The organism is Bacteroidota bacterium (assembly GCA_016706255.1).
Classification (GTDB): domain Bacteria; phylum Bacteroidota; class Bacteroidia; order Chitinophagales; family BACL12; genus UBA7236.
On the sequence record JADJJZ010000006.1, the window covers coordinates 922744 to 1147475 of the forward strand.

Sequence of the window (224732 nt, forward strand, 5' to 3'; positions counted from 1 at the left end):
CCATGGTTAAATTATTACGACAGGCATAAAAATGAACATCATTTTAAAATGCGTTTTTATAATAATGATGTAGATTATTCTGATTCAACTGATGGTAATGCTTATTTAATTAATCTGGATTACCAGTTTCACCGTGAATTTAATCACGATGTAATTTTAACTGCAGGCATGCAGGGATATTATTTTGATGTAGATGATCATGATTTGGGTATACATTCAGGTGTTTCGGCGGGATTATATGTGCAGGCAGATAAAAAATTATTTGAGCGATTGATTTTAAATGTCGGGGTGCGAGAAGAATTTTATCAAATAGATACTGCGGCTGGTTCGGCGGTGCCTATTTTTAAAGGGGGATTAAATTATAAAGCGGGGCGCTTAACTAACTTGCGATTATCGTTTGGGCAAGGATATCGTTTTCCGAGTTTGGTAGAAAAATTTGCGAAGTCTAATTTAGGTTCATTATTTATTTTCCCTAATCCTGATTTATTGCCCGAATATGGTTGGAATGCGGAATTCGGAATTAAACGTGCTATTGATGCCGATTTATTTAAAGGTTATGCAGACATTGCTTTTTATGTAACCGATTACTATGAAATGACTGAGTTTACATTTAATTTTTATCCCGACGAAGGTGCAGGATTTAAATCATTAAATACCAGTCGCGCAAGAATTGGTGGTATAGAATTTACCGTTGGGGGAGAAGCAGTGTTGGGTAAAGGAAAATTAAATTGGCTGGGTGGATATAATTATATTTATCCTGCAGATATTTCCGGTGATTCATCAAACCTGGATGTTGGTAATTTTATGCAAAATTTTATTGATGGATTTACAGCTAAAAGTACCGACACTGCATTTTTAAATAAAGTTCTGAAATATCGTTTTCGTCACATGTTGAAAATGGATATTAATTATGAAATAAATCGTTGGTCGTTTGGAACGGATATCAGTTATTTTAGTTTGATGGAAAATCTGGATGCTATTTATATTTCATTTATTCCCGGCATCAACGAATACCGCGAACAGCATCTCGATGGCGACTGGATTGCAGATTTCAGAGTGGGTTATCATGTAAAAGAAAATATGCGTTTACAATTGCTGGTAAAAAACGCCTTTAACAATATGTACGCACTGCGACCGGCAAAGTATGACCCGCCGAGGAGTTTTACGTTTCAGTATAAGATTGATTTTTGATTAGCTAGTTAGCCGAGTAGATAATTAGCAAATTAGCCGATTAGCAAATTAGCTAATGGGGGTTTTTCGATGGCGGCGCATTTTTGTGTATTAATTGGCATTGGTAGTAGCGAGTGCATTCACAGAACCATTCTTTCGCTCTTACAGAGCTTAGATTATTCTTGTTTGACGGTTTTTCTACCAATCTTTCGCTCTTACAGAGCTGGATTTTTTTTAGTGGGTCAATTTTTTTCAAAAAAATTTGATTTGATTATTGGTGCTTTGTGCGGCTGTTTAACATGTATCCTCGATGAAGGAAACTTAGTCGACAATTATTGTTCCATAGGCTGTTTCATAAGCATTATTTAGTTGAATAATGTAGCAGCCTTTAGTAAGTATGGATTGGTTAAAATAATAAGGATTGTTGGTTGCAGGTATTGTATTCCGGTAAATCTGTTTTCCATCTATTGAAAAAATTTGCATTAAACAACCCTGTTTGAGCATATCAGAATTGATATTAAAATTACCTGAGTTTGGGTTAGGGTAGATGTTGATTTTTGTTGTTGACTGAACTACCGGAATATCATTTGGTAATTCAAATGCAACCAACCAGGCATCGAAATAATTAAATAGTTCTGGATTGCCACAGGTGATATCAAAATCGGGAACGGTTTCCGGTAACGCCATACTCATAAAGCAATATACCTTATTATTTATGGTAACTAAATTGCCAATAAAAGCACCCCCACCTAAATCACCATTTGGTTGACTACCGCCAAAATTTCTACTCCAAATTAAATTTAAGTCTTTATCGATTTTTGCCAGCCAAAAATCGTTTGATTCACCATTATTATAATTACCGGGTAAATCGTAATCAGTGGAGTAACTGTAACCTAATACATAATAATCTCCATTTGCGTCAGCAACAATTTTTTTAAAAACATCAGCACCTGTACCTCCCCATTGTTTAAATTCTATAATTTGTAAAAGAGTATCAAAAATTGCAATAGCTCCTTCGTTACTGGCATGTTCAGGGGCTGTTGGGTATAATACGGATTCAGCGTTTCCTGTTCCTGCATAAACAAACTGATTATTTACATTAATAAACGATTCTCCTGAACCTTTCTTTAAATCAGTAACTGCTGACATAATATTTTGGTTTACAATATTGCCAACACTATCCATTTTAATGAACCACCGTTTTTCGCCAATAATTGGTGAAATACTCAGGTCATTGTCGTTTGAATTGGTACTGATATGAAAATAGTAATATCCCCGACTAATTTCTGCTATGTTTGCAATTCCGCCTTCATTTCCGGTACCACCCAAAACTTTCAGCCAAAGCAAATTACCGTCGCTATCTAATTTAAATACGATGGCATCGGAAGAAAATCCATCACCATAATGGAAAGGAATATCACCATTAGAAGAAAATGTTCTTCCTGTTGCAATAAACCCGCCATCAAGAGTTGGTAAAACTGTCTCAAACACTTCTTCGCCCGTGCCACCAATAGCTTTACTCCAAATTTTATTACCAACAGAATCCACTAATAAAATAGCGAAATCATACAAACCATGGCCTTCAGGAAAATCACCATCTTTAGCCGTTGTTGCACCGCCTATTATAAAATTTTGATGTTGCGTTTCTTTAACAGCATAAAAATTGTTGAGTTTAAAAACCTCCATCAAATTCTATACCTCCATAATTTTTAGCCATAGCAAATTGGCGGTAGAATCAAATAACATCAAAGTTCCGGGGTATGGCATGCTATCCTGACCCGACATAAACCCATCAGTACCCCCAAATTTTGCTGTGCAGGCAATTTGATTTTTAGATGTTTTTATTGCATCTGAAAAATAATCAATATCTATTTGTAGTAAAACATGTTTGCCACGCAATGTAAGGTTGTGAAAATAAACATTGCAACAAACACAGTGAACAAATAAATGGAAATAGTTTTTTCAAATTAATTGCATGAGATGTGGTTAATAAATAATCAGTTTTTCCTTTGCAACGGTTAAGTTAATAAAAATTAGTAAATTGGCCAATTAACCAATTAGCCGATAAGCAAATTCGCGGAGCGTCCGCTGGGGTGGAAGCTAATGGGGGTTTTTCGATGGCGGCGCATTTTTGGGTATTAATTGACATTGGTTGTAGCGAGTTCATTCACAGAACCATTCTTTCGCTCTTACAGAGCTTAGATTATTCTTGTTGGAAGGTTTTTTACCATTCTTTCGCTCTTACAGAGCTTGGTGTATTCGTGATGATGTTTTTTTCTACCAATCTTTCGCTCTTACAGAGCTGGATTTTTATTAATGGGTCAATTTTATTGAAAAAAATTGGGATTTGATTATTGGTGCATTGTTTTTTTTAACCATAGAGTTCACAAAAAAAATACACGCAAAGTGCACAGAGAATTTTACCCGCAATTGAACTTCATAGTATTAAATTTCAATTAAAATAATTATCAAATTAACACAACCAAATCCTCTGCGTTCTTTGTGTGTATTTCCTCTGTGTTTCTCAGTGGTTTCGGCTGTTAAATTTGGTACATTAAAGGCTGTTTAATTAGCATCCGCCGCGGCGGACACATTAGCACATTAATTTCCGGCTGTTTAATTGGTACATTCCCACATTGGTACATTAGTCACTTCCGTTTAAACAACCCAATCAGCAACAAAAAAACAACCGAACCAACAACAGCAGCAGCGAGGCTGTAGAATAAATTTTCTTTCATGATGCCGAGCTGATTAAAAATCCAGCCGCCTAACACGCCTCCGACAATACCTACAATAATATTGCCCAATAATCCGAAACTTTCGCCCTTGGTTAATTTGCCACCAGCCCATCCGGCAAGTGCACCTATCAGGATAAAATATAAAAAATTCATAGTAGTATGATTGTATGCTAAATTTAATTATTGTGTTCGAATTGGTGGGAGTTGATTATCAATTTTCCTGAAATTGTAATTTTAATAAATTATTAAATACACCATTTTCTACTTTAGATAATGCATCAAAATTACCGGTCTCAACAATTGAACCATTATTTAATACAAAAATGGTATCTACATTTCTGATGGTAGATAAACGATGCGCGATAATGATTGTTGTGCGGTTTTCCATCAAAATTTCCAGCGCATCCTGCACTAATTTTTCACTTTCTGAGTCGAGCGAACTGGTGGCTTCATCTAAAATTAAAATCGCAGGGTCTTTTAAAATTGCCCTGGCAATCGCTATTCGCTGTCGCTGACCGCCGGATAATTTTACGCCACGTTCACCTACAACCGTTTCGAGTTGTTCCGGAAACTGCGCTATAAATTGCCATGCATTTGCTTTTTTTGCCGCTTCAATTATTTCTTCATTTGTCGCATTAGGTTTACCATAGGCAATGTTTTCTTTAATGGTACCGCCGAATAATAAAACTTCCTGTGGCACTACTGCCATATTATAGCGGAGTTGTCTTCTTTCAAAAGTATTTCCCGGTTTGCCATCAAAATAAATGGTACCGCTGTCGGGCGAGTACATTTGCATAATTAATTGCGCAATGGTTGATTTTCCTGAACCACTATATCCCGCCAGCGCTATTTTATCGCCATGATTAATATGAATACTGATGCCATTTAATACAGTGATATCTTTTCTGGTTGGATATGAAAATTTTATATTTTCTAATTGAATGTCGCCGGTGAGTTTAATTTTAGTTTCCGGTGTTTTAGTTAAATCGAATTCACCTTCTTCTTCTAAAATATCAAAAATACGTTCTGAAGCACCAACCGTTTTTTGTAAACGTCCATATAAATCGCCTAAACCACCAACGGCTCCACCAATAAATCCGGTATATAAAACGAAGCTGAATAATTCACCTTCTAAAATGGCACCTTGTTTTAATAAAGTAGTGCCATACCAAATTACTAAAACAAATCCCCCGAATAAACCTAAAATTAAAAAGGTAGTAAATCCGCCCCTGTTAACAGCACCTTTTACACCGGTTTCAACAACGCGGTGCATAAATGTACGATAACGTTTTGATTCATAATTTTCGTTGGTGAATGATTTTACGGTATTGATATTTTGTAATGTTTCTTCAACAACAACATTTGAATTTGCTAATGCATCCTGACGGTCTTTCGAAATTTTGCGGATAAATTTTCCATAAAATACAGCCATGATTACCAAAACCGGAAAAGTGGAAATCATTAATAAAGTAAGTGGTGTTGAAATAAAAAATATAAATGAAATTCCGAATACAATCGTCACCAGTTGACGAATAAATTCCGGTAACGTTGCACTGAGCATATCTTGTAACTGGTCAACATCATTTGCGGAGCGACTGGTTAATTCTCCAACCCTGCGTTGTTCGTAAAAAGGTAAACCGAGGGTGAGCATTTTATCGAAAAACGACATCCGTACATCTGCCATAGCCCTTTCTGATGCTGTTGCAAATAAATACACTCTGAAAAAAGACATAACCGATTGCAACAATAAAATACCGATTAAAATGAGTGCCATGGTATTGGTATTATTCATCCACGACAAATTATTCGCATTTTTAGCAGAGTCGATGAGTTTCCCCATAAAGTAAGGGAAGGTCATTGTAGTGAGGCTGGATAACAATAAAAATACCGAGCCAATTATGAATGGTGTTTTATAGGGTTTGAGGAAGCGTAAAATTTTTACGGCAACTTTCAGACTTTCTTTGGTAATGCGTTTTTTATCTTCCGGTTCAACCGGATTGTACTTGTTTCTTCTTTCTGCCATAACAAGTTGTAAAATTATCCATTAAACAGGTACAGACGGTTGAAAGTTGTAATAATTTTGCAGTAAGATGGTTAAACAGATTAATATCACCTTACCTGCCTTTAGCCGTGGTTTTCATTTAATTGATCACCAGGTTTTAGCAGCATGTGGCAATTTACCGGAAACAGGTATCCTACACATTTTTATTTTACATACTTCTGCAGGAATTTGTATAAATGAAAATGCGGATCCAACGGTATTAATGGATTTTGAAACTGTATTTAACAAACTTGTTCCTGAGGGTATGCCTTATTACAAACATGATATGGAAGGTGATGATGATATGCCTGCACATATTAAATCGGTAATGGCAGGAAGTTCGGTTACGATTCCTATTACCAATCATAAATTACATTTGGGCACCTGGCAGGGAATTTATTTATGTGAGTTCAGAAACAGGGGCGGAAACCGTAACCTGGTGGTGAGCATTTATAGCTAAAAAAAAATCCCCTGCCTAAGCAGAGGATTTAAATGATTTGTTGAGCAGGATTTATTTTACCTGATTCACAATGGCATCAAAAGCAGCAGGATTGTTAGCAGCTAAATCCGCTAAAACCTTACGGTTGATGTCAATATTCTTTTCTTTCAGTTTATGCATAAAAGTGCTATAGTTCATACCATGTGGGCGAACGGCTGCATTAATACGCACAATCCAGATTTGACGGTATTGTGATTTCTTGTCTTTTCTACCAACGTATGCATATCCAAGCGCTTTATCAACGGCATTTTTTGCAACGGTTAAGACGTTCTTACGACGGCCCCAATAGCCTTTCGCAAGTTTCAACATTTTTTTTCTGCGTGCCCTCGAGGCAACTTTAGGTACTGACCTTGGCATAATTTACAAATTTATCAGATTGCTAATAATCTTTTAATGTTATCGGAATCAGCAGGATGAACTAAACCTGCGTGACCTAAGCGATTTTTACGCGTTTTACTCTTTTTAGTGAGGATATGGCGTTTGAAAGCTTTATTACGTTTTACTTTACCGCTACCGGTTACCTTGAAGCGCTTTTTTGCGCTACTGTTGGTCTTCATCTTCGGCATAATTGCTCTGTTTTATTGGTTTCCCCGAAACTTCGGGAGCGCAAAGATAGGAGAAGTATTGGAAAGTTCAAAGTTCCGGACTAAAAGTTATAGTCCGGAATATGATTTTTTATTGTTAAACCGGCTTTTTGACACCGGAAGTTTTAGGCATAAGGGTGATAAACATCCTTTTTCCCTCCATTTTAGGGAGTTGATCAGGCACACCCACCTCTTCTAAACGTTGTGCAAATTTGAGTAACAGCACTTCGCCCTGGCCTTTAAATGCAATGGCACGGCCTTTAAACATAACATAAGCACGCACTTTATTGCCTTCTTTGAGGAAGTTTTCGGCGTGTTTTGATTTAAATTCGAAATCATGCTCATCGGTATGTGGCGTAAAGCGGATTTCTTTCATCTCCTGCTTTTTCGTTTTGGCCTTGAGCTCTTTTTCTTTTTTCTTTTTTTCGTAAACGAATTTCTGGAAATCTACGATACGGCAAACAGGTGGATCGGCATTAGGCGAAATTTCGACTAACTCCATCTCTAAATCTTCTGCCATTTTAATAGCTTCCTGAATAGTGAAAATGCCGGATTCAATGTTTTCTCCAACTACCCGCACTTTCGGGTGGCGGATATCTCTTCCGATTTTGTACTGACTTCTTTCGTCGTTCCTTTTAAAATAAGGATTGTAAGGTCTTCTTTGATTTTGCAAACGGTATAAATTTTATTGAAAAATGGTTTTAATTTCTTCGTTAATCATTTGAGCCAGCTCCTCAGCAGTCACGCTGCCTTTGTCGCCTTCCCCATGTTTACGCAACGATAAGGTTTTGTTATTCATTTCCTGCTCACCAATAATAAGCATTAATGGAATCTTTTTAACCTCGGCATCTCTGATTTTACGGCCGATTTTTTCACTGCGGGTATCGAAGTAAGTGCGAATTTCGTGATTTTTTAAAACTTTTATCACCTCTTCGCAATAATCGTTGTATTTATCGCTGATCGGCAATATGGCAACCTGCACCGGAGCAAGCCAAACCGGGAAATTTCCGGCATAGTGTTCCAGTAAAAATCCGATAAAGCGCTCATGTGTTCCTAATGGCGCACGATGTATAACCAGCGGCATTTTCGGCTGATTATCACGGTCGGTATATGTTAAACCAAATCGCAAAGGTTGTCCAAAGTCAACCTGATTGGTTGCCAATGTAAACTCCCTGCCAATTGCGGAATAAATCTGAATATCGATTTTTGGTCCGTAAAACGCGGCTTCATCAGGAACTTCTATATAGGGAATTCCAGCATCATCCATTACTCTGCGCACCATATCTTCGGTTTTTTTCCATAATTCCGGATTGTCGAGATATTTCTGCCCCAGTTTTTTTGGCTCATGAGTTGAAAAACGCATTATATATTTATCAATTCCAAAAACACGGAAATAATTCAGATACATATCATTTACTGCCTTAAACTCACTTTCAAACTGCTCTTCAGTGCAATAAATATGTGCATCATTCATGTTTAATCCGCGCACACGCATCAATCCAAATAACGCGCCACTTTCTTCATAACGGTAACACATGCCATATTCTGCAAAACGCAAAGGCAAATCGCGATAACTTCTTGGAACAGCACTGAAAATTTTATGGTGATGCGGACAGTTCATGGCTTTGAGATAATATTTTACCCCTTCCATTTCCATTGGAGGATACATACTATCTGCATAATACGGCAAATGTCCGCTGGTTAAATACAAATCTTCTTTAGCAATATGCGGTGTTTTTACGCGCACATACCCTGCCTGTTCTTCTTTCTTTTTAGCCAGTTTTTCCAATTGTTCGATAATAGCAGCGCCATTTGGCATCCACAAAATCAAACCCTGACCAACAGCATCATCGGTGGTGTAAATTTCCAGTTCTTTCCCCAGTTTGCGGTGATCGCGTTTTTTTGCTTCTTCAAGCATTGTAACGTATTCATCCAGCTCGGCCTGTTTTGGAAATGTGATACCATATAAACGGGTAAGCATTTTATTTTTTTCATCTCCCCGCCAGTAGGCACCTGCGATGTTTAACAATTTAATTGCCTTAATTACACCGGTTTCCGGAATATGCGGTCCGCGACATAAATCCACGAAATTGCCCTGCGAATAAAAAGTGATGCTGCCATCTTCCAGGTCGTTGATTAATTCCAGTTTATATTCGTCACCTTTTTCTGTAAAATATTGTAAGGCATCAGCTTTTGAAACTGCTTTTCTGGTGAAAACGGAATTTTTTTTCGCCAGTTCTTTCATTTTATCTTCAATTTTATGCAAATCTTCTGCTGTTAACACGCGACCGCCTAAATCGATATCATAATAAAAACCATGGTCAATAGCCGGGCCAATACCCAGTTTTACGCCCGGATATAAGGCTTCTAATGCTTCTGCCATAAGGTGTGCACTCGAATGCCAAAACGTAGATTTTCCTTTAGGATCATCCCACGTGAGCAGTTTTATAGATGCATCACTTGTTATTGGTCTGCTGAGGTCCCAAACTTCTCCATTCACTTCAGCACTTAAAATTTTTCTTGCCAATCCTTCACTGATCGACTTAGCTACTTCCATTGAAGTAACGCCTTCCTGATACTCACGAAAATTCCCGTCAGGAAATGTAATCTTAATCATCTGTTATTTATCATTTAATATTAATAATCGCTCTTCTGCTACTTTTAAATCAGGGTCTAAATTTAATGCCTGATTGTATAACGATATAGCTTCTTCCGTATTTTTTAATTCTTCAGCACACATTCCCTTACCATAATACCCCATTGCTTTAGCGGGAGCCTGCTTAATGGCAAGGTCGTAAAATCGATAAGCCTGTTGAATAGAATCGATGCCGAAATAAATGGTAGCCAGGTTATAAATGGCATTAGCATCCTGAGGGTCAGCAACAATTATTTTTTTGTAATAATTAATTGCTTCACTCAACCGGCCTCTGTCCTGATAATACTTAGCCTTCGCATAATGTGCTTCATTATTGGTAGGGTCAAGTGCAATGGCATTATCAAAATATTTAATGGCAATATCATTGTTTTGTGCGCCGTATAATAAACCTAACTGCATAAATGCTTCATAATAATCGGGGTCCGCTTCCACGGCGGTCTGAAAATTGGAAATCGAATTTGCAGTATCACCGGTTTCTTTATAAATGATGCCTTTGTAAAAATAGGCTTCACTGTTTTGAACATCAATTTTTAAAACCTGATTGAAAGTTTCACCGGCTTTTTGATACTGTGGTTTGGGTAAATAGAGATAATCGATACCTAAATTGATTAAAATATCAAGATTGTTTGGGTCATTTTTTAAATAATCCTGCAATACGCCAATTGCACCATCGGCGTTGTTGAGTTCAAATAAACAATCGCTCAAACCTAATGCGTGTGTGGCATTCAGCGAATCTAAACGATAGGCTTTTTTGTAATCTTCCAATGCAAATTTCATATTGCCATATTCGAAATATTCGTTTGCACGCGCATAAAATAAACCTGCATTTTGGGGATTTCCTTTAATCTGGCTCGATAAATCAGCAATTTGTGGTGTTAATTGCTCTATCATTTCCAGTGTATCGGCATCATTTTTATTTTGACCCCTGTTGCCAATCAGGTTGGATTTAGACAATAGGAGTCCTCCCGCTACCAAAAGCATAGCGCCAATTCCACCGATTAACCATTTTTTGGAAATCATCATGCAAATTTACGGTTTTAGTCACATTTAACGATGTACAATTCGGCTAAATGATATGATGTACTTAATTTTGCCGCAGATTTACCAAAATATGATTACAATGAATCGTTTTTTAATTTCAACAGCATTTTTGATTGTGGCTGTTTCAGGTTGTAAACAGGGAGCCAAACAAGAAAAACCTGTTGAAGAAGAAATTGCAGTAATTGATACCATCACGTATCCTCAGGAAAAACATCTTAAAAACCTGCACCAACTTACTTTTGGAGGCGATAATGCAGAGGCTTATTTTAGTTTCGACAGCAAAATGATTGTTTTTCAGCGTCGCGATAATAAGGATGTTCCCTGCGACCAAATTTATTACGGGACTATTCCAACAGATGATTCACGATTTGAATATAAATTATTAAGTACGGGAAAAGGCAGAACTACCTGTTCCTATTTTTTACCCGGAAATGACAAGGTTATTTTTGCTTCAACACATGCAAAAGTAGATACTTGTATTGCCGATCCGGATAGAAGTAAAGGTTATTTATGGGGTGTTTATCCAAGTTATGAAATTTATGTTGCTGATTTAAACGGGAATATTGTTCAACAATTAACGGATAATGATTTTTATGATGCGGAAGCTGTTGTTTCTCCTAAGGGAGATAAAATTTTATTTACCAGCAACAGAAGTGGTGATTTAGAATTATGGACAATGAATTTGGATGGTACCGATTTAAAACAAATTACCAACGAGCTGGGATATGATGGTGGCGCATTTTTTTCGCCGGATGGCAACCGTATTGTTTTCCGTGCCAGTCGCCCAAAAACACAGGAAGAAATTACAACGTATAAAACATTGCTTAAAGAACATTTTGTTAAACCAACAGCAATGGAATTATTTACTTGTATGGCAGATGGCAGCGACCTGCGTCAAATCACGACATTAGGTGGCGCAAACTGGGCTCCGTTTTTTCATCCTTCCGGAAATAAAATTATTTTTTCGAGTAACCATACCACCAAACGTGTTCCATTTAATTTATTTATGATTAACCTCGACGGAACAGGATTGGAGCAAATTACTTTTGACACCGTTTTTGATTCGTTCCCAATGTTTAGTTATGATGGAAAGAAATTAATTTTTGCCAGTAACAGAAATTCCGGCGGCACAAGGGATACCAATTTATTTATTGCCGATTGGGTTGAATAATACCTAAAATAAAGTGATGAAAACAATTATAAAAAATACGCAAGTAGTCAGTGATGGAAAAATTATTTCGGGAGATGTACTGATCGGTGAGGAGCGTATTTTGAAAATTGCATCATCCATTTCTGAACCCGGAAATGTTGCAGAAATTAATGGTGAAGGAAAATTTTTAATGCCTGGTATTATTGACGATCAGGTGCATTTCAGAGAACCGGGTTTAACACATAAAGCTGATTTATATACCGAAAGTCGCGCATGTGTTGCAGGTGGCGTTACTTCATTTATGGATATGCCTAATGTGCAACCACCTTCGCTCACACAAGAATTATTAGCACAGCGATATCAACTCGCATCAGAAAAATCTATTGCGAATTATTCATTTTATATGGGTGTGAGCAATGATAATGCGGAGGAAGTATTAAAAACCAATCCGGATAATGTTTGCGGGATTAAAATATTTATGGGTTCATCTACCGGTAATATGCTGGTGGATAATCGTTCAACCTTAGAATATATTTTTAGCAATGCACCGGTATTAATTGCTACACACTGTGAAGATGAAGCTACCATTTTGCGCAACCTGGAATTAGCAAAAGAGGAATTTGGTGAAGATATTCCTGTGGAACAACATCCCATAATTCGTAATGAAGCAGCTTGTTATTTATCTTCATCATTTGCTGTTGAACTGGCAAAAAAATGTAATACACGTTTACACATTTTACATATCAGCACTGCTGAAGAAATTGCTTTATTTAGTAATGCAATGCCATTAAACGAAAAGCGTATTACTGCAGAAGTTTGCGTGCATCATTTATTTTTTGATGCAGATGATTATGCAAAACTCGGTGCGCGCATTAAATGGAATCCTGCAGTAAAAGATAAACGCCACAAGCCGGAATTGTTAAAAGCATTACTCAACGGCACACTCGACGTAATTGCTACCGACCATGCTCCGCATACACTGGAAGAAAAGGCGAATAAATATATTAAATGTCCGGGTGGTGCGCCAATGGTGCAGCATAGTTTACAAATAATGCTCGATTTTTATCACAAAGGGCAAATAACACTACCACAAATTGCTGAAAAAATGAGTCATAATGTGGCTACCTGTTTTCAGATTAAAGAACGTGGATTTATCAGAGAGGGCTATTTTGCAGATATGTATTTAATGGATATCAATAAACTGCATACTGTAACGCCGGAATCATTAAAATACAAATGTGGCTGGAGTCCTTTAGAAGGATATACATTTAAAGGTTTGGTTGAACATACTTTTGTTAATGGAAATCTAGCCTTTAAAGATGGCGTTTGTTATGATAATGTAAATGGCAAACGTTTGGAATTTGTGAGAGGGTGATATCAATGCCTTGTTTTCACAAACTGCACATTTTCAACTCCATTGTAATGTCTGATACAAAGATAATATGTACCGGAAGACAAATAGCCGACAGGTATTGCGGTTTCTCCTGATAATAAATTGATATTATTTTCTTCCAATACTTTTTTTCCGGTAACATCATAAATAGTAATCGTAGCCTGTTGAATATTATTTGTAACCTGAATAAATAAATTATTTTCTACCAGCGTGTTTACTAATTGTATATCCTGATTGGTAAATTCCTGAGTTGCAGTTGGAACTGTTAAAGGCTCGCCCCATGTCCCATATTTATTTTTATAATAAACCAGTTGATAATCATATTCAGCTTCAAGGCCATTGGTTCCATAAGATTGATATAAACCAACATGAGCAGCATAAATCTCATAACTTTGAACACTCATATTTAGATATTCAGTGCAATTTTCACTTTCAGTAAAATCATAATCATAATTTACTTTATGCGTATATCCAAAATCCGGGTTAAATTGTGTTGTATGAAATACTGATGCGCCATACTCTGTAAAATTATCTTCTTGCGGTATAAGTTGTGGCGTGTTCAATCCTAAATAAACGGACATTGGAATTTTGCTTATTATTGTTGAATCCGAAATATAGGTGGTGTCAAACGACATGTAGTTTTGCTTTGTTTCATAAGAATTTTCAAGCCAAGTTAATTGCAGTGTATCACCAAAAATAGACTTATCTGTTAATTTAAACGTAATTAGTGCATGGCTATAATAAAAATGATCAGTAACTACATAATCATAATGAAATTCATCATTTATTTCAAAATTGAATATGCTGTCTGTATTAGGAATAAAAACACCTGCATATGGTAACGATGTTCCGACAAGATTGGTAATTGCAGTGCTTTCGGGAAATGTAAATAAATCGGTTGATTGGATTAAACCATAAGTTTTTGAGAGTTTAAATTGATAACCATTCAGGTCATGACTTATAATAACATTATCGCTATCTTTTAAATAAATTGAAAAAGTTAAAACAGAATCTGCAGCACCTAAAACCGGCTCTAAAGTTTTATCATCAACATGTGCCCACCAGAGTGCATTTTCTGCTTGTTTATTAAAAATCCATTCTGCCCCAATTGATGAATTTGTAAATAAAAAAAGGCTGTCGGAACTCAAAACCGGGTTTTCTGTTTTAAGGATACAATAATTGCCCGGACCTAAAGTAACATATTTAGAACCTAAAAAAGCGGGTAATAAACATACATCGAGTCCGGTTGTAAAACGTAGTATTGGATTGCAATAAAAGGTAGGTTGTCCGGCCACAACAATGGTAGAATCTAATTTAATGCTAATAATTTCTGTAGAAGGAATTCCTGAAATATCTGTAGCATTATAATAATGTGTTGCACCTTCACGTACGGGTTCGAAATTTTGAGCTTGAATGTGCGTTGCGGCTAATAGCAGTATAATTAAGTAAACGTGTTTCATATTTACGGTATCTCAATTAAAGTTATCCGATTTTTTATTAGGATAGCATGCAGGGTAAATTTATTACACAATTTTGACGATTAGCATTACCAACCTTTAGTTGCAATTATTCCTCACCTTTTTCTTCCTCCTCCTCAACATCCCCACTTTTATTCAGCCATTCTTTAATGCGTTCTATATGTTCGCTGATGTCTTTTTCCTGCAGATATTTCACACCCTGATCCATGGCATAAGCCAATACTGTTTTAAACAGATTTTTTTTGCTGCGTTTAAATAAAAATCCGCCTGCAGAAACGGCAGTTACTAATTTGAGCGTTGTGTTTAACCAGCCACTGTTGTCGGTTCCGCTGCCTAAGGCAGACTTAAATAGTTTATTGCCGGTTAATGTATTAAATAAATTTAATGCCGGGGCAACCTGTCCGCTAATTGTATTATAATGTTGTTTAAGATCTTGTTCTTTTTCTTTAACCAATCCTCTTAAACGCAATTTTTCCTGTTGCAATTCTGCAAGGGATGTAATTTTTATTGGTTCCATGGTATATTAATCGGCGTTAAATTCTTTGATAAATGCATTAATGATTTTCATTTTTAAGCTGCCTTTGCCCATTCGCAGAACAATTAAACCAAGTATGAGATAAAAGCCTGCTAACACACCAAAACCTGCAGCAGTATTATTCAGTACATTTCCCAACATATAAGAAAGCGCAAAGGAGCCAAAAATAAAGCATAATACAAAAAATATGACTGCGGTGCCGGTAGTAATTAATCCTGCAAGTGCAACAGAAACTTTTTCAGAAACATTGAGTTGCACTAATTGCATACGTAAATCGATATATTCTTTTACATCGTCTACAGCATTATTAATGTTTTCGCCGAGTTTGTTGTTTTCGTTTTCCATAATGAACTATTGTAGATTAGGTATTTTCATCCTCACCCTGCATTACTGCAAGCTCGCTTCTGTTGTCCTGATAAATTTGAGCAAGAATGATAAATAAACTTATTATTAAAGGTCCGTATAAAATGCCCATGATACCAAAAATCGGAATCCCGATAACAACACCAACAATGGTTATGAGTGGGTGTGTATTTGCAATCCGTTTTCCAATTGCCATTCGGATGAAATTATCTACTGTTGTAACAATTAAATAACCGTAAATAATAATTCCGATACCTGCAAAAGCATTTTCGTTTGACAATTCAATGATACCGGCCGGAACAAAAATTAACGGTGAACCAAATAAAGGTATCATACTTAAAAAGATACCAATTACACCCCAAAATATTGGATCAGGAATACCGAAAATCCAGAATCCCAAACCTAATAGTGTTCCTTGTATAATGGCAATTACACCTTGCCCTAAAATATTTGAATAGGTCATGTTGCGTAATTCATTACCAATTTTTATTGAGTTTGACCGTCTGAAAGGGAGATAATTCATTAATCCTTTTTCAAATGATTTGTAGTTCTTAATTGTAAAGAATAAAATAAAATACATGACAATTATCTGAATAAATGTGCTTGCAGCGCCATTTACCAATGTGCTGACAAAACTCCCGACTTCACTTTTCAGCGATTCGATTGTGTTGTTAATTAAATCAGGTTGTTTTAATGTATCACGAACAAACACATTTAAATTCCCAAGCATTTTATCTGTTAATTCGGGATGGTTTACATAGTACATTGCCTTATTGGTAACGAGACGAACCAGAAAAAAAATCGGTATCACGAGGCAAATAAAAGAGGTAATCAGAATAAGCGTAGTCGTTATGTTGTTATTCCACTTTTTCTTTTCCTGGAAATAGACATTAATGGGTCGAAATAGTACATAAATAATGATGGCACCTAAAATGCCACCTAATATTCTTTCCAATCCTAATGCGATGATAATTCCTAAAAAGATAGTTACGATTAGTACAACGTTATTTCGTTGTTTCAAACTTGAGATACTTAAGGGCATAGACGTGTTTTAGGTAAATATAAGCATAAATTACCTGTTCCTTCAATTTAAAGAACAAAATTGATGGAAATTAATTCATTCTGAGGCGTTTATGCCTTCGAATTATTTTTTCTTTTTCGGTTGCTGCTGCGTTTCACGCATTTTTTGCTGCTGCTTCATTGCATCTTCCAAACGTTTAGCAAATCCTGATTTTTGTTTCTCAGGTTTCGCCTTGTTTTCCTGAATTTTTCTATGAATTTCTTCATCATTCAGGAAGAAACGGCGGATACTCCACTGCTGACCAAAAGTTACCAGGTTACTTACAAAGTAATAGTAAGTTAAAGCGGCAGGAGAGCTGTTCAGGAAGAAAAAGAAGAAAACAGGTGTAAGGTATTGCACTGTTTTCATCGGACCTTGCAATTGAGCCGTATTCTGCATATTCATACGAATATATAATACAGAACTCAGGGTCATCAAAACACAGAATATACTAATGTGATTTCCGATGAGCGGTATTGTTGTGCCCCAATGAATTATATCATCATAAGTAGAAAGATCCGGTGCCCATAAAAATGATTGCTGACGCAAATCGATAGTTCCCGGGAATAAACGGAACATGGCAATTAAAATCGGCATGGAAAGTAAAGTAGGAATACATCCACCCATCGGGTTTACTCCGGCTTTTCGATATAACTTTAATTGTTCCTGACCTAATCGCGCCTGATCATCAGCGTATTTTTCACGTAATTCGGTTAACTCCGGATTTAATACCCGCATTTTTGCCATCGAAAGATACGAGCGATAAGTAAGCGGCGTTAATGCCAGTTTAATTATTAATGTCATCAACAAAATAATTAAACCGTAATTTTTAATCATACCACTTAACCAGTTAAATAAGGGAATAATGGCATGTGTGTTTATCCATCCTATTATTCCGCTACCTGTTGGTATAATGGTTTCCATACCTAAATCCAGCGCATTTAATGCCTGATAATCGTTTGGTGCTATATACCATTGCATGGGAACGGTAAAATCTGATTTACCATTATAAGTAAGATATAATTCAGTATTACAACTTTTTACAAACGATGAAGTATCATCTGCAAAAACTTCTATTTTCCCTTTGCGGTCGAAACTTTCTTTCGCAATAAGTGTGGTATTAAAAAACTGTTGCTGACAACTTACCCATTTTACAGGAGCTTCAAATTTTAATTCACCATTGGTATTTTTATAATCAATATCACCATCAACATTACTGAAATATAATTTAGAATACTGGCGTTCATATTTGATATTTTTTTCCTGCTCCTGCATCTCATTTTTCCAATTCAAAATAATGATTGGATCCTGGCGGGAAATAATATTTTCAAACCCTTTAAATTGAACGTTATAGTCAACAAGGTATTCAGTACCTGTAAATGTATACGATTGGATTAATGAACTTCCACCCCCTAAATCGGCAATAAACTGAATTGATTTTCCATCAGAAGATTTGGCAGCGGTAAAATACAGCTCTTCCGTGTTAATCATTTTATCGTTTTGATACTTAAAATTGTAGTTGAAACGATTATTGGCACTGTTCACCAAATCAACCGGTCCACCATGGTAGTTTTTATGTGTTTTTAATTCTGCACGAACAATATTTCCGCCTTTATTGGAAAAAACGAGTTTGATTACCTCATTTTCTATAGAATCCAGTTTTTCGGCTCCCTGGGCTACGTCAGAAAAACGGCCGAAGGCATTCTGGCTTTTAATTGCAGCCAGTGAATCTTCCATTTTCAGGATAGCTTCAGGAGAAAGTTTGCTTTTAATACTATCGGGAATCGCACTTGCCGAATTGGAAATAACAGCTTCTTTAGTTTCTGTTACAATCGGGTTTTTAAGCAGATTGAGGGAATCTTCAACACGTTTGATTGAGTCTTCAGTAGCTTGTTTTTTAGCCTGCGCTACTCTTTCCTGATTAGCGAAGCGGCTCTGCATGAAGAAAAATGCGATGATGAGAACTCCCAGCAGTACGAAGCCTATTACATTATTACGATCCATTGATATTGATAATTGAGCGGCAAAGTTAGGTTATGCTTACCCATTGACAAAGAAAAGTTCAAATGTTATGGGCTCGTTGGAACTATGACGTTCAACAACGAGCCCATATTGTATGCTCAAAGCCTTTATTTTATGGTTTTGGCGAGATGATCAGTCTTCACCCGACTTGTCATGTTTTTTTTCTTTGAAGTCTATCGCAGCCTTAACAAAGCCCACAAACAGCGGATGTGGTGTTTCAACCTTACTTTTCAGCTCAGGGTGAAACTGCACGGCTAAAAACCACGGATGGTCTTTGAGTTCCACAATTTCCACCAGATTTTGCTGCGGATTGAGGCCGGTTGCCATCAAACCTTTGGCTTCATAATCTTTCAGATACTCATTATTAAACTCATAACGGTGACGGTGGCGCTCCGTAATATGTTGCGATTTATAAATTTCGTAAGCCTTGGTTTTTTTGAATAAACGGCAATCATAACTTCCCAAACGCATGGTTCCGCCTTTTTCGGTTACCTCCAGTTGTTCTTCCATCATGTGAATTACCGGATGTTTGGTTTTGGGGTTCATCTCAGTGCTATGTGCATCTTTCAATTTCAGCACATTGCGACCAAATTCAATAACTGCGCACTGCATACCCAAACAAATGCCAAAAAACGGAATTTTATTTTCGCGCACATAACGAATTGCAGTAATTTTTCCTTCAATTCCTCGATCCCCAAATCCTGGTGCAACCAGCACTCCGTCTAGGTCTCCGAGTTTTTCACCTACGTTAGTTTCAGTAATATGCTCACTTTGAATGGAAACAACTTTTACCTTACACTCATTGGCAGCTCCGGCATGGATAAATGATTCTAAAATAGATTTATAAGCATCTTGTAATTCAACATACTTACCAACCAGACCAATTTTAACCGAATTGGTTGGGTTTTTTAAGCGAGATAAAAATGCTTTCCAGTTGGTTAAATCAGGCTCGTTTCTTTTAGGCAGTTTTAGTTTGGTAAGCACAATTTCATCAGCATTTTCTTCCAATAAATGCAGAGGCACATCATAAATCGTTTTAACATCGAGTGCCTGTAAAACTGAATTCACATTCACATTACAGAATAATGCGATTTTTCTGCGAAACTCTTTTGGAAGCGGATGTTCAGTTCTGCACACCAGTATATCTGCCTGTAAACCACTTTCCAGCAACATTTTAACAGAGTGCTGCGTAGGTTTGGTTTTAAGTTCGTGTGCTGCATTTAAGTATGGAATCAGGGTTAAATGGATAACGATACAACGTTTGTCCCCAAGTTTCCATTTAAGTTGTCGAACTGCCTCTATATAAGGTAGTGACTCAATATCGCCAACGGTTCCGCCAATTTCGGTAATTACGATATCATATTCGCCCGATTCGCCTAAAAGCAGCATTCGGTTTTGAATCTCATCGGTAATGTGCGGAATTACCTGAACGGTTTTACCTAAAAATTCACCTGCACGTTCGCGGTTGATAACATTTTGATACACGGCTCCGGTGGTTACGTTATTAGCCTGTGATGTTTCAATTCCGAGAAAACGTTCATAATGACCAAGGTCAAGGTCGGTTTCGGCTCCATCTTCTGTAACATAACATTCGCCATGTTCGTAAGGATTGAGTGTGCCCGGGTCAACATTAATATAAGGGTCAAATTTTTGAATGGTAACCCTAAAACCGCGAGCCTGTAATAATTTTGCTAATGATGCGGAAAAAATCCCTTTTCCCAGCGACGACGTTACCCCACCCGTAACGAAGATATAGCGAGCTTGATCATTCTTCATAACGGGCTATAAAGGTAAGGTAAATAAAATTGGGGGATATTAACATGATGTTGGTAAAGCAGAAATAAATGGCGATTTCGCTGAAATTACCTGAACCGGCATCCCCTTTAAACACAAGTGGTAACGGGTATTGCCGAAATATTTAATTTAGCATCCTTCAAAAGTTTCATATGCAAAACGAAAATACAATTCAATATTATTTACCCGGTAACCGCCTTGCAAGGGCAACTGTGTTTAACAATACCATTTATTTATCCGGAATTATTGCCGATAATGATGCCATTGATTTTAAAAGTCAGATGGAAAGTGTCTTGAAAAAGATAGAAAACACCCTTGCCGATTTGGGCAGTAACAAAAATATGTTGCTGCAGGTAACAATTTATTTACCTGACATTACCCAATTCGATTATATGAATATTATTTGGGATAAATGGATTACGCCCGGGTTTGCTCCGGCAAGAGCAACAGTGGAAGCAAAATTGGCACATCCACAATATTTAATTGAAATAATGGCGATAGCAGCGCAACCTGCTGTATAAATTATATTTAATATATTTGACTATAATTCATTGTATATACATGTAATATTCTTTAAAAACAATTTATGCAAACTGACCAACTAACTGCTACATATCTCCAAAATAAAAATCAGTTAAAATCTTTTTTACTGCGACTGACTGCGAGCGCTGAAGATGCGGAGGATATTATGCAGGATACTTATATTAAGGCTGCTGAAAAAATAAGCACTTTCCGTGCAGAGTCATCATTAAAAACCTGGTTATTTACCATCGCTACAAATTTGGCAAAAGATAATTTGCGGGCAAAAGGTCGGTGGACAGAAGATGTTACTGATAAGGGAAAGGCAGCTGCATTAACAGATAAAAACTTTTTTGCAGAGGCCATGCAAATTCGTATGACTTCACCACAGGGTGCATTTGAAATTAAAGAGCACATCACTTTTTGTTTCACCTGTATTGCGAAATCGTTACCACTTGAACAACAAATTTGTGTGCTGTTAAAAGAAGTATATGAATTTAAAGTTAACGAAATCACCGAAATTGTAAATACAACTGAAGCAATGGTGAAATATTATTTACATACCGGAAGAGCAAAATTGGTTCAGATTTTTGAGGGTCGTTGTGCGCTTATTAATAAGGAGGGTATTTGTCACCAATGCACGGAACTCAACGGTATATTTAATCCCAAACAGAACCATCAGGAAGAGTTGAACAAAATAGAAATGGCAAAGCAGGCCAACAACCCTGACAAAGAACATTTGTTTAACCTCCGGATGCAAATTGTGCAGGGAATCGACCCTTTCGAGAGCTCATCTGCTGAGCTTCAACTACACCATTATGCCCATAATACCAGGGTTATGGAAAATTTTTTGAAAAAAAGTGAAGTTTAGCCTATCGTTTTTTCCGCCCCAATCGTCAAAAGGTAAATTCAAACAAAATGAAACAGTTCATCACAATTTTAACCTTTATGACAGTAGCAAACATTTCAATGGCTCAAAACGGAACAGCCACTACCACTAAAACCACTTTTAGTCGAGAAACAACCGTAAGTATTTCTATTCAGGCAGAAAGTTCCATTATTTGGAGTTTATTAACCAATGCAGCAGATTATCCAAGATGGAATAGCACTATTATTGCTATTGACGGGACAATTGCGGCAGGAGAAAAAATTGAATTGAAATCTACACTTGACACTACAAGAACATTTAAATTAAAGGTGCTAACATTTCAGCCGGAATCATTATTAATATGGGGCGACAGTAAAGGGCAACGTACTTATACGTTAAGTAAAAATGACATCGGTACGATTACCTTTACGATGACAGAAAAAATTGGAGGTCTCATGTTTCCGATGTATGCGAAATACATACCATCATTTGATGAAGCATTTGAACAATTTGCTTCGGATTTAAAAACTGAAGCAGAAAAAATTATGAAAACCAAATAAAAATTTAATTTATGAAAACAAAAATCGGAACCAAAGACAAACCACTTGCACTTAAAACGCCACCACTTTCATCGGACTACACCATGCATGTTGATGAAAAAGACGGTAAAGAAATTCTGGTATGCACGGTAGGTAAAACTATTTTACATTACGATATGTGTTGTTTAAATGATTTGCATGCTATGTTAAAAAAACATGGTGACTGGATGGAACTTGGCAGCGCGGATGAACAAAAGCCGGCAAAGGAGGGAACTGTAGAAGCCTGGGGTCGTTCAGAGAAAAACCCTGTAGGTGGCTGGTATGGGCTTAAAAAGGGATTTCGCGGACGTTTTGGGATGTATATTCCCCCACTAATGGAGGCGTTGGGACTGGCTGAGGTAACACACGAAGCAAAAGGTAATAAAATGCGTGCCCTTTGATTTAACAATCACTTAACGGGAGTTGCAATTTTTTTTTCATTTATTTGTCCAATAATAAAAACTCGTTCGTAATAGGGTTATAATTAATCAAAAAAAACTAACAGTATGACAGCAAACGAAAATGCTTTAAATTGGTTTGAGATATCGGTAACAGATATTTCCCGTGCGAAAAAATTTTATGAATCCATATTTGGTATTCAAATGCATCAGGAAGAAATGATGGGCATGCAAATGGCTTATTTTCCATATGAAGATATGAATGGAAAGGTTGCCGGAGCTCTTGTTCAAAGTGAAAACCATATACCCAGTATGGATGGGGCAAAAATTTATTTAAATGGTAATCCTGATTTGGATAACGCACTATCAAAAGTGGAAGCTGCAGGTGGCCAAATTATCATGCCAAAAACCTTTATTGCTGACAACGTTGGATATATGGCGTTTTTTATTGATTCTGAAGGCAATAATGTTGCATTACATTCAAATAAATAATTATTTCACAACCCTGATATTTTAATTTTATGAACGAATTTTTATTAGTATTTAGAAATGATGCCGCAGCGGCACAAGCTCAAATGTCGCCTGATCAAATGCAGGCCATGATGAAAACATGGATGGATTGGATTGGTGGCATAGCAGCACAAAACAAATTAGTTAGTTCCGGTAACCGATTAGCACCAACAGGAAAAGTACTGGCGCCTAACAATGTAATTACAGATGGTCCTTTTGTAGAAATTAAAGAAGCCATTGGCGGATATATTATTGTTAAAGCTGATTCGCTTGAAGAGGCTACTACTTTATCGCACGGATGTCCAATATTGGATGTAAACGGAACTGTCGAAATTCGCATGATAATCACCATGGATTGATATTAACCAATATCTTTATAACCTCCTGTTAAACGGGAGGTTATTTTTTTTATGGAGCAACCACAAATATTACCCGATTTATTTCGAACAGAATACAGCAAAATAGTTGCCGTGTTATGTAAAAATTTTGGTATGCAACATATTGAAATGGCTGAAGATATTGCCGGAGAAACATTTTTGCTGGCATCCAGCACTTGGGGGTTAAAAGGTTTACCTCAAAATCCGACAGCCTGGTTATACACGGTTGCTAAAAATAAAGCAATTGATTATTTAAAACGAAATACCAATTTTAAAAATAAAATCGCACCTGACTTATTTCGTATATCGGATAAAATCGAAACCATTGAAACAAATTTATCGGGAGCATATATTAAAGATAGTCAGTTGCAAATGATGTTTGCAATTTGTAATCCTGCCATTCCGGTTGAATCACAAATTGGTTTATCCTTAAATATTCTTTGTGGTTTTGGGGTTGAAGAAATTGCAGAAGCTTTTTTAACAAACAGAGATACGATTTATAAAAGGCTTCAGCGTGCCAAAGAAAAATTAAGAACTGAAAATATAAAAATTGAATTACCACCTAAGGAAGAAATTGCTGCCCGTATAAATACTGTTCTTACAACCTTATATCTTTTATTTAATGAAGGATATTATTCTACATCGCAAAATACGACATTACGAAAAGACTTGTGTATAGAATCGATGCGCTTAACTTTAATGCTTATCGAAAATCCACTGACAAATTCACCTTCGGCAAATGCCTTGTTAGCATTAATGTGTTTTCATGCATCTCGTTTTGATGCACGTTTAAATAGTACGGGTGAAATTGTATTGTATGAACATCAGGATGAAAACTTATGGAACAAAGCGTTAATACAAAGAGGAGAGCTTTACCTGAATTTAGGTTCCGGTGGTAAAGAGGTATCAAAATACCATCTGGAAGCAGCAATAGCCTATTGGCATACCCAAAAACAGGATACCAATGAAAAATGGGAAAATATTTTACAGATTTATAATAAACTGCTTCAAATTGAATATTCTCCTATTGCTGCTTTAAATCGCACCTATGCGCTCGCAAAGGCAAATGGAACTCAAGTAGCCATTATTGAAGCTGAGAAGCTTAAATTGGATGGGAATCAACAATATCATGTGTTGTTGGGTCACTTATATCAAAAAATTGATAAAATAAAGGCAAAGTATCATCTACAGGTTGCAAAAACCTTAACTAAAAGGACAGCTGATAAAAATTATCTGGACTTGCTTATTTCGGAGTTGGAAAGTTAATTTCAGCGACTCAATTTACACTTTACTGGTTTCCAATGCATTAATTCAGGTAATTCAAGTAATTCTGATTATTATGATATCAATCAAGAACTAATTGTCATTTAATTAGGTTTATAATGTTTTGCGCAGTAAATTGCACTATTCCTGCGTACTAATGAGAGTAGCTTTCAAAAATTTTGTTTAAGTTACTATAATTAATTTATAGTAATTACACCTTTATAAATCTTTATCCCAATTGAAATTATATATTAAATATATGGTGAGTATTCGCTGCAAAATGATGGTGAAATCAGAGCTTGAAGATTTAGGTATACACTATGGTACAGTTGAATTAGGGGAAGTAGACATAAAAGGAACCATTAGCGAGTCACAACTGCTAGCCTTAAGAAATGGTTTAGCGGCTTCAGGTTTAGAATTGATGGATGACAAAAAGGCAATTTTAATCGAAAAAATTAAAGGTGTTATAATTGAAATGGTACATTATTCTGATGATAGACCTAAAAATAAATTTTCAGAATATCTCAGTGAAAAGCTCAATTATGATTATACCTATCTTGCCAATTTATTTTCAGAGGTAACCGGAGTAACAATAGAACATTTTATTATTGCACATAAAATTGAAAAGGTAAAAGAGCTGCTTATTTATGATGAACTCAATCTCACTCAGATATCCTACAAGCTTAATTACAGTAGCGTTGCGCACCTTTCCAATCAGTTTAAAAAAGTTACCGGATTAACACCTACCTTTTTCAAAAATTTAAAATCACATAAGCGGAAAACATTAGATGATGTGTGAATATTGTAACACTTAAAGTCAATTGTGTAAAATAATAAATATAGTTTAGATACATCTTTGTATCCAATAAATTATATAGGTTATGAAAAACAATTTAAGAAAAGCAATTTCATTTACAATCATCACAGTAGTGTTTGCTTTTACCCATTTACAGGCTCAACATGCAGAGATAGGAGCGAGATTTATGCCCACTTTTTCATCTTTTGATGTAGTAAATTCATCAGGAGGTGTAGTAAAAGGAACAATAACAATTGGATATGGCGCAGGCTTAATTGCAGGTGTATATTTAGGTGAACATTTTGGTGTTCAGGGTGAGGTAATTTATAGTGTAATAAATCAAAAGTATACTGAAGTTGATGTTGAACAAAAAGTTACGTTAAAGTATATTAATATACCGATTTTAGCCAGTTTTAATACCGGTAAATCAAATCCGGTTAACTTGAATTTTGTTGCAGGACCTCAATTTGGAATTAGCGTAGGTGGGGCATTTGATGGCTCTGTTGAAGGCGACAGTGTTGTGCTTGATCCACAGGTGAACGTTAAAAAAGGTGATTTAGGTTTTGCTTACGGTGCCGGTCTCGATTTTGGCTTAGATCAGGAAAATATGGTTCGTTTAGGTTTAGGTTTCCGTGGAGTTTATGGTTTACTTGATATCAGCGATGATAGTAAAACTCAAACCAACGATAAATATTATGTTTTAGATCGTACGCATATTAAAACTTATGCTGTTTATATGGGGCTGTCAGTGTTATTTTGATATATAGTGCTTAGGCACTTCATTAAATGTGCTGAAATTAACCTGCTCTTACCGGGCAGGTTTTTTTATTTGCAAAACCGTGAATTATGTAATAATTCTTTTTAATTGTATAATTAAAATATTAGTGTGTATAGTAGCTTTGAAAAAATGAAATTTACACTGTGAAACACACACTTTTTTTACCCGCAAAAGCGGCGCGCACTCTGGTTAAGTATCCAATAACTCACTTTAAATACGAGCTGTTATCGCCTAATGAAGCTGTAATGTTATTGCCTGAATATATACCCGTTTTGCAGGCACTTTGTATACAATATAATCAATCTGTTAAAATCACTCTATTGTAATACAATTATATCCTAAATTAATATAAATCCAACAAAAATGAAAAAAATTAAAAATTACCTTGTAATTACTGCTGTATTGTTTGTAACAGTAATTGGATGTAAATCCGCATCTGAAAAAAATAATGATTTAAATGCCACTGAAGAAGAAATGCAGGATGCTCAGAAAAATGCAAAAGAGGCTGAACAAAACTTATTAGAAAGTTCAGAATGGTTAGAATTTGAAAAAGCAGCTAATCTTGCCATTGCTGAAAATGAAACAAAAATTGCCGAATTACGCGTTAAAATGAGTAAATCAGGGCGTACATTTGATAAATTGTATGAAAAAAACATAGATCGTTTAGAAGAAGAAAACAGAAACTTGAAAATGCGTTTGGAAGCATACAAAAAAAGTCAAAGTGGCTGGGAAAGTTTTAAAGACGAATTTAATCGCGATATGGAAAATCTTGGTAACGCAATAAGAGACTTAGGAGTTGACAATAAATAGTAGTATATTTGTTCAATATGGAAGTTGGAGAAATAGAAAAATCGAAAGTACTCATAACGGTTGAGATAATTGAATATATTCCCAATTCAGTTGTAATAAAAACAATTTTAAAAAAATCTACAGGAAATATTAGTGTAATGTCGTTTGATACCGGTGAAGGTTTAACGGAAAAAACCACACCTTTTGACACATTTGCTCAAATAATTGAAGGAAAAGCCGAGATTGTAATTAAAGGGGTTTCAAATACGCTGGAAACAGGCGAATCTATTGTTATTCCTGCTCATGCGGCTAATCTGATAAAAGCAAATGAACGCTTTAAAATGATTATGACAGTGATAAAAAGTGGTTACGAATGATTTAAAGTTGTTCGATAAATGATTTTTGTTATTTTTTAATCCGACGAGTGATATTAACTTTCTGTTTAACACTGGCCAAATGCTATCGTCGGAAAACAATATATTTAATCAATCCTATAAGGATATACTTAATTTGGTCAAAGCAAATTACCCTGATGGTTTATCAGAGGAAGATGCTAACCACAGGTTAAATACAAACGGCAAAAATATGTTACGCGAAAAACGAAGTATAAACGTTTTTCGCGTTTTTGTTATGCAACTTGCCAATTGGCTGATTGGCATTCTCTTTATAGCAGCCGGTATCACCGTTTTTTTAGGTGAATATGTTGATGCCGGTATTATTTTATTGGTTGTGTTTATCAATGCATTGTTAGGCACCATCCAGGAAATAAAGGCAAATAAAGCGATTTCCGGCTTACAAAATTTTGTAAAACTGAAATCGCACGTAAAACGGAATAATAAAATTATTCATATTGAAGCTGAAAATCTTGTTGTAGGTGATATTGTTATTTTAGAAGCAGGGAGTTTTGTTCCTGCCGACTTATGTTTAATTACCAGTGCTCAGCTTCAAATTAATGAATCTACACTTACCGGTGAGTCAATTCCTGCAAACAAAAATGCAACAACTGATACTCCGGATGCACAACAGGGCGATAAAAGTAATTTCGCATTCATGTCAACGCTGGTTACAAACGGCACTGCAGAAGGTGTTGTATTTGCAGTAGGCATGGATACTGAAATTGGAAAAATTGCCGACCTGTTAAATACCCAAAAAAGGGTGGATACGCCACTTGAAAAAAGATTAAATCAATTAGGGAAAAAAATAGGACTGGCTGCCATTGTGATTTGTATTTTGATTTTTATAATTGGCGTGCTGCAGGGAAAAAAGCCCGGAGATCTTTTTTTAACCGCTGTTTCACTCGCTGTTGCAGCCATCCCTGAAGGACTTACTGCAATTGTTGCTGTTGTTTTATCAATTGGTGTTACAAAAATGGCCAAACAACATGCTATCGTAAAAAAACTCGCGGCCGTTGAAACACTTGGTTCGGTAAATATTATTTGCACCGATAAAACCGGAACATTAACCCAAAATAAAATGACCGTACAACAATATTTTGTATGGGATACTATTTTGGAAGTTACTGAAAACAAAGATGAAAAAACGACACCGGTTTTAAAAAAAATGCTGGAAACAATGGTGTTGTGTTCCAATGCAACTTTTATTGATAATGAAAGCACCGGTGATCCGACTGAAATTGCACTGCTGCACTTTTATGATAACTATGCAACTGACAGGCAAAATTATATTCAAATAAATAAACGATTGCTTGAAAACCCGTTCGACGCCACGCGAAAACGCATGTCGACATTGCATCAACATGCAAACGGATTTGTTGTTTCGGCCAAAGGTGCAATTGTAAGTATACTCGACATCGCTTCACATATTTTAATTGATGAATCTATAATTCCCATTACAGAACTGCACAAAAAGAGAATACGGGAAGTTGGTGAGCAATTATCTGATAAAACATTTCGGACCCTGGCTGGAGGGTATAAAACTGTACCTGGTTTAATTACCGCAGAACAAATGGAGTCAGATATTATTTTCATTGGTTTAGTTGCAATGTTTGATCCGCCGCGTATTGAAGTAAAACCTGTTATTGAAGCAGCAAAAAGGCCGGAATTGAAACGATTATGATTACCGGAGATCATAAAAACACTGCTTTCGCTATCGCGCGACAATTGGGCATTGCTGAAAATATTGATCAGGTGATTTCGGGCATCGACCTTGAAAAAAATAAAAATTCGAAGCTACCTTTTTCAATAACTCAATATAAAGTTTTTGCAAGAGTTGCTCCTGAACAGAAGGTTGATGTAGTTAAATTATTTAAAAATGAAGGTGCAATTGTGGCCATGACGGGCGATGGTGTAAATGACGCACCATCATTACAGGAAGCGGACATTGGTATAGCTATGGGTAAATCCGGAACCGATATTGCAAGAAATGCAGCTGATATCATTTTAACGGATGATAATTTCAATACCATAATTACGGCTATAGAAAAAGGTCGCAATATCTATAATAATATCAAAAAGGCTGTGCTATTTTTAGTAACATGTAATTTGGGTGAAGTAACTGCTGTGTTTCTTGCCATAATACTTGGAATGGAGGCTCCTTTAATTGCGACACAATTATTGTGGATTAATTTAATTACTGACTCCTTACCAGCTTTAGCTTTGGGTATGAGTAAATCTGATAATGCTGTTATGCAATTTAAACCACGGCCTTCAAACGAGACATTTTTTACAAAAAATAGAACCTGGCGCGTTGTTTTAGCCGGTATTATTATCGGACTGGTTACCTTATGCGCTTATTGTTTTGGTTTTTACACATTTAATGTTTCTCCCTTTGATAATACAATTGATCCGGCTATCATGGAATATTCAAGAACATTGGCCTTTATGGTATTAATTGTTTCACAATTGTTTTACGCTTTGTCACTTCAGCATGTGCAGAAAAGTATTTTTAATAACAAAATGTTTCGTAACAAATTGTTATGGTTTGCTTTAATTGGAGGTATTTCGATTCAATTGATCATTATCTATGTGCCTGTTTTGCGCAATATGTTGCATTTGCAAATACCGGACAAAAATGGATGGCTGGTTATTGTTGTTTTAGGTGCCTTACCGTTATTAATTTCTGAGCTATTTAAAATAATTAAACTCCCAAAACGAGGCTTAAAACGTAGTTAATTACATTCAATATTATGCTTTGTTGTTAAATCTTGGTTAACCCACGCACTTTGAAGCCAACTTATATATAAGAACGTTGAAGCACCGCAATACTGTGGCTTTGATGCATTTCCGCATAAAATAGCACGAAGTGTGAATGTTGTAACTTTAATAAAGTTTTTTGTAATATTTTAATGTCATTTAAACACAACTTTGTGTATAGGTATAAATATTTGCTGTTAGCCATTGTAAACGATTGAATATGAATTCAATTTTGATTTGGTTATATTAAACGATTATTTACGCTAACAATTAAATGACTGATTTAAAATTAATTAAGCATGGTATTTTGCTTGAAAAAACAACAAATGAATTTGAAAATGCCGGGGTAATAAATCCAGCTACTATTGAAACAAATGATACTTTCCACCTATTTTACCGGGCAGTAAGTAAAGGTAATCACTCGAGTATTGGGCATTGTAAATTGTTATCTCCGCTTGTTATTGATACACGCGACGTTGAACCTTTGCTTGTTCCGGAATTTGATTTTGAACTGCAAGGTATGGAAGACCCGCGAATGGTTAAAATAGATGACTTGTATTATTTAACCTATACCGGATATGATGGTGTAAATGCATTGGGTGGATTGGCTGTTTCTAAGGATTTAAAGCAGTTTGAAAAAAAGGGCATTATCGTTCCGCAAGTTACCTATCTTGAATTTAATATCATTACCCAAATCAAATCAAAGATTAATGAAAAATATACCCGTTATAACAGTAACGATAATATAATTGACAAACTTGGTAAACCAATGTATATATGGGATAAAAATGTAATCCTTTTCCCAAGAAAAATTAACGATTATTTCTATTTTTTACAAAGAATAAAACCGGACATTCAATTGGTTAAATTTCAAAATTGGACAGATTTAACACCTGAATTCTGGAAAAATTATTTTATCAATTTCGAGGAAAATATCGTTATGACCCCGAAATTTAAACATGAAATAAGTTATATCGGTGGTGGTTGTCCGCCAATTGAAACAGCCGATGGTTGGTTGCTTATTTACCATGCGGTGCACGATACTATTAATGGATATGTTTATTCCGCCTGCGCTTCATTGCTCGATTTAAATAATCCCTTTATTGAAATTGCAAGACTGCCTTACCCGCTGTTTAAACCACAGGAAAGCTGGGAATTAAATGGTGAAGTAAATAATGTTTGTTTCCCTACAGGAACGCTCTCTGTTGAAGACACACTGTTTATTTATTACGGTGCCGCTGATGAACAAATCGCCTGTGCATCATTAAGTTTATCTGCTTTAGTTAAAGAATTATTACTTAATAAAATTGCTATATGATAACAGAATTTAAAAACCGAACTCGTGGAGTAACATGGACCGCTCCTGTGCAAACCCTTATTGGATACTCTGCTAATAAGTTTGTTAAAAAGCAAGAAAGTAAACCTGAGCTTTTATTTATTACATCTTTTCCAAGCAGAGAATGTGGAATTGCTACCTATTCGCAGGATTTAATAACATCAATCCAAAACAAATTCGGCAATTCTTTTAAAATAAGTGTTTGTGCTGTTGAGAATGGTAACGATGAATACATTTATGATACACAGGTGCGTTTCATTTTAAAGGCTGATCAGCCCGATGCATATACGCAGTTGGCGAAACAAATAAATGCCAATACACAAATTCAATTGGTGCTCATGCAACATGAATTTGGTTTCTACAATAGAAATAAAGATCAGGCGCTGGAATTACTGCAACAGATAAATAAACCCAAAGTGCTGGTATTTCATACTGTACTGCCAAATCCGAATGAAAAATTATTTACGCATGTTAATGCGATGGCTGCTGTTGCAAATTCAATAATTGTAATGACCAATACCAGCTCAAAAATTCTAAATATCGATTATCATATTCCTAAAAGCAAAATTGCTGTAATCCCACACGGAACACACCTCGTAGCGCATACTGATAAGTTGTTGTTAAAAGAAAAATACGGATTAAAAGATAAAAATGTACTGGCGACATTTGGATTAATTAGTTCAGGAAAAAGTATTGAAACCACCCTGAAAGCCTTACCGGGAATTATTAAAAAATATCCGGAGGTAATGTTCTTAATTATAGGGAAAACACATCCAACCATCGTAAAAAATGATGGCGAACAATACCGGAAAATGCTTGAAACGCTTATTGCGGAATTAAATCTCACCAATAACGTAAGATTTGTAAATTATTTTTTACCATTACCTGAGTTATTGGAATATCTGCAACTCACCGACATTTATCTTTTTACTTCAAAAGACCCTAATCAGGCTGTTAGTGGAACATTTTCATATGCATTAAGCTGTGGATGCCCAATTATTTCCACGCCAATACCACACGCAGTGGAAGTTCTGAAAAATGGTTGTGGAATTGTATTTGATTTTGAAGATGTTGCTCAATTGGAAAAATCTATCCTGATGTTGTTGGATGATGAAAAACTGAGGGAAGAAATAACACTAAATGCCTTGCATACTATTGCTGCAACTGCCTGGGAAAATGCAGCCCTGGAGCATGTTAAATTATTTCAAAAAGTTTCAAGTAATAAACTACCTATAAAATATACTGTGCCGGATATTAATTTAAACCATATCAAACGATTAACAACAGACTTTGGTATGCTGCAGTTTTCAAAAATATATGAACCGGATATAAACTCAGGTTACACACTTGATGATAATGCAAGGGCATTAATTGCAGTATGTAAACATTATGAATTATTTGAAGATAAAGAAGATTTAAAACTAATTACAATTTATGTGAATTTTATAAAACATTGTTTGCTTAATGAAAGCTATTTTTTAAATTATGTTGACATTAATAAACAATTTACGGCTCAAAATTATTCTACAAACCTTGCTGATGCCAATGGCAGGGCTATTTGGGCATTGGGCTTCTTATTGTCAAAGGCTGATATTTTACCGGCTCACTTAATTAATATTGGCATGCAAGTATTTGATCGCGCTATTATTTGTATCGATAAAATTTATTCTACCCGTGCAATGGGATTTATTATTAAAGGATTATTTTATAAAAATAATACCTTCCCGTCTAGTGAAAACACGGCACTGATAACCACTTTAGCGAATCGATTTGTTCAAATGTATAAACACGAGAGCGATGAAAGTTGGAAATGGTTTGAAAGTTATTTCACTTATGCCAATAGTATACTTTCGGAAGCTTTGTTGTGTGCATACCTTGTAACCGGTTCTACTGAATATAAAAACATCGCTAAAGAATCCTTTGATTTTTTATTATCTAAAATATTTATAAATGATAAAATCAAAGTAATTTCCAACAAAACCTGGATGCAAAAAAATATTGATTACTCCGGCGACCCTGTGGGAGGCGAACAGCCAATAGATGTGGCGTATACTATTTTAGCTTTAGATAAATTTTATCGTGTATTTGAAGATTTAAACTATCTTAAAAAAATGACCATCGCTTTTAATTGGTTCCATGGCAGAAATCACTTGAATAAAATTGTATATAATCCGTGTACCGGTGGCTGTTATGATGGTGTTGAGGAGTTTGGTGTAAACCTTAATCAAGGTGCTGAATCAACATTGAGCTATTTGTTAGCGAGAGTAACTATGGAAGAAAATGGTAACGTGTTAAAACAAACTACAGGCAAAGAGGTATTCTCAATGAACGTTTTTGAAATGTAGGAATTTTGCAACTCTTATTAGAAATTTTGTAAGCGGCTGCCACGGTTTGAGTAGTAATTTTACTTTACCCAGGACATTCAAATAGTAATTATTGTTTTGATGAGGGATGCGTAGTTATGAAAAAATTAGATAATAAAATTGTTTTTATTACCGGGGGACTTAGCGGAATTGGTTTATCCTGTGCCATTGCTGCAGCTAATGAAGGAGCAACTATTATGGTTGCAGATTTGAAATCGGAAAATGAAGAAGCTGCAATGAACAAAATATTATCTATATCTCCCAAATCACAATTTATTGCATGTAATGTTGGCGATTATAATGAAGTTGAGGCTGCTATTAACACTACTGTAGAAACTTTAGGAGCTGTGGATATTGCTTTAAATAATGCCGGAATTGGTGGAGAACCTAATAAAACCGGAGATATGACTGATGAACAATGGCTTCAGGTAATGAATATCAATTTAAACGGTGTTTTTTATTGTATGAAACATGAAATCACACAAATGCTGAAGCAGAAAAAAGGTGTTATTGTAAATATGTCATCCATTCTTGGTAAAGCCGGGTTTGCAACATCACCACATTATGTAGCAGCAAAACATGGTGTAATTGGTTTAACACAAGCCGCAGCGCTCGAATATGCTGTTTCCGGCATTCGTGTTAATGCAATTTGTCCGGGGTTTATTCAAACACCTTTACTGGCTAAAGCCGGAATAAAAGATCATGAGAAGGCAATGGAACAAATCATTCAATTACATCCTATGAAAAGATTAGGTAAATAGGAAGAAGTAGCTAAAGCCTTTATCTATCTCGCATCTGATGATAGTTCATTTACAACAGGCATTGCCTTGAATGTAGACGGTGGTTATTTAGCGCAATAAAAATTAAATTAAAATATAATGAAACCGGTAATTGGAATTACAGTAAAACATCTCAATAAAAGCACCACACTTTTAACAAAACTGCTCGCAGATGAAATGATGTTGTATATTAAAACACGGAAATTTCACTGGAATGTTACCGGCGAAAGTTTTATGGAGTTACACAAATTGTATGAGCAACAATACAAACAATTGGAAAGCACTATTGATGAAATTGCAGAACGTATCGGGAAATTAGGTGAAAAAACAATTGGCACCATGAAAGAATTTGAAAAACTCAGTACCATAAAAGAATCACCCGGCGAATATCCTGAAACTAAAAAGGCAATTGCAGAATTGTTACATGACCATGAAACATTAATTATTCAACTTCGAAAAGATGTTGAGGAAATTGCTGATAATACCAAAGATGCCGGTACTGCTGATTTTATGACCGGTATTATGGAAGAACATGAAACAACCGCATGGATTTTGCGTCGATATATTAGTTAACAAAACCTTGATAGCTGCTTGTTCCCGTTATTAAACTTAAAAATAAAAACAAACTAATATCAACAAACCAAACAAGCAACAGGTAACACGGTCATTTCTTATTCAGGAATGGCTGTTTACACTGTTTTCTAAAAAAGATTTCATGAATAAATAAAATTAAAATTTATGCCTGCTCTGCTAAATTTAAATTTGCCCAGTAATGGGAGTTGGGAAGAACAAAAAATAAAATTAAAGGAAAAATTTTCTTCCCTCATTGATGCTGACCTAACATTTGAACCCGGTAAAAGGAGTGAAATGTTTGAGCAGCTCGGAATAAAATTGGGGAAATCGCGAGAGGAGCTACAACAAATTATTAATCTTTTATAAAAATAAATTCATAAAAAACATTAATTATTTAATATATTAAATCAAACGTTATGAGAAATTTACTTTACACCATCGCAGTTGTGCTGCTAATTTTATGGGTACTAGGCTTTTTTGTGTATAGTGTTGGGTCTATAATCCACATTTTGCTGGTACTTGCAATTATTTCAATACTACTTAATGTAATTCAAAGAGGAAAAATAACAAAATAAATGAAAAACAATAAACTGATATTAGGATTACTTTCAGGCGTGGCAATAGGTGTTGTTGCAGGATTATTATTTGCACCACATAAAGGTTCCAGAACCAGAAAAAGAATGTTGCGTTCAGGTGCCAATGCCGCCGACCAAATGAAAAATAAGGCACAAGACATGCTAGAAACCGTTGAAGGTAAATATATTGATACTATTCAAACGGCAGAACAAAAAATTAAAAAACTTATTGCTTCTATCCCCGAAATAAATAAATAAGGATTGGTCTTGCTGACTATACCCTACACTGCATTTGTGGTGTAGGGCTTAGCAATTGTATTTGGTGCCAATTTATTGGCTTTTAATACACTAATTTCGTTACTTTTGACGTTAATCAAAAGATTTTACCCGATTTAGTGTATTTAAAACCCAAGCTTTGAATAACATTTTAAAGTTTACAATTTATACGATCATTTTTTTTGGTTGCATTTTTTCTCCCTTTGCAACTAAAGCGCAAAGCGCTTCCTGGTGGTCGTTTGAACTTGCAGGTAGTGGTGGACTTGGTTCTTTTAATTACGAAAAAACGTTCGCCGATAAACCCAATTTTGATTTTAACTGGCGTGTGGGTTTTAGTGTTGCTCCAATAGATAAAAATAATGGAGCCGCGCTGGTTTTTCCGGTTATGGTGCATACTGTTGCAGGTAACGGAAATTTTAAACCGGATCTCGGTATCGGACAAACTTTATCTGTTACAACAAAAGGGCATTTATTTTTTATGTTGCCGGCATCTGCAGGTTGCCGCTTTCAGCCCGAAAATAAAAATTATTATTTACGCCTTTCCTACACACCGATTATCTCCTATTTAATCGATTTCCAAATTCAACATTGGGGCGGATTTACTTACGCTTATACTTTTAACAAATGAAAAAATATTTGTTCCTTATTTCATCTTTGCCATTGTTATTTGCGTGTAACAGCAAAGAATTTTTCGATGGACCAAATCAATATGATGAGGACTTTGAAGCTTACAATCAAATTGAAGATATGTTGAGTGAAGATGATGAACGCTGGTCGTATTTTCAACTTACCTATCCCGAAAATGAACTTACTATTGACAGTTCATTTGCATTTGAAGGAAATCAATGTATAAAATCATTTGCACAAAAATCAACAGATGAAAATGGCGCTTCAAAATGTAGTTTCAGTAAGCATAATATGGCATTTTGGGAAAACGAAACGGTCACTTTATCTGCTTGGTATTATATGGTTGGTGAAGCTGATGCACAATGGATTTTTTTTATGGATTTGGAAGAACAGGTTGCTATAGGAGCCGGCCCTGGTATGCGATTAGCAATGGTCGATAATGCCATTCGGGTGGAACATAAATATTTTAATCCGGATATTATTCAACTGGCAGGAGCAGAGGTTTTATTTCCAAGAAATCAATGGGTACATCTTGTATTTGAAACCAAACTATCTAAAAAACACGATGGTTATGTAAAAGTTTGGCAGGATGATGTACTTATTCTTAATCAGCAAAACTGGAAAACACTGCCAACCGATTTTCTCTATTTTCAGCAGGGCACCAAGGGGATGTATTCTTCAATTGAATTTGGTATTACGGCAAATACACATGATAATGATATGGTAGTATATGTGGATGATATTTCAGTTTATACTAATTAATATCCCGTTGTTTTAATACCATGGCGCGGTATTGTTTTGGTGTTACACCTTCTATGCGTTTAAATTGTCTGTCGAAATAGTTTAATGAAGAAAATCCCGTTTCATAACAAATATGTGTAATGGTCATATTGTAGTCGGCCAATAATGTTTTTGCCTTTTTAATTTTTTCTCGTAAAATATATTCCAGCGGACTTAAGCCAAATTCATTTTTAAATGCACGGTAAAATGTTGGAACACTCATGCAGGCTTTAGTACTTAAATCACTAATTTGAAATTGTTGATTAATATTCACCCGAATATAGTTCATAACAAACGAAAGCGGATTTCTTCCGGTTGTTAAAGTAGATTTATCTTCAACATTTAAGTTCTGACTTTGAATGATGCGCACTACCAGCTCTTTAAGTGCAATATCTGCCAATATATCTTTTTCTCTGTCACCACTCGAACAAACATCTATCAATTTATTAATTGTAGTGGCCAGTTCATAATTATTTTGGAAATGATATTCATTATGTCGGAGCTGCCAGTAGTCGTTGCTTTCATTTTTTGGATAATCTTCATTTAAACGATTTACTATTTGTTGTATCTTCTGACTTTCTAAAGCCAATGCAATACATTGGGTAGGATTATTTTTTGTTGCTTCCGGAAAATCTATTTTCATGGTTACATTAGCAGGCACTAAAACTGTTTCACCCGGTAAATAATCAAACCCGGGATTATCGTATAAATGCATAACTTTTTTACCACGCAACATACTTGTCACTACAAAATCACCAAACGTAAGTGGCACCAGAGCCGACTCTTTAAAGGTCTCAAATAAATTCAGCTCACAAAAATTTAATGAATAAATTTTGCGATTTTCAACCAGCGTTTTGAGCGATTTCTCTTCACTCGGTGCTATGGATTTTAGTTTGAACTGCTGCGGCATAATAGAATAGATGTCTATACAAATATATTAGTATTCACGACACTTCCAAATGACTTTTAACCACTTTGAGAAAAATGTCCTATAGTTTGATAAGATTGTAGCAAATCCACTAGCACGATTTTGTCAAAATTGTCAAATAATTCAAAACTATTTAAACTATGGCACAAGATCGTCCAACTTTTAAGCCGCGCTATGACAACTTCATTGGCGGGCAATTTGTTCCTCCGGTTTCCGGCAATTATTTTGATAACGTAAGCCCTATCGATGGCAAAGTATTTACCAGCGCAGCCCGTTCAGGTAAAGAAGACATCGAATTGGCGCTTGATGCAGCTCATGCCGCTTTCCCAACTTGGAGTAAGTCTTCAGCAGCTTCACGTTCTATTTTATTAAACAAAATTGCAGACTTAATGCAGGAAAATCTTGCTTACCTCGCAACCATTGAAACTATTGATAATGGAAAACCTTATCGCGAATCATCGCTTGTAGATTTACCATTGTGTATCGATCATTACCGTTATTTTGCCGGTGTAATTCGCGCTGAAGAAGGTTCTATTTCTGAACACGATGAACATACCGTTAGTATTTGTTTAAATGAACCTATCGGTGTGGTAGGGCAAATTATTCCATGGAATTTTCCTTTGTTAATGGCAACCTGGAAAATTGCTCCGGCATTAGCTGCCGGTTGTTGTGTTATAGTTAAACCTGCCGAACAAACGCCAACCTCCATTATGTGCTGGCTCGAATTAATTAAAGATATTTTACCTCCGGGTGTATTGAATGTTGTTACGGGCTTTGGACCTGAAGCAGGTAAACCACTTGCACAATCACCGCGTGTGGCAAAAGTATCTTTCACAGGCGAAACTACTACCGGTCGTTTAATTATGCAATATGCGTCTGAAAATCTAAATCCTGTTACCATGGAATTAGGTGGTAAATCGCCAAATATATTTTTCCCTTCTATTGCAGATGCTGATGACGCTTATTTTGATAAAGCTATAGAAGGTGCAGTACTTTTTGCCGTTAATCAGGGTGAAGTTTGTACTTGTCCTTCCCGCATTTTAGTGCATGAAAGTATTTACGAAAAATTCATGAGCCGTGTTGTTGAAAGAACAAATGCAATTAAAATGGGAAATCCATTAGATATGAATACCATGATGGGTGCTCAAGCTTCAAACGATCAATACGAAAAAATTAAATCGTATTTAAATATTGGTCGGGAAGAAGGTGCTGAAGTTTTATGTGGTGGTGATGTAAAACAATTGGATGGTGATTTATCCGGAGGATATTATATTCAACCAACCATATTTAAAGGCCACAATAAAATGCGCATTTTTCAGGAAGAAATTTTCGGACCGGTTACCTGCGTTACCACTTTTAAAACTACTGAAGAGGCCATTGCAATTGCCAACGATACCATGTATGGTTTAGGAGCTGGTGTTTGGACGCGCGATGCACATGAATTATATCAGGTACCACGCGCCATTCAGGCAGGTCGTGTTTGGGTAAATTGTTATCACGCTTATCCTGCACATGCACCATTTGGTGGTTATAAAAAATCCGGTTTCGGACGCGAAAATCATAAAATGATGCTTGACCATTACCGTCAGACAAAAAATATGCTGATTTCTTATGATAAACAGAAATTAGGTTTCTTCTAAATAATGAGGATTAATTAATGAGCAACCTCTGAAATTTTCGGAGGTTGCTTTTATAATTTCAATTATGATATTCAGAATTTTAATTACACCCGCCGCTGATGAATTAATTAAGCAGTTAAAATTACAACATGGCGAACTCATGTTTCACCAAAGTGGCGGTTGCTGCGACGGCTCTCAGCCAATGTGTTTTCAAAAAGGTGAATTCCGTGTGGGCAATAGCGATGTGTGTTTAGGTATAATTGCCGATTGCGAATTCTGGATGAGCAAAGATCAGTTTGAATACTGGAAACATACACAACTCACCATGGACGTTACCAATGGAAGAGGCTCCAGCTTCTCACTCGAAATTCCATTGGGGAAACGATTTATTATTCAATCTCGCTTATTTACCGATGCGGAAATAGCAAACCTCAGCCCTGTTTGGTTTTGTGAAGATTAACCGCTAACTGATTTCTTTTTATTTTTGTGTTTCAACAACACAATTATTTTGAAACTGATTGCCATAGTTACCGATTTTCATTTCGATGAATCTTTTCCCATTGAGCAGGGCATCGATGCACATAAAAATTGGCAAATTATTCTCGATGACATTAAAAAACGAAATGTAAATCAGATACATATCGGTGGTGATATCGGTGAAAAAAAATCTAACTTCATTTTTTTTAGCGAATTAAATTATCTCGGAATTCCCTATTCGTTATCCATGGGAAATCACGATTATTACGACGAAGCAAGTAAACACTTTTTTCGGACTAACGCGAATAATGAACAGGCTTTGTATTATACGGAAGAAGATGAAACCAATTTGTTTATTTATCTCGATTCATCATCTGCTACCATTAGCGACACACAATTAAAATGGTTTGAGGAAAAAATTCAATCAACAAAAAAAATTACAGTATTTGTTCATCATCCAATATTACCTGTTGATACGGTGGTAGATAAATTATACGCCCTCACCAACAGGGATGTATTGGCAGAAATGCTTTTTAAGCTTCAACAACCTGTTACGTTATGTTGCGGTCATTACCATCTGGAACATATTCAAACTATAAAAAACATTACGCAGTATGTCACCCCGGCTGTATCTTATCAAGTTAAACCCAATACGGAGGAAGTTGTAATAGACAATAAAAACTTTGGTTACCGACTGCTTTTAATCAGGAACGATAAAATTCAAACTGAATGTGTTTGGTTTTCAAATTGAATTTATTAAATTTGACATAACCAAATTGCTCAGGTTATGAAAATTCATTTGTGTATTATCCTGGTTTTGGTATTTGTAAAAACCACAAATGCGCAGTTACCGATAGCTGCAGATTCTATATTTAATTATATTCAATCTAATTCTGTTTATACTTCTGCAAACTGGTCGGCAATTCAGGTTGACTTTAAACAAAAATTAACCTCCGCATCTAATGATATTGATTCTATTCATGCATTAGTAAGTGTTTTTGAACAACTAAATGATGTTCATTCATCAATCACTTACAATTATAAACAATATGGATATTATCTCGGATTAGAAGATTCAGTTTACAAACGTATTCAACCAATTTTACAACTGGCACAACAGCAAAATAATATTCCCAAAACAGCATTAATTAACGGCAGTTATTTGTATGTATTGGTTCCCGGTTATCAGGCCTGGGGTCAGCAGGTACAAATGTATGCGCAGGCATTGTATGATAGTATTTGCAAATACACGCAATATCCCATACAAGGTTGTATTGTTGATTTGCGGTTAAATTTGGGCGGACAAGCAAGTGTGATGTTGGCGGGATTGAGTCCAATAATTGGCGATGCAAATTTAGGTGGCGGGATATTAGAAAATGGTGAAATGGTATTTCCCTTTTCTATTAAATCAGGCGACTTTTATATTGGCGATAATGTGATGGCTGATGTAACTGGAAAATGTTTAAATACTTTCGACACTTTACCTGTTGCCGTTTTAATAGGACCTGTTACTTCAAGCTCCGGAAGTATTACGGCTATTGCGTTTAAAGGTCGCCCAAAAACCTATTTTATTGGTGAACCAACTGCAGTAGGTTATACTACCGGAAATAATTATGTTGCTTTCGGAGAAAATTTAACCATGCAATTAGCAACCAATTTTTCCTGCGATAGAAATGGTATGGTATATAAGGAAAATGTATTACCGGATATTACTTTTATTGGCAACGATAATTTTGAAAATATTACTCTCGACAGGAAAATGAATTACGCACTATTTTGGCTGATGTCTTTTAAGTAATGTATATCCTGAATCACGAAATCCATTATCTTTACCCAACTATGGAACAGGATTATCGCGAAATAAACAGAAAGTCATGGAACAATCGTGTAGATGCACATTTTAAATCTGATTTTTATAATGTTACTGCATTTCTCAATGGTAAATCCTCTTTAAATGCAATTGAACTCAATTTATTGGGCGATATTCAAAATAAATCAGTCCTGCACCTGCAATGCCATTTTGGGCAGGATAGTATTTCTTTAGCAAGGCTCGGCGCAAGAGTAACAGGTGTCGATTTGTCGGATAAGGCTATTCAAACAGCACAGGAGCTAAATACTAAAACAAATACCGATGTCGATTTTATTTGTTGCGATATTTATGATTTACCGCAATATTGCACACAACAATTTGATATCATATATACTTCTTACGGCACCATTGGCTGGTTGCCCGATTTAAATAAATGGGCTGCTATTATTGCTCAGTTTTTAAATCCCGGAGGAAAATTTGTATTTGTTGAATTTCACCCTGTAGTGTGGATGTTTGATGATGATTTTTCGAAAATTAAATATACTTATCACAATTCCGGACAAATAGTTGAAAATGAAACCGGAACTTATGCAGATAAACAGGCTGATATACAGCAGGATTATGTAATGTGGAACCATGGTTTAGCGGAAGTGTTTACTGCCTTATTACATCATAAATTAACAATCACCGACTTTCAGGAATTTGATTATTCGCCGTATAATTGTTTTAACAAAACCATCCAATTTGAGCCGGGTAAATTCAGGATTGAACATCTGGAAAATAAGATACCTATGGTTTACGCATTGACGGCAGTAAAAAAGTAAGCAACCATTTAATATATTTACATAACAAAAATAGGCTTCACTCATTTCATTCATTACCGGTTTCTCGTTGTAGTATGGGAATAAACAAATTCGAAAAAATTAAATTATGAAAACAATAACGTTATTTTTAATTACGGGATTAATTGCAGGTTGTAGCAAAAACCAAAATACTATTGGAAATGACACGGATAGTATAAGTTTTAAATTGGATTTTTCAGAACAAAAAACAATTGTCTATGATTATAAACAAGAAATGATTCAGTCGGGCAGCGTGGTAGAATCTATGGAAATGAATAATGTTTTGATGAAGGCAAATAGTCGAGTTAATTGGATGATTGTGGATACTTCTAAGGCTACTTTAAAAATACTTAATGTGAAATCAACAATGTTGCGACGCGATGCATCTAACAAGGTAATAGATTCCATGAGTTCACAATTAGGCGACCTTACAATATCAGATATTAATTATTATGGAAGAGTCAAAGATCAGAGCCAACAAACACTTATATCAGGGTTTTTCGTGCTCCCTGATAACCCAATAAGAATGGGGGAATCAGATACTTTAGAAGCAAGCATTGTTTCAAACACTAACGGAATTGGAACTAATGTTCCTGGTATTACAATTGTAAAGTACATTAAGAATGAAAAAAAATCCGGTAGGAATTGTGCTGTACTTTCAATAGAATCGAAAATGACAATGGACCAAGTTACCAATAACACGACATTTGATATGGTAAGCAATGGAATTTGTTATTTCGACCTGGAAAATAAGATTATTGTATCTGGGACAAGTACGGCCACCATGGCACAGAAAATGGAAGTTCCTTCAATTGTAAGTGGTAATAGTACTAGTGGTTTTCCTGAAGAAGTATCATTAAAGGTTTCAACAAAAATCACATTTGAATTAGTTGAAGATTAAAAATAATACAAGTGTCAATGGCCATTTTCTTTCATATTTAGTTAATATTTACTTTTCCGTATAAGCAGTAAATTTACTTGCTAATGGTACATGATAAAACTTATAAAGATATTCCAACATTTTACGCAAAATCACAGGCAGCATGGCGAAAATGGCTTGAAAAAAATCATTTGAAAGAAAAGGCCGTCTGGCTGATTATCTATAAAAAGGCTGCGGAAGTGCCATCCGTAAATTATGCTGAAGCAGTGGATGAGGCACTATGTTTTGGGTGGATCGACAGTAAAGCAAATACCAAGGATGAATTAAGTTATTACCAATATTTTGCGAAGCGCAATCCGAAAAGTAAATGGAGTAAAGTCAACAAAGAAAAAGTAGCGCAATTTATTAAGGAAGGAAAAATGGCTCCTGAAGGTTTAGCCATGATCGAATTAGCAAAAAAAACCGGAACCTGGGATGCATTAAATGCAGTTGATGAATTAATTGTTCCCGACGATATGCTTAAGTTGTTTAAGAAAAATAAAACGGCATTTGCAAATTGGAACAGCTTCTCTCGTTCTGTACAACGCGGTATTCTGGAATGGATTTCAAATGCAAAAAGGGTTGAAACTCGACAAAAAAGAATAGATGAAACAATTACCTTAGCTGCAAAAAATATCAAGGCTAATCAATACAGGCAATAAAGTGTGACTTAAAAACCGAATTGTGTAATTGGCTATTCAAAAATTAAAATTAAAATTATGGAAAAATATATCGTAAACACAATAACAATAAATGCGCCGGTTGAAGATGTGTGGGATGCACTTGTGAATCCTGAAAAAACAAAAGTATACATGTTTGGTTGTGAAACTGTTTCCGACTGGGCAGAAGGAAGTGCATTGTTATGGCGTGGGAATTATGAAGGCAAGGAAATGATATTCGTAAAAGGGCATATTATTAAAATTGAATCGCCTTATTTATTAACCTATTCTGTGTTTGATCCATTTTCAACCATGGAAGATATTCCGCAAAATTATTTGCATGTAACCTATAAACTTTCTGCCAATAACGGAACCACTTTACTCACCGTTACACAAGGTGATTACACAACAGTTGCCGAAGGTGAACGTCGTTACAACGAAGCATTCAATAATGGCGAAGGATGGAATCCGATTTTAGTAGCAATTAAAAACCTGGTTGAAGGTAAATAGCGCATTCATTATTAAATGTCAAGTGACTATAAAATATCTTGAAGTGCTATAAAGTCAGGCGTTCTACTGGTTTATTATTAAGTGTCAAGTTGTTTTTTTGGGGGGCAAGATGTACATGAATTGGTTATTGGTAATGCATCTTATTTGCAGTACCTGTTTAGTTAAAATGTCCTTTTGTGGAACGTACGAATCGGTTACTTAATTTTTGATAAATCATCAGGCGTATCAATTCCAATTGTATCAATTGTAGTGGGCACAACTTTTATAGTAAACCCATTTTCCAACCACCGCAATTGTTCAAGCGATTCACTTTGTTCTAATGGAGTAGGAGAGAGTTGTGTGAGCTGATGTAAGATTGCTTCACGATAGGCATATATACCGATGTGTTTATAATAATCCGTTTTTATATTTCTTGGAAAAGGAATACCACTTCGTGAAAAATATAATGCTTTATGATGCGTTGAAAATACTACTTTAACGACATTAGGATTTTCAATTTCTTCCGGCTGTTCAATTTTTTTTACCAGTGTAGCAATTTCAGTTGAGTGGTCGTTAAATGCAGTAAGCAATAACATTAATTGCTCCGGCTGAATAAATGGTTCATCTCCCTGAATATTTACAATAACATCCGGTTGTTCGGCAATATTGCGACAAACTTCGCCAATGCGATCAGTGCCTGAAACATGTAAGGGCGAGGTCATCATAACATCTCCACCAAACGACCGTACATGATTGTAAATACGTTCGTCATCGGTAGCAACAATTACCGTATTAAAAGCAGTTACCTTTTTTGCCTGCACATAAACACGTTGTATCATCGACATGCCATCAATATCAACCAGTGGTTTTCCGGGAAATCGTGTTGAGGCAAAACGCGCAGGAATAACAGCTAAAATATTCATCGGGCAAAAATAAATATTATTTTAATCTTACAATTAAATAAGCATTCATTACCTGCACCACAATAATTTCCTGACCTTTTAAAATATAATCACCTTCGCTTTGTCCGTCGTACCATTCGTCGTCAATTTTTATTTTACCGGATGGTCGTAAATCGCTCATGGCCACACCAACTTTACCAATCATGGTTGCAGGTTGCTGAAATAAAGCGGAATTATATCCATCGCTATGATTTTCTGCGGTTTGTAACGATATTTTTTTGAATAAAGCTGAATTTGCAAACTGCCCGAAAAAGGCAAACATGACACCCAGCGAAATTACAAATGCGCTCAATACCACTAAAATACTTTCCGTAATAGTGCCATCACCACTCATTTCAAAATTAAATCCAACATTTTTTATCATACTTAAAACGAGTCCCGAAAAAATTAGAATTATCCCGGACACACCTGTGACTCCGAATCCGGGGACGACAAAGATTTCGAGGGCAATTAATATTAATCCGATTACAAATAATAAAATTTCCCAGTTTGCAGCTAAACCTTCCACATATAAAGGCGCGAAATATAATAACGCAGCAATTATGGCGATTACCAGCGCGAAACCAATTCCTGGAGTTTGTAATTCAAAATATATTCCAAGAAAAATAAATGTGATACATAATCCTCGTAATATGGGATTTAACAAAAATGCCATCACCTTGTCCATACCCGACATTTTATATTCAGTGATAGTAGCGGGTTGAATTTGTGCTTTCATTAGTACATCCTCCACACTATTTACCTCTCCTTCACAATAACCATTTTTAATTGCCTCGCTGGTAGTAAATGTTAAAATTTTTCCGCTGTCAATTACACCCGGAACCGCACCACCGCCCTGCACCATCGCTTCAGCAATTTCAGGGTCGCGACCATTGGCTTCGGCAGTAGAACGCATAATTCCGCGCATATAAGCCTGATATTTTTCATTCACCACATTTCCTTCCTGGTCTACCACGCTGGCGGCACCAATTTTAGCAAACGGTGACATATATATGGAATCGCAACTCAGGGCAATCAAAGCGCCTGCACTAGCCGCATTATTGGTAACGTAACACAATACCGGAATTTTACAGCGCAACAATTTCACATGAATGGTATCTCCGGCATCCAGCAGTCCGCCATAGCTGTCGAGGCTCATTACTATGTAATCTGCCCGCATGGCAACCGCCTCTTCCAGCGCCCTGTCTACAATACGCACCGATGAAGGCCCGATATCTTCGTGTAATTCGAAGTAATAAACCTTGTTGGAAGGGGTTTTATCCACAGTTGGCGGGGTTTGGCCCTGTGTGCATAGTAGTACACTAACGAGTACAATGGTGAATAAAATCAATCTGGATAAGCCTCTGCGCATGATTTACCGATTTACTTTTGCATGTGAATAATCTGTTAATAAACAATAGCTCCACAAAAATACGCGTTAATTATGGAAGCACTTTTACAAGATAAAAATATGAAGAGAATTTGTGTATTAATACTCGTGCTGCTTTGGGCATGGAGTGTTGTGGGAAACAACCAGGTTCCGGGCGATTCGCTTGGGGTTAAGGTGATGGATGGCAAAACGCTGGTAGTATATAAAATGGGTGCCGGTGAAACAGCTTATGCGGTGAGCAGAAAGTATGGTATCAGCTTTAAAGATTTAGCTGCAGCGAATGCGGGTGTGGATATGGGCGCATTAAAAGTGGGTCAGGAAATTTTGGTTCCGGTAAATAATGGGGTAGTTCCAACAACATCAACAGCAAAAGCAGAACCCAAAACAGAGCCTGCTCCAAAAGTAACAGCAGAAAAAGAAAATCCGAAACCAACTACTTCCAACGAAAAAATTGTCGCCGTTCCGGTAACAGAAAAAAAGGAAGAGATAAAAAAAGAAATGGAAGGCACCTCAGCGCAACCGGATAAATCGGCACCTGCTGTAAGTCAGACAACCAATTCGGAGAGTGTTTTATCCACTACCGATTTAAATAAAGAAACATCGACACCGGCAACCGATAAATCAAAATCATTTGCGCAATTATATGCCGAATATATGTCGGAGGATATGATTGCAGCATCCGAAAAAGGTGTTGCAACATGGATTGAAAATAATGGAATTGAAGCGGGTGGTGACAGATTTTACGTTTTACATAATTCTGCTCCGGTAGGATCAATCGTAAAAATCCGCAACCTGATGAATAACAGAATAATTTATGCGAAGGTAATTGGCAGTTTAAGTGAAAGTGAAGTGCAAGAAAAAGTACTCGTAAAACTCAGCGCCGGCGCAGCAGAAAGATTAAATGTATTAGACAACCGTTTTGTTGTTGAAATAACCTACTACCTGCCCGATGATCAGGCAATGAAATAATTCGTTCGTTAATAAGTGTGATAAGCGGCAAGGCGTGTCTTGCCGCTTTTTTTATTTTACCCCTGCCTAAGGCGGCAGGTAAACCTAAAGGGGTATTAAAAAAAACCATGAATTAACATGCCGACATTTTGTTACACCTTTAGGTGTAACATGTGAATTCTCTAAATTAATATCGTAATATAGGTCTACGATAATTTACTCTAGAATCTCCTACTAACTCGCATCCATACCCCTTTAGGGGTACCATATTTTTAACCACGCACCCTCACAAAATTCGGTGAACCCCTTTAGGGGTTCCATAATGACGATATGCATAATAAATCGATGCATTAACCTACGGCAGACGTAAAAAAAATGTATGAATCACCAATAAAAAATATGTTACCCCTAAAGGGGTAATAAAAAAATTAACGCACCAATATTCTAAAAATATGTAACCCCTAAAGGGGTATTTATAAATTCTATAAATTAATCATGCGTAAGCCAGGTTAATCACAAATTAATCAAAAATATTCTATTAGCTCATAATCATACCCCTTTAGGGGTACCATATTTTTAACCACGCACCCTCACAAAATTCGGTGAACCCCTTTAGGGGTTCCATAATGACGATATGTACAATTAAATGATGCATTAACCTAACGTAGACGTAAAAAAAATGTATGAATCACCAATAAAAAATATGTTACCCCTAAAGGGGTAATAAAAAAATTAACGCACCAATATTCTAAAAATATGTAACCCCTAAAGGGGTAATTATATATTCTATAAATTAATCATGCGTAAGCCAGATTAATCATAAATTAATCAAAAATATTCTAGTAACTCATAACCATACCCCTTTAGGGGTTCCATATTTTTAACTAAGCACCCCCACAAAATCCGGTGAACCCCTTTAGGGGTTCCATAATGACGATATGTACAATTAAACGATGAATTAGTCTATGGTAGACGTAAAAAAATGTATAAATCACCAAAAAATATTTACCCCTAAAGGGGTAATAAAAAAATAAACGTATCACATTCTAAAATATGTAACCCCAAAGGGGTAATTATATATTCTATAAATTAATCATGCGTAAGCCAGATTAATCATAAATTAATCAAAATATCCTAGTAACTAATAACCTTACCCCTTTAGGGGTTCCATATTTTTAACTAAGTACCCCCACAAAATCCGGTGAACCCCTTTAGGGGTTCCATAATGACGATATGTACAATTAAACGATGAATTAATCTATGGTAGCCGTAAAAAAAATGTATAAATCACCAATAAAAAATATGTTACCCCTAAAGGGGTAATAAAAAAATAAACGTATCATCATTCTAAAAATATGTAACCCCTAAAGGGGTAAGGGGCAGACCTACATGATAAAAAAAATAAAAATATTTTTTTTATCACCCATCCGAGTATTACGCGCTTAGTATTTTTGATATCAAACATATACCCGCGTTTAACACATTTTGGAGGATTTTTGATAAAATAATTTGCAAAAAAAATTGCAATAATTATTAACTATCACAAATCTAAATTTATACATTTGCCATTATTTAGTTTACCCCTTAAAATTATTTTATGCCGAATACCTATGGCGATATTTATGTGCAGGTGGTGTTTGCGGTTAAATACCGACGAAAATTAATTGACAAATCCTGGAAAGATGAATTAAATAAATACATTACCGGAATAATTAACCGAAAAGGTGTAAAGCCACTGATTGTAAATGCTGCGGAAGATCATATCCACATATTTTTTGCCATGAAATCGCATGTTGTGGTTGCTGATTTGGTGCGGGATGTAAAACGTAGTTCAACGAATTTTATTAATGACAAAAAGTTTTTGGATTGCAAGTTTGAATGGCAAAGTGGTTACGGATTTTTTTCGTATTCAAAAAAACATGTTAGCAGAGTTTATGACTATATCTTAAATCAGGAAGCACATCATCAACAACATTCTTTTGAGGAGGAATATGTTGAATTAATGAAAACTAATGAGGTGGAATTCGAAGAACAATTTTTATTTGACTCCGATGAAAATAAAGGTGCTGGTTAATTATAATACGCAGCTTGTAGTCGCAATTCAAGTAATTTGCAACCACCCCTTTATTCGCCAAAGTGCTTCCAGGCGGCATATGCCACTGAGGCGATTATTTTTTCGTTGGTTTCAAATAATTCTCGGGAATTGCGGACGAACACGCAGATAATCATGTGATTTCCATTCGGGAGTGTAATTATACCGATGTCGTTTACTGCGGCTGTTACGCCGTTATTGTTTTCACCGGAGGTGCCGGTTTTGTGTGCTACTATTGTGGTGTCGGGCAACATGCCTTTTAATCGTTGCGGACCTGTGGTGGTGTTGGTTAGTGTTTGCAGGAGGAATTTATTTGTTGAATCTTTTAATATTGTTCCTGCATAAACCATTTGTAAAATCGTGCCTGCTGCTTCAAGTTTTGTCCAGTTGGCATATAATGTGTCGGGATGTACATGCATGTCGTTTTCGTTTACTTTTATTTGCACATCTGAAATTCCGATGGCATGCATGTAATTATTTACCACTTCGGTGCCACCAATTAATTTTAATAATATATCACATCCATTATTATCGCTTTCGGAAATGGTATATTGTAATAATTCGGCAATGGTTAATTTAATGTTGCCTTCGGGATATTTAACTCTGATTGGGCTCCAGGTGTTTTCCAAAAGGTCTGATTTATTAATATAAATTTCCTGATTTAATTGTAGTTCGCCTTTATCAATTAAATGTAAAACCGTCAGCCCCAAATGTAATTTAAACACGCTCATGAGCGGATACTTATATTCCGGATTGAGCGTAATTGTTTCTCCCGTTTCAATAACTTTTATATAAACTCCAACAACTGCATTTTTATCAGCAATCAATTGTTTTAAATCCTTTTGAAGCGAATCGGTTTGTGCGTTAAGGTTAATTTGAAATAGCATCAAAAACGGTAAAACAAAAAGTAGTCTGAACATCATTTATAAATTTTACAGGTTCAATCAAAGATATGTTTTTTAAAACAATTCAAATTATAGCCGCGCATTTTCCATTCGTCATCTTTCACCACAAAGGCTCGAAGGCCACAAAGTAGCGCTAAGGTTAATGTATTAAACCTTTGTGTTTCTTCGCGGCCTTTGTTTCTTCGTGGTTTCGGCTGTTTAAAAAAGTGCAGTTAATAAAAAATGAAAAATAAATAATCCTAATTCCATCTAAAGCTCTAAACCACTCATCCCTTATTACTCATTACTCATCTTTCACCACAAAGTCTCGAAGGCCACAAAGTAGCGCTAAGGTTAATGTATTAAACCTTTGTGTTTCTTCGCGGCCTTTGTTTCTTCGTGGTTTCGGCTGTTTAAAAAAGTGCAGTTAATAAAAAATGAAGAATAAATAATCCAAATTCCATCTAAAGCTCTAAACCACTCATCCCTTATTACTCATTACTCATCTTTCACCACAAAGTCTCGAAGGCCACAAAGTAGCGCTAAGGTTAATGTATTAAACCTTTGTGTTTCTTCGCGGCCTTTGTTTCTTCGTGGTTTCGGCTGTTTAAAAATGTGCAGTTAAAAAAAATGAAAAATAAATAATCCTAATTCCATCATTAACACCAATCCACTCATCCCTCATTACTCATTTCTCATTTCAAATCACCAATAAAACAGCCGAAACCACAAAGGGCACAAAGAGGCAGCCCACAGAGAAAACACAGAGAGAATATTCGAATAAAATTAAATTTTTATGTAATGGAAATACTATTACGATTAATTCGAATAAACAAACAATTTCTCCGTGCACTCCGTGTGTATTTCCTCTGTGTTGCTCCGTGGTTTCGGCTGTTAAAAAATGTTCATTTAATAAAAAATGAAAAATAAATAATCCTAATTCCATCTAATGCACCAAACCACTCATCCCTCATTACTCATCCCTCATCCCCATACTAAACCCCTGAACTTTTTCGTTAAAGCCGAAACACAAGCTATGAAAACCTTTTATTTCCTCCTATTGGTTTGCTCCTCGTTTTATGGATTTGGTCAGCAAAAAATACTCAGTCTTTACTTTGAAAATAAGGAATATACCCTCACCTCTGCCAACCTGAAAAACCTCGTTCAATACGCCGAAATACTTACCGACAGCAGTATCCTGATTACTGCAATTCAAATAAATGGATACACTGATGAAAAGGCTTCAGATGATTTTAATATTACCCTTTCAAAAAACCGGGCAGAAGCGGTATATAATAATTTAAGCAGTCGAATTCCGGCCAATAGCAGCAATAAAATTAAGGTTCAATGGTATGGTGAAACAATACCTGAAAATCCCCAAAGCGGATATCATTATGGCAAACGTTGTGTAGATATTATTATAACCTACACCCAAGCAAAAGTTGAAGAAATTCCCGTTACCGATAATATTCAGGACCTGCTCGATAAATTAAAAACACCCAAACAATATTTCACTATTGACCCCGACCGTGATACTGTTATTTATGGTAATTATGGAACCGTAATTAATATTCCCGCAGATGCATTTTATATTCCTGAAAGTAAATCGAACGAACAAGTTGAAATTATTTTACAGGAATCCTATACCGTAAGCGATATGCTATTAAATGGCCTCACCACCGTTTCCGGAAAATCGCAATTGCAAACCGATGGTATGTTATATGTGAATGCAAAAATTGGCTCACGCATGTTAACCTTAAAAGATGATAAAGCACTACGCATTTTAATTCCAACCGATTCACTTGTTGAAGGCATGCAATTTTTTACAGGTGCACACGATGCAAATGGAAATTTGAATTGGCAAGTATCGCGTCGTCAATTTAGAAGCATAAACCGATATCAGCTAAATCGGCTTTTAGATCCAAGTATGTTTTCTAAAAAAGTGCGACGTAAAAGTTGCCCCTATTTATTTTGTGGTATGCGAAATGATTTGGGTTTAGTAACTCCCGCTTACACCGAACGCAAATCTTATTACCGAACTAATTGGAAGGCATATTATGCGTACGTTGATAGTTTATGTGTCGCATTTGGTGTTAAAGACAGATATGCACTCAATCGTTTGTTAAATAAACGTCAAGAGAAAGAAGCAAAAACCAATTTTTATATGGTAGAGTCAACCGGTTTAGGATTTATGAACTGTGACCGATTTATTGATTTGCCTGAAGAGCAGAAAACAATTGTTATGGTAGATGCACCATTAACTGATAATGTAGTTGCCTATATGGTTTTTAAATCATTTAAAAGTATTTTACCCACGAATTATGCCAGTGCAAGTAAAATTGGTTTTTCAAATGTAGGCAAAGGAAATACCTGTTATGTGGTGCTCATAAAATATGAAAATAAAACCCCATACTTAAGTATCACCGAATTAGAAATTGCCGAAAACGCCACCGTTCAACCCGTTTTCAACCAAATGACCGAAGCAGAATTAAAGGCAGCCCTAAATAAACTCAATACATAAAATTAGGAGTATACTTTAACAGTTGAGATAATAATTTAAATTTCTTTTTTTTGGAGTAGCAACATCCACCACATCAACAACATCCCTACCGGCTCTTCGCTGCAACAAACAATAAATTCGAATTATCTATATAATTCGGCTGTTTCATTGGTACATCGGTACATTATTACATTGGTACATCAGTTTGTTTCCGCTGCGATCCGGACTAGGAGTACCTGTATCGTTATTATTGAATTAATTGTGCAAATAATTAATTCTTTCAGTTCCAATTAACAGTATGAAATATTAAATGATTCTAACTATAAATTAGCAATTTTACCCGACTGGATAATTTCACCTTTTATGCTCAATGAATAAAAATAAATACCCGTCGGATGTATAAATGGGATTTTATTTGTTTCGGAATTTAATACAATTGATTCAATTTCTTTACCATTAACATCAAAAACAGAAAGGTATAATTCATCTGATATTACAGTTGTAATTATTGTTAGAGAATTACTTTTAGAAAATATTTTAGCCACCGGTTTTGTAACAGGTTCAGTTATTGTTACATAATGCGTTGTGTCTCCTGCGAATATCGCATGATTAGGCATGGTTTCAAATGCATAATCTTTTATTACGAGTGTTCGCCCCAAATCTTTAACATCGCACCGTATCCATCCAAAATGATTATTATTTGCAAAATCTAAAAATGCTATTCCAATATAATGATCGAAAATTGAAAGGGAATTGGATTCATTAAACCAGTGGCAATAAAAGCAATCAGCTGTAAATGTTTCATGTATTTCTTTTTCTGCTAAAAATTGCTCTGCGTTGTTTCTCCACTCAAGATTGCTATCAATTTTTTGACCATTTGATAATGCATATGGGAAGGCCCATGTCCATCCTCCGGAGGAAGTAGAATAATGAACTGTTGTGCCGGCTAGATAATTTTGAGATATAAAAGGTCCTGCTAATAAATCCCTTCTGTTTATAATATGCTCGTATGGAAAAGTTGTAAAGGTGAATGACGAATTCAATACTACAAAATCTATAGTGCCATTATTATCAATATCCAAATAAGCGCCTTCGCCACCGGTATCTAAGACAAAATCCGGGACAACATCAAAATATGTAACCTGTGCCTTTATTACATTGCCTGACAATAAAAAAGCTGAACTCATCATTGAATATTGCATTAATTCTTTTATTAAGCGCTTCTTTTTAATAGCCATGTTTTACCAATTTGTAGTGGTCAACTTTGCCAAAAGTAGTGTTTATTTCAATATTGTAATAGTCATTTGAAAGCTTCGAAATAAACTCTTTACTCAGAATTGGCTGTTTAATCAGCACATCAGCACATTAGCACATCAGCACATTAATTTATTTTATAACTAATCCGCATTTTCATTTTAACAGAATTCGCTGGCAATTCCACCTTTGCGGGCGCTGCATTTTCACTATTTATTGCAGTTGATAACGGATAAAACCTGCGCGCATAATTGATCTTTGTAATCAAAGTATCCAGTGATTTACGCATCGATAGTGTGGTGACATACCATAACTCCGGTTGATGTGTTCCCGGTGCCTGGAAATATACTGATTCTGTAATTTTATTTGATTCGTAAATATAAGTAACCTTAAATTTTAAGGCAGGGTTTACATAGATATGTTTAACAGAATCGTAATTGTAGTAATAATAACTTTTTGATTGCAATTGTTGTAATGTATCATATTCGTAAGTTACATAATAATTTTTATTATGTTCTTCTTTTACATTAAGTTTGGTATTATATTTTGTAGTTACGGTGGAAGTTAGTTTTAAATAATTTCTGATGGTGTCTTTAATATTATTGGTAAAATGATAATTAATTAAGGTTAAGGAGTTGTTGTCGAATACGGTAGAATCCACCACAACTTCGCCTGATTTTTTGCTGACTCTCGTGGCCGTATAATTTTTTCTGGCAACGGAAACAATTTGTTGCGTTGAAAACTGTAAATTGTTGAGGTTAATTATTTTGATGTCACAAACTTGCAAGTTATTGTAATTATTACAATTACATTCCGTTTTTTGGTTTAGTTGTTCCGAAGTATATGCGACATTCCAACCTTTTAGCAAATACAAACTATCGTATGTCACAACCGAATCAATGTTAACCGATGATTTTTTGTCCGCATAAGTATATCTATCCACTTTACCGGCTTTGTTGAAATAATAATTTTTATTATTATACCCAATTTCTGTTATGTAACGCCCATGCATATGTAACTTTTGGTTAAGTATAAGTGAATCAGGAACCATAAAGTTTTCATCCGGTAATTGAGCGTAAGCAGTAGTATAAGCAAATATTAAGGCAAAGGTTAATTGCAGGTGTGGTTTCATGTGGAGTTAACGATGTGGTGAGGGATTTAGTATGTATGATATTCTGATTAATTTTTATGGAAATATATATTTCGATTTATGTGCTTTACCTAACTATTATTTTCATAAAATTAAATATATTCATCCAGCTGTAAAATTAACGTGCATATGCGCTGATAACAGCCTGTTTTATCTTAATTCAGCATTTAAAGTTAAACTAATAACTATTTCTTAATAAACGATAAATGATAAACTAGCCCCGATTGAAGTGGAAACAAACCAATGTACCAATGTGTTAATGTACCGATGTACCAATGAAACAGCCGAATATTATAAATAATTCACAGTTGCGGTTTGTTGCAACGGAAAGCGGGCAACGATGTTGTTTGGTGGGGGGATGTTGATGCTTCAAATTATTAATACTTTTTATTTATACACTGAAGCGCAATATATTTTCTGCTGCAAAAAAAAAGACCCCGCAAGCGGGGCCTCAAAACCAATTTATATCAAAAAAATTATTTAACAAATAATAATTCGCGGTATTTGGCGAGTGGCCATTTGGTGTCGGGTAAATAGCGCTCAAGCATATCGGCGTGTTCGCGAATTTCGTCGAATAATGTTTTTACGTTATTGCAATACGCAAATGCTTTTTCGCGGGCGTGTTCAATGCGGTTGGCGCGTTTGCGTTCCTCTACCATGCGCTCTAAAGCTGCGCGTAAGTGATTTAAATGCAAGGTAATTGTTTTTGCCAGGTCGATTTGTTCTTTGTAATGTTCCTCATTTAAACCAACGGCTTTTAATTTCATTACATTGTCGAGTAATTCATTTTGGTATTCAACAGCGGCAGGTAATACATAGTTGTAAACCAACTCACCATATATACGTGCTTCTATCTGAATTTTTTTGGCGTATTCTTCAAATTCAATTTCCATACGTGCATGCAACTCGCGTTCGCTGAGAATATTATTTTTTACAAAAATATTTTTGGCTCTTTCAGTCGCATAAAAATCAATTGCTTCAGGTGTAGTTTTTACATTATTTAAACCGCGATTTTCGGTTGCTTCTTTTGCCCATTCATCGCTGTAATTATCGCCTTCAAATAAAATATTTTTACTCTCACCAATGTAGCGGGTCAATATTTTAATAATGGCATTGTCTTTATTTTCGCCACCTTTTATTGTAGCGTCAACTTCTTCGCGGAAAGCTTTTAACTGCGCGGCAACAATAGTATTGACCGTAGTCATTGCCTTACTGCAGTTTGCACTGGAACCAACTGCACGGAATTCAAATTTATTTCCGGTAAATGCAAAAGGACTGGTTCTGTTTCTGTCGGTATTATCTAATAATAAATCGGGAATTTTATTATGAATATCCAAACGTAAATCTGCTTTGTCTAAATCGTCGAATGTTTTTGTGTCAACACGATTTTCAATTTCATTTAATACCGAACGTAATGCTGTTCCGATAAATGCTGAAATAATTGCAGGTGGTGCTTCATTTGCTCCTAAACGATGATCGTTGTTTGCACTGGCAATACTTGCACGTAATAAATCGGCATTATCGTGCACTGCTTTAATGGTATTAATAAAAAATGTTAGAAATTGTAAATTGGTTCTTGGCGTTTTACCGGGACTTAATAAATTTTTTCCGGTATCGGTGCTCATACTCCAGTTGTTATGTTTACCCGAGCCGTTAACACCTGCAAATGGTTTTTCATGAAACAATACACGCAATTTATGACGACGTGCTACACGTTCCATTACATCCATTAATAAACAGTTATGGTCAACCGCAATACTGGCTTCTTCAAACATTGGTGCACACTCAAATTGTCCGGGTGCAACTTCGTTGTGACGCGTGCGCAGTGGTATGCCTAATTTATGACATTCCATTTCGTAATCGACCATGTAATTAAATACACGTTCAGGAATTGTTCCGAAATAATGGTCTTCTAACTGCTGACCTTTAGCAGGGTAGTGGCCAACTAAAGTTCTGCCGCAAATACTTAAATCAGGGCGATTTAAAAATAAAGCCTCATCAACTAAAAAATATTCCTGTTCCCAACCTAAAGTTGCGGTAACACGCGTTACGTTTTTATCGAAATACTGACAAACCGGAACAGCGGCTTCATCTAATAAATGTAACGATTTTAATAAAGGTGCTTTATAGTCGAGCGCTTCGCCTGTATAACTAACAAAAATGGTTGGAATACATAAAGTGCTGCCACTGCCTAATTCAAGAATAAATGCCGGTGAGGAAGGATCCCATGCTGTATAACCGCGCGCTTCGAATGTGCTGCGAATACCACCACTCGGGAAACTGGATGCATCAGGCTCCTGCTGAACCAATGCGCCACCGCTAAAAACCTCAATACCTGCTGCGGGACCGCTTGGTGTAAAAAAGCTATCGTGTTTTTCGGCCGTGGTGCCGGTTAGTGGCTGAAACCAGTGTGTATAATGAGTAGCTCCTTTGCTCATTGCCCAGGCTTTCATGCTCGCAGCAACCTGATCGGCTATTTTGCGATCGATTTTCTGGCCATGCTGAATAGAAGCTTTTACACTGAAGTAGGCTTCTTCACTCAGGTGTTTGCGCATAATTTCTTCGCTAAACACATTTGAACCATAATAGTCTGAAATTTTGGTGGAAGGGACTTTTACCTCAATCGCCTCGCGATTAAGCACCTGTTCCATAGCAGAGGACCTGTTTGATATCATTCCGGATTATTTTTCTGCAAAATTATGGCCTTTTTCCGAAAAAACAGGTGATTTGTCCACTTAAAATGTGGAAAATAGATAAAAGGCGTTAAAAATCCGGGTTATTTTGAGGGTATGTGGTTAAAAATGATGTTTCGAGTTTAAATAGTTAATATATAAAAAATTATAATATGTTTTCAGGTTTTAGCTTACAAAGCCTCTAAAAATGCGATTAAAGCAGCACGTTCACCGGCGCTCAGGTTTTTAAATGCAGTAGTTGCCTTTTCAGCTTCACCACCATGCCATAAAATAGCTTCTTCCAGGTTTCTGGCTCTCGCATCGTGTAAAAAGCGGGTATGTCCGTTCGCAACAGCCGTTAAGCCTATTCCCCACAATGGTCTTGTTTTCCATTCGGAACCGCTTGCAAGGTAATCAGGGCGATTATCTGCGAGTCCGGGACCCATGTCGTGTAATAACATATCTGTGTACGGATAAATAGTCTGATTACTTAGCTCAGGAATTCCGGTTGCAATGCCGGTAGTCCACTTTTGGCGGTGACAATTTTCGCAACCAATTTCGAAAAACAGTTGTTTGCCTAACATAACGTTTGGCTTTTCTAAACCCCGTGGGGCAGGAACAGCAAGGGTTTTGGTGTAAAAGGAAGTGATATCTAAAAATTCAAAATCAATTTCCGGGTCATCACCCATGCCATCGTCCTGAATTTGCCCGTAAGCCGATTCAGTTGGAAATAATGTGCTGGTAATACCCATATCGCCACTAAAAGCACCCGCAGTTTGCTGGTCGAGATGCGGCTGATTTGCCTTCCAGCCAAAACGACCAATTTTTGCTGTTGCGCTCACTACATCCCAAACGTAATTTACCTTTCCCGAAATGCCATCACCATTCAAATCAAATTCATCAGCTGCAGCTAAAATATCTGCTTCTGTTATTGCCTCGAGCAAACCGAGTCCGAAGACAGGTGGCGCAGCACGTACCGACAACATTGTTCCCGGCGGAAGTGAAATATAAGTATCTGAAATAGCATACACCGGTCGCAATAAACTATAACTGCTGCCATCAGGGTATTTATAAAATTCTTCTACATAATTAATGTCCACTTTTCCCTCCGGCAAAACTCCAAATACGGCTTTATCTTGTAATTGTCCACCAAAACCGGGTGCCGGATTCGGACCACCATGCGCATCCGTTCCGGGAATACTTACGCGAAAAACACTGGGTTTATCGCCACGGCCATCGAGGGTATGACAACTCACGCAACTTACATCATTAAAAATGGGACCAAGTCCGGCATTATTAGTTGCAGGTGCGGTGACAAAAATGGATTCAAAACTTACATCACCGGCCATGTGTTTTTCAAAAGCCGTTGCACTTAAATTAGGTGCGGGTGTAGAAAATGCACCGGATGTTGCTTCATATAATGTTGTTGCACCACCGGCAGCATATTCATCTTCATTATACCAATTGGTAATTTCCGGATCGGTTGTGCAGCTATAAATAAACATACATAACAACAGCATGCTCATTGATAAAATAAGCATGCTGCGTTTAGCAATTATTGTAATAAAATTAAATCGCATCAATTAATGGTTTTACCTGACTTTGTAATGTTTCCTGTAATTGGCGTACAGATTCCTGTGCTGCGGTAACAGCATCGGGATTTTCGAAAATGGCTTCTGTAAATGTTCCCGGAATGGCATCAATTAAATCAATTGCATTTTGCATTTGTGCTTCAACAAGTGCATTTAATTCAGAGTTTTCAGAAACAATAAATGTTGTTACGCCATCGCCTGAAATCATATATAATCCTGCATATAAATTTTGAATACTGCGAATATTATCAATAAAATCGGCTTTGCTGTTTGCGCTAAAACGACTTTCTTCTAATGTTACATCCAATTGTGAAAGCGGGTCATAAATTTTTCCGTTTGCCACTTCATCAGCAATACCAATCATACCGTTTATGATTTCCTGCATAGCAGATTTCTGACTAACATACATGCTGCCATCTTCACCTGCTTCAGCAATTTCGCTTTGAAAATTTTCACCGGTTACATTCCAGCTATTTTGTAAATCGTTGGTATTACTTTCCAAACTCTGACAGGTTGCAATTAAATATTCAAATTCTCTTGCTGTAAATAAATCAACTGTTTTTTCACCATCTTCACCCCATAATAAAAATTCGATGGTATGAAATCCTTTTAATGTTCCTTCCAGGCCGTCGATATATTCTTTTGATAATACTGCACCACTACCTAATACCGCTTCAAGGTCGACAACATTTACCGGCCAACTGTCAATAGATGGGTCAATACCTTTTGTAGAAACAGGGCCAAATAAAAATCCTTCCGATTGTTCCCAAGGCTTACGTGTATCGCGCCACGCCTGACGTGCAGCTTCGAGGTTTATTGCGGTAGGGCTTGTTTGTAAAGTAGTTACAGCACTTACCAGACTGATACTTTTTGCATGTAAATCAACATAAGTTTCAGTAATTACATGTTGTGCAAGATGATTTAAAATCGGTTGAAAATCATATGTTTCAATATCTGTTGGATCATCTTCTTTACAAGATGAAAGTGGTAATAAGGTTATAGATAAAATGAGACTGCTAAGGAGTATTTTTTGAGTAGTTACCATAATATATATATTTAAAAATTAAAATTTATATGCCAATGCTAAAGTGAATGTATTTTCTTTATTTAAATCGGGGATACCAATTTTACGAATCGTATAATCTGTTTTTACGGCTATATTATTTTGCCAGATATAATTAATGCCCGGACGAATTTCGCTGCGTTCCCAGCGCGGATTGTTAAAAATATCGCCGGTGGTTTTATACATGGAATCGTAATAATAATAACCACAAAAAATATTTAAAACATGGTCAGGTTTATTCAGAGTAGCTAAAACATTATATCCACCTTCAACAAAATAACCTAATGCTGCACTTGCAACAGGAGTACGTTTTACATTTAAATTATTGGATAAATTTCTGTTTGCTTCAGAAATAATTTCTGCATTTTGTAATGAGCCGCTTAACAATAAACCATTTACGGTAAATCCGCCAAATTTTGCATGCAAGTGAATATCGGCAACTTGCACAAATCCGTCTGCGGTAATATCCGGTTTTGGACGATTAGGTGTTGTATTTCCGGTATAAAAACTTATTCCTGTTACAATATCATCACTAAATGCATAATCTGCTCTTGCTGCTATTGCGAATGCTGCTGCATTTACATATTCAAAACGACTTTGATTACCACGTTGAATCCAGTTTGCTGAACTGAATGCTGAATTATCCAATCCGTTGATGAGTGATAATTCGAAGGTGAAATTTTTCCATTCTGCTTCAGCACCAATTCCGTATTCGTACCATTGCGCAGGAATTAATGCCGCTTCCACATTATTATAGGTTGTAGTTAAATAATCGAGCGGTTCACCATAAGCGGCAATATGTCCAACCGGAACATCTAATCTGCCCGCTTTTAATTCCAGCCAGGGTTTTATTTGCCAGGCCAATTCAATTTCTTCAATAATTACTTCGCCGCCTTTTTCAATTTCCATTTCAAACTCTCCGAACTCTTCAAACTTGTCGAATTCCATTGTTGAACCCGTTCCGCCGTGTTCAAATTCAATTTCCATTTCTAGTTTGAGTTTATCGCTGAAAGCATATTCCGGTTCAAAAACCACTCTGTTCAGATCGATATTATTTCGTTTGTCGGGATAAGTTTCCCAATTGAAATTGTTGTAGGTAATTTCTCCATATCCGTGCAGTTCAAACTTTTCGTTGAATGTTTTGGTCGGTTCGGGTGCCGTTTGTGCAACAGCAATTCCTGCAGACAGCAATAGGAGGAGGGTGGTTATTTTGGCTAGGCTCATTATTTAGATTTATTCTAAACAATGCAAAAGTAACCGCACAGTAGCATAGTTTTATGGGGGGAGATGAAAATACCTACTTTATGGTAGTGAGCGCCCTGAAAGCAACTAAGCGCTTATTTTGGGCATTTTGGGTTGGTGTAACCACGTGAGCAAAAGGATAAAAAACAGAGGATACTTCGGTAGCGACTCAGTGTATCGGCATCGGTAACCAGCAAACCGTAAATGAACAGTAGCTCAAAACACACCATTAAAAACATAGCTGCAGTGAGTGAAAACTGTTGTTTTTGTCTGATACTTTTAAATAATAACCACCCAACCAGTAACCAGATTAAGGGTAATTCAATACTTTGATAAAAACGAAATAGATTTTGTGTGTGCAAAATATTGGGACGGAAAAACACATTATTTAGCGCGTAGGGAATTTGTTGCACCACTTCCAATCCGGAATTTCCTATTGTTTGAAAATGATAATCCGGGTCAGGAGCGCCGGATAAAAAATACAATTGTTCCTGCTTAGCATATTGAAAATAATTCCATTGCGGAAAAATAACCGGAATTAAAAAAAACAAAACACCGATAGTTGCTGAACATAAAAAGAAATATTTTGCAGGATTATTTTTTTGGATGAAGGCACGAATCCATAAAAATAACACCAGATTTGCTGCTACTAATAATGCGAGATAATCGCGGATAAAAAATAACAAAAGCAGACAAATCAGCAGTATAAATAATGGTTGCGCAGGGGTTTTGTTGGATTGATTATTCCGTTCAATTTTAAACAGTTGCAGCAAAATTATACCCAGCAGCATAAATACGGGCGCTTCTTTCAAAATTCCACCACTCCAGAAAATGAGGGAAGGCAGGAAAAAAATAAGTGCGAATAATAAATGCACCGCTTTTTTATTTTCGGTAATTTGTCGCACAAAAAATTTAAACAAGGCTGTCGACACACTAATTCCGGCAAACGATAAAATGACAATATTTGCCCAGATATTACCAAACGTAAACACATTTAAAATAGCCAGGAGGCGCACCATGTGGTATTCATTCACATGCCATTCGATGTATAATTCTTTTTGATAGGGGACAAGATGTTCAGGAATGTTTTGCAGGGAACTGCGCGTTAATAATTCAAAATAATGTATTGGATTTTCAAACAGGCTGTTATATACAATAAGGCTGTCGTGATAATACCGCAAACTGTCGCCATGACCAATTACGTTGAGCCAGATATAATAATTGGCAAAACCCAAAATCAGTTTATAAAAAAATGCAGCATACTTCCACACCGGTTTAACCGGACTCAATTTAAAAAAATCGAGACGGACGATGAGATAGAAAGTTATTAGAATCCAGATTACCGGAATAATAATTGTTTGCACCAATCAAAGATAGGAAAATGTATCAGAATAGGGTGCGTCAAATATTACCACAGTAAGCAATAATTTACCTGGCTTTAGCAAACTTGTAGGTAATGTTTTCTGATGTGTTGTATTGAATCAGAATATAAAGTGCTGCAGGCAGCGCATCAATATTAAACTCATTTAATCCTGAGTCAGCCATAAATTCGGTTATGGGCTGACCAATTTCATTAACGATCAAGTATCTGGTTGTATAATCGTTTGTATTATTAATATACAATATATTTTCAGTAGTCCACACATTGGTATGTTCTACATGAAAAGGTGTATTAAAGTTAGGTGCAAGATTGGTGTTCAAGCGAATTGCCGCAAGGAAATTTCTTATCCCATTATATTCCTCAAATCCACTGAGTATAATATCACCATTTAATAAAACGTGCATTTTACGGTTATAACTGAAATAATTACTATTATCTACTTGAAAGGTACCTTCACTTGTAAAAGAAGTGTCCACTTCACCTGATTTTGAAAAACGCGTCAAACTCATATCCATAACATCAGGAAATTCATTGTCACCGGTGTATCCGCTTAAAATAAACTTATCATCTTCCTGAACAAAAATATCTGTAAATTGGGTGTAGTCATCAAACACGTAACTCACAATTCCATCTGTGCCAAAATACGGATACAAAATACCGGATTCCGTATAGGCAGCAATTTTATTATTGCCTGCAACAATTATAGTCCCATCACTCAAAGTGCCAATCGCAGTTAACGTTGATGCACCTAAATCAGTTAACATTTTTCCATTAGAACCAAAAAAGTATCTGTAGTTCCATTTGAAGTATATCGCGCCAAGGCAATAAAATCATTAGTATAACCAGCTAAAAGTATATCACCATCCGCTCCAATTAACATGCGTGTTGCCTGACATTCTACTACACCAAAGTTAGTGAAAGTAAGTCCATTGGTACCGAAACTTTTGTCAATAATACCATTTGCTTTAAATCGAGCCACAAAAAATTGTAACGTATCGCAATCTATTCCGTAACAAGTTGTTCCACCAATTAAAATTTTATAATCAGGGAAAATATGTATTTCAGAAATTGTTGTATGCTGACAAGTTGTTACTTCAGGATACATCCATCCATTTGTTCCGAATGAAGAATCAATTGCTCCATTTGGAGTCATTTTTATAATTACACCACCTAAATATGTTTTTTCATAGATATTATTTGCAGAACCTGCAATATAAATACTTCCATCAACCGCAATATCCATTGAAACAACACTTAGATTTTCTGAATTTATATCCTGTTCGAAATAGTGAATACCGTTTTCTCCAAAACTTGAATCCTGCTGCCCATCAGGTGTTAGCCGAACAATTACATTTAGGTCTATCTCATCAAGATAATGTATCTGTTTACCCAGAAGTAATATTTTACCATCAGGTTGTATTTCACTGTCGGTGCAAACAACCGTGGCTTCTTCAAATTCAAAATAATACACACCCTCGTCAGCAAAAGTTTCATCAATTGATAGCGATTGGGACTGGGCGTTTAATTGCAATAAGCATATTAAAATTAACTGCAATTCTTGTAACAGAGTCCGTCTAAACCTTTTAATTCCACACTGCCTGTTCATTTAGTACTTGGTATTAAAAGTTTAAATGAATTATTTTCTGTCAATTCAACAATTTGAGCGATATATGTTCCGGGTGTTAAGTAAGCAAGGTTAATTTTTACAAGTGCTTCGGTCAAATCGTATGTATTGATTAACTGTCCGGTGATATTATATATATTTAATGTATAATTACCCGGATTTTCAAACATTAAAGAAAGTTCATTTTCGTTCATATCATACACGAATGGACCTGCATTACTGCCATCGGTTAATTTAAAATTATCGGAAGGAAGTGATAATGCGATATTATCATAAATTTCCTTTCCTATTAATCCCACTTTTATTACATATTCGTTTTCAGGTAATAACAGATTACCATCTATGTCTTGCAAAAATTCCGGCAAATGCACATTAATATCACTACCTGAAGGTATAATTGAAATTTTTTGATACGACTCCAATAGTGCAACATCATTTATCGTAAAAGCATCAATTTCATCTGCAGGAATTAAATAAACTTCATATAACTCCAACACCGCTTCGTCGAATACTTTTGGGAATTGAACCTGAATATCCTTAGCCGTTAATGTGTTACCGGCTATGGCAACTTCGGGTTTTACACTTACTGTTTCACAATAGTAATATAATGGCAAATCACTGCCATTCATAGATAAGTTTGAGGCAGTTATACTATCGGGAATAGACAGCACTAAAACATTATAATTATTAAATATATTTAATGGATTGCTACTAACGAGTTGTTGATTCGAATTTAGATTTACCGTGTATGAGCCTGCACCTGTGGGTAATACTTTGGTATAAAATGTTTCGTCATAAACTAACAATTCACTGAGTGGAAAAATACTGCTATCCATAGGCAATACAAAAACCCTGTATTCAGCAACACCAAAATCGTTTTTCGGACAATCAAACTTTGCCGTATAATCTGATAAATCACAATTTTCATTTCCATTTCCATTTACGGTTATTTGAATAGCAGTTTCAGCAGTTGAAATTTTTATTTTGGCATAATTACTTTCAATGGAATTATTACTTTTTAAATTTATTTCGTCATTTGTTAGGGAAACTACAACTGCCTTATAAGGAATATCAGGTACAATCGGATCGTTGTCAGTATCCCTTACCATAATGTTGGCGTAGACACTATGATTACTACCATCCGGTAAAACTGAAATATAATGTTCCGGAGATAGTGATAATAGTATTTCTAATTCAGGATGATTGAACCAATAATCTTTATAAAAATAAACTCGATACTCGGCTATGCCTGATTCGTCATCAGCCTTATTGAATGTTAATCTTAAATCTGTTGCGTCGTTATTTTCTGCTACATCTTCAAATACTAAATTTTCAGCAATTCCCGCTGTTGGCGGCTGAATTAAAATTGAAGTTTCTGCAGTTGCCTCGTATGCATAATCTTGAATAAATAAATAAGGCATGTAAAAATCTAAAGGGTAAACATTATCAAAACTTAAACGCATCCAGCCATAATGTGTGTTACCATCAATTAAAAATTTGATACCTATAAAATTATTATGACTCAGCCACGCATCATCACCCATATAATATGCTGAGGATGTAGGTATAATGGGTGGAAAATTTATTTGGTCTCCGGTTGCCCAAGGTGAGTCAGGACCAACAATATCGCCTTCATGTAATAATGCAATATTAATTGAGGAGGCCATATCGGGATTACTTAAAATGCCATAAAATGATTTAAAATAAAAATTAACACTGAATAACTCAAAATAGGAGTGACCCGAATGTGATGACCATGAAGTATAGGAGTATACATTAAATGATATATCGTTAAAACCATCATGATTTAAATCGTAGGTTAATTCATGGCCATCGTAAATAATCATGTCAGGATCAATATTTTCATATATCACTTGACCTTGTGCATTTGTATTATTTAAAAGGAAAGCCGCTGCCGACGAGCCATAAAGTGCAAGCTTTTTATAATATCGCATGTTTTCCCTCATTAAACTTAAAGTTAAGAATTTTTATCATTTTCATTTTAGCACCGTTACATTTCCCGATTTAACAGCAATAATCCCTGTCACATATTTTACTTCTACTGTGTAAATATACACACCTTCCTGCACCGCAGCACCATTATAAGTGCCATCCCAGCCCGAATTGTTGCCCGGTGCTATATTTTCAGCGCGGTAAATACATTCTCCCCAGCGATTAAAAACTTCAAAATGAACAATTGTTTCGATGGCTAATCCTAATGGTGAAAAATAATCGTTAAGTCCATCGTTGTTTGGTGTAAATGTATTCGGCACAAAAAAATCATCGGGATTTTCATGTATAACAATTATTGTAACTGAATCGATGGCAATACAACCATAATTATTTACTGAAGTTAATACAAATGTTGTATTCTGATTTAACAATGCTTCCGGATCAGCACAATCAGCGCAATTTAATAATGCTGCCGGCGACCAATTAATATCTCCCCCACAAACAGCATGTAAATTTACGCGACTGCCAAATTGTATCGTTTGATCTGTTCCTGCATCAGCATAATTTTGTTCTACTTGTATATTGGTTTGTTGTATGAATGAACATTCATTCACAACATAAGTATAAGTTATATTATAATTCCCTGCACCGCCTGCAAGTAGTGGATCAAATTGGTCTGCAATAACCCCCGGACCACTGAATACGCCACCTTCAGGATATGCCTCGAGTTGAATATTTCCCGCATCTAAACAAATAAACTCAGGAATTAACAAGGTAATATCAGGTGTTGTAGTTTGTGTGAGCGTTGTGGTAATTATGGAATCACATCCGCTGGCAGCCGGTAATACCGTAGTATAAATACCTGCACTATTTACTGTATTTCCATCAGGCAAAATATATTGTTCGTCTGCACAAATATGTGCACTTTGAGCAACGGTTATTTCATTTAAAAATTCAACATGCGTAATTATGGTTGAGTCAACACCGCCTGCAGTTAATAATACAGTTGTATCGGTAATTGCAGTTGAAGTGATGCTGCCATCAGGTAATGTGTATGTATTGCCACTGCATAAAGTGGTATCAATAAAAATTACAGGTGGTGTTACCATTAATCCCACATAAATATCATCAAATAAATATTCACTGCGTGTTGCATTTATGGCAGCAGGTTTGAAAACGGTAACATCTGTTTCATCATCACCATAAAAATTGCCGAAAGTGATATGACTAAAACTTGTTTCAGGCGTAAATAAAAATTCATAATAGGTCCATTCTTCTGTCCAAACCACACCGGGAATTTCCAGTTGCGGCGTTACATCAATTGGGTCGGTTCCAACTTGAACCGGAAAAGTGGTGCTGAAATAAACGCCAACATGATTGGTTCCGGCACCGGAATACCAACCGGAGAACCCATTGGTAATACGAAACGATACCACGTACGTCTGACCAATAATCATCGGTGAAGTAAGTGTTGCAGTAATATATTCCCTATGCAGATAATCGCCGCGGTAAGTGGAAATACCCATTATTGCATCACCTTCATAAGGTGTAACCAGCGCTAAACCTGAATTGGGCAGCTGAGCAACGCTGCTTCCGCCGGTGTGCAGGTAATCGGGACTGCCTTCGCCTGCACAATTAAACCAAAAATGACAATTACCCCAGTCCCCATAAGAATCGGGGAGACCGCTATGGCCCTCAAAACCGGGGTTAGGAACGATATTTTGTGCTTTGATAACGGATACTGTGAGTAGCAAAATCAGCAATAATTTGAATCGAATCGGGAACTGTTTTGTATGGTTTTTGAGTGTGTGCATGGGAAATATTACCTCTTTTCAACATCGAAAATAGGCAGCCCTGCAATAGTGCGTATACGGGAATTAGTGTACTACACCATTTCCGTTGCGAAATGACAGTTTGAGTTAGTAAGCCGAAATTTGTCAACATAAAATGTATTAAAATGCGCAAGAGTTTAGGTTTTCGGGATTAATTTTGTGCCTCAATCAAAAGATATGTCCGAACAACTTGCTACAGTAGAACAAGCCCGACAATTAGGTTTGCTCGCCGAAGAATTTGACCACATAAAATCGATTTTAGGCAGAACACCCAACTTTACTGAACTGAGTATTTTTAGTGTGATGTGGAGCGAACACTGCAGCTACAAAAATTCAATTACCCTGTTAAAAACCTTACCGCGCAAAGGCAAAAAAATGCTGGTGGAAGCAGGTGAAGAAAATGCGGGATTAATTGATATTGGCGACGGACTGGGATGTGCATTTAAAATTGAAAGTCATAATCACCCATCTGCAATCGAGCCGTACCAAGGCGCTGCAACAGGTGTTGGCGGAATTCACCGCGATATTTTTACCATGGGTGCGCGACCAATTGCATCATTAAATTCATTGCGTTTCGGAAATATCAACAATAAAAAAACACAACACTTAATTCGTGGTGTGGTGAAAGGTATTGGCGATTATGGTAATTGTTTTGGCGTGCCTACAGTTGCCGGTGAAGTATATTTTGAAGATTGTTATAACACCAATATTCTGGTGAATGCCATGAGTGTTGGAATTGTAAAAGTTGGTGAAACCGTTTCTGCAATTGCTGAAGGGGCAGGCAATCCGGTATATATTGTTGGAAGTGCTACCGGAAAAGATGGTATTCACGGCGCAAGTTTTGCCAGCGGCGATTTACATGATGAAAGTCATGAAGATTTACCTTCCGTGCAGGTAGGGGATCCGTTTCAGGAAAAATTATTATTGGAAGCTACATTAGAAGCAATTAAAACCGGAGCTATTGTCGGCATGCAGGATATGGGTGCAGCAGGTATTACCTGTTCCACATCAGAAATGAGTGCGAAAGGCAAACACGGTATGAAAATATATCTCGATAAAGTACCAACCCGTCAAAAAAATATGAAAGGCTGGGAGATTTTATTGAGTGAAAGTCAGGAACGTATGCTCGTTGTTGTGAAAAAAGGCATGGAAAAAGATATTGAAGCTGTTTTCGACAAATGGGATTTACACTGCGAAATAATTGGTGAAGTAATTGAAGGTGAATTATTACAATATTATATGCATGGTGAACTGATTGCAGAAGTGCCTGCAGAAAGTTTAGTGTTAGGCGGCGGTGCACCAATTTATAAACGCGAGACAAAAGAACCTGCTTATATTGCAGATATCAAAAAATTTGATGCGTCTAAAATAGAACAACCTAAAAATTATAAAGCCGTTGCAGAAAAATTAGCAGGTAATCCGAATATTGCGAATAAAAGATGGATTACCGTGCAATACGATTCAATGGTTGGTGTAAAAAATACATCGACAAATTTAAAAAGTGATGCATCACTAATTCGTATCATCGGAAAAAATAAAGGTTTAGCGGTTACCACAGATTGTAATTCGCGTTATGTGTTTTCTGACCCTTATGTTGGTGCAATGATTGCTGTGAGTGAAGCCGCAAGAAATATTGTTTGCAGTGGTGCAGAACCCGCTGCAATTACTAATTGTTTAAATTTTGGAAATCCTTATAACCCTGAAGTTTACTGGCAATTCAGCAATGCAATTAAAGGTATGGGTGATGCCTGCCGCAAATTTGATACGCCTGTAACCGGTGGTAATGTTTCTTTCTATAATCAAAGCGAAGAAGGCCCCGTTTACCCGACACCAACAATCGGAATGGTTGGTGTTTTGGAAGATTATAAAAATCAGATGACATTAGATTTTATTAATGCAGGAAATGTAATTATGTTGATTGGAAAATCAACTGATGATATTGCTTGTAGTGAATATTTGAAAGAGATGCATAACATCACTTTATCACCTGCTCCGCATTTCGATTTAAATGATGAATTTGCTTTACAACAAACCATAAAAGAATTAATTCGCAACCAGTTAATTTATTCAGCGCACGATGTAAGTGAAGGTGGTTTATTTACTACTTTGCTGGAAAGTGCAATGGTAAATAATCTCGGTTTCGAAATTGAAACAGATGCAACTATCAGAAAAGATGCATTTTTATTTGGAGAAGGTCAAAGTCGTGTTGTAGTTTCTACTTCAAGCGAAAAAGCTTTTGTTATCGAAAATATTTGTAAAGAATATGGTGTTCCGGTAAATGTGTTAGGAACTGTTACAGATGGAAATATAAGTGTTGACGGCGAGGCATTTGGTCTTACTGTTGATTTCAAATCCATTTATGATAATGCGATTGGAAAGTATATGACAGCAGAAGCCGGCGTATAAGTACAATTGTTAAATGTATTTTACAGAGCGGCTGATTTCGGCCGCTTTGTTGTTTATAGCAGATATAAATGATAATTTTGAAAACAAGTAGCGGCGTTTAATTATATGTTTAAAAAAACATCTGCATATTATCATTATATCTGGCTCATTGTAATAATAGGTTTGTTTGTCGTCGCCAAATTACCTGCTTTGCAATTGCCTTATTTTTGGGATGAATTGGGTGTTTATGCAAGGGCCGGTTTGTATTTGCACGATAATGGTTTAGGCCTCTTACCAAAAAATTTGCCACCGGAATTATCTCGCGGACATCCATTGTTATTTTCATTTATTCATGGTTGCGGATATTTGTTGTTTGGTGATTCTGTATTAGGCGGACATATCACAGGTTTATTAATTGCCATTGCGTTACTATTCGCCATTTATTATATTGCAAGATATCATTATAACGTTCAGGTGGCGTTGCTGGCTGTTTTATTTACTATAGTGCAACCTGTATTTTTTGCGCAATCGGTTTTGGTATTGCCTGAAATTTGTCTGGCTTTATTTATGTTATGGGCAATTCATTTTTGGGTGATAAAAAAATATGTTGCCTACGCCATTTTTGCCACAGCAGCAATTTTGGTGAAGGAAACAGCAGTTATTATTCCCGTTGTAGTGATCGTGGGTGAAGTAATTGACATCCTGGTTCAAAAGAAAAAAGGAAATACTTATAAATTCGGGCTTGGACAATTATTAGTGCTAACACCGTTTGTAATTTTTATTGTGTTTTTAATTATTCAGCATGCTCAAAACGGATGGTATTTTTTCCCATTACATGAAGCAAGTATTAATTTTTCTCTTACTAACATTTTTGATTTCGCCGGAGATTTTTTTTCGTTTATTTTTTTGGAACAGGGGCGTATCGCTGTTTCCACAGTTGCGTTTATACTGATTATTTTCGTCCTTATTAAAAAATCAATACACTATTCGCGCTTCAGTATTTTTTTACTGATATTATTTTTAGGTGGTGTATTATTTAATTCGATTAATTTTTTCATGAACCGCTATCTCCTCTTTGCCATTATTCCGCTGATAATTATATTATCTGCGTTAATTGTGAAGGCTGGAAATAAATACAAGATGCTGTATATTTTTATTCCTGTAGTATTTATTGCCGGAATGATTTCCATGTATGGTTATGAACTTTATCCCGTTTCAAAACCGGATATGACACTTGAACAAAAATTTCATTATGATGAAGATATGAGTTACCAGTATTATATCGAAGCCCAGCAACAAACTATCGATTATATACTCAGCGGTTCGAATCAAAATACAAAGGTATTTGCCAATTTCCCGCTTGTATTAACTTTTCGGGATACGCGTTATGGTTTTACTGATAAAGTAAATACTATCGATTTCACCCTGCAGAAAAAAGCTGCCTATCAGCGCGATTTTGATTTTGCTGCAATTTGTAATCCCGGTGCTTATGATCACCACTTACCTGCCGGCGACAGTCTGCAAATCATTAAAAATTTCAGTAACAGGGTAGTGGAAGTGAACATCTACACCCCAACCCAGCCCTGGTAAAGGAACTTTTTTTATCTACATTTGTTATAGAAAAAATGATAAAAATGCGTTCAACTATTCTATTTTTCGCGGCAATTGGTTTGCTATCAATGGCAGCGCTTCAGGGATGTCAGCAATCGGTTAACGGTTCCAACGGAGCTGAAAAGCAACCTTCCGGTATGGAAGCGAAAGCTGCTGAGCCATTTAAACCGAATGAAGCATGGAATAATTACTGGTATGCCGGAAAAGCGGAACTCACCAGTTACTATTTAAAACAAAGCCGTTACGGAGAAATTCATGAAGGCACTTTGGTGAATGTATTTGTTGCAGAAGATTTTTCAAAAAGTAAACAAGTTAAATTAGATGACGCCTCTGCGGCCGGTGCAGATAAACAACCTGTTTTAAAATTAAATCAGTCTACAAAATTTAATACAGGCATTTATCCTTATTCAATCATGTTAAGTGCATTTCAACCAATTGATATTAATAATTATCCGCATGCCGTAAAAATAACCGGCAGTATGCAGGAATGGTGTGGTATGGCTTATTATCAAATGAATGCCGGAAAAAATGGTTTTGATATTCAGTCGAGAAGTTATTTTGAATCGGAGGGCGACCGTAATCTGAATTTTGCAACGGTGATGCAGGAAGATGAATTGTGGAATTTAATCAGAATAAATCCCGATAAATTACCAAAAGGTGAAATGAAAATTTTACCTGGTGCTATTTATTTAAGATTATCGCATAAACCATTGGAACCTGTAATGGCTACTTTAGATTTACGTGATGAAAATGGTATCATGGTATATGTAATCGATTTTCCTACTTTAGGAAGAAAATTAAATATTCGTTTCGAGAAAAATTTCCCATATAAAATTACCGGATGGGATGATACCTATGCCGGATTTGACGGCAAAGTGTTAACCACAACCGCAGTTAGAAATAAAGAAATACTTTTAGATTACTGGAATGCACATAATAATGCAGACCGGATTTTAAGAGAACAATTAGGATTACCGAAAGACACGCAATAATTATTCAACAAAAGGTAAATCGTAGCGAATTGAAAAACGGCGTTGTGTATTCATAAATGCCTCGGCCTGTTGTTTCAACATATTTTGATTTGACAATAATAATTCCTGCACGCGAATGGAATCAGATTTAAAATATAAACTGTCGGCTAAAATTTTGTGAATGGTATCGTAAATGGAAAAGGCATTTAAATAATTTTCAATCATTGCCAATCCTGCTAAACGTAAAGTATCATCGTCGGAAAGTGGTTCAAGGTTATTTAGTGAATCCTGCATGTTGAGCAAACGGGTAACAGAATTTTGCTTTTTCAGGTCATATTCCTGCATAAAATTGGTTGTGTTCCACACTTTCATTGTGCGCTCACTTTGTTCAATATACGTAACTACTTTATCGTTATAGTTTGTAACCCGCTCGTATTTTTTTTTGTTGCAGGAAATCAGCAGCATCCCTAAAAGCATACAAACCACGATAGTTCTCATATAAATTTGATTTAGTTTTGTACAAAATTACACAAATGGCATCTGAATTACATTCTGAACAACCGCTGGTGCTGGTTACCGGTGCACTGGGCTTTATCGGAAGCTGTCTGGCGCTTGAATTACAGCGTTCCGGCAACTATAGTGTGGCTATTTGTGATAACCTTGCTGCGGTGCATAAACTCCCCAACCTGGATGCGGTGCAATTTGCCAAAACAATCGACCGTAAAGATTTACTTAATGAGCTGGAATCAGGTGCTTTACCTGAGCTAAAGGCCATCATACACATTGGAGCCAGAACAGACACCACTGAATTTAATAAAGCCATTTTTGATGAATTAAATGTGGCTTATTCTAAATCATTATGGGAAATATGCACAGAAAGAAATATTCCCTTTATTTATGCTTCCAGTGCTGCCACTTATGGCGACGGAGAATTGGGATATAAAGATGACCACGAATTAATTCCTTCCCTGAAACCACTTAACCCATATGGCGATTCAAAAAATGAATTTGATAAATGGGTGCTCCAACAAACTGCTTGTCCGCCCAATTGGTATGGCCTCAAATTTTTTAATGTTTATGGCCCTAACGAATATCACAAAGCAAGAATGGCATCGGTAATATTTCATGCCTATCATCAGTTTAAAAATTCAGGAAAAGTAAAATTATTTCGTTCGCATAAATCAGGTTTTGATGATGGCAAACAGTTGCGTGATTTTATTTATGTTAAAGATGTAATTAATGTGATAACCTGGTTAATGGAAACATTACCACAATCCGGAATTTATAATCTCGGAACCGATCAGGCGAGAACGTTTTACGACTTAGCAGCATCAACTGCATCAAGTATGCAAATTCCGCTGTCGATTGAATGGATTGATATACCTGAAGATATTCGCGATAAATATCAATATTACACAGAAGCCGATATGGATAAACTCAAAGCAGCAGGATATAAAAAACCCTTCCACACATTGGAGGAAGGGATTTATGATTACGTTCGGAATTATTTATTGCCCGGTAATTATTATTAATTACAATTCGATAATAATACCAATACTCGGCAACAAAGTACCATTGGAATTTTCTAACTGATAAACCTGATAACGTGTTGGGTCTTCCGGATTTAATATCGGATTTCCGGCATCATCTTTCACAACATCAACTAACGGTTGTAAGGTAGTTTGAAAATTATATACATTTTGAATATCGAGATAAACATCTAAATTCCACTGGTTAAAAAACCATTTTTTATCTACACGAATATCCAGTTGATGATAAGGGTCTAACCGTTTTGAATTTAACTGACTGAAATCTAACACACCCTGACGATTAATATCCCAAACATAAGTGAGTGCGCTGTAATTAATATCGTAAGGTGTATAAGGTAAACCACCACTAAAACGCCATTTAGCACCAACTTCCCAATCGTGTTTGAATTTTTTTCCTGCTGTAAGTGCAATAATCGTTCTATTGTCCCACGACGATGGTGCGAAATTTCCGGCAGCATCTTCAAACTCGCTCACTACGTAGGTTACAGACAAAATACCATAAAAGTTTTTATTTAATTTTTGTTGGGCAAGAAATTCAATTCCGTAACTCCTTCCATTGCTGGTAGATGTAACAGGTTCATCGCCAATAACACCAAAATCGGCTCCCAAATTTGCAAGCGAAACAGAATCTCTTAAACTGAATGGATAATGCGCATATTGTTTGTAAAATCCTTCCAGTGTAAATCTCAAATAACTGTTTGGACGATATTCAGTTCCTGCAACAAGATGTTTGGATTGGATATAAGTGATATTATTTGCTTTATTAATAAAATTATTTTCACCTTCTGCATAACCTAAAATGGTGTATGCCGGTAATTGATAATAAATGCCTGTATTAAAATTTAAACTCCATTCATCTGTTAATTTATATGATGCGGAAAAACGTGGCGACAACTGGTCTAATAAATTTTGCATGCTGCTGCTATAATTATTAGCATCTGCGCGTAAACCAAATGATATAATGAGTCGGTAATCTAAAAGCGTTGTACTACTTTGCACAAAAGCACCCCATTTCTGGAATTTTAAATCGGAATTATAATCAACCGTAATTACATCTTCACCAAAAGGAATTAACTGATAGGTATCGTTGGTATATTTGGCGAGCTCTAAATTAATTCCTCCGCGTATCCTGAATTTATTGATGTCCAACGTTTCTTCATAACGCAATTTATTTTCCATTTCACGGCTGGTATAATCAAATATTTTATTTTCCGGAATTGATTCGTCGTTGTCAATATATTTATAAGCGCGATTATTCAACATATTTCTGCTGGCAACAATAGTGGAATAGCCGCGTTCGCGATAATGTTTGTAGCTGCCACCTATTGTATAATTCCATTGAGTCTGATAAGGTAAATTGCCTAAAATATATTGCTGATAAGCACTGGTATCATCTTCTGTATTTAAATCAAACTGATCAATAGCACCTAAACCAATTATGGTAATTTCATTTTTTTGATTCAGTTTAATTTTTTGTTTGTATTGAAAATCATTGTAGGTTGGCAAAAAGGGTAAACCAATTGCACCGAATAAAAATTGGAGATAACTTCTTCTTGCAGATAATAATACCGATGATTTTTCACCAAGTGGACCCTCAGCAGTTAAGCCAACATCACTGGAACCCAAGGTAAAACTGCCACCCCATTTATCGGTGCGACCATCACGTTGTTCAAATGAAAAAACACTACTTAGCGCATTGCCATAATTAACCGGAAAAGCACCCGAATAAAATTCCACCTCGCGAATAAAATCCACATTAATCATTCCAACCGGTCCGCCACTTGAGCCTTGGGTCGCAAAGTGATTAATATTTGGCACTTCAATACCATCTAAATAAAATCGGTTTTCATTTGGCGAACCACCTCTGATAATAATATCATTTCTAAATGATGGCGTATAAGTTACACCCGGCAAACTCTGAATTACACGACTGATATCGCGGTTACCACCGGGGTTTCTTTGAATTTCGTTTGCACCAATTGTTCGCAGCGATAATGGTGATTCATCTGTTTTATCGGTAATGGTTTCTTTTACTTCAACTGCTTCAAGCAAATTTTCATCTTCTTCCATTACCACATTTAAATAAACAGGTTTGGCATTGGTAACCTGTACTTCAAATAATGTTTTCTTTTTAAATCCGATAAAACTGAATTCAACATTATACAAACCCGGTGGAATATTTTCAACGGAATAGTTTCCGTCTATATCACTTAGTGTACCGTAAGTGGTTCCTGATAAAATAATAGTTACAAAAGGTAAAGCCTCATTGTTGATGCTATTGGTAACTGTTCCGTAAATTTTTCCGGTTTGGGCCTGGAGTGCTGTGCAGGTAAGGGTTAACAGCACCACTAAAAATCGCTTCATATGAGTATTAACAGTAAGCTGCAAAATTTGTTTAATGCAGCGTAAAACATTTTTAATGTTGTGCATTTTTTTTAATTGTTTCCCACATTTCCTGTGTCATCACACAACGAAATCCTGAGTGATCCTGACCGGTATCATAACTTGTTGCCATACGTGCGGCAACGCGATAACTGGAGCAATAAACTTCATTACATAAAAAGGAACCACCACGTTTTGCACGAACAATATTATAGGGTTGATTCGGGTCATAGGACATTTCCGGCCCTTTTGGATTGGTTACGGTGCCCTGCGCGAAACACTTGTTGTAGTAGTCTACATGGTAGAAATCACTACACCATTCCCAGACATTTCCGGCCATATCATACAGGCCAAATTTATTGGGCGGATAACTTTTTACCGGCGAGGTCGTTTTATATCCATCTTCAGCAGTATTTATGTTTGGAAAATTGCCCTGCCATGAATTGGTATGTTGTGCAAGATTCTTATCATCACCCCAGGGATAAATTGCACCGATTACTCCACCTCTTGCAGCATATTCCCATTCTGCTTCGGTTGGTAATCTTTTCCCTGCCCATTTACAATATGCTACCGCATCGTCCCAACTCACCTGAACTACAGGATGATTTTCTTTGCCAATTATACTCGTCATTGGCCCCTGAGGATGCATCCAATCGGCCCCCTTCACAAAACTCCACCAATTCAAAAAATTATTAAGGTCTACAGGTTTTGTTGTAGTTGTAAAAACCATACTGGCAGGTTCCAGCATTTCATCAGCGGGCTTGGGTGTTCCGGGAGGCACCTGTTGTTTTAATTCTTCCCAGTCTATTGGTCGCTCCGATGTTGTTTTATATCCTGTCGCTTTAACAAATGCTGCGAATTCGGCATTGGTTACTTCAGTAATATCTATCCAAAATCCGTCGAGTCGGACAGTATGAGCAGGACTTTCATCACTTCTGTGTTGTGGGTCAGTATCTGTTCCCATGATATATTCACCGCCGGGAATCCAAATCATGCCCGGGGGGCCGTCGGCAGGAGCAATCGTATCAGCCACAAACGCAACCGGTGCAGCCACCTCATTACTTTCAGGATGCGATTTTGAAGTACATGCCTGTAAACATGCCGACAGGGGAATCGCCATGAACAAAACAAATTTTGAAAATACCTGCGCTTTCATGCTTACAAAGATAATTACAATTATTGTGCGTTTGTATAAACAACCACGCTGATAAAAATGCTTAAATAAACGTTGATATATGTTAACGTAGATGTAAGTCACCGCTAAAACAATGGGATATGTCTATATTTGACGCTTAAATCTAAATTTTATGAATAAATACTGGTTGATAGCACTTATTAGCTTAACCGTGTTTTCCTGCAAACCCAAAGCAGAAAAAACTGAAGTTGCCCGCGAAGATTTTATGAAAGATTTTATCGATTCAACGGTAAATCCGGGTGATGATTTTTTCAAATTTGCTGTAGGCACATGGTTAAAAAATAATCCCATTCCCGAAAGCGAACGTTCATGGGGAATATGGACTTTAGTAAATGAAGAAAATTATGCACGTATCAGAAAAATAAATGAAGATGCTGCTGCAAACACCAAAGCTGCAAAAGGTAGCAACGAACAAAAAATTGGTGATTTCTGGTTTACGGGTATGGACACTGTAACTATCGAAAAACAAGGCATTACACCATTAAAACCTGAGCTGGATAAAATTGCTGCCATTCAGGATAAAGCCGGTGTAATTAATTCAGCTGCTTATTTACATTCTATTCAGGTGCAACCATTTTTTGGTAATTATATTTTCCAGGATGAAAAAAACAGTAATCAGTTCCGCTTACATTTTTATCAGGGCGGTATCGGTTTACCTGACCGTGATTATTATTTTGATAAAGATGAACGCACAACTAATATTCGTGCAGAATATGTAAAACATATTTCCAAAATGTTTCAGTTAACCGGTGTTGATGTGGCTACCGCTGATAAAAATGCAGCAAACATTATGCGCATGGAAACTGCATTTGCAGGTGCATCACGAAAACTGGAAGCTTTGCGTGATCCATACGCAAATTATAACAGAATGAGTATTGCAGATGTAAATAAATTATGTCCTGCAATTCCATGGGAATCGTTTTTAGCACAAGCCGGCATAAAAAATATTGACTCCGTAATTGTTGGTCAGCCGGAATTTTTCAAACAATTAAATAAATCGATTACTACTGAAAGCCTTGACAACTGGAAAGCGTATTTACAATGGAATTTATTAAATGCCTATGCCGGACAATTGAGCAGTGATTTTGATAAAGAACATTTTAATTTTTACGGCACCATATTAAATGGTACAAAAGAGCAACGTGCAAGATGGAAACGTGTTTTAGATGCTGAAGAAGATGCAATGGGCTTTATGCTCGGTCAGTTGTATGTAGCAAAATATTATCCGCCTGAACAAAAAGCGCGTTATGAAAAAATTGTAGAAAATGTAATGGAAGCCTACAAAGTACGTATTCAGCAATTAGAGTGGATGAGCCCTGCTACCAAAGAAAAAGCATTGCTAAAATTAAGTACAGTAATTAAAAAAGTTGGATATCCAGACAACTGGCGCGATTATTCTTCGCTTGAAACTGCAAGAGATTCTTATGTGCAGAATGCCATTCGTGCAAGCAAATATTTACATGCTTATGAAGTTGCAAAATTATACAAGCCGGTTGACAGAACTGATTGGGATATGACTCCGCAAACCTGGAATGCATATTACAATCCAAGTAATAATGAAATTGTATTACCGGCCGCAGCATTTATTGTTCCCGGTGTGCCGGATGAATTTGTAGATGATGCAATTGCTTATGGCTACGCAGCAGGTTCTACAATCGGGCATGAAATTACACATGGTTTTGATGACCAGGGAAGTCAGTTTGATGAAAAAGGAAATTTAGTAGAATGGTGGACACCTGAAGACCGTGCACAATTTTTAGAACGCACCAAAAAAATTGTGGAGCAGTTTAATAATTATATTATTATCGATACCATTCATGTAAATGGTGATGCAACACAAGGTGAAAATATTGCAGACTTAGGTGGTATGTTATTAGGGTTTGAAGCATTTAAAATGACCGACCAATATAAAGAAGGAAAATTAATTGGCGGATATACACCTACTCAACGTTATTTCCTTGGTTTTGCCTTATCATGGTATGGAAAATATCGTGATGAAGCAATGGTATTACGTGCTAAGACAGATGTACATTCACCTAATTTTTTACGGGTAAATGGTCCTGCTTATAATATTCCGGAATTTTATGATGCATTCGGTGTTAAACCGGGTGATAAAATGTATGTGCCGGATAGTTTAAGAGTGAAAATCTGGTAAAAAGATAAACATAAAAAAAGCCTGCAAATATTTTTGCAGGCTTTTTTTATGTACAAAAATATTATTCAATAATAAATGGAATACTGATATTACCATCTTGTGTTTGGATGGAAATAAAATATATGCCTTTACTTAATCCCTGCTGATTAATTACTATCGTATTTTCACCCTTGTTTATATTATTTATATGGGTATAAATAATTTCGCCTAATGCATTTATCATTTGAATTGTGGCCATTCCTGCATTTACACTTTCAATACCCAAATTAAAATAACCCTGATTTGGATTCGGAATTATTTCAGCATTTACAACGGCATCAATATTATTGACAGGAATAAAATTCGCTGAAACATTAATATTATCCAGATATAAGGCTTGTCCCCAATAACCAATATTGCTAAAATAAAATGTAACATTATCGGAACCTGCAAAAGCAGTCAGGTCAATTGTTTTAGTTTCCCATTCATCTGCTGCAGGATAAAAAACATCTGCGGTATAACCAGGACCGGTTGCTAAATCATCGCCGCCTGCATAAAATAATTGTGTTTTTGTTGCACCACAATCTGTTGAAACTAAAATTTGTAAGGTATCCATATAAATACCACCGTAAGGACGATAAGCAACATCAAAATTTAGCGTTGCAGTAGTTACATCATCCATATTATATTTTGCAGAAATTTCATCTACAGCACCACCTTGCAAATCAGTGTAATAATTATTAAAAAACATACTGTTTTCGCCAATGGCATAAGCGGAAGCAAAATCTGCTATAGCCCATCCTCCGGTTTCACCACCATGCCATCCTGATGCAAAACTGCCTGTTTCAAAATTTTCTGTAAGTGGTAATACAGATTCAGGTAATGAACTAACAATTGCTGTTTTAGTTACGCTTTCAACTGAAGCACCATCTGTTATCGTTAATGTAACATCAAAACTACCGCCGGTTGGATAACTTACGGTTGGATTTTTTTCTGTTGATGTTGCAGGTAATCCACCGGGGAATTCCCATAAATATGTTGCACTTGCAGAAGCTGTTGAGCGATCAACAAATTTGATTTCATCACCGGAACAATAAAAATAAGGAAATGCAGTAGAAAAATCGGCAATTAGTGCAGAAGGTTCATATAAAAACGATTCCCATATACCAATATTCCAGCTTGCTAATCGCAATTTATTATCGCGATAAAACGGAATTGTTTTTAATGCATCAGTAACAAGCGGTAAATCATCACCATGTTGCAGCCAGTCGATAAATGTATTTGTTCTGTAAAATACTGCCGCTTCTCTTACGGTTAAATAAACACCACCATCGGTTCCAAACTGATGTGTAATGGCAGCAGGATGTAAACCATTTAATGTACCTGTTGTGATATTAGTCCAGGTATCACCACCATTTGTACTGTGATACACTTTATTGCCATCTGACCCAAAAGTATACGCAATCCATAATTCATTTGAATTATTACCACTTAAGGTAAATATTAAATCGCGTTTTGCTTGTGGTAAATCAATATCAGTCCAGCTTACACCACCATCAGTTGTTTTCCAGAGTTTACAATTTGAGCCACCAATATTTTGTGTGAGATAAATTATTTTTTTATCTACTCTGCTTTGTTCCACCCATAATACTTTATTTCCTGTAGTTCCACCAAATGTGTAAATAGGAGCGAATGAACTTCCGCCATCAACACTTTTCCAAATACTATTATCGCGACCCATGTAAGCATAATTGTAATAATCCCAATCAAACTGAATGCGTGAACTGGAATTATACCAATAACTTTCATTTGGTGTATTAGAAAACGATAAAAATGACGCAACACCATCAATTTCTTCCGGCAATTCAACACCACCAATATCACTCATTAAACAAATACGTTCATCACTTGGTTTAATATAACCTGTTGCAGCTTCACCGCCACCTAATGCTAAAAATGTTCCTGCAGGATAATTTTCGTAATATCCGCCATTACCGTTGTGGTATCTTCCTCCAACCATCACATCTTCCTGCCAACCCTGATCAAATCCCCAAAAATTAGAAGCCTGCAATCCATTACTTCTGCTTTCATGTGTTTCAACCCAATCGGTTGTAAAATTTACACCACCATCTGTTGCCATCCATATTTCTTCAGTTGTAGGTGAAGTTTTATAAATTTTTGTCTCCTGATTATCGGGATGGAAATAAGGTAAATAACCCATATATCCGCCAACGGCATCATAACTTGTTGCACCATCTCCGCTTTTCCATAAATTTAATCCGCCCACCAAAATTTTATTTTCATCTAATTGTGAAACTGCAATTGTGGTGTTGTAATATATCTGGTCATAATCGCTGGTATGTCCGTCGAAATCCATCAAATTAGGATGTGTATCCACATTGTAAGGCATACCGATTAATCCATGTGGAAAATTCCAGTTTTCTCCTGCATCATTGCTCACATAAACACCAATTGTTCCACGCAATTGTAAAGTGGCATCTGCTGTACTTTCTCCAACCAATAAAACATATACTTTATTTGGATTAGCTTCAGTTACTCCAATTCTTCCACCCTGACTGGTAATTTTTCCGGCATCAGCAGCAGGAACAGAAAACCATCCGGTATTATATGTAGTAAATGAAACACCATAATCAGTTGATTTTTTAAAATAAGGAATTTTTGTTGCAGGGTCATATTGTAAAGTATAAATTACTGAAGCATCATCGGGTTTAACTGCCACCGACATACAAAAATTATTTAGAATCAGTGTCCAGTTTTCACCACCATCTGTACTTCTATAAAAACCCTGTTCGCAACCTGCATAAACAATAGCCGGATTTTCAGGATTATAAACAATATCATAAGCAGTAATATAAATCGCCTGAAAAGAGGCATCACCGGTAATATGCCATGTTGCTCCGCCATCTGCAGTTTTCCATAATTCACCTTGTGATGTTGCAATTACTTCATCCGGATTATTTGGGTTCACTGCAAGAGCACGAATGGTATTCATGTAATAACCTTTTGTTACATGTTCCCAGTTTAATCCTTTATTTGTTGTTTTATAAACACCACCGGTTTCACCACCGCAATACAATACATCAGGGTTCGATAAACAACGATCTAAACTGTGAATGTTAGCATGATCGGAAACGGGAATACTTGCTGCACCCGCATCATATTTTACTGTATAATGTAATTCAGGCCCGGCGAAGGTCCAGGTAGTACTCCTACTGCCTTCACCACTGTGCAATTTATTGCGTAATAAAATATTTTCTTGCAATGCTAAATTATCAGGAATAATAATATCGCCGTTTTCATTTGCATATTGCCGCGCTGTAATTGCCCATCGGCTATAATATTTCGTATAATTATTTTCTTCGTAAGGATGTGTTTTGTAGTAAGCTTCAAAAGCAGATGCTACAGCAAATACATTTGGAGTATCTGCATACATTAACTGAACCCATTCAGGTGCATCGGGTTGTAGTATGGGTTTAATTAAACCCGACTGACTAAATAAAAATGTTGGGGAAGCGAGCAGAAGAAATAAAATAAATTTTTTCATAATGTGGTAATAAAAGATTTCAAATTTGATGCGGCTTAGCTTATTAAAATTACATAATGTTTATAATAAATTAATTTATGTTATCGGATAACCTTTTCTAACCAAAACAGGACTACCTGCTGCAAATAAAACAGAATGTGGTTGCGCCTGGTTTAAAAATGCAAAGTTACGGCCATACAAAGTTTCAAAATTTGTTTGAATAGAAAAATTAATCAGCGGATGCACATTCCATCGCGGATGTTCAACGCCGTATTGATTTGTTTGTGCAGCATCAATGGCAGCGTAACCCCAATAGTGTTCGGTGATAAATTCTTCTATGGAATCTGCTGCAATAGCTTTTGTTTGCAATTGTGCAGTTGCGGCAAATTTACTTGCTTTTCCCCATGTATAGTTTGCAGTAATTACATCAGCAGATTTACTTATTTGCCCTGCTGTTGGCATGGTAACATAATTTTCATTAAACAAGGTATTAGCAACAAAGGTGATCATACTTCGCGGGACAATTTCTTTTACGAAAACCACGCCGCGTTTCCATTCACCATTATCCTGATGTTTTACATATAAACGCAAATTAATTTCAACAAAATTAGTATGAAAAGGAAATTTAATGCCCATTACAGCGGTATTCAAAAATTGAAAAGCGACCAGACTAACCAGATGTTCACCTTTGTAGGTATCTAATACCGTTTTTGCCGGCAAATAGGGTTGTAAAATTGCCGGGTCACAGATATAATTTGCGATTAATAAATTTCGCCATTCCGCACGTAAAAAAACTTTTTGTTCGGGCATAATTATAAAATAAAAATACCGGGGAATGCCCGGTATTTAAAATAATTTAAAAAATATGATATAAAAGATACAATTCCATCATTATTTCTTTTTCCATTCGGCTAAACTTGCAGCAACTGTTTGTGCAAAACCGGTATTTTTTGCTTCAGTAGCCATGGTATTTGAACGGGTTCCAATTTCAATAGCTTCTTTATACATACCGTTTGCAGCATAAGCACGTGCAAGTGTATATAAATTCCAGTAGCGTTCACCCTGAGCAGTAGATTTTTTTGACCATTCCATTGCTAATTTAGCATCTAAATTATAATCAAGGTAAAATTCTGCAGCATCATTGTATAAACCCAAAGTATTTTCTGCGGATTTAATGGCAGTCTCAATATTCTGTTTGCCCTGCTCAACAAAGTCGTTCGAAATTTCAAAACTTACTTTTGTTGTTTCCCAGATGAGATCAACCATAATACTTTTGTCTTTCACATTACTGAAACCAATGGTAAAAGATTCGGTTGAAGTAGTAGCTGTAGGTTTAACTGTAAAACGCATCACATCTTCTTCCTGCTTATAACCACCTGTTCCCCATAATTCGGTGTTTTTATTAATAATGATGGTCCATTCGGTTTGGCCGGGAATGGTAAACAATGAGTATGAACCTGCTTCAACTTTTTGGTTGTTGATCATTACAGTGCCTTCAATTTTAAGCTCTGTGGCTTTATTGGCGCCTGTTCTCCACATTTCACCGTAAGGCACTAAACTGCCAAAAATGGTGCGTCCCTTCATTGCAGGGCGTGAGTAAGTTATGGTTGTTTGGGCAAGACCGAATTTCTGGCTTACCTGTGCCCATGGGCTCGGTTGCGGAAGTTCAAGGTCTTGTGCCGTTGCGGTTTGAGCTACAATTGTTAGCAGCGTAAAACAAAATAAAATGTATTTCTTCATCGATTGAGTATTTTTGATACGCAAAGTTAAACAAAACACCCCCACTTTTGTTTAACCCCTGTATTTCAGCAATTATGACCAGTTTTATTAGAACAAAAACGAACGCAAGTATCTTTATTTCCGCACTGTACTTCATTATATGGAGTATTGTAGTGGTTTTATTTCCTACTATTTTATCATCAGTGGTTATTGATACCGGTAAAACCCCTGTTATTTTTTGGGATTTCATGAGCGTCATCACTTTTGTGCTCGGTATTGGCATGATGATAGCTGCCGCAAACCCTTATAAACACTGGACAATCATCCTTATCGTATCATTATTTCACATCGGTATGATTGGCGGATTTATTTTCGGTTATTCCATCGGATTTTTTAATAATTTATTCATACGTTTCATCATTTTTAATCATTTTATCTGGTTGATTCCTAATGCAATTGTGTTGTATAAAGTGTATCGCCGCAGTTTTGATACGGATAAAATGATGATCGAAACCTTCAACAACGACGACTACCCACTTTCGATGTTTGATACTAATGATGGCAGAAATTTGGGTGAAATGAATGAAAATAACCAGGTAATGCTGGTGTTTTTAAGGCATTTTGGCTGCCCTTTCTGCAAAGAATCACTTATAGAACTGGCTGCGCACCGCAAAGAACTGGAATCGCGTGGTATTACTATTGTATTAGTATATATGATAGAAGCTGAAGCCGCAAATGCCTATCTGAACGAATATGGCCTTGCCGATTTAGCTCAGGTGAGCGACCCTGAAGAAATTTTTTATAAATCTTTCCGCCTGCGCCGTGGCAGCTTTGTCCAACTGTTTGGACTTAAAGTGTGGCTGCGCTGGATTGAACTGGGCTTCAAAAAGAAATTATTTAATACCAGTCCGGCAGGTAATGTGGCCCAAATGCCCGGTATATTTTTAGTTGAAGAAGGCAAAGTGATTAAACAATACGTGCATAAGTCGATAGCCGACGCACCCGATTACCGATTCTTCCTGGAGCCGGGCGACAATACCAGTTACAACTAACAAATGTTATTTTTGTGCATTCACATTGTGGCTGCTCAAAAAAAATATGACTACCGTTTTCTGTTCAGAAGGTATATTCTGATAACAGTCGACGTAGTATTGATTCTTGCAGCACTGTTTTTATATGTGCGTTTTTTTCACCCCAACGCATTACAATCATATCATACTTTTACCGATAATGTTTTATGGATTGTAGTAATTGTAGTGCTCTGGTTTTTTTATTCCTACCTATTTAATCTCTATAAATTATCAAACGTTGACCGAATTACAACGACAATAAAAAATACGGTGCTTACAGCAGTGCTAACTGCTCTCACGTATTTATTTATGCCCTTTTTGAGCCCCACTTTCCCTGAAAGCCGATTACCTGCTTTTGTACTCATGGGTGCCATGATTGTGCTGGTATTATTATGGCGCATGTGTTATGCAGCATTTTTTGTTCATCCCATTTTAACCAAAAAGGCTATAGTAGTTGGAGCAGGATATACAGGAAGAGAAATTGTGCGCACTTTATTACATAACCCTTCTATTTATCATAATACCGGTTATAAAATTTATGGTTATATAGATGATGATACTACCAAAACCGGAAAAGTTTATGATACATTAAAAGTATTAAGCACCGGTGCAGACCTCGTAAAATATGCAAAACGCTTAGATGTTGATGAAATAATTTTGGCGATTCCCGAACAGGAACGTTTAAGTGCAGAATTATACAGCGGATTAATTGATTGCGAAAATGCCGGCATTCAGGTGATACAGGCAACTCAAATTTATGAAGAACAAACAGGAAGGTTAATGATAAAAATTAAAGGCAATGATTATCATTTAACCAACCCTTATAGCATTGTTCATAAAGATAATGTGTATGCCTTTTTTAACCGCGTAATTAATATCAGTTGCGCATTAATTGCCGGCGTATTTTTTTTATTGGTATTACCTTTTGTTTGGCTTGGTAATTTGTTGTTCAGTCGCGGACCATTATTTTATTCGCAGGAAAGGGTAGGAGAGAACAATAAAAAATTCAATATCATAAAATTCCGCACTATGATTGTGGATGCGGAAAAAAATTCCGGACCACAATTTGCTCAAAAACGTGACCCGCGAATTACCAGAGTAGGAAACATTTTACGCAAAACCCGCCTCGATGAGTTACCACAGTTCTGGAATATCTTACGTGGCGATATCAACCTGATTGGCCCAAGACCGGAACGCGAATACTTTGTGGATGAACTGAGCAAACAAATTCCGTTTTTTAAACTGCGCAATGCTGTAAAGCCCGGACTCACAGGTTGGGCACAGGTTAAACACCATTACGCCTCCGATTTTGATGATACACTCGTAAAACTGCAATACGACCTTTATTATATAAAACACCGCTCACTGCTGCTCGATATGATAATTATTTTTAAAACAGTTGCAGTAATGATTAAATTTAAAGGCACTTAACGAATTTATCTTGAATTTATACCGGCGTAATATTCCTGAAAAAATTGTTTTTGGCATGATATGTTTCATTGCCATGCTTATTCCGGTGCATAAAACACTGGCATCTCCAATGTTAATTTTATCGTTTGCCGGAATATTAGTTAGCGGGAGTTACGGATTTAAATTGGATCAATTAAAAGAAAATAAACGTTACCTGTTATTTGCGGCGCTGTTTTTAATTTTTGTTTATGGTTATTTTATTTCCTCCGATATGGCAACTGCTGCCCGCGATTTGGAAATCAAATTATATTTATTTGCCATCCCGGTATTTTATGTAATGCTTAAACCATTTAGTGAAAAAGAAAAACGAATTGTGTTATGGCTTTTTGTGGCTACCTGCATCTTGTTTATTATTACCGCATTAAGTATTGCACTATATCATTTTATTAGTACGGGAGAGAATCATTTCTACTATAAAGATTTACTTGCGTTTACACCATTACACCCATCGTATGCCGGAATGTTTCAGGCCTTTGCTGCGGTGATAATCGTAATGCATCTGCTGACAAACTGGAGTATTTTGTCTTCCAAACGAAAATTCGGTTTACTTGCTGCCTTGCTGTTAATTACCTTATTTATTTTTCTCCTCACAGCAAAAATGGCAATTGCATCTATATTTATATTGTGTAGCATCGCATTTTATGTTTGGGGTAAACAATATCTTGGCAAACAAAAAACAATACTTATAATAATACTGGGAAATATTTGTGCCCTGGGAGCCATGTTAAGTTTACCGTATACCAGAGAGCGCATAAAATTATTGTTTACTTATAATGAAGTTGCATATGATAATAGTGTAAACTCCAGAAAAGAAATCTGGAACGCAGCCACGGATGTAGTAGCCCAAAACCCGATTTTGGGAACCGGAACCGGTGATGCGGAAGCTGATTTGATTCAGGCCTATGCAAACAACGGATTTAAACTCGGTGTGGAAGAAAAATACAATGCGCATAATCAATATCTTCAAATACTGGTAGAAACCGGCTGGCTGGGGCTGCTGTGTTTTGCAGGCTTCTTCTTTTTATGCTTGCGCCTGGCCATTAAACACAAAAATTACCTCTACCTCGCCTTTTTATTGCTTTGGCTGGTCAATATCAGCACCGAATCCATGCTGGAAACACAAAGTGGTGTAGTTTTTTTTAGTTTCTTCAATGCCTTGCTGGCACTGGATTTCAGGAAATTTTAAGCACCTTTTTACGCGGTTTTGTAAATTTTTTTTAGCTATGCTGTAACTTTTATATGGGCTGGTTCGCCATATGTTCAGAACGTTAGAAAAAACAATTTAAATCATTTCAAAACCAAATATTATGAAAAACTTATTTACAATCGCCGCAATCCTTTTAAGCACATCATTATTCGCAGGAAACGAAAACAAAAATTTATCTGATGCTGAAAAAGCAACAGTACTTACAAATATCGCCGGATTAATTGGTGATGAAACAGTACTTAATGAATTAGGTATCAATGGTCAGGCAGATGTTACTGTTGTTGTTGACGAAAATGGTGTTATGCACGTTGAAGAAGTACAATCAACTGATTATTTATTAGAATATCATATCAGACAAAGTATTGATGGCGCAAAAATGATTGTTAATGAATCGTTAGTAGGTAAAACAGTTTCGTTTATCATGAACGTAGTGCAGTCGAAGTAACATGTCATCCACTTCGGTTGCGTGAGACCTCCATCAGGAGGTCTTTTTTTTTGTCCGATATTTTTTTTGTTAATACATTTTCACACATCTTAATAAAATATTATAACACAGAAATGTAACCTTTTTGTCATAATTCCCTCATATATAAGTGATTTATCACAAGCAACTTTGCAGCAGAAAATAAAAGATTTATTCCACTAAAAAATATCAATTATGAAACTAACTATTTTAATTATTGCTTTCCTGTTTTCCACAAAAATGTTTGCAGGAAATGAAACAAGCTGTTCATCTGAAAATATTAAAGAAAATATTGTTGAGATGATTTCGAATAAAACACCGCCTGCCGATTTCGATTTGGAAGGAATTGTAACCATTCAATTTACGGTAGATGAAAACCAATTGATTCATATTAAATATATCAATACCGGTAACACTTTTTTGGCAGACCATGTTTTGGAATCGCTGCAAAATAAGGTGCTGAACTGCGATTGTGCCCAGCCCGGAACTGTATATGTGCTGCGATTACAGTATGTGCAATACAGCTAATTTGACAGCTACTATCGTCAGGTAAACAATGCTTTGTTATTTTTGTACTGTCAAAGGCTTTGATATGGCTGTTAAAAAGAAAACATTGTTTATAGTTGCCGGTGTGCTGTTTGCAGTAATTACAATTGTAATGCTGTTTGGATATAGCACTTACCGGAAAATTGTGATGCCAAATGTGGCATCAGATGAAGCCGTTTCCATTTATGTAAAAACGGATGATAACCTCGAATCAATTTTAGCACAAACTGCGGCAGCCGGTATTTTTAAAAATCAGGATTCCTTCGAATGGTGGGCCACCCGTCAGCACATGGGAAATCACCTTTCTGCAGGTCGTTATTTAATTGAGCCGGGAATGAGCAATAGGGAAGTGGTGAATTTAATTATGAGCGGGCGACAAACTCCTGTGAATGTTACGTTTAATAATATCAGAACAAAAACCGATTTTGCTAAAAGAATTGGTGAACAATTAATGGCAGACTCACTCGATTTTATGCAGTTGTTTGATTCAACTGCTTATCTCGAAAAACTTGGTGTGAATAAAGATAATTTTATGACATTATTTATTCCAAATACTTATGAATTGTATTGGAATACTTCTGCCGAAGGATTTATTACCCGCATGATAAAAGAACATGATCGTTTTTGGACTGCGGCGCGAAAAACAAAAGCAGATAATATCGGACTCACACCGCAACAAGTTTATATTCTGGCTTCCATTGTTTATTCTGAAAATGAAAAAGCAGCTGATGAAGCACCAAGAATTGCCGGTGTATATATGAATCGTATTAATAAAGGCATGAAACTGGAAGCCGACCCAACTGTAAAATTTGCAATTGGCAATTTTGCAATTAAACGTATATTATTCGCTGATTTAGAAATTGAATCTCCTTATAATACTTATAAATATACCGGCTTACCTCCGGGTCCCATTCACATGCCGCCAATTGCCTATATTGATGCTGTATTAAATTATGAGCACCACAATTATATTTTTATGTGCGCAAGTGGCGATGGTTCCGGATATCACTTATTTGCAAAAACACTGGCCGAACACAACCGCAATCGCGACATTTATATTGCTACATTAAATAAACAGGGTATTCGTCGTTAATATTGAACCTCAAATGAACCCGGAAATATTTGGTTCAAATGGTGTTGCAGATGTTTAATGTAATCTTCTGCAAGCCAAATTAATGTGCGTTCAGAAATAGTATCTTTTCCGGTATCAACTACATGTAAATAATTTTGCTCAGGCATTTGTTCCCATACTGCAGTGATTTGTTTATTTAATAATGCCCATAAAGTAATCAGTTCATCTTTTTGCATGTGCTGATATTGATTCGCAATCACCCAAAAATCCTGGTCATAAACAATTTTTACATGTTGCTGATACTGACCAACTACAAAACGACGTAAATTAGAATGCGCCGAATCAATGAGGTGACCAATAATTTCTTTTTTACTCCATTTTTCAGGATTGGGTTTGTTGGCTAAAACATCTTCAGTGAGTAAAGAAAATTTTTCCGAATAGGTATGAATAATATGCAGCAGTTCTGATGATAATTGTTGTAACATGGTAATGAATTATTTTTTTTGGGGAGATGACATTTTACCCTACACCAAGCCGTTTTTGCATCACTGTTTCAACCAGTAATGCCAGCGCCTGAGGTTTGTATTTTCGCCAGTTGAGCTGATTAAACGGTGCGCCAATCAGCATATAGCGGTCAACATGTGCGCGAATCATTTCATCTTCCACATGTTCGCGGAAATTAATTGCGGCAATCCAGCCATCTTCAATATCGTCAAACCATTCTTCGTAATAATCATCTTCGCCACCGTGAAAATTCAGTACATTTTCTCCAATCAGAATAAATTTATTGATACCATTATGTGTAAGCTCATCAATAACATCACGCTTAAGAAACATAATATCATTATACAAACAGTCGTTCCACTCACCAATAAATTCCATTATCGCAACGCCGGCTTCGTAATCGGCATAAATAATTTTCATATACAAAGTCGCCGAACCAAACTCATCCCATTGAGGATGAATAAAATAGTTATATATCGTATTTGTAAATTCAAACTCACTGTATTCCCTTCCGTAAAAAGGACTCAACTCATCTTCCTCCGATGAATAGAATTCGCGCCAATTATAATAAGGTTCTATTTCCTGCATATCCTGATAAACGTCCGCAAATTATTTTGTATTTTGGAAACAAAAAAATTTATTTTATTAATAAAAAATGAATTTTATTTCATAATTTTCACTTCCTGAAAGCAAGAACAGCTTTTTTTACACTGCCTTCTTTTAACAATTCTTTTTTAGCAGCTTCATAATTTAATCCCGTTTGCTCCATCACCATTTTTGTCCCCCGGTCAATTAATTTATCATTACTTAACTGCATATTTACCATTTTGTTATCTTCCACACGTCCTATTTTTATCATAACGGCCGTTGAAATCATATTTAAACATAATTTCTGTGCAGTACCACTTTTCATTCTTGTTGAACCGGTAACAAACTCCGGGCCTACTACAACTTCAATCGCATAATCGGCCTGCGCTGCTACCGGCGAACCGGCATTACAAGTGATACTTCCGGTTAAAATATTGTTTTCGCGACAAGCTTTCAAGGCACCAATTACGTAAGGAGTAGTTCCGCTTGCTGCTATCCCGATTACCACATCTTTTTCACAAACATGATGGGCCAGTAAATCGTTCCAGCCCTGTTTAGTATCATCTTCTGCATGTTCAACTGCTTTGCGAATAGCAGCATCACCACCTGCTATTAAACCGATAACCAAACCCTGCTCCACACCAAAGGTAGGCGGACATTCACTGGCATCAACAATGCCCAGTCTGCCCGAAGTGCCTGCACCAATATAAAATAATCGCCCTCCCGTTAACATGCGGTCCGCAATTTCATCTACCAGTTTTTCAATTACCGGTAACACTTTTTCAATTGCATGCGGAACCGTTTTATCCTCATTATTCATATTTTGCAATAATTCGGCGGTGCTCATTTTTTCAAGATGGCGGTAATTAGAGGTTTGTTCAGTTGTTTTTTGCATGCAATTCGATTTCATTGCAAATTAACCTAATAATTTTTTTATTCACCATAAATACGATAATATTGAATAAAAATAACAACATGGCAGGCGACGTACTCAAATATTCAAATGGTGAGGTAACCATTATCTGGCAGCCAAAATTATGCACGCATTCCGGCAATTGTGTAAGGGGTTTACCGGGCGTTTTTAACAGCCGCATTCGCCCTTGGATTAACCCGCAAGGTGCAGACACTGAAGCAATTATTGAGCAGGTAAAAAAATGCCCTTCAGGTGCACTCAGTTTTGTGATGAATGATGAAATAAAAAAGTAAGTTAAGGCATTCAATTGCTTGCAATAAATACTTGCGACTCAGGCATTAATGGGAAAACCTGTATTTTTACATAATGCATGAACAGGTAAAGTTGCTTAAAACCATTGGTTTAATTAATGGATATGATGGAAGTATTGCACTCCAGCAATATTTAAAAAACTGGTTTCGCGAAAATAAAAATGCCGGTAGTCGCGACAGGAAAATTTATACTGCGTTGCTGTATAATTATTTCCGTATTAAAGGTGCAGCAACTGAGTACGACCAGCAGGCTTTAGTTGTTCAGGCAGCAGCGTTGGATGAAGTTACACATGGTTTATACGAAGTATGGAAAACAGAACTGCCCGATGCAACGTTTGCAATAAAACAACAAATTCCGTTTCCACTTGAAAATAAAATTTCATCTTCAGTAGATAAATCTGCCTTATTTACCGCATTAAAATCGCAACCCGCGGTTTTTATTCGTGTAAAACAAGCTATGCTCGAAGAAGTAAAAAAGGAATGCACGAACAAAGATTATTTTTTTACAGTGGAAGGAAATACCCTGCGTTTTACAAAAAATTATCCCCTCACCGAAATGAAAACCTTTGCTAATGGCGATTTTGAAATTCAGGATATTGCATCTCAACAAACCATACAATTAATTCAGCCACAAAAAAATGAAGCGTGGTGGGACTGCTGTGCAGGTTCAGGTGGAAAATCGCTGATGCTCATGGCGCAACAACCACAAATACAATTGTTTGTTTCCGATATCAGAAAAAGTATTTTGGATAACCTGAAAGAACGATTTACCAGAAACGGAATATTGAATTACAACGGACTTATTGTAGATTTGACAATAAGTGATACGTATAAACGATTACCCTTATTTGATGGCATTATTGCAGATGTTCCCTGCAGTGGTTCCGGCACCTGGACACGCACACCGGAATGGTTGTCGTTTTTTGATGAACAGTTGTTGAAGGAACATATTACTCGACAACGCGACATTATTACCGGTATTTGTAATCAACTTAAACCAGGAGGTAAATTAATTTATTTAACCTGCTCCGTTTATCAGGATGAAAATGAATTAAATGTGGAATATTTCACACAACATTTACCATTAACTTTAGTAAAACAACAATATTTTCAATATTCTGCTGAAGGAGGTGATACTTTATTTGGAGCTGTTTTAGTCCGCAATTAATTTATAGTGTAAAAATATTATTCAGGTTCGGAAGTAATAATATCATTCATATTTAAAAATCGGCCCTCAAAACGAATAGGCACCATCATATTTACAGACCGTTCAGTTTTATAAACCTGAATATGTAAATGTGGTTCAATACTGAAACCGGTATTGCCTACCAAACCAATTACATCGCCTGTTTTAATGGTATCACCGCGTTTAACGGCAATTGAATTTTTTTGCATGTGACAAATTAGAATTTTAATATCACCGGTTCTGATCACCACATGATTGCCACCCCGTTTTTTTATATTTGTTGTCGGCGGAATATTTTCTTCCACACCATCATAATAAGTAATTATTGTGCCATCACATGGACTGAAAATGGTATCGCCATAAATGGTATAATCATTTACATTTTTTGAAAAAAGCTGATTGCCACGTTTTTTATTTTCGTTGAGTTTAACAATATCGATCGCATACGAATGGGGTGTATTATAACGATGTACGGCATTGCCAATTTCAGAATCACCACCCTGCATAATCGTGTAACTGCCATTGCGCAAGGGGAAAGCCAGTTCTACAGCATCTTCCTGCGTTGAACCACCATTGTAAATTTCAATATTGGTGTAAGCAAATAATACAATAAATATGGAACTCACAATAACGCCGCGACGACTGGAAGGTTTAGGTTGTGCGGAAATACTTTTAGTTTTTCTCCAAAAAAGAATTACAAAAATGAGCACATAAATAGCCGGTATTAAATAGCGCCAGTTAAATCCCAAATACGGCCATGCACCTGCTTGAAAAATAAATAATAACAGCAACACAAAAAGTACAAGTGCTGCCCACCAGTTATAATTAAACTTGTTTTTTTGTTTAATTAAATTCCATAACGCAGGAAATGGCAATAATAATGTTAAAAAAACATACTGATAAATGAGCATGTTATTTTATTTTGTTATAAACAATATCCAAAATTTCTTTTTCCATTTTTTCAGCCTGCGCAACCAATTGTTCGCCGGCAGCAATTTTATTTGCAGCCATTACTTTATCACTTAATCCGCCCGCATTTATTTTAACATTTAAAAATGCACCAATCACTGCAGCCCTTGCGCACAAAGCACCTACACCCGCATCACTCACCGAATTCGGATTGCCGAAATCCGCCATGGCTTTAATGGTATCCATACTTTCCAAACTTAATTCCATTACTTTAAATGGAATATTGATGGCGTTTAATGTAGCATCCTGAATGGCTTTTTTACGCGCATTTTTTTCATCATCATTTGATTTAGGTAAACCAAATGCGTTCATAATTTGATTAAACGCATTGGTATCTGCATCAACCATTTTTAATAATTGATCTTTTAAATGCTGACCTTTTTCTGCGTAGTCTGAAAATTCTTTCCAACGTTCATCCCATCCTTTTTTATGTGATGAAAGATTGGCCACCATTGTTGCCAGCGAAATACCCAAAGCACCAACATAAGCAGCAATACTGCCACCGCCTGGTGCAGGGCTTTCACTTGCCGTTTCATTTGCAAATGCACGCAAATTCATTGAAATTAATTTGCCAATTCTTTCCTTGCCATATAATTTATATTCAATAATTTTTTCCTCCGGATTAAAATCAGCCAACTCATCTAAACCCATACTTTTTATAGCAATGCGAATTAATTCTTCATCACTCACACCCACACTGCGTTCCTGTTGTTCCAGAAAATATTTTCCGGCATCCAGCATACATTGTAACGGAATTAATCCAACCAATTCACTGCCGGTTACGCGAATACCTCTTCGAGTTGCACTTTTATTTACTTCATTAAAACCAATATGCACAGGTGTAACATTTATATTGGTGAGGTTCATCGAAATTTGTGCAATACCATATTCTTCAATATACCAGCCAATTGCTTTTACGCTTTTGCAAGTGCCCGGAATACGCAATGGTTCGCCATGAGCATCTTTTTGTCCCGACGGATCAACACGACCATTTTCGCGCACATCAAAGGCAATAGAATTTGCGCGACGAACGCTGGTGGTATTTAAATTCACATTAAAAGCAACCAAAAAATCGCGGGCGCCAATAATACAATTGCCTGTTTTCGGATTAAATTTTTCACCATAATCCGGTTTCCATTCGGGTAGTAATATTTTTTGTTCTATACCTTCATATTCACCTGCGCGCACGTTTGCCAGGTTTTTTCGGTGCGGTGCAGAAGCAGCACTTTCATATAAATACACCGGAATACCCAGCTCATTGCCAACACGTTCGCCTAATTTTTTGGCGCAGGCGATACAATCGTCCATAGTAACATTGGCTACGGGAATAAACGGACAAACATCAGTTGCACCCATACGCGGATGTTCACCCTTGTGTTTGCGCATATCAATCAGTTCAGCAGCTTTTTTAATGGCTCTGAACGCCGCTTCCACCACAGCATCCGGCGTGCCCACAAAGGTCACCACTGTGCGGTTTGTAGCCTTTCCCGGATCCACATCCAGCAACTTAACCCCTTCAACCGTTTCAATAACGTCGGTAATTTGTTTAATAACAGTCATATCACGGCCTTCACTAAAATTGGGCACACATTCGATTAGTTGTTGCATAAAAAAAATTTGTCCAAATATAGGGGGTAAATTGCAGTTATTGCGATAATTGTGGTGTTGAAATACCCTTTGTTGGCGGCAGTTTGTGGATAAAAAAGAATTTTTTTCCATATCATTTTTGCAGAAACAATTAATCCAATTATATTTGCACTCCCGTTGGTAAAACAATGGGCAAATGCGAGAGTAGCTCAGCTGGTAGAGCACGACCTTGCCAAGGTCGGGGTCGCGAGTTCGAATCTCGTCTCTCGCTCAAAAAATGGCACGGTTCCAACCGTGCTTAATTTTTCCGGTTGCCCGGGTGGTGGAACTGGTAGACACGCAGGACTTAAAATCCTGTGGGCAGCAATGTTCGTGCGGGTTCAAGTCCCGCCCCGGGTACAAGGCCTCTGATATTTCAGAGGCTTTTTTTATGCGATAAATTTTCTGTGCTATTAAATGATTCGATTAAATCGTAATAAAAAATTTGTGCAGAAATGTTCGTGCGGGGTTGAGTACCTTAGCAACGGAGGTAGGTTCAATTCCCGACCCAGGTAAGTTTCAGCTTTTGCTGAAACTTTTTTGTTTTAGTCATTTTGCAACTCATTGACAGTAAAGGCAAGATTTTAACTCATCCTTTTTTTTTGTAGCAGCACCTTTTTCCAACTATTTTACTTCCCAACCGGCTATTCGCTCCAACAAACCGTAAAATTACATTATCCTCAAAACCGGCTGTTTAATTAGCACATCAGCACATCAACACATCAGCACATTGGCTGGTTTGTTTCCGCTGCTATCCGGGCTAGAACAAAATTTTCAAATCCTAATGTTATTTTATGATCGTTCAACAATCGGGTATTTCGAATTTAAATTGAAATTAGTCAAATAGGGAATTTTTTTAAGTCCTACTATATAGCTACATTTTATTTTCAAGAATTAATATTGCTTAATACATTATTTGAGATGTTCAACGTTTACATTACTTCACATCCGGCAAATTTCGGGTTTTTCATACCAATGAATCCCTGAGGATGCAGTGCTTTTTAATAACCCTAAAAAGGATGGGTTTTCCCAACAATTGGATATTCTTTTTTAAAAAAAATCCCTATATTTAATGTCTGGTGAAATATTTAGCAAACGATAAAACAGTTGTGTTTAGTTATGATCCGTTCGGGATGATAACTGTGGGACGAAGTTGGGAGGCTGGAACCGAGTATGGGTATGGGTTTAATGGACAGGAGCAGGATGATGAAATTAGTGGTGATGGAAACATAAATTCTGCTGAATTTTGGGATTATGATACTCGACTCGCGAAACGATGGAATTTAGATCCTGAATTACATCCATGGCAATCCCAATATGTTGTTTTTGATAATAGTCCAATAATTCTAACAGATAAAAAAGGCAATTCTACTTCAGAGAATGGTGGAGTTGAAACAGGAGAAAATGAAAAAACAAGGAAAGATTTGAAATGGTACAGAAAATTAACCTTAGCTGTGACATTACGTTGGACAGAAAAAAGTTTTATACGTTACAAAGATAAATATCTCAATAAATGTTGTTATAGTGGCAAGGGCTGCGGTAAATTATATAAGAAAAGCGCCTATGAAGCTGAAGTGCCAGAAGATCCGAGAAAAGATGAAGATAAAACTATTTCAAGCGGATTTGGACTAACTAGGGAGGTTACTGAATATCAGGTTGGTACTATTGCAAATTCAAATGCATCTGGTTTACAAAGAAATGAAACATTTAATCAATGTTATCCTATTCCACCCACTGGAGTAATAGAGGTTAATGCTCAATTGTATGGTGTTCCAGATATGATAACCATAACTGATTGTAATACAGGTCCAATCATTTATACAAGTCCATCTCAAGGAGATAGCGGTAGAAAGGATATACCGATTCCAACTGGTGTTCCATGTATTTGTATTACAGTTGCACCGAATTTAGGCCAATCTACCAGTTATAAATTTTCTATTACTGATTTAAGCGTACCAGTAACTAAAGTAGTAACCACTTATAAGTGGCTCTTTTTTAATCCAACCTCAGTTGTAACTCAAGAAGGTTATAATCGAGCTAAATCTTATCGAACAAGAATAAAATTTAAATTTTGAAACATATAGTAAATGTATTTATTATTTTTTTGATTAATGTAGACTCGTTTGGTCAATGTGAATTAAAATCGGAAACAAATTTTTATATATTGGGTGATATACATCTTGATGATTCCTATTATAAAAATACTGCAAAATACATTGATTTAATGGATAATTCGGTTGCGTTTCAAAAAAAATTGCTTAATTCACTAATAGATACTGGTCATGTAACAAATATAATTTACGAAAATCCAATTTGTTTGGAATACTTTTACTTGAAGTATTTCGAAACCGGGGATTCAACTTATATTTCGTTTATGACAGATAGGCAGTATGAGTTTAAAAACATTAAAATGTACGCAGAGGTAATGAGGTTAAATCCAACATTAAATTTTACTTGTATAGACATTCAAAATGATATAGATCCGCGTTTAGTTTTAGCGACATTGTTTTTAATTACTTTCTATGAACCGAATATCAATAAATTTGAAAAAGGTTCAACGGTCGATGGTTTTTATTCAATATATTATAAAGAATCATATGCTAATATATTAAATGGTATTAAACTGGAAATAAAAGACGAACTAAGTATTTTGTTTGATCTCTACTTCAAGTACGGGTTAAAGGATAGCTACTTTGCAAAGAAAAAATTGAAAAAGGATTTGAATTTATGGTTGAAAAATTTAAATATGCAAAAACTAGAAATGTTAAAGAACTACCTAGGACCAAATTTTAATTATTTTTGCAGGATTAGGGATTCCTATATTGAAACCTATAAATTGCCGACAAACGATCTTAAAGGGAGAGAACCATTCTTAGTGCAAAATATAATTAATTGTTATAGTCCAGATTCTAAATATTATTTACACATGGGTATTGCACATGTATTAAATGGTTACACATCCCAAAATACTGCTGAAGACCTTATGAACAAAGGATTCTGCTTTGACTCTTACTATTTATTTTATTATCGATGGTTTGCTGAATATTATCCAAAGGAATGGTTTGATATTATTGAGTTCAAAAACGAGATTGGCTGGCCAATCTTCAAATTAAGTGACAAAAATAAAATCTGCTTTATTGATTGAATTTTTTGGGTTTGTCTACTTCGTATATTAGTATAATGTGACTATAATTATAAGGAGTTGAGATTAAAACATAATAGAACGGTCAATCATATATTAGTTAATTATTTGAAAAACTTTGGTATAACGGGTTTCGCCTTAACAAGTTAAGACACATTTTTGTAAAAGCAGGATGTTTTGACCAAACATTTAAATAATAAACTTTTGTTATACGAATTAATTTACAGTTATTTCATAAAATTGAAAACTATAATTTCTAACATATGGAAAGTTGTTGTAAATCACGGATTAATTAAAAAGGGCATTTTTGCGGTCTATGACTAGCAAGTCCAAGTTTGAATTCTGTCGTTCCAACCAACCTGTCGAAAGGCATTAATTTACTTTATTTTATGGGAATGGCCAGGGGCGTATGTATATATTACATTCTCCCTGAGTAAGCGATAAATTTAACATAAATCGCATAACATTTTAAACAAAAAGCTAACCAAAATTGACAAATAATGTACTTTTTTCGTTACTTTTAACTCATGGTTAATTTAATCCCTGTGAGTATTAAGAACAATATTTTGCCTGATCCGCTCGGGATGATAACTGTGGGTAGGAGTTGGGGCAAAGGTATTGTGCATTATTACTATGATGAGTAGGGAAATAGAATGGATAGTAAAACAATTTGGGAACACTGTCAAAAAGATGGCACTTCAAATATTACACAGCAGGACTTATAATCTAGCCCTGTGTGTATTTAAAAAAGATCATCTAGTAGCATCAAAAATAATTGATAGAACTCAATAATTTAAATATGAAAAAAAGGAAACTTATCGTGATAAATTTGTTAATTATTTTTACAAGTTGCTCGCTAACTAGGGAATCCGATGTTATAATCACAAAGGACTATGTAATAAACCCCTATTGGGATAGTTTAGATAATTCAATGTCAATTTCAAGGATGAAAATGAAAGATAGCACAATGCGGATTAATCTTGAAAATGTTACCTCCCAACAACTTTTAAATTATCTTGAAGAGGATACTACTTTTTCGTTTATATCAAATGTTCAATATAATGGGGAGAGCTATTCAACCCGAAAAGTATTCTTCCATAAAGACAATGGTTTCATATGGAGTAAACAATATGGTGACGACGAGTTTACAGAACAACTAGTGTTAGATTCAATTGAACAAAAAAGATGGTATTTAATTTATGGGCTGGATAAGGAAAAAACAATCTATTATTTTTATATTGACGAAATTGGTATTTTACATACATTTAAAATTATAGCTTCGGATTGGACTAATATTTAATACACCATAAACAAAGTCTTACCTTATATTGAATTGAGGAACTTAAGATTAAAAATAAACATGCTAAGTATAAAAAAGATTCCGGCTTTGTAAATGCAAACTAAATTGTTGGCATCCAATAAATCATAATAACTTTAAAAAATGCTAATTGGTAAGTAAATTGCTTTAATTGAATTTATTTAATTTATACTTAACCTTTATCGTATTACTTAATTGGTAAAATATTCGCATACTTTTAAATTACTTTATAAATGTATTCAATTTTGCTATCCTTTTCAGGGCATGACATAGGAATTGAGAGTCTGTTATTCTTTGACGTTTGTGCAACAATTAAGTCAATCAACACTTCTTTATCAACGAACTCTGTATCAAAATAGTAGGCTACAGAACCTTGGCTACTTTCCCCTAAAACCAGCAATCCTATAACGTTACATGAAAATCCATTACAATAAAAAGGCTGGTTGGTGATTATCAAAAAAGAACCCAATTCATTTTCATACATTAAAACTGAATCAGTGTCAAAAAAGTAGTATGCCCAGTCTATGCTATCTGTATTTAAATTAATTTTTTTATTACTTATGCTTATCGACCAATCAGAAAGGCTTTCTGGATTAAGAAATGAAAAATTTTCGTCCACAATAAAATTCGTATTAAAACAATATTTATCCAAAAATTTAATTTTTGTGACAACACTATTTTTACTAAAGGATGTATCAAATTTAGGTTTTGCATCGATCCACTCAAATTTGCTTTGATTAATACTACCTTTTTCATTGTAACTTTTGCATGAATAAATAATAACAATTAAACCAAACAAAATGATTGAACTAATACTTTTTACCTTTTTTTTCATGTTTTTTCATTTTTGCTTTTTTGGGATTACCTCTTCATTTCGTTTCTTCCTATATGTCTTGTCTTGAAAAACCTTGCCACAGCTTAACCAAACATGATGCAAATTAAGAAAAAAAGAGAAGCGGTTATTAACTAAAAGGTTTACAACTTGTGTTTGAGGAGCGGTGGTAGAATGGCAAAATCATTCAAAAATCCAATAAAACCGCCTAGATTAGAGGAATATTTATTTTACGTATGTCTTAGATGGAAATACCCTGAAATGATTCATTTCTAGGTTTGCTATCCTTAATTTGGGAGATAAATTTGCAAAACCTATTCTTTCAGCTATGAATTGAACAATATCCTAAAAAACCAATTTGAACAGCCATAGTGCTATGATTTTTAGCAATCATTGGTTATCATTGTAAAGTAATAATAGGATTAACCGTAAAACCAAAATAGCTAACAAAATGTGCGTTTATTTTGGGAAGAGACATTGAACTAACGTTGGTAACCCGGAGAGTGCTGCAGAAAACTCGTTGGACAGAATTAGTGAAATGCGAATAAATAATATTTAGGATGCGAATAATTAAAGTAATTGTGTTTTTTTATATATTTTACATTGGCTGTGTTGAAGTGTTAGTAAGCCAAGTAAAAACAGAAGAATTTTTAAAAAATGAACAGATTGATACAATTAATTTTGCGTGCAATGAATTCGATTTAAATACAAAATCCTATAATTCTCAATTTGTTTTTTCACCTTTTAAACTTGATTCAAACAATTATTTTAAAGTAGAGTTATTGGATCCAACGATAACCTACACAGGGCAATTTGATTTAATTAGGAGGAATATTGATACCGTGTTCCTGAGACCTGGTGAACTATTTTCAAAAACATACTTCAATTTGTATGATGAAACAATATTTTATTCGTTTTCTGATTCCTTAAATCAATTGAGAACAATTCAAACTGCAGTCTTCAATAATACCTATGTTACCTTAACAAACAAGGTTAAAAATGATTTATTGAATGATACGCTTATCCTACTTAAATTGAAAAGTAGCATTGTTTTTACAGGAATTCCATTAATTTACGAATTAGTCATAAGTCAAAAATATGGAATTGTATATTATGGTCTTTACAACAATATGCGATGCACTTGTAGGCGGATATTCAATGACCTTGAAATAGATCCTTACTTTTTAGAATCAATTTCATTATTAATCAAAACAGAATAGTGGGCTAGATTGTTGCCTTTATGAGAGTTGGATTTGTGATTATAAATACTCTATAGTTATATAAATGTGATCTTAGTAATAAATTGATTTAGAGGAATTAACTAACTTAGCTATCACCGGGTATGCCAATCAAAGGTTATTGTATGGATCGAAATCAATAATTGATTATAATTGCGATAAAGTAGCTCTAGGGAGTTTTGTTACTTTCCAGCCAAATGACTTTAATGAGGAAAAGGTAATCGTGATAAATTATAAAATGTTAAAGTGGGTAGCTATAGAAATTCTCCAAATTGTAATAAATTTAATAGGAAAAATTGCAATTGAAATAAGTATATGAAGTATATAATATTAAAATTTTGTTTGATTTTGATGGCTTCACACTTTTGTAATTGCTATAGCCAAACTACAATTTATAACAATGGAGGTGATTACTTTCTTTCTGATAGTCTGGAATTATTAAATCAGAAAATTGATAAAGCTAAAAATGGATGGTGGGTTAGGAAGAATATTTTGGGGAACTATAAATACGCCATTCACTATTCAATGGGGATCAAAGATGGACACTACTTTTTATTTTATTTAAACGGAAATTTAAAGGAGGCGGGTAATTATAAAAATGGATTATTACATGGTGGTGTGGGATATTATCGACGTTATCAAGAATCATGGTATAAGATGGAAACTTATGAAAATGGCGTTCTAATTAAATCTTTTACAGATGATGATCCCGAATATGATCCGGGTGGCATGTAATTGAACTGATGTTTTCATGGAAAATACAAGGGATGCTTACACATGCTCCGGAAAATTAATTTGTATCTTTAATCATCATTCAAATGGAAGTAGACGGATTTAAGGGTGCAACAAGTATTTCACGGCATGCTTAGATATTAAGCACAATATTGAGCATCCAGAAAAAAAATAAATCCATTTAAATTTAAAAAATATTAAAACAAATTAAGCAAAATGAAATGGTTGTATATATTAAGTCTTTGCCTTTGTTTCATAGGTTTAAATTGCTCAAAAGGCGAAAATCAGGAAATGCAAATCCAAAGAGCACAATTAAACAGCAATAAAGTAACCATAGATATTAAAGAAAATTCCTCAACTTTAAACTCTAAGTCATTGATAATCCTACTTGAGAATATTGGTCAAGAAAAAATTGAACTTGCTGAAGGAGATTTATTTATTAGGATTTCGTTTGTTTATTATGACGGTTCTGATGATGGCTTTTCTTATAATATAATTCAATATTCAAATGATACTTCATTTAAATCATCTTATTCAAGATTTAACAAGTATAATAACGAAATAAAATTGAGCAACCAGGTATCGTTTTTGCCCAATTGGTCTTTCGCGCTTACCCCCAAAGATACACTAATGAACAATGTTTTATATCTAATTAATAATCTTGAAGAAATTGATACTTATCAAGTTTTAAAATCTAGTTTCCATACATATTTTGAAGCGTATTTAAATGGCACATACACTCAATACCTGTTGGATTTTAATAACCTATGTGACACAAAATCTGGAGCAATATTAGCTGATATTATAGAGACAATTAATGCTTCACTTAAACAAAATTCGTTACAGGACAAATACGCAAACAAGTTAATTAATGATTTAAAAGGTGATTAATTTTATATGTAAACACCCGATTGGCCCGTCCATAAGGGCTGGTAGCTGGCATGAGCCAAGACAAACAAATGCTCCATGTGAAACTAAATAAGAAGATTTAAGTACAGACCATCGCATGGAGCTGGCGTAAGATCTCGGGGGTTAACTTAATACCTTCTATTTTTGGTTTATTCCAAAATGCTGCCTCAAATGTATTAAATATGGATTAATAATTAAATCTACTATTTTTCATATTCACCATATCTTTTATAAAATCGATTGATAATATACTCATGTGTAGTTATTTGAAGTGCTTCATTTATTAATATTACAAAATCTCGCCTGTATTTCTCCAGGTTGGTATTTAATAAATATTCAGAATTCGACCCTAACTCCATTACCATAAATTGATTTTGAGCATATAAGTAAACAATTTGTGACAAGAATGGTGTTCGCAAATTATCAAGTAAATAGTGGGGTTCTTCAGATTTTCTAACCCAAACACTGTCTAAGTATTCGAAATTGGAGATTAGACTACTGTCAATAACCCATTCCTTATATATTGCACATTCGGAAACAGGAATAACAAATGTGCTATGCTGTTTTTCCCAAATTATATAAGACATGCTCATAAATGTATCTAGATTCGAACAATGTAAATCGTTATTCGAGTTGGCGTTCGTTGTTTGATATACAAGTATTGTGTCGACATCTTGCCCATATAAAGTATTAAAAATAGAATCTATTAAGGTCATATCCATATATTCAGCAATCTTATTTGTGTAATTTTGAGTAAACACTGTCATTGCGAAGAATAGAGATAATAAAGATAAAATAATGGCTTTCATAGTCCAAGTTATAATAATCAACCGGGAATCAAAGATAAATGTTGTGTAAGATATTCTGCATATTAAGATCAGGAAAAAGTATGGTAGCAATAAAAGGGGATTTTGTGCAGACCAATAAAAATAAACGCTGATGTGAATTCATACATCTATCACATCAAATTGTAAGCAATTATTATCTGCCTATAAAGTAAGTTAGTTTTTAAACGTGTATCAAAACATGAATTATAGTGACTTAAGGCACTCGAACTTATATGTTCCGGTATAAAATCTATACCCAACAATTAATCCATTAGGTAGCATTGTCAACCTGTCTATTAAAGGATAATTGCTTACCGGAACTCTCTTCAAATAGAAAGTATATTGATAGGGATACTCAACCGGGAAATAATATTTGTTTTCACTTTGTAAAATTTTAATCACCTCATTGCCTAAATAACTTGCGGTTTGAATGGGAAAAATGGTGCTATCGATTGGAGCAAACAGACCCATGAGCGTTTCCTTGCTTTTTAAGGAATCTTTTACGGTATCAATTCCACCTTGCCTAAAAAAAATCGTATCGTGGCTGATTCGATACAAATCAAAAAACATATCTTCTCCAATAATATTATCAGTTGTTAATAATTCAGCGTTGTTAAATTTTAATTTAAAATAATTAATTCCCTCAGAACTTATATAATTGCTCGTAATTATAAAGCCGGTGGCGTTTTGGATGCCTGCGCAATCACAGGAATATGATGTTGTACCAGCCAAACCATATAGTATACTATCTGATTGTCCATACAAAGTGCTATAAAGCATTATTGCCAGAAGCATATATTTCATGTTCTAAAATTAATGAAAATTGGCCTTCGTTAAGGATTATTACGTAAGATTTGTAGATTTATAACCATAATCATTGCCATCAAAAATAAAATTATTTTGAATACATAAACTGTCAAATTCAGGCTTAAGTTTCCTGAATATCTTAACTTTTTTAGACTTCAAGTCCTAAATATTTTGCTTTGGCATAAGAGCAAAGTAAAGATAATCCATTAACTTTACTTTAGTGAAAGGGAAAAGTAAAGATATTTACTTCAGTTATGCAGTTATATTAACTTGACCAAAGGAGCTTATAACAGTTGTGTTTCTATACACTTATTTTTCCCTATTTTTGACCTCCATACATATGCACCCTGTATTTCGTTATTACCTGTTTACTTTATTAGGTAGTTTGCTATTCCCAATAGCAAGCCACAGCCAAATCCTATGCACACCCAATGAAATCAGAACAGAAATCATCATTAACACTTCCGCAGCTGAAGCTTGGCAATTATTGACTGATTTTGATGCTTATGCCAATTGGCATCCATACATTTTACAGGTTGAAGGTAAAGTTGCGCTGAAGGAGAAAATTAAAGTGACAACTATTGAGGTAGATTCTACAACCGATCAATTTTCAGCCTTTATTTTGTTGTTTGAACCGAATAAACAATTAGCCTGGGGTGGGTCGCTGGGGTTTATTTTTAGTGCGAAACATTATTTTATCATTGAACCAATTAATGATAACCAAATACTTTTTGTTCAGGGTGAATATTGGCATGGATTATTCGGAAAAAATTATGGAAAAAAGATTTACCTCGAAACCTATCAAAAATTTATCGCCATGAACGAAAAAATGAAAGTCGTGCTGGAAAGTAATTAGAAAATAAAACTTATTTTTAGAACACAATTACAATTTTATGAAAATACATAAATATGTCGTAGCCTTGCTACTATTGTTGTTTGCGTTTAAAGGTTATGCGCAAACAGATACCACTTCGTCTGACCTAGCTCAAATTACAGTAACATTAATGGACTATATTGAAGGGACTTCCAATGGAGAGCCTGATAGGGTGCGACGGGCATTTCATCCCGATTTTAATTTGTATACAGTAACACAAGAAGACAGCCTGCGCATACGTTCGGGTGAAGAATATATTCAAGGCATTAAACAAGGCGAAAAATCTGACCGCATAGGACGTATAATTGCCATTGACTATGAAAATAATGCTGCAATGGCTAAAGCTGAAATTGTAATCCCTGGCTGGAGAATATTTACTGACTACTTTTTATTATTAAAATATGAAGGGTCGTGGAAAATAGTGCAAAAAAGTTATACCTGGACGGCATATCCGACAACAGGTAATAAATAGCAGGAAAATAGGTCAATTTTGAGTTAATGTAAGATTAAAATGGATGAGATGTTGTCGTGGAGTTTCCAACTCTTGACGCCACACCGGTCTCCGACCGAGGTGTTTTTACGATTAGCTGAAATGTCTTATTTTAGTGTTGCTTAGTATTTAGTACCAATATTAATTTTTAGACTGACAAGTATTTAGGCAACTATGAATAGTCGTAAACAGCCTGTTTCTTCTGTTTGTTACACTTTAAATTATTAAGTAGTTATTATGAAAAACATTCTATTTTTATTAACAGGGATTTTGAGTGGTTTTATTGTTTGGTTCATTCTTAAAATAAGTTTTACTGCAGATATATACAATACGATTAATTCTTATTCAAATTTAAATGATATTGAAAAACTTGAGTTTATAGAACTTTACCGTAAAAAAAATGGTGAAACAGTATTTTATGACTTAGAAAGAATTTTTAATGATAGTAAAGACAATGAGGCAACAATGTTGATTGGTTATTATTTAATTGAAACAGTGGCAATATCTGATAGCTTAGCCTTCTATAAGAAATATTTGCCTATTTTGGAATCAAAACCTGACCGCGTCATTGATTCAACGGCAATTCCCCAATTTACTTAATTGTTAATGATTTTTGTAAACAAGTAAAAGCAAATTATGAAATATTTTAATCGTACTTTATTGACTTTTTCAATATTACTTTTTATATGGTATATTTATTCTACCATTACTTTATATGACTATTTCATTTTCTCTCATGATGCACGTATAAGAGAATACCCATTTTTAAATTTACTTTCATTAATGGAAATAATTTTCTTAATACTAATAGGGTTTATGTATAAATACAAAGTTAATGTTCGCATACTTCAATTTAATTCTTTATGTTATATTTTATTTAATTGCTGGTTCCTGTTTATTTCTAAAGCGGTTGCTTTTTGATTAACTAAATAAAAATGTAACCAGGTTGTGTTGTCGTGGAGTTTCCAACTCCTGACGCCACCCCGGTCTCCGACCGAAATAAGGTAATTAACCTAAATTTTCTCAAGTATTTACAAAAATTTGTCGCAAAACCCCCGCTAATTGTCGCAATTAAATTGGTAGTTATTTGCTGTTGTATTATTTTAGCTTATTATTAATTATAAAAAAAATATTATGGCAATACTCAAATTTAATACAACAATTCATGCGCCTAAAGAAAAAGTTTGGGACGTACTTTGGGATGATGCTTCATACCGCAAATGGACAGCTGTTTTTCATGAAGGTTCTCATGCAGTCAGCGACTGGCAGGAGGGAGGAAGTATCTTATTTCTTGGTCCTAATGGTGATGGCATGTATAGTATGATTGAAAAGAAAGATGAATACAATTCAATGGTATTCAAACATTTAGGTGAAATAAAAAACGGAGAACGCATTTCAAAAGAGTGGGGTGATGCTACCGAAAGTTATTTCCTTGATGAAAAGGATGGTGTTACCACATTAAAAGTTGAATTAAATATGGGCGCAGAAGCCGGTATGGAAGATTATTTTAATGGCACTTTTCCGAAAGCACTTGAAGTGGTGAAAAACCTTGCGGAATTGTGAAATATAGAAATTATATTTTTAGAAAATGATATTATTTAATAGCCTGTTAAGGCAAAGGCCATCAATGTAACGTTAAGTTGATGGCCTTTGTATTTAACACTTTGACAATTAATTCAGGCGGTTCGCTCCCAACGGATATTTAAATTATATTTTCCTTTAACACCTAACATACTACCCTTGATATCGGCATTTAGTTGCCTCGAAAAAGCTGTGCCAACAGGTATTACAGGCGGAATGTTAAAAATAAAGTTATCGGTAATAATATCTGAAGTATCTATTAGTGCTGTACCCGGAATAAGAAAACCAAATAGATATATGCCGGCACCTAATAACATTGTTAACAATCCAAAAATTCCAATTGGTGCAAGAACAGGAATGGCACTTAACATCATCATGGCAAAACCAATTTCGAAAACGGCAATACTGATTATTGCCATAATTAATACAATGTCCCCATCTCGTTCCTCGTTTGCCAATGCAGCTGAAGGCAATCACATTAAGATGTGATTTTGTGGTAATGTGTACATAGCATCGAATGCTACGGACGATGGATTAATTTATTAATGTACCAATGAACAGCCGAAACCTTTGTGAGTGTTAACATTCTGCGTTGTTGTTTTACATTTAACTATAATTCACAAGTTAAAAATATGAAACCTCTAGGAGGCTTTTGTTTATAGGTAAAATGACATGTTGTGGCATTATTTTACATTAATCTTTAATGCACATTTCTTGTGTCACCCCTGCCTCGCCCAGCAGGTAAACCGCTGGGGTTTGCTTGATTCTTTGGAAGGTATTTTTTCTACAATCGTTTCACCCCTACCTTATCAGGAAGGTAAAGCGATGCGGTTTTGTTTATGTTTGAAATGGCATGCTGAGTTATGATTTTACATTTTTTGCTTCAGCGACATTTTTTGTGTCACCCCGCTGGGGTTCCACTGATTCTTGGGGGTACTTTTTTTCTACCAATCTTTCACCGCTATGCGGTTTTTGTTTATATGTAAAGTGACATTATGGGCTATTAATTTACATTGAATTTTAATTCACAAGTTAAAAATATGAAACCACTACGTGGTTTTTGTTTATATGTAAAGTGACATGCTATGTTATTATTTTACATTTTACTATAATTCGCATTTTTTGTGTCACCCCTGCCTCGTCCGGCAGGTAAACCTACGGGGTTCAACTGATTCATAGGGGGAGGTTCTGTTACCATTCTGTCACCTCTACGAGGTTTGATTGTATGTAAAAAATAAAATGATTCGATTTAATTTTTAATTATCTCATAATCGAGCGGTGAGGATAGAAAATATTCGAATACTTTATGCTAATTAAATTTAACGATGATTCAACCGCGTAGCTTTACCTTCCTGATAAGGCAGGGGTGATACGTTTGTAACAAAAGATACCTTCTAGAATCGAGGGAACCCCGTAGGGGTGAAAGAAAAATGTAAATCGAGGCAAAATGTTGAATCAAAACTAAAAATTAAAATTAACGATAAACCAACCGCGTAGCGGTTGCATATTTTTAACAAAAAATGTGAATCGAGGCAAAATGTTGAATCAAAACTAAAAATTAAAATTAACGATAAACCAACCACATAACGATTACATATTTTTAACAAAAAATATAAATCGAGGCAAAATGTTGAATCAAAACTAAAAATTAAATTTTACGATGTACCAACCACATCCCTTTACCTTCCTGATAAGGTAGGGTGAAATGTTGGTAGCAAAAATGCCGTCCCTAGAACCAATAGAACCGCGTAGCCTTGCCTGCCGGACAAGGCAGGGGTGAAACAAAAAATGTGAATCGAGGCAAACTGTTGAATCAAAACTAAAAATTATATGTAACGATAACCCAACCGCATCGCGGTGAAAGATTGGTAGAAAAAATGCCCTCCCAAGAAACAGGTAAACCCCAGCGGGGTGACACAAAAATTGTGATTCAAACAAAAGTTGTTTTTGGTTAACCTGATAATTTGCTTAAAACGTTGCGATTGGAACGATGCAGAAACTCCTAGTCCGGATCGCAGTGGAAACAAGCTAATGTACCAATGTGTTAATGTACCGATGTACCAATGGAACAGCCGGTTTTGAGATTGATTTATAATTTAATGCTTGTTGCAACGAAGAGCCGGTAGGGGATTTTATTGGGGTGGGGAATGTTGCTACTCCAAAAATCTTTTCTTCAAGCTGCTTTGTTTTGCAGTTTGGTGCGGAAAACGCTGAGTTTTAAATTTTCGCTCATCATGTGGATGCCGTTGTAAATCATGACTAAACTTACCATCATAATTACGTGACTGATGTCTTTGTAATTAAACCAGGGGCTCAATGAAAATTGTTGGGTGTGAATTAAAACGGTAAAAAACGAAATGCCCATTCCAGACATAATCCAGCCGCTGCCCGAATGACTGCGTTGCCAAGCGATGAAGTGGGTTAAAAAAATGAGGAATAACCCCGCCGCTGCGTGAATTTTAAATATTTCGAAATTATTGCTGATAAAGGTATAAGCCATGAATACAGCGAGCAATACAAAATTGGTAATCGTTAAAAATTTGCGCACACCGGAATCCATATTGGTAAACCGAATGGTGGCTTTGAGGGCAAAAAACACGGAAATACTGCTAAAAACGGTCATCGCCATAAACAGGGTATTATACCACCAGATTGCTTCTGTGCCGTTTAAGGCATGCGCTAAAGCCCCTGTGCCCGTCGAAATACCCATAAATAGAAAAAACATGCGCCACGAATTATTAAAAAAACTCTCGTTGAGCCTATTTTTAATGCGTGCGAAAAGGGTAAAACTGATTACCGCTAAAACAATATCTGTTAAACTGGTCACCGGCTCGCCAATGGTAAGTCCGGCCACAGTTATTATCTCTATCTCCAATGCCTGGTCCTGCTGTTTTTGGTCAGTCGGCGATGATTTGCCGACACACAATGTTAAATAAAGTTGTGCAAAGTTACGGCATCTGTATATACATTTTGGTGCCAGAACTTCGAATTCGGACTTATTTAACACTGCTTTCGCGGCTAAACTTACAGACAGGCTATTTTAGCGATAAAATCCACTCAGTGATTACCTGCATGGCATTTTCATTAAATGATTCTGCATTGGTGGCATATTCCATCGGTGAGCCGCTGTTGGAAGTTTGAAATAAATGGTTGAGATTTTCCAGCGGCACTATTTTATAATTTTTGTTTCCTGCATCTTGCAATGCTTTTTCTATTGCGCCGAGATTTTCTTTGTAAGGCACTTGTAAATCTGTTGTCCCATTAATCGCCAATACGGGAATTTTAGTTTTTTCGAGCGCAGGGCGAGGGTCGTAACTGATAAAATATTTCATCCACATATTTGCATAAAAATAGATGCTTGATGTTGTGTCGGCAATGGTCATTTGAATTTCTTCCAATATATCGGGTGATGTTGCTATGAGAAATTCTTTATTGAGCGCAATAATTTTTTTCGCCATAATTGCTGTATCCGTTTCGGTTTTACTACCTGAATAATTTGGTGACGCAATTGATTTAAGGCTTTTACTGCAGGTTCACTATAACCGCCTGCTTTTGCAATTAAATCGCCTTGTAAATACAAAATTGAATCGCCTGCAATGCCCGGCCCAGCTATTAAAACAATAAAATCGACATTTTTATTTTGCGATGCAGCAAGCGGAGCAATTAATCCGCCTTCGCTATGTCCGGCAATTCCAATTTCACTGATATTAAGGTCCTTACGCGATTTTAAATAATTGACTGCAGCACTCGCGTCTGTCGCAAAATCTGCACTCGTTGCCGTTTCGAAATTACCTGTCGATTTTGCAATTCCGCGATCATCATAACGCAAAACAATAATACCTTTTCGTGTGAGGTAGTCGCTTAAAACTAAAAATGGTTCATGACCGAGCAAGGCTTCATTCCGGTTTTGCGGACCGCTACCGGTAACCAAAACAACAGCTTTAAAAGGACCATTTCCTTCGGGAATTGTAAGCGTTCCTGCCAACGTTACGCTATCGGCCATTTTATTGTGAAACGTTACTTCTTCTTCTTTATATGGATATGGTTTTACAGGAGTTTGTACACGTTTTGCGGGCTCAACGGAGTCCACCTTTGCAAGATTTACCGGAAGATTTGAACCACCTTGCATCCACACACCTGCAATTTCATTTTTTTCGGGATTGTAATTGCCTTTAAATCCGCCGTTGATGGCAGGAATCGTGATATCTAAAACATTATTTGTAAACGTAGTTTTTGTTGTCGGAATACCATAAGCGCCCTGGTCGGGACTGTCGAGCGTTGTAACTAGTGAATCGCCTTGTTCCGATATATTAAAAACAATGCGCAGTTCTACACCTACGTTCAGTTTGCCCATCCATTTTCCGGAAATATTTTGGGAGAAGGCATTTGCTGCAATAAAGTTCAGCAGCAGGCAAAACAGCATCCATTTTTTCATAACAACTAATTTCCAACAAAGGTAATAGGCTGCTTGGTAGCAATGGTATTTTTTCGACGGGCATGGATGTTTATGCGATAAACACGATACAATTTAATACCAACTGATTTAAATATCAGCATACCAATTCACCGTCATGAAATTGAAAAAATAAAAATACCTGCTAATAAAAAACAAACCGGAAATTAACGCATTTCGCTGCTTACTTTTTCTGCGATTGCCGTTCTGCCGGGATATACTTTTAATGATTCCTGCAAACAATCCATTGCTTTATTAATATCATTTTTATTTAATACATAAGCGATGCGCACTTCATTTTTTCCTAATCCCGGGGTAGAATAAAATCCGGTTGCGGGGGCAAGCATTACGGTTTCATTATTATAATTAAATGATTCGAGCAACCACTGACAAAATACATCGGCATCATCGATTGGTAATCGTGCTATTGCATAAAATGCACCACCGGGGGTTGGACATAAAACACCATCCATCGCATTTAATCGCTGCACACATAAATTGCGGCGTTCAACATATTCTTTTTCCACTTCGGTAAAATAAGATTCCGGCACATCTAAAAATGCTTCTGCCAAAACCTGCTCTAATGTTGGTGGCGATAAACGGGCCTGGGCAAATTTCATTGCCGTTTCCATTACTTTATTATTGCGTGAAATTAATGCTCCGATACGCGCTCCGCAAGCACTGTAGCGTTTTGAAATGGAATCCATAAGCACCACATTTTCATCAAGCCCTTCCAAATTCATTACTGAAAAATGTTCATTGCCATCGTACACAAATTCGCGATACACTTCATCAGCAAATAAAAATAAATCGTATTTGAGAATGAGATCACGCAATTGTATTAATTCTTCTTTTGTATATAAATATCCGGTGGGGTTATTCGGATTACAAATTAATATTGCTTTTGTTTTTGGTGTAATTAATTTTTCGAATTCAGAAACCGGTGGTAATGCAAATCCGTTTTCAATATGCGACGTGATAGGTTTAATTACAATATTTCCTGCTGTAGAAAATCCATTGTAATTAGCATAAAGTGGTTCAGGAATAATTATTTCATCACCTGCATCTAAACAACTCATCATACCAAACATAATAGCTTCGGAGCCACCTGTGGTAATCATAATTTGATGGTGATTAACTTCAATATTTCTGCTTTTATAATATTGCACTAATTTTCTGCGATAAGATTCAAATCCTGCAGAATGGGAATATTCCAACACCTTTAAATCTGTATTTCTCACCGCATCCATCATTTGATGTGGTGTTTCAATATCGGGCTGACCAATATTCAGGTGATAAATTTTAATTCCTCTCAATTTTGCTTTTTCTGCAAATGGTACGAGCTTCCTGATTGGCGAAGCCGGCATGTTATTTCCGCGTGCTGATATTTTTGGCATGGCACAAAGGTAGTTAATGTGCTGATATGCTGATGTGTTGATGTGCTAATTGAACAGCCGGATGATGTACCAATGTACCGATGTACCAATGTACCAATGGAACAGCCGATTTTGAGCAAACTGCGCATTCATAGCTCCCGTAGGGGCTGACCCATGTGTCAGACTAATGTGCTGCCCACCTGAAAATGTGCTAATTGAACAACCGGGGACATAACAATGTGCGAATGTACCAATGTGCGGATGTACCAATGGAACAGCCGGATTTGAGCAAACTGCAAATTCTTAGCTCCGTAGGTTCTGACACATGGGTCGACTCAAATTGCCAACCTACTCCGAACCCCCATCAGCTAATCAGCTAATTTGCTAATTACTTTGGCGAATCCGACTCAAATTTCCAACCTACTCCAAACCCCATCAGCTAATCAGCTAATTTGCTAATCAGCTAATTGCTACACGGGCAAAAAAAATTCCGTAGGTGCTACCACCTACGGAATTGTCGCAGAATTTATTCAAGATTTAAATATTAATTCCCAAAGATCGACTCCTGAGCGGGAACGCTACCGGTGTCGTCTTTTACCACTGTTCCTTTAAATGTTAACTTAACACTAGGGGTTGAGGAATTGGATAGAACGGTGATGGATTTTGTAAAACCACCTTCGTTTGCTGCATTATATACAGCAGTAACCCAACCTTTTTGTCCCGGTGCTATTGGTTCTTTACTCCAGTCGGTGCTGGTGCAACCGCAGGTTCTTTGCACATCGGTAATAATGAGTGCTTCTTTGCCTGTGTTTACAAACTCAAAACGCGCGGTAGCAGGCACTGCCTGAGGTATTTTACCAAAATCGTAAGTATCGCTTACCCACTCAAATGCAGCAGCATTCGGGTTGGTATTTGTTGACGTTTGAGCTGAAACCATTCCGGTTACTGCTACAAAGGCTATGATGGAAAATATTTTTTTCATTAGTTAATATTAAAAAGCGGATTAATTACCACCTGAGTTAAAAATATTGTTTTGTTCAGGAACACCACCTGCTTGTTCTGATTTTTGAACTGTGCCTTTGAAGTATAATTTTACTGAAGGTGTTTTTGAATCAGACTGAACAGTGATTGCTTTAGTGAAAGGTCCTTCTTTAGCAGCATTAAATTCTGCCATAACAAAACCTTGCTGACCAGGCATAATTGGTTCTTTTGTCCAGTCAGTAATTGTACAACCACACGTTTTTTGAACGTTAGAAATAATGATTGGTTCTTTACCGGTATTGGTAAACATAAATTTGTTTTTTACCGGAACTCCCTGCGGAATGGTTCCGAAATCGTGTGTTTCTTCAACCCACTGGAATTCACCGGCATTTGGATTAATTACAGGAGTTGCTGTTTCTGAGCCTGTTGCTGGTGAAACAGATGTTTGCGCAAACGAGGCGCTGGCGATCATAATGATCAACGGGAGTGTGTAGAACAATTTTTTCATAATATAATACAATTTTAGTTGTTATGCGATTGAATACAAAAGTAACAAATCCTGAAATTCAGGTTTGAACCCGCGATTTTGATACAAGAATTATACCATCTGTGCGTTTGTATTACTTTTTTTTCAAAATACCGCAAAAGCAAATTGTTAGCAGGCATATTTATGTATTTTTGCGCTTACTTAACTGAGGGAATATGTCGGAATTAACGCAAAATAAAAATGTCACATTCGAGTCGTTCAGGCAGGATGTCATCAACGATTTTAAAATGGCCTGTATCAGCCGTGAGGTAAGCCTTATCGGCCGTAAAGAGGTGCTCACCGGAAAGGCCAAATTCGGCATATTCGGCGATGGCAAAGAAGTGGCTCAGCTCGCTATGGCCAAAGTATTCAAACCAGGTGATTTCCGCTCCGGTTATTACCGCGACCAAACCTTCATGTTTGCCGCAGGAATGGCTACTCCTGAGCAGTTTTTTGCTCAATTGTATGCAATTCCGGATACGACTTTAGAGCCAAATTCTGGCGGGCGACAAATGAACGGGCACTTTGCTACGCGTTTGCTCGATGATAATGGCAACTGGAAAGATCAAACCATCACTAAAAATACCTCTTCCGATACCTCGCCAACGGCCTCTCAAATGGTTCGTGCTGTAGGTTTGGCGCTGGCTTCAAAATTATATCGCCAAAACCCAAATACCGACAGTTCAGGGTTTTCGGTGAATGGAAATGAGGTTACGTTTGCCACAATCGGCGATGCCAGCACATCTGAAGGCATTTTCTGGGAAGCGGTGAATGCAGCCGGGGTTTTAAAAATTCCGATGGCGTTTTTTGTGTGGGATGATGGTTATGGCATCTCTGTTCCACAAAAATATCAGACTACAAAACAAAATATTTCTGAGATACTTTCCGGGTTCCAGTTGGATGAGGAAGGCAATGGTATTCGCATTTACGAAGTAAAAGGTTGGGACTACGCAGCGTTGATACAAACGTTCGAAGAAGGTATTTCCCTTTGCCGCCGCGAGCATGTGCCGGTATTTTTCCATGTTACTGAAGTTACCCAGCCGCAAGGGCATTCCACTTCCGGTTCGCACGAGCGTTATAAAAGCAAGGAGCGCCTCGAGTGGGAAGCTGAATGGGATTGTATCCAAAAAATGAAATCGTGGATGATTGCTTCGAGCATTGCAACAGATGAACAATTGCAGGGATTTATGGCTGAAGCAAAGGAAACAGCGAAAGCGCAACAAAAATCTGCCTGGAATCAGCATTTGATGTCTATAAAGGCAGACATGGATGTATTATTTTCACTACTAAGTCAGCTGGAAGCCAATAGTAACAATAGTTCCGGAGTAGCCGGCGTATTGCAGTCGTTAAGGTCAGCAATTGACCCTGTGCGCAGAGATTTGATGCATACTGCCAAAACTGCTTTGTATGAAACTGCAGGTGAATCAACACCTGAACGTGCAGCTTTACAGCAATGGGTTAAACAATATGCCGCTATTAATAATGAACGTTATAATGGTAGTTTATTCAGTAACTCGAATCAGTCTGTTTTAAAGGCAGCGGTTGTTGCTCCTGTTTATGGTTCTGATGCACATTTGGTTAATGGTTTCGAGATTATCAATAAGTGTTTTGATGCCCATTTTGCGAAAAACGATAAAATTTTCGCTTTTGGCGAAGATTTAGGTAAAATCGGGGATGTGAATCAGGGTTTTGCAGGGTTGCAGGAAAAATATGGTGAAAACCGGATTTTCGACGTGGGTATTCGCGAAGCTACCATTGTGGGTCAGGGAATTGGTATGGCGATGCGTGGTATGCGTCCGGTTGCTGAAATTCAATATTTGGACTATTTATTATACGGATTACAGCCAATCAGCGATGACCTGGCTACTTTACAATACCGCACCAAAGGCGGACAAAAAGCACCGGTTATTATCCGCACCAGAGGTCACCGCCTCGAAGGAATATGGCATACCGGCTCGCCGATGGGTATGATTTTACATTCTTGTCGCGGGGTGCATTTATGTGTTCCACGCAACATGACACAGGCAGCAGGTATGTATAATTTGTTGCTGCAATGTGATGAGCCGGCAATAGTGGTGGAGTGTTTAAATGGGTATAGATTGAAAGAACCGTTACCTGAAAATATTGACACATTTACTGTTCCTTTTGGGGTGCCTGAAATTATTACAGCGGGAGAAGATATTACTGTTGTGACTTATGGTTCTACCCTTCGTGTTGTGCAGGATGCCTGTAAATTATTGGCTGAAAAAGGTGTCAGTGCAGAGATAATTGATGTGCAAACCCTGATGCCATTTGATATACACGGTATTATTCGTGAGTCGGTAAAACGCACGAGTCGCGTTATTTTTATAGATGAAGATGTTCCTGGAGGCGCCACAGCATATATGATGCAGCAGGTATTTAACGATGATTCACTGTTCCGTTACCTCGATGCTTTCCCGAAATGTTTAAGTGCGAGAGAGAACCGTTCAGCATATGCAAGTGATGGTGATTATTTCTGTAAACCCAATGAGGAAGACATTTTTGAGGCAATTTACGGGATGATGCATGAGGTAAGTCCTAAAAATTTCCCTTCTATTTATAAATGAAATGTTATAGTTTTGCACCGTTAATCAATTTTTTAATTATTATTTTTTATTTAAAATGGAAACTGGTAAAATTAAATTTTTCAATGCCACTAAAGGTTTTGGTTTTATTGTAAAGGACGGAACTAATGAAGAAATTTTCGTTCATCAATCAGGTTTGGTTGATAAGGTAAAACAAAACGACCTTGTATCATTCGACATCGTTGACGGCCGTAAAGGAAAAAACGCTGTAAATGTTAAAGTGATTGGAGAATAAAATCCACTGTAAAGAAATAAAAACCCCGGCAATTGTCGGGGTTTTTTGTTATTGGTAAGTTCAGTATTAAAATTTGTGCAACCTTCACCCTAATTAGGTTTCAGGTTTTTTTGGGAGAGATTAATTTCTCCTGCATATTGTGAAATACATTCACTACATCATCATCTTCTTCCAGCTTTTCAATCAGGTTGTTAACCAGTGTTTCTGTGTCTGCATTTACTGATGTTTTATTATGTGGAAGGCGCAATAATTCGGCTCCCATAATTTCCACTTTTAAATCGTCGAGTTTCTTTTGCATGGTGCCGAAATCGTTAAATGTAACTTCTACATAAACAACACCTTCTTCTTCATAAATATCTTCAGCTCCGGCATCAATCAATTCAAGTTCTAATTCATCTAAATTGATTTTTGCGGCTTCAATTTTAAAAATTCCTTTGCGGTCGAATAAATAACCTACAGAGCCGCTGGTTCCTAAAGCACCACCACCACGGCTGAATAATAAACGCACATTGGCAACGGTGCGGGTTGTATTATCTGTAGCACATTCCACCATCAAAGCGATGCCGCCGGGGCCAATGCCTTCATAAACTACCTCTTCAAATGTGCCTTCTTCCTTGCTTGAAGCACGTTTAATGGCAGAATCAACACGGTCTTTAGGCATGGAAACCGATTTGGCATTCTGAATTGCCAGTCGGAGTTTCGGATTCGTATCCGGATTCGGTCCGCCATTTTTTACAGCAATTGCGATTTCACGACCAATTCGGGTGAAATTTTTCGCCATTGCATCCCAGCGTTTAAATTTTTTCTCTTTGCGATATTCGAAGGCACGTCCCATTGTAATAGTAATTTGAGGATGCAAATTTAATTTGTTCGGGCACAATTGCCAACTATCCTAAAGTTTAGGGCTTAATAAATCACCAATTTGTAGGTAGAAACCTTATCATCAGCGATTAAACGGAAAAAATAGATTCCCGAAGCAATACCCTCTATATTTAGGGGGTAGATGTAACTGCCCGAACCCATTATACCTTCACTAATTCTGAAAATAACCTGCCCATTCAAATCAACCATGTCGAATTGAACTGCAGTAAGGGATGTTAAACCCAAGCACAACAATGGTAGCATCACTTGCGGATTACCCAAAATAATTACGGATTCTGTATAAGCTGAATCAACCGGAGGAACAATAATTTCATTGTTTTGACCCGGTGAAGGTTCTAATAATTCAATAAATGGCCCGGTTCCATTTGGAATTCTTCCCGTTGCAGTATCTGCTTTTTGATTAATAAATGAAATAGAATCGATTATTGCATAAGCATATTCCGGTCCTGCAAATAACCCGATTTCATCTTTATCACCATCCAGTTTAAAACCGCAATGGTAATCACCGGCTTCAGGATTATCGTCAGCATAAATAATTAAATATTCACCGGCAAATAAATTAAAATTTGGTAAACGCCATTTACTTGGTCTGTCCCATTCATCACTCAAAAATTTATCACCAAGATAAATATCTGTATTACCGCGATTAAATAATTCGATATAATCGGAATATACACCGTCCTCATCTGCAAGTGTTGCGGTATTAATTGCCATAAACTCATTAATCACCAAATTTGGAGCGGTAAATCCTATGGGTAGATATAATGATGCGCAAGCCGGATAATTTGATGATAAACCATCAACATCTGTTGCAGTAATAAAATAATAAAAATCAGTTTCACCAATTAATATTTCAATATCAATTCCATAATTACCATCATTTGCTGCACCATCCTGATGTGTACCATCATCATACATTGGAATTTCCGTAAAAGCAAGATTGTCATTACTATAACTAAATGTTACAGTGTTTATTGAAGCATCATCTTCTACCAAAACATTAAACTGTGCATTTGAATTTGCCTGTAATAATCCCGGTGTGTGGGTTGGATATTTAATAATAGGCGGAATGGCATTTAACTCCACCTGAGCTAATGTATTATCTGTTCTTGCTATGATAAAATTTTCGATACCATAAGGTGTATGGTCATCAATATCGTTCATATCAAAACCATTGTAAAAATCATCGTACGTATAACCATAATCGAACGACCTGAATAAATCTTCAAACGCTGCGGGGGCAATTAATTCGCGAATGGAATCAATATGCGGATTAATTACATCAGGATTCATGGCAACTGTAGAAATGTAATTAATGTAATAACTGAATTTATCACGATATGCTTCTACCTGCATGAGTCGCTCCACCAATGGGCGGTCGTCAAAATTCCAGTTATAAATATCGCGTTCCGTCCAGTCGATACCAAACCAGTCAACACCCATCGTATTATCACAATCGTAACTTAAAAATTCAATTTTATCTGTAATAGCGTTGTGATATAAATAAAAATTATTTTGATTGGCGCCGTAATTATCCCAATGGCCTGTAGAAATATCTAAAGCATATATTTTCAGAAACTGGTCAACATCAAAAACTTTTTCCAGTTCACAGGGTAGATTCGCAATTGGCGTATTATTTAAAATTTCAATAAATTCAATCAAATCACTTTTGTCGTTTGCAATTTGATTACTTTCTAATTCATACGTATTATAAGCGGCCTGGTTTGTGCCTTGATAATTTAAATTGCTGCCATAATAACATTTGTATAAATTACCTGAGTCATCACCAAACCGATCGCGTAAAAAAATGTCATCATATTCTTCGGTTAAGGCATATAATCCAAAGTAACTTTCATTAATATAAACACGAACAAAACTTACTCTTCTGGTTGGCAATCCAAGACTATTATAAATATCGAAATAAATTTTTTCACGAGCCATTGTCGGGTCGTTATGATTGCCAATAAGATTTAATTTTTTCGCGCCTTCAAATTTCCTTCCCGGTTCATAAGTATTAAATGCCACTTTAAATGATTTTTTGGCAGAACTTAAGGACGTATTACCGCGTAAACGAAATCCGACATTTTGTAAGGTATCCTGCACAAGCGGTGAGTCATACACAAACTGAACAGCATATTCGTGTTCATTTTCCAGGTTTTCATACATTTCATTGAGTGAATCCGGATCCATCGTAATGTAAATGGAATTCACGAGTGTATCATCAAACAGTATACTGTAAGGTGTAATTTGCGCATTTACAACCTGATAACAATAAAACAGTATCCCAAATAGTAAATATTTTCTCAAATCAGGTGTATTTTTAAGCAAAATTAACTGATTTGATATGAAGTTACTTACTGTTGGACTGGCTTGCGGATTTTATTTCCTGATAACTACTATTAATGCGCAACAAATTGTTGTTCCTGAATGGTCGAAAGGGGTGTTATGGTATCAGATATTTCCGGAGCGATTTTCAAATGGTGATTTATCGAATGATCCAACGTTAGCAGACATAAAAGGAGCATGGCCGCATAATGATACTGCAGCTTGGCATATATCGCCCTGGACGGCAGACTGGTATGCTTTTCAACCATGGGAAAAAGAAAATGGGAAAGACATTGGTTATCAAATGCAACGCAGAAGATATGGTGGCGATATTCAGGGCATTATCAATAAACTCGATTATATTCAGTCATTAGGTATTGGTGCTATTTATTTGAATCCATTATTTATGGCACCGAGTTTACATAAATATGATGCTGCAATGTATCATCATATTGAACCAACATTTGGACCTGACCCTGAAGGAGATAAAAAAATAATTGCCCGGGAAAATCCGATTGATCCTTCAACATGGCAATGGACAAGTGCCGATAAATTGGCATTGAAATTAATTCAGGAATGTCATAAACGCAATATTAAAATCATATTTGATGGTGTATTTAATCATATGGGAAGAAATAGTTTTGCGTTTGTTGATGTGGTAAAAAATCAGGAAAAATCTGTTTATAAAAACTGGTTTACCATTAAAAGCTGGGATGATCAGATTTTAGGAACAAAATTTGAATATCAGGGCTGGTTTGGTGTTCCTGATTTACCGGAAATAAAAGAAGACAGTAGTGGCATTGTTGCTGAACCGAAACAATATATTTTTGATTGCACAAAACGCTGGATGTCGCCGGATGGTGTTACTGCAAATGGTATTGATGGATGGAGACTGGATGTTGCATTTTGTGTTGACCACGATTTTTGGAAAAGCTGGAGAATTCATGTTAAATCAATAAATCCTGAGGCTTATTTAACTGCAGAAGTAGTAGATAAACCTGAAGTTGTAAAACCCTATTTATACGGAGATGAATTTGATGCTGTAATGAATTATGGATTTGCCGTAATTGCATCAGAATTTTTTATTAATAACAATAATCGAATATCAGTTTCGCAATTTGATTCATTATTATCGCAATTGCGTTTGGCTTATGGTTATGATATGAGTTTGGTGATGCAAAATTTATACGACAGTCATGACACCCAACGATTTACTTCATATCTCGTAAATAATGATGTTGCCCGGTTTAGAACCTGGGGCGATTATTTTAATAAAACCAAAGCAGAAAATCCTGTTTATAATCCAGCCAAACCGGATGCATTAGCTTATAAAAAACAAATGCTGATGGCATTATTTCAATACACATATCCCGGAGCGCCAATGGTATATTATGGTGATGAGGTTGGTATGTGGGGCGCCAATGATCCTGATTGCCGAAAACCAATGGTTTGGGAAGAATTTAATTATGAGGATGAAGTATATAATTATAATGGTAGTAAAAGAACAACACCGGACAAAGTGTTTGTAGAAAAATCGTTGCTGGCATATTATCAGCAATTAGGAAAATTACATCAGGAGTTAGTATTACAAAAAGGTGATTTTAAGCCATTGCTGCTTGATGATGTTGCACAGGTATATGTTTTTCAAGAACCTATAATAATAAAACGGCTATTGTTGTAATTAATAACAGCAATAAAAATCAGCAGGTAGAATTTTTTAATCAGCCGGGAACAAATTATACCGAATATTTTTCAGGAAACCCTGTTAAAATAACCGATAAATTTATTCACCTTGAATGTGCAGCTTTGAGCGGACTGGTGCTATTCAGTAATTAACAATTTATTTCACCTGTTAAATAAGTAACCGTATTACCGGAAATAAGCACGCGATCGCCGTTTATGATGCTGTGAAATTTGCCTACACGTTTGGATATTTGCAATGAGGTTAATTCTTTTTTATTTAATTTCTTGCTCCAGTAATTCATTAATGTTGTTTGAATGGAACCGGTTGCGCTGTCTTCATCAATGCCAAAACCAGGCGCAAAAAAGCGGCAGACAAAATCAACATCATTTCCTTTTGCCGTAACAATAACACCTCGACTTTTTAATTCGCTGAGGATACCGAAATCCGGACTTATTCTTTTAATTTTTTCTTCATAATCAAACACACATAAATAATCTTCACGTCCGATGTAAATTTCTTTTGGTTCAGTGCGCAATCCTTTTATTAATTTATCAGGAGCTTCGGTTTCTAAAAAATAATCCATCGGAAAATCCAGTTGTAAACCATTCACTGTTTTTGTTGCTGTAAGTTTACCACTTTTAGACATAAATGTAATTACCTCGCCCGGCTGATTCATGTAATTAAATAAAACATGCGCAGCAGCCAAAGTAGCATGTCCGCATAAATTAACTTCTGTTAATGGTGTAAACCATCTGATATGAAAGGTTTCATCCGGCATTTTAACAAAAAAAGCCGTTTCTGCCTGATTATTTTCCATGGCAATTTTTTGTAAGGTTGTCTCCTCAGGCCATTCTGTTAAAGGCACCACTCCGGCAGGATTCCCACCAAAAAGATTATCTGTAAAGGCATCAATTAAATAAAAAGGTAAACGCATCGGTTTAATTGTTAATTGCTGTAAAGGTACAATTATACAATTAACTTTTTCAGCATAACAATCTGTCCAAAATGATAATTATCATGATGTAATATGCCGTGAATTACTTCGTAAACCGTAAATTTTCCTTTAGACGGGAGATAAGGTTCATCCAAAATAGCGCTATCCAGATTTGTTAAATATTGTTCCCAATCCAACTCCGATTTTTGCAATCGGTTAAGTAAAGCCGACCAAGCCTGAGGTGAAACATTATCCGGTGCATTTAAATAATTATCGTCAGGTGAAATAAAGTGTGCACCGTTTAATTTTCGTAAAACATTTTCGCGCCAGCCAATACAATGTTGCACCAGTTGCCAGATGGAATTAGCATTTGGAATTGCCTTTTTCGCAGCTTGTTCCGCTGTTAAATCCTGAACCAGTGGTAATAATTTTACCTCCGTCCAGGGTGTGCCATTGTATAAATCTGAAAAAAGCTTTTTGAGACGTATGGATTCACTCATGTTAAGTAAATTTTATGCATTAAATCGTTGTGATGCAAAATATGAAAATCGGTGAAGTATAACATTTCACGCAATGTAATTTTACCGAGGAGCGGATGTGGTAATAAAAAGTGGTCTAAATCTTCATCTTTCCAGTTACTGATTTTAGCAATTAATTTTTGATGTGTAGCTACAAATGTATTAATCACTGCTTCCGGCGTTGTGCCCGTTTTTAGTTGTTTTGGAACATAAGCTGAAGAAGCTGTTGCCCCTTCAGCAAGTTTAACATGATATTTTTCCAGAATCTGCTCATAACTTCTTGTTGGCCGGTTGGGCTTTCCAAAAAGTAACCGCAGGCCAATTTTTGGCAATGAATAGGCTAGCAGCAAAGGCTTAACGGACAAAACCAGATGTTGTGCCTGTTCAGCAGGGCTCCATTTATCGTTTTTCCGTTCAAAAAATACTTCCGGTTGAAACTTTTCCAGCGTTTCAACGGTAAGATTTATGCTAAAATTCAGCTTTTTTGTGACCTCAATTATTGTCATTTGTATAACGTTTGTGAATAAATTCCTTCATCAAAATAAGGTCAAATTACGCGAATTTCAGCGAAATTTGCTGATAATATGTATCTTCGTTCAAAATTCACACACATACATCTACTATGTTAAGAATCAGGTTTTTACTATGTGCTGTGTTACTCCTCCCTGGCATGTTTTTACATGCTCAAACCAATATTTCCGGTGTAATAAATAATTACTGGGAAGTAATAGGAATGGATAAGTGTAACAACAACGTTACCCTGCCTGTAACACCCATTGGCCTAGCCGTTGGCGATCATGTTTTACTCATTCAAATGCGTGGAGTTGATGCTGAAGCTGATAACACAGCTGCGTACGGTTCAATTAATAATTTGGCCAAAAGTGGTGTTTATGAGATGTTTACGGTTCAGGATATCGCCTTTAACGTAGTTACTTTTAACGAAGTTGTTGGCAGATTATATATGTTGGAAGGTCGTGTCCAACTGGTTCGTGTTCCTGAATATGCTGATGCAAATGTAGTTGGTGAGGTTACCGGTCAGCCATGGAATGGCACAACTGGTGGCATTATTTCGATGATTGTGACAGGCACACTTACCCTAAACGAAAATATTGACGCTAAAAACCTAGGTTTCCGTGGCGCTGATGTGGTAATCAATACACCTTGTCTTGTAGGTGGTCCTGATGGTTTTAACGGATTTGTGACAACCTTACCGGAAGATAAAGCCGGAAAAAAAGGAGAAGGAATTTCTGAAAATGGCGATAATTTTTACGCTCGCGGCGCTCCTGCAAATGGTGGTGGTGGCGGAAACGACCGTCAAACCGGCGGTGGTGGTGGTTCCAATTATGCGCGCGGTGGCGATGGCGGACAGTTAATTAACCCTCCTGTTGGACTTTGCGGTGGTATTTATCCCGGTTTTGGGGGATGGCCATTAACGTATAGTAATGCCGAAAATCGCATTTGGATGGGCGGCGGCGGCGGCGCAGGTAGCTCTAATTTAGGTACTGCTCCTCCGGCTGGACGAGGTGGTGGAATTATATTAATTCGCGCAAACACAATAGTTGGAAACGGATTTGTAATTCGCTCCAATGGTGAAACAATTTTCAGTATTGCTAATGATGATGGTGCTCCGGGTGGAGGTGCTGCAGGTACTGTTTTGCTTGAAGTAACTACAATTACTGGTCCACTTACTGTTGAAGTAGTTGGCGGTGATGGTGGTAATGTAGATAATACCGTAGATGGTGTAAACTGCACCGGACCCGGTGGCGGTGGCTCCGGTGGTGTTTTATGGATGAACACACCTGCTATTCCTGCGGGTTTAACCTTATTGGCCAACGGTGGTAACTCCGGAATTACAACCGGTGAAGTAGCAGTTTCTCCATGTTTCAACTCAACAAATTTTGCTCAGGATGGCACAGATGGTGGGTTTTTGAATAACCTGGCTATTCCAACACCTACTGATTTATATACCGAACTAACGGTAGATATGATTCCGGATGACGCTGTTGTTTGTGCCGGAAATGAACTGTTTATGAGTGTTGTAGCAACAGGAACAGGCGATTTGAGTTATCACTGGAATGACCCTCTGCTAACAAATACGCCTGATTTAACCTTAATTCCTACTAGTGATTTCACATATGCGGTAACTGTGACAGATGATTTAGGCTGTCAGTTAATTGGTTTTGTGGAAGTAGATGTAATTGATTCAGTTGCTATTAATGCCTATCCCGATACTTCATTAGTACTCGGTAATTTTATGACATTATATACAAATATGGCTGATCCTTATACTTTATTATGGACGCCAAATTATAATATTTCAGATGTTACTGCATTTAATCCGCTTATCAATCCTTATGAAACAACAACTTATTGTGTTACTGCAACACATCCTACAGGTTGCGTTTCTACCGATTGTGTAACCATTTTAGTTGCAGCAGAAGTTGCTTTACCTAATGCATTTACACCTAATGGTGATGGTGTGAATGATATTTTCAGAGTGCCACCAACAAATAATCTCTGCGAAGAAACTCAATACTTTAAAGTATTTACCCGTTGGGGTGAACCGGTATACGATTATTTCCAGGAAGGTGGAACCGAAGGTTGGGATGGAACCGACCCTACAGGAAAAGATCAGGAAATTGGAACCTATGTTTATATCGTAAAAATGATGTGCGACGGTGTTTTGGAAACCTATTCCGGAACCGTTCACTTACTGAGATAATTTTATAAAACACATAAATTAAAAAGCGGATGACCTTAAATGAGCATCCGCTTTTTTTTAACCTATTATCAATAAACTACTTAATAAACATCCATAATAAAACGGGTTTTTCACTCGCTTTTAATTTTTCATCCACTCGCCGAAAAAAGTTATCTGAAATAGCAGGACAGCCCCAGCCTTCAGCGCTACCAATAGGATAAATTGCGTCATCAGTAATTGCATCCCATGAATGGAAAACAATTTGTCTGTCGTAGGCCTTGCTATTACTCGATTCTAAGCCATGCAGATAATATTTTATACCAACACCCCATTGGCTATAATCGCGTTTCCCAATTTTATATTTTCCGAGCGAAGATGTATGGCTTTCGGGTGTATTACTAAATACCGGATTTTCAGCGCTGTATCCCATACTCCAGGGTTTTGAGCCACAACCATGACTCACCAATCCTGAATCAATCAATGTTTTAGCATTTAAAGTCATAAATATAAAAGCGATGTAAACCGGAATGGATTTTCATATTTAATAAAAAACAAAAATCAGTATTAAACTTATTTGCCTTACAAAATGATTTGGCTGAGTCAACTTTCGAAAAGGTTAAAATTCGATTGAGACTGTCGGTTTTTTTTAATGAATCGGCTGTTTCATTTTCGGAAACAGTTTTGTTATCAGCCTGAATATCGCAGTTTAAAAATGGAAAGATGCATGCCGTCAAAAGCAGCAAAATAAGCAGGGGTTTCATTGGTGTGTCAGTTTCTGGAAAAAACGATAAACTGCACCGGCTTATTACCAATGTAACATCATAATTTTGTCAGAAGTAAAAAATTATTTTTTCAATAAACCATCATCCTGCAGCATTTGATTTAAAATGGCAGGGTCTAATTTTCCTAATTCGCGTTCAGCGTCGATATAATCTATTTCGCCTTTAATGGTAAATTGAATTCTTCTTTCAAGATTACCAAACTCAGGACATTTAATATTCTGATAATTTTTCACCTTACCATCATCATAATATTCTTTGCGCATCAATAGGTAACCTTTGTTATCGTAGTATTTTACAATTTTCGGATAATTTTTACGGTAGTACGACGACCACATGCCGGTTTCCATACCTTTATTGTAATTCCCCTCCATTTGAACTACTCCACTTGGAAAAAAGAATTTCCAATTACCATCTGCCAATCCATCCTTTAAACTACCTGAAACAATCAGTGCTTTTTTCTCATTGTAATAAGCAATATTTCCGGTATAAGGTTTTGAGTCATACAGATATACTGTTGGTTTGAAATTAGTTACAAAAGCGCTATCCTCATGTTTCATCGGCGCGAAATTTAATCCGCTGCTGTCGGAAGTAGTCAGGTTTTCAGCTAACAATGCACCATTGGCATCGGTTGTAGCAACTTTATCGGCACAGGCTGATAACAGCATCGCTGAAATGGCGATATAGAATAGGGTTTTCATTTAATAAAGATAATTTATTTTTTTCGAAGTACAATTTGAGTCACCTCCGGCCAAATGCCGATACGTCCCGGATAACCTACCGTTCCTAATCCGCGATTAACATAAATATAGGTTTCATCCTTTTGATATAACCCTGCCCATTGGTCGTAAATAAACTGTGATGGCGAAAAACGGATCGCCGGTGTTTCAATTCCCATTTGGAAACCATGTGTATGTCCGCTCAATGTAAGCTGAGGCGGTTTATTTTTTTGCAACACCTTTGCATCCCAGTGCGAAGGGTCGTGCGATAATAAAATACGGAAGCTGTTTTCATCAACCCCTTTGGATGCAATGTCGAGGTCGCCAATTTTTGGAAAATCGCCTTTCCCCCAATTTTCTACACCAATGATATATATTTTTTCACCGTTTTTTTCGATGCTGGTATTTTGATTTAATAATAAATTATAACCAAGTTGCGGATGAATATTTTTTACATTAATTAAATTTTGTTCTCTTTCTTCCGGTGTTTTCCATTTGATATAATCGCCATAATCATGATTGCCTAAAATGGAGATTACACCATGCGGCGCATTTATTTTTTTAAATGTTTCGTACCAGCCGTCCATTTCATCTGCTCTACTGTTTACAATATCGCCGGTAAAAAAAATGACATCTGATTTTAAATCCTGAATTAATTCAACTAAATAAGACAACTGATGTGCAGCCGATTTATCCCATGAACCGATATGCAGGTCGCTGATTTGTGTAATTTTAAATCCATCGAATGCGGCAGGTAAATCAGAGAAGGCAATTTCCTGTTTATGTACTGTAAAATTATAACGGCCTTTAAAAATGCCATAAGCAAAGCCTGCAAAAGGTATGGAGCCCGCTAAAAATGCCAATCGCGAAATAAAGGTTCTTCTGCTGATTAATATTCTTTTATCCAAATATTCTTTTCTACGTTTTCTGATGGTAAATAAACTGTAAGGGACACGATAAATATCTTCCAGAAAAAATAAAATAATGGCAACGATAATTTTAGTGAACAGCAATGAAACAAAAATGCCAAAAAACCATAAATTAATTCTGGCCATTGTTGGATGCATATATTGCAGTAATACAAATCCTAAAGAAGCAATAATAAATATTGCGAGATTAATACGCCAGTAAATTTTTATAGCTTTTTTCGCTTGCTTTTTAAAGGCAGCTTTTACGGCACTGTGTATTAAAATATCGCCGACAAAATAGGCAATAGCCGATACCGTTAATCTGGTTATTAGTGCTTGAGCATCCATAATTGTTGTTGATAAACAGTTTAACTGGCCGGAACGTTCATTAATTTAACATTTACCTGTGGAGGAACACCTACTTCGATATCAATTTCACTGAATTTAAAATTGCCGAGGGTGAGCTTACTTTGAAATTCATCTGCAGTGGTTAAAGTACCGACAATTACTTTTAATATTGTTTTATCATCGTTAGCCTTTAATATTTCCGCAATTTCCTCTTTTGAGATATCTGCAAATTTTTCAAAATGAAAAATAATTTTTGGTGGTAAACTAACCCCAATGTTAATCTCTTTGGTCCGATAACCGGTTTTTTCTATAATCGGAGAAAGGGCAATAAGGTCGTTAGCAATAACGGCTAATTTTTCTGTAGTCAGATTCTTTACATCGTAAAAATTACTGAGGGTTTCTTTCAGCAGGTCAGTTGCTGATTGCAAACCTTCGCCAAATAAAGCCCCTGTATCATCAAGGGCATTTTTTACCGATTCCAATACCTTTTTCATAATTGGCAGCAAATTTAATCATCTGCCAACACAATTAATTTGTCTTCTGCTGAAAATTGTATCATAACCTGTTTTTCGGGGTTGAGTTTAATACCATAGGCTTCTGCGGCGTTGTGTTCATTTACCATACGGCGGTAACCAATTACGGTTTGGCCTTTTTCAATGCCTGATTGTACAAGGGTATAGAAGTTTACCGGCTGTTGAACACTTACATAATCCGTTATCGGCTTCATGTAAATTTCACTGCCATCTTCATCCAGAATATCTTCAAAAACACGCATTAAATGTTTGTTTTCACTTACTTGTGTAATTAATAAACTTAACATTTTATCGCTTACAATAAAATCATCGGCATTAGTTACTTCAGCCAGTTCACGGTTTTTAAGATCCAACATTTCACTCACCAAATTTAAATCTTTACCTGCTTTTTCACTCATATCGCGTAAATGTAATAAGGTGATAAGGGTAATTGAATCACTGCGCTGAATATCGTTATCTAATTCATAACTAAACAGCATTACATAATCGGCGTTAAATACATTTAACTGTTCCAGCACATTTCTATCACTGGTTTCGGCATGCGTATAGTCAATTTTAATATTTTCGAATGCTGTAATATTTTCTTTTTGCAATTCAGCAGGAATTTCCTGATTGGCAACAACATGAATAACGGAGCCTTTACCTACATAATTATTTAATTCTTTTATTACACGAATTACTCTTCGGTTCCATCCTAATAAAATGATACGTTCCACCTTTTTTTCTATCAACGGTTTGTTTTTGTTGATTACATTCGCATGTATGTCTACTGTTGATTTATTATTTAAAACAATAGTGTCGTCATCTGCACTAATTACAATTATTGCATCACTGTTGGAAATTAATGTATCCATTGGTGGATTAATTCTGCTGATTGCATTTTGTTGCAAACCAATCACACAACTGGAGTCATACATATTCAGAATTTCTGCATATGTTTTTCCGGCTAGTTTTGGTTCGTTTTTGTAATAAATTTCATCCCCACCATAATCCATTAATTCAGTATATACAACACTTAACCCGCTTTGGCGTGAGGTTTGAACCATTATTCTCGCTACAATATCATCCGTTAATATTAATTCAGCCTCATCTTTTGCAATCATACGTGCAACATCAAAATTTTGCGTTTCACGCATTTCTGCAACAATATGATAAGGCTCCGTTTTACGGTCGGGGTTGTTGGTAATGGCAAGAATTGTTTTAATTATTTCAAAATCGCTTTCGTGAGCATCTTTTCCTAAAATTATTATAGATTTTGCATTTTTGGGATTTACAATTTGAAGATCAACAGGGTTTGTTGTATCACCGCTTCTGCAAATTACTTTTGTATTTTTTGTGTCAGGAACATTCGTTTTAATGTCATCTTCCATTTCCACTTTATCGTTGCTGGATAAAATTACAATACGTGGTTTTTTCTGATTTTCATTTGCGGCAACTAATTCGCTGATTATGGTAAATACTTTTGAACTCCATCCTAAAATCAGTGTAAAATCTTCTTCCATTACTTCACTGCGACCTTTGCGCAATTCATCCAGTTTTCCCTCTATCCCGCTCGATAATACCCCAATTAAAGTACTCACAATAAAAATACCCCCAATAGTAACCAGCAACATGATGATTCGAAATCCCCATCCTGCATCGCCACCCATTGTTCCTGCATCCAAAGTGCGCATTAAACTTTGCCAAGCCGCTTCCAGGAAAGATAAGCCCGATTCTTCAGGCTGATTAATACCGGTTATCATTAATACGATAGCTGCAACTATAATTACCAGTATGGATATGATTGCTAACCATATAATCAGCGCCACAGGGCCTTTGCTCATGGTGTTATCAAAGGCATAACGCATTTTTTTGGAGAAATTGCTCATAATGTGTTGTTTAGGGTAAAAATAAAATAATTATTGAAATGTTATCCCCTTTCATCAGGTAATTCAATAAGTGATGGAAATATATAAACAAGTGCTACACATTATTGTCAATTGCAAAAAAAATAAATATGTTAACAGCCTTTTTTGGGGGAGATGTTATTCGTGGTATAATTTGTAATCGCTGTTTAAGTTTATCAATTTTGCAAAAAATATCATTATGCTGAATTGGAAAAAACCCGTAGCCGGAGAATATATTCCTTATCAAATTAACTATATAAAATTAGTTCAAGATGGCGACTTGATTGAAATTTTACGCAATCAGATTGATGCTACAGCTGCATTTTTAGCGGAGTTAAGTCCTGAAAAAATTGAATACCGTTATGCAGAAGGCAAATGGTCGATAAAAGAAGTGCTGCAACATTTAATTGATTGTGAAAGAATAATGTGTTACAGGGCCTTATGTATTGGAAGAAAAGATAAAACTGCGTTACCCGGATTTGAAGAAAATGATTATGTAACAAATGCTAATGTTAATGAACGCGATTTTATTGATATGATACGCGAATTTGTTGCTGTTCGTGCAGGAACAATTTATATGCTTCGGAGTTTTAATGATACTATTTTAGCTGAACTTGGCACGGCAAATAATAATACCGTTTCATGTAATGCTTTGGCGTATGTAATTGCAGGGCATGAGTTACACCACTTAAATATTATTAGGGAACGATATTTATAATTATTTTACTTCATGTATATTCCAAAAATTAACAAGATTAATAATCAGGAAGAAATTTTTCGATTTATTCGGGAAAACCCTTTCGCAATTATAATCAGCAATAATAACGATGGTATTATCGCAACACATACACCTGTTGAGTTGTTTGTAAAACCGGATGGTGTAACTGTGCTGCGCACACATATTGCAAAAGCCAATCCGCAATGGAAAAATTTTGCGGATGCAGGAAATGTGATGGTGATTTTTAATGGTCCGCATACCTATATCAGCTCTTCGTGGTACAATCATGTTAATGTTCCAACATGGAATTATATTGCCATTCATGTATATGGTAAGCCAAGAATTTTGGACCGGGCAGAAACAATTTCGCTTTTAACTGATTTGGTAGACCGGCATGAACAATTTTCTGAAAAACCTTTTTCTATGCAACATCTTGATGCTCAATATCTGGATAATCATTTAAAAGCTTTGGTGGCATTTGAAATTCAAATTGATAAAATAGATGCCAAAGAAAAACTCAGTCAGAACAGAGATGCACATAATTTTAATCTGGTAATTGATCAACTGGAAAAAAGACCTGATGAACAAAGTAAGGCGATACAATCGGAAATGAACCGGATTAAAAAAAAGTTGTTTGAGTAGGAAGTTTTGAATTCGTAATATATCTTTGAACACTATGAGCGATTCAGCAACATATCAGCAATTATTAAAAAACAATGCAAATTGGGTAGAAGAAAAGCTGGCTACAGACCCTCAATATTTCGAAATGTTGTCGCAAGGCCAGCAACCCCCGTTTTTATATATCGGTTGCAGCGATAGCCGTTTGCCTATTGACGTGTTTACGGGTTCAATTCCCGGACAAATCTTTATCCATCGTAATGTTGCCAACCAGGTGTTTTTGAATGATATGAATTTGTTAACTGTTTTAGAATTTTCTGTTAAAACATTAAAAGTTCAGCACATAATTGTTTGCGGTCATTATGGTTGCGGTGGGGTAGAAGCTGCCTATACCGGAACCACGTTAAACATGGTTGAAAACTGGACCATGAATATTCGTGATATCGCCATGGAAAATAAAAAGGAATTGGACGCCATTCCTGATTTAAAAGAAAGATTAAATAAACTGAGCGAATTAAATGTTATCAGGCAATTGCGACAATTATGCAAAACATCAGTAATGCACGATGCCTTCCGAAAAAATGAATATCCGAAATTGCATGGCTGGGTGCTGGATATATCGCACGGTTTAATTAAAGAATTACCTATACCTGTTGATGAATGGAAACAATACGGATTGTTGCCTACAGGTTATGAACCTTGATGATCACCGTCTGCGCGATTTTCCATCCTTGATTTTTCTTTATCGTATGCTTTGATAATTTGTTTCACCAATCGGTGACGAACAACATCATTTTCATTTAAGAAAATTGTACCAATGCCATCAATATCTTTTAATATACGCAACGAGGTATATAACCCTGAAGATTGATTTCTTGGTAAATCAATTTGTGTTAAATCGCCGGTAATAATACATTTTGCACTTGGACCGATACGTGTTAAAAACATTTTTATTTGAGCATCTGTTGCATTTTGTGCCTCATCTAAAATAATAAATGCATGATCCAATGTTCTACCGCGCATAAATGCCAAAGGTGCAATTTCAATTACACGGTTCTGCATGTATAAATTCAGTTTTTCCATTGGCAGCATATCATCCAATGCATCATATAATGGTCGCAGGTAAGGGTCGATTTTTTCTTTTAAATCGCCGGGTAAAAATCCCAGGTTTTCACCTGCTTCAACAGCAGGCCGGGTTAAGATGATACGTTTTACCACTTTATCTTTTAAGGCGCGAACAGCAAGTGCAACTGCAGTATACGTTTTTCCCGTTCCCGCAGGTCCTATTGCAAAAACAATATCATTTTCGTTGGCTAACGCGACCATTTTTTTCTGATTTGGCGTTCTGGCTCTTACCAAAAATCCATTTTGACCATGCACAATTGCATCATCGGGTAATTCAGGAACATCTACCAACTCCTCTTCTGCAACACCAAATAATATACTCTGCAAATTGGCGTCACTAATACTGCCAAAACGTTCGAGGTGAATTAGAACTTTGTCGATTTTTGCTTTAAAATCATCAATATCTTTTTCATTGCCTCTCACCTTTAATTCGCTTCCGCGACCGGAGATATTGAGATATGGAAAGGTTTTTTTTATGATTCCCAACCGGGCATTATGTATACCGTAGAAGTCAATCGGCCTTACGCCGTCTAAAGGAATAGTTATTTCAATCAATTTTTCTTATAATTTTGTGTCGTTCAATGCAAATTTAATTTTTTTGAATTAACCCGCTTATTTTTTAACCGAATTATGCCAATTGTAACCCTCACGTCCGACTTAGGTAATAAGGATTACTACGTGGCTATCATTAAAGGTAAAATATTATCACGTGTGCCAAATGCGCAACTTGTTGATATTACCCATGAAATTACTCCCTTTAACATTCAGGAAGCTGCTTTCGTTCTCAAAAATACATTTATTCACTTTCCTCCAAAAACAATTCACCTTGTAAGTGTACATGCAGAGACCCGCAGCGACACCAAAGTTGTGGTTATTGAACACCAAAATCATTACTTTGTTGGTATGGACAATGGTTTATTTGCACTTATGACAGAGGAATTACCAAAACAAATTATAGCAGTAAATATGGTCGGAAATGGGCCAAGTTCATTTTTAGCGAAAGATATCATGAGTGATGTTGCGTCGGCGTTATTGGAGGGGAAAACCCTGCAATCGTTGGGTTCGGCTCTTAACGCGCTTGAATCAAAAACTTACCTGCGGCCGCCTGATAACAATTTTGTGATGCGCGCAAGTATCGTGTACATCGACCGTTTCGGCAATTTGATCACCAATGTGAGTAAAGACCGATTCGAAAAAATACGTGCTGGACGTGAATTTGTTATAAATTACAAAAGAAATGAAGAACTTCGCGAAATATCCGGAACGTACAGCGATGTACCGGAAGGAGAAAGATTGTGCTTGTTCAACTCCTCGGGTAATCTGGAAATAGCTATTAATAAAGGCAATGCCAGCCAGCTCCTGGGATTACATCTTGATAACACCATACAAATTGAATTTGAATGATAATACGCATTGTGAAAATGTCCTTTTTGCCCGAAAAGACTAACGATTTTATGCAAATTTTTGGCAACGCGCAACACAAAATTGAAGCGTTTCCGGGATGTAAAGGCGTGGATCTGACACGTGATATTTTACAACCGAATATTTTTATTACAATTAGTATTTGGGATTCGGTGGTTTCACTCGACAATTATCGCAATTCTGAATTATTTAAAACTACCTGGGCACAAACTAAATTATTATTTAACGAACGCCCCGATGCATGGTCGCTGGATAAATTAAGATAGGATGCAAATTTCTCCGGATAATTATACCATTTTTATTAATAACCTTCCGGACAAGGACGGCGTTTTTACAAGCTGGCTGCAGCAACATCAATATTCACGCATTTTTGTTTTATGTGATGAAAATACAGCCCAATATTGTTATCCGAAATTGCAAGCATTTTTGCCACAGCATATTTTACTACAAATTAAATCCGGTGAATCGGAGAAAAATATTCAAACGTGTACTTATTTGTGGCAACAACTTACTGAATATCAGGCTGAAAGAAAAAGTCTGCTGATTAATTTAGGCGGCGGTGTTATTGGCGATATGGGCGGTTTTGTTGCCGGAACGTATAAACGCGGATTCGATTTTATCAATATTCCGACTACATTATTATCACAGGTAGATGCATCAGTTGGTGGTAAATTGGGTATTGATTTTAATGGCGTAAAAAACCTCATCGGATTATTTCAAAATCCGAAAGCTGTTTTTATTGTATCCGATTTTTTGACAACATTACCACAAAATCAATTGCGCTCCGGTTTTAGTGAAGTGTTAAAACACGGATTAATTTATCAGGCCGAATACTGGAATACAACTAAAGTTTTAAATTACGCTACCTGCTCCGACTGGTTATCGGTAATTGCCAACTCTGTTGAAATAAAACATCAAGTAGTAAAAATTGACCCTTTTGAAAGTGGGTTACGAAAAATATTAAATTTTGGTCATACCATTGGCCATGCTATTGAAACATGGTCGCTGCAACATGACACAAATCCGCTATTACACGGAGAAGCAATTGCCATCGGTATGATTTGTGAAGCCTATTTATCGTTTAAAATAAACGGACTTAGCCAAACAGCACTCGAGGAAATAGTTGAAGTATTGATAAGAAATTTCGGAAAATATCCGCTCCAAAATATACCTGTTCCTGCTTTAATGGAAGTGATGCAACTAGATAAGAAAAATAGTAATCATACGATTAACTTTAGTTTATTGCGTGCCATCGGTACCTGCGATTTTGATATAAAAGCCTCAGACGCAGCAATTGCCGAATCATTAAATTTTTATTGCCAACTCAAATGAAATTAATTTTTAAAAGTGTTCCATCAGCTATTCAGGGTGCAATAAAACTGGAAGGTTCAAAAAGTATCAGCAACCGTTTATTGATCATGCAGGCATTGTGCCCGGAAGGATTTGAAATAGATAATCTCTCTCCATCGGATGATACTACAACATTAAAGCGCCTGCTAAGCAGTAATGATACCATTTGTGATGTTGGTGCAGCAGGTACTACCATGCGATTTTTAACTGCTTATTTTGCAATTAAAAATCAGCAACATATTTTAACCGGTTCTGATAGAATGAAGCAGAGACCAATTAAATTATTGGTAGATGCACTCCGCGATTTAGGAGCTGATATTCAATACAAAGAAAAAGATGGTTACCCGCCAATTGAAATTAATGGTAAAAAATTATCCGGCGGAAAAGTTACCATTCGTGCGGATGTGAGTTCACAATATATTTCTGCTTTATTAATGATTGGTCCTGTCTTGGAAAACGGACTGGAATTATATCTCGAAGGAAAAATTGGTTCCTTTCCTTATATTAATATGACCTTGCGCACCATGGCAAAATTGGGTATCCAATATAAAATGGATGGAAACACAATTCATGTGTACACAGGTAATTATATTGGTAAACCGATGCAGGCAGAAAGCGACTGGAGTGCAGCTTCTTATTTTTATGGTATTTGTGCATTGAGTAAAGGCGCTGAAATTAAAATAAGTGGCTTATTTAAAGATAGTTTGCAAGGTGATAGTGTGTTACCGGAGATTTATAATCAGCTTGGTGTAGTGAGCTATTTTGAAGATGATATTTTAGTACTTAGTCAGGTGGATAGTTATGTGGATGAATTAATTTACGATTTCAGTAATTGCCCCGACCTTGCACAAACGGTTGCGGTTACTTGCGCAGCACTTGGTGTTCCTGCAAGATTTACAGGACTGGAAAGTTTAAAAATAAAAGAAACAGATCGCACGGCAGCTTTGCAAACGGAATTACAAAAATTCGGTGTGTCATTTTTACCGGATGGTGAGGCCTGGGTTTTAAACGGAGCAACCGTTGCCGGAAATGATTTAACGATTCATACCTACGAAGATCATCGTATGGCCATGTGTTTTGCACCGTTGAGTTTAAAGCACAAAAATATTATTATAGAAGAACCAATGGTAGTGAAAAAATCTTACCCTTCTTTCTGGAGCGACTTATCCTCACTCGGGTTTGAATCGGAATCAATTTGAGGCAAATCATTTTTTAATAAATCTTCTTTTGACTGAGGACGTTCATTATATAACCAGAGGAAATTTTTTAACTGATAATCAGTAAGTGTTACATTTTGCATGGGTTGAAACTCACTGTCGGGTGCATTTTTAAATGTAATTCTGTGAAACTTTTTATTGCTTAACTGAATTATTATTTCGCTGCAAAACATTTTATTTACACCAATATACCTGTCCTTTTCATCTTTCCCAAAATAAATACTTTCACCATTTCCGATGGCTTTTATTTTGGTAAGATCTTCATTGGTAAAATACCCGAAAATATTTCTGCCTTTAATTTGATTGTATATTAAACTGTCATCTTCGTTAATAATAAAACCATTGCTAAATAGTTGAATTTCGCTCAGTGTTTTATTGCGTAAAATCATATTTACTGTATCTGCCGTAAACTGAGAACTATCGCTCCACATAACAGGTAATCCATACATTCTGATTACCGAATCCATATCCGAATAACTCAGCGAATCACATCTTCCCTGCAAATCGCTTTTATATATTTTAACATTGTGAAACACCAGCATCGTTTTGCGCCCCAAACTGTCCTGTATGGTGCGAATGGTATCTCCCCCAATAAATAAAGTATCCTCATCCATCACATAACCGGCAATTGAACCACCTGTTGAAAATATGGCTTTATTTATTTCATCATATTCCGCAAAATTGCTGTATTGCAAAACCTGTTGTGCGGTATCTTCAAAAATAATATTTCCAAATGCCTTTCCAATACCAGTGCTGCGGTTATAATAAATACTATCAGCGTCAAGCGACTGTGGTGGATTATCTAAATGTGCATTTTGATGAAATACTGCTATACCGCTATTGGTTTCGTAATATCCCTTCTCGCAATACACAGTACTTTCTTTGTTAAAAATTCTTGTTGGTCCGCGAAAAATGGCAATTTCAGAATCGGTATTATATTGCAAAGTATCTGCTTCCAATCCGTATTCAGGATGTTTTAATATGACATCTTTTTTGAAATACGCATCATTGGTATACGCATAATAATATCCATACACACTGGTTAATACCGCTTCACCATCAGTAACTTTTCCACCATTAGTATAAGTTGCAATTTTTGTATTTAAATCATAACTTAAATTATCGGTAGTAAGCGTCATCGACTTATCGGTAATTTTTGCATTGCTGTAAAGCCGCGCTATTTTAGTGTTACCATCATATATGGCAGAGTCGCCATAAGCGTGAATAGAATCAGCCTGATTTAAATGTACATGCCCGTAAATTTTTGCAATGTTTTCCGATTTAAATAATAAAGCACTATCGCAATACAGGGTTAAATCTTTTTGCACCAGAATTACATTATTAACCAAACGGTTAATGCTCACATTCCTTTTTTGAATTATTTCAAGATAATCGGCACTTCGAATTTGAATTTCGCTGCTATCTTTTTTTACTTTTATTACTGACTGGGTTTGGGCAATAACAGGTTGTGCGGTCAACCAACAACAAATGATGATTAAACCGGTGCATAGCCACCTGTTGCTGTTTATTTTCATTTTGCCTAACTTCTATTTACCAAACAATTTTAAACGGATGGTAGGGTCTTCTGCAAATTTAGCCACTGCTGAATCCAGTGTTTGCAATGAACGTGTGAGTTCTAAATATAATTCTTCGTCATTAACCAACTTGCCTAAACTACCTTCACCGGCATTAATTTTTTGGGAGATAATATTAATATTTTGTGCAGCAAGTTCAAATTCTTTTGCCAGCGACTGCCATTCAACAGCATTTAATGAATCGGTTACTGATTTTAAATTAGATAAAATTGATTTAATATCATTTTCACTTTCATTTACATAAGCAGTAATATCCGAAACATCATTGATGATAGAATCAATTGCACCTTCTTCATTAATAATAATTGAGTTAACTCGGTCTGCCGATCTGTTAAACGACTCTAAGGTCAATTTAATGCTCTGCATGCTTTTTTGTAAATCTTGTTGTACTTCATCTGTAAAAATATTGCGCAAAACGGTTATTGCAGTATCCATTTGCGACAACATACTTTTTACCTTATCACTAATCGGTTTAAATTCGGCACTAATGGTATTTGCCAAATCAGTTTCAATACTTCCTTTCAAATTACTATCCGGAGCAGCTACTTCTGTGGAATGACCCATTAAAATCTCTACATATTTTTCACCCATCAAATTACCTCTGATGCGTGCTTCTGAATCGGCAGGTAATTTTACATTTTCAGTAAAATTTAGCACCACATTTACACCACTTTGGTCTTCCTGCAGTCCAACAGCTTTTACACGACCAACGGTAAATCCGTCAATAATAATCGGGTCACCCACCAGCAATCCGCCGGCACTGTTATATTCAACAAAATAATCTGTTCCCTTGTGAAAAATATTTATGCCTTTAAGGTAATTAAAGCCAATAAAGAGCAGTGCTATACCTACAGCCGCCAAAATCCCTACCTTCGATTCATTAGATATTTTCAAGTGATATGCTTTTGAGTGTGCTAAATTATGAAATAGTTTGCAAGTGGTGTTTGCTTATTTACCTGCAAGTGCTTTTGCCTCCTCAATCGAGATACGTTTTCCGTCCTTAATTGCGATAACAAATGCATCTTTATAACCCGAATCTCGTGCCAGTGTTTGTTTTTTAGTCGCAGCATCCAAACTACTGTAGGGCCCGATACGATATTTATACATGCCACCTTCTTTTACAAAAGTTACATTTTCTCCGCTCAAAGCGCTGAATTTGCTCATTTTTTCTTCCGTTGCACTGGCATAAAACTGCACACTGAATGTGAGTCCGTTATTTACATCAGGCTTTGTAACCGGGTTGGTTTCTGCAGTTGGTTCTTTGTCCATTGCTGCCTCAATTTCGGTCACTTTTTCTGCACTTACTTTACCGGAATTGTTTTCCATATCGTTTTTATAATCGCGGAAAGCATAAAAAATACTCTCGGCAATGGCAGTTTGCCCATCGGCAGAAGCCAGGAATTTTTCTTCATTTGCATTGGTCAAAAATCCGGTTTCAATCAATACACTTGGCATACCGGTTTTCCATAAAACCAGAAATCCGGCTTGTTTTACCCCGCGACTGCTGCGTTTGGCGTGACTTTTTAAATATTTTTCCACGCTAGAGGCAAATAATACACTTTGCTCCATAAACGCATGTTGATTCAACGAAAAAATGATATGCGAAGCAGGATTTGAAGGGTCAAAACCATCGTAATGCTGGTTATAGTTGTCCTCTAATAAAATTACCTCGTTTTCACGTTTTGCCACATTTAAATTGGCTTCAGTTTTATGCAAACCCATTACATAGGTTTCTGTTCCTGAAGGCGAAGTGCTTGGATTGGCATTACAGTGAATACAAATAAATAAATCGGCATTGTTGCGGTTGGCAATTGCGGCGCGCTCATATAATTCAACAAAAACATCCGTTTTACGCGTGTAAACCACTTTTACGTCAGGATAATTTTTTTCAATTAATGCACCCAATTTTAAAGATAAATTGAGGGCAACGGTTTTTTCGTTGTTTTTGGTTCCACTGCAACCAATGTCGTGTCCACCATGCCCTGCGTCAATCACTACCGTTTTTAATTGGTATGGTTGCGGTGGTTCCGGCTTTAATGCACCTGTTTTAAACGAGGTTAAAACAATAAATGTCACCACAAAAAATACTAAGAGCAAACTGGTTCTGCTGGTTCTTTGTTTCATAATTTCAATAGCTTTGCACAATAATTGTAGGTAAACACGCATTTAAGTATTAAAATTATTCCAAAATTACCTGTGCCACGTAAATTTCTGCTTTTAACGATACCACTACTGGTGAATTGTATGTTTTTAAAGGCATTCGGTAACAATTTTGTATATTTTAATGAGCAGTCTAACCAAACCGATGTGTATTCAGGAAATTTGCTTCAACCTGACACGCTCATAAATGTCGATTCATTAACGCTCGATACTATAACGCTGAATGGCAACAATTTATGGTACGATTTAGCACCTGATGCATTGGATGCGCTCATAAATTATAAAGGCGTTGATTCAATTGTTTACGATTTGGATAGTGGCAAAACCTATATTTATGCAAAGGGGAAATTTCTTATCAGACATTTTACCTGAAAGCCGATTTTATCACCTTCGACTGGGAGGCAAAAACAATTTGTGCAAAACAATTGGTTGACAGCACCGGGAAAAAAGGTGAAAAAGTTTTTTTTAGAGATGGTGAGGAAGAATTTTATGCGGAAGACATGTGTTATAACTTCGGGACTAAAAAAGGGAAAATTTATTATTTCCGGGCGCAGGAAGGGGAAGGATATATTGCAGTGCAACAGGCCAAGAAATTAGATAACGATGCTTATTACGGCGATCATTTGAGTTATACCACCTGCGATTTGGACCATCCGCATTTTTATATAGCAGCAGAAAAAGCCAAAGTAATGCCGAAAGAAGTTGCCGTTACCGGTCCTGCGAACCTTGTTATTATGGATGTGCCAACACCATTATTTTTACCGTTTGGCATTTTTCCGATTAAACGTGGACAAACATCAGGGTTAATTATTCCTTCTTATGGAAACAATTTTAATCAGGGTTATTTTTTGCGCAATGGCGGATATTATTTTGCGTTGAGTGATTATTATGACCTTTCAATAACAGGCGATATTTATTCGAGAGGTAGCTGGGGTTTGCATGCTGCGTCGCGCTATAAATTAAATTATAAATTCAGCGGAAATTTCGGAATCGATTATGCAAAAAATAAAGTTGGATTTTCGTTTGCACCCGATTATTATGAAAATACCGGTTTTTTTGTCCGCTGGAGTCATACACAAGATGCGAAAGCGCGCCCAAACACCACATTTGGTGCAAGTGTAAATTTGGGAACCAGCGATTACCTTGCTAATAACTCATACAGCTCAAGTTATTTAACTAATCAGTTGAATTCAAGTGTCGTACACAAAATCATTTCCGGGTTCACCATTTAATTTAACAGTTGCGTTGCGACATAGTCAAAATACATCCGATAATATTGTAAATATTACTGCACCTGAAGCCAGTTTATCGATGAACAGAATTTATCCTTTCAAAAAAATTAGTACTAATAAAGAAGGATTTTTAAGTCAGTTTTCAGTTGGTTACAGTGTGAATACCCGCAATCAAATTTCTGCCCCCGATTCATTATTATTAATGCCGTCAACATTCGAAAATATGTCGAATGGAATGCAACATAAAGTGACTACCTCTGCTCCGGTTAAATTTTTTAAATATTTTACATTTAGTCCTTCGTTTAATTATACCGAAAACTGGTATCTGGAATCCATCCGAAAAAATTTCGACCCGGAAATTATTTATGATACCTTGCTGAGCTCAACAGGAGAAGATAGTATCGTTTCTTATACGCAATATGTAAATATTGATACTGTAAATGGTTTTGTCGCAGCAAGATATTTTAATATGAGTGCGAGTATCAATACAAAAATATATTCAACAGCACAATTCAACGGAAAATTAAAAGCAATTCGTCATGTAATGACACCTTCGTTGTCGTTTAATTACAGTCCCGATTTTGGTGCACCCAAATGGGGTTATTATGGCGATTATTATGCGCTGCCAACTTCTACAGAACCTACACCATATTCCATATTTGAACAAAGTATTTACGGTGGCCCTGCAAGGGGAGAAGTGGGAAGCATCGGATTAAATATCAGTAATACCCTCGAAATAAAAGTTTATTCAAAAAGCGATTCGGTTAAACACGAGAAAAAAATAAAAATTCTCGAAAGTTTTAGTTTTGGTTCTTCATATAATATTGCGGCCGATTCACTCAATTTTTCGGATATCGGATTTAGTGCGTATACCACCTTATTTAAAAATGTGCGTATTAATTTTTCCGGAAGTTTTGATCCATATATTTTGGATACCAGTGGTGTGAATTTAAATCAATTTGAATGGAATGTAAACAAACGTATTGGCCGATTTAATGGCGGTTATGTAAGTTTAAGCACAGATTTTAATTCGAAAAGAAAAACAAATCCCGATTTAGCCACCAACGCCGGCACCGAAGCTGAGCGCGAAATGGTGTGGAATAATCCGAATGAATATATCGATTTTGAAGTGCCCTGGAATTTTAGTGTAAGTTATAATTTGCGCGTTACCAATACACCAACTTTTGAAGGAAGAGATTCGTTATATACCACACAATCTGCTACGTTTCAAGGCGATGTTAATTTAACACCAAATTGGAAATTAATGCTGACCTCCGGATACGATTTTCAATTAAAAGATTTCACCTACACCAGCATCGATATCTATCGTCAGTTGCATTGCTGGGAAATGGGATTTAAATGGATACCATTCGGTTCGCGTCAGAGTTATATTTTTAACATCAACGTAAAAGCAAGCGTTTTACAAGACCTAAAACTCACCCGCAAAAAAGATTGGACAGAGTATTAATTTAAAGAATTAATAATTTTTTTGGAGCATCAACATTTTTCACGCCATCAAATTCGCTTCCGGCTTTTCGCTACAACAAACATATAATTTAAATTAAACTCAAAACCGGCTGTTCCATTATTACATCGGTACATCACCACATTGGTACATTAGTTTGTTTTCGCTACAATCCGGGCTAGAATTTTCTCTGTCGATTCTATCACAATAATTAGTTTTAGATTAGAGCTGCAGATACATTCCTATGGGCTGTTGAATGGCGAGGGCATGTGTGTAAAAAATATGTAACCCCTGCCTAAGGCGGCAGGTAAACCTATTGGGGTATTGGTTTACAGTTAATATGTTGTATTGTGATAATATGTTCATTAAATCTATTATAATGTACATTCTAAAAATATGTAACCCCTAAAGGGGTATTGGTTTACAGTTAATATGTTGTATTGTGATAATATGTTCATTAAATCTATTATAATGTACATTCTAAAAATATGTAACCCCTAAAGGGGTATTTATTTTTTGGTGCATATGTTGTTTTGTCAAAAAATGTACATTTAATCTATAATGTACATTCTAAAAATATGTTACCCCTAAAGGGGTATTAATTTTTTGGTGCATATGTTGTTTTGTCAAAAAATGTACATTTAATCTATAATATACATTCTAAAAATATGTAACCCCTAAAGGGGTATTAATTTTTAGTAAACATGTTGTTTTGTGCCAATATGTTTATTCAATCTATAATGTACATTCTAAAAATATGTTACCCCTAAAGGGGTATTTGTTTTTAGTGAACATTTTATTTTGTGATAAAATGTTCATTTAAATTATAATATACATTCTAAAAATATGTTACCCCTGCCTTAGGCGGCAGGTAAACCAAACGGTGTATTTGTTTTTAGTGAATATTTGGTTTTGCGACAATATGTTCATTAAATCGTTTATGAACAATTTGGATTATTAAAAAATTGAAATTAAATGCGCAACACAACAAATATAGCCATTACCAAAACCCCTTAGGGGTTCCATATTTTTAGCATGTACAATGTAGAATAATTGAAATTAAATGCACAAAATAACAATTATGGCAATAACCAAAACCCCTTTAGGGGTTCCATATTTTTAGCATGTACAATGTAGAATAAATGAAATAAAAATCACAAAACAACAATTATGGCAATTACCAAAACCCCTTTAGGGGTTCCATATTTTTAGCATGTACAATGTAGAATAAATGAAATAAAAATCACAAAACAACAATTATGGCAATTACCAAAACCCCTTTAGGGGTTACATATTTTTAGCATGTACAATTTAGAATAAATGAAATAAAAATCACAAAACAAAAATTATGGCAATTACCAAATACCCCTTTAGGGGTTACATATTTTTAGTACAATGTAGGGTAATTGAAATTAAATGCACACAACAACAATTATAGCAATTATTAAAACCCCTTTAGGGGTAACATATTTTTAGCATGTACAATTTAGAATAAATGAAATAAAAATCACAAAACAACAATTATGGCAATTACCAAATACCCCTTTAGGGGTTTCATATTTTTAGCATGTACAATGTAGAATAATTGAAATTAAATGCACAACACAACAAATATAGCCATTACCAAAACCCCTTTAGGGGTTTCATATTTTTAGCATGTACAATGTAGAATAATTGAAATTAAATGCACAACACAACAAATATAGCCATTACCAAAACCCCTTTAGGGGTTCCATATTTTTAGCATGTAATTTGTAGATTAAATGAAATAAATAGCACAAAAACAACAATTTTTACAATTCCCGAATACCCCTTTAGGGGTAACATATTTTTATAATGTAATGTGTAGAATTAATGAAATATATTGCACGCGGATGTTGATGCTCCAATTATTAAAAAATTTAATCGAATTTACCTGTATGCGGTTATGGTGGAATTTTAGTAGTTTTAGGCCGTGAAACCGGGTTATTTTTATTTACCATTTTTATTTGCTGCATGGCGGTGAAAACCAATGCGCAGGCTTCGTTCGACCATAAGGTGGTTGATGTGGGCAATATGGGAATGTATGTTACCAATGCACTCACTATTGGTCGCCCGGATGTGCGGAATTCGCCTTCGGGTGAGCCTTCGATGGAATATCCGCTGAATTCGGGAATTGAACATTTGTTTGAGGGCGGATTATGGCTGGGTGCAATTGTGGATGGGCAATATAAAGTTTCTACATCGGCAAAAGATGCTGCGAGCGGATATACTACCGGACAAACGGGTTTTGAATTTAGTGCGGAAATTGGCAATACCATTCAGCAACGCAGTACATTAACTTCGAGCGATTATTTTAATTTCGATGCCATTTCGCATGCAGATATGCTGATTGATGCATCAGATAAAAATGTAATTGTTCCGGGAACTACCATCGCAATTTCAGAACATACGGCGCCATTATTTGCTGATGTACATTTGGAAACTTATGCATGGAATTATTCGTTTGCCGATTATTTTGTGTTGCTGAATTATACCATCACCAATAATTCTGCTTCAACGTGGGATAGCGTGTGGTGCGGGTTGTGGAGCGACCTAGTTGTTAGAAATGTAAATGTTTCAACCGATTTTGGTTCTGCATTTTTTAGTCATGGCGGATATGGTTATTTAGATACCATGTTTACTAATTATGCATTTGATGTTGATGGTGATCCGGGATTTACAAACTCATATGGTGCGTTTCAATTTTTAGGTATTGAATGGCGCGATCAATTTATTCACCCGAATAATAATGCAAATTTAATTGCGGCCGGTTTACCTGCTGCCGATGTAAATAGTAATTATTGGATATTTAATTCTACTGCAACACCACCATACAACGCTCCGGCAAATGATGTGGAACGATATGATAAATTAAAAGACGGTTTGAATTATGTTGACCCGGGTGTTGTTGATTTTTTGCATGACCCATCCACCACAGGCGGATTAACAAATTTAATTTCTGCAGGTCCGATTGCTGCAATTGAACCCGGCGAATCTATTCATTTAGTTTTTGCTGCAGTTTGTGCAAAACAAATAGAAAATGGTGGCACAACCGGCGCGGAAATGGATACACCCGAAGCACAGGCAATTTTGCTGGACCATTTAAGCTGGGCAAAACGTACTTATTTAGGTGAGGACCAAAATGAAAATGGTGTTTTGGATATTGGTGAAGATTTAGATGATGATGCAATTTTAGACCGCTATATATTACCTGAACCGCCTGCTACTCCAAAAATAAAAGTGGTTGCCGGTGATCAAACAATTGATATTTATTGGGATAATAAAGCAGAATTTTCTGTTGACCCAATTTCGAAAGAAATTGATTTTGAAGGTTATCGTTTATACCGCACACAACCGGGCGATGATTTTAATTTAAATTTAATTGGTGATGCAAATATGATTGCACAATGGGATTTAGCCGGAAATGCAATTGGATTTAATAATGGTTTACAAGCGGTGCAATTAACCACTCCTGAAATAATTGATGCGGATACATTTTATTATAAATATACTTTGGATCAAGTATTAAATGGTTGGCAATACATGGTAATTTTAACTGCGTTTGATCGTGGTGATGAAAACCTGAATATTGAAAGTTTGGAATCATCATTTATTGAAAATGCTGTTCGTGTTTTTCCGGGAACTGTTGCTGCTGTGGATGCCAATGTTGCAGTTGGTGTTTATCCAAATCCATACCGATTAAATGCTGCCTGGGATGGTTCAACTTCTACTACACGCAAAATTATTTTTTACAATTTACCGGCTTCCTGTGAAATTACCATTTTTACTTTAGGCGGTGATGTGGTTGCAACACTCAATCATAATAATGAAACCTACAACGGCAGCGATATTGCCTGGTATGAAACTTATGGCGGAGACGCTTCAACACGTGTATTTTCGGGCGGTGAACATGCCTGGGATATTTTGAGTGAAAGCAAACAAACCATAACGCAAGGTATTTATTTGTTTAATGTAAAAGACCTTACAACAGGTGAATTAAACAGGGAAGGTTTGTGGTTATAGAATAAAATTTCTTATTATATTTTAAGTAAATGAAACTTATTGTAAAAGATACAATAAGTATATTTGAGTGCCCATTTTTCGGTTTATCGTTAAGATATTTTTTTCGAATTCCTAGCTGCTAATCCTTATCTTTGTACAAATATTTACATGTCGGCAATAACATCTTTTCCAAAAGAAAAAATTCAGATTTTATTATTAGAAAATATTGCTGATAAAGCAGTTCAGGGATTTGTTGATGCCGGCTATGCTCAGGTAACTAAGTTATCAGGAGCATTAGATGAAGACCAATTGATTGCAGCCATTAAAGATGTACATTTATTAGGCATTCGTTCAAAAACACAGATTACTGCTAACGTAATGGCACATGCAAATAAATTACTTGCAGTAGGTTGTTATTGTATTGGAATTAATCAGGTAGATGTTCAGGAAGCGACGGAGAAAGGCATTGTTGTATTTAATTCACCATATCCGAATACACGTTCAGTTGCGGAACTGGTGATTGCTGAAGCGATTATGTTATTGCGTAGAGTGCCTGAAAAAAATGCTGCTTTGCACACAGGCATCTGGATGAAAGATGCAAAAAATTGTTTTGAACTACGGGGGAAAACATTAGGCATAATTGGTTACGGAAATATTGGTATGCAGGTGAGTGTGCTTGCGGAAGCGCTCGGGATGAAGGTGATTTATACTGATGTAATAAATAAATTACCGATGGGCAATGCGCGACAAGTGCATCAGTTAACAGATTTATTACAGCAGTCGGATGTAGTTTCGTTGCATGTTCCGGAGGCACCTTCTACCATTCAGTTATTAAATGCGGCTGCATTACAAATGATAAAAAAGGGCAGTGTGTTAATTAATTGTGCACGTGGTAATGTGATTGATTTGGATGCATTACAACAATTAATTACAACAGGGCATATTGGTGGGGCAGCAATTGATGTTTTTCCTGAGGAACCGGAAAAAACCGGACCGGGATTTAGTTCAGGCTTACAAAATTTACCAAATGTTTTATTAACGCCACATATTGGCGGATCTACCGAAGAGGCTCAAATAAATATTAGTGAGGATGTTACAGCAAAATTGATTCAGTATCTGGAAATGGGTGTGAGTAGTGGTTCACATAGTGTTCCGGCGCTGCATTTGCCGCAACATCCGGATGCGCATCGGATTTTGCATATTCATTTTAACACTCCGGGTGTTTTGTCGGAAATAAATGCTGTGTTAAGTGCGGGAGATGTAAACATTGTGGGGCAATATCTGAATACGAATAATAAAATCGGGTATGCGGTGATAGATGTCAGCAAAAATTTACAGACTCAAACCATTGAGGCTCTGCGGAATGTAAAACATACTATTAAAATGCGGGTGGTTTATTAAGTGTAAATTTCACTTTTTTGGGTTAAATTCTTACCTGTATGTACCAGTAATATTGAAAAGTAATGTAAATTTATCCCGAACAACGACAACAATTATGAAACGTACATCTAAATTAACCATGCTTACGTTTTCCCTTTTAATCACTTTTAATTTACAGGCAGGCATTTCCGCATTTTGTTTTATTGATGAGTTCGGGTACATCGCCGAAGTTTCCGCAACACGAACCGGTCCGGGTTATTATGAACTCAACGGTACAGCCGACGTGTTAACAGGTTACGACTGGGCGGTTACCGGGTATTATGATAAAGCTGCGGATGTTTGGAGTTTAACCTTTACAAATCCATTTCCGGATGACTGCGGTTTTACTACTGATTATTTTACTTATTATTCCACTTCACATGATGCGGGTATCATTAATTTCGACTGGACATCGTATTGTTTTGGAGCTGTAACAGATGTTGGTGTGGCATCAACCATTTTTTACAAAACCTTATGTCCCTTTAAAACCGCACCCACAACACCAACCGGTCCGGCAAGATCTGATTTAAGTATTTCGGGTTTAAAACAAACTACCATTTTACCAATTTTGGATGCCGGTTATTTTCGTGATTTATTTTTTGAAGAAGAATTAAGTGTAGTTACCACCTCAACAAATAATTATACGGTTAGTTTTGAGTTGGCTAATGCATCAACAGCTAAAGTAGATATTTACAATTATGCAGGTCAGTACATTACAACCATTGTTGAAAGTGAATTAAATAATGGTTTCCATAAATTTAATTGGAACGGAACTGATGCATCCGGCAACACAACAAATGCAGGTATGTATCTTGCAACGTTAACCTACGGTGATAATCGAGTTAGTTGCAAATTTGTAAAATAATTTTTTAGAACATTATTATAAAAGACCGCCGAAATGGCGGTCTTTTTTTTATGTCTGTATTATAGGATTGGGTAATCTATATGTTTTGTGGTAAATTATTTTATGATTCGTTTAATTTCATTCTAAAAATATGTTACCCCTGCCTTAGGCGGCAGGTAAACCTAAAGGGGTATTTGTTTTGATTCGGTGTGGGGTTTGGTGGTTAATTAGTTTATTAATCGTTTAATCACGGTCTAAAAATATGTTACCCCTGCCTTAGGCGGCAGGTAAACCTAAAGGGGTATTTGTTTCGTTTGGATTTATTGTTTTGTGGTAAATTAATTTATTATTCGTTTAATTTCATTCTAAAAATATGTTACCCCTGCCTTAGGCGGCAGGTAAACCTAAAGGGGTATTTGTTTTTGATTCGGTGTGGGGTTTGGTGGTTAATTAGTTTATTAATCGTTTAATCACGGTCTAAAAATATGTTACCCTGAGGACCTAGGGGTTGGTTTTGGTGGGGTTGGTGGTTAATAGTTTAATCGTTTAATCACGGTCTAAACCCCCTGGGGGGGGGGAAACCTAAAGGGGTATTTGTTTTTGATTCGGTGTGGGGTTTGGTGGTTAATTAGTTTATTAATCGTTTAATCACGGTCTAAAAATATGTTACCCCTAAAGGGGTATTTGTTTTTGATTCGATATGAGGTTTTGTGAAAATATTTTCATTTAATCTATATTGTACATTTTTAAAATCTATAACCCCTGCCTTTTGTGGCAGGTAAACCTAAAGGGGTATTCGTTTTTGATTCGCCATTGGGTTTTGTGGTAAATTGTATTATTAATCATTTAATTACATTATAGAATTTAAATGAAAATATTACCACAAAACCCCATATCTGCCCCAAATTAAAAACCCCTTTAGGGGTTACATATTTTTAGAATTTAAAATTATACGATTCGCCAAACCCCGTAGGGGTGAAACAAAATGGACAAAACCCTATTGTTACGACACACCAATTTTTGTTGATTGGAACGATGCAGAAAATTCTAGCCCGGATTGCAGCGGAAACAAACAAACTAATGTGCTAATGTGACGATGTGCTAATGTGCTGATTAAACAGCCGGTTCAGAGTATAAATTGACTTTCAGATTTGTTGCAGCGTAAAGCCGGCAGCGATTTTGCCGGCGAAAAAAAAAGTTGATGCTTCAAAAAACCAGGCGCAAAAAAGTTTCGTATGTATGGCAAAACCCGATTAAACAATAAAACAAACTGTAAACAAGCAAGGGGTGAAACCTGATTTACATTGAACTAATTTTTGTTTAACAATTAAATGCCAAACTATGCAAATTAAAAATTTACTTGATTCCATGCGATCAAAAAAAACTAAAGCGGGCTTATTGTCGCTTGCAATGGCTGCGGGCCTTACGTTTCAGGCTGAAGCGCAAACTATTTATGCCTTGAGCAGTGGTGGTTTATATTCATTTGATGCTGCCAGTCCGGCGACAACAAATTTTGCCGGAACAATTACCGGTATAACAGCGGGACAAACAATTGAGGGAATGGATTTTCGTCCCTTAAATGGTATGTTGTATGCATTAGGATATGACCGCAATTTACAAACTGCTCAAATTTATACGATTAATTTAATGACAGCTGTTGCAACACCGGTAAATGTTACGCCGATTGCATTAGTATTAGGTCCTGTTGGTGCTGATCGTTTGGATGTTACATTCGATTTTAATCCTACGGTTGACAGAATTCGTGTTATGAGTAATCGTGATTATAATTATCGTTTAAATCCGATTACCGGTGGTATTGCATTTACCGATTTAAATATTAATTATGCTGTTGCAGATATTAATGCGGGTGCAAATCCATATGTTGCAACGGGAGCTTATACCAATAGTTATGTAGGTTCAACTTCAACCATTTTATATGATATTGATGCACAATTAAAAATTGTTGCGAAACAAGATCCGCCAAATAACGGAACATTAAATACTATTGGTAGTTTAGGTGGTGCAGTAAGTAAATCTTTGTCTTCTGCTGATATGGATATTTTTTATGATGTTGCGAGTCAAACAAACAAAACATATTTAACCGTAAATTCAAATTTTGAACCGGATCGTTTAATTTCAGTTGATTTAACAACTGGCACCGGAACGCTGATGGCTGTTAGCATTGGCGGCGGTTTGTATATTGATGATATTGCTTGTTTTATTGACAGAAGTTATCCTGAATTAACAGGTAATTTGATGTATGCATTAAATACAAATAACTTTTTATTATCATTCGATAGCAATAATCCATCAGTAATTCGCAAGGCAGTTCCTGTTACCGGAATTACATTAAATCAGGTAATTGTTGGAATGGATTTTCGTCCTGCAACAGGAGCATTATATGCATTAGGTTATAACGCAGCAACAAGTGAATCACAATTATATACAATTAACGTTGCAACTGGTGCTGCTACTGCAGTTAATGTTACACCAACAATTTTGACATTAGGTGGTAATAACGTAGGTGTTGATTTTAATCCGGTTGTAGATAAAATTCGTGTGGTTGGTGCAAATAATGCCAATTATCGTTTAAATACAGATGGCACATTATTTTTCACAGATTTGAATTTAAATTATGGTGCTGCTGATGTAAACTTTGGTGCAGATCCGATGGTTGGTACTGCAGCTTATACCAATAGTTTTGCCGGCACATTAACAACAGCATTGTATAATTATGATCAAGCATTAAATGTAATTACAAATCAGAATCCGCCAAATGATGGCACTTTAATTACAATTGGCAGCAGTGGTATTATGCAAAATTTAACTGACCCGACTACCGATATGGATATATTATATGTTGGTGGAATGAATGTGGCCTATTTAACTTCAAATACCGGTGTTTCATTATTTGATCATTTGTATGCGCTTGATTTAGCTACAGGTTCTACAACAGATTTAGGTGCAATTGGAAATGGGCTTGCGGTGCGTAATATTGCCGCAACAACAAATCCGGAATTAAAAATTGCAGGTGGTATTTTAAATGCTGCAGGAAAATTAAATGTAGATGTATTTCCTAATCCTGTTCATGATTTGTTAACCGTTAAATTCCATCTTAAAGAAGCATCTGTTGCTCAGGTAAGTATTTTTGATATTTTCGGAAATAATATGGGTATCGGATTTGCACAAATGGTAGATGCAAATGCTTCGGTAACTGTGGATGTAAGTCCGCTGGTTCCGGGTTCATATATCGTTAAAATTAATGCATCAGGAAAAACAATTTCCAAAAGCATTGTTAAGTTGTAAGTTTAGATTGGTTTCATAATGAGTTTAATCACCCGTCCGTTTTGGATGGGTGATTTTTTTTGGGGTTAGATGAGCTTATTTCCCAAGTTTAAATAAACGCTCACAACAGGCAAACACTCCCAAACTGTTCACATCCTGTTGAAGTGATATGAATCATTTATCAAATTGTCGCAGGAACATCTATTTTTGTCGTGTGAAAAGTTTTGTTTGTATACACGGGCATTTTTATCAGCCACCTCGTGAAAATGCCTGGTTAGAGGTAATTGAGCGCCAGGAATCGGCATTTCCTTATCATAACTGGAATGCCAGAATTTCCGCAGAATGTTACGGGCCTAACGGTGCCAGTCGCATTTTGAACGAGGAAAGTAAAATTATTGACATTGTAAATAATTATGCCAATATCAGTTTCAACTTTGGGCCAACCCTTTTGAGCTGGATGGAACAGTACGATAAGGATGCATACGAGGCTGTGCTGATGGCCGACAAAATAAGTCAGCAACGCCGCAGCGGGCACGGCAATGCACTGGCTCAGGTTTATAATCATATTATTATGCCGCTGGCTTCGGCGCGCGACAGGGATACGCAAATTATTTGGGGAATTGCTGATTTTAAAAAACGATTTCAACGTGAACCTGAAGGGATGTGGCTAGCAGAAACTGCGGTGGATACACCAACGCTTGAACTACTGGCGCAACATCAGATTAAATTTACCATTTTGGCACCACGTCAGGCAAAGGCCTTTAAAAAAATTGGTGATGAACAATGGTTACCTGTTAATGAAAATCAGTTAGATACTTCGGTTCCCTATTTATGCAAATTACCATCAGGAAATTCGATTGTTTTGTTTTTTTATAATGGTGTTATTTCGCGGGAAGTTGCTTTTAACGGATTATTAAATTCAGGAAAATTATTTTCGGAGCGGTTAATTGCAGCCGCAAAAGATACGGATGCGCCACAGCTTATTAATATTGCAACAGATGGTGAATCGTACGGACATCACCATTATCGTGGTGATATGGCACTTGCGAGTTGTATGGATTATCTCGCCAAAAATAAAAATGTTCAAGTTACCAATTACGGCGAGTATTTATCCAAATTTCCGGTGCAACATGAAATTCAAATTCATGAAAACAGCAGTTGGAGTTGTGTGCATGGTGTTGAACGTTGGAGAAGTAATTGTGGATGTACTGATGGCGGAAATCCGGGTTTTCATCAACGCTGGAGAGCGCCATTGCGTGCAGCTTTAAACTGGCTGAAAGATAAAGCGGATCAGGTTTTTGAAGCGGAATTACGCGCACTAACCACTTCGCCATGGGATTTACGCAACGATTATATTTCTATTGTTCTTGATAGAAGTGAAGAAAATATTACGCGTTTTTTTGCCAAAAATTTTAAAAGCAGTGTCAGCGAAATACAAAAAATAAAAATGGTTCGTCTGCTCGAAATGCAGCGCCATAGTATGCTCATGTTTACCAGTTGTGGTTGGTTTTTTGATGAGGTGAGTCGCATTGAAACGAAACAAATTTTGCAATATGCCGATCGTGTAATTCAAATTGCAGAACATGAATCATCGAGTAAATTATATCAGGAATTTTTGTTGTTACTAGAACAGGCGCCTAGCAATATTACACAGTACGAAACAGCACGTGGTTTATATGAAAAAGAAATTCGCCCACAACGATTAACGCTTACTAAAGTTGGTGTTCATCATGCTGTTTTAAGTTTGTTTGAAGATGTGCCTGAAGAATGTGCCGTATTTAATTATACTATTAAAAACGACTTCTCCGAAAAAATGATGGCGGGTGAGCAAGTGCTTGCTGTTGGTAATATGTATATTAATTCTACGTTTACTTATGCCAGTCAGGAATTTCAATATGCTGCATTATATCTCGGTCAGCACCATGTAATTGGCGGCTACGCTGAAACGCTGGATGGGGAGCAGGTTGAAGAACTTTATTTAAAATTGCGCGATGCTTTTAGAAAAAGTAATTTAAATGAAGTTATACTATTAATCAGAACCGTTTTTGGCGATAAATCATTTTCATTTGATGATTTATTTGGTGATGCTAAAGAACAATTACTCAACCGAATTTTACAAAAAGATATTTCCATTGCAGAAGATAATTATCGCGAAGTGTATGAAAAAACGTTTACGCTGGTGAATATGCTGCAACAGCAAAAGAAAAAAATTCCTGAATTATTATTGCGGAATACTGCAGCAGTTATTAATGCTGATTTAAAAAAGGTGTTTAGTGAAACTAAACCGAATATTCTGAAGCTGGAACAATTGGTTGATGAAGCCTTAAAATGGAAGGTGGAGTTAGATGCAGAAAATATTGCCTTTGTAGTGTCTGCCCGTTTATATGATTTGGTGGAATATCTTTCATTTAAGGTTGATGATATGCAGCATTTGGATAATCTGAGCCGTATTTTAATAAAATTAAATGAGTTAAAATTAAAATTTCGACTGTGGAAAATTCAGAATAAATATTACCGTATAGGCAAAGATTTTATTGGGAATGAGCAATTTATGAAAACGCTCGGTGAACAGGAGTATAAAACCTGGTTACTTAAATTTAAAGCTATCGGTGAGCAGTTGAATATTCGCTTTTAAAATTATGTTGTAATTTACGCGCCCTACTCAAATGGTGCAACAATATAATGATATTATACAGGCCTGGTATGCCGGAAAAAACTGGAAAGTTTATCCGTTTCAACAGGATTTGGCACAAGCGTATTTTGAAGGGTATCAGGGTATTTTAAATGCACCAACCGGAAGCGGAAAAACCTATGCCATGTGGATACCGGTATTGGCCGGATTTATGTCGGGCTTACACAAAGGCATAGATAAACCCGGATTAAAAGTTTTGTGGGTTACACCTTTGCGCGCATTGGCAAAAGATATTTGTAAAGCATTACAGGAAGCATGTGATATATTAGATACCGGTTGGAAGGTGGAACTACGCACGGGAGATGTTTCTCAAAAAGTAAAACAGGCACAAAAATTAAAAATGCCTGATTGTTTAATTATTACACCTGAAAGTCTACATGTTTTATTGTGTGGAAATAATTATTCCGATTTATTTTCCGGTTTACAATGTGTTGTTGTTGATGAATGGCACGAATTATTAGGCAGCAAACGTGGTGTTCAGGTTGAACTAGCTTTATCGCGGTTAAAGGCAATTCGTAAATTAAATAATGATTCGTTGTGCATCTGGGGCATCAGTGCAACAATTGGGAATCTCGTAGAATCGATGGAGGTTTTATTGGGGCAAGATAGCAATTCCGATAAATCGATAATTATTCGTTCCGCAGCAAAAAAAGAAATGGAAATACATACGGTATTACCACCAACCATTGATGTATTGCCATGGTCGGGGCATATCGGATTAAAATTGTTGCCGGAAATAGTGAATATCATTCATGCAGCACAAACTACATTGGTATTTACCAATACACGTGCAATGGCTGAAATATGGTATCATCATATTTTAAATTACGATGAAAATTTAGCAGGATTGCTTGCTATGCATCATGGAAGTTTATCGGGAGAAGTTCGTGACTGGGTGGAAGAAAATTTGCATGCCGGAACCTTGAAAGCAGTAATTTGTACTTCCAGTTTAGACTTAGGTGTCGATTTTCGTCCGGTGGATACTGTTATTCAGATTGGTTCTCCTAAAGGTGTTGCAAGGTTTACGCAAAGAGCCGGCAGAAGCGGACATCAGCCCGGAGCAGTTTCAAAAATTTATTTTATTCCAACACATGCTTTGGAGTTAGTGGAAATAAGTGCGATTAAAGAGGCAGTAAATTCAAACATGGTAGAAAAACGCGAGCCACTTGTTATGTGTTTCGATGTTTTAATGCAATATATGGTTACACTTTCAATTGGTGAAGGTTTTGTTGCAGAAGAAATTTATCATGAAATTAAAAATACGTTTTGTTTCGCATTAATTACGCCGGAAGAATGGAGTTGGTTAATTAAAAATATTTCGCAAGGTGGTAATACTTTTCAAGCATACGATGAATTTTGTAAGGTAGGAAAGGTTGAAGGCAGGTATCGCATCATGAACAAGAAAGCTGCGACTAAACATCGTTTGCAAATTGGTACAATAGTTAGTGATCCGGTTGTGCGTATTGCCTATTTAAAAGGGGGAACATTAGGCACAATTGAAGAATATTATATTGCTTCATTAAAACCGGGAGATATATTTTGGTTTGCAGGATTATGCCTTGAATTTGTTATGTTAAAAGATATGACAGCATTTGTTCGGAAAGCAAAAGAGCAAAAAGCAGGGACGGCATCTTACCAGGGAGGTCGTATGCCACTATCTGGATATATGGCAGAATTAATGCGCAAACAATTAAATATTGCAGCAACAAAAGGGATGGACAATATTGAATTCGATATGCTGCAGCCATTGCTATTATTACAGCAACAACGTTCGGTTATTCCGAAAATAAATGAATTGCTGGTAGAAATAAGTGAGAGTAAAGAAGGTCACCATATTTTTATATTCCCGTTTGAAGGCAGGGTAGTGCATGAAGTAATGGCCGGGTTGGTTGCGTTTCGATTGAGTTTATTAAAACCTGTAAGTATTTCTGTTGCAATGAATGATTATGGTTTTGAATTATTATGTAATCAGGAAATTGAAATAGACGAACAACGCATTAAACAATTATTGCATACCACCAATATGGAAACCGATTTATTTAATTCAGTAAATGCAACAGAAATGGCGCGGCGGAAATTCAGAGATATAGCCGTAATTGCGGGATTAGTATTTCAGGGTTATCCCGGAGAACTGAAGCGGGCAAGGCATTTGCAGTCATCATCACAATTAATTTTTGATGTAATGCGTATGTATGAGCCTGATAATCTGTTGCTGAAGCAGGCATATAGTGAAATTTTATACGGACAAATGGAAAATGCGCGCATGCGTTCTGCGTTATTGCGCATTCAGAAAAGTGATGTAATCATTAAAAAAACAGAAAAATTTTCTCCTTTTGCATTTCCAATAGTTGTGGACAGTTTACGCGACAAATTAACTTCTGAAAAATTAAGTGACCGTATTAAAAAAATGGTATTGGATAATGCAGAATGAAATTGAAATAAGTAAGTACGGGCAAACATTTATTTTGTCGGCTTCCAGATGTTTATTTTGGAAAGAGCAGGAAATATTGATTATTTCAGATGCACATTTTTCGAAGGAAACACATTTTAGGAAAAATGGAATTGCGATTCCTGCCGGAATTATGCAACACGACCTTATACAAATATCTGGGTTGATTGAAAAATTTAATCCTAAAAAAATTATTTTCCTCGGTGATATGTTTCACAGTGAAATAAATGAGGGATTAAATGCATTTATTCAATGGCGGAAATTACATCCTCAGTTAAACCTGCAACTGATCGTGGGCAATCATGATATTTTGCCTGATGCCTGGTATACCTTTGCTGCCATAGAATGTGTTCCTGAATATTTAGTAATTGATAATCTCATTTTCTCGCATGATAAACTGTCTATAATGCCCGAGCAAAAAATTAATTTTTACGGACATTTACATCCTGCAATTCGCTTACAGGGAAATGCAAAACAAAGTTTGCGTTTGCCTTGTTTTTTGTTTGGATTAAATGAAGTGATTTTACCTGCCTTCGGTAGATTTACAGGTGCAAAAACGATTAGACCTGATAAATCAACCATTGTATATGCAATTGGCGACCGGGAAATATTTGCAGTGCAATAAAATTTAATTGAGACTTGGGTCTTCGGGATAGTTAATAATTTGTTTGTATTCACCACCTACATCGAGTAATACTTTTTTCCAAAGTTCATTATTCGGCACATCAAACACATAACTGCTTTTAGAAGGTGTAACGATCCATGCATTATCGGTTAATTCTTCATCCAGTTGTCCGGGGCTCCAACCGCTATAGCCAAGAAAAAATTTGATTTTTTTCGGATCCAGGGTGCCATCTTTTAGCAGTTCACCCATTTGTTCAAAATTTCCGCCCCAATAAATACCTTCTGAAATGAGCAGACTGTCCTCAATGATATCACCATAACTATGCAAATAATGGAGGGTGTCTTTAGCAACAGGTCCGCCGTAATACAAATCGTTTTTTACTGCATCAAAATCTACCAACGCATCACATACCTTGATGTTCAGCGATTTATTTAAAATAAAGCCAACGGAACCGCCATCTTCCAGATGTTCACACAGCATAATTACAGTGCGTTTAAAATTTGGATCCGGCATAAAGGGTTCACTCAGGAGCATATAGCCTGCCGCCGGTTTTACCTTATTTTTTATCATGCTTTTTGGGTCGTTTTGTTTTTACAGCTCAAATATCTATATATTGATGAATAAACCAAATTTTATTTGTGGGAATTCGCTGTGGAGATTGGGTGAAGTAACGTAAAATTAACAACCTGCTATTGCAAATTGTTGTTAAATTTGAAGCTACTTAATACAGATAAAGCAAAAAAACAGACATGAAAAAATTTTACTTCGTATTTGGCGCAATGTTGTTTTCAGTAATTGGCAAGGCGCAACTTTCGATACCAACAACCGGCGTTCCGGTGCAAATTGACTTTACCGGGTTTGCCGGTGCAGGTTTTCAGCCCGGAGGGGGCGGTGGAACCCTGAATTCCGATGAGTGGAGTGCCATCGGTTTTAGTGAGGGCGATGTTGACTTCGGCGCAACCGCAATTACCGGCGATTTTGCCCGCGGAGTTACAATGGGTTTGGTAACTACAGGAGGTGTTTATGGTGTTGATATAGCCGGAAACCAGGGTTTAATGGTTCAACCGGTTGCTGACGATTTTACGCCGGGCAGTTTTATCCTCAAAATTGAAAACAATACCGGTGTTGAAGTTTCTGAACTGGCAATTGCTTATACCATTTATGTGTTAAACGACCAGGCAAGGTCTAACAGTTTTAACTTTTCCGTATCCTATGATAACGTAACCTATACCGATATAACCGATTTAGATTACACCTCACCAGAGGCATTCGATTTTACACCTTATATCACTTTAAAAAGTACTAATATTACCGGATTAACCTTTGGCGATGGTACTCAAATGTATTTACGCTGGACCGGTAACGATGTAGGTGGTGCAGGTAATCGTGATGAATTTGCATTAGATGATATTTCAATCACGGCAATTGAAGGTGAACCACTTGTTATTGCGACATTCGATCCGGGCGCGTTAATTGTTGATGAATCTGTCGGAATGGCAGTTGGAAATATTTCATTAACCGGTGATACCGATTGTGAATTAAATATTTCAATTAATGCCGCTTCAACTGCAGATGCATTGGATGCGCCTTTTACTGAATTCGGATTAATTTTTTCTCCCGGCGACCCTACTGATTATTTATTTAATATTCCAGTTACTGATGATGCTATTGATGAAGCCGATGAAACTTTAATTTTAGATTTAACTTATGTTGCCGGAACTTGTGCTGTTGGTTTACCAAGTACATTAACAGTATTAATTACCGATAATGACGACACACCTCCGCCAGCGTATACTGAATATGATATTGCTGAAATAAATGGTGAAAATGTGGATGGTGTTGCCAATAGTTTAGATGAAATGGTTGACTTAACCGGTGTAGTTTATGGTATTAATACTTGGGATGGCGGATTACAATTTACATTAATTGATAATACCGGTGGTATTAACGTATTTAGTTTTGATAATATGTTTGGTTATGATGTAACTGAAGGTGATGAAATAAACGTGTTAGGTAAAATTTCACAGTTTAACGGATTAATTGAAGTTGAACCCGATACCGTTATTTTTATAGATGGTGGTAATACTTTAAAAACACCTGTAAATACCGCAACATTAAGTGAAGCAACAGAATCTGATTTAGTGCATATCACAGCTGCATTGGATTATGTAGATATCACACAATGGTTAGGTGATGGTTCATCATTTAATGTTGATTTAACTGATGGTGTAAATACCTATGTAATCAGAATTGATGATAATAACGAATTATCTACTATGCCGGCTCCGCTCTTAGGGGGTATATATTTTATAGAAATTACAGGTATCGGTTCGCAATTTGATACCGATATGCCGTATACCTCAGGATATCAGTTATTTCCACGTTATGCAGATGATATTAATTTAGTTCCTGTTGAATCAATTCAAGATGCAGCAGTAGCAGGAATTTCTGTCTATCCTAATCCAACAATGGGCGCATTTACAATTAATGGTAATGTGATAATTGAACGCGTTGAATTAATAAACCAACTTGGACAAATTATTAAATTAAATGGTACTGCACAGTTTGATATTGCTGCAGTGCCTGCCGGTTTATACAGTATCAAAATCACTACTAATAATGGTGTATTTGCCACACAATTAATAAAACAATAAATAATAAAAAAATTGCTCAATACACGTTATTCATGGCTTTGCTGAAAATAGCAAGGCACTTGAATAACGTGTTTTGTTTTTATACGCTTTAATGGTATGTAACTAACCAAAATTACCACCTCCTCGCATGACAAAATTATCAGCAAACTTCCGCGCAAAATTCCACCATGAAATGTATCATGGTTGGTTTAAGCGACGAAAATTTTTCGAGGGCTGGTATTTTAAAATTGTAGATAAAAGCGAACAATATGCATTGGCAATTATTCCCGGTATTGCCATGGATGAAAAAGGGAATAAACAAAGTTTTATTCAGATATTAGATGGTGTAAATGTTACTGCAACATACCATAAATTTGATGCCACCGATTTCAGGGCAAATGAAAAAAGATTTAAAGTAAAAATTAAAGAAAATTCTTTTTCATTAAACCGAATAAAATTGGATACACCAAACATAAAAGGTTTATTACATTTTGACGAACATTTTTACTGGCCTAAAAAAATGGTTGCACCGGGTATTATGGGATGGTATTCTTGGGTGCCGTTTATGGAATGTTATCATCAGGTAGTGAGTATGAATTGTGCTGTTACCGGTAAATTAATTATCAATAAAAAAGAAGTTGATTTTGTAAATGGCCGTGCCTATATTGAAAAAGACTGGGGGAGAAGTTTTCCTTCATCATGGATTTGGATGCAGAGTAATCATTTTGCAGAGCAGCCGGTTTCATTCAAATTATCTGTGGCAAAAATTCCCTGGTTGAGTGGTGCATTTGTTGGATTTATTTGCGCCTTCCTGATTAAAGATAAATTAATTCGGTTTGCCACTTATACAGGAGCCAAATTAAAATCCATTAAAACCGAAGGTGAAACAATTGATATTGTATTAGAAGATGCAAACTATCTGCTAACTGTAATTGCGCAAAAAGCAGCAGGTGCTGAACTGGCAAGTCCGGTATTGGGCTTAATGGAAGGTCGCGTTAAAGAAAGTATGCGCGCACTTATTCACATCACACTTTTCAGCAAAAAAGAAAATAAGGTTATTTTTAACGATACAGGCCGCAATGCAGGTTTAGAAATAGCCGGCAACACGGCCGAGTTGCTCAATTTCAAGTAACAACATGCGCTACGTTATTCTATTTTTATTTTTTATCCCCACACTGCTTCTGGCACAGGACAGTATCGCCTACAGCGAATTTCGGTTTACAATAGTTGATGTATCCGGTAAAGATTTAACTGCTGATAAAATTGAAGCCAAAATCGGGGAAGTATTTTTAACGGATACTTCTAAACACGATATGGATTATGTTTTTACGCAATTGGAATATTCTGTTAAGGACAGTTGCTGGATTCTTCGTCAAAATGAACCGCTGGGATATAGTTATAAAATTGAAATTTACAGAAAAACAGATACGGTAAATCCGCGCTTGTTGGAGTTGCGCAAAATGACATTAATTTATAACGGTTACGACCCTCAAAATAATAGCGGTTGTCAGTATTGTATTTGCAACGATATACCTTTAGAAAAAGGTGTGTTTGTAATTGATGTGCCGCGCAAGGTTGAATCTTGGACCTATATCCGCAAGTTTTATATTAATATAAAAAATGTGCCTACCGAATTTAAAGATATCACCACCATTCAGAACTGGTTTTTCAGAAAAGGGAAATAATAAATGTTATGCAGGATTTAACACTGTATTATGAGTTGGTGGAAGACGTGATTTCATCGTTTGGTATTAACCCGGTTGCCTGTCGTGGCGACAAAGCCGGTATGTGGAAGATGTTTAAAGGCAGTGCAGAGGTGTGGATCGACGTATGGTATGTTGATGTTCAGGAACGTGCCTATTTTCAAGTAATGGCTCCTGTAATACCTGTTCCTGCTGAAAACCAGTTGAATTTTTACCGCGAATTACTCGAAATTAATGATATCCTTTTTGGTGTTTCCTTTAACATTCACAAAGGCTATGCTTATATAAAATCAATCCGCGAAGTTGATGGCCTCGATTTCACTGAAATCAGCTCCACCATTAACCGTGTGGGTAATTACTGTGATGATTATGACGACTTGCTCAAAACGAAATATGGCGAACCTTTAATTCCCGGAGCTCCACCGCGCGACTAATTAACCGCTTAACCCGTTTGTTAATCAATAATTTAGGCAAGGAATACCTACAAAAAGGTATATCCAAATACCATTGCAAACCCGTACTTTTGCAGCTTATTTAGAATTATTATAAACTAATGCTTCGACTTCGTGGTGGGTATTTACTTTTTTTACCGGTTTTAGCCGGTTTGACTGCCATTTTCATGTTTTTTTCCTGTTCACCCTCCAAATCTGATACCAATTCGCTCGAAGTCTCTGTGGTAAAGGGTTACACGGATATAGCATATGCAACATACAACGATGCATTACTTTCTGCTCAAAAACTGAAGCGTCAGGTATCTTACTTATTGGACAACCCTTCTGAACAAACTCTTTTAGGTGCGCAAAAGGCATGGATTACAGCAAGAATGTATTATGGCCAAACGGAAGTTTTTCGCTTTTACGACGGACCAATCGATAATGGAACTACCGGTGTTGAAGGCTTATTGAATGCCTGGCCTTTAGATGAAATTTATGTGGATTATGTTGAAGGTAATGCAGCAGCAGGTATCATTAATGATATTGAAAATTATCCTTCCATTACCCGCGATTTACTGGTTGGTTTAAATGAAAAAGGTGGTGAAGAAAATATCAGCTGCGGTTATCATGCCATTGAATTTATGTTATGGGGGCAAGATGTTCATGCAGACAGTCCGGGCAAACGTCCGTTTACCGATTTTATTGCCGGCTCTGCTTATACCGACAGAAGAAGAATCTATTTGCAATTAACAACTGAATTATTAATTGAACATTTAACCCAACTTGTTGATGCATGGAAACCGGTGTTCAAAATAATTATGCTGCTTATTTTTTGAAACTGGAACCCAAAAATGCATTGCAAAAAATTATTACAGGCATGGGTGTTTTAAGCAAAGTGGAAATGGCCGGTGAACGAATGTTTACAGCTTATGATAATGCCAGTCAGGAAGATGAACAAAGTTGTTTCAGTGATAATACCAAAGCAGATTTAATGAATAATTTGGGTGGCATAATAAATATATTTTATGGCACCTATGTACGTTTCGATAAAACAAATTTACAGGTTCCGGCATTGGATGATCTGCTTAAAATAACAGATGAAAAATTATATATTACTACCAATGATCTGTTAAAAAAATGCAATAGCGAAATTCAGAATATTTACCAGCCGTTTGATATTGCTATTGTTGAGGAAGATAAACGTGCTCAGGTGATGCGCGCAATACTTTCGGTTCAACAAGTTGGAGAACAAATGGCAGAAATTGCAACAACACTTGGATTAGTGATTAATGTAAACAGCAGCGATTAATGGTATTCAAAATAAAAAATAAAACTAAATTTTCTACCATACTTGCAGCGATGTTGTTAGTGGGCATCAGTATTGTTGCCTGTAATAAATATGAATTTAAAAATGCTGCTTCAGCTTTAACTGCAGAACCAAACGAGGCATTATCAGGTGGAGCAACAACCGTTTTTGATCAAACGGTAAATGCATTTGCGTTGCCAATCCCACAATTATCATCGAGTGATGAATTATTATTTTTTGTAGGTAATTCCTTTTTTAATCAGAATTGGGTACAAGCGCCATCCAGCACAACAGCGCGTGATGGATTAGGTCCGTTCTTTAATGCTAAATCATGTTCCGGTTGTCATTTTAAAGATGGGAGAGGACAACCACCTGCAACTATTGGTCAGTTATCGGAAGGATTTATTTTGCGCTTGAGTGTTCCGGGAACAGGTCCTCATGGTGAGCCGGTAGGAGATGAAAATTATGGTAAACAATTTCAGGATCATGCTATTGATGGATTAACGGCAGAAGGTATTTTTAATTTAAACTGGAAAGAAATAAGTGGGAAATATGCTGACGGTACGCCGTATACCTTGCGCGAACCGGTAATTACTTTCGATCAACTCAATTACGGACCAATGAGCACTGCAATACAAATATCACCGCGTGTTGCACCACAAATGATTGGATTAGGTTTGTTGGAAGCAATTGATGAATCAACCATATTAGCATTTGCAGATGAGCAGGATAAAAATAATGATGGCATAAGTGGTCGCCCGAATTATGTGTGGAATGAAATAATTCAAAATAAACAAATTGGTCGTTTTGGATGGAAAGCAAATGAGCCTACAATTCTTCAACAAATTTCAGGTGCATTAAATGGTGATATGGGAATTACATCACCCTATTTTAATGACCAGCATTTATTAAAACAACATACCGCTGCTAAAAAAATGCCCGGTGGTGGCGACCCTGAAATTGCAAACGACGATTTGGAGAAAATGCATTTATATTCTGCTACGCTTGCTGTTCCTGCACGCAGAAATGTAGATGATGAAGATGTGCTCGCCGGAAAAAAATTATTTACCGTTTTAAATTGTAATGCCTGCCATATCGATAAAATGGTAACCGGTACACATCCAAAATTCAGTGTATTAAGTAATCAAACCATTCGGCCATATACAGATTTATTATTGCATGATATGGGCACTGGTCTTGCTGATAATCGTCCCGATTTTTTAGCAACAGGAAGTGAATGGCGCACACCACCACTATGGGGAATTGGTTTATTTCAAACTGTAAATAAACATACTTTTTATTTGCATGATGGTCGCGCAAGAAATTTAGAAGAAGCAATATTATGGCACGATGGTGAAGCCGCAACTTCAAAAAATAAATTCATCAAACTTTCAGCAACTGAACGTGCTCAGTTAATACTTTTTCTGCAATCACTTTAAAACAATAAAATATGCTTATTTTCGTTGCTTCAAGCATCGGTTAGTTATGTTGAATTGGGTAATATTTTGTTTTCAGGTTTCGACATTATTTGTAATGAATAATGATGACAAGACTATAAATAAAACTGCCGAAAAAATACTTACACCGGAATATTTAGTTGGCAAACACGATTATTACAACGATAGTTTATTTACAGAAATTCCGGCGCATATGGCTTATCGAACAAAAATGTATTTGCTGGATGATGTTTATGATGCATACTTTAAAATGTATCAGGCAGCAAAAAAAGATGGTGTTTCCCTCAAAATTATCTCTGCTGCGAGAACCTTTGAAGAGCAAAAGTGGATTTGGGAGGATAAATGGAAAAAAAATAAGGCACAATTCCCTGCTGACACCAGTTTATCCAAATACATAATGCAATACAGTGCTATGCCCGGTACAAGCCGCCACCACTGGGGTACGGAGGTTGATTTGAACAGTACGTCCGATTCCTATTTTGCAACCGCAACGGGCGCCAAAGTGTATGAATGGCTGGTAAACCATGCCGGAACCTATGGATTTTGCCAGACTTACGACAATAAAGGGATGTCGCGGCACTCCGGATACAACGAAGAAAAGTGGCATTGGAGCTATTTTCCTATTTCCGATACGCTGCTGACACAGTATGCCAAAATGGTTCAATATGCCCATATTCAGGGCTTTTCGGGCGATAACACCGCCAAAGAATTGGACGTAATTTCAAATTATGTTTTGTCGATAAGTCACGAATGTGAAAAATAGTTGCCTAAAAAATTGTGTATCAGATATTTTTGTATCTTTGATATAGAGTTTCGTTAGTTTGTTCATTGCTGCAGTTTTTTTACTCGCCGTTTTTATGGACTTATTCATTTGCAACTCCTATCTTTTATTATTAACAAATTAGAAAAAAATGAACATTTACGTTTCAGGATTGAGTTTCAAACTCAATGACGCCGATTTAAGGCAGTTGTTTGAAGAGTACGGTGAGGTATCTTCAGCTAAAATTATTATGGACAAATTTACAGGCCGTAGCCGTGGATTTGGTTTCGTTGAAATGAATGACGAAGATGGCCAAAAGGCTATTGATGCATTAAACGAAGCTGAAGTTGACGGTAAAGTAATCGGTGTTTCAGTTGCCAGACCTCGTGAGGAACGTCCTCGCAACAACTTCAACCGCGGTGGCGGTGGAGGCGGTGGCTTCAACAAAGGTGGCAGCGGTGGTGGCCGCAATAACGATCGCGATGGCGGTGGTTATGGCAAGAAAAATTTCAACCGTTGGTAATTTTATAGTCAAAATAATTAAAACCCTGTTCGAATTTCGAACAGGGTTTTTTGTTTCCTGTTATCTCACTTAATTTAGCGTTAACAATTATTTTACCTTTGGTCTAATATTTTTTTAATTATGCGACACACGCTACTTATGCTATTGGCATTTGCCACTACAACATCTTTTTCACAAAGTTTTTACCAGTTAGAAAATACGGGAATTCCCGATGATGGAACGGATATTACATTTGAAATGTCAGTAACAGGTTTACCCGATGTAATTGATGCTGATTTTGGTTTGGAGTCTGTTTGTTTTAATATTGATCACACCTGGGATAGTGACCTCGATGTAAAATTAATTGCTCCTGATGGCAGTGCATTTATTTTAGTGAGCGGTGTTGGTTGGGGTGAAGTAAATTTCGAAAATACTTGTCTGAACGATTATGCTGATGAATTTATAACAGCCGGTTCTGCTCCGTATTCAGGTGTTTGGAAACCAATTGGTGATATGGGTGTGGTAAACAATGGTCAGAACCCAAATGGCATCTGGAAATTATATATTTATGATACCTATGCATTTGCTGATGTAGGCACATTAATCGACTGGACATTAACTTTTGGCAATGAACCTGCGACACCATTTGCATTTTCGAGTTCAAATTTACCTATCCTAAAAATTAATGCGGATGGTGCTATATTGAATGAACCCAAAACGCAAGCTGATTTTTATATTATTGATGGTGGCATTGGTGCAATAAATATGGTGAATGATACCAACTACACTTTTCAAGGAAAAATATTAGTTGAATTGCAAGGGTTTACCGGCCCTTATTATCCGAAAAAAAATTATGACTTCGATATCGTTAATGATGATCTGATTGAATATGATACTGTGCTTTTAGATTTACCTTCAGAAAATGATTTTATTTTAAAAGCAGAATATCTTGATTTATCGTTAATGAAAAATGCACTTACTTACGAAATGGCAAGAAGAATGGGGCGCTATGCACCTCGAACTAAATATTGTGAGTTGATGGTGAATGGTGAATATATGGGTGTATATTCATTAACCGAAAAAATAAAAAGAGATGACAACCGTGTAAATATTGCGCAATTAAATCCGGAAGATATCAGTGGCGAAGAATTAACCGGTGGATACATTTTTGAAATAAATGAAAACGGCACACCCAACGATTGGGAAAGTGATTATTTGCCAATTAATTATGCTTCATGTGGATTGCCTGTTGCATATAAAATGGTGTATCCCCGTATTGAAGAAATTCAACCTGAACAATTGGATTATATTATTGCTTATGTTGATAGTTTTGAAGATGCATTAAATGGTCCGGATTTTTTAGATACTGCTACTGGATACCGGAATTATATCGCTGTGAAATCATTTATCGATTTTATGCTGGTAAATGAATTCAGCTCGAATTATGATAGTTATGGCAGAAGTACGTTTTTATATAAGGATAAAAATGGTGAAATAAATATCGGACCGGCATGGGATTACGACAGGGGATATGCACCTTGGGATGTTTCGGGATGGGTTTGGGAAAATACACATCCGGCCTGGCCTTTTCCATTTTGGTGGAGTAAATTCAGAGAAGATGAAGAGTGGCGCGATGCCGTTTATTGTCGCTATACAAATTTGCGATCAACAGTTTTAACTGATGAAGCATTTGATGTATTTATAGATTCCGTTGCAAATTATATTGGTGAAGCTGCATTAAGAAACTTTGAAAAATGGCCTGAACTTTATGTTACGGACCCAACGTATTTTGTTGAAGAATTGCGCACCTTTGTGCACGACAGATTAAATTGGATAGATATTCAAATGGCAGCAGATTTTGTTCCGGCACCTGATGCTTCTTTTGATATTAATAGTCTGGGTGCATTAACGTATCAATTTACACCCGTAACAACCGGAGCAACATATTTATGGAATTTTGGAGATGGCATTACATCAGAAGAATTTGCACCTAATCATACGTTTAGTGGCGCGGGTGATTTTCTTGTTTCGCTTACTGTTAATAAAAATTACGGTTGTATCGGGACAAACAGTGAAATGTTCCAGATAAATGTAAACGTAAATGATATTTCTATGTTAGGATTGCAGGTTTACCCTAGTCCTGCCGAACATACTGTTAGTGTTAGTTTAAATACAAATGCTACTATAGATTTAATTGAGATATTTACGCTTGAAGGTAAAGCACTTCAATTACCGCTCACGCAAACCGATAATCGTGTTGTAATTAATTTAGATGGTATTGCTGCAGGTACATATTTACTAAAAATACATTCCGGTAATAATTATATTAATTACCCTATCGTAAAAATGTAATTACACGGGTTTGTAAATAGTGCCAATATAATCTACAAAATCAGGGGTTAATCCCTGCTCGCGAATATACATTTGCATTTGTGCACGATGGTGAATGCTGTGATAATTTAATTGTAAAGCGAGGTCTTTTAACGGCGCTGTATAGGGTTTGTTGCCGATGCCAATCCACAACACATTTTCCATTAATTTGGATTCGCTGGTGGTTTCGAGTAAGGTAATCCAGGGTGCTAAACTTTTATTCCATTCTGCTTCAAGATTATCTAATGCATATACCGGATTCCACCAGTCGAGTGCTGATATTTGGGGGTAGATATTAATGCGGTCCATCCATTTATACTGACAATTAATCAAGTGACTGAACAGTTTGATGCAAGGTTCCGGTTGTGGCATTTCAGCGATTTTTTTTAATACCATTTTATTTGAAGCATCGTTAAATAAAAAGGTTTCGATCAGGTATTGATTAAGTTGCATAGTTGAAAAATTCAGACGAATATATTACATTTGGCGTATCCATGAATATTTTCCGCGGAAAAAAATCAACCTTGTGAAACAAACCATTACGGTAATATTATTTCTTATCACCTTTCGGCTTGTTGGGCAGGACACACTTCAGCACAAGTATATCATAAATTTTGATGCGGCTTATACGGGTTCTTTTATTGAAGATGTTTATCAATACCAACCGGCATTGGGGTATTCAGTCGGGTTTGATTATTATTGGAGTAAACAGGTTTTCACCGGTTTGAAATTTACAACAATACATACTGAAGTTGTTCCGGAATGGGATGGTTTTGAACCTTATTTGACGAGGAATAATTTATTACTGTTTGAGTATGGCATAAGTTTTAAAAGTGATGAGATTATATTTATTCCAATATTTCATGCCGGGGTTGGATTTTATTATTTAGATGAATTTAATCTGCAAACCATGTCCGATTACGGTAGTGTTGAATTAACCTACCACGATGATTATGCAGTAGCTCCAATAATCGGATTAGAAACATATTTTGGATATAGGGTTGGTAATAATTTTTCTATAGGATTTACACTAAGTGAATCTTATGTCTACCAAAAATGGAATATTGATGTAACAGGCGTAGGATTAGATACTTCCTATCCTTTGGATTATGCCACAAGCAATTACAAATATGCTCAATCGGTGATTAATGTATCGGGGGGTATAAAAATTATTTTTTTGTTGTGAGGGGTGGTTGATTATAAACCGGAGATATGGTTTTTAATTGGGGTGTTTTGTGTCACCCGCCTAGGCGGCAGGTTCTCTTGATTCGTGAACGTTGGGACCATGTATTTAAAAATATGTAACCCCTAAAGGGGTATTTGTTTTTAGTGAACATGTTGTTTTGTGATAAAATGTACATTTAATCTATTATGTACATTCTAAAAATATGTTACCCCTAAAGGGGTATTGGTTTTGGGGGATATATTGTTTTGTGATAAAATGTACATTTAATCTATTATGTACATTCTAAAAATATGTTACCCCTAAAGGGGTATTTGTTTTTAGTGAACAGGTTGTTTTGTGATAAGATGTACATTTAATCTATAATGTACATTCTAAAAAGATGTTACCCCTGCCTAAGGCGGCAGGTAAACCTAAAGGGGTATTGGGTTTTCGTGAACATGTTATTTTGTGATAATATGTTCATTAAATCTTTAATGTACATTTTAAAAATATGTTACCCCTGCCTAAGGCGGCAGGTAAACCTAAAGGGGTATTTGTTTTTAGTGAACATGTTATTTTGTGATAAAATGTACATTTAATCTATAATGTACATTCTAAAAATATGTTACCCCTGCCTTCTGCGGCAGGTAAACCTAAAGGGGTATTTGTTCTCAACCGCATAGCGGTGATACGTTTGTAACGAGCCGCTACCCTAAGAATCAAAAGAACCCCAGCGGGGTGAAATAAAAATGTGCGATAAACAAAAAACGCCGCTAAAAATTTAATTGTAATTTATGCGATAATCACCATCAATTATATGTTTTGTATTGCGATACGACGTTTTTCTTTTAATTTTTTAAAATGGGTTGGTGTGAGGCCGGTAACTTTTTTAAATTGGGCAGAAAGATGTGCTACACTGCTATAGTGCAACATAAACGCAATTTCTGATAAGGTATGTTCACCAAAAATAATTAATTCTTTTATGCGCTCAATTTTTAGCGCAATCATATACTGCTCAATTGTGGTTGCTTCTACTTCACTGAAAAAATTGGCGAGATAGGTATAACTATGATTTAACTCTTTACTTAACAGTGCCGAAAACTTGATATTCGGTTTTTCATCTGAATTATATACATAATCAATAATTACCTGCCTGATTTTTTCTACTAATATGCCTTGCTTTTTTTCTAATAATTCTAAACCAACCTTATTAATTTTTTTGTTCAACTTTATTTTGTCCTCATCAGAAACTTTTTCTTTGGTTTCAATTTCACCTAATTCAACTTTTACCGGTTGGATATTTAACTCTTCAAGGGCTTCTTTAACTACAAGTTTGCAGCTTTCACAAGCCATATTTTTTACGTAAATTTTCATATTAAAGGATTTTGTGCAACAGACTAAAGAATTATAATGATTGTGACTTAAAACCAATTGTAAAATTATTAAAAAAATGTCGCTGCTAACGTTAAACCTTTTTAATAGAATAGATATCGTAACTTCTAACCCGGATTGAAGCGGAAACAAACTAATGTGCTAATGTGAGGATGTGCTAATGTGCTGATTAACAGCCGAATTCTGTGTGCGCATTACCTTTAATCTTTTTATTTACAAACGGAGCTCCCGTACAACCTGGACAAATGCTGCTTTAGAGGTTTGTTGGAGTGAAAAGCCGGTGCGGATGTTGATGGCGTGGGGGATGGTCATGTTCCAAATATTGAATTTATTTTAAATTAAAAAACCCCATCGGAAGACGGGGTTTCGATTATATCGTTTATAAATTTTAATTTGCTTCTACACCACAATATTTATTGTATGCATTTGCAAGATCGTTGGCAATCATCATGGCATTGCGGCCTTCAATTTGATGGCGTTCGATAAAATATACCAATTTGCCATTTTTAAACAATGCAATACTTGGCGAACTTGGCGGATAAGGCAAAGTGAGTTTTCTTGCTTCAGCAACCGCATCGAGGTCGAAACCGGCAAAAACGGTAGCTAATTTATCGGGTTTGCTATCGTTGCTTAACGACAAACGCACACCCGGGCGGGCGTTTCCGGCTGCACAACCACATACGGAGTTAATTACTAATAACAAGGTGCCTTCAGTTCCTTTAATGGTGCTGTTTACCATTTCAGGTGTGGTTAAATCTTCGAAACCTACCTTGGTAAGTTCTTCTTTCATTGGTTGTACCAGTTCTTTAGGATACATAGTTTATTGCTGTTTTATGTTACAAAGTTAAGCGCTCACGTTATTTTATCATAATGATAAAATATCTGCGTTATTCCATGAACCAAGATGCAGTATAAATGGTTCATACGTTGCCAAAGGGAAAGCAATTTTTTACCTTTGTGCCAGAGTTCAAATTAGTAATCAATAAAAACAGTATAATGAACGTAGTTACAGACACAAAACTCCCATACAAAGTAAAGGACATAGCCCTTGCTGCCTGGGGTCGTAAAGAAATTAAACTGGCTGAAGCCGAAATGCCCGGACTAATGAGTCTGCGCGAAGAATATGGCAATTCAAAGCCGCTGAAAGGCGCTCGTATTGCGGGTTGCTTACATATGACCATCCAAACTGCGGTGCTCATAGAAACCCTGAAAGAACTGGGTGCAGATGTACAATGGAGTTCTTGTAATATTTTTTCAACCCAGGATCATGCTGCTGCTGCAATTGCTGCTGCGGGAATTCCGGTTTATGCCTGGAAAGGTGAAACTTTGGAAGAATACGACTGGTGCATTGAGCAAACACTGTTTTTTGGCGAAAACAACGAGCCTTTAAACATGATTCTTGACGATGGTGGTGACTTAACCAACCTCGTTTTGGATAAATACCCTGAAATGGTGAAACACTTACGTGGTATTTCGGAAGAAACAACTACAGGTGTTCACAGATTATACGATCGCGTGGTAAAAGGCACTTTACCGGTTCCTGCTATTAACGTGAACGACTCAGTTACGAAATCGAAATTCGACAATAAATACGGTTGTAAAGAATCATTAGTTGATGCTATTCGTCGCGCAACTGATATTATGATGGCCGGCAAAGTGGCTGTTGTTGCGGGTTATGGCGATGTGGGAAAAGGTTCGGCTCAATCGTTACGCGGAGCAGGTGCTCGTGTATTAATTACCGAAATTGACCCGATTTGTGCTTTACAGGCTGCAATGGATGGTTATGAAGTGAAAAAAATGGATGATGCGGTTAAAGAAGCTGATATTATTGTAACGGCTACGGGTAACTGCGACATTATTACCGGTCGTCATTTTGAAAATATGAAACACAATGCGATTGTTTGTAATATCGGTCACTTTGATGATGAAATTGATGTTGCCTGGTTAAATAATAATCACGGTGCTTCTAAAGATGAAATTAAACCTCAGGTTGATAAATATACCGTGAATGGTAAAGACCTTATTTTATTAGCTGAAGGTCGTTTAGTGAATTTAGGATGTGCAATGGGTCACCCAAGTTTTGTTATGAGTAATTCGTTTACCAACCAAACGTTGGCTCAAATTGAGTTATGGTTAAATGGTAGCAGTTATGAAAACAAAGTGTATACCTTACCAAAATACCTTGATGAAAAAGTTGCTCGTTTGCACTTACATAAATTAGGTGTTGTTTTGGAAGAATTAAGCGATAAACAAGCTAATTATATCGGCGTTGAAAAATCAGGCCCTTACAAACCTGAATATTACCGCTATTAATAACATATTCAACTTGCTTTCTAAAAAGGGGTGACAGCAATGTTGCTCCTTTTTTTATGTACACAATTGAAGGTTTACATTAAAATATGTTTTGTTACTTTGTAAAAATTATTTCATGACGAAGTTATCCATCAATATAAATAAAATTGCAACGCTGCGAAACGCACGTGGTGGCAATGTGCCGAACGTGGTAAAATTTGCAATGGATTGCGAACGTTTTGGGGTAGATGGTATTACCGTTCACCCCAGGCCTGATGAGCGACATATTACATTAAATGATGTTTATAATCTCGCACCTGTTATTCAAACAGAATTTAATATTGAAGGATATCCGGATGCGCGTTTTATGAAAATGGTCGCGGCGATAAAACCCGCGCAAGCAACGCTGGTGCCGGATCCGCCGGATGTTTTAACTTCAAATACCGGTTGGGATGTAATTAAAAATAAATCGTTGTTGATTGATATTATTAATCAGTTGCATGCGTACGGTGTACGCGTTTCAATTTTTTTAAATCCCGAATTAGATCAGGTAGAAGCAGCAAAATTAACGGGCACCGACAGAATAGAATTTTATACGGGACCATACGCTGAACATTACCAACAAGATAAACAATTGGCAATTGCAGCATATGTTAAAGCGGCAGAAGCTGCGCATGCAATTGGGTTAGGTATAAATGCCGGTCATGATTTGAGTTTGCAAAATCTAAAATTCTTCAAACAAAGTTTAGTGCATTTAGATGAGGTAAGTATCGGACATGCAATTATCAGCGATGCCTTATATTATGGTATAGAAAATACCATTCAGATGTATAAAAGATTATTGTCAGAAAATTAATTTACTTAATTCATTAAAATAAAAAAGCCTTCCAAGTAGGAAGGCTTTTGATTTGAATATGGTAATATTATAAATGCGTTTCTTGTGCATTAATGTAAGTATATTTTCCTTCAGCTGAATCATATTTCCAAACGATAGCAACCATATACATGTTTTCTGGTTTCCATGTAACGTTTTTCTCAATTTGATATGATTTAGTGAATACGACACCATTTGCTCCGGATCCGAACACAAATTGTTCACCCCAAGCACTACCGTTAGAAGAAGCGCGGATAACGTGATTGTGAACGAAGTTAGGATCAGCAGGTGAGCCGTTAATTTGTTGAGTAAATACAAGGCCGTCTTCCATTAAGTAAGCAGCAACAAAATAATCGCCAGATACATCAGCAAAAAGTTCAGCACTTACAGAAATGGTGATAGATGAACCATTATCGGTAAAACCGGCAACAGCGCCAGCTTCAGCCGGACCAGTTCCTGCTTCAGTTAAAGCAGAAGCTGCCATAGCAGCACCATCATAGAATGTAGCCTGGTTCCATACATATAATGTAGGGTAACCACCAACAATTCCTTCAGCACCGTAATAGTCGGTTAAGGTTGTTGACTCATCAGTAGTGATTTCGTCAGTATTATGAATACTCAGTGGAATTGCGCTCGCACCGGTACCTTCAATAGCTTTGTTAAATTCAGGAGCACCCCATTCACCGCAATAAGGACACCAAGTTGCAGTAAAATCGCCCATCAGCGCATGTTTCTGGCTGCTAGGTGAAAAACAACCACCATCATCGTCGGTTGCATTAGGATTGTAATTAATTGAAAATGGGTCTGTACATCCGTAAACACGGTCTTTAGCACAAGAGGAGATAGCGAATGCAGATGTTGCTGCGATTGCTATGATTAATAGTTTTTTCATATTCAAATATATTGGTTTTTGGAAATCCGATACTAAAGTAACGAATATTTCTGTATATACAAACAATTTTACTAACAAAACTGACGAAATACTGACACAGCCAACGGATGGCTATGTGTTATCTTTACCAAAAATAACAAAAATGTTTAAAAAATCTTCCCTTTTTGTCCTGATTTGTTGTGTTGGGATTATTGTTAAAGCGCAACCTGCTTTTCAACTGGTAAATTTTGCTTCCGGGTTTTCTTCGCCTGTCGATATTGCCAATGCCGGTGATGAACGCATTTTTATTGTTGAACGCGAGGGTTATATCAAGATAGTGGACCTGAGCGGAACAGTTTATGCAGATAATTTTTTGGACATACATACCCAAATTGAATCGGGTTATCAGGAACAGGGATTATTGGGGCTGGCTTTTCACCCTGATTACGCAGATAATGGATTTTTTTATGTGTATTACACCGATCTGGATGGAAACACGGTGGTATCGCGTTATCAGGTGAGTACATTTGATCCTGATATTGCCGACCCGACAACAGAGTTAATATTATTTACTGCCGATCAACCATTTGTAAATCACAACGGCGGATGTATCAAATTTGGCCCTGATGGTTATTTATATATAGGGTTAGGAGATGGTGGTTCAGCGGGTGATCCGGGCAACAGAGCACAAAATCCTGAAAATAAATTGGGCAAGATGCACAGAATCGATGTAGATGGCGGTACTCCTTATGCCATACCAGCAGATAATCCATTTGCAACTGCAACTGATACCTTACAGGAAATTTGGGCAATCGGTTATCGCAACCCATGGCGTTATAGTTTCGACCGACTCAACGGGAATATGTGGGTTGGTGATGTTGGACAAAATTTGCAGGAAGAAGTTGATGTGGAGTTAGCGGGTGATGGCGGACATAATTATGGATGGCGCTGTTATGAAGGTTTTGATGTATTTAATGATGCCGGATGTGATGATGATGGTTCTGATTATACTTTTCCAATTTTACAATATCCACATAATTATACAACAGGTGGTTTTAGTATAACAGGTGGTTTTGTTTACAGAGGTACAGAATTTCCGGGTATGTATGGATATTACATGTTTGCCGATTATGTTTCCGGCAACTGGTGGTGGGTAAATGCTGATGCAGGTGCACCATATATTTATGAACGTGAAGATGATGTTGAAGGTGATATTGCTGTTTTTGGTGAAGATGTAAATGGTGAGATTTATTGTGGTGATCTTGCTTCTGGAATTATTTATCATGTTACAGATGCGTGTGGTTCATTTGTATTAAATACAATTGCTACCGATTATGCATGCGGTGCAGGAACCGGTAGTATTGATTTATCTATTATTGATGGCGCTGCTCCATATACTATTGAATGGTCAACGGGTGCTACTACTGAAGATGTTGAAGGATTAACAGCAGGTACTTATACGGTTACAGTTACTGATAATGCTGGTTGTGAGCGGATGGCAGTAGTTGCAATAAATGAAAATCCCGGATTTGTAGTTACTGTTACGAATGTTGGAAATACATTAAGTGCAGATGCAGGAACAAGTTGGCAATGGTATTTTAATGGTGTATTAATAGAAGGTGCAACTGCACAAACTTATGACGCTACGGAAACAGGTAATTATTATGTTGTAGCAACTGATGATAACGGATGTATTGCAACCAGTACGGCAGTTGATTTTACAGTTGGTATTAAAGAATTATTCCAGCAACATTTGTTGATTTATCCAAATCCGACTACCGGAATATTTACCATTGAATTACCGGAAACGGCAAGTGTAAATGGTAACCTGATTATTTATAATTTGGTGGGCGATAAAATTTATTCTCAAGAAATAACTTCGAATCCAATACAAATTAATATGACCGGTTTCTCAAACGGATTATATACCATTGAGTTAGAAAATGAAAATAATTTATTTACGCAAACACTTATTCTCGGAAAATAATTTTTTTTAATTACTTATTTACGGAGCGGCGGTAGCATTCATTAATTTCGAAAATTCGGAATTAATTTTTCTGCCATCCGGTGCAAAATCGCCGGCCATTTCCTGCATAAAAAACACATTATCTGTTTTCATATCGCCCGTAAATGCATAATAATAAGAATCATGCAGCGGTGTGGCCACATCGGCAATGGCAAAAGGTAAGTAGGGTATAAATACAATTCCCATCAGTATTTTAGTCCCAACTTTTTCATTTTCGGTAACTGTTGAATACATGCCAATTCGCATGATATTGCTGATGCCATAATTATCGGAAATGGCTGCTACTTCTGCAGCAGATGAACTGATAAGTGGCACCGACATGTCGAGATGAATTAATTTTTCATCCAACCATTGGTTGATTACGGTCAGTTTGTTAAATTTATCTACTTCAGTGGAATCGAGATCATAATAACTTAAATCCATTACAGTGATAGCATTGTCTTCTGCCTGTTCTTTTATTTCACTCCTGTAATCTGCTTTTGTCTGGTCCATTTCATATAAGTCGTAATGGAGATAACTTTTATTATTTGTGTAAGAATGTAAAGGGTCAAGTAATACGATATTATTTAAACCAAGATTGCGTAGGCGTACACCTTTTTTACCGGTGTTGTAGCTGAAATTAGTATCAACCATTAGCGGCGCATCAAATAAATCGGCAAAAATATTCTGGTCTTGCACATTAAAAAATGCATATCGCCAATAGTCTGCTTTAGCGGCATTTGTGCTGGCTGCCGGAAGTTTCTTCATGATTGATTCCTGACCGTTTCCTATTTCAAAACTTTCTGCACCTTCCTCAGTGTTGATTGTTTTTTTACGAACACTTTTTTGTGCAGAGAAAAAATCAGCTGCAGTTGTTGCATTGGTATTTTGCAATTCAAATGCGAGGTGATTACATATTTTTTTCAGTTCAACGTTATTAGTGTCCTGCTGAAGGGCGTCCCAAGAAAATTTTAATGCCAGTACATTAAAATCTTTGGTTTTCATTTTTGAAAATAGGTAATAAATCTGTTGCGACTCACCCTGCACTTTTGAATATGGTTCTATTGATTCAGGACTTTCATTTCGGTTTTTATACATGCTCATGCCATATAAGCTTTTTGCTTTTATGGTATTTAAATAAGTATTTGTACCATGTTCAGATTCCAGTAAAAAGGCTTGATATAATGCGTCAGGATAATCTGCATTTTGGAGGAATAAAATACAACCTTCATATCGGCACATTTGCTGAATACGGCGAAATGTATTTTCATCATGTATAAATAAACTTTTAACGATGGTGTCATTTTCTGTCAGTTTACTTAAAATACGGGCTCTTCTGCTTGTAACATCGGGGTGACTACTCGTTGGATCGTTTTCATCATCTGCTTTAATGGCTTTAATAGAATCTCTGAAATTAGTTTCAGGAATATGATAAAGCGAATCATTAAAATACGTTTTTGGAAAACTAATTTCCTGATAGGGGAGATAAGAGTATAATAAAATATCATATAACCCATCAATTGCAGCGTCATCATAATTGGTATTTTTGAAAAACTGCAAACCCTGGTCATCAGCTGCATATTCCTGTTCTTTAGAATATTTAAACTGTGCAATTGCTCTTTGGGTTTCTGTTAAATGAATGTGGTCACTACTGTAGGTGCGATAGAATATTTGCTCTTCAACTTTCTCTAAGGCATGTTGGCTATAATAATGGCTGAATTCATGGCATAAAACAAAAGCGAGTTGCGCTTCATTTTGAATTTTTGCCAAAAGTCCTGTGGTAACTAAAATTACACCATTATCTGCAGCAAAGGCATTTACATCATTCGACAATAGCGTGTAAATTCGAATATTACCTTTTAAGTCCGGATTGTGTTTTAAAATTTCATCTTTTACCTGATTCAGGTAATTTGTTACGGAATCACCGAATATAACATATCCACTATGCAATACTTTGTCCATAAACATGACAGATGAACTAAAGAAATTTCTTTTGCCAATTGCTTCGGCATAATCCTCAACATCTTTGGTATAATCTTCCAAAAAATAGGTTTGGCTGGGGGTTCTGGTAAAATCGGCAGGAATTGCACCTGCGGATTGCAGTGGGGTAAAATTGTAAACAGGAACAGTTTGTGCTGCAAGCAATCCTGTTAAACAAACCAGAATGATGAGGAGTTTTATTTTAAAAATATTTGCCATTTCTAAAATGTATATTTTTTTGACTATTGTTAAAAAACAAAATAACCCAAGCCGATATTTATGGTAAAACCTACGCCACCATAGGAGCGGACACGTATATCTTCCGCATATTCAGCGTAGCCGATTCCACCGTTTTTATCAGCTTCATACATCGCGTTAAAATAGGAACTTAAAGCCAGTGTTCCTTGCACCGACATGCTCACGATTAGTTTATCGAACCATACAGTTTCCTGCCCGTAAGCATATTTTAAATACATTTGTTTTACCTCAGTTTCTATGCCAACTTCTTCTACAGTTTCTTTCAGCAGCACAATATCGCCATAATTATACATGTATGAAAAGTCGTTTACATTTTCAGAATAAACACCATAATCGGTAACCACATAATCGCCGGTTTCCAATCGTCCTTTACCGGTAATTAATTCTAACTGATGAAAACGACCAATAGGTGCTATTGTTCCTCTGCTTGAATAACGATAAAACTTGAAATAAAATCCCCAATAATTATTTTTTATTTTTCCGTCCCCAAAATATGCATTGTACACCGGGTCGTAATCGTTATACACCGGCTCACCAAAAACAGCCATGATTGGGGTTTTTAATGAATTAAATTTATAATTGACTCCGGCAACTGTTTTTTTAGATAAAACATATTCCAACCCCACACAAGTGGTGAGGTGAACACCTAAATTCGGGAAATCTAATAAGTCGAGATGTTGGTCAGTATTGTAATTGATTTTGTATAAAGCCGGCGTCATATCCATTTCAGCATTTACACTAAAACGTTTTCCGGCATAACCGGGAACCTGAGCCTTAACGGACTGAATACCAATAACTGCAAACAGATATATGATTAAATACGAGGTTTTGTTCATTTCTTTTTCGATTTAATCTGCTGCAGAATAAAATAGATATTACTTTGTTTAACAGCATCTGAGTCGCGCAAGCGGTTGCTATTATAATATTGCATGATAAATTTACCGGTTTCCGCATCGGCTACTAATGCAAAATAAAATGTAGCTCTGTCGGGTGTTACCAAATCATAAATTAAAAATGGCGCTAATGGTAAATAGATACATAAAAATATTTTCGCACCTACATATGATTCCGGTTCTGTAAATGAAACAATACCCATCCAGGTAAAATTGGAAATATCATATTTTTGTGAAAGTGCCAAAAATTCATCGTTGGTTGATGTATTCATATAAACATCTTCATCCAAGTGACTGATTTTTTCATTTAACCATCTGTTTAATACGGATAAATCGTTAAATGCATCCACATCATCGGCACCCATGGAATGGTAGTCCAGATATTTAACCTTTAAATTTAAATCGTCGGCATTTTCTTTCACTTTTACACGAAGTTCTTCTTTTGCCGTTTCGGCAGCCTGATATTGAACAGGATTGTCTGAACGTTCATCTACCCTAAAATAAACGGGATCAACCATTACAATTTCGTTCAAACCAAGATGAAATTCATTTTCATCGTTGTCCGATTTCTTTTTTTTGCTCGTTTCTTCTTCCTCTTCTTCTTTTACAAAAAGCGCTGTAAAATTTTTATCGTCAAGAAATTCAGGAAACGCATATTTCCAGTAAGGTGCTTTCTCCTTATCTTCTTTTGTTGCGGTTGGTGATTTTTCCTTTTTTATTTTATCGTACTTCGTAGTTTTGATTGGCTCTGCTTCTTTGTTTTCGGTTGTGATTGAGGCAGTATCAACGGCAACTACTACTTCGGCTTTTAATTTTTCCACTTTTTTGGCATCAAAAAAATCATCGGTATTCAATGAATTTTGATTTACCATTTCATAACCAAGCTGGGTACATATTTTATTGAGTAACACATTTTCCGGCGATGCCAAATGCACTTCCCAGGCATATTTCAATGCAAGTGTATTCAACTCTTTGGCATTCATGCGGTAAAAAATATGAAATACCTGTTGCGATTCTCCTTCAACCTTTTTGTAATAACGATGCCAATCAGGTGTGGAGCCTGCATTTTTATACATCGATAAACCGTATAATGCCTGTGCAATTATTTCTTTTAGATAGATATTATCGGCATCATCTTGTTGTAATAAAAAAGCTTGATATAATGCATCTTCATAAGCAATATCGTACAAATACATTTCACATCCCTGGTAGCGACAAATTTTTTGTATGTAATTAAATTCTGCTTCGGTATTTATAAATGTTTGTCTGTCGGCATCATTAAATTTATCTATAACATTAATAATTGCAGATTTTCTTTTTTTAATATTCGGATGTGTACTTTCTTCATCATCATAATCCTCTTCAGCAGTTATTGATGCGAGTGTATCTAAAAAATAATTATCCGGCAAAACATATAAATCATCATTAAAATAATTTTTAGGGAAAGTAACTTCATCAAATGGTAAGTAGGAATATAACAGCACATCAAAAACGCCTTCAATTGCAGCAACACTATATTTTGTCTTTTTAAAATATTCCATTCCTTTTACATCTGCTTCCGTTTCCAGGTCTTTGGAATATCTGAATTTTTCCAAGTCTACTTCATCATTATCCAAACTTGCATAAACACCGATTCCGCGATCAATTTTCCGGTTTTCCACAAAATTGTCAATTGCGTGTTTTTCATAGTAGTGTACAAATTCATGGCATAAGATAAATGCTATCTGGGCCTCATTTTGAACCTGTGCAATTAAACCCGTTGTTACCAGAATAATTCCGTTATCAGCAGTAAAGGCATTTACATCATTCGATAATAAGGTATATATCCGAATCTCATCTGCCAGTTGTGGATTACTGCTCAAAATTTCATCTTTTATTTTGTTGAGATAATTCGTTACAGGGTCGCCAAACACTACGCGGCCACTGTGTAACATCTCGTCAATAATAAAATTCGACTCCAGTAAAAAATTCTGTTTATCCTGAATTTCTTTTTTATTACTGCCTTCTAATGTTGCAATATAATCAAAATATTTTTCTGATGATAATCGTGTAAAATCTTCAGGTATTTTGCCGGCAGATTGCAGGGTTTTGAAATGTAAAAAATCAATGTCCTGAGCTGAAACCTGCGTTTGTAGTAATACGCTTGTGATGATGAGGATTAAAAATATACGCATAATTTTTGTGCTATTGTGTTTTTTGATTATTAAGTGCTTTGAGCCCGATTTTAATGCCCGCATGAAAAAGTGGAACGGTTTGAATGGATTCAGTTTGAGTGCCTAAAGAAAACATATCTGAATGATAATTATATCCATAACTGTTAACAGTTGTATTTTTAAAACGCACCTGAATGCCGAAACCAACAAAACCGTTTATTTCAAAAACTTCTCTCGGTAAAATATTATATCCGATTTTCCACGACAAATTAACGGCTTGCATGCGCTCGGTAATATTAAACAACTTACCTTTTTCTGTTTCATCTTCAAAATCGAGACTGTCATAACCTAAAATGCGGTAACCCAATTCAATTTGATTATAATCGGTGCGCAACGGATTGGAACCTCGCGGAACAACCGATAACAGTGATGTTTTTATAAACGGCCCCGAGTAATAAAAAGTGCCACTCTTAAATATGTTTTCGTAAATACTACTCGTTATGGAGTTTTCAATATTGGCAGTATACCCAAGATTAATATCAGCAGCCCATTCATCGGCAAAACGATATTGAACACCGGCATTATACTCTCCAATCAAAAAATTAAACGGAATGAGATAGATGAATAGTTTTTTATAAAGGAGCGCTTCTATCATTGGTGTACAAATCTATCAAATTGTCAGTAAAGTGACGAGTTTTGGCAGTTTTTATTGATATTGACAGTCATTTTTAGCGGGGGCATGACAATTGAGTGCTAATTTTACCACAGGCATAATACGTGTATGCCATAACGTTACAAAAGGAAAAAATGAGAGAATTTGGATTTGACGATAACTTTTTGTCCTCGATGATGGAGGAAGATGTTGAGTTTTTGCCGTTATTATCACTTGAGGAAGACGATGATCAGACTAAAATCGACTACCCGGAAGTAATTGCAGTGATGCCTTTGCGCAACACCGTGTTGTTTCCCGGAGTTGTTCTGCCCATAACCGTAGGTCGCGAAAAATCTATAAAAGCTATTCAAACTGCTTTTAAGGGAAATAAACTGATTGGCGTTGTAGCGCAGCGCGATGGCAATATTGAAGATCCGGATACCAGTCAGCTGTATACCACCGGTGTAATTGCTAAAGTAATAAAGCAGATTAAAATGCCGGATGGCAGCACAACGGTGATTATTCAGGGTAAAAAACGATTTGCCGTTAATAAATTTACTGCTGAAAATCCTTACCTGCAGGCAAGTGTTACCTTATTGGAAGACAATACCAAAGGCGACAAAAAGGAATTTAATGCCATTGTTTCAGCAATTAAAGATCTTGCATCTAATATTGTTAAAATTTCACCCAATATTCCACAGGAAGCGAATGTGGTATTGAAAAATATCAACAGTCCGGTTTTTTTAATGCATTTTGTTTCTTCGAATTTGCAAATTGATGTTGCCGACAAACAAAAATTACTGGAAACCGACGACCTTTATTTGCGTGCGCAGCAAGTGCTTAATTTTTTGAATAATGAGTTACAAATGCTGGAACTCAAAAATAAAATTCAAAATAAAGTGCGCACCGATTTGGATAAACAACAACGTGAATATTTTTTGAATCAGCAATTGCGTACTATTCAGGAAGAACTCGGTGGCAGTGGTCAGGATGAAGATATTAAACGCTACAAGTTAAGAGCAACAGAAAAAAAATGGTCGAAAACGGTACAGGATGTTTTCACGAAAGAAATTGAAAAACTGCAACGCCTTAATCCAAATGCTGCTGAATTTGGTGTAATTACCAATTACATCGAAATGTTACTCGAATTACCATGGAATGAATATACCAAAGATAATTTCGATTTAAAACATGCAAAAACTGTTTTAGATGAGGATCATTTTGGTTTAGATAAAATTAAAGACCGCTTAATAGAATACCTTGCTGTATTAAAATTAAAAGGTGATTTAAAATCGCCGATTTTATGTCTGGTTGGCCCTCCGGGTGTTGGTAAAACTTCCCTCGGACAGTCCATTGCACGGGCTTTAGAGCGAAAATACGTGCGCATGAGTTTGGGTGGATTACATGATGAAAGTGAAATTCGCGGTCACCGTAAAACATATATTGGTGCAATGCCGGGACGTGTTGTGCAATCGATAAAACGTGTGAAATCATCGAACCCTGTTTTTATTTTAGATGAAATAGATAAAGTTGGTACCGATTTTCGCGGCGATCCTTCAAGTGCATTACTCGAAGTACTCGACCCGGAACAAAATGGTACTTTTTACGATAATTATTTAGAACTGGAATACGATTTATCGAAAGTATTATTTATTGCAACGGCAAATAATATTAATACCATACAACCTGCTTTACGCGACAGGATGGAAATTATTTATTTGAGTGGATATTCCACTGAAGAAAAAGTAGAAATCGGAAAACGCCATCTTGTTCCAAAACAAAAAAAGGAACATGGATTAAAATTGCGTGATGTAACATTAAATGACCCAATTTTAACACAGATCATCGAAAATTATACACGCGAAAGTGGCGTGCGTGATTTCGACCGCCAAATTGCATCCGTTATGCGCCGTATTGCAAAATATGTTGCTACAAACGAAAAATACAACAAGACATTAAAAGCTTCAGAAATAGAATCCGTTTTAGGACCTGCCAAATTTGATAAAGAAAGTATTTTTAATACCCAAGTTCCGGGTGTTGTTGTTGGACTTGCGTGGACGCCTGTTGGTGGAGATATTTTATTTATTGAAACTTCATTAAGCAAAGGCAAAGGCACATTACAATTAACAGGTAATTTGGGTGATGTAATGAAAGAATCTGCTTCAACAGCACTTACTTTCTTAAAATCGCATGCTGATTTACTGGATTTGTCGCCGGATATTTTTGAACAAACTGCCATTCACGTGCATGTGCCCGAAGGAGCCATTCCTAAAGATGGTCCAAGTGCCGGTATCACGATGTTAACCAGTCTGGCTTCAGCTTTCACCGGCCGAAAAGTGAAATCGTATCTGGCAATGACCGGTGAGATTACGCTACGCGGGAAGGTATTACCTGTTGGCGGCATCAAAGAAAAAGTGCTTGCTGCTAAACGGTCAGGGGTTAAGGACATTATTATGTGTATCAAAAACAAAAAGGATGTTGCTGAAATCAACCCTTTATTTATAAAAGGTATTCGCTTCCATTATGTTGAAGATATGATGGATGTGCTCAAACTGGCGCTTGAAAAACCGGTAGCAGTTAAAAAAGCTGCAAAATCGGCTAAATAAGCCTGTTTTGATTAATTTGAATTATTTTCGTCCCGCAAAATTTTTTGCGGGATTTTTCGTTAAGGAACCAACCTGATGCTGATGCGCTTTTTTTATTTTGTGTTGTTAACCTGCTCCTTATCCAATGTTTTCGGGCAGTTCGGAGGAAGTTATACTTATGCTTATCTCAATTTACCACCTTCGGCGCGTATCAGTGGCTTAAGCGGCCTAAACATTACCACTTTCGATCAGGATGTGAATTTCGGCTTCCAGAATCCGGCTTTGTTAAATGCTAAAATGGACGGACAATTGAGTGCGAGCCAGGCATTTTTGCCTTCAGGAATCAGTAACTCTTATGCTTCCTTCGGAAAACACCTTGATAAATGGAATGCGACACTGGGTGGAGGCATATTGTATCGCTCTTACGGCGTTTTTGCACTTACTGATGTAAATGGCGACAGAATTGGCAGTTTTAAAGCGAAAGAATATGCTGCTAATTTGGGTATTGGTTACGGAACGGGAAAACTGCGTTACGGTGCCAATATGAAATTATTATATAGTAACCTGGAATCATATAGTTCGTTTGGAATTGCTGCTGATTTAGGTGCAGTTTATATTGATACCAGCCATCTGCTCACCATGGGATTGGTATTCCGCAATATTGGTACAGAAATAAAACCATTTGTAAATAGTAATTACGAAGAATTGCCCTTTGAAATTGATTTTGGTATTTCAAAACGGTTGCGACATTTACCGTTGCAATTAAGTTTTACCTTGCATGATTTACAAACATTTGATATTAGATACGACGATCCAAATGCAGCACAGGCAGTAAATATTTTTGGTGCTGATTCTACTGCAGAAAATAAAAATTACACGGTTGATAAAATTGCACAACATCTCAATATTGCAGGTGAATTTTATTTTGGCAAAAGTGTAATGGCACGAATTGGTTACGACCATATGACCAGAAAAGAAATGTCGGTGGAAACACGTCGCGGACTTACCGGATTTTCGATGGGTTTCGGAATTAAAATCAACAAATACAGCATCGACTACGGTCATGAATTTTATTCACTCGCCGGAGGTAGTCATCATATTACAATTGCCGCGAATCTCAATCAGTTTTTTAAGTAGACATTTTGTATTTGATATAACATTCTATAATTTTTTTGGGTAGATGGTATTAGGAGTAATATTTACTTCAGAATGTTTAATTTAGCCCTGTGAAAAAAATATTGATTGCCATTGACGGGTATGCAGCATGCGGTAAAAGCACGCTTGCAAAGCAACTGGCAGCTCATTTACATTATTTGTTTTTAGATACCGGCGCCATGTACCGCGCAGTTACATTATATCTGCTGGAAAATAATATTAACTGGTTAGATGCTGCTGCTTTAGATGAAGCTTTAAATAATATTTCAATTGCATTTCAGCGCAACGAAGATGGTAAAATAATTACATTTTTAAATGGTGATGATGTAGAAGACGCTATTCGTTCGATGCAGGTTTCCAATAAGGTTAGTGAAGTTGCAGCCGTTAGTGCTATACGTAAATTTTTAGTGCAACAGCAACAGGAAATCGGTAAAGAAAAAGGTATTGTTATGGATGGAAGAGATATCGGAACAGTAGTATTTCCACACGCCGAATTAAAATTATTTGTCACTGCCGATATGGATACCCGTGTGCAACGAAGGTTATTGGAATTACAATCAAATGATATACCGGTAAGTGAACAAGATATCCGCGATAATTTAATTAAACGCGATAAAGAAGAAACAACAAGAACCGATAGTCCCTTAATGCAGGCGAAAGATGCCATTTTAATTGATAATACCAACCTGACACCCGAAGAACAATTTACCTTTGTATTAAAATTAGTTGAAGCAAAATTGAAATAAAATTATGTCGGAGATAGGAGTAATTTTTTTATTAATCATCAGAGTTTTAGCGGCTAATTATTGTACAAGTAGAGCCCGGTTATTAAATCGTAATGTTGTCGGTTGGGGGATATTTGGTTTTGTTTCACCGTTACTTGCCTGTTTATGGATTAAGGGATTACGAACAAAAACGAATCAGACTGCATATGATGATGCCAGTCGACCATTCGATCAAATGTAAGTTTTTTTCAGATAAAAGCTTTATATTCAATTAGATGTATATTTAAATAATATTAATATGTATCAATTTTCACTTTTCTACAGCTATTTTTATCTTTGATGTATGAAAATGCACACATTCATAGTTATGTTGCTCATTTTGAGCAGCGTAGGTAATCTTTCTGCACAACGTGTATCACGTCATACAACACCTTCAGGAAGTGTTTATCCGGATGTATCGATTACCAACCTGATTACCATGTTAAATATTAATCTGGTGGACTGGGAACGCAACATGAAATTAATTTCAGATGTGCGTGATGATTTTGGAGATTTAGGTATTCAGTATACCATCGAAAACAAAACAGGAACCGCTGATGGATATTGTTTTACTACCAAAAAGAAAACCGAATATGAATTAATTTATCAGTTGGGCACAAATAACACTTCCATTTTTACTGATTTTATGAAAGAGATAAAAAAGTATTATGTAAAAGATCAGGATGGATATCAGATTTATCAGTACAAACACGTAGATGATATCACTTATATTTTTGTTGTAAAACAGGATGGGGGAGAAGAGTATGTGCGTGTTTATATAAATCCGTGATAATTTGTTTTTTTAATTACAGATTAACGCGCATAGCTATTTAAAATAAATAACTCACACTTAGCGTATAATCGGTGTTTTTCATGCCTCCGAAGGATATTGAGCAAAAGTAATAGGGCGAAGGTTCTGCAAAAGAAAGATACCCACCAAAATTGGCATCTGCTTTTAGCACAATACTATTTTTGTAAGTAAACGAAATGCCGGTATTTATCTGACTGTTAAAGTGATTAACAGGGTAGCCTACGGTTAAAGGATTTTGACTTGTTGTATTTTGAAAATCGTATGCATCTACTTGGCTATCTGTGATGGAAGTTTCAATATAACTTCCATTTAAAATATAATTCTGATTATATCCAACAAAAAGATTAGTAGCGATATTTCCAATATGAAATTGAAATCCAAATGACAACGGAAGGGATATTTTTTGATATAATTGTTCAGTCGTATTTGTTGTAACATAATTAGCCATTTCATCATCAGATACGAACATTCTTCCGGTGCGTATCCATTCAAGTTTTTCACTCGTACTTAAGTACCGCAAACCAACATTAATATTAAAATGTTTTTTAATATCCAGTTGTGAAGTAAAACCAAAAAGTACTGATTTGCCAGGGATATATGAAGTAGTGGTAACGTCAAAAATGCGCGTTTCAGAAGTTGTTTGTTTTAACCCACAAAATGAAAATCCTACTTCAGGTCCCCAATTAAAATTGCTTTGTGCGTTTCCGATAACTGAAGTGCCAATCAAAAAAATAACGTAGAGGAGGAATTTGCGTTGCATAAGGTTTGTTTTGGGCCAATAAATATACAAAAAAACCAACATACTTGTGCAATCGGCACGACCTGTGAATAGTAGCATTCCAGTGAAAAATGGCCTCAAAATGCCTTCTACCCAATAAAAACGCCACTTTTCCTTTAAAAGCCTTATAAAATATCAAAAATCCCGTATCTTTGCCTCCCCTTTGCTCTGCCGTTGAATGACGGATTGCCGGGGCGGGTTCAAACCCGCAGTATTATTCACTTTTACTAAAAAACAAAACCTTGGATAACCAAGAAAATCTGGAGCCTGTAAACTCCGAAACTACAGAATCAACTGAAACAGTAGTTGAAACTGAAAAAAAAGCCCCTGTAACTGTTCTCGCTAAACATGATGATTTTGATTGGAACGTTGACAAACGCAACAAAATTACCTACTCTAAAGACGAGAGCGACAAGTTAGAACTTACCTACGAAGGCACGTTCAAAACATTAAACGACAACGAAATTATCAATGCTACAATTGTAGGGTTAACCGACACCGACGTGATTTTAAACGTGGGTTACAAAAGCGATGGTTTAGTTTCTAAAACTGAATTCCGCGATTTGGAAGACCTGAAAGTAGGCATGGAAGTGGAAGTGTACGTTGTAAGCAAAGAAGATGGCAAAGGTCAGCTGAATTTGAGCCGTAAGAGCGCAAAAATGATGAAGGCCTGGGAACACATTGTTGATGCTTATAAAAATGAAATTATCGTTACCGGAAATATCATCAGCAAAACCAAAGGTGGTCTTATTGTTGAAGTATTTGGTATTGAAACATTTTTACCGGGTTCTCAAATCGACGTTAAACCAATTACTGATTATGATGGTTACGTTGGTAAGAAAATGGAATTCAAAGTTGTTAAAATCAACGAAACCATTAAAAATGCCGTTGTATCGCATAAAGCACTTATTGAAAGCGATATCGAAACTCAACGTCAGGAAATTATCGGTAAATTGGAAAAAGGTCAGGTATTGGAAGGAACTATTAAAAACATTACAGACTTCGGTGCATTTATCGATTTAGGTGGTGTTGATGGTTTATTGTATATCACTGATATTTCATGGGGACGTATCAACCATCCGAACGAGGTGTTGAATATGAACCAGAAATTAAACGTGGTTGTACTTGATTTCGATGATAACAAAAAACGTATATCACTCGGTCTCAAACAACTTACACCACATCCTTGGGAAGTTCTTGATGCAGCTATCCAGGTTGGCAGCGTAGTTAAAGGTAAAATCGTAAATATTGAAGATTACGGTGCATTCCTCGAAATTATGCCTGGTGTTGAAGGTTTAATTCACGTATCAGAAATCACTTGGAGCAATCAGCCAATTAACAGCAAAGAATACTTTACTGTTAATCAGGAATTTGAAGCTAAAGTGGTTACACTTGATCGCGAAGAACGCAAAATGTCGTTATCGATTAAACAATTATCTGAAGATCCTTGGAAGAGCGCTAAAGATAAATATCCTATCAACAGCAAACATTCAGGTCTCGTTAAAAACATTACCAATTACGGTGTGTTTGTTGAGCTTGATGAAAACGTTGGTGGTATGGTTCACATTAGTGACTTAAGCTGGATCAAACGTTTAAATCACCCTTCAGAATTTGTGAAAATTGGTGAACGTTTAGATGTTGTTATTCTCGAAATTGATGAAGACAACAGAAAAATTTCATTAGGTCACAAACAAATTGAAGAAGATCCATGGGATACTTTCGAAAATGTATTCCCAATCGGTTCTATACATGAAGGTACCATCATCCGTAAAGATGAAAAAGGTGCAGTTGTTTCTTTACCTTATGGTTTAGAAGGTTATGCGCCTAACAAACATCTTGAAAAAGCTGATGGCACTACTGCACATGCAGAAGAAATGCTTTCATTTAAAGTAATCGAATTCGATCGCAACGATAAACGTATCCTTGTATCACATTCTAAATTTGTAAAAGATAATACAGATGAAGAAAAACGTGAACAAGTGAAAACTCGTCAGCGTGATGATAAAAAATCGAAAAGCCAGTTAACTAAAGTTCAGAAAAATGTTGAAAAAACAACATTAGGTGAACTCGACGTACTTTCTCAACTGAAAGAGCAAATGGAAAAAGATTCTAAAGGTTCTGCTAAAACTTCTAAAAAAGTTGAAGAAAAATCTGAAGACGTTTCTGATGCTACAGAAGAAACTGCGGAAGATAACGAAGCATAATTTTGTTTTGCTAAAAAAGCCTCACTTCGGTGGGGCTTTTTTTATGTACCAATGTACCGATGTACCAATGTACCAATTGAACAGCCGAATTTGAGCAAGCACTTAATTCCTAGCTCCGTTGGGGTCAATCAATATTGACCCGAGATGAAGTATAATAGAACTTCAGAATTTAGACCTGCATTTAATTCGGAGCTCCCGTTGGGGTCAATCAATATTGACCCGAGATGAAGTACAAAAAGAACTTCAGAATTAGAGTAAGATTTTAATTCGGAGCACCCCTTGGGGTAAAATATTACCAACAACGATTACCTAATTAATTTTCATTTTTCACCCTGCAAATGAATGCCAATTCATTCGCATCGCATCCCAGCGGCGCAGCCGCCCATTAGCTAATCTGCTAATTAGCTAATTTGCTAATTCCTCTTAAATTTGTGTGATAATCGTGAAACTATGGCAATTAATTATTGGCTGATAAAATCGGAACCGGAAACATTTTCTTGGGATGATTTAGTGAAATTGAAATCGGATGCATGGACGGGCGTTCGGAATTATGCGGCGAGAATTCATTTGCGAGCGATGCAAAAAGGCGATTTATGTTTTTTTTATCACAGCGGAAAAGTAAGTGCCGTTGTAGGCATCGCAAAAGTTACCAAAACCGCCTATCCCGACCCAACCGCTACTGAAGGTGAATGGGTTGCAGTTGATGTTGCTGCAGTTAAAAAATTAAAAAAAGAAATTTCATTAAAAGAAATAAAAAAAGACGCTGCTCTCGAAGATATGCCTTTAGTAAGAATTAGCAGATTGTCTGTTTCACCGGTTAATGAGTTTCAGTTTTTTAAAATTCTCGAAATGAGCGGGACTACTTTATAATGTGCTGATGTGCTAATGGAACAGCCGGATTTGAGTCGGCATTTCATTCGGAGCTCTCGTTGGGGTCAATCAATATTGACCCGAGACGAAGTAAAAATAGAACTTCATAATTATAGTAAGATTTTAATTCGGAGCTCTCGTTGGAGTCAATCAATATTGACCCGAGACGAAGTAAAAATAGAACTTCATAATTATAGTAAGATTTTAATTCGGAGCTTATATTTCAATTTTATAAACAGCCGAAACCACAGAGTCCTCAAAGAAACAGCCCGCAGAGTTCACGGAGAATTTTGAGTTGGGTTGGTAATTATTATTTTTTTATTGAACATTTTTTAAATAACAATTAAGAAAAAAAATCATCCACTCATCCACTCATCTTGTTTAAACAATTAATTGTTTAAACCTATAAATCCCTTAGCGCCCTTAGCGGGAAAAAATACAAGAAAAAAACATTTACAAGAAAAAACATATCCCAAACAACACATCCACCCAACAAAACCCTTAGCGCCCTTTGCCCTTCGCGCGCTTAGCGAGAAAAAAACAATAGCGAGAAAAAAACACCTGCAAGAAAACCACATATCACAAAAAAAACACATCCACCAAACAAACAACCTTAGCGCCCTTTGCCCTTCGCGCGCTTTGCGAGAAAAATACACAAGCGAGAAAAAACATTTGCGAGAAAAAAAACATTAGCGAGCAACACCGATTACGATTTTGGTAACATGATGCGAAAGGTAGTTCCCTTCCCTGGCGCGCTTTGTTTCACAAATATTTTCCCTTTATGATAACTCTCCGTAATCCGCTTTGCGAGCGTCAATCCCAATCCCCAGCCTCTTTTTTTCGTGCTGTAACCGGGTTCGAAAACTGTTTTTTGTTTGGAACGTGGAATTCCTTTTCCACTATCCGTCACATCAATCATCACAAACTTATCATCCTGCTCCACCTTAATAATAATATCCCCAATTCCATCAATCGCATCCAATGCATTCTTCAATAAATTTTCAATCACCCAATTAAATAAAATCACATTCATTTTTACCGGCATATCGGGTGCAGGATATTGAAAATCGAAAGTCACTTTTTTTGATGAGCGGCGTTTGATATAATCTATGGAATAATCCAATTCTGTAATCAGATTTTTTTCAGTTAAATCCGGCTGAGAACCCACTTTTGAAAAACGGTCTGCTATTAATTCTAATCGCTGGACATCTTTCCCCATTTCGACAACAATATTTTCTTTGCCTTCCATGGCTGGCGACTGCTCTAAATATTCCACCCACGCCACGAGCGATGAAATTGGTGTTCCTAACTGATGCGCAGTTTCTTTTGCCATACCAACCCAAACCCGGTTTTGTTCCGATTTACGTGCAGTATTAAACAGGGTATAGGCGACAATTAAAAATGCAGCAATAATTAATAATTGCACATAAGGATAATATAACAACTGCTGATATAATACAGAATGTTTGTAATATACATATTGATAAATACCCGAGCTGATTTCCAATTTAATTGGCTCAGCAAAATCTTTCATTTCTTCCAAACGGTGTTGGAGGTAACCGGTATCGGTAGCCACCTTTGCCGTATCTAAATTTAAATAGGCAACAATATTACCATCGTTATCGGTTGAAATAATTGGGACTGTTTTATTTGCTTGAATTAATTCCACAAAAAAACCATAATCTGTAATATCGGTAGCGGTTGCGATGTAGTGATATACATTGGCAATTTGCGTAACTTTTTGTCGTTCCTCAGCAGCAAGTTTGGTGGCTAAATTATCGGTATAAATGAGAGTAGCCGCAACAATAACCAATGCAGTAAGCACCAGCACAATTTTCCAACGGTATTTTCTTTCGTAAATATTCAAGCAGCTATTGGTTATAGGAGAACAAAAATGGTAAAAATTATGGAAAGCAGCGAATCAGGGGTTAACGGGGGTTAAATGGATTTACTGTTCCTCATCTTCAAACTCAATAAATTCAATTTCATCCTCCGATTTTGTTTCCTGTTTTTCCGGTTGCGTATTGGTTTTAAACATTTCCTCTTCAGGGTCTTTTTTAAAGATATCGATAAAACGTTGCTGCTCTAATCCACTATCTTGCAATTTTTGTTTGGCTTCTTTTTTATTGTATTTAATAATCGGATCATTAACAGTACCGGTCATGCTGATAAACACATTTACCCCACCTTCAGTATCCTCTTCGTAATTATCTTTTTGTTTATTTCCACCTAAAAATTTGCGGACCATCATATCGGCCAGACTGAGTTTAAACTGGTAATCAATTACATCATCAAAAGTATGTTTACCACTGATATACATATCGAGTGCTGAGGATTGAATTTGCATTACCGGTAAAGTTATTACACGGTCTTTAATTTCAATTTTATTTTCGAGAGTAGAAAATTTAATATGACGCAATTCACTTATTTTCACGAAACCGGACAATGATTCCAATGGTTTGTAATCAATTAATTCTCCGTTTTCAATTTTCATATCACAAAGGGTATAAATGGATTGTTCATCCAGCACAAAATTTTTATCCCAGCGAATATTCATTTCGTATAAATTAGCTGTAATGCGACCTTTAATATTTTTAGATGTTAAGGTGCTCTGATCAAAATTTTCAAACTGATCAAACATTTGTGCCACATCAATATTTTCGAGCACACCGCTGGTTTGCATAATGATATCTCCCGCAGGCAATTCGCGGAAGGTAACATCGATATTAAATTTGCCACTCATGGCATTTCCCTGTAAATCGTTTACCACAATAAAGCCCGGTGTTAATTTAATGGCAGCGGTGATATTATTAAAAGTTACTTTATCATAATTAAATACACCACAACTTAAATTTAAAACACCACTGAAATTATACGAAGAAGAAGCTTCAGTATTCGTAACAGCAACATCACTTTTAGCCGGCGCTGCTTTGGCCGTGGTTTCCTCTGTATCGAAAATAGCAATGAGTGTATTCAAATCAATTTTATCGGAGCGGATATCACCGTTTATATTTAATGCCGGTTTGTATTCCGCAGGAAAAACATTTTCAATCCAGTTATTAATGGTAAGATCAACTTTTAAATCGGAGCCTGCAAAATCGATGTTTAATCCGTTCAAATTAACTTCATTATTAATAACAGTCGCCTTACCGGTTGGGATGGAAATTTTATTATCGTTCACCACAAAACTGACATCATTAAATGTGATGGTGCCTGTCGGTTTATTTGTATTGAGCTGACTAGAAAGCGTTTTGATGTTCCCTTTAATATTGATATCATTTAAACCAATTGTCCCTTCCACATCAGATGCATTGCTCATTGCCAGTGGAATAATAAGTGAAGCAGGAAAACTGCCATCTAACAACAAATCGATATTCGGATTACTGAAATTTTTATAATTTAATGATAAGGTTACCGGTAAATTATTTTGTTCTGCTTCAAAATTTAGTATCGAAATATAAGATGAAGCAGCATTGTGTTTTTCGCCGTTGGAATATTTTCCGCTGAACTGCATATTACTCAGTTTACCACCAAATTTTTCATGTTCAATACTCGCACCGTTTACATCAAATGTGATGGTAATTTGAGGTGTTTTGGTGGAAGTATAATTGCCTTTAATGGTGGAAGCGAAATCAATTTTCCCGCGACTTTTATATTTGCTCAGGTTATTGGCGATGGAGCCGGGTAACAATAACATAAGGCCTTCCATACTAATTTTATCGCCGTTGATGGCGAGGTCATAATAATCCTCATCCTTTAAATTAATATTGCCATCAATCAGAAAAGTATTTTTATCGATGGTAATTTTTCCGGCTTCAAAAGCATAATTATCATCCGGAACATTTACGTTGATGCCGGTATTAATATGCGCTTCTTTATTTACAAGGTAAGCCGTTCCGCCAATTTTTATCCGTTTCGATAAAACATTGCCATCCAGTTCCATGAGGTAATTATCTGAAGAAAAATTGCCGGTAAAACCGCAGTCGTGGATCAGCATTTCCACATTTTGCTGATATTTATAATCCAGATACTGAAAATCCACGTTTTCGCAATCCACCTGCTGCAGGTTAATCGAAAAATCGGTTGCACTTTCACCGGTGCTGTCCTTCCAGAATTTATAGTTGATATTCCCTTTTTTGTCGGTAATGAGCTTACAGAACCCATTTTTCACCTTAATATGTTCGATATCGTAATTTCCCTTAAAAATGTCCCAAACGTTAAAAACCAGGCTAATTTCCTCTGCTTCGAGGAAATTCTTCTTGGACGCAGTAAAACTTTCACGGATACCCACGTTATTAAACACCACAGTGGCATCAGGAAAGTTTTTGAGCAGTCTCAGGTGTATATCGTCTTCGCTGAGGGTCACCTCCGTAGCGAGGCTCTTATTGAGTTCCTTTATAAAAAGGCCTTTAATCTGGTCCTCAAACAAAATCGGCACCAGCACAGCAGCCAGCAGCACCACCCCCACAGTAATGCCCAGCGAGATGAGACTCACGCGCAGTATTTTCCGCCATTTCGGCTTTGGTTGGGGGTTTTGGATGCTTTGGTTCTCTTCCACGTTCAAAGTTACAACTCAATGTAAACGTATCTTATTAAAAAAATATATAATTTCTGTGGACAAAATTTGCAAATTGGACACAGCGTTTTATCTTTGCACTCTCGTTTTTGGGAGCATAGCTCAGTTGGTTCAGAGCATCTGCCTTACAAGCAGAGGGTCCTTGGTTCGAATCCAAGTGTTCCCACTAGTTACACAAGGGTTTCAGCGATTTTAAAGCTGGAACCCTTTTTTTATTTGCAAACAATTTGCAAACATTTCGGCTAATCAGCTTGATGCGATAAGCCGTTTCTTATTGTGATATCAATAGTCTTTAAAAACCTAAAACGTGAAAATGTTGTGTTGATTATCAATTACTTATAATAAATTTGGTTTATTAAAGTAAGTTCGTAAATTCGTAAATAAATCAAACCGGACAACATGAAAAAATATTTTCTGCACAATGGAAAAGAACAGGAGGGCCCTTTTTCCCTAGAAGATTTAAAACAAAAAGGCGTCACCTACAAGACTATGGTGTGGTTTGACGGAATCCAAGCGTGGACCGAAGCTCAGTACATTCCCGAACTAAAAGAATTTGCGTCAAGCAGTCCGCCACCATTCACTAAATTAAATCCACTTAAAGAGACAATTGACAAAACAAAGAATGTTCTTAATAGGGACATAGTAAATGAAATTGAAAGTAAAATTCCCGACAAAAGCGGAAAAAAACTTTTCAAATGGGCTGTAATTATACTTGCTGTAATCGGAATAATTGTCATTGGTTCATATGTTATCAAACAGACACCTCTTGCAAGCAATAATGGAAGCCGATCAGCACTTGACTCCTTAGTTGTAATTAATCCGACAGGCTCGGCATATTTTAGCGGCCGTGACAACAAATGGTTACTTAAGGTTAGGGGTGAAGTGTTTAATAAATCTACTACTTGCACATACAAAGACTTTATTATTGAAATAGTTTTTATCGGAGACAAATACTCTTCTTGAAACTATGAATTATACAATTTTCACATCAGTCAAACCGCTTGACAAAGACTATATTTACACGGCATTAAAGGGTGATGCGCGGCAGGTAGTTCAATTCTAAAATGGAAATTAATCGGTGCGACACAGGTGCCTATTATATCAGGACAAAAATAACCTTGCGCTAATGCGGTTTGACAAAAGTAGCGATTCACTGCTCCGGAGACACATTTGTGGTTAATCAAAGTTTGGTTTTACGCATCAACATTTGTGGTTAGAATCGCCACCTGCCCCGAGCAGCAAACCGATATCAGATATTTTGAGAACGCTCCGAACGAACAGTATCGCAATAAATAAAACTTTAACAAAAGAATATGAAAACAGAAAACTTATCATATCGCCCGAGCAGTATGCACGTTGCATCATTGGTCGATTTATATGAAAACGGACGATTAGATTTAAACCCAGACTTTCAAAGGAATTCAGTCTGGACAACAAATGACAGAAAGAAACTTGTAGAAAGCGTTTTGCGAGGTTATCCATTACCCGCAATATTTTTATACAGGTGGGAAGAAAACGGCAAACCTGTTTATTCAGTAATTGACGGCAAACAAAGGATAGAATCAATTTTCAAGTTTATAGGTGTCATACGTGGTGATAGATTTGCCGTTAAAGGTGAATTTAGTTTAGATTCAAAAGAAGGGGATGAAATAGAAGAATTAAAAACAGTAATTGATTGGAATTATTTAAAGAAAATAGAAAAGCAATCAATAATTAATTCTTATGAACTTTACACAATTGAGGTTGATGGGGATATTTCACAAATAATTGACCTATTCGTAAGAATTAATTCTACAGGTAAGTCATTAACATCTGCTGAGAAAAGACACGCAAGAAATTGGAATAATCCATTTTTAGGAACAGCTACTAAAATTGCATTAAAATATGAATCGTATTTTAAAGAATACGGAATATTTAGCATTGGGCAAATTTCAAGAATGAAAGATATTGAATTAATATGTGAAATAATGCTCTCAATACATAATGAGGATTTAATTAATAGAAAAATTGCTTTAGATAAAATTATGAGTAAAGGGTTGACAAACTCTGCAATATTAAAACTAAAAGGAAAAACAGAACAAACATTAAATCTTATAAAAAAGATGTTTCCCGAAATTTATAAAACAAGATTCATTAAATTATCTGACTTTTATGTTCTTGCCTTTTTAATTTCACAATATCAATCTGAAGGTTTAGTTTTGGGGGATAAAAAAAGAAACCAACTTGCATGGGATATGCTTGTTGAATTTGACACTGGTGTTATTAGGGTTCGCGACAAGCAAAAGAAAGTTGAGGGGACAAACGAATCTGATACAATTTATAGAGATTATCATTTAACTGTTTCAAAGAGTACTGATGAAATTTCGCAAAGAAGAAAACGAAAACAAATCCTAGATGGTGTTTTAAGAACAATTTTTGATAAAAAAGATTCCAAACGACTATTTAGTTCTGAACAAAGACGTTTGATATGGAACACAACAGAAGAAAGAAAGTGTAAAGAGTGTCGTGAACCTTTGACTTGGACTGACTTTACGATAGACCATATTAAGCCTCATAGTAAAGGCGGGAAAACAGAGATTGAAAATGCCAGTATTATGTGCAGAAAATGTAATTCTTCAAAAGGAAATAGAAGATGAAAATTTTAACATCCCACGCGGATAAAAAAATATCCAGTGACATAAGAATTATAAGATAAGTTTATTTTAATAATAAATTCGTATGAATATTTTAGCTTATATAATCGGGATACCAATAATAGCATTTACTTGCTTTATGTGCGGATGGTTTATTTTTAATACATTTGATGACATATCTGGTGGTAGACTTGAGGTTAGTGTTGATGACCCTAAATGGTTATCAATTTTAATCAAATTTATTTTAACTCCAATTCTATTTGTAGGTCTTGGATTTGGACTTTTTTATTTACTATACTTAATTGGTGGTTACAGGCTAATTGAACGTTTATTTCTAAATTAATTATAATACAAATTGGAGGGCTTGCTTTTTAACTTTAAATTAGTTTTAACTAACATTGATCTCAAATAATTGTCCATACCTATCTAAGCAAATAATAGTAGATTATTCGAAAGAATCTGGGCCACTGCATTTATTTTTCCGCACAGTCATCCCACTCAAAATATTTATTCGTTCTATCTTCAATTTCAGTATCCAATCTTTATATTTATATTTAGGCCACAGTAACCAAGAAGGAGCAACAAAAATAATTAAATTAAAACCATTCAACCAATGAGTAAAATTTATTTAGGTAAAATCAGTAAAACATATGCCAAACAGTTTGAAGAAAACTTTTATGCAGGTGGTAAGGAAAGCAGTTCATGGTATGGCGGTGTAAAAGCTGGCGACTATGTTTTTCCAATATACAATACATCAGTTTCAAAATTGTGGAGAGTGAAAGAATTTTCAAATACTCCCAACGCAATCAACTCAGAAGGTTCAGTAAGGTTTGAAGTAGTCAAAGAATATAAAGAACCTGTTTCAATTGCTTCGACTTTTGCAAGATATAAACATTTTGAATTGGACTTGAATATCCTAAACAAACTTTCAAAATCAACTGCAAAGGAAAAAATTGGTTTCTATGAAATCACTTGCAGCAAAAATTGTCCGAGTGCAGACCAAATTGATTTCAATGATTTGAGAAGCATCTACATTGCTCTTGAGAATCCTTATCAATCAATATCCTACAAAGAAGGCGACATAAGAATTTTAATTGATAGCAAAGAGAGTTTGAAAATAAAAGATATACAGATTTACGAAGTAAGCAAATGGAAAACTTATGATTTGCTTCTGAAACTTTATGAGCAAAAAAACAAGCCCGACCAGAGATACTCATTGAAAGAGTTACTTGACTTTGCAGTAACAGACCAGGCAATTAAAAAAGAAAAGTTTCTCAATGCAGCAATTGATGAAATAGGTAAGAATGGTTTCTTCACTCTTACGAGCCCTATTGGTTTATACGATAACCTTTTGGTAGGTAGGAAAAGAACAGCATCAGGAAAGAAGGGAGAAGATGAATCAGAAGATGAAATACTGATTGAAGATGAAGCTGAACTTACTAAAGAAGAATTTGACGAATACAAAGAGTTTGTTGATTTACTAAAGTTCTCACCAAACTTGATTCTTTACGGTCCACAGGAACAGGCAAAACTTATTCTGCACAAAAAATAATTGAGGCCTTTGAATTTGACCGCACCGAAGATGTAAAAGCATTCAAACAAATTCAAAGCGAAGGCAGAATAAATTTTGTCACTTTTCACCAATCATTTTCTTATGAAGAATTTGTTGAAGGGTTAAGACCAGTTGCGACAGAATCGCAGGATGAAAAGCAAAATGAAGAAGGTGAAAATTTGAAATACAAAGTTCAACCTGGCATCTTGCTCAACATTGCGAACAACGCTGCAAGAAGTCAGATAACAACAGACCTCACAAAGAATGAATTTGAAAGGTAAAGGACACAAGCAGAATTTGGAAAATATCATTGGGAAAGAGGAAAAGAAGATTGGGTTTATGAATCCTGTATCGAAGACAAATCAATTGCAATTGGTTGGTTCGATAGTCAGGATATTAGTAAATGGGATTACGATAAAATCTACAAAGAACTTGCAGCAGATAAAAAACCAGATGAACCGAAACCAATCAACAACGCAAACAGCATCAACAACTTTGTGAATGAAGCACAGGAAGGTGATTTGGTTTTAGTGTTTGAAAGCAAAACTTCTATTCGTGCAATCGGAATGATTGATGAGTACTATGAATGGAGAAAAGAATTAGTTGGAAAATATGCACACAGAAGAAAAGTAGAATGGTTGCAGGTTTTCGCGAAACCCATTGACATCAGAAAATACAATGCGGGAAAAAATTTAAGTCAGGTTACAATGTATGAGTTGAGCAGCATTAAATTTCTTGACATCAAAGAATTACTTGAAACCGATAAACCTGAGCTGACGAAGGAACAAAAACATGCAGTGCCTTACTTCTTAATCATTGATGAAATAAACAGAGGGAATATTTCAAAAATCTTTGGTGAACTTATTACACTGGTAGAGAAAGACAAGAGAGATAAAATCAAAGTCAGATTGCCTTACTCGCAAAAAGAATTTTCGCTTCCCTCAAATCTTTACATCATCGGCACAATGAATACAGCCGATAGAAGCATTGCCATACTCGACACAGCTTTACGCAGAAGATTTGTGTTCAAAGAAATTGAACCCAATGCAGACATCATCAAAATTGAAAATCAGTTTGCAGATCCAGATTTGGACTTGGCAGTTTTATTTGAAAAGTTGAATGCAAAAATTGCTGAAAAAGTAGACAGAGACCACCGCCTCGGTCATTCCTATTTCCTGAATGTATTCCGCATTTCGGACTTCAAAATAATTTGGTATTACCAAATTATTCCTCTGCTAATGGAATACTTCTACAACGCTGCAGAAAGTATTTCCAGCATTATTACTGATGCTTTCATTGACAAGAAAACATCGCAGGTGAAAATGATAGAATCAGAGGCAGATTTCAAACAGGCATTGCTTAACATCAGGTAAGAAACAGTTTTGAATAGCGAAGTCATAACCATATTTGAAGATTATCCGAATCAGTTACCTGATTACGAAAAGCATTTGCAAAACCTGTATGTGCTTCGTGACATCATTGGCAAAAAAGATTTTTTCACTGCAATCAGATGGCACTTTACAGGTCATGCATTATGTAGGTTTTTTTCAGAGAGGAAATACAAGAGTTCAGATACTTCCAAAGATTTATGCAAAGACAGATTTAGCAAGCCATTCAGAAACAGAAATAAAATCCTCATTGGATTTTATTTATCGCCTGCTTTATTGGAGTGGCTTTCTTAATCACAAAACGCTTTCTCCTCAATTACAGAGCTCAACAGAAACAGACTTGCTTGAAATTTTCATTAGTATTTTCATCAATGAGTTTGATGATTTATTTCGGAGAAAGATTTTTCGCACATACGAACAGCAGGAAGAAAATCAGCAATTTATAAAAGGCAAAATTCTTTTTCAGAAACCATCAGAAGAAATCCAATTCTCAAACACCTTCACTTCGTTCGGTTTGATGAATATACAATCAACAACCCACTGAATCAGATTTTCAAATCGTTGATTCTGCAACTGCTCAGTAAAACGAAGGGGAGTGAAAATAAAAAGAAATTGGTAACAGGGCTTACTTACTTGCAGGATGTTGATTTAATAAACCTTAATCCAATTGTTTTTCAGAAAATAAAGTTTGGCCGTCTCAATACAGAATTTGAACCGCTTTTCAATTTGGCAAAACTTTTCTTTCACAACTTTCAGCCAGGGCTGAGTGAGGGCAAAGAGAAAACTTTCAGTTTTCTCGTGCCCATTCACTTGTTGTTTGAAAATTTTGTTGCCAAAATTTTTCAAACCTTTTCTGATGTTGCACTGAAGTTCAACTATCACAAACCGCAACTCCCTTTGGCATTGCATAAAGGCAAAGAAGTGTTTTGGCTTGAACCGGATTTCACCATCACATGCGGTGATGATGTAATCACAATACTTGATACCAAATACAAATATCCTTTTGACAAGGAAGGAAATGTTTCAATCAATACAGATGATTTATACCAGCTCTCTACTTATGCCTTGCGCTGTAATTGCAAAACCCTTTTTCTCATCTACCCGAAATTCTTAGGCAGTAACAATGAGAAAAATCTTTTAGATGAATACCAAATACAATCTGCCTTTGGCAGAATTACACTATGTATAATGCAGATTGACATAATGGAAAATGATTTGGAAAAAATATCAACAACTTTGCGGGGTGAGGTTTACCCTTTGCTTATTCAAGAACCAAATGCCAACCCTGCCAGCTCTGCCACCTAAACTTCCAGCAAACACAGCAGTCTTGGCAGGAATGGTTTATGGTACTCTCCGAGCCTACCCTTTTCAAGTAAACCTTTTTTGCAAAACTTCAGGACATATTACCTAACCGGTCTGTCCGATCGGCCAATGGATTCGCACCTTAGTTTGGTTGCTTTTAAGGAAAACTGGCCTTCCGTTAGCACTCTAAATAGATTTAGCTTCGCAGGTTCTAATTAAATAGATTGTTTTGGCTGGTTACTATACACCGTTTTGGTATTGCTTTCAGAATCATCATATTCATAATAAATTTCTTGCGCAAGATTTTGATGCAAATTACAGATTGCTTCAAATAGAACAATTGATTGTTCAGAGTTTATGTGATATTGTTTTGTTAGATCTGTTTTACACTAAAATTGTTGTTGAAAATATTATTTTACTTTACTATGAACTTTAAAATTCAAGCTTAGGTAATATTTATTATTGTGATTGCTAAACTATATATTAAAATACCCTCTGTCTTTAAGATTTTTTAAAAGATTTAAAAGCTTCATTAACTGATTCATATCTTCTTCTAATAACCCTTGTGGGTCAAAATGCATTGTTTTATTTCTAATCGCTCTACAAGTATTCATCAAGCCACAGAAATATTTTTTGTCAAATTGTAAATTTAATTTATTCCAGTTCTCTTCATTTTCAAATAGACGTTGGTATTCTCCAAAACTTAAGTCATTTACTGTATTGATTTCCCTTTTATTATCATTTGATACTGCTATTGCTTTTAAAGTAGAAATGGATAACTTGCCAAGTATATCCCTCAAATAAGATTCTATTTCACCAATTATTAAAAATGGTTTGGTTTGCGATAAAAACAAAGAACTTAAGTCAGCTGCTGTTACAATTCCAATTATCTCCTTCGCATTATTTTCTACCAATACAAAGTCATTTCTAATTATTTCTGGAACCGCGGTAAATAATGGAGTTGTTTCCTTAAATACGACCGAAGGAGCAAAGGCCAAATCCTTTACCTTTGAATTTCCATTCATCAAACTAAATTTTTGCCCAAGTGATTTCCAACTTATCACACCAACTAACCCTCTTGTTTGGTGGGTTAATACCGGAAGTTGAGAGTAGTCGTAGCTAATCAGTTTGGTTATTGCTTCCTGTATTGGCATATCTGGATGGATCGAAATCAGTTCGTTGCCTTCTGGAATTAAGTGAGATAGGTAATAAGATGGATCATTAAATAATCGAACTTCTGTGAACTCAAAGTCATCCATATTAAAATCCATATCAAAATCAGATTCGAACTTTGGCATATTTATTTTTTATTTTTTGATCTAAATCCAAGAATACCCATTTGTTCAATATAATTTGAAACAGTTAATATTGTATCAAGACTAATATTTGGTAACGGCTGATTCTTTTTAATATAGTTGGCTAAGTAGCTATCGGAAGAAGTTTCTAAACCCATCCTATTGCAAACGAGATAGGCAATAGATTCAGCCTCGATTTCAATCACATCGTGTTCCAATCCAAGTCGTTGAGCCCACCAACTATTCGATAATGTACCTAAATGCCCGGAATATATGTGGCCGAGTTCATGTACAAGAGTAGAATATTTATCATTCAATTGATATGAAGAATTAATGGCTACCAAAAAATTATCAATTTTTCGCGTAGTTGCATATCCTGCATTTGCTTTATGCATTAGGTCTTCTTTATATATTATATCTTCCTTACTTGCGTTTTTTATTGTCCTTAACAGCACGGTTTCATTTAATACTCCCTTGGTCAAAAATGGATTTTTAAATATTCTGGAATTTCATCACCTTCCGTGTCGGTTATGTCGTAAACAAATTCGACCGGACCAAACGGCATAAGTATTAAGAGCGGACGTGCATTTTTCTTTATTGTCCTGCGGTATTTCTTCCATTTTTCTGCAGATAATACTATTTCCACGCCACTATTTTGCATATGTATGAGAAAGGCATTGAATGGCGCAAGTGATGGGAATTTATTTATAAACTTTAATAGAGTTATGTAATTGCATTTTCCTATACTCTGAACTTAGAGCAAATAATTCATCAAGAGCCTTTATTTTTTTTCCTCATTCATTCTTTGGATATTCTATCTAAGATTATTTTACCTATCATTGAATTGTTATTTTATCGAGTTTACTACACTTATCAATATCTCAATTGATTCTTTCAGCTCATTACTGCTAAAAGTTTCTGCTTGCATTGCTTTGTTTTCTGGATGATGAATTTTATTTCTTATAAAAACAGGTAATGTTGTATTTATCGGTTGCTTTGGAACTCCTCCATTTTCACGAATCCATTGCCTGTCTTTTGGTATATTAAATTTTTGCTCAAGAAAATCGTCAATTTCCTTCTCTCTAAAAAGATGTGACTTCTCTTGGACGAAACCATAAAGTTCATCATGAAATTCTATCGTCATATAGTTGTAAGCAAAGTAATTTATTTCTCCCCAAGATGGACTCCAAGGAAATAAACCATTGCCCAAAGAAAGTTCATCAACAAAAATTTTATCGGTCTTATCTTCTTTTCTTGTTACAAAAGTTTTTACTCCATCTCTGCCAACACAATTTTTAAAAAAGATAGGTGAGTGAGTTGTTACAAAAATTTGATGTCCGTCTTTGCCTGATGAAATTTTCCATAAGTATTCCGCTAACTGTTCCTGTAATTTGGGATGCAAATGCAATTCAGGTTCATCAATAAGAATTTGTAATTTTTCTTTGGACATTGAAGCAAGCGTTTCAAGAAATAGGAGAGAAATAATCATTTCAATTCCTGAACCTAAATATTTAAGAGGAAGGTCAAGAATGTCTTTTGATGCTGAAAGAAAAGCAGATTCATATGGAGCAATTGAATCAATGATTGATAGCTTTGTTTCTTTAAGTTTAAATTCTGCTGTTCGTTTATAGAACTCTTTGAACACTTCGTATTTTTCAAATTCAATCTTGCTTGCAATTTCATCAGTCAATTCTGAAATTTTTGCAAACACTTCGGGGGCTTTTCCTGTCTCCTCGGTTTCCTTCCGAACACTTCTGGAGAAACGCCAATTCAAGTCGTCAATAATTGTTGAGAACGAAGTATTGTAACCCTTTGTAGTTTGTCGGTCTCGCTCTTTATTGAACAAAAAAACTTCTTGGCAATTCATCTGTGTTGAGTTGCGTTAATCCCAAAACTCGTTCTGTGAATGTCAAGTCCTTATTATTCTTCCTTTTAATTGCCCAACCTTTTTCTCCCTTGCAAAGTCAGGTAAAACAATGTGATTTAAAGTAACCAAATCTGAAAATATTTTTCCTGCAGCTTTTCTGTCTCGCTTCTTTGCTTCAAGTAAAATTTTGTTGCAAGTAATTTCTTGCTCATTAAAAAAGTAGTCAGGAATTTTTGCTTTAATACTTTCTGTTAATTCAATTTCAATAATAATGTGCTCATCATTTCCATTTGGAAAATCGGTGTGTTTGATTCTACCAGGTAAAAAGTTTGGAGAAATGAATAATGAATTGCATCTAAGGTTGATGTTTTGAAGTGCCATTATCGCCAATTAAAATATTGAACTTGTCAACTGAAAGATTTTTTATTTCCTCAATGCCTCTGAAATTTTTTATTGATATAGATTTAATCATTGCAAATATTTTTTACTTCACTTTTGCCTGCACTTTAATCAGCAACGGGAAAAGAAAATTATATAGTTATTTATTATTTCATCACCAGCCTTGCGGCTATGTAATTTATCAAATCAGTTTCATTCTTTTGTTTTTCAAAATGTTATTTATAGAAATGTCATTAATTTTTTCATAAGTAGAAAACCTGAAAACCGGCTTGTTAATTAGCATACCATAAACATCTTTCAGCAAATCATAAAATGCCCGTTGTTTCCATCGAGCAGGACCGTTACCTGAGAAATCCCGTTCGGGGGAAGATTTGCCAAATTGTTTTTCGCTTTTGGGAGTTGTCCAGAAATTCCCAATTTTCCCTCCTTTAGTTCCAAAAAAATCACAATATTTATTATAATCAATTACATGAAAATATTCGTAATTGTTGTAAACCGAAGATTGCAACGTTGTCTTTCTATACCTATTAAAATGGTTTTCCTCGTCCAATTCAACAAAAAAATTTTCTCCTATCATATCAAAGTCACCAAAGTGTATAGGATACTCCTCCAATATCCCCCCCAAAGAGTGATATACATTTTTCATTTCTTGATGAAATTGACTTTGCGAAAAAATTCCCCTATCAATTATTATAGGATAATAAAGATTAATGCCATTGTTATTCAACAGCGACGCTAATATGTTTTGTCTCTTTCCCATTATTTATTTTTTACTTCAGCTTCACTTGCCCGTTCATCAGCAACGGTAAAAGGAAATCACGTAGAGTTATGAGTTCTTGGGTTTCTCTATACACATTGAATCTGATTATAAAACCGCAATAGATTACATCACCAATGTCTTTGTGAATTAATCTTGTTGCTCCTGGTGTTCCACTTCTTGCAATTAGAATATCATTTTCATGAACCAAATATCTTGATGAATCTTTTTCAGGTAAAGAGATTTCATCCAATTCACCTTTGAGAATAAAATATGTTGTGTTTGAAATGTCACGAACATTTACAATTCTCACAACCTTATCCCCGACAACATTACCTTCATAGTTGATTCCGTTTTTGAACTCACCGAACTTGTCAAAGATTTTCACACCCCAACCAAGAGGAATTTCTTTTTTTAATTCTTCATTGAATTCCAATTCTCCTCCGCTTTCTTTGTAGGGCTTACCTTCTTCGTTTGGAAAATCAAATTGAGTAAACCAATAGTTGTAAATGGCTTTTGCCATTGTTTCCAATTCAGTGTTGATGCTGTTGTTGAGAGAAATTTTTAAATCAAGTGTGGAAAGAATTTCTGAAATAGATGCTTGCTCATTTGGCTTTCTGCAATTGAAAGGGAAAGATTTTATTTCGTCAGCACTTAAATTTTTTCTAACTCCTGATGATAAATTTCTTAGTTGATGATAATTATTCTTCAACCAATAATACACATATCTGTAATCGGCAACTTCATCATTAACTACAATGTTGCAGCAAGCTTGATTGGTAGTCATTGGAGTTTTTAAGATGGAAACATTTCCTCTTGTTCTTCCTTCACCATATAAAGCAATTGAAATTGTATTTGCAGGATTGATTTTAATTCCAGTTTCTTCAAGTGCCTTCTTTGAAATCTTTTCGTTTGTTTCTTTAATTTGAAATTCTCCTAACTGCTCCGTTTTAAGCCAAGGAATTACACCATCTGTCCAATAATCAGAATTGCTTCTCAATGGAGTTATTCCACTGTTAATTGACTTTGAAATGCTTTCTATTGTGTCGTATGTTTTACTCATAACTGATTTGAAGAAAGTTTTTCAAGATTTGTTTTTCCAAATCTTTTCCATCATTAAAATATTTTGCCAAATTATTTTTATGCTCTTGCATCTTCTCATTAAATTCGTCAGAAGTCAATTCGCTGTATTCAATTCGAGTGTCAAAATATTGTCCTGCACCGAATGAATATTTCTTTCCTTTTATTTTTCTGTATCAACCAAAATGGAAAAATCTTCAATCACATCTTTGTTGTTTATCGTTTCAATGATTTGTTTTCATCATTAGCACTCAGCAAAGTTTTTTGATTCTTACCGTCTTTCACTTTTGTACCCAACTTACTTGCATCAACTAAAATTACTTTGTCAGTGATTTTGCCTTTGTCAATAAACAAAACAGAAACATTTGTTCCTGTGGTTGCAAAAATGTTTGTAGGCATTTGCACAACTGCATGTAACCAATTATTATCAATCAATTTTTTCTGATGCCTAAACCTATTGCTGCTTTCTCGCTGCAAAATCCTGTTGGCACTACAACTGCGGCTTTGCCTTTTGTGTCTAACGAATAAATGATGTGTTGAAGAAACAACTGGAAAATTGCCATTGATTCTTTCTTCTTATTCGGCACATTTGGTACACCTGCAAAAAATCTTTTCTTGTGTATGTCGCTTGCAAGCGTTTCTCTATCATCACTGAAATCAGTTTTGAAAGGTGGATTGCTAACAATGTAATCAAACTTTTTTAAATCATCTTTTGCATCGTTTAAATGAAAAGGAATTGTCAAAGTGTTTCCTTTTATCACATTGTGAAGTGAATGCACAAGATTGTTCAGGATTAAATTCAACCGTAAAAACTCTGACGACTTTTGAGAAATGTCTTGCGAATAGATTGTGCATTTATCCTCTCCAATTTGGTGAGCCAAACTTAACAACAAACTTCCTGAACCTGCTGCAGGGTCGTAAAGCAAAACATTCTTTGTTTCCTTTGGAACTAGAATCCTTGCCATAATTTTTGCAACAGCTGGAGGTGTATAATACTCAGCATATTGTCCGCTGTCTTTGTTGTAATCCTTAATCAGGAATTCAAAAATCGTAGAGAAGAAATCATATTTTTCTTCAAAAACGGGTTCGAAACTGAACGCAACTAATTTGTTAATGATGGCTTTACAGAAAGGACTTCTTTCGTTTTTTTCTCTGATGTTTTCTGATAGTTCCTCAAATAACGGAATCTTTTCTCCGCCAATGGTAGAAACAGAAAATATTTTGATGTTAGTTGCTGCAATTTCTGTAAGCGTAGCATCAAAGGTGATGGAAAAATCTTTTTCGTTCTGCTTGTTGAACAGGTAACTGATGAAATGTGTTTTTTTCAACTTCGCACTTCGTTCACCAATTTTTTCAATCATGTATTCGTAATCATTGTCCGTCATGTTTTGAATGTCGGCTTCAATGTTCTTGCTGTCTTTTAATTTCTTGTTGGCGTTTCGTGCTTCATGCAAAAATTTATCGTTCAAAAATTTGTAGAGAAAAACTTCCGTAATGATTTTGTATTCCCGTGTGTTTGCTAAACCGTAATTGCTGCAAACGGTTTTCAATCCGTCAATCAGTTCTTTTGTTTTCTGTGTATGTTCTTGGTGAGTTGTCATTTATATGGCTCTTTGATAAAAGTATTCGTTCACTAATGTTGTATTGATAAAGCGAACCACATTCAAATCCTGAATTCCTTTTTCTTCAAGGGTTTCAATAATTGTTCGCTTGGTTGCTTCCGAAAAATAATCTTCATTGTTAAGCAATGCTTGATTATTCAGCACTGTAATATCTGTTTTGTGTTTAATGTTGAGCAATACGGCTTGCAAAGCGAATTCGCTTTGCAGCACATTCAAATTATTTTCTTTGATTCGTTTGTGAATCTTGGCAAACTTGGTATCGTTCTCATACTTGGCTGCAAGCTGCGCATCTTTATTGTTCAAGGCGTTTGCCTGTTCGTAAATGTTTTTTAAATCTTTTATTGCTGCATCCATTTCAGCCGAATCTAATTCCTCAATGTTTTTCTTTTTGAATAATCGTTTCAGTTCTTCAAACAGAGAAATAAATTTCGGGTCTTTCTTATCAAAGTTTCCTTCCAATTCTTTTCTTGCTCTTTCTAATTCGCTTCTGAATTTGTCTGCAATTTGCAATTCATGCGTTGCAATTTTGCGAAAGGTGAATTGCATTTTCTCCAATGCAATGGTTAACAAGTTTGTGTTGTCGTTGGCATTCTCTAAACTTGCTTTCAGGTTTATGATGTCAATACGATTTGCAACTTCGTTATACAACTTGTTCACTTTGTCAAAAGAAAATTTCTCTAAGAGTTCGGTGTAGCCCATCACCTTTATTATGTTGTATAAACTCTTTAGATTCTCCAAACATTTTTTAAGCTCGGTAATTTCTTTCTTGTCGGTAATCTTACTTATGACTTTCTGAAACTCTTCTAAGTTTGAAAAGTCGTAAAGAAATAATCTCTCTTTTATTTCTGCAATCTCTTTGTCAATTTCCTCTGACGATTTGAAGAGGTTGGAATACTCTTTAGATTCATCGCCTAACTCTGCTTGAAGTTCTTTGAAATATTCTTTGTTTGTTTTGTCAAACTCTTTTCTGATGTCGGCAAAGTCAACTATATAGCCATACTTGAAAGTTTTATACGGTCGATTTACTCTTGTTAATGTTTGTAAAAGATTGTGATCTTTTACAAGTCTTGTCAGATACATTTTTTTTAGCCGCTTTGCATCAAAACCCGTCAATAGCATATTATAAACAATCAACAAATCAATTTTGCCTTGTTTGAAATCTGATTGATTGTCTTTGCGAATTTGCTTTGTGTCCACATCATGCAGAATCAAAGCGGCTGTTATTGGTGCATCTTCTGTGTTCAAATATACTTCGTTTGGTTCAGCTGCAATTGCATATTCTGCTTTAGGTTCAGTCAGTTTCCGAATGATGGTTTGCTTCTCATTGTATTTCTGCACAAATTCCAAAATCATTTTGGCTTGGGGGGCAGAATCGCAAACAATCATTCCCCCAATTGAATCATCATTGTGAATCACTCTGCTTTTTTTGAAGTCGGCAATTATATAATCAACCAACGGTTCTACAAATTTCTTGTGTGCAAAAATTTGGCTTTTTGTAAACTCACCTTGCTTCACAATTTCATCATATACTTTGTTGATGTCGGTTCTGAATTTTGTTTCAATCGCTTCACGAATCAATTTCAAAGTGTAACCGTCTGCAATGGATTTGTTGTAATAGTATTTGTGAAAGTAGTCGCCAAAAATTTCTTTGCTTTTGAAATCACCAGTGATTAAAGGTGTTCCCGAAAGTCCGATGTGAATTGCATCTCTATCAGAGTTCACCAATTTCGCATAGAAAGTTCCTTCGGGATTGTAACCGCGGTGAACTTCATCCAAAAAGTAAATCCGTTTTACATTGATGTTGTAATCGGAAATTTGAGCAATGGAATAATCTGAAAACTTTTGAATGTTGACTACCGTTATCGTTTGCTGTCCGTCATTCCCTGCTGTTGCGCCTGCGGTTGTGATGTTGTTTACAAAATCTTCTTTTGAACTTATCATTTCAACCTTTAATCCTCTTGCAACAAATTCGTCTTTGGCTTGCGTTGCCAAATCCAAACGGTCAACAATGAAATAGAATTTCGCAATGATGTTTTGCTTCTGATAATAATCTTTTAAATAGGAAACATTGTAAAACGCCAAAGCGGTTTTACCGCTTCCTTGTGTATGCCAAATGATCCCTTTTTTATTCCTGTATCTAATTTTTTCTCAATAGCCAAAGTCCAAATAATTGAGGGTAACGCATTATGTGTTTCTCAATTCGGTTTCCGATTTTATCGGAACTGTTCACATAAGCAAAACCATATTTTAAAATTGTTTTCAATCGTGGTTTGCTGAACAAAGAGGTCAACACGCGATTAGTAGGGGAGTTATTTTCTTTTGCTGTGTTGTATTCAGTTGTTCCAAGAATTGAAACAATGTTGTTGTTCAACAAAATTTGTTTTTCAATTTCTAAATCTTCTGACGGCAAATTGTGATTGATGGAATTATCTTCTTCTCGGAAGCAATTGAAGTTTACTTGTTCGGGGTCGGGTGTTGCGTAAAACGCACCTTGTATAGGTGTGATGCTTTCCTCGTCATACTCCTGATTGTTTGAGAACACAAGCAACTGCGTTATGTTCATGAACTTTTTGAACTTCGGATTTTTGAAACGAACATTTATTCTGTTTCGTTCCGCTAAAATTCCTTCTTTGTTGTTCGGCTTCTTCACTTCAATGAATGTCAACGGCATTCCGTTAATCAGCAAAATAATGTCAGGTCTGAATTCTTCTTCCTCGTTTTTTGTAAGTGAGTTCGGTTACAATATTAAAAATGTTGTTCTCTCAAAATTGTCAAGGTCAATCAACTTGCAAGGAAAATCCCCAGTTAAACTTTTATAAAATCTTTTCCCAAGGTCGTTATTGTCAAGTTGAATATTTAGTTCCGAAAGGAAGGAATCAATTTCGGTGTCGGTAAATTCTTTGTCGTTGATTCTAGAAAGTCCTGCCTTGAATTGGTCTTTGAAAATATTGGTGTCGGTGTGAAGATTCGTAATTGCTGACTTAGGCAAATAAGTAAAGCCCAACCGTGTCAGATGCACGATTGCAGGGATTTTTACTCTTGAATCTTCGTTAAAGGTCATTTGGGCAATATTTGGGATAATGGTCTGTAAAAATATGAATTTTGAATAGATTATAGCCAGAATTTGAGCAAAATATCTATATAATATCAGGTAAATCCTTCACAAAACTCCAAAAAGCATACCGAAAAACCTGAAGTTACTGCAAAAGATGAGTGCCCAACTTTTATTATAAGGCCTTTAAAATATTATCAACTATAAATTCCCCGTTTGGTCTTTTAGAAAACATCTTATTAATTAACACTTTGCCACTCTATAAAAGGAAACGGCGTTTACTCCCCATTTTTTCTAAAAGAAATGTTGCCACAAAATTCAAGGTTTTCGGGTTTTGCGAGTTTTGGCTAAAACCCTAAGAGCATAACGGAGATTCTAAATTGATGAAAAAGCTATAAATGCCCCAATTTCGTCTTTTAGAAAATACCTTTACTTTTTTAACATTTTTGCCACTTACAATTTATTTTCAGTTTCCAGATTAAATTTGCTGTTTTCCTCACTTTTCGTCTATAAGAAAATTTGCCTTAAAATTCGGTTATTTCGGTTTAACTTGTTTTTTAATAGCAAGTTTTAGTAATTAAAAGTTGAATATCAGTTCTTCCCAATTTATAAGCCCTATTTAAATCCTGACAGGCGCCGTTTAGATTATTAATTTTTGCCTTCTGTGGGGCTCTGTTAACTAAAGTAACTGGCAAGTCAAAATTTAAGCCACAAGCCTTATCGTAATATTTAATTGATTGTTCGTGACTTTTTAGTTCTCCAAAAGTATATCCTAAATTATAATAAGCTGTTCCATAATTAGGTTCTATGTTTATTGCCTTCTTAAATTCAAGTACTGCATCATTGAGTAGATTAAAGGATATCAGTATTGTTCCTTTTAAATTGTAATACTCCTCATCAGTGGTATTAATTTCTATAGCGCTATTTATTAAATTAAGTGCATCACTATTTCTATCTAAGTCACACAATAGCATAGAGTAATTATAAAGATTTAGATCATTAGACGGATTCAATTTGTATGCCTTTTCAAAAAATACTAATGCCTCTTGAAATTTTTCCGAATGATGTAGCATCACACCAAGATTCATATAGGTATCAATAATATTAGGGGATTGTGGGGCTATATCTAGTGATTTTTGAAATATATAATCGCAGAATCTGTATTATTCTATATAGTTAATCCTACTCAAGTCTTCGTGAGCTTTTTGGATGTTTTCTAGATTATAATAAAGATTGCCTCTGGCTCCAAATGCTATAGCACATTTATCGTCAATTAAAATAGCCTCATTCAATAATTTCAAAGACTCTTTAGGTGAGATTGCAAGATTAGCAAGGCCTACTAATGCCTCAGATTGGATTTTCTTATCTTTTTTAATATTTTCTTTTATAACTAATTGATACAGACTCCTAGATTCTTTAAGCTCATTTAAGTTATACAGAATAGATGCTTTATTCAAATAAGCTTCAATTAAACTGCCCACGGTGTCTCTATTCGCTATAAAATAATTAATATCAATTAAAGCCTCGTTATACAAACCTAATTGAAATTTAGCCAAGGCCCGTTCGTGATATGCATATATGGTGTTTCTATTACTTTCGTTATCGAGTTCAATGATTTTATTAAGGTCTAGAATAACTTCCTGATGGCGGCCTAATTGATTATAAATTACAAACCTGATTTGATAATAACTTAAACTATCCGGCTCCGCATCAATGGCCTTATTTATTTCCTCTAAAGCATTATCATATTTATTCTCTTTAAAATACCGCACAGCTTCCTTTTTGTGATCTTCAGGATTTTTGCATGAATATTGTAAAAGTAAAAAAAAGGATAATATAATAAATGATTTCATAATACGTAGTTGTTGTTTAATATTCAGTACAATTGAAAGCAAAAATTATGTCATTTTAATTACCCATGCCACCCAAAAGGGCAATTATTCCTCCAATAATTATATGGCCAATATAACTAAATATACTCCATATAATTAAAAATCCAATAGCACCTCCAAAACTCGTAGGTTCAATCCAATTCCAAGCTAATATGCCAGATCCAATTGAAATAAGCAGAGTTCCAATCCATAATAAACCGATTAAACATCCACCTTCATCAGAATTACTCATAATTTTTAAGTTTTATTGTTAAAATTAATAAATGCCTTAGATATAAACAATATGCCACAGATAATATCAATTGGTATCCATACATTTTTATCGTTTAGATAAATTGGAAACAATGGGTTAAACAATATCGCAATAATTCCAAAAATATAAACCCACAGGGTAATTCCATTTTTGTATTCATTAAAAATGACGAAACCGCAACATGTTGTTATTGAAATTCTCAAGAAAGTATAATAACCAATTGGCAGATTTGCAATTGCGATAAATAGGAGACATGCGCATAATATTAAAAAGCTTCTCATTGTGTCTGCTTGTAAAAGGGTTAATTAAAGCTGGGTTATACTTGAGATAAGCACCAATATTAAAATATTTATGCCATTTTTGCAAATGTATTCGATTTGTTTTTGTAAAATCCACTGTTTTGGGTTAATAACAGCAGATATCAGACCCTTTTGCAGTAAACCCATAGGATTTTGTCTCACCCTAATACAGGTTGTTACAGCTAAACCATTCAAGATGCCAACTTAATACAGAACCACAAAAAAGGTTTGGCTCTAAAAGGCGAAACCTATATTAACTTGTTATTATCTCAAAAATGAATACGATCAATTTCAATTGGGTTGAAAACACTTGCTTGTTTCCACCCATTTCGCCTAAAAGAAATAACCTTCCAAAGAGCAGCTGTTTTTTGGGCAACTAGGCGTGTTATAGCACTCAAATGCATTTTTTTTGGTTGGCATAGGTTAACCATTTACTTTTGCATATAGTAAACCACGCATATGAACCACTTAAGTAATTTATTCAAAAGTATTCCATCTTGGGTAAAAGGATATACAACATTGATTTTGATAGGGATTTTGATTGTCTCTTTTATTGCAAACCCATCTAACGATGATTTTTATCAATATGCTAAAGTAAAAGCATACTTGCCCACAATATATAGATAAATGTATGTATTCCAGCAGGACTAGCTACTTTTTAATATTCAGTAAGTTTGAATGTAAATACTATAATGTGGATGCGAAGATTACGAAAGCGCAAGGTATGTTGGGTGGATGTGGAATTATTTAAATTAAAATATTGGTGGGGCTAACATAATCCCTCTCGCATTTGATATATGGTCATTGCAGGTTAGCTGCGTTTCACTACCATCTCATCGTAAATTCCGCCCTGTTTATTTTTAAGTTTCTTTTTTATCTTTAGAATATTTTGAAAATACATGTTTTCATTTTCAATTTGGTTGAAAACACCCGTTTTCTGATGAAATTCTCCTAAAAGAAATTTCCTTCATAAATGA

Annotated in this window: 193 protein-coding genes, 3 tRNA genes and 4 pseudogenes (1 of these 200 running past the window's edge); 111 read left to right on the forward strand and 89 right to left on the reverse strand. The window is 36.0% G+C overall.

The window, feature by feature from the left end; genetic code table 11:
* Positions 1-1191, forward strand: partial view of a TonB-dependent receptor gene (locus IPI65_12620; GenBank protein MBK7442357.1) — the 3' portion only. Its footprint begins 1107 nt before the window's first position; the window shows 1191 of its 2298 coding nt (coding positions 1108-2298); its start codon lies off the left edge, out of view; the stop codon is at positions 1189-1191.
* Positions 1192-1491: 300 nt separating this feature from the next.
* On the opposite strand, the gene IPI65_12625 is transcribed toward IPI65_12620, so the two are convergent.
* From IPI65_12625 to IPI65_12640, 4 genes are all read right to left on the reverse strand, one after another.
* Positions 1492-2859 carry a T9SS type A sorting domain-containing protein gene (locus IPI65_12625; GenBank protein MBK7442358.1) on the reverse strand — a complete coding sequence of 456 codons (1368 nt, stop codon included), beginning with the start codon at positions 2857-2859 and terminating at the stop codon, positions 1492-1494.
* Between the two features lie 3 nt (positions 2860-2862).
* On the reverse strand, positions 2863-3069 hold the full coding sequence (locus IPI65_12630; protein MBK7442359.1) for a hypothetical protein: 207 nt from the start codon (positions 3067-3069) through the stop codon (positions 2863-2865).
* Positions 3070-3818: 749 nt separating this feature from the next.
* Positions 3819-4061 (reverse strand): GlsB/YeaQ/YmgE family stress response membrane protein, encoded by a 243-nt coding sequence (locus IPI65_12635; GenBank protein MBK7442360.1) that lies wholly within the window; start codon positions 4059-4061, stop codon positions 3819-3821.
* 58 nt (positions 4062-4119) lie between these two features.
* Positions 4120-5931 carry an ATP-binding cassette domain-containing protein gene (locus IPI65_12640; GenBank protein ID MBK7442361.1) on the reverse strand — a complete coding sequence of 604 codons (1812 nt, stop codon included), beginning with the start codon at positions 5929-5931 and terminating at the stop codon, positions 4120-4122.
* A gap of 67 nt (positions 5932-5998) precedes the next feature.
* Here IPI65_12640 and IPI65_12645 point away from each other — a divergent pair, with 67 nt between their 5' ends.
* Complete coding sequence (locus IPI65_12645) at positions 5999-6409, forward strand: YjbQ family protein (GenBank protein MBK7442362.1); 411 nt, start codon at positions 5999-6001, stop codon at positions 6407-6409.
* Positions 6410-6460: 51 nt separating this feature from the next.
* Here the strand turns inward: IPI65_12645 and rplT are convergent, their stop codons facing one another.
* From rplT to IPI65_12670, 5 genes are all read right to left on the reverse strand, one after another.
* Positions 6461-6805, reverse strand: coding sequence for a 50S ribosomal protein L20 (gene rplT / locus IPI65_12650; GenBank protein ID MBK7442363.1), 345 nt, complete (start codon positions 6803-6805; stop codon positions 6461-6463).
* Between the two features lie 14 nt (positions 6806-6819).
* Entirely contained in the window at positions 6820-7014 is a 195-nt protein-coding gene (gene rpmI, locus IPI65_12655) for a 50S ribosomal protein L35 (GenBank protein MBK7442364.1), read from the reverse strand.
* Positions 7015-7129: 115 nt separating this feature from the next.
* Entirely contained in the window at positions 7130-7705 is a 576-nt protein-coding gene (locus IPI65_12660; protein MBK7442365.1) for a translation initiation factor IF-3, read from the reverse strand.
* Positions 7706-7717: 12 nt separating this feature from the next.
* Positions 7718-9649, reverse strand: a complete 1932-nt coding sequence (gene thrS / locus IPI65_12665) for a threonine--tRNA ligase (protein MBK7442366.1) — start codon at positions 9647-9649, stop codon at positions 7718-7720.
* Positions 9650-9652: 3 nt separating this feature from the next.
* Entirely contained in the window at positions 9653-10711 is a 1059-nt protein-coding gene (locus tag IPI65_12670; GenBank protein MBK7442367.1) for a tetratricopeptide repeat protein, read from the reverse strand.
* 97 nt (positions 10712-10808) lie between these two features.
* On the opposite strand from IPI65_12670, the gene IPI65_12675 reads away from it, so the two are divergent.
* Both IPI65_12675 and IPI65_12680 read left to right on the forward strand, forming a co-directional pair.
* Entirely contained in the window at positions 10809-11900 is a 1092-nt protein-coding gene (locus IPI65_12675) for a PD40 domain-containing protein (GenBank protein ID MBK7442368.1), read from the forward strand.
* Between the two features lie 16 nt (positions 11901-11916).
* On the forward strand, positions 11917-13254 hold the full coding sequence (locus tag IPI65_12680; GenBank protein ID MBK7442369.1) for a dihydroorotase: 1338 nt from the start codon (positions 11917-11919) through the stop codon (positions 13252-13254).
* 2 nt (positions 13255-13256) lie between these two features.
* Here the strand turns inward: IPI65_12680 and IPI65_12685 are convergent, their stop codons facing one another.
* From IPI65_12685 to IPI65_12710, 6 genes are all read right to left on the reverse strand, one after another.
* On the reverse strand, positions 13257-14732 hold the full coding sequence (locus tag IPI65_12685) for a T9SS type A sorting domain-containing protein (protein MBK7442370.1): 1476 nt from the start codon (positions 14730-14732) through the stop codon (positions 13257-13259).
* Positions 14733-14838: 106 nt separating this feature from the next.
* Positions 14839-15267: a hypothetical protein gene (locus tag IPI65_12690; GenBank protein ID MBK7442371.1), complete on the reverse strand. Its 429-nt coding sequence runs from the start codon at positions 15265-15267 to the stop codon at positions 14839-14841.
* Positions 15268-15273: 6 nt separating this feature from the next.
* Positions 15274-15630 carry a phage holin family protein gene (locus IPI65_12695; protein MBK7442372.1) on the reverse strand — a complete coding sequence of 119 codons (357 nt, stop codon included), beginning with the start codon at positions 15628-15630 and terminating at the stop codon, positions 15274-15276.
* 16 nt (positions 15631-15646) lie between these two features.
* Positions 15647-16690 carry an AI-2E family transporter gene (locus IPI65_12700; protein ID MBK7442373.1) on the reverse strand — a complete coding sequence of 348 codons (1044 nt, stop codon included), beginning with the start codon at positions 16688-16690 and terminating at the stop codon, positions 15647-15649.
* A 102-nt stretch (positions 16691-16792) separates the two neighbouring features.
* Positions 16793-18712 (reverse strand): membrane protein insertase YidC, encoded by a 1920-nt coding sequence (gene yidC, locus IPI65_12705; GenBank protein ID MBK7442374.1) that lies wholly within the window; start codon positions 18710-18712, stop codon positions 16793-16795.
* Positions 18713-18862: 150 nt separating this feature from the next.
* Positions 18863-20506, reverse strand: a complete 1644-nt coding sequence (locus IPI65_12710) for a CTP synthase (GenBank protein ID MBK7442375.1) — start codon at positions 20504-20506, stop codon at positions 18863-18865.
* A gap of 170 nt (positions 20507-20676) precedes the next feature.
* On the opposite strand from IPI65_12710, the gene IPI65_12715 reads away from it, so the two are divergent.
* From IPI65_12715 to IPI65_12810, 20 genes and pseudogenes are all read left to right on the forward strand, one after another.
* A complete protein-coding gene (locus IPI65_12715) occupies positions 20677-21045 on the forward strand; it encodes a RidA family protein (protein ID MBK7442376.1) in 369 nt (122 codons plus the stop codon).
* Positions 21046-21110: 65 nt separating this feature from the next.
* Positions 21111-21914 carry an RNA polymerase sigma factor gene (locus IPI65_12720; protein MBK7442377.1) on the forward strand — a complete coding sequence of 268 codons (804 nt, stop codon included), beginning with the start codon at positions 21111-21113 and terminating at the stop codon, positions 21912-21914.
* A gap of 98 nt (positions 21915-22012) precedes the next feature.
* Positions 22013-22471 (forward strand): SRPBCC domain-containing protein, encoded by a 459-nt coding sequence (locus IPI65_12725; GenBank protein MBK7442378.1) that lies wholly within the window; start codon positions 22013-22015, stop codon positions 22469-22471.
* Between the two features lie 11 nt (positions 22472-22482).
* Positions 22483-22890: a hypothetical protein gene (locus IPI65_12730; protein ID MBK7442379.1), complete on the forward strand. Its 408-nt coding sequence runs from the start codon at positions 22483-22485 to the stop codon at positions 22888-22890.
* Between the two features lie 105 nt (positions 22891-22995).
* The gene (locus IPI65_12735; GenBank protein ID MBK7442380.1) at positions 22996-23379 is read left to right on the forward strand and encodes a VOC family protein; all 384 of its coding nucleotides are present in this window, start codon (positions 22996-22998) and stop codon (positions 23377-23379) included.
* Between the two features lie 29 nt (positions 23380-23408).
* Complete coding sequence (locus IPI65_12740) at positions 23409-23756, forward strand: transcription initiation protein (GenBank protein ID MBK7442381.1); 348 nt, start codon at positions 23409-23411, stop codon at positions 23754-23756.
* Between the two features lie 51 nt (positions 23757-23807).
* Positions 23808-25040, forward strand: a complete 1233-nt coding sequence (locus IPI65_12745) for an RNA polymerase subunit sigma (protein MBK7442382.1) — start codon at positions 23808-23810, stop codon at positions 25038-25040.
* 235 nt (positions 25041-25275) lie between these two features.
* Positions 25276-25836 (forward strand): helix-turn-helix transcriptional regulator, encoded by a 561-nt coding sequence (locus IPI65_12750; protein MBK7442383.1) that lies wholly within the window; start codon positions 25276-25278, stop codon positions 25834-25836.
* A gap of 82 nt (positions 25837-25918) precedes the next feature.
* Positions 25919-26593, forward strand: coding sequence for a PorT family protein (locus tag IPI65_12755; protein ID MBK7442384.1), 675 nt, complete (start codon positions 25919-25921; stop codon positions 26591-26593).
* A 381-nt stretch (positions 26594-26974) separates the two neighbouring features.
* Entirely contained in the window at positions 26975-27421 is a 447-nt protein-coding gene (locus tag IPI65_12760; GenBank protein MBK7442385.1) for a hypothetical protein, read from the forward strand.
* 17 nt (positions 27422-27438) lie between these two features.
* Positions 27439-27777, forward strand: a complete 339-nt coding sequence (locus tag IPI65_12765; GenBank protein ID MBK7442386.1) for a cupin domain-containing protein — start codon at positions 27439-27441, stop codon at positions 27775-27777.
* 79 nt (positions 27778-27856) lie between these two features.
* A pseudogene (locus IPI65_12770) lies at positions 27857-30531 on the forward strand (cation-translocating P-type ATPase).
* 295 nt (positions 30532-30826) lie between these two features.
* Complete coding sequence (locus tag IPI65_12775) at positions 30827-31870, forward strand: pesticidal protein Cry7Aa (protein MBK7442387.1); 1044 nt, start codon at positions 30827-30829, stop codon at positions 31868-31870.
* Positions 31867-34233: a glycosyltransferase gene (locus IPI65_12780; protein MBK7442388.1), complete on the forward strand. Its 2367-nt coding sequence runs from the start codon at positions 31867-31869 to the stop codon at positions 34231-34233. Before IPI65_12775 ends, IPI65_12780 begins: the two co-directional genes overlap by 4 nt.
* Before the next feature lie 116 nt (positions 34234-34349).
* Positions 34350-35111 (forward strand): annotated as a pseudogene (locus IPI65_12785) (SDR family oxidoreductase).
* A gap of 18 nt (positions 35112-35129) precedes the next feature.
* Entirely contained in the window at positions 35130-35603 is a 474-nt protein-coding gene (locus IPI65_12790; GenBank protein MBK7442389.1) for a DNA starvation/stationary phase protection protein, read from the forward strand.
* A 416-nt stretch (positions 35604-36019) separates the two neighbouring features.
* Positions 36020-36178 carry a lmo0937 family membrane protein gene (locus IPI65_12795; GenBank protein ID MBK7442390.1) on the forward strand — a complete coding sequence of 53 codons (159 nt, stop codon included), beginning with the start codon at positions 36020-36022 and terminating at the stop codon, positions 36176-36178.
* Complete coding sequence (locus IPI65_12800) at positions 36179-36436, forward strand: YtxH domain-containing protein (protein MBK7442391.1); 258 nt, start codon at positions 36179-36181, stop codon at positions 36434-36436.
* A gap of 157 nt (positions 36437-36593) precedes the next feature.
* Positions 36594-37082 (forward strand): hypothetical protein, encoded by a 489-nt coding sequence (locus tag IPI65_12805; GenBank protein ID MBK7442392.1) that lies wholly within the window; start codon positions 36594-36596, stop codon positions 37080-37082.
* Entirely contained in the window at positions 37079-37843 is a 765-nt protein-coding gene (locus IPI65_12810; GenBank protein MBK7442393.1) for a heparin lyase I family protein, read from the forward strand. Before IPI65_12805 ends, IPI65_12810 begins: the two co-directional genes overlap by 4 nt.
* Here IPI65_12810 and IPI65_12815 read toward each other — a convergent pair.
* On the reverse strand, positions 37836-38771 hold the full coding sequence (locus IPI65_12815; GenBank protein MBK7442394.1) for an AraC family transcriptional regulator: 936 nt from the start codon (positions 38769-38771) through the stop codon (positions 37836-37838). The genes IPI65_12810 and IPI65_12815 overlap by 8 nt on opposite strands.
* Before the next feature lie 158 nt (positions 38772-38929).
* Between IPI65_12815 and IPI65_12820 the strand changes: the two genes are divergently transcribed.
* The 8 genes from IPI65_12820 (at position 38930) to IPI65_12855 (ending at position 45625) form a co-directional block, all read left to right on the forward strand.
* Positions 38930-40429, forward strand: coding sequence for an aldehyde dehydrogenase (locus tag IPI65_12820; protein ID MBK7442395.1), 1500 nt, complete (start codon positions 38930-38932; stop codon positions 40427-40429).
* 64 nt (positions 40430-40493) lie between these two features.
* Positions 40494-40868 (forward strand): DUF779 domain-containing protein, encoded by a 375-nt coding sequence (locus tag IPI65_12825; protein MBK7442396.1) that lies wholly within the window; start codon positions 40494-40496, stop codon positions 40866-40868.
* A gap of 48 nt (positions 40869-40916) precedes the next feature.
* Positions 40917-41636, forward strand: a complete 720-nt coding sequence (locus IPI65_12830) for a metallophosphoesterase family protein (protein ID MBK7442397.1) — start codon at positions 40917-40919, stop codon at positions 41634-41636.
* Between the two features lie 36 nt (positions 41637-41672).
* On the forward strand, positions 41673-42683 hold the full coding sequence (locus tag IPI65_12835) for a hypothetical protein (protein MBK7442398.1): 1011 nt from the start codon (positions 41673-41675) through the stop codon (positions 42681-42683).
* Between the two features lie 41 nt (positions 42684-42724).
* Positions 42725-43519, forward strand: coding sequence for a class I SAM-dependent methyltransferase (locus IPI65_12840; protein MBK7442399.1), 795 nt, complete (start codon positions 42725-42727; stop codon positions 43517-43519).
* A gap of 106 nt (positions 43520-43625) precedes the next feature.
* Positions 43626-44438 (forward strand): hypothetical protein, encoded by an 813-nt coding sequence (locus IPI65_12845; GenBank protein MBK7442400.1) that lies wholly within the window; start codon positions 43626-43628, stop codon positions 44436-44438.
* An 83-nt stretch (positions 44439-44521) separates the two neighbouring features.
* Positions 44522-45118, forward strand: a complete 597-nt coding sequence (locus tag IPI65_12850; protein ID MBK7442401.1) for a YdeI/OmpD-associated family protein — start codon at positions 44522-44524, stop codon at positions 45116-45118.
* Positions 45119-45175: 57 nt separating this feature from the next.
* Positions 45176-45625, forward strand: a complete 450-nt coding sequence (locus tag IPI65_12855; GenBank protein MBK7442402.1) for an SRPBCC domain-containing protein — start codon at positions 45176-45178, stop codon at positions 45623-45625.
* A gap of 194 nt (positions 45626-45819) precedes the next feature.
* On the opposite strand, the gene kdsB is transcribed toward IPI65_12855, so the two are convergent.
* Positions 45820-46527 (reverse strand): 3-deoxy-manno-octulosonate cytidylyltransferase, encoded by a 708-nt coding sequence (gene kdsB, locus IPI65_12860; protein ID MBK7442403.1) that lies wholly within the window; start codon positions 46525-46527, stop codon positions 45820-45822.
* Positions 46528-46543: 16 nt separating this feature from the next.
* The gene (locus tag IPI65_12865) at positions 46544-47917 is read right to left on the reverse strand and encodes a nodulation protein NfeD (protein MBK7442404.1); all 1374 of its coding nucleotides are present in this window, start codon (positions 47915-47917) and stop codon (positions 46544-46546) included.
* A 99-nt stretch (positions 47918-48016) separates the two neighbouring features.
* Here IPI65_12865 and IPI65_12870 point away from each other — a divergent pair, with 99 nt between their 5' ends.
* Entirely contained in the window at positions 48017-48904 is an 888-nt protein-coding gene (locus tag IPI65_12870; protein MBK7442405.1) for a LysM peptidoglycan-binding domain-containing protein, read from the forward strand.
* A gap of 1576 nt (positions 48905-50480) precedes the next feature.
* Positions 50481-50957 carry an IS200/IS605 family transposase gene (gene tnpA / locus IPI65_12875; protein ID MBK7442406.1) on the forward strand — a complete coding sequence of 159 codons (477 nt, stop codon included), beginning with the start codon at positions 50481-50483 and terminating at the stop codon, positions 50955-50957.
* A gap of 50 nt (positions 50958-51007) precedes the next feature.
* On the opposite strand, the gene bla is transcribed toward tnpA, so the two are convergent.
* Positions 51008-51898: a class A beta-lactamase, subclass A2 gene (bla, locus tag IPI65_12880; GenBank protein ID MBK7442407.1), complete on the reverse strand. Its 891-nt coding sequence runs from the start codon at positions 51896-51898 to the stop codon at positions 51008-51010.
* Positions 51899-52895: 997 nt separating this feature from the next.
* On the opposite strand from bla, the gene IPI65_12885 reads away from it, so the two are divergent.
* The gene (locus tag IPI65_12885) at positions 52896-54380 is read left to right on the forward strand and encodes an OmpA family protein (protein ID MBK7442408.1); all 1485 of its coding nucleotides are present in this window, start codon (positions 52896-52898) and stop codon (positions 54378-54380) included.
* A gap of 299 nt (positions 54381-54679) precedes the next feature.
* On the opposite strand, the gene IPI65_12890 is transcribed toward IPI65_12885, so the two are convergent.
* The 11 genes from IPI65_12890 to IPI65_12940 all read right to left on the reverse strand — a co-directional run bounded on the left by IPI65_12890 (position 54680) and on the right by IPI65_12940 (position 70044).
* Positions 54680-55597 (reverse strand): T9SS type A sorting domain-containing protein, encoded by a 918-nt coding sequence (locus IPI65_12890; GenBank protein MBK7442409.1) that lies wholly within the window; start codon positions 55595-55597, stop codon positions 54680-54682.
* Between the two features lie 143 nt (positions 55598-55740).
* Entirely contained in the window at positions 55741-56745 is a 1005-nt protein-coding gene (locus tag IPI65_12895; GenBank protein MBK7442410.1) for a hypothetical protein, read from the reverse strand.
* Positions 56746-57239: 494 nt separating this feature from the next.
* Complete coding sequence (locus IPI65_12900; protein MBK7442411.1) at positions 57240-59438, reverse strand: glutamine synthetase III; 2199 nt, start codon at positions 59436-59438, stop codon at positions 57240-57242.
* A gap of 188 nt (positions 59439-59626) precedes the next feature.
* Positions 59627-60976: a c-type cytochrome gene (locus IPI65_12905; GenBank protein MBK7442412.1), complete on the reverse strand. Its 1350-nt coding sequence runs from the start codon at positions 60974-60976 to the stop codon at positions 59627-59629.
* Between the two features lie 28 nt (positions 60977-61004).
* Positions 61005-62072: an imelysin gene (locus tag IPI65_12910; GenBank protein ID MBK7442413.1), complete on the reverse strand. Its 1068-nt coding sequence runs from the start codon at positions 62070-62072 to the stop codon at positions 61005-61007.
* An 18-nt stretch (positions 62073-62090) separates the two neighbouring features.
* Positions 62091-63314: an autotransporter outer membrane beta-barrel domain-containing protein gene (locus IPI65_12915; protein MBK7442414.1), complete on the reverse strand. Its 1224-nt coding sequence runs from the start codon at positions 63312-63314 to the stop codon at positions 62091-62093.
* 113 nt (positions 63315-63427) lie between these two features.
* Positions 63428-64696 carry a hypothetical protein gene (locus IPI65_12920; protein MBK7442415.1) on the reverse strand — a complete coding sequence of 423 codons (1269 nt, stop codon included), beginning with the start codon at positions 64694-64696 and terminating at the stop codon, positions 63428-63430.
* Positions 64697-64760: 64 nt separating this feature from the next.
* Entirely contained in the window at positions 64761-65477 is a 717-nt protein-coding gene (locus tag IPI65_12925; GenBank protein ID MBK7442416.1) for a hypothetical protein, read from the reverse strand.
* Positions 65471-66244, reverse strand: coding sequence for a hypothetical protein (locus tag IPI65_12930; protein ID MBK7442417.1), 774 nt, complete (start codon positions 66242-66244; stop codon positions 65471-65473). The genes IPI65_12925 and IPI65_12930 overlap by 7 nt, the downstream gene beginning before the upstream one ends.
* Positions 66245-66315: 71 nt before the next feature.
* Positions 66316-68292: a T9SS type A sorting domain-containing protein gene (locus IPI65_12935; protein ID MBK7442418.1), complete on the reverse strand. Its 1977-nt coding sequence runs from the start codon at positions 68290-68292 to the stop codon at positions 66316-66318.
* 42 nt (positions 68293-68334) lie between these two features.
* Positions 68335-70044 (reverse strand): gliding motility-associated C-terminal domain-containing protein, encoded by a 1710-nt coding sequence (locus IPI65_12940; GenBank protein ID MBK7442419.1) that lies wholly within the window; start codon positions 70042-70044, stop codon positions 68335-68337.
* Between the two features lie 255 nt (positions 70045-70299).
* Between IPI65_12940 and purL the strand changes: the two genes are divergently transcribed.
* The 3 genes from purL to IPI65_12955 all read left to right on the forward strand — a co-directional run bounded on the left by purL (position 70300) and on the right by IPI65_12955 (position 75110).
* Positions 70300-72528, forward strand: a complete 2229-nt coding sequence (purL, locus tag IPI65_12945) for a phosphoribosylformylglycinamidine synthase subunit PurL (GenBank protein ID MBK7442420.1) — start codon at positions 70300-70302, stop codon at positions 72526-72528.
* A 105-nt stretch (positions 72529-72633) separates the two neighbouring features.
* Positions 72634-74097: a glycosyltransferase family 39 protein gene (locus tag IPI65_12950; GenBank protein ID MBK7442421.1), complete on the forward strand. Its 1464-nt coding sequence runs from the start codon at positions 72634-72636 to the stop codon at positions 74095-74097.
* Positions 74098-74141: 44 nt separating this feature from the next.
* On the forward strand, positions 74142-75110 hold the full coding sequence (locus tag IPI65_12955; GenBank protein MBK7442422.1) for a hypothetical protein: 969 nt from the start codon (positions 74142-74144) through the stop codon (positions 75108-75110).
* Here the strand turns inward: IPI65_12955 and IPI65_12960 are convergent, their stop codons facing one another.
* A complete protein-coding gene (locus IPI65_12960) occupies positions 75111-75587 on the reverse strand; it encodes a hypothetical protein (protein ID MBK7442423.1) in 477 nt (158 codons plus the stop codon).
* Between the two features lie 65 nt (positions 75588-75652).
* Between IPI65_12960 and rfaD the strand changes: the two genes are divergently transcribed.
* Positions 75653-76621: an ADP-glyceromanno-heptose 6-epimerase gene (gene rfaD, locus IPI65_12965; GenBank protein ID MBK7442424.1), complete on the forward strand. Its 969-nt coding sequence runs from the start codon at positions 75653-75655 to the stop codon at positions 76619-76621.
* Here rfaD and IPI65_12970 read toward each other — a convergent pair whose 3' ends face one another.
* Together IPI65_12970 and IPI65_12975 are read right to left on the reverse strand one after the other, a co-directional pair.
* Positions 76622-79003, reverse strand: a complete 2382-nt coding sequence (locus IPI65_12970) for a TonB-dependent receptor (protein MBK7442425.1) — start codon at positions 79001-79003, stop codon at positions 76622-76624.
* A gap of 52 nt (positions 79004-79055) precedes the next feature.
* A complete protein-coding gene (locus IPI65_12975) occupies positions 79056-80177 on the reverse strand; it encodes a formylglycine-generating enzyme family protein (GenBank protein MBK7442426.1) in 1122 nt (373 codons plus the stop codon).
* A gap of 151 nt (positions 80178-80328) precedes the next feature.
* On the opposite strand from IPI65_12975, the gene IPI65_12980 reads away from it, so the two are divergent.
* Positions 80329-82371 carry a M13 family metallopeptidase gene (locus tag IPI65_12980; protein ID MBK7442427.1) on the forward strand — a complete coding sequence of 681 codons (2043 nt, stop codon included), beginning with the start codon at positions 80329-80331 and terminating at the stop codon, positions 82369-82371.
* Positions 82372-82432: 61 nt separating this feature from the next.
* On the opposite strand, the gene IPI65_12985 is transcribed toward IPI65_12980, so the two are convergent.
* The 3 genes from IPI65_12985 to IPI65_12995 form a co-directional block, all read right to left on the reverse strand.
* A complete protein-coding gene (locus IPI65_12985) occupies positions 82433-85915 on the reverse strand; it encodes a PKD domain-containing protein (GenBank protein MBK7442428.1) in 3483 nt (1160 codons plus the stop codon).
* 75 nt (positions 85916-85990) lie between these two features.
* Positions 85991-86704 (reverse strand): DUF2071 domain-containing protein, encoded by a 714-nt coding sequence (locus tag IPI65_12990; GenBank protein MBK7442429.1) that lies wholly within the window; start codon positions 86702-86704, stop codon positions 85991-85993.
* An 81-nt stretch (positions 86705-86785) separates the two neighbouring features.
* On the reverse strand, positions 86786-87634 hold the full coding sequence (locus tag IPI65_12995) for a DUF2911 domain-containing protein (GenBank protein MBK7442430.1): 849 nt from the start codon (positions 87632-87634) through the stop codon (positions 86786-86788).
* Between the two features lie 74 nt (positions 87635-87708).
* Here IPI65_12995 and IPI65_13000 point away from each other — a divergent pair, with 74 nt between their 5' ends.
* From IPI65_13000 to mltG, 6 genes are all read left to right on the forward strand, one after another.
* The gene (locus tag IPI65_13000; GenBank protein ID MBK7442431.1) at positions 87709-88665 is read left to right on the forward strand and encodes a redoxin domain-containing protein; all 957 of its coding nucleotides are present in this window, start codon (positions 87709-87711) and stop codon (positions 88663-88665) included.
* Positions 88666-88677: 12 nt separating this feature from the next.
* Positions 88678-90114 carry a sugar transferase gene (locus tag IPI65_13005; GenBank protein MBK7442432.1) on the forward strand — a complete coding sequence of 479 codons (1437 nt, stop codon included), beginning with the start codon at positions 88678-88680 and terminating at the stop codon, positions 90112-90114.
* 55 nt (positions 90115-90169) lie between these two features.
* A complete protein-coding gene (locus tag IPI65_13010) occupies positions 90170-91339 on the forward strand; it encodes an O-antigen ligase family protein (protein MBK7442433.1) in 1170 nt (389 codons plus the stop codon).
* A 121-nt stretch (positions 91340-91460) separates the two neighbouring features.
* Positions 91461-91805: a hypothetical protein gene (locus IPI65_13015; GenBank protein MBK7442434.1), complete on the forward strand. Its 345-nt coding sequence runs from the start codon at positions 91461-91463 to the stop codon at positions 91803-91805.
* Positions 91806-92018: 213 nt separating this feature from the next.
* On the forward strand, positions 92019-92351 hold the full coding sequence (locus tag IPI65_13020; GenBank protein ID MBK7442435.1) for a hypothetical protein: 333 nt from the start codon (positions 92019-92021) through the stop codon (positions 92349-92351).
* A gap of 64 nt (positions 92352-92415) precedes the next feature.
* Positions 92416-93462 carry an endolytic transglycosylase MltG gene (gene mltG, locus IPI65_13025; protein MBK7442436.1) on the forward strand — a complete coding sequence of 349 codons (1047 nt, stop codon included), beginning with the start codon at positions 92416-92418 and terminating at the stop codon, positions 93460-93462.
* On the opposite strand, the gene IPI65_13030 is transcribed toward mltG, so the two are convergent.
* From IPI65_13030 to murQ, 3 genes are all read right to left on the reverse strand, one after another.
* Complete coding sequence (locus tag IPI65_13030) at positions 93459-93926, reverse strand: DinB family protein (protein ID MBK7442437.1); 468 nt, start codon at positions 93924-93926, stop codon at positions 93459-93461. The genes mltG and IPI65_13030 overlap by 4 nt on opposite strands.
* Positions 93927-93960: 34 nt before the next feature.
* Positions 93961-94533: a hypothetical protein gene (locus IPI65_13035; protein MBK7442438.1), complete on the reverse strand. Its 573-nt coding sequence runs from the start codon at positions 94531-94533 to the stop codon at positions 93961-93963.
* A gap of 88 nt (positions 94534-94621) precedes the next feature.
* Positions 94622-95428 carry an N-acetylmuramic acid 6-phosphate etherase gene (gene murQ / locus IPI65_13040; protein MBK7442439.1) on the reverse strand — a complete coding sequence of 269 codons (807 nt, stop codon included), beginning with the start codon at positions 95426-95428 and terminating at the stop codon, positions 94622-94624.
* An 80-nt stretch (positions 95429-95508) separates the two neighbouring features.
* Here murQ and IPI65_13045 point away from each other — a divergent pair, with 80 nt between their 5' ends.
* Entirely contained in the window at positions 95509-95739 is a 231-nt protein-coding gene (locus IPI65_13045) for a (4Fe-4S)-binding protein (GenBank protein ID MBK7442440.1), read from the forward strand.
* Positions 95740-95812: 73 nt separating this feature from the next.
* A complete protein-coding gene (locus IPI65_13050) occupies positions 95813-96925 on the forward strand; it encodes a hypothetical protein (GenBank protein MBK7442441.1) in 1113 nt (370 codons plus the stop codon).
* 17 nt (positions 96926-96942) lie between these two features.
* Here the strand turns inward: IPI65_13050 and IPI65_13055 are convergent, their stop codons facing one another.
* Both IPI65_13055 and ftcD read right to left on the reverse strand, forming a co-directional pair.
* The gene (locus tag IPI65_13055) at positions 96943-97854 is read right to left on the reverse strand and encodes a M23 family metallopeptidase (GenBank protein MBK7442442.1); all 912 of its coding nucleotides are present in this window, start codon (positions 97852-97854) and stop codon (positions 96943-96945) included.
* A 1-nt stretch (position 97855) separates the two neighbouring features.
* Positions 97856-99520, reverse strand: a complete 1665-nt coding sequence (ftcD, locus tag IPI65_13060; protein ID MBK7442443.1) for a glutamate formimidoyltransferase — start codon at positions 99518-99520, stop codon at positions 97856-97858.
* 177 nt (positions 99521-99697) lie between these two features.
* Here ftcD and IPI65_13065 point away from each other — a divergent pair.
* The 5 genes from IPI65_13065 (at position 99698) to IPI65_13085 (ending at position 103980) form a co-directional block, all read left to right on the forward strand.
* Positions 99698-99770 (forward strand) — tRNA-Gly (locus tag IPI65_13065).
* A gap of 42 nt (positions 99771-99812) precedes the next feature.
* A tRNA-Leu gene (locus IPI65_13070) sits at positions 99813-99898 on the forward strand.
* 719 nt (positions 99899-100617) lie between these two features.
* Complete coding sequence (locus IPI65_13075; protein ID MBK7442444.1) at positions 100618-101613, forward strand: hypothetical protein; 996 nt, start codon at positions 100618-100620, stop codon at positions 101611-101613.
* Complete coding sequence (locus tag IPI65_13080) at positions 101610-102683, forward strand: hypothetical protein (protein MBK7442445.1); 1074 nt, start codon at positions 101610-101612, stop codon at positions 102681-102683. The genes IPI65_13075 and IPI65_13080 overlap by 4 nt, the downstream gene beginning before the upstream one ends.
* 943 nt (positions 102684-103626) lie before the next feature.
* Positions 103627-103980, forward strand: a complete 354-nt coding sequence (locus IPI65_13085; GenBank protein ID MBK7442446.1) for a hypothetical protein — start codon at positions 103627-103629, stop codon at positions 103978-103980.
* Positions 103981-104215: 235 nt separating this feature from the next.
* On the opposite strand, the gene IPI65_13090 is transcribed toward IPI65_13085, so the two are convergent.
* A complete protein-coding gene (locus IPI65_13090) occupies positions 104216-104833 on the reverse strand; it encodes a hypothetical protein (protein MBK7442447.1) in 618 nt (205 codons plus the stop codon).
* A gap of 557 nt (positions 104834-105390) precedes the next feature.
* Here IPI65_13090 and IPI65_13095 point away from each other — a divergent pair.
* The 3 genes from IPI65_13095 (at position 105391) to IPI65_13105 (ending at position 107691) form a co-directional block, all read left to right on the forward strand.
* A complete protein-coding gene (locus IPI65_13095) occupies positions 105391-106050 on the forward strand; it encodes a hypothetical protein (protein ID MBK7442448.1) in 660 nt (219 codons plus the stop codon).
* 369 nt (positions 106051-106419) lie between these two features.
* On the forward strand, positions 106420-106803 hold the full coding sequence (locus IPI65_13100) for a hypothetical protein (GenBank protein ID MBK7442449.1): 384 nt from the start codon (positions 106420-106422) through the stop codon (positions 106801-106803).
* Positions 106804-107016: 213 nt separating this feature from the next.
* On the forward strand, positions 107017-107691 hold the full coding sequence (locus tag IPI65_13105) for a hypothetical protein (GenBank protein MBK7442450.1): 675 nt from the start codon (positions 107017-107019) through the stop codon (positions 107689-107691).
* Positions 107692-107912: 221 nt separating this feature from the next.
* Here the strand turns inward: IPI65_13105 and IPI65_13110 are convergent, their stop codons facing one another.
* The gene (locus IPI65_13110; protein ID MBK7442451.1) at positions 107913-108296 is read right to left on the reverse strand and encodes a hypothetical protein; all 384 of its coding nucleotides are present in this window, start codon (positions 108294-108296) and stop codon (positions 107913-107915) included.
* Positions 108297-108740: 444 nt separating this feature from the next.
* Positions 108741-109340 (reverse strand): hypothetical protein, encoded by a 600-nt coding sequence (locus IPI65_13115; protein ID MBK7442452.1) that lies wholly within the window; start codon positions 109338-109340, stop codon positions 108741-108743.
* Positions 109341-109683: 343 nt separating this feature from the next.
* Between IPI65_13115 and IPI65_13120 the strand changes: the two genes are divergently transcribed.
* From IPI65_13120 to IPI65_13135, 4 genes are all read left to right on the forward strand, one after another.
* Positions 109684-110199: an SRPBCC domain-containing protein gene (locus IPI65_13120; protein MBK7442453.1), complete on the forward strand. Its 516-nt coding sequence runs from the start codon at positions 109684-109686 to the stop codon at positions 110197-110199.
* A gap of 37 nt (positions 110200-110236) precedes the next feature.
* Positions 110237-110689, forward strand: coding sequence for a nuclear transport factor 2 family protein (locus tag IPI65_13125; protein MBK7442454.1), 453 nt, complete (start codon positions 110237-110239; stop codon positions 110687-110689).
* A gap of 255 nt (positions 110690-110944) precedes the next feature.
* Positions 110945-111307 carry a hypothetical protein gene (locus IPI65_13130; GenBank protein ID MBK7442455.1) on the forward strand — a complete coding sequence of 121 codons (363 nt, stop codon included), beginning with the start codon at positions 110945-110947 and terminating at the stop codon, positions 111305-111307.
* A gap of 534 nt (positions 111308-111841) precedes the next feature.
* On the forward strand, positions 111842-112270 hold the full coding sequence (locus IPI65_13135; GenBank protein ID MBK7442456.1) for an SRPBCC domain-containing protein: 429 nt from the start codon (positions 111842-111844) through the stop codon (positions 112268-112270).
* Between the two features lie 113 nt (positions 112271-112383).
* Here IPI65_13135 and IPI65_13140 read toward each other — a convergent pair whose 3' ends face one another.
* The 7 genes from IPI65_13140 to IPI65_13170 all read right to left on the reverse strand — a co-directional run bounded on the left by IPI65_13140 (position 112384) and on the right by IPI65_13170 (position 119606).
* Positions 112384-112707: a hypothetical protein gene (locus tag IPI65_13140; GenBank protein MBK7442457.1), complete on the reverse strand. Its 324-nt coding sequence runs from the start codon at positions 112705-112707 to the stop codon at positions 112384-112386.
* Positions 112708-114461: 1754 nt separating this feature from the next.
* Entirely contained in the window at positions 114462-115163 is a 702-nt protein-coding gene (locus IPI65_13145; GenBank protein ID MBK7442458.1) for a hypothetical protein, read from the reverse strand.
* A gap of 160 nt (positions 115164-115323) precedes the next feature.
* Positions 115324-115746, reverse strand: coding sequence for an alpha/beta hydrolase (locus tag IPI65_13150; protein MBK7442459.1), 423 nt, complete (start codon positions 115744-115746; stop codon positions 115324-115326).
* Positions 115704-116723: an alpha/beta hydrolase gene (locus IPI65_13155; protein MBK7442460.1), complete on the reverse strand. Its 1020-nt coding sequence runs from the start codon at positions 116721-116723 to the stop codon at positions 115704-115706. Before IPI65_13155 ends, IPI65_13150 begins: the two co-directional genes overlap by 43 nt.
* A 185-nt stretch (positions 116724-116908) precedes the next feature.
* Complete coding sequence (locus IPI65_13160; GenBank protein ID MBK7442461.1) at positions 116909-118138, reverse strand: pyridoxal phosphate-dependent aminotransferase; 1230 nt, start codon at positions 118136-118138, stop codon at positions 116909-116911.
* A 523-nt stretch (positions 118139-118661) separates the two neighbouring features.
* Positions 118662-119054, reverse strand: a complete 393-nt coding sequence (locus IPI65_13165) for a DUF1573 domain-containing protein (GenBank protein MBK7442462.1) — start codon at positions 119052-119054, stop codon at positions 118662-118664.
* A 66-nt stretch (positions 119055-119120) separates the two neighbouring features.
* Positions 119121-119606 (reverse strand): DUF1573 domain-containing protein, encoded by a 486-nt coding sequence (locus IPI65_13170; protein MBK7442463.1) that lies wholly within the window; start codon positions 119604-119606, stop codon positions 119121-119123.
* Between the two features lie 194 nt (positions 119607-119800).
* Between IPI65_13170 and IPI65_13175 the strand changes: the two genes are divergently transcribed.
* Positions 119801-122212: a transketolase gene (locus IPI65_13175; protein ID MBK7442464.1), complete on the forward strand. Its 2412-nt coding sequence runs from the start codon at positions 119801-119803 to the stop codon at positions 122210-122212.
* A gap of 55 nt (positions 122213-122267) precedes the next feature.
* Positions 122268-122465, forward strand: a complete 198-nt coding sequence (locus tag IPI65_13180) for a cold shock domain-containing protein (GenBank protein ID MBK7442465.1) — start codon at positions 122268-122270, stop codon at positions 122463-122465.
* 100 nt (positions 122466-122565) lie between these two features.
* Here the strand turns inward: IPI65_13180 and IPI65_13185 are convergent, their stop codons facing one another.
* Together IPI65_13185 and IPI65_13190 are read right to left on the reverse strand one after the other, a co-directional pair.
* The gene (locus tag IPI65_13185) at positions 122566-123300 is read right to left on the reverse strand and encodes a YebC/PmpR family DNA-binding transcriptional regulator (protein ID MBK7442466.1); all 735 of its coding nucleotides are present in this window, start codon (positions 123298-123300) and stop codon (positions 122566-122568) included.
* Between the two features lie 71 nt (positions 123301-123371).
* Positions 123372-125675 carry a CotH kinase family protein gene (locus IPI65_13190; protein ID MBK7442467.1) on the reverse strand — a complete coding sequence of 768 codons (2304 nt, stop codon included), beginning with the start codon at positions 125673-125675 and terminating at the stop codon, positions 123372-123374.
* Positions 125676-125691: 16 nt separating this feature from the next.
* Here IPI65_13190 and IPI65_13195 point away from each other — a divergent pair, with 16 nt between their 5' ends.
* Together IPI65_13195 and IPI65_13200 are read left to right on the forward strand one after the other, a co-directional pair.
* Positions 125692-127353, forward strand: a complete 1662-nt coding sequence (locus tag IPI65_13195; GenBank protein MBK7442468.1) for a glycoside hydrolase family 13 protein — start codon at positions 125692-125694, stop codon at positions 127351-127353.
* Positions 127308-127508, forward strand: coding sequence for an alpha-glucosidase C-terminal domain-containing protein (locus IPI65_13200; GenBank protein MBK7442469.1), 201 nt, complete (start codon positions 127308-127310; stop codon positions 127506-127508). The genes IPI65_13195 and IPI65_13200 overlap by 46 nt, the downstream gene beginning before the upstream one ends.
* On the opposite strand, the gene IPI65_13205 is transcribed toward IPI65_13200, so the two are convergent.
* The 3 genes from IPI65_13205 to IPI65_13215 are packed head-to-tail and all read right to left on the reverse strand — an operon-like array spanning position 127505 to position 129314.
* Positions 127505-128290 (reverse strand): PhzF family phenazine biosynthesis protein, encoded by a 786-nt coding sequence (locus IPI65_13205; GenBank protein MBK7442470.1) that lies wholly within the window; start codon positions 128288-128290, stop codon positions 127505-127507. The two genes, IPI65_13200 and IPI65_13205, sit on opposite strands and share 4 nt — an antisense overlap.
* Before the next feature lie 32 nt (positions 128291-128322).
* Positions 128323-128790: a DinB family protein gene (locus IPI65_13210; protein MBK7442471.1), complete on the reverse strand. Its 468-nt coding sequence runs from the start codon at positions 128788-128790 to the stop codon at positions 128323-128325.
* Positions 128787-129314 (reverse strand): DinB family protein, encoded by a 528-nt coding sequence (locus IPI65_13215; protein MBK7442472.1) that lies wholly within the window; start codon positions 129312-129314, stop codon positions 128787-128789. Before IPI65_13215 ends, IPI65_13210 begins: the two co-directional genes overlap by 4 nt.
* A gap of 116 nt (positions 129315-129430) precedes the next feature.
* On the opposite strand from IPI65_13215, the gene IPI65_13220 reads away from it, so the two are divergent.
* Positions 129431-131530, forward strand: a complete 2100-nt coding sequence (locus tag IPI65_13220) for a gliding motility-associated C-terminal domain-containing protein (GenBank protein MBK7442473.1) — start codon at positions 129431-129433, stop codon at positions 131528-131530.
* 76 nt (positions 131531-131606) lie between these two features.
* On the opposite strand, the gene IPI65_13225 is transcribed toward IPI65_13220, so the two are convergent.
* The 5 genes from IPI65_13225 to IPI65_13245 form a co-directional block, all read right to left on the reverse strand.
* Positions 131607-132011: a murein L,D-transpeptidase catalytic domain family protein gene (locus IPI65_13225; protein ID MBK7442474.1), complete on the reverse strand. Its 405-nt coding sequence runs from the start codon at positions 132009-132011 to the stop codon at positions 131607-131609.
* 342 nt (positions 132012-132353) lie between these two features.
* Positions 132354-132989: a hypothetical protein gene (locus IPI65_13230; GenBank protein ID MBK7442475.1), complete on the reverse strand. Its 636-nt coding sequence runs from the start codon at positions 132987-132989 to the stop codon at positions 132354-132356.
* Between the two features lie 14 nt (positions 132990-133003).
* A complete protein-coding gene (locus tag IPI65_13235) occupies positions 133004-134263 on the reverse strand; it encodes a metallophosphoesterase (GenBank protein MBK7442476.1) in 1260 nt (419 codons plus the stop codon).
* A 20-nt stretch (positions 134264-134283) separates the two neighbouring features.
* The gene (locus tag IPI65_13240; protein ID MBK7442477.1) at positions 134284-134757 is read right to left on the reverse strand and encodes a hypothetical protein; all 474 of its coding nucleotides are present in this window, start codon (positions 134755-134757) and stop codon (positions 134284-134286) included.
* Between the two features lie 14 nt (positions 134758-134771).
* The gene (locus IPI65_13245; GenBank protein ID MBK7442478.1) at positions 134772-136664 is read right to left on the reverse strand and encodes an NAD-binding protein; all 1893 of its coding nucleotides are present in this window, start codon (positions 136662-136664) and stop codon (positions 134772-134774) included.
* Between the two features lie 217 nt (positions 136665-136881).
* Between IPI65_13245 and IPI65_13250 the strand changes: the two genes are divergently transcribed.
* The 3 genes from IPI65_13250 to IPI65_13260 are packed head-to-tail and all read left to right on the forward strand — an operon-like array spanning position 136882 to position 138721.
* On the forward strand, positions 136882-137400 hold the full coding sequence (locus IPI65_13250; protein ID MBK7442479.1) for a DinB family protein: 519 nt from the start codon (positions 136882-136884) through the stop codon (positions 137398-137400).
* 12 nt (positions 137401-137412) lie between these two features.
* Complete coding sequence (locus IPI65_13255) at positions 137413-138042, forward strand: FMN-binding negative transcriptional regulator (GenBank protein MBK7442480.1); 630 nt, start codon at positions 137413-137415, stop codon at positions 138040-138042.
* Positions 138043-138076: 34 nt separating this feature from the next.
* Entirely contained in the window at positions 138077-138721 is a 645-nt protein-coding gene (locus tag IPI65_13260; protein ID MBK7442481.1) for a carbonic anhydrase, read from the forward strand.
* Here IPI65_13260 and IPI65_13265 read toward each other — a convergent pair.
* Complete coding sequence (locus tag IPI65_13265; protein MBK7442482.1) at positions 138709-139698, reverse strand: PhoH family protein; 990 nt, start codon at positions 139696-139698, stop codon at positions 138709-138711. The two genes, IPI65_13260 and IPI65_13265, sit on opposite strands and share 13 nt — an antisense overlap.
* 75 nt (positions 139699-139773) lie before the next feature.
* On the opposite strand from IPI65_13265, the gene IPI65_13270 reads away from it, so the two are divergent.
* From IPI65_13270 to IPI65_13285, 4 genes are read left to right on the forward strand one after another with little or no spacing between them, the layout of a single operon-like run.
* The gene (locus IPI65_13270; GenBank protein MBK7442483.1) at positions 139774-140547 is read left to right on the forward strand and encodes an SAM-dependent chlorinase/fluorinase; all 774 of its coding nucleotides are present in this window, start codon (positions 139774-139776) and stop codon (positions 140545-140547) included.
* Positions 140544-140831 carry an antibiotic biosynthesis monooxygenase gene (locus IPI65_13275; GenBank protein MBK7442484.1) on the forward strand — a complete coding sequence of 96 codons (288 nt, stop codon included), beginning with the start codon at positions 140544-140546 and terminating at the stop codon, positions 140829-140831. Before IPI65_13270 ends, IPI65_13275 begins: the two co-directional genes overlap by 4 nt.
* 1 nt (position 140832) lies before the next feature.
* Positions 140833-141897 carry a 3-dehydroquinate synthase gene (gene aroB / locus IPI65_13280; GenBank protein MBK7442485.1) on the forward strand — a complete coding sequence of 355 codons (1065 nt, stop codon included), beginning with the start codon at positions 140833-140835 and terminating at the stop codon, positions 141895-141897.
* A complete protein-coding gene (locus IPI65_13285) occupies positions 141894-143114 on the forward strand; it encodes a 3-phosphoshikimate 1-carboxyvinyltransferase (protein ID MBK7442486.1) in 1221 nt (406 codons plus the stop codon). The genes aroB and IPI65_13285 overlap by 4 nt, the downstream gene beginning before the upstream one ends.
* On the opposite strand, the gene IPI65_13290 is transcribed toward IPI65_13285, so the two are convergent.
* Genes IPI65_13290 through IPI65_13300 form a run of 3 tightly spaced genes read right to left on the reverse strand, consistent with a single transcriptional unit; the run spans position 143057 to position 146851 of the window.
* Entirely contained in the window at positions 143057-144667 is a 1611-nt protein-coding gene (locus IPI65_13290; GenBank protein ID MBK7442487.1) for a hypothetical protein, read from the reverse strand. The genes IPI65_13285 and IPI65_13290 overlap by 58 nt on opposite strands.
* Before the next feature lie 12 nt (positions 144668-144679).
* Complete coding sequence (locus IPI65_13295) at positions 144680-145621, reverse strand: MCE family protein (protein ID MBK7442488.1); 942 nt, start codon at positions 145619-145621, stop codon at positions 144680-144682.
* Positions 145622-145675: 54 nt separating this feature from the next.
* Entirely contained in the window at positions 145676-146851 is a 1176-nt protein-coding gene (locus IPI65_13300; GenBank protein MBK7442489.1) for an N-acetylmuramoyl-L-alanine amidase, read from the reverse strand.
* Positions 146852-146923: 72 nt separating this feature from the next.
* Between IPI65_13300 and IPI65_13305 the strand changes: the two genes are divergently transcribed.
* The 10 genes from IPI65_13305 to pdeM all read left to right on the forward strand — a co-directional run bounded on the left by IPI65_13305 (position 146924) and on the right by pdeM (position 164921).
* The gene (locus IPI65_13305; GenBank protein MBK7442490.1) at positions 146924-147259 is read left to right on the forward strand and encodes a hypothetical protein; all 336 of its coding nucleotides are present in this window, start codon (positions 146924-146926) and stop codon (positions 147257-147259) included.
* 53 nt (positions 147260-147312) lie between these two features.
* Positions 147313-148119: an LPS-assembly protein LptD gene (locus IPI65_13310; GenBank protein ID MBK7442491.1), complete on the forward strand. Its 807-nt coding sequence runs from the start codon at positions 147313-147315 to the stop codon at positions 148117-148119.
* Complete coding sequence (locus tag IPI65_13315) at positions 148082-149587, forward strand: hypothetical protein (protein MBK7442492.1); 1506 nt, start codon at positions 148082-148084, stop codon at positions 149585-149587. The genes IPI65_13310 and IPI65_13315 overlap by 38 nt, the downstream gene beginning before the upstream one ends.
* A gap of 1992 nt (positions 149588-151579) precedes the next feature.
* Complete coding sequence (locus IPI65_13320; GenBank protein MBK7442493.1) at positions 151580-153628, forward strand: hypothetical protein; 2049 nt, start codon at positions 151580-151582, stop codon at positions 153626-153628.
* A gap of 147 nt (positions 153629-153775) precedes the next feature.
* On the forward strand, positions 153776-155008 hold the full coding sequence (gene serA / locus IPI65_13325) for a phosphoglycerate dehydrogenase (protein ID MBK7442494.1): 1233 nt from the start codon (positions 153776-153778) through the stop codon (positions 155006-155008).
* 94 nt (positions 155009-155102) lie between these two features.
* Entirely contained in the window at positions 155103-155891 is a 789-nt protein-coding gene (locus IPI65_13330; GenBank protein ID MBK7442495.1) for a T9SS type A sorting domain-containing protein, read from the forward strand.
* A 1320-nt stretch (positions 155892-157211) separates the two neighbouring features.
* Positions 157212-159176, forward strand: coding sequence for a DUF4394 domain-containing protein (locus IPI65_13335; protein MBK7442496.1), 1965 nt, complete (start codon positions 157212-157214; stop codon positions 159174-159176).
* A 193-nt stretch (positions 159177-159369) separates the two neighbouring features.
* Positions 159370-161790, forward strand: a complete 2421-nt coding sequence (locus tag IPI65_13340) for a DUF3536 domain-containing protein (GenBank protein ID MBK7442497.1) — start codon at positions 159370-159372, stop codon at positions 161788-161790.
* A gap of 31 nt (positions 161791-161821) precedes the next feature.
* Complete coding sequence (locus IPI65_13345) at positions 161822-164278, forward strand: ligase-associated DNA damage response DEXH box helicase (GenBank protein ID MBK7442498.1); 2457 nt, start codon at positions 161822-161824, stop codon at positions 164276-164278.
* Positions 164268-164921, forward strand: a complete 654-nt coding sequence (pdeM, locus tag IPI65_13350) for a ligase-associated DNA damage response endonuclease PdeM (protein ID MBK7442499.1) — start codon at positions 164268-164270, stop codon at positions 164919-164921. Before IPI65_13345 ends, pdeM begins: the two co-directional genes overlap by 11 nt.
* Before the next feature lie 3 nt (positions 164922-164924).
* Here the strand turns inward: pdeM and IPI65_13355 are convergent, their stop codons facing one another.
* Entirely contained in the window at positions 164925-165491 is a 567-nt protein-coding gene (locus IPI65_13355; GenBank protein MBK7442500.1) for a YqgE/AlgH family protein, read from the reverse strand.
* 179 nt (positions 165492-165670) lie between these two features.
* Between IPI65_13355 and IPI65_13360 the strand changes: the two genes are divergently transcribed.
* The 10 genes from IPI65_13360 to IPI65_13405 all read left to right on the forward strand — a co-directional run bounded on the left by IPI65_13360 (position 165671) and on the right by IPI65_13405 (position 176068).
* Positions 165671-167575 (forward strand): T9SS type A sorting domain-containing protein, encoded by a 1905-nt coding sequence (locus IPI65_13360; GenBank protein ID MBK7442501.1) that lies wholly within the window; start codon positions 165671-165673, stop codon positions 167573-167575.
* A 127-nt stretch (positions 167576-167702) separates the two neighbouring features.
* A complete protein-coding gene (locus tag IPI65_13365; GenBank protein ID MBK7442502.1) occupies positions 167703-168686 on the forward strand; it encodes a hypothetical protein in 984 nt (327 codons plus the stop codon).
* Positions 168687-168690: 4 nt separating this feature from the next.
* The gene (locus IPI65_13370; GenBank protein ID MBK7442503.1) at positions 168691-169239 is read left to right on the forward strand and encodes a hypothetical protein; all 549 of its coding nucleotides are present in this window, start codon (positions 168691-168693) and stop codon (positions 169237-169239) included.
* Positions 169240-169247: 8 nt separating this feature from the next.
* Positions 169248-169691, forward strand: a complete 444-nt coding sequence (locus IPI65_13375; GenBank protein ID MBK7442504.1) for a YbjN domain-containing protein — start codon at positions 169248-169250, stop codon at positions 169689-169691.
* 119 nt (positions 169692-169810) lie between these two features.
* Positions 169811-170527, forward strand: coding sequence for a hypothetical protein (locus tag IPI65_13380; protein ID MBK7442505.1), 717 nt, complete (start codon positions 169811-169813; stop codon positions 170525-170527).
* Positions 170485-171000 carry a hypothetical protein gene (locus IPI65_13385; GenBank protein ID MBK7442506.1) on the forward strand — a complete coding sequence of 172 codons (516 nt, stop codon included), beginning with the start codon at positions 170485-170487 and terminating at the stop codon, positions 170998-171000. Before IPI65_13380 ends, IPI65_13385 begins: the two co-directional genes overlap by 43 nt.
* Entirely contained in the window at positions 171000-172436 is a 1437-nt protein-coding gene (locus IPI65_13390; GenBank protein MBK7442507.1) for a thiol oxidoreductase, read from the forward strand. The genes IPI65_13385 and IPI65_13390 overlap by 1 nt, the downstream gene beginning before the upstream one ends.
* 46 nt (positions 172437-172482) lie before the next feature.
* Positions 172483-173217: a M15 family metallopeptidase gene (locus IPI65_13395; protein ID MBK7442508.1), complete on the forward strand. Its 735-nt coding sequence runs from the start codon at positions 172483-172485 to the stop codon at positions 173215-173217.
* A 148-nt stretch (positions 173218-173365) separates the two neighbouring features.
* Positions 173366-173737 carry an RNA-binding protein gene (locus tag IPI65_13400; protein ID MBK7442509.1) on the forward strand — a complete coding sequence of 124 codons (372 nt, stop codon included), beginning with the start codon at positions 173366-173368 and terminating at the stop codon, positions 173735-173737.
* Between the two features lie 120 nt (positions 173738-173857).
* Positions 173858-176068 carry a CotH kinase family protein gene (locus IPI65_13405; GenBank protein ID MBK7442510.1) on the forward strand — a complete coding sequence of 737 codons (2211 nt, stop codon included), beginning with the start codon at positions 173858-173860 and terminating at the stop codon, positions 176066-176068.
* Here the strand turns inward: IPI65_13405 and IPI65_13410 are convergent, their stop codons facing one another.
* Positions 176069-176539 (reverse strand): DinB family protein, encoded by a 471-nt coding sequence (locus IPI65_13410; protein ID MBK7442511.1) that lies wholly within the window; start codon positions 176537-176539, stop codon positions 176069-176071.
* 73 nt (positions 176540-176612) lie between these two features.
* Here IPI65_13410 and IPI65_13415 point away from each other — a divergent pair, with 73 nt between their 5' ends.
* Entirely contained in the window at positions 176613-177272 is a 660-nt protein-coding gene (locus tag IPI65_13415; protein ID MBK7442512.1) for a hypothetical protein, read from the forward strand.
* Positions 177273-178064: 792 nt separating this feature from the next.
* Here the strand turns inward: IPI65_13415 and IPI65_13420 are convergent.
* Both IPI65_13420 and IPI65_13425 read right to left on the reverse strand, forming a co-directional pair.
* On the reverse strand, positions 178065-178625 hold the full coding sequence (locus IPI65_13420; protein MBK7442513.1) for a helix-turn-helix transcriptional regulator: 561 nt from the start codon (positions 178623-178625) through the stop codon (positions 178065-178067).
* A 406-nt stretch (positions 178626-179031) separates the two neighbouring features.
* On the reverse strand, positions 179032-179460 hold the full coding sequence (locus tag IPI65_13425) for a BrxA/BrxB family bacilliredoxin (protein ID MBK7442514.1): 429 nt from the start codon (positions 179458-179460) through the stop codon (positions 179032-179034).
* A gap of 179 nt (positions 179461-179639) precedes the next feature.
* Here IPI65_13425 and IPI65_13430 point away from each other — a divergent pair, with 179 nt between their 5' ends.
* Both IPI65_13430 and IPI65_13435 read left to right on the forward strand, forming a co-directional pair.
* Positions 179640-180956: an adenosylhomocysteinase gene (locus IPI65_13430; protein MBK7442515.1), complete on the forward strand. Its 1317-nt coding sequence runs from the start codon at positions 179640-179642 to the stop codon at positions 180954-180956.
* A 115-nt stretch (positions 180957-181071) separates the two neighbouring features.
* Complete coding sequence (locus tag IPI65_13435; GenBank protein MBK7442516.1) at positions 181072-181791, forward strand: pyridoxine 5'-phosphate synthase; 720 nt, start codon at positions 181072-181074, stop codon at positions 181789-181791.
* 67 nt (positions 181792-181858) lie between these two features.
* Here the strand turns inward: IPI65_13435 and IPI65_13440 are convergent, their stop codons facing one another.
* Entirely contained in the window at positions 181859-182701 is an 843-nt protein-coding gene (locus tag IPI65_13440; protein ID MBK7442517.1) for an Omp28-related outer membrane protein, read from the reverse strand.
* Positions 182702-182843: 142 nt separating this feature from the next.
* Here IPI65_13440 and IPI65_13445 point away from each other — a divergent pair, with 142 nt between their 5' ends.
* A complete protein-coding gene (locus IPI65_13445) occupies positions 182844-184667 on the forward strand; it encodes a PQQ-dependent sugar dehydrogenase (protein ID MBK7442518.1) in 1824 nt (607 codons plus the stop codon).
* Between the two features lie 18 nt (positions 184668-184685).
* On the opposite strand, the gene IPI65_13450 is transcribed toward IPI65_13445, so the two are convergent.
* Genes IPI65_13450 through IPI65_13465 form a run of 4 tightly spaced genes read right to left on the reverse strand, consistent with a single transcriptional unit; the run spans position 184686 to position 190624 of the window.
* Positions 184686-186884 (reverse strand): M48 family metalloprotease, encoded by a 2199-nt coding sequence (locus tag IPI65_13450; protein MBK7442519.1) that lies wholly within the window; start codon positions 186882-186884, stop codon positions 184686-184688.
* Between the two features lie 29 nt (positions 186885-186913).
* Complete coding sequence (locus IPI65_13455; GenBank protein MBK7442520.1) at positions 186914-187759, reverse strand: hypothetical protein; 846 nt, start codon at positions 187757-187759, stop codon at positions 186914-186916.
* Positions 187756-189990 carry a M48 family metallopeptidase gene (locus tag IPI65_13460; protein ID MBK7442521.1) on the reverse strand — a complete coding sequence of 745 codons (2235 nt, stop codon included), beginning with the start codon at positions 189988-189990 and terminating at the stop codon, positions 187756-187758. Before IPI65_13460 ends, IPI65_13455 begins: the two co-directional genes overlap by 4 nt.
* Before the next feature lie 10 nt (positions 189991-190000).
* The gene (locus IPI65_13465; protein MBK7442522.1) at positions 190001-190624 is read right to left on the reverse strand and encodes a hypothetical protein; all 624 of its coding nucleotides are present in this window, start codon (positions 190622-190624) and stop codon (positions 190001-190003) included.
* Between the two features lie 191 nt (positions 190625-190815).
* Between IPI65_13465 and lon the strand changes: the two genes are divergently transcribed.
* The 4 genes from lon to IPI65_13485 all read left to right on the forward strand — a co-directional run bounded on the left by lon (position 190816) and on the right by IPI65_13485 (position 195915).
* Positions 190816-193227, forward strand: a complete 2412-nt coding sequence (gene lon / locus IPI65_13470; protein MBK7442523.1) for an endopeptidase La — start codon at positions 190816-190818, stop codon at positions 193225-193227.
* 81 nt (positions 193228-193308) lie between these two features.
* A complete protein-coding gene (gene porQ, locus IPI65_13475; protein MBK7442524.1) occupies positions 193309-194343 on the forward strand; it encodes a type IX secretion system protein PorQ in 1035 nt (344 codons plus the stop codon).
* Positions 194344-194432: 89 nt separating this feature from the next.
* Positions 194433-195107 (forward strand): (d)CMP kinase, encoded by a 675-nt coding sequence (locus tag IPI65_13480; GenBank protein MBK7442525.1) that lies wholly within the window; start codon positions 194433-194435, stop codon positions 195105-195107.
* A gap of 322 nt (positions 195108-195429) precedes the next feature.
* Positions 195430-195915, forward strand: a complete 486-nt coding sequence (locus IPI65_13485) for a hypothetical protein (GenBank protein ID MBK7442526.1) — start codon at positions 195430-195432, stop codon at positions 195913-195915.
* Positions 195916-195955: 40 nt separating this feature from the next.
* Here IPI65_13485 and IPI65_13490 read toward each other — a convergent pair whose 3' ends face one another.
* Positions 195956-196696: an outer membrane beta-barrel protein gene (locus tag IPI65_13490; GenBank protein ID MBK7442527.1), complete on the reverse strand. Its 741-nt coding sequence runs from the start codon at positions 196694-196696 to the stop codon at positions 195956-195958.
* Between the two features lie 260 nt (positions 196697-196956).
* Here IPI65_13490 and rpsA point away from each other — a divergent pair, with 260 nt between their 5' ends.
* The 3 genes from rpsA to IPI65_13505 all read left to right on the forward strand — a co-directional run bounded on the left by rpsA (position 196957) and on the right by IPI65_13505 (position 200481).
* Entirely contained in the window at positions 196957-198918 is a 1962-nt protein-coding gene (gene rpsA, locus IPI65_13495) for a 30S ribosomal protein S1 (protein ID MBK7442528.1), read from the forward strand.
* 456 nt (positions 198919-199374) lie between these two features.
* A complete protein-coding gene (locus IPI65_13500; GenBank protein MBK7442529.1) occupies positions 199375-199788 on the forward strand; it encodes an EVE domain-containing protein in 414 nt (137 codons plus the stop codon).
* Positions 199789-200181: 393 nt separating this feature from the next.
* Positions 200182-200481: a hypothetical protein gene (locus IPI65_13505; protein ID MBK7442530.1), complete on the forward strand. Its 300-nt coding sequence runs from the start codon at positions 200182-200184 to the stop codon at positions 200479-200481.
* Positions 200482-200494: 13 nt separating this feature from the next.
* Here the strand turns inward: IPI65_13505 and IPI65_13510 are convergent, their stop codons facing one another.
* Positions 200495-201655, reverse strand: a complete 1161-nt coding sequence (locus IPI65_13510; GenBank protein MBK7442531.1) for a HAMP domain-containing histidine kinase — start codon at positions 201653-201655, stop codon at positions 200495-200497.
* An 81-nt stretch (positions 201656-201736) separates the two neighbouring features.
* The gene (locus tag IPI65_13515; protein ID MBK7442532.1) at positions 201737-204283 is read right to left on the reverse strand and encodes a hypothetical protein; all 2547 of its coding nucleotides are present in this window, start codon (positions 204281-204283) and stop codon (positions 201737-201739) included.
* Positions 204284-204455: 172 nt separating this feature from the next.
* On the opposite strand from IPI65_13515, the gene IPI65_13520 reads away from it, so the two are divergent.
* The 8 genes from IPI65_13520 to IPI65_13555 all read left to right on the forward strand — a co-directional run bounded on the left by IPI65_13520 (position 204456) and on the right by IPI65_13555 (position 211242).
* Positions 204456-204530 (forward strand) — tRNA-Val (locus tag IPI65_13520).
* Positions 204531-204763: 233 nt separating this feature from the next.
* Entirely contained in the window at positions 204764-205327 is a 564-nt protein-coding gene (locus tag IPI65_13525) for a DUF4339 domain-containing protein (protein MBK7442533.1), read from the forward strand.
* 350 nt (positions 205328-205677) lie between these two features.
* Positions 205678-207000, forward strand: a complete 1323-nt coding sequence (locus tag IPI65_13530; GenBank protein MBK7442534.1) for a DUF262 domain-containing protein — start codon at positions 205678-205680, stop codon at positions 206998-207000.
* Between the two features lie 82 nt (positions 207001-207082).
* Entirely contained in the window at positions 207083-207340 is a 258-nt protein-coding gene (locus IPI65_13535; protein MBK7442535.1) for a hypothetical protein, read from the forward strand.
* A gap of 270 nt (positions 207341-207610) precedes the next feature.
* Entirely contained in the window at positions 207611-208549 is a 939-nt protein-coding gene (locus IPI65_13540; GenBank protein MBK7442536.1) for a hypothetical protein, read from the forward strand.
* A 566-nt stretch (positions 208550-209115) separates the two neighbouring features.
* On the forward strand, positions 209116-209922 hold the full coding sequence (locus IPI65_13545) for an AAA family ATPase (GenBank protein ID MBK7442537.1): 807 nt from the start codon (positions 209116-209118) through the stop codon (positions 209920-209922).
* Between the two features lie 106 nt (positions 209923-210028).
* On the forward strand, positions 210029-210481 hold the full coding sequence (locus tag IPI65_13550) for a hypothetical protein (protein ID MBK7442538.1): 453 nt from the start codon (positions 210029-210031) through the stop codon (positions 210479-210481).
* Positions 210376-211242 (forward strand): hypothetical protein, encoded by an 867-nt coding sequence (locus IPI65_13555; GenBank protein ID MBK7442539.1) that lies wholly within the window; start codon positions 210376-210378, stop codon positions 211240-211242. The genes IPI65_13550 and IPI65_13555 overlap by 106 nt, the downstream gene beginning before the upstream one ends.
* A 473-nt stretch (positions 211243-211715) precedes the next feature.
* Here the strand turns inward: IPI65_13555 and IPI65_13560 are convergent, their stop codons facing one another.
* From IPI65_13560 to IPI65_13615, 12 genes and pseudogenes are all read right to left on the reverse strand, one after another.
* Complete coding sequence (locus tag IPI65_13560) at positions 211716-212537, reverse strand: CBS domain-containing protein (protein MBK7442540.1); 822 nt, start codon at positions 212535-212537, stop codon at positions 211716-211718.
* 2 nt (positions 212538-212539) lie between these two features.
* On the reverse strand, positions 212540-213016 hold the full coding sequence (locus IPI65_13565) for a hypothetical protein (GenBank protein MBK7442541.1): 477 nt from the start codon (positions 213014-213016) through the stop codon (positions 212540-212542).
* The gene (locus tag IPI65_13570) at positions 213013-213180 is read right to left on the reverse strand and encodes a hypothetical protein (GenBank protein ID MBK7442542.1); all 168 of its coding nucleotides are present in this window, start codon (positions 213178-213180) and stop codon (positions 213013-213015) included. The genes IPI65_13565 and IPI65_13570 overlap by 4 nt, the downstream gene beginning before the upstream one ends.
* A gap of 201 nt (positions 213181-213381) precedes the next feature.
* Positions 213382-214401: an AAA family ATPase gene (locus IPI65_13575; protein ID MBK7442543.1), complete on the reverse strand. Its 1020-nt coding sequence runs from the start codon at positions 214399-214401 to the stop codon at positions 213382-213384.
* 42 nt (positions 214402-214443) lie between these two features.
* A complete protein-coding gene (locus tag IPI65_13580) occupies positions 214444-214782 on the reverse strand; it encodes a hypothetical protein (GenBank protein MBK7442544.1) in 339 nt (112 codons plus the stop codon).
* Positions 214783-214981: 199 nt separating this feature from the next.
* Positions 214982-215560, reverse strand: coding sequence for a hypothetical protein (locus IPI65_13585; GenBank protein ID MBK7442545.1), 579 nt, complete (start codon positions 215558-215560; stop codon positions 214982-214984).
* A 10-nt stretch (positions 215561-215570) separates the two neighbouring features.
* Entirely contained in the window at positions 215571-216620 is a 1050-nt protein-coding gene (locus IPI65_13590; protein MBK7442546.1) for a restriction endonuclease subunit S, read from the reverse strand.
* Positions 216613-218238 (reverse strand): annotated as a pseudogene (locus IPI65_13595) (SAM-dependent DNA methyltransferase). The gene IPI65_13590 and the pseudogene IPI65_13595 overlap by 8 nt, the downstream one beginning before the upstream one ends.
* Positions 218239-221320, reverse strand: a pseudogene (locus IPI65_13600) (type I restriction endonuclease subunit R). It abuts the pseudogene before it with no gap.
* Positions 221321-221868: 548 nt separating this feature from the next.
* Positions 221869-222399: a tetratricopeptide repeat protein gene (locus tag IPI65_13605; GenBank protein MBK7442547.1), complete on the reverse strand. Its 531-nt coding sequence runs from the start codon at positions 222397-222399 to the stop codon at positions 221869-221871.
* A 75-nt stretch (positions 222400-222474) separates the two neighbouring features.
* Positions 222475-223164 carry a hypothetical protein gene (locus tag IPI65_13610; protein MBK7442548.1) on the reverse strand — a complete coding sequence of 230 codons (690 nt, stop codon included), beginning with the start codon at positions 223162-223164 and terminating at the stop codon, positions 222475-222477.
* A 55-nt stretch (positions 223165-223219) separates the two neighbouring features.
* Complete coding sequence (locus IPI65_13615; protein ID MBK7442549.1) at positions 223220-223435, reverse strand: hypothetical protein; 216 nt, start codon at positions 223433-223435, stop codon at positions 223220-223222.
* Positions 223436-224732 lie beyond the last annotated feature (1297 nt).

Coding starts and splice junctions, on each gene's coding strand:
- IPI65_12635 (MBK7442360.1), bottom strand. CDS start 4,061: ATGAATTTTTTATATTTTATCCTGATAGGTGCACTTGCCGGATGGGCT.
- IPI65_12640 (MBK7442361.1), bottom strand. CDS start 5,931: ATGGCAGAAAGAAGAAACAAGTACAATCCGGTTGAACCGGAAGATAAA.
- IPI65_12645 (MBK7442362.1), top strand. CDS start 5,999: ATGGTTAAACAGATTAATATCACCTTACCTGCCTTTAGCCGTGGTTTT.
- rplT (MBK7442363.1), bottom strand. CDS start 6,805: ATGCCAAGGTCAGTACCTAAAGTTGCCTCGAGGGCACGCAGAAAAAAA.
- rpmI (MBK7442364.1), bottom strand. CDS start 7,014: ATGCCGAAGATGAAGACCAACAGTAGCGCAAAAAAGCGCTTCAAGGTA.
- thrS (MBK7442366.1), bottom strand. CDS start 9,649: ATGATTAAGATTACATTTCCTGACGGGAATTTTCGTGAGTATCAGGAA.
- IPI65_12670 (MBK7442367.1), bottom strand. CDS start 10,711: ATGATGATTTCCAAAAAATGGTTAATCGGTGGAATTGGCGCTATGCTT.
- IPI65_12675 (MBK7442368.1), top strand. CDS start 10,809: ATGAATCGTTTTTTAATTTCAACAGCATTTTTGATTGTGGCTGTTTCA.
- IPI65_12680 (MBK7442369.1), top strand. CDS start 11,917: ATGAAAACAATTATAAAAAATACGCAAGTAGTCAGTGATGGAAAAATT.
- IPI65_12685 (MBK7442370.1), bottom strand. CDS start 14,732: ATGAAACACGTTTACTTAATTATACTGCTATTAGCCGCAACGCACATT.
- IPI65_12690 (MBK7442371.1), bottom strand. CDS start 15,267: ATGGAACCAATAAAAATTACATCCCTTGCAGAATTGCAACAGGAAAAA.
- IPI65_12695 (MBK7442372.1), bottom strand. CDS start 15,630: ATGGAAAACGAAAACAACAAACTCGGCGAAAACATTAATAATGCTGTA.
- IPI65_12700 (MBK7442373.1), bottom strand. CDS start 16,690: ATGCCCTTAAGTATCTCAAGTTTGAAACAACGAAATAACGTTGTACTA.
- yidC (MBK7442374.1), bottom strand. CDS start 18,712: ATGGATCGTAATAATGTAATAGGCTTCGTACTGCTGGGAGTTCTCATC.
- IPI65_12710 (MBK7442375.1), bottom strand. CDS start 20,506: ATGAAGAATGATCAAGCTCGCTATATCTTCGTTACGGGTGGGGTAACG.
- IPI65_12715 (MBK7442376.1), top strand. CDS start 20,677: ATGCAAAACGAAAATACAATTCAATATTATTTACCCGGTAACCGCCTT.
- IPI65_12720 (MBK7442377.1), top strand. CDS start 21,111: ATGCAAACTGACCAACTAACTGCTACATATCTCCAAAATAAAAATCAG.
- IPI65_12725 (MBK7442378.1), top strand. CDS start 22,013: ATGGCTCAAAACGGAACAGCCACTACCACTAAAACCACTTTTAGTCGA.
- IPI65_12730 (MBK7442379.1), top strand. CDS start 22,483: ATGAAAACAAAAATCGGAACCAAAGACAAACCACTTGCACTTAAAACG.
- IPI65_12735 (MBK7442380.1), top strand. CDS start 22,996: ATGACAGCAAACGAAAATGCTTTAAATTGGTTTGAGATATCGGTAACA.
- IPI65_12740 (MBK7442381.1), top strand. CDS start 23,409: ATGAACGAATTTTTATTAGTATTTAGAAATGATGCCGCAGCGGCACAA.
- IPI65_12745 (MBK7442382.1), top strand. CDS start 23,808: ATGGAGCAACCACAAATATTACCCGATTTATTTCGAACAGAATACAGC.
- IPI65_12755 (MBK7442384.1), top strand. CDS start 25,919: ATGAAAAACAATTTAAGAAAAGCAATTTCATTTACAATCATCACAGTA.
- IPI65_12760 (MBK7442385.1), top strand. CDS start 26,975: ATGAAAAAAATTAAAAATTACCTTGTAATTACTGCTGTATTGTTTGTA.
- IPI65_12765 (MBK7442386.1), top strand. CDS start 27,439: ATGGAAGTTGGAGAAATAGAAAAATCGAAAGTACTCATAACGGTTGAG.
- IPI65_12775 (MBK7442387.1), top strand. CDS start 30,827: ATGACTGATTTAAAATTAATTAAGCATGGTATTTTGCTTGAAAAAACA.
- IPI65_12780 (MBK7442388.1), top strand. CDS start 31,867: ATGATAACAGAATTTAAAAACCGAACTCGTGGAGTAACATGGACCGCT.
- IPI65_12790 (MBK7442389.1), top strand. CDS start 35,130: ATGAAACCGGTAATTGGAATTACAGTAAAACATCTCAATAAAAGCACC.
- IPI65_12795 (MBK7442390.1), top strand. CDS start 36,020: ATGAGAAATTTACTTTACACCATCGCAGTTGTGCTGCTAATTTTATGG.
- IPI65_12800 (MBK7442391.1), top strand. CDS start 36,179: ATGAAAAACAATAAACTGATATTAGGATTACTTTCAGGCGTGGCAATA.
- IPI65_12810 (MBK7442393.1), top strand. CDS start 37,079: ATGAAAAAATATTTGTTCCTTATTTCATCTTTGCCATTGTTATTTGCG.
- IPI65_12815 (MBK7442394.1), bottom strand. CDS start 38,771: ATGCCGCAGCAGTTCAAACTAAAATCCATAGCACCGAGTGAAGAGAAA.
- IPI65_12820 (MBK7442395.1), top strand. CDS start 38,930: ATGGCACAAGATCGTCCAACTTTTAAGCCGCGCTATGACAACTTCATT.
- IPI65_12825 (MBK7442396.1), top strand. CDS start 40,494: ATGATATTCAGAATTTTAATTACACCCGCCGCTGATGAATTAATTAAG.
- IPI65_12835 (MBK7442398.1), top strand. CDS start 41,673: ATGAAAATTCATTTGTGTATTATCCTGGTTTTGGTATTTGTAAAAACC.
- IPI65_12840 (MBK7442399.1), top strand. CDS start 42,725: ATGGAACAGGATTATCGCGAAATAAACAGAAAGTCATGGAACAATCGT.
- IPI65_12845 (MBK7442400.1), top strand. CDS start 43,626: ATGAAAACAATAACGTTATTTTTAATTACGGGATTAATTGCAGGTTGT.
- IPI65_12850 (MBK7442401.1), top strand. CDS start 44,522: ATGGTACATGATAAAACTTATAAAGATATTCCAACATTTTACGCAAAA.
- IPI65_12855 (MBK7442402.1), top strand. CDS start 45,176: ATGGAAAAATATATCGTAAACACAATAACAATAAATGCGCCGGTTGAA.
- kdsB (MBK7442403.1), bottom strand. CDS start 46,527: ATGAATATTTTAGCTGTTATTCCTGCGCGTTTTGCCTCAACACGATTT.
- IPI65_12865 (MBK7442404.1), bottom strand. CDS start 47,917: ATGCGCAGAGGCTTATCCAGATTGATTTTATTCACCATTGTACTCGTT.
- IPI65_12870 (MBK7442405.1), top strand. CDS start 48,017: ATGAAGAGAATTTGTGTATTAATACTCGTGCTGCTTTGGGCATGGAGT.
- tnpA (MBK7442406.1), top strand. CDS start 50,481: ATGCCGAATACCTATGGCGATATTTATGTGCAGGTGGTGTTTGCGGTT.
- bla (MBK7442407.1), bottom strand. CDS start 51,898: ATGATGTTCAGACTACTTTTTGTTTTACCGTTTTTGATGCTATTTCAA.
- IPI65_12885 (MBK7442408.1), top strand. CDS start 52,896: ATGAAAACCTTTTATTTCCTCCTATTGGTTTGCTCCTCGTTTTATGGA.
- IPI65_12890 (MBK7442409.1), bottom strand. CDS start 55,597: ATGGCTATTAAAAAGAAGCGCTTAATAAAAGAATTAATGCAATATTCA.
- IPI65_12895 (MBK7442410.1), bottom strand. CDS start 56,745: ATGAAACCACACCTGCAATTAACCTTTGCCTTAATATTTGCTTATACT.
- IPI65_12900 (MBK7442411.1), bottom strand. CDS start 59,438: ATGATATCAAACAGGTCCTCTGCTATGGAACAGGTGCTTAATCGCGAG.
- IPI65_12905 (MBK7442412.1), bottom strand. CDS start 60,976: ATGCTTATTTTATCAATGAGCATGCTGTTGTTATGTATGTTTATTTAT.
- IPI65_12910 (MBK7442413.1), bottom strand. CDS start 62,072: ATGGTAACTACTCAAAAAATACTCCTTAGCAGTCTCATTTTATCTATA.
- IPI65_12915 (MBK7442414.1), bottom strand. CDS start 63,314: ATGAGCCTAGCCAAAATAACCACCCTCCTCCTATTGCTGTCTGCAGGA.
- IPI65_12925 (MBK7442416.1), bottom strand. CDS start 65,477: ATGTTAACTGATTTAGGTGCATCAACGTTAACTGCGATTGGCACTTTG.
- IPI65_12935 (MBK7442418.1), bottom strand. CDS start 68,292: ATGCGATATTATAAAAAGCTTGCACTTTATGGCTCGTCGGCAGCGGCT.
- purL (MBK7442420.1), top strand. CDS start 70,300: ATGTCCGAACAACTTGCTACAGTAGAACAAGCCCGACAATTAGGTTTG.
- IPI65_12950 (MBK7442421.1), top strand. CDS start 72,634: ATGTTTAAAAAAACATCTGCATATTATCATTATATCTGGCTCATTGTA.
- IPI65_12955 (MBK7442422.1), top strand. CDS start 74,142: ATGCGTTCAACTATTCTATTTTTCGCGGCAATTGGTTTGCTATCAATG.
- IPI65_12960 (MBK7442423.1), bottom strand. CDS start 75,587: ATGAGAACTATCGTGGTTTGTATGCTTTTAGGGATGCTGCTGATTTCC.
- IPI65_12970 (MBK7442425.1), bottom strand. CDS start 79,003: ATGAAGCGATTTTTAGTGGTGCTGTTAACCCTTACCTGCACAGCACTC.
- IPI65_12975 (MBK7442426.1), bottom strand. CDS start 80,177: ATGAAAGCGCAGGTATTTTCAAAATTTGTTTTGTTCATGGCGATTCCC.
- IPI65_12980 (MBK7442427.1), top strand. CDS start 80,329: ATGAATAAATACTGGTTGATAGCACTTATTAGCTTAACCGTGTTTTCC.
- IPI65_12985 (MBK7442428.1), bottom strand. CDS start 85,915: ATGAAAAAATTTATTTTATTTCTTCTGCTCGCTTCCCCAACATTTTTA.
- IPI65_12990 (MBK7442429.1), bottom strand. CDS start 86,704: ATGCCCGAACAAAAAGTTTTTTTACGTGCGGAATGGCGAAATTTATTA.
- IPI65_12995 (MBK7442430.1), bottom strand. CDS start 87,634: ATGAAGAAATACATTTTATTTTGTTTTACGCTGCTAACAATTGTAGCT.
- IPI65_13000 (MBK7442431.1), top strand. CDS start 87,709: ATGACCAGTTTTATTAGAACAAAAACGAACGCAAGTATCTTTATTTCC.
- IPI65_13010 (MBK7442433.1), top strand. CDS start 90,170: ATGATATGTTTCATTGCCATGCTTATTCCGGTGCATAAAACACTGGCA.
- IPI65_13015 (MBK7442434.1), top strand. CDS start 91,461: ATGAAAAACTTATTTACAATCGCCGCAATCCTTTTAAGCACATCATTA.
- IPI65_13020 (MBK7442435.1), top strand. CDS start 92,019: ATGAAACTAACTATTTTAATTATTGCTTTCCTGTTTTCCACAAAAATG.
- mltG (MBK7442436.1), top strand. CDS start 92,416: ATGGCTGTTAAAAAGAAAACATTGTTTATAGTTGCCGGTGTGCTGTTT.
- IPI65_13030 (MBK7442437.1), bottom strand. CDS start 93,926: ATGTTACAACAATTATCATCAGAACTGCTGCATATTATTCATACCTAT.
- IPI65_13035 (MBK7442438.1), bottom strand. CDS start 94,533: ATGCAGGAAATAGAACCTTATTATAATTGGCGCGAATTCTATTCATCG.
- murQ (MBK7442439.1), bottom strand. CDS start 95,428: ATGCAAAAAACAACTGAACAAACCTCTAATTACCGCCATCTTGAAAAA.
- IPI65_13045 (MBK7442440.1), top strand. CDS start 95,509: ATGGCAGGCGACGTACTCAAATATTCAAATGGTGAGGTAACCATTATC.
- IPI65_13050 (MBK7442441.1), top strand. CDS start 95,813: ATGCATGAACAGGTAAAGTTGCTTAAAACCATTGGTTTAATTAATGGA.
- IPI65_13055 (MBK7442442.1), bottom strand. CDS start 97,854: ATGCTCATTTATCAGTATGTTTTTTTAACATTATTATTGCCATTTCCT.
- ftcD (MBK7442443.1), bottom strand. CDS start 99,520: ATGCAACAACTAATCGAATGTGTGCCCAATTTTAGTGAAGGCCGTGAT.
- IPI65_13085 (MBK7442446.1), top strand. CDS start 103,627: ATGAAAATGAAAGATAGCACAATGCGGATTAATCTTGAAAATGTTACC.
- IPI65_13090 (MBK7442447.1), bottom strand. CDS start 104,833: ATGAAAAAAAAGGTAAAAAGTATTAGTTCAATCATTTTGTTTGGTTTA.
- IPI65_13095 (MBK7442448.1), top strand. CDS start 105,391: ATGCGAATAATTAAAGTAATTGTGTTTTTTTATATATTTTACATTGGC.
- IPI65_13100 (MBK7442449.1), top strand. CDS start 106,420: ATGGCTTCACACTTTTGTAATTGCTATAGCCAAACTACAATTTATAAC.
- IPI65_13105 (MBK7442450.1), top strand. CDS start 107,017: ATGAAATGGTTGTATATATTAAGTCTTTGCCTTTGTTTCATAGGTTTA.
- IPI65_13110 (MBK7442451.1), bottom strand. CDS start 108,296: ATGTCTTATATAATTTGGGAAAAACAGCATAGCACATTTGTTATTCCT.
- IPI65_13115 (MBK7442452.1), bottom strand. CDS start 109,340: ATGAAATATATGCTTCTGGCAATAATGCTTTATAGCACTTTGTATGGA.
- IPI65_13120 (MBK7442453.1), top strand. CDS start 109,684: ATGCACCCTGTATTTCGTTATTACCTGTTTACTTTATTAGGTAGTTTG.
- IPI65_13125 (MBK7442454.1), top strand. CDS start 110,237: ATGAAAATACATAAATATGTCGTAGCCTTGCTACTATTGTTGTTTGCG.
- IPI65_13130 (MBK7442455.1), top strand. CDS start 110,945: ATGAAAAACATTCTATTTTTATTAACAGGGATTTTGAGTGGTTTTATT.
- IPI65_13135 (MBK7442456.1), top strand. CDS start 111,842: ATGGCAATACTCAAATTTAATACAACAATTCATGCGCCTAAAGAAAAA.
- IPI65_13140 (MBK7442457.1), bottom strand. CDS start 112,707: ATGGCAATAATCAGTATTGCCGTTTTCGAAATTGGTTTTGCCATGATG.
- IPI65_13150 (MBK7442459.1), bottom strand. CDS start 115,746: ATGGCGAAAAAAATTATTGCGCTCAATAAAGAATTTCTCATAGCAACA.
- IPI65_13155 (MBK7442460.1), bottom strand. CDS start 116,723: ATGAAAAAATGGATGCTGTTTTGCCTGCTGCTGAACTTTATTGCAGCA.
- IPI65_13160 (MBK7442461.1), bottom strand. CDS start 118,138: ATGCCAAAAATATCAGCACGCGGAAATAACATGCCGGCTTCGCCAATC.
- IPI65_13165 (MBK7442462.1), bottom strand. CDS start 119,054: ATGGTTTCAGCTCAAACGTCAACAAATACCAACCCGAATGCTGCTGCA.
- IPI65_13170 (MBK7442463.1), bottom strand. CDS start 119,606: ATGAAAAAATTGTTCTACACACTCCCGTTGATCATTATGATCGCCAGC.
- IPI65_13175 (MBK7442464.1), top strand. CDS start 119,801: ATGTCGGAATTAACGCAAAATAAAAATGTCACATTCGAGTCGTTCAGG.
- IPI65_13180 (MBK7442465.1), top strand. CDS start 122,268: ATGGAAACTGGTAAAATTAAATTTTTCAATGCCACTAAAGGTTTTGGT.
- IPI65_13185 (MBK7442466.1), bottom strand. CDS start 123,300: ATGGGACGTGCCTTCGAATATCGCAAAGAGAAAAAATTTAAACGCTGG.
- IPI65_13195 (MBK7442468.1), top strand. CDS start 125,692: ATGAAGTTACTTACTGTTGGACTGGCTTGCGGATTTTATTTCCTGATA.
- IPI65_13205 (MBK7442470.1), bottom strand. CDS start 128,290: ATGCGTTTACCTTTTTATTTAATTGATGCCTTTACAGATAATCTTTTT.
- IPI65_13210 (MBK7442471.1), bottom strand. CDS start 128,790: ATGAGTGAATCCATACGTCTCAAAAAGCTTTTTTCAGATTTATACAAT.
- IPI65_13215 (MBK7442472.1), bottom strand. CDS start 129,314: ATGACAATAATTGAGGTCACAAAAAAGCTGAATTTTAGCATAAATCTT.
- IPI65_13220 (MBK7442473.1), top strand. CDS start 129,431: ATGTTAAGAATCAGGTTTTTACTATGTGCTGTGTTACTCCTCCCTGGC.
- IPI65_13225 (MBK7442474.1), bottom strand. CDS start 132,011: ATGACTTTAAATGCTAAAACATTGATTGATTCAGGATTGGTGAGTCAT.
- IPI65_13230 (MBK7442475.1), bottom strand. CDS start 132,989: ATGAAAACCCTATTCTATATCGCCATTTCAGCGATGCTGTTATCAGCC.
- IPI65_13235 (MBK7442476.1), bottom strand. CDS start 134,263: ATGGATGCTCAAGCACTAATAACCAGATTAACGGTATCGGCTATTGCC.
- IPI65_13240 (MBK7442477.1), bottom strand. CDS start 134,757: ATGAAAAAGGTATTGGAATCGGTAAAAAATGCCCTTGATGATACAGGG.
- IPI65_13245 (MBK7442478.1), bottom strand. CDS start 136,664: ATGAGCAATTTCTCCAAAAAAATGCGTTATGCCTTTGATAACACCATG.
- IPI65_13250 (MBK7442479.1), top strand. CDS start 136,882: ATGCTGAATTGGAAAAAACCCGTAGCCGGAGAATATATTCCTTATCAA.
- IPI65_13255 (MBK7442480.1), top strand. CDS start 137,413: ATGTATATTCCAAAAATTAACAAGATTAATAATCAGGAAGAAATTTTT.
- IPI65_13260 (MBK7442481.1), top strand. CDS start 138,077: ATGAGCGATTCAGCAACATATCAGCAATTATTAAAAAACAATGCAAAT.
- IPI65_13270 (MBK7442483.1), top strand. CDS start 139,774: ATGCCAATTGTAACCCTCACGTCCGACTTAGGTAATAAGGATTACTAC.
- IPI65_13275 (MBK7442484.1), top strand. CDS start 140,544: ATGATAATACGCATTGTGAAAATGTCCTTTTTGCCCGAAAAGACTAAC.
- aroB (MBK7442485.1), top strand. CDS start 140,833: ATGCAAATTTCTCCGGATAATTATACCATTTTTATTAATAACCTTCCG.
- IPI65_13285 (MBK7442486.1), top strand. CDS start 141,894: ATGAAATTAATTTTTAAAAGTGTTCCATCAGCTATTCAGGGTGCAATA.
- IPI65_13290 (MBK7442487.1), bottom strand. CDS start 144,667: ATGAAAATAAACAGCAACAGGTGGCTATGCACCGGTTTAATCATCATT.
- IPI65_13300 (MBK7442489.1), bottom strand. CDS start 146,851: ATGAAACAAAGAACCAGCAGAACCAGTTTGCTCTTAGTATTTTTTGTG.
- IPI65_13320 (MBK7442493.1), top strand. CDS start 151,580: ATGGCGGTGAAAACCAATGCGCAGGCTTCGTTCGACCATAAGGTGGTT.
- serA (MBK7442494.1), top strand. CDS start 153,776: ATGTCGGCAATAACATCTTTTCCAAAAGAAAAAATTCAGATTTTATTA.
- IPI65_13330 (MBK7442495.1), top strand. CDS start 155,103: ATGAAACGTACATCTAAATTAACCATGCTTACGTTTTCCCTTTTAATC.
- IPI65_13335 (MBK7442496.1), top strand. CDS start 157,212: ATGCAAATTAAAAATTTACTTGATTCCATGCGATCAAAAAAAACTAAA.
- IPI65_13345 (MBK7442498.1), top strand. CDS start 161,822: ATGGTGCAACAATATAATGATATTATACAGGCCTGGTATGCCGGAAAA.
- pdeM (MBK7442499.1), top strand. CDS start 164,268: ATGCAGAATGAAATTGAAATAAGTAAGTACGGGCAAACATTTATTTTG.
- IPI65_13355 (MBK7442500.1), bottom strand. CDS start 165,491: ATGATAAAAAATAAGGTAAAACCGGCGGCAGGCTATATGCTCCTGAGT.
- IPI65_13360 (MBK7442501.1), top strand. CDS start 165,671: ATGAAAAAATTTTACTTCGTATTTGGCGCAATGTTGTTTTCAGTAATT.
- IPI65_13365 (MBK7442502.1), top strand. CDS start 167,703: ATGACAAAATTATCAGCAAACTTCCGCGCAAAATTCCACCATGAAATG.
- IPI65_13370 (MBK7442503.1), top strand. CDS start 168,691: ATGCGCTACGTTATTCTATTTTTATTTTTTATCCCCACACTGCTTCTG.
- IPI65_13375 (MBK7442504.1), top strand. CDS start 169,248: ATGCAGGATTTAACACTGTATTATGAGTTGGTGGAAGACGTGATTTCA.
- IPI65_13380 (MBK7442505.1), top strand. CDS start 169,811: ATGCTTCGACTTCGTGGTGGGTATTTACTTTTTTTACCGGTTTTAGCC.
- IPI65_13385 (MBK7442506.1), top strand. CDS start 170,485: ATGGAAACCGGTGTTCAAAATAATTATGCTGCTTATTTTTTGAAACTG.
- IPI65_13390 (MBK7442507.1), top strand. CDS start 171,000: ATGGTATTCAAAATAAAAAATAAAACTAAATTTTCTACCATACTTGCA.
- IPI65_13395 (MBK7442508.1), top strand. CDS start 172,483: ATGTTGAATTGGGTAATATTTTGTTTTCAGGTTTCGACATTATTTGTA.
- IPI65_13400 (MBK7442509.1), top strand. CDS start 173,366: ATGAACATTTACGTTTCAGGATTGAGTTTCAAACTCAATGACGCCGAT.
- IPI65_13405 (MBK7442510.1), top strand. CDS start 173,858: ATGCGACACACGCTACTTATGCTATTGGCATTTGCCACTACAACATCT.
- IPI65_13410 (MBK7442511.1), bottom strand. CDS start 176,539: ATGCAACTTAATCAATACCTGATCGAAACCTTTTTATTTAACGATGCT.
- IPI65_13420 (MBK7442513.1), bottom strand. CDS start 178,625: ATGAAAATTTACGTAAAAAATATGGCTTGTGAAAGCTGCAAACTTGTA.
- IPI65_13425 (MBK7442514.1), bottom strand. CDS start 179,460: ATGTATCCTAAAGAACTGGTACAACCAATGAAAGAAGAACTTACCAAG.
- IPI65_13430 (MBK7442515.1), top strand. CDS start 179,640: ATGAACGTAGTTACAGACACAAAACTCCCATACAAAGTAAAGGACATA.
- IPI65_13435 (MBK7442516.1), top strand. CDS start 181,072: ATGACGAAGTTATCCATCAATATAAATAAAATTGCAACGCTGCGAAAC.
- IPI65_13440 (MBK7442517.1), bottom strand. CDS start 182,701: ATGAAAAAACTATTAATCATAGCAATCGCAGCAACATCTGCATTCGCT.
- IPI65_13445 (MBK7442518.1), top strand. CDS start 182,844: ATGTTTAAAAAATCTTCCCTTTTTGTCCTGATTTGTTGTGTTGGGATT.
- IPI65_13450 (MBK7442519.1), bottom strand. CDS start 186,884: ATGGCAAATATTTTTAAAATAAAACTCCTCATCATTCTGGTTTGTTTA.
- IPI65_13455 (MBK7442520.1), bottom strand. CDS start 187,759: ATGAACAAAACCTCGTATTTAATCATATATCTGTTTGCAGTTATTGGT.
- IPI65_13460 (MBK7442521.1), bottom strand. CDS start 189,990: ATGCGTATATTTTTAATCCTCATCATCACAAGCGTATTACTACAAACG.
- IPI65_13465 (MBK7442522.1), bottom strand. CDS start 190,624: ATGATAGAAGCGCTCCTTTATAAAAAACTATTCATCTATCTCATTCCG.
- lon (MBK7442523.1), top strand. CDS start 190,816: ATGATGGAGGAAGATGTTGAGTTTTTGCCGTTATTATCACTTGAGGAA.
- porQ (MBK7442524.1), top strand. CDS start 193,309: ATGCGCTTTTTTTATTTTGTGTTGTTAACCTGCTCCTTATCCAATGTT.
- IPI65_13485 (MBK7442526.1), top strand. CDS start 195,430: ATGAAAATGCACACATTCATAGTTATGTTGCTCATTTTGAGCAGCGTA.
- IPI65_13490 (MBK7442527.1), bottom strand. CDS start 196,696: ATGCAACGCAAATTCCTCCTCTACGTTATTTTTTTGATTGGCACTTCA.
- IPI65_13525 (MBK7442533.1), top strand. CDS start 204,764: ATGAAAAAATATTTTCTGCACAATGGAAAAGAACAGGAGGGCCCTTTT.
- IPI65_13530 (MBK7442534.1), top strand. CDS start 205,678: ATGAAAACAGAAAACTTATCATATCGCCCGAGCAGTATGCACGTTGCA.
- IPI65_13535 (MBK7442535.1), top strand. CDS start 207,083: ATGAATATTTTAGCTTATATAATCGGGATACCAATAATAGCATTTACT.
- IPI65_13540 (MBK7442536.1), top strand. CDS start 207,611: ATGAGTAAAATTTATTTAGGTAAAATCAGTAAAACATATGCCAAACAG.
- IPI65_13545 (MBK7442537.1), top strand. CDS start 209,116: ATGATTGATGAGTACTATGAATGGAGAAAAGAATTAGTTGGAAAATAT.
- IPI65_13560 (MBK7442540.1), bottom strand. CDS start 212,537: ATGCCAAAGTTCGAATCTGATTTTGATATGGATTTTAATATGGATGAC.
- IPI65_13575 (MBK7442543.1), bottom strand. CDS start 214,401: ATGAATTGCCAAGAAGTTTTTTTGTTCAATAAAGAGCGAGACCGACAA.
- IPI65_13580 (MBK7442544.1), bottom strand. CDS start 214,782: ATGGCACTTCAAAACATCAACCTTAGATGCAATTCATTATTCATTTCT.
- IPI65_13585 (MBK7442545.1), bottom strand. CDS start 215,560: ATGGGAAAGAGACAAAACATATTAGCGTCGCTGTTGAATAACAATGGC.
- IPI65_13590 (MBK7442546.1), bottom strand. CDS start 216,620: ATGAGTAAAACATACGACACAATAGAAAGCATTTCAAAGTCAATTAAC.
- IPI65_13605 (MBK7442547.1), bottom strand. CDS start 222,399: ATGAATCTTGGTGTGATGCTACATCATTCGGAAAAATTTCAAGAGGCA.
- IPI65_13610 (MBK7442548.1), bottom strand. CDS start 223,164: ATGAAATCATTTATTATATTATCCTTTTTTTTACTTTTACAATATTCA.
- IPI65_13615 (MBK7442549.1), bottom strand. CDS start 223,435: ATGAGTAATTCTGATGAAGGTGGATGTTTAATCGGTTTATTATGGATT.